The sequence below is a fragment of the Sporosarcina sp. Y1004 genome (assembly GCF_057669665.1).
In genome coordinates, this window is the sequence record NZ_JBYHFQ010000004.1 from 1 (window position 1) to 195,822 (window position 195,822).

At 39.5% G+C, this 195,822-nt stretch carries 186 protein-coding genes, 1 other RNA gene, 5 pseudogenes, 1 riboswitch and 1 other annotated feature; of the genes and pseudogenes, 137 read left to right on the top strand and 55 right to left on the bottom strand.

The annotated features are described in order from the left end of the window. Nucleotides 1–107: 107 nt before the first annotated feature. The 6 genes from AC25Y6_RS03965 (at nucleotide 108) to AC25Y6_RS03990 (ending at nucleotide 2,234) form a co-directional block, all read left to right on the top strand. On the top strand, nucleotides 108–440 hold the full coding sequence (locus AC25Y6_RS03965; RefSeq protein ID WP_488142118.1) for a hypothetical protein: 333 nt from the start codon (nucleotides 108–110) through the stop codon (nucleotides 438–440). Nucleotides 441–639: 199 nt separating this feature from the next. Further along, a complete protein-coding gene (locus AC25Y6_RS03970) occupies nucleotides 640–861 on the top strand; it encodes a transcriptional regulator (protein ID WP_488142119.1) in 222 nt (73 codons plus the stop codon). A gap of 3 nt (nucleotides 862–864) precedes the next feature. Next, a complete protein-coding gene (locus tag AC25Y6_RS03975; protein ID WP_488142120.1) occupies nucleotides 865–1,239 on the top strand; it encodes a YhjD family protein in 375 nt (124 codons plus the stop codon). A 5-nt stretch (nucleotides 1,240–1,244) separates the two neighbouring features. Further along, nucleotides 1,245–1,508 carry a YolD-like family protein gene (locus AC25Y6_RS03980; RefSeq protein WP_482103515.1) on the top strand — a complete coding sequence of 88 codons (264 nt, stop codon included), beginning with the start codon at nucleotides 1,245–1,247 and terminating at the stop codon, nucleotides 1,506–1,508. A gap of 45 nt (nucleotides 1,509–1,553) precedes the next feature. Next, entirely contained in the window at nucleotides 1,554–1,844 is a 291-nt protein-coding gene (locus AC25Y6_RS03985) for a YolD-like family protein (protein WP_488142218.1), read from the top strand. A gap of 210 nt (nucleotides 1,845–2,054) precedes the next feature. Continuing rightward, nucleotides 2,055–2,234, top strand: a complete 180-nt coding sequence (locus tag AC25Y6_RS03990; RefSeq protein WP_488142121.1) for a hypothetical protein — start codon at nucleotides 2,055–2,057, stop codon at nucleotides 2,232–2,234. 379 nt (nucleotides 2,235–2,613) lie between these two features. Here the strand turns inward: AC25Y6_RS03990 and AC25Y6_RS03995 are convergent, their stop codons facing one another. The 5 genes from AC25Y6_RS03995 to AC25Y6_RS04015 form a co-directional block, all read right to left on the bottom strand. Continuing rightward, nucleotides 2,614–3,183 carry a DUF5067 domain-containing protein gene (locus tag AC25Y6_RS03995; RefSeq protein WP_488142122.1) on the bottom strand — a complete coding sequence of 190 codons (570 nt, stop codon included), beginning with the start codon at nucleotides 3,181–3,183 and terminating at the stop codon, nucleotides 2,614–2,616. A 109-nt stretch (nucleotides 3,184–3,292) separates the two neighbouring features. Next, on the bottom strand, nucleotides 3,293–3,850 hold the full coding sequence (locus AC25Y6_RS04000; RefSeq protein WP_488142123.1) for a hypothetical protein: 558 nt from the start codon (nucleotides 3,848–3,850) through the stop codon (nucleotides 3,293–3,295). A 14-nt stretch (nucleotides 3,851–3,864) separates the two neighbouring features. Continuing rightward, entirely contained in the window at nucleotides 3,865–4,455 is a 591-nt protein-coding gene (locus tag AC25Y6_RS04005) for a replication-relaxation family protein (protein WP_488142124.1), read from the bottom strand. Then, nucleotides 4,409–5,701, bottom strand: coding sequence for an FtsK/SpoIIIE domain-containing protein (locus tag AC25Y6_RS04010; protein ID WP_488142125.1), 1,293 nt, complete (start codon nucleotides 5,699–5,701; stop codon nucleotides 4,409–4,411). Before AC25Y6_RS04010 ends, AC25Y6_RS04005 begins: the two co-directional genes overlap by 47 nt. Before the next feature lie 248 nt (nucleotides 5,702–5,949). Further along, nucleotides 5,950–6,114, bottom strand: coding sequence for a hypothetical protein (locus tag AC25Y6_RS04015; RefSeq protein ID WP_488142126.1), 165 nt, complete (start codon nucleotides 6,112–6,114; stop codon nucleotides 5,950–5,952). A gap of 947 nt (nucleotides 6,115–7,061) precedes the next feature. Here AC25Y6_RS04015 and AC25Y6_RS04020 point away from each other — a divergent pair. From AC25Y6_RS04020 to AC25Y6_RS04050, 7 genes are all read left to right on the top strand, one after another. Next, complete coding sequence (locus AC25Y6_RS04020; protein ID WP_488142127.1) at nucleotides 7,062–8,270, top strand: ATP-binding protein; 1,209 nt, start codon at nucleotides 7,062–7,064, stop codon at nucleotides 8,268–8,270. Nucleotides 8,271–8,446: 176 nt separating this feature from the next. After that, nucleotides 8,447–9,052: a Holliday junction branch migration protein RuvA gene (ruvA, locus tag AC25Y6_RS04025; protein WP_482105322.1), complete on the top strand. Its 606-nt coding sequence runs from the start codon at nucleotides 8,447–8,449 to the stop codon at nucleotides 9,050–9,052. Between the two features lie 32 nt (nucleotides 9,053–9,084). After that, on the top strand, nucleotides 9,085–10,095 hold the full coding sequence (gene ruvB, locus AC25Y6_RS04030) for a Holliday junction branch migration DNA helicase RuvB (protein WP_482100837.1): 1,011 nt from the start codon (nucleotides 9,085–9,087) through the stop codon (nucleotides 10,093–10,095). 28 nt (nucleotides 10,096–10,123) lie between these two features. Next, nucleotides 10,124–11,173 carry a tRNA preQ1(34) S-adenosylmethionine ribosyltransferase-isomerase QueA gene (gene queA, locus AC25Y6_RS04035; RefSeq protein WP_488142128.1) on the top strand — a complete coding sequence of 350 codons (1,050 nt, stop codon included), beginning with the start codon at nucleotides 10,124–10,126 and terminating at the stop codon, nucleotides 11,171–11,173. 1 nt (nucleotide 11,174) lies between these two features. Further along, nucleotides 11,175–12,314, top strand: a complete 1,140-nt coding sequence (tgt, locus tag AC25Y6_RS04040; protein WP_488142129.1) for a tRNA guanosine(34) transglycosylase Tgt — start codon at nucleotides 11,175–11,177, stop codon at nucleotides 12,312–12,314. A gap of 40 nt (nucleotides 12,315–12,354) precedes the next feature. After that, nucleotides 12,355–12,621: a preprotein translocase subunit YajC gene (gene yajC, locus AC25Y6_RS04045; RefSeq protein WP_482100834.1), complete on the top strand. Its 267-nt coding sequence runs from the start codon at nucleotides 12,355–12,357 to the stop codon at nucleotides 12,619–12,621. A 151-nt stretch (nucleotides 12,622–12,772) separates the two neighbouring features. Further along, nucleotides 12,773–13,414 carry a DUF421 domain-containing protein gene (locus AC25Y6_RS04050; RefSeq protein WP_488142130.1) on the top strand — a complete coding sequence of 214 codons (642 nt, stop codon included), beginning with the start codon at nucleotides 12,773–12,775 and terminating at the stop codon, nucleotides 13,412–13,414. Here the strand turns inward: AC25Y6_RS04050 and AC25Y6_RS04055 are convergent. Next, nucleotides 13,408–14,955 (bottom strand): putative polysaccharide biosynthesis protein, encoded by a 1,548-nt coding sequence (locus tag AC25Y6_RS04055; protein ID WP_482105320.1) that lies wholly within the window; start codon nucleotides 14,953–14,955, stop codon nucleotides 13,408–13,410. The two genes, AC25Y6_RS04050 and AC25Y6_RS04055, sit on opposite strands and share 7 nt — an antisense overlap. 285 nt (nucleotides 14,956–15,240) lie before the next feature. Between AC25Y6_RS04055 and AC25Y6_RS04060 the strand changes: the two genes are divergently transcribed. The 8 genes from AC25Y6_RS04060 (at nucleotide 15,241) to dtd (ending at nucleotide 24,587) form a co-directional block, all read left to right on the top strand. Then, nucleotides 15,241–15,378 (top strand): hypothetical protein, encoded by a 138-nt coding sequence (locus AC25Y6_RS04060; protein WP_482105319.1) that lies wholly within the window; start codon nucleotides 15,241–15,243, stop codon nucleotides 15,376–15,378. Nucleotides 15,379–15,620: 242 nt separating this feature from the next. Further along, nucleotides 15,621–15,941, top strand: a complete 321-nt coding sequence (locus tag AC25Y6_RS04065; protein ID WP_482100830.1) for a post-transcriptional regulator — start codon at nucleotides 15,621–15,623, stop codon at nucleotides 15,939–15,941. A gap of 178 nt (nucleotides 15,942–16,119) precedes the next feature. Continuing rightward, nucleotides 16,120–18,390 carry a protein translocase subunit SecDF gene (gene secDF, locus AC25Y6_RS04070; RefSeq protein WP_482100829.1) on the top strand — a complete coding sequence of 757 codons (2,271 nt, stop codon included), beginning with the start codon at nucleotides 16,120–16,122 and terminating at the stop codon, nucleotides 18,388–18,390. 96 nt (nucleotides 18,391–18,486) lie between these two features. After that, nucleotides 18,487–18,810 carry a LapA family protein gene (locus AC25Y6_RS04075; RefSeq protein ID WP_488142131.1) on the top strand — a complete coding sequence of 108 codons (324 nt, stop codon included), beginning with the start codon at nucleotides 18,487–18,489 and terminating at the stop codon, nucleotides 18,808–18,810. Nucleotides 18,811–18,948: 138 nt separating this feature from the next. After that, nucleotides 18,949–21,288, top strand: coding sequence for a single-stranded-DNA-specific exonuclease RecJ (gene recJ, locus AC25Y6_RS04080; protein ID WP_488142132.1), 2,340 nt, complete (start codon nucleotides 18,949–18,951; stop codon nucleotides 21,286–21,288). Next, nucleotides 21,288–21,800 carry an adenine phosphoribosyltransferase gene (locus AC25Y6_RS04085; protein WP_488140030.1) on the top strand — a complete coding sequence of 171 codons (513 nt, stop codon included), beginning with the start codon at nucleotides 21,288–21,290 and terminating at the stop codon, nucleotides 21,798–21,800. Before recJ ends, AC25Y6_RS04085 begins: the two co-directional genes overlap by 1 nt. 131 nt (nucleotides 21,801–21,931) lie before the next feature. After that, nucleotides 21,932–24,130 carry a RelA/SpoT family protein gene (locus tag AC25Y6_RS04090; protein WP_482100825.1) on the top strand — a complete coding sequence of 733 codons (2,199 nt, stop codon included), beginning with the start codon at nucleotides 21,932–21,934 and terminating at the stop codon, nucleotides 24,128–24,130. 16 nt (nucleotides 24,131–24,146) lie between these two features. Continuing rightward, on the top strand, nucleotides 24,147–24,587 hold the full coding sequence (gene dtd / locus AC25Y6_RS04095) for a D-aminoacyl-tRNA deacylase (RefSeq protein WP_482100824.1): 441 nt from the start codon (nucleotides 24,147–24,149) through the stop codon (nucleotides 24,585–24,587). A gap of 128 nt (nucleotides 24,588–24,715) precedes the next feature. Here dtd and AC25Y6_RS04100 read toward each other — a convergent pair whose 3' ends face one another. Then, nucleotides 24,716–26,242, bottom strand: a complete 1,527-nt coding sequence (locus AC25Y6_RS04100; protein WP_488142133.1) for an N-acetylmuramoyl-L-alanine amidase family protein — start codon at nucleotides 26,240–26,242, stop codon at nucleotides 24,716–24,718. A 141-nt stretch (nucleotides 26,243–26,383) separates the two neighbouring features. Continuing rightward, nucleotides 26,384–26,618, top strand: a binding site (T-box leader). Nucleotides 26,619–26,744: 126 nt separating this feature from the next. Here AC25Y6_RS04100 and hisS point away from each other — a divergent pair. The 4 genes from hisS to AC25Y6_RS04120 all read left to right on the top strand — a co-directional run bounded on the left by hisS (nucleotide 26,745) and on the right by AC25Y6_RS04120 (nucleotide 30,929). Next, complete coding sequence (gene hisS, locus AC25Y6_RS04105; RefSeq protein WP_488142134.1) at nucleotides 26,745–28,019, top strand: histidine--tRNA ligase; 1,275 nt, start codon at nucleotides 26,745–26,747, stop codon at nucleotides 28,017–28,019. 19 nt (nucleotides 28,020–28,038) lie between these two features. After that, the gene (gene aspS, locus AC25Y6_RS04110) at nucleotides 28,039–29,802 is read left to right on the top strand and encodes an aspartate--tRNA ligase (RefSeq protein WP_488142135.1); all 1,764 of its coding nucleotides are present in this window, start codon (nucleotides 28,039–28,041) and stop codon (nucleotides 29,800–29,802) included. 84 nt (nucleotides 29,803–29,886) lie between these two features. Continuing rightward, a non-coding RNA gene (ssrS, locus tag AC25Y6_RS04115) (6S RNA) lies at nucleotides 29,887–30,067 on the top strand. 94 nt (nucleotides 30,068–30,161) lie between these two features. Beyond that, nucleotides 30,162–30,929, top strand: coding sequence for a tRNA threonylcarbamoyladenosine dehydratase (locus tag AC25Y6_RS04120; protein WP_482100820.1), 768 nt, complete (start codon nucleotides 30,162–30,164; stop codon nucleotides 30,927–30,929). Nucleotides 30,930–31,239: 310 nt separating this feature from the next. Here AC25Y6_RS04120 and AC25Y6_RS04125 read toward each other — a convergent pair whose 3' ends face one another. Next, a complete protein-coding gene (locus AC25Y6_RS04125) occupies nucleotides 31,240–32,526 on the bottom strand; it encodes a replication-associated recombination protein A (RefSeq protein ID WP_488142136.1) in 1,287 nt (428 codons plus the stop codon). A 129-nt stretch (nucleotides 32,527–32,655) separates the two neighbouring features. Here AC25Y6_RS04125 and cymR point away from each other — a divergent pair, with 129 nt between their 5' ends. The 15 genes from cymR (at nucleotide 32,656) to mtnN (ending at nucleotide 47,483) form a co-directional block, all read left to right on the top strand. Then, complete coding sequence (gene cymR / locus AC25Y6_RS04130) at nucleotides 32,656–33,075, top strand: cysteine metabolism transcriptional regulator CymR (protein WP_488142137.1); 420 nt, start codon at nucleotides 32,656–32,658, stop codon at nucleotides 33,073–33,075. Between the two features lie 12 nt (nucleotides 33,076–33,087). After that, complete coding sequence (locus AC25Y6_RS04135) at nucleotides 33,088–34,230, top strand: cysteine desulfurase family protein (protein ID WP_482105309.1); 1,143 nt, start codon at nucleotides 33,088–33,090, stop codon at nucleotides 34,228–34,230. Nucleotides 34,231–34,251: 21 nt separating this feature from the next. Continuing rightward, nucleotides 34,252–35,373: a tRNA 2-thiouridine(34) synthase MnmA gene (gene mnmA, locus AC25Y6_RS04140; RefSeq protein ID WP_488142138.1), complete on the top strand. Its 1,122-nt coding sequence runs from the start codon at nucleotides 34,252–34,254 to the stop codon at nucleotides 35,371–35,373. A gap of 13 nt (nucleotides 35,374–35,386) precedes the next feature. After that, nucleotides 35,387–36,052 (top strand): tetratricopeptide repeat protein, encoded by a 666-nt coding sequence (locus AC25Y6_RS04145; protein ID WP_482100813.1) that lies wholly within the window; start codon nucleotides 35,387–35,389, stop codon nucleotides 36,050–36,052. 15 nt (nucleotides 36,053–36,067) lie between these two features. Continuing rightward, the gene (gene recD2, locus AC25Y6_RS04150) at nucleotides 36,068–38,509 is read left to right on the top strand and encodes an SF1B family DNA helicase RecD2 (protein WP_488142139.1); all 2,442 of its coding nucleotides are present in this window, start codon (nucleotides 36,068–36,070) and stop codon (nucleotides 38,507–38,509) included. 556 nt (nucleotides 38,510–39,065) lie between these two features. Further along, nucleotides 39,066–41,699 (top strand): alanine--tRNA ligase, encoded by a 2,634-nt coding sequence (alaS, locus tag AC25Y6_RS04155; protein WP_488142140.1) that lies wholly within the window; start codon nucleotides 39,066–39,068, stop codon nucleotides 41,697–41,699. An 82-nt stretch (nucleotides 41,700–41,781) separates the two neighbouring features. Then, a complete protein-coding gene (locus AC25Y6_RS04160; protein ID WP_482100810.1) occupies nucleotides 41,782–42,054 on the top strand; it encodes an IreB family regulatory phosphoprotein in 273 nt (90 codons plus the stop codon). Further along, nucleotides 42,051–42,470, top strand: a complete 420-nt coding sequence (ruvX, locus tag AC25Y6_RS04165) for a Holliday junction resolvase RuvX (RefSeq protein ID WP_482100809.1) — start codon at nucleotides 42,051–42,053, stop codon at nucleotides 42,468–42,470. Before AC25Y6_RS04160 ends, ruvX begins: the two co-directional genes overlap by 4 nt. Before the next feature lie 10 nt (nucleotides 42,471–42,480). Next, nucleotides 42,481–42,783: a DUF1292 domain-containing protein gene (locus AC25Y6_RS04170; protein ID WP_482100808.1), complete on the top strand. Its 303-nt coding sequence runs from the start codon at nucleotides 42,481–42,483 to the stop codon at nucleotides 42,781–42,783. 94 nt (nucleotides 42,784–42,877) lie between these two features. After that, nucleotides 42,878–44,002, top strand: coding sequence for an endolytic transglycosylase MltG (mltG, locus tag AC25Y6_RS04175; protein WP_488142141.1), 1,125 nt, complete (start codon nucleotides 42,878–42,880; stop codon nucleotides 44,000–44,002). Between the two features lie 25 nt (nucleotides 44,003–44,027). Next, on the top strand, nucleotides 44,028–44,663 hold the full coding sequence (locus AC25Y6_RS04180; protein WP_488140044.1) for an O-methyltransferase: 636 nt from the start codon (nucleotides 44,028–44,030) through the stop codon (nucleotides 44,661–44,663). A gap of 63 nt (nucleotides 44,664–44,726) precedes the next feature. Next, entirely contained in the window at nucleotides 44,727–45,365 is a 639-nt protein-coding gene (gene udk / locus AC25Y6_RS04185; protein WP_488142142.1) for a uridine kinase, read from the top strand. 103 nt (nucleotides 45,366–45,468) lie between these two features. Beyond that, a complete protein-coding gene (greA, locus tag AC25Y6_RS04190) occupies nucleotides 45,469–45,945 on the top strand; it encodes a transcription elongation factor GreA (protein ID WP_482100804.1) in 477 nt (158 codons plus the stop codon). Nucleotides 45,946–46,063: 118 nt separating this feature from the next. Next, entirely contained in the window at nucleotides 46,064–46,759 is a 696-nt protein-coding gene (locus AC25Y6_RS04195) for a YrrS family protein (RefSeq protein ID WP_488142143.1), read from the top strand. A gap of 31 nt (nucleotides 46,760–46,790) precedes the next feature. Then, a complete protein-coding gene (gene mtnN / locus AC25Y6_RS04200) occupies nucleotides 46,791–47,483 on the top strand; it encodes a 5'-methylthioadenosine/S-adenosylhomocysteine nucleosidase (RefSeq protein WP_488142144.1) in 693 nt (230 codons plus the stop codon). A 605-nt stretch (nucleotides 47,484–48,088) separates the two neighbouring features. Here the strand turns inward: mtnN and sigK are convergent. Beyond that, nucleotides 48,089–48,790 carry an RNA polymerase sporulation sigma factor SigK gene (sigK, locus tag AC25Y6_RS04205; protein ID WP_482100801.1) on the bottom strand — a complete coding sequence of 234 codons (702 nt, stop codon included), beginning with the start codon at nucleotides 48,788–48,790 and terminating at the stop codon, nucleotides 48,089–48,091. 238 nt (nucleotides 48,791–49,028) lie between these two features. Between sigK and AC25Y6_RS04210 the strand changes: the two genes are divergently transcribed. From AC25Y6_RS04210 to AC25Y6_RS04260, 11 genes are all read left to right on the top strand, one after another. After that, nucleotides 49,029–49,547 (top strand): YqeG family HAD IIIA-type phosphatase, encoded by a 519-nt coding sequence (locus AC25Y6_RS04210; protein WP_482101009.1) that lies wholly within the window; start codon nucleotides 49,029–49,031, stop codon nucleotides 49,545–49,547. 2 nt (nucleotides 49,548–49,549) lie between these two features. After that, nucleotides 49,550–50,650, top strand: a complete 1,101-nt coding sequence (yqeH, locus tag AC25Y6_RS04215; protein ID WP_482100800.1) for a ribosome biogenesis GTPase YqeH — start codon at nucleotides 49,550–49,552, stop codon at nucleotides 50,648–50,650. A 13-nt stretch (nucleotides 50,651–50,663) separates the two neighbouring features. Further along, nucleotides 50,664–51,491, top strand: coding sequence for a shikimate dehydrogenase (gene aroE / locus AC25Y6_RS04220; protein WP_488142145.1), 828 nt, complete (start codon nucleotides 50,664–50,666; stop codon nucleotides 51,489–51,491). Nucleotides 51,492–51,493: 2 nt separating this feature from the next. Continuing rightward, a complete protein-coding gene (yhbY, locus tag AC25Y6_RS04225; RefSeq protein WP_482100798.1) occupies nucleotides 51,494–51,784 on the top strand; it encodes a ribosome assembly RNA-binding protein YhbY in 291 nt (96 codons plus the stop codon). A 15-nt stretch (nucleotides 51,785–51,799) separates the two neighbouring features. After that, on the top strand, nucleotides 51,800–52,393 hold the full coding sequence (locus AC25Y6_RS04230; protein ID WP_488142146.1) for a nicotinate-nucleotide adenylyltransferase: 594 nt from the start codon (nucleotides 51,800–51,802) through the stop codon (nucleotides 52,391–52,393). After that, nucleotides 52,359–52,922, top strand: coding sequence for a bis(5'-nucleosyl)-tetraphosphatase (symmetrical) YqeK (yqeK, locus tag AC25Y6_RS04235; protein WP_482100796.1), 564 nt, complete (start codon nucleotides 52,359–52,361; stop codon nucleotides 52,920–52,922). Before AC25Y6_RS04230 ends, yqeK begins: the two co-directional genes overlap by 35 nt. A 4-nt stretch (nucleotides 52,923–52,926) precedes the next feature. Continuing rightward, a complete protein-coding gene (gene rsfS / locus AC25Y6_RS04240; protein WP_482100795.1) occupies nucleotides 52,927–53,271 on the top strand; it encodes a ribosome silencing factor in 345 nt (114 codons plus the stop codon). Further along, complete coding sequence (locus tag AC25Y6_RS04245; protein WP_488142147.1) at nucleotides 53,268–54,008, top strand: class I SAM-dependent DNA methyltransferase; 741 nt, start codon at nucleotides 53,268–53,270, stop codon at nucleotides 54,006–54,008. Before rsfS ends, AC25Y6_RS04245 begins: the two co-directional genes overlap by 4 nt. Nucleotides 54,009–54,054: 46 nt before the next feature. After that, a complete protein-coding gene (locus tag AC25Y6_RS04250) occupies nucleotides 54,055–54,732 on the top strand; it encodes a helix-hairpin-helix domain-containing protein (protein WP_482100793.1) in 678 nt (225 codons plus the stop codon). A gap of 57 nt (nucleotides 54,733–54,789) precedes the next feature. Continuing rightward, nucleotides 54,790–55,353: a ComE operon protein 2 gene (locus AC25Y6_RS04255; protein WP_488142219.1), complete on the top strand. Its 564-nt coding sequence runs from the start codon at nucleotides 54,790–54,792 to the stop codon at nucleotides 55,351–55,353. Nucleotides 55,354–55,463: 110 nt separating this feature from the next. Beyond that, nucleotides 55,464–57,641, top strand: coding sequence for a DNA internalization-related competence protein ComEC/Rec2 (locus AC25Y6_RS04260; protein ID WP_488142148.1), 2,178 nt, complete (start codon nucleotides 55,464–55,466; stop codon nucleotides 57,639–57,641). 53 nt (nucleotides 57,642–57,694) lie between these two features. Here the strand turns inward: AC25Y6_RS04260 and AC25Y6_RS04265 are convergent, their stop codons facing one another. Beyond that, the gene (locus AC25Y6_RS04265) at nucleotides 57,695–57,829 is read right to left on the bottom strand and encodes a YqzM family protein (protein WP_482100791.1); all 135 of its coding nucleotides are present in this window, start codon (nucleotides 57,827–57,829) and stop codon (nucleotides 57,695–57,697) included. A 161-nt stretch (nucleotides 57,830–57,990) separates the two neighbouring features. Here AC25Y6_RS04265 and holA point away from each other — a divergent pair, with 161 nt between their 5' ends. Then, on the top strand, nucleotides 57,991–59,007 hold the full coding sequence (holA, locus tag AC25Y6_RS04270; protein ID WP_482105292.1) for a DNA polymerase III subunit delta: 1,017 nt from the start codon (nucleotides 57,991–57,993) through the stop codon (nucleotides 59,005–59,007). Between the two features lie 198 nt (nucleotides 59,008–59,205). On the opposite strand, the gene rpsT is transcribed toward holA, so the two are convergent. Then, nucleotides 59,206–59,457, bottom strand: coding sequence for a 30S ribosomal protein S20 (gene rpsT / locus AC25Y6_RS04275; RefSeq protein ID WP_482100789.1), 252 nt, complete (start codon nucleotides 59,455–59,457; stop codon nucleotides 59,206–59,208). 341 nt (nucleotides 59,458–59,798) lie between these two features. On the opposite strand from rpsT, the gene gpr reads away from it, so the two are divergent. Next, nucleotides 59,799–60,842 carry a GPR endopeptidase gene (gene gpr / locus AC25Y6_RS04280; protein ID WP_488142149.1) on the top strand — a complete coding sequence of 348 codons (1,044 nt, stop codon included), beginning with the start codon at nucleotides 59,799–59,801 and terminating at the stop codon, nucleotides 60,840–60,842. 43 nt (nucleotides 60,843–60,885) lie between these two features. Beyond that, the gene (gene spoIIP / locus AC25Y6_RS04285; RefSeq protein ID WP_482105290.1) at nucleotides 60,886–61,677 is read left to right on the top strand and encodes a stage II sporulation protein P; all 792 of its coding nucleotides are present in this window, start codon (nucleotides 60,886–60,888) and stop codon (nucleotides 61,675–61,677) included. Nucleotides 61,678–61,817: 140 nt separating this feature from the next. Here spoIIP and AC25Y6_RS04290 read toward each other — a convergent pair. Next, a pseudogene (locus AC25Y6_RS04290) lies at nucleotides 61,818–62,028 on the bottom strand (tyrosine-type recombinase/integrase); the annotation flags it as partial. A gap of 458 nt (nucleotides 62,029–62,486) precedes the next feature. On the opposite strand from AC25Y6_RS04290, the gene AC25Y6_RS04295 reads away from it, so the two are divergent. After that, nucleotides 62,487–65,585: a purple acid phosphatase family protein gene (locus AC25Y6_RS04295; RefSeq protein ID WP_488142150.1), complete on the top strand. Its 3,099-nt coding sequence runs from the start codon at nucleotides 62,487–62,489 to the stop codon at nucleotides 65,583–65,585. Nucleotides 65,586–66,088: 503 nt separating this feature from the next. Here the strand turns inward: AC25Y6_RS04295 and AC25Y6_RS04300 are convergent. Both AC25Y6_RS04300 and AC25Y6_RS04305 read right to left on the bottom strand, forming a co-directional pair. After that, nucleotides 66,089–66,469 carry an SET domain-containing protein gene (locus AC25Y6_RS04300; protein ID WP_488142151.1) on the bottom strand — a complete coding sequence of 127 codons (381 nt, stop codon included), beginning with the start codon at nucleotides 66,467–66,469 and terminating at the stop codon, nucleotides 66,089–66,091. 71 nt (nucleotides 66,470–66,540) lie between these two features. Next, on the bottom strand, nucleotides 66,541–67,626 hold the full coding sequence (locus tag AC25Y6_RS04305; protein ID WP_488142152.1) for a CotH kinase family protein: 1,086 nt from the start codon (nucleotides 67,624–67,626) through the stop codon (nucleotides 66,541–66,543). 158 nt (nucleotides 67,627–67,784) lie between these two features. On the opposite strand from AC25Y6_RS04305, the gene AC25Y6_RS04310 reads away from it, so the two are divergent. From AC25Y6_RS04310 to AC25Y6_RS04330, 5 genes are all read left to right on the top strand, one after another. Further along, a complete protein-coding gene (locus AC25Y6_RS04310) occupies nucleotides 67,785–67,937 on the top strand; it encodes a hypothetical protein (RefSeq protein WP_488142153.1) in 153 nt (50 codons plus the stop codon). Between the two features lie 431 nt (nucleotides 67,938–68,368). Continuing rightward, the gene (locus tag AC25Y6_RS04315; RefSeq protein WP_482100783.1) at nucleotides 68,369–68,860 is read left to right on the top strand and encodes a hypothetical protein; all 492 of its coding nucleotides are present in this window, start codon (nucleotides 68,369–68,371) and stop codon (nucleotides 68,858–68,860) included. A 79-nt stretch (nucleotides 68,861–68,939) separates the two neighbouring features. Beyond that, nucleotides 68,940–70,865, top strand: coding sequence for a DUF2642 domain-containing protein (locus tag AC25Y6_RS04320; protein ID WP_488142154.1), 1,926 nt, complete (start codon nucleotides 68,940–68,942; stop codon nucleotides 70,863–70,865). Between the two features lie 119 nt (nucleotides 70,866–70,984). After that, a complete protein-coding gene (locus AC25Y6_RS04325) occupies nucleotides 70,985–71,656 on the top strand; it encodes a DUF2642 domain-containing protein (RefSeq protein WP_488142155.1) in 672 nt (223 codons plus the stop codon). Nucleotides 71,657–72,041: 385 nt separating this feature from the next. Then, on the top strand, nucleotides 72,042–73,400 hold the full coding sequence (locus AC25Y6_RS04330; RefSeq protein WP_488142156.1) for an arsenic transporter: 1,359 nt from the start codon (nucleotides 72,042–72,044) through the stop codon (nucleotides 73,398–73,400). 1,313 nt (nucleotides 73,401–74,713) lie between these two features. On the opposite strand, the gene AC25Y6_RS04335 is transcribed toward AC25Y6_RS04330, so the two are convergent. Further along, nucleotides 74,714–75,280: a recombinase family protein gene (locus tag AC25Y6_RS04335; RefSeq protein ID WP_488142157.1), complete on the bottom strand. Its 567-nt coding sequence runs from the start codon at nucleotides 75,278–75,280 to the stop codon at nucleotides 74,714–74,716. A 119-nt stretch (nucleotides 75,281–75,399) separates the two neighbouring features. On the opposite strand from AC25Y6_RS04335, the gene AC25Y6_RS04340 reads away from it, so the two are divergent. The 4 genes and pseudogenes from AC25Y6_RS04340 (at nucleotide 75,400) to AC25Y6_RS04355 (ending at nucleotide 77,974) form a co-directional block, all read left to right on the top strand. Continuing rightward, nucleotides 75,400–76,809 carry a SulP family inorganic anion transporter gene (locus AC25Y6_RS04340; protein ID WP_482105281.1) on the top strand — a complete coding sequence of 470 codons (1,410 nt, stop codon included), beginning with the start codon at nucleotides 75,400–75,402 and terminating at the stop codon, nucleotides 76,807–76,809. A gap of 13 nt (nucleotides 76,810–76,822) precedes the next feature. After that, nucleotides 76,823–77,236: a universal stress protein gene (locus AC25Y6_RS04345; RefSeq protein ID WP_488142158.1), complete on the top strand. Its 414-nt coding sequence runs from the start codon at nucleotides 76,823–76,825 to the stop codon at nucleotides 77,234–77,236. A gap of 323 nt (nucleotides 77,237–77,559) precedes the next feature. After that, a pseudogene (locus tag AC25Y6_RS04350) lies at nucleotides 77,560–77,762 on the top strand (recombinase family protein); the annotation flags it as partial. Beyond that, nucleotides 77,762–77,974 (top strand): hypothetical protein, encoded by a 213-nt coding sequence (locus tag AC25Y6_RS04355; protein WP_482105279.1) that lies wholly within the window; start codon nucleotides 77,762–77,764, stop codon nucleotides 77,972–77,974. The pseudogene AC25Y6_RS04350 and the gene AC25Y6_RS04355, both read left to right, overlap by 1 nt. A gap of 675 nt (nucleotides 77,975–78,649) precedes the next feature. On the opposite strand, the gene AC25Y6_RS04360 is transcribed toward AC25Y6_RS04355, so the two are convergent. From AC25Y6_RS04360 to AC25Y6_RS04375, 4 genes and pseudogenes are all read right to left on the bottom strand, one after another. Continuing rightward, complete coding sequence (locus tag AC25Y6_RS04360) at nucleotides 78,650–79,102, bottom strand: hypothetical protein (protein WP_482105278.1); 453 nt, start codon at nucleotides 79,100–79,102, stop codon at nucleotides 78,650–78,652. A gap of 244 nt (nucleotides 79,103–79,346) precedes the next feature. Further along, nucleotides 79,347–79,469 (bottom strand): hypothetical protein, encoded by a 123-nt coding sequence (locus tag AC25Y6_RS04365; RefSeq protein ID WP_482105277.1) that lies wholly within the window; start codon nucleotides 79,467–79,469, stop codon nucleotides 79,347–79,349. Between the two features lie 324 nt (nucleotides 79,470–79,793). Further along, on the bottom strand, nucleotides 79,794–80,723 hold the full coding sequence (locus tag AC25Y6_RS04370) for an urea transporter (protein ID WP_488142159.1): 930 nt from the start codon (nucleotides 80,721–80,723) through the stop codon (nucleotides 79,794–79,796). A 100-nt stretch (nucleotides 80,724–80,823) separates the two neighbouring features. Beyond that, nucleotides 80,824–81,128, bottom strand: a pseudogene (locus AC25Y6_RS04375) (IS30 family transposase); the annotation flags it as partial. Between the two features lie 344 nt (nucleotides 81,129–81,472). Between AC25Y6_RS04375 and AC25Y6_RS04380 the strand changes: the two are divergent. Next, nucleotides 81,473–81,820 (top strand): urease subunit gamma, encoded by a 348-nt coding sequence (locus tag AC25Y6_RS04380; RefSeq protein ID WP_482105275.1) that lies wholly within the window; start codon nucleotides 81,473–81,475, stop codon nucleotides 81,818–81,820. Here the strand turns inward: AC25Y6_RS04380 and AC25Y6_RS04385 are convergent. After that, nucleotides 81,748–82,050 (bottom strand): annotated as a pseudogene (locus AC25Y6_RS04385) (transposase); the annotation flags it as partial. The gene AC25Y6_RS04380 and the pseudogene AC25Y6_RS04385 sit on opposite strands and share 73 nt — an antisense overlap. A gap of 470 nt (nucleotides 82,051–82,520) precedes the next feature. Between AC25Y6_RS04385 and ureA the strand changes: the two are divergent. The 8 genes from ureA to AC25Y6_RS04425 all read left to right on the top strand — a co-directional run bounded on the left by ureA (nucleotide 82,521) and on the right by AC25Y6_RS04425 (nucleotide 89,213). Continuing rightward, complete coding sequence (gene ureA / locus AC25Y6_RS04390; RefSeq protein ID WP_482105274.1) at nucleotides 82,521–82,823, top strand: urease subunit gamma; 303 nt, start codon at nucleotides 82,521–82,523, stop codon at nucleotides 82,821–82,823. 15 nt (nucleotides 82,824–82,838) lie between these two features. Further along, nucleotides 82,839–83,207, top strand: coding sequence for an urease subunit beta (locus tag AC25Y6_RS04395; protein ID WP_482105273.1), 369 nt, complete (start codon nucleotides 82,839–82,841; stop codon nucleotides 83,205–83,207). Continuing rightward, nucleotides 83,204–84,919, top strand: coding sequence for an urease subunit alpha (gene ureC / locus AC25Y6_RS04400; protein WP_488142160.1), 1,716 nt, complete (start codon nucleotides 83,204–83,206; stop codon nucleotides 84,917–84,919). The genes AC25Y6_RS04395 and ureC overlap by 4 nt, the downstream gene beginning before the upstream one ends. Nucleotides 84,920–85,031: 112 nt before the next feature. After that, nucleotides 85,032–85,541 (top strand): urease accessory protein UreE, encoded by a 510-nt coding sequence (locus tag AC25Y6_RS04405; RefSeq protein WP_488142161.1) that lies wholly within the window; start codon nucleotides 85,032–85,034, stop codon nucleotides 85,539–85,541. Continuing rightward, on the top strand, nucleotides 85,483–86,223 hold the full coding sequence (locus AC25Y6_RS04410) for an urease accessory protein UreF (RefSeq protein ID WP_488142162.1): 741 nt from the start codon (nucleotides 85,483–85,485) through the stop codon (nucleotides 86,221–86,223). The genes AC25Y6_RS04405 and AC25Y6_RS04410 overlap by 59 nt, the downstream gene beginning before the upstream one ends. Before the next feature lie 23 nt (nucleotides 86,224–86,246). Then, nucleotides 86,247–86,876 (top strand): urease accessory protein UreG, encoded by a 630-nt coding sequence (gene ureG / locus AC25Y6_RS04415; protein WP_482105269.1) that lies wholly within the window; start codon nucleotides 86,247–86,249, stop codon nucleotides 86,874–86,876. Next, complete coding sequence (locus tag AC25Y6_RS04420) at nucleotides 86,869–87,678, top strand: urease accessory protein UreD (RefSeq protein WP_488142163.1); 810 nt, start codon at nucleotides 86,869–86,871, stop codon at nucleotides 87,676–87,678. Before ureG ends, AC25Y6_RS04420 begins: the two co-directional genes overlap by 8 nt. 263 nt (nucleotides 87,679–87,941) lie before the next feature. Further along, on the top strand, nucleotides 87,942–89,213 hold the full coding sequence (locus AC25Y6_RS04425; protein WP_488142164.1) for a RidA family protein: 1,272 nt from the start codon (nucleotides 87,942–87,944) through the stop codon (nucleotides 89,211–89,213). A 147-nt stretch (nucleotides 89,214–89,360) separates the two neighbouring features. Here the strand turns inward: AC25Y6_RS04425 and AC25Y6_RS04430 are convergent, their stop codons facing one another. Next, nucleotides 89,361–89,513, bottom strand: coding sequence for a hypothetical protein (locus AC25Y6_RS04430; RefSeq protein WP_488142165.1), 153 nt, complete (start codon nucleotides 89,511–89,513; stop codon nucleotides 89,361–89,363). Nucleotides 89,514–90,375: 862 nt separating this feature from the next. Here AC25Y6_RS04430 and lepA point away from each other — a divergent pair. The 30 genes from lepA to AC25Y6_RS04580 all read left to right on the top strand — a co-directional run bounded on the left by lepA (nucleotide 90,376) and on the right by AC25Y6_RS04580 (nucleotide 120,956). Next, entirely contained in the window at nucleotides 90,376–92,199 is a 1,824-nt protein-coding gene (lepA, locus tag AC25Y6_RS04435) for a translation elongation factor 4 (protein WP_482100764.1), read from the top strand. Nucleotides 92,200–92,380: 181 nt separating this feature from the next. Continuing rightward, entirely contained in the window at nucleotides 92,381–93,514 is a 1,134-nt protein-coding gene (gene hemW / locus AC25Y6_RS04440; protein ID WP_488142166.1) for a radical SAM family heme chaperone HemW, read from the top strand. 95 nt (nucleotides 93,515–93,609) lie between these two features. Beyond that, nucleotides 93,610–94,665, top strand: a complete 1,056-nt coding sequence (hrcA, locus tag AC25Y6_RS04445; protein WP_482100762.1) for a heat-inducible transcriptional repressor HrcA — start codon at nucleotides 93,610–93,612, stop codon at nucleotides 94,663–94,665. Continuing rightward, nucleotides 94,662–95,237 (top strand): nucleotide exchange factor GrpE, encoded by a 576-nt coding sequence (grpE, locus tag AC25Y6_RS04450; protein ID WP_482100761.1) that lies wholly within the window; start codon nucleotides 94,662–94,664, stop codon nucleotides 95,235–95,237. The genes hrcA and grpE overlap by 4 nt, the downstream gene beginning before the upstream one ends. A gap of 47 nt (nucleotides 95,238–95,284) precedes the next feature. Then, a complete protein-coding gene (dnaK, locus tag AC25Y6_RS04455; RefSeq protein WP_482100760.1) occupies nucleotides 95,285–97,114 on the top strand; it encodes a molecular chaperone DnaK in 1,830 nt (609 codons plus the stop codon). A 222-nt stretch (nucleotides 97,115–97,336) separates the two neighbouring features. Further along, nucleotides 97,337–98,452: a molecular chaperone DnaJ gene (gene dnaJ, locus AC25Y6_RS04460; RefSeq protein ID WP_482100759.1), complete on the top strand. Its 1,116-nt coding sequence runs from the start codon at nucleotides 97,337–97,339 to the stop codon at nucleotides 98,450–98,452. Between the two features lie 15 nt (nucleotides 98,453–98,467). Further along, nucleotides 98,468–99,412, top strand: coding sequence for a 50S ribosomal protein L11 methyltransferase (prmA, locus tag AC25Y6_RS04465; protein WP_488142167.1), 945 nt, complete (start codon nucleotides 98,468–98,470; stop codon nucleotides 99,410–99,412). A 4-nt stretch (nucleotides 99,413–99,416) separates the two neighbouring features. Next, nucleotides 99,417–100,157, top strand: a complete 741-nt coding sequence (locus AC25Y6_RS04470; protein ID WP_488142168.1) for a 16S rRNA (uracil(1498)-N(3))-methyltransferase — start codon at nucleotides 99,417–99,419, stop codon at nucleotides 100,155–100,157. 15 nt (nucleotides 100,158–100,172) lie between these two features. Further along, nucleotides 100,173–101,513: a tRNA (N(6)-L-threonylcarbamoyladenosine(37)-C(2))-methylthiotransferase MtaB gene (mtaB, locus tag AC25Y6_RS04475; protein ID WP_488142169.1), complete on the top strand. Its 1,341-nt coding sequence runs from the start codon at nucleotides 100,173–100,175 to the stop codon at nucleotides 101,511–101,513. Nucleotides 101,514–101,591: 78 nt separating this feature from the next. Beyond that, a complete protein-coding gene (deoC, locus tag AC25Y6_RS04480; RefSeq protein ID WP_488142170.1) occupies nucleotides 101,592–102,302 on the top strand; it encodes a deoxyribose-phosphate aldolase in 711 nt (236 codons plus the stop codon). 105 nt (nucleotides 102,303–102,407) lie between these two features. Beyond that, entirely contained in the window at nucleotides 102,408–102,581 is a 174-nt protein-coding gene (gene rpsU / locus AC25Y6_RS04485) for a 30S ribosomal protein S21 (RefSeq protein ID WP_067208368.1), read from the top strand. Nucleotides 102,582–102,851: 270 nt separating this feature from the next. Beyond that, nucleotides 102,852–104,183, top strand: coding sequence for an NfeD family protein (locus AC25Y6_RS04490; protein ID WP_488142171.1), 1,332 nt, complete (start codon nucleotides 102,852–102,854; stop codon nucleotides 104,181–104,183). After that, nucleotides 104,183–105,193, top strand: a complete 1,011-nt coding sequence (gene floA / locus AC25Y6_RS04495; protein ID WP_482105261.1) for a flotillin-like protein FloA — start codon at nucleotides 104,183–104,185, stop codon at nucleotides 105,191–105,193. The genes AC25Y6_RS04490 and floA overlap by 1 nt, the downstream gene beginning before the upstream one ends. 38 nt (nucleotides 105,194–105,231) lie before the next feature. Beyond that, complete coding sequence (locus tag AC25Y6_RS04500; RefSeq protein ID WP_482105260.1) at nucleotides 105,232–105,771, top strand: hypothetical protein; 540 nt, start codon at nucleotides 105,232–105,234, stop codon at nucleotides 105,769–105,771. Between the two features lie 50 nt (nucleotides 105,772–105,821). Next, a complete protein-coding gene (locus tag AC25Y6_RS04505) occupies nucleotides 105,822–106,079 on the top strand; it encodes a hypothetical protein (protein ID WP_482100751.1) in 258 nt (85 codons plus the stop codon). Next, nucleotides 106,072–107,169 (top strand): sporulation protein YqfD, encoded by a 1,098-nt coding sequence (locus AC25Y6_RS04510; protein WP_482105259.1) that lies wholly within the window; start codon nucleotides 106,072–106,074, stop codon nucleotides 107,167–107,169. The genes AC25Y6_RS04505 and AC25Y6_RS04510 overlap by 8 nt, the downstream gene beginning before the upstream one ends. 4 nt (nucleotides 107,170–107,173) lie before the next feature. Next, entirely contained in the window at nucleotides 107,174–108,118 is a 945-nt protein-coding gene (locus tag AC25Y6_RS04515; RefSeq protein ID WP_482101007.1) for a PhoH family protein, read from the top strand. Nucleotides 108,119–108,203: 85 nt separating this feature from the next. Next, nucleotides 108,204–110,318 carry an HD family phosphohydrolase gene (locus AC25Y6_RS04520; protein WP_482105258.1) on the top strand — a complete coding sequence of 705 codons (2,115 nt, stop codon included), beginning with the start codon at nucleotides 108,204–108,206 and terminating at the stop codon, nucleotides 110,316–110,318. A gap of 21 nt (nucleotides 110,319–110,339) precedes the next feature. Further along, nucleotides 110,340–110,810 (top strand): rRNA maturation RNase YbeY, encoded by a 471-nt coding sequence (gene ybeY, locus AC25Y6_RS04525; protein WP_482100748.1) that lies wholly within the window; start codon nucleotides 110,340–110,342, stop codon nucleotides 110,808–110,810. Between the two features lie 7 nt (nucleotides 110,811–110,817). After that, nucleotides 110,818–111,168, top strand: coding sequence for a diacylglycerol kinase family protein (locus AC25Y6_RS04530; protein ID WP_488142172.1), 351 nt, complete (start codon nucleotides 110,818–110,820; stop codon nucleotides 111,166–111,168). A 17-nt stretch (nucleotides 111,169–111,185) separates the two neighbouring features. Next, entirely contained in the window at nucleotides 111,186–111,596 is a 411-nt protein-coding gene (locus AC25Y6_RS04535) for a cytidine deaminase (RefSeq protein WP_482100746.1), read from the top strand. Continuing rightward, nucleotides 111,580–112,494 (top strand): GTPase Era, encoded by a 915-nt coding sequence (gene era, locus AC25Y6_RS04540; RefSeq protein WP_482105256.1) that lies wholly within the window; start codon nucleotides 111,580–111,582, stop codon nucleotides 112,492–112,494. Before AC25Y6_RS04535 ends, era begins: the two co-directional genes overlap by 17 nt. Before the next feature lie 28 nt (nucleotides 112,495–112,522). Then, the gene (gene recO, locus AC25Y6_RS04545; RefSeq protein WP_482100744.1) at nucleotides 112,523–113,317 is read left to right on the top strand and encodes a DNA repair protein RecO; all 795 of its coding nucleotides are present in this window, start codon (nucleotides 112,523–112,525) and stop codon (nucleotides 113,315–113,317) included. 456 nt (nucleotides 113,318–113,773) lie between these two features. Then, a complete protein-coding gene (locus AC25Y6_RS04550; RefSeq protein WP_482100743.1) occupies nucleotides 113,774–114,157 on the top strand; it encodes a CidA/LrgA family protein in 384 nt (127 codons plus the stop codon). Beyond that, entirely contained in the window at nucleotides 114,148–114,837 is a 690-nt protein-coding gene (locus AC25Y6_RS04555; protein ID WP_482105254.1) for an LrgB family protein, read from the top strand. Before AC25Y6_RS04550 ends, AC25Y6_RS04555 begins: the two co-directional genes overlap by 10 nt. A 152-nt stretch (nucleotides 114,838–114,989) precedes the next feature. Next, nucleotides 114,990–115,850, top strand: a complete 861-nt coding sequence (locus tag AC25Y6_RS04560) for a YitT family protein (protein ID WP_488142173.1) — start codon at nucleotides 114,990–114,992, stop codon at nucleotides 115,848–115,850. 312 nt (nucleotides 115,851–116,162) lie between these two features. Further along, on the top strand, nucleotides 116,163–116,972 hold the full coding sequence (locus tag AC25Y6_RS04565; RefSeq protein ID WP_482100740.1) for an NUDIX domain-containing protein: 810 nt from the start codon (nucleotides 116,163–116,165) through the stop codon (nucleotides 116,970–116,972). 165 nt (nucleotides 116,973–117,137) lie between these two features. Continuing rightward, nucleotides 117,138–118,046 carry a cysteine hydrolase family protein gene (locus AC25Y6_RS04570; protein ID WP_488142174.1) on the top strand — a complete coding sequence of 303 codons (909 nt, stop codon included), beginning with the start codon at nucleotides 117,138–117,140 and terminating at the stop codon, nucleotides 118,044–118,046. 104 nt (nucleotides 118,047–118,150) lie between these two features. Further along, nucleotides 118,151–119,617, top strand: a complete 1,467-nt coding sequence (locus AC25Y6_RS04575; RefSeq protein ID WP_488142175.1) for a nicotinate phosphoribosyltransferase — start codon at nucleotides 118,151–118,153, stop codon at nucleotides 119,615–119,617. Between the two features lie 433 nt (nucleotides 119,618–120,050). Beyond that, nucleotides 120,051–120,956: a hypothetical protein gene (locus AC25Y6_RS04580; RefSeq protein ID WP_488142176.1), complete on the top strand. Its 906-nt coding sequence runs from the start codon at nucleotides 120,051–120,053 to the stop codon at nucleotides 120,954–120,956. 217 nt (nucleotides 120,957–121,173) lie between these two features. Here AC25Y6_RS04580 and AC25Y6_RS04585 read toward each other — a convergent pair whose 3' ends face one another. Both AC25Y6_RS04585 and AC25Y6_RS04590 read right to left on the bottom strand, forming a co-directional pair. Beyond that, nucleotides 121,174–121,713, bottom strand: coding sequence for a 3H domain-containing protein (locus tag AC25Y6_RS04585; RefSeq protein WP_482100737.1), 540 nt, complete (start codon nucleotides 121,711–121,713; stop codon nucleotides 121,174–121,176). A gap of 46 nt (nucleotides 121,714–121,759) precedes the next feature. Then, nucleotides 121,760–122,899, bottom strand: a complete 1,140-nt coding sequence (locus AC25Y6_RS04590; RefSeq protein ID WP_488142177.1) for an IscS subfamily cysteine desulfurase — start codon at nucleotides 122,897–122,899, stop codon at nucleotides 121,760–121,762. Nucleotides 122,900–122,998: 99 nt separating this feature from the next. Between AC25Y6_RS04590 and nadB the strand changes: the two genes are divergently transcribed. From nadB to AC25Y6_RS04630, 8 genes are all read left to right on the top strand, one after another. Then, complete coding sequence (gene nadB / locus AC25Y6_RS04595) at nucleotides 122,999–124,591, top strand: L-aspartate oxidase (protein ID WP_488142178.1); 1,593 nt, start codon at nucleotides 122,999–123,001, stop codon at nucleotides 124,589–124,591. Further along, the gene (nadC, locus tag AC25Y6_RS04600) at nucleotides 124,560–125,402 is read left to right on the top strand and encodes a carboxylating nicotinate-nucleotide diphosphorylase (RefSeq protein WP_488142179.1); all 843 of its coding nucleotides are present in this window, start codon (nucleotides 124,560–124,562) and stop codon (nucleotides 125,400–125,402) included. The genes nadB and nadC overlap by 32 nt, the downstream gene beginning before the upstream one ends. 12 nt (nucleotides 125,403–125,414) lie before the next feature. Further along, nucleotides 125,415–126,524 (top strand): quinolinate synthase NadA, encoded by a 1,110-nt coding sequence (gene nadA / locus AC25Y6_RS04605; protein WP_488142180.1) that lies wholly within the window; start codon nucleotides 125,415–125,417, stop codon nucleotides 126,522–126,524. Nucleotides 126,525–126,894: 370 nt separating this feature from the next. Further along, nucleotides 126,895–128,037: a M20 peptidase aminoacylase family protein gene (locus AC25Y6_RS04610; protein ID WP_488142181.1), complete on the top strand. Its 1,143-nt coding sequence runs from the start codon at nucleotides 126,895–126,897 to the stop codon at nucleotides 128,035–128,037. After that, nucleotides 128,034–128,870, top strand: coding sequence for a GNAT family N-acetyltransferase (locus AC25Y6_RS04615; protein WP_488142182.1), 837 nt, complete (start codon nucleotides 128,034–128,036; stop codon nucleotides 128,868–128,870). Before AC25Y6_RS04610 ends, AC25Y6_RS04615 begins: the two co-directional genes overlap by 4 nt. Then, entirely contained in the window at nucleotides 128,867–129,979 is a 1,113-nt protein-coding gene (gene menC / locus AC25Y6_RS04620; protein ID WP_488142183.1) for an o-succinylbenzoate synthase, read from the top strand. The genes AC25Y6_RS04615 and menC overlap by 4 nt, the downstream gene beginning before the upstream one ends. 542 nt (nucleotides 129,980–130,521) lie before the next feature. Beyond that, nucleotides 130,522–131,622, top strand: coding sequence for a glutamate 5-kinase (proB, locus tag AC25Y6_RS04625; RefSeq protein ID WP_488142184.1), 1,101 nt, complete (start codon nucleotides 130,522–130,524; stop codon nucleotides 131,620–131,622). Between the two features lie 18 nt (nucleotides 131,623–131,640). Further along, nucleotides 131,641–132,888: a glutamate-5-semialdehyde dehydrogenase gene (locus AC25Y6_RS04630; RefSeq protein WP_488142185.1), complete on the top strand. Its 1,248-nt coding sequence runs from the start codon at nucleotides 131,641–131,643 to the stop codon at nucleotides 132,886–132,888. 52 nt (nucleotides 132,889–132,940) lie between these two features. Here the strand turns inward: AC25Y6_RS04630 and AC25Y6_RS04635 are convergent, their stop codons facing one another. Beyond that, nucleotides 132,941–133,873, bottom strand: coding sequence for an LCP family glycopolymer transferase (locus AC25Y6_RS04635; protein WP_488142186.1), 933 nt, complete (start codon nucleotides 133,871–133,873; stop codon nucleotides 132,941–132,943). Nucleotides 133,874–134,297: 424 nt separating this feature from the next. Here AC25Y6_RS04635 and AC25Y6_RS04640 point away from each other — a divergent pair, with 424 nt between their 5' ends. The 3 genes from AC25Y6_RS04640 to AC25Y6_RS04650 all read left to right on the top strand — a co-directional run bounded on the left by AC25Y6_RS04640 (nucleotide 134,298) and on the right by AC25Y6_RS04650 (nucleotide 139,213). Further along, nucleotides 134,298–136,025, top strand: coding sequence for an AAA family ATPase (locus AC25Y6_RS04640; RefSeq protein ID WP_488142187.1), 1,728 nt, complete (start codon nucleotides 134,298–134,300; stop codon nucleotides 136,023–136,025). A gap of 232 nt (nucleotides 136,026–136,257) precedes the next feature. Then, nucleotides 136,258–137,136 carry a patatin-like phospholipase family protein gene (locus tag AC25Y6_RS04645; RefSeq protein ID WP_482105238.1) on the top strand — a complete coding sequence of 293 codons (879 nt, stop codon included), beginning with the start codon at nucleotides 136,258–136,260 and terminating at the stop codon, nucleotides 137,134–137,136. A 286-nt stretch (nucleotides 137,137–137,422) separates the two neighbouring features. Further along, nucleotides 137,423–139,213 carry a sulfatase family protein gene (locus AC25Y6_RS04650; RefSeq protein ID WP_488142188.1) on the top strand — a complete coding sequence of 597 codons (1,791 nt, stop codon included), beginning with the start codon at nucleotides 137,423–137,425 and terminating at the stop codon, nucleotides 139,211–139,213. 101 nt (nucleotides 139,214–139,314) lie between these two features. Here AC25Y6_RS04650 and nspC read toward each other — a convergent pair whose 3' ends face one another. The 11 genes from nspC to AC25Y6_RS04705 form a co-directional block, all read right to left on the bottom strand. After that, on the bottom strand, nucleotides 139,315–140,451 hold the full coding sequence (nspC, locus tag AC25Y6_RS04655) for a carboxynorspermidine decarboxylase (protein WP_488142189.1): 1,137 nt from the start codon (nucleotides 140,449–140,451) through the stop codon (nucleotides 139,315–139,317). Nucleotides 140,452–140,463: 12 nt separating this feature from the next. After that, nucleotides 140,464–141,663, bottom strand: coding sequence for a saccharopine dehydrogenase family protein (locus AC25Y6_RS04660; RefSeq protein ID WP_482105235.1), 1,200 nt, complete (start codon nucleotides 141,661–141,663; stop codon nucleotides 140,464–140,466). Between the two features lie 243 nt (nucleotides 141,664–141,906). Beyond that, entirely contained in the window at nucleotides 141,907–142,761 is an 855-nt protein-coding gene (speB, locus tag AC25Y6_RS04665) for an agmatinase (RefSeq protein ID WP_482105234.1), read from the bottom strand. Beyond that, the gene (speE, locus tag AC25Y6_RS04670; protein ID WP_482100720.1) at nucleotides 142,751–143,602 is read right to left on the bottom strand and encodes a polyamine aminopropyltransferase; all 852 of its coding nucleotides are present in this window, start codon (nucleotides 143,600–143,602) and stop codon (nucleotides 142,751–142,753) included. The genes speB and speE overlap by 11 nt, the downstream gene beginning before the upstream one ends. Continuing rightward, complete coding sequence (locus AC25Y6_RS04675) at nucleotides 143,599–145,026, bottom strand: aminotransferase class I/II-fold pyridoxal phosphate-dependent enzyme (RefSeq protein WP_482101006.1); 1,428 nt, start codon at nucleotides 145,024–145,026, stop codon at nucleotides 143,599–143,601. Before AC25Y6_RS04675 ends, speE begins: the two co-directional genes overlap by 4 nt. 44 nt (nucleotides 145,027–145,070) lie before the next feature. Continuing rightward, nucleotides 145,071–145,901 (bottom strand): adenosylmethionine decarboxylase, encoded by an 831-nt coding sequence (gene speD / locus AC25Y6_RS04680; RefSeq protein ID WP_488142190.1) that lies wholly within the window; start codon nucleotides 145,899–145,901, stop codon nucleotides 145,071–145,073. A gap of 311 nt (nucleotides 145,902–146,212) precedes the next feature. After that, the gene (locus AC25Y6_RS04685; protein ID WP_482105231.1) at nucleotides 146,213–146,935 is read right to left on the bottom strand and encodes an amino acid ABC transporter ATP-binding protein; all 723 of its coding nucleotides are present in this window, start codon (nucleotides 146,933–146,935) and stop codon (nucleotides 146,213–146,215) included. Beyond that, a complete protein-coding gene (locus tag AC25Y6_RS04690; protein ID WP_482105230.1) occupies nucleotides 146,928–147,587 on the bottom strand; it encodes an amino acid ABC transporter permease in 660 nt (219 codons plus the stop codon). The genes AC25Y6_RS04685 and AC25Y6_RS04690 overlap by 8 nt, the downstream gene beginning before the upstream one ends. Nucleotides 147,588–147,622: 35 nt before the next feature. Further along, a complete protein-coding gene (locus tag AC25Y6_RS04695; protein WP_482105229.1) occupies nucleotides 147,623–148,417 on the bottom strand; it encodes a transporter substrate-binding domain-containing protein in 795 nt (264 codons plus the stop codon). A gap of 17 nt (nucleotides 148,418–148,434) precedes the next feature. Next, nucleotides 148,435–149,763, bottom strand: a complete 1,329-nt coding sequence (locus tag AC25Y6_RS04700; protein WP_482105228.1) for an aspartate aminotransferase family protein — start codon at nucleotides 149,761–149,763, stop codon at nucleotides 148,435–148,437. Nucleotides 149,764–149,774: 11 nt separating this feature from the next. Continuing rightward, nucleotides 149,775–151,172: a sigma 54-interacting transcriptional regulator gene (locus AC25Y6_RS04705; RefSeq protein WP_488142191.1), complete on the bottom strand. Its 1,398-nt coding sequence runs from the start codon at nucleotides 151,170–151,172 to the stop codon at nucleotides 149,775–149,777. Nucleotides 151,173–151,429: 257 nt separating this feature from the next. On the opposite strand from AC25Y6_RS04705, the gene AC25Y6_RS04710 reads away from it, so the two are divergent. The 3 genes and pseudogenes from AC25Y6_RS04710 to AC25Y6_RS04720 all read left to right on the top strand — a co-directional run bounded on the left by AC25Y6_RS04710 (nucleotide 151,430) and on the right by AC25Y6_RS04720 (nucleotide 154,390). After that, on the top strand, nucleotides 151,430–152,605 hold the full coding sequence (locus AC25Y6_RS04710) for a M20 metallopeptidase family protein (protein ID WP_488142192.1): 1,176 nt from the start codon (nucleotides 151,430–151,432) through the stop codon (nucleotides 152,603–152,605). A 107-nt stretch (nucleotides 152,606–152,712) separates the two neighbouring features. Further along, nucleotides 152,713–153,006: pseudogene (locus tag AC25Y6_RS04715) on the top strand (glycerate kinase); the annotation flags it as partial. A 508-nt stretch (nucleotides 153,007–153,514) separates the two neighbouring features. After that, nucleotides 153,515–154,390: a glycerate kinase family protein gene (locus AC25Y6_RS04720; protein ID WP_488142193.1), complete on the top strand. Its 876-nt coding sequence runs from the start codon at nucleotides 153,515–153,517 to the stop codon at nucleotides 154,388–154,390. Nucleotides 154,391–154,471: 81 nt separating this feature from the next. Here the strand turns inward: AC25Y6_RS04720 and AC25Y6_RS04725 are convergent, their stop codons facing one another. From AC25Y6_RS04725 to queC, 5 genes are all read right to left on the bottom strand, one after another. Further along, complete coding sequence (locus AC25Y6_RS04725) at nucleotides 154,472–155,023, bottom strand: GDYXXLXY domain-containing protein (RefSeq protein ID WP_482100712.1); 552 nt, start codon at nucleotides 155,021–155,023, stop codon at nucleotides 154,472–154,474. Beyond that, the gene (locus AC25Y6_RS04730) at nucleotides 155,020–156,096 is read right to left on the bottom strand and encodes a DUF2157 domain-containing protein (RefSeq protein WP_488142194.1); all 1,077 of its coding nucleotides are present in this window, start codon (nucleotides 156,094–156,096) and stop codon (nucleotides 155,020–155,022) included. The genes AC25Y6_RS04725 and AC25Y6_RS04730 overlap by 4 nt, the downstream gene beginning before the upstream one ends. A gap of 382 nt (nucleotides 156,097–156,478) precedes the next feature. Further along, a complete protein-coding gene (gene queE / locus AC25Y6_RS04735) occupies nucleotides 156,479–157,186 on the bottom strand; it encodes a 7-carboxy-7-deazaguanine synthase QueE (protein ID WP_482100710.1) in 708 nt (235 codons plus the stop codon). Further along, entirely contained in the window at nucleotides 157,183–157,608 is a 426-nt protein-coding gene (gene queD / locus AC25Y6_RS04740; protein ID WP_482100709.1) for a 6-carboxytetrahydropterin synthase QueD, read from the bottom strand. Before queD ends, queE begins: the two co-directional genes overlap by 4 nt. Continuing rightward, on the bottom strand, nucleotides 157,605–158,270 hold the full coding sequence (gene queC, locus AC25Y6_RS04745) for a 7-cyano-7-deazaguanine synthase QueC (protein WP_488142195.1): 666 nt from the start codon (nucleotides 158,268–158,270) through the stop codon (nucleotides 157,605–157,607). Before queC ends, queD begins: the two co-directional genes overlap by 4 nt. A gap of 7 nt (nucleotides 158,271–158,277) precedes the next feature. Then, nucleotides 158,278–158,322: riboswitch (PreQ1 riboswitch) on the bottom strand. Between the two features lie 413 nt (nucleotides 158,323–158,735). On the opposite strand from queC, the gene AC25Y6_RS04750 reads away from it, so the two are divergent. After that, entirely contained in the window at nucleotides 158,736–159,104 is a 369-nt protein-coding gene (locus AC25Y6_RS04750) for a DUF378 domain-containing protein (RefSeq protein WP_482105221.1), read from the top strand. A 122-nt stretch (nucleotides 159,105–159,226) separates the two neighbouring features. On the opposite strand, the gene AC25Y6_RS04755 is transcribed toward AC25Y6_RS04750, so the two are convergent. The 3 genes from AC25Y6_RS04755 to AC25Y6_RS04765 all read right to left on the bottom strand — a co-directional run bounded on the left by AC25Y6_RS04755 (nucleotide 159,227) and on the right by AC25Y6_RS04765 (nucleotide 160,663). Further along, nucleotides 159,227–160,048: a squalene/phytoene synthase family protein gene (locus AC25Y6_RS04755; protein WP_482100706.1), complete on the bottom strand. Its 822-nt coding sequence runs from the start codon at nucleotides 160,046–160,048 to the stop codon at nucleotides 159,227–159,229. Nucleotides 160,049–160,303: 255 nt separating this feature from the next. Next, nucleotides 160,304–160,438: a small, acid-soluble spore protein L gene (sspL, locus tag AC25Y6_RS04760; protein WP_482100705.1), complete on the bottom strand. Its 135-nt coding sequence runs from the start codon at nucleotides 160,436–160,438 to the stop codon at nucleotides 160,304–160,306. A 27-nt stretch (nucleotides 160,439–160,465) separates the two neighbouring features. Next, nucleotides 160,466–160,663, bottom strand: a complete 198-nt coding sequence (locus tag AC25Y6_RS04765; RefSeq protein WP_482105219.1) for a gamma-type small acid-soluble spore protein — start codon at nucleotides 160,661–160,663, stop codon at nucleotides 160,466–160,468. Nucleotides 160,664–160,985: 322 nt separating this feature from the next. On the opposite strand from AC25Y6_RS04765, the gene AC25Y6_RS04770 reads away from it, so the two are divergent. The 4 genes from AC25Y6_RS04770 (at nucleotide 160,986) to AC25Y6_RS04785 (ending at nucleotide 169,025) form a co-directional block, all read left to right on the top strand. After that, nucleotides 160,986–164,846 carry an AAA domain-containing protein gene (locus AC25Y6_RS04770; RefSeq protein ID WP_488142196.1) on the top strand — a complete coding sequence of 1,287 codons (3,861 nt, stop codon included), beginning with the start codon at nucleotides 160,986–160,988 and terminating at the stop codon, nucleotides 164,844–164,846. Beyond that, complete coding sequence (locus AC25Y6_RS04775; protein WP_482105217.1) at nucleotides 164,827–165,627, top strand: hypothetical protein; 801 nt, start codon at nucleotides 164,827–164,829, stop codon at nucleotides 165,625–165,627. The genes AC25Y6_RS04770 and AC25Y6_RS04775 overlap by 20 nt, the downstream gene beginning before the upstream one ends. Before the next feature lie 418 nt (nucleotides 165,628–166,045). Continuing rightward, nucleotides 166,046–167,128, top strand: a complete 1,083-nt coding sequence (locus tag AC25Y6_RS04780; RefSeq protein ID WP_488142197.1) for a hypothetical protein — start codon at nucleotides 166,046–166,048, stop codon at nucleotides 167,126–167,128. A 466-nt stretch (nucleotides 167,129–167,594) separates the two neighbouring features. Then, nucleotides 167,595–169,025, top strand: coding sequence for an NAD-dependent succinate-semialdehyde dehydrogenase (locus tag AC25Y6_RS04785; RefSeq protein WP_488142198.1), 1,431 nt, complete (start codon nucleotides 167,595–167,597; stop codon nucleotides 169,023–169,025). A gap of 279 nt (nucleotides 169,026–169,304) precedes the next feature. Here AC25Y6_RS04785 and AC25Y6_RS04790 read toward each other — a convergent pair whose 3' ends face one another. Together AC25Y6_RS04790 and AC25Y6_RS04795 are read right to left on the bottom strand one after the other, a co-directional pair. Next, entirely contained in the window at nucleotides 169,305–170,231 is a 927-nt protein-coding gene (locus AC25Y6_RS04790) for an MBL fold metallo-hydrolase (protein WP_488142199.1), read from the bottom strand. A gap of 200 nt (nucleotides 170,232–170,431) precedes the next feature. Then, complete coding sequence (locus tag AC25Y6_RS04795) at nucleotides 170,432–170,851, bottom strand: DUF4395 domain-containing protein (protein WP_488142200.1); 420 nt, start codon at nucleotides 170,849–170,851, stop codon at nucleotides 170,432–170,434. Nucleotides 170,852–171,029: 178 nt separating this feature from the next. Here AC25Y6_RS04795 and AC25Y6_RS04800 point away from each other — a divergent pair, with 178 nt between their 5' ends. The 3 genes from AC25Y6_RS04800 to AC25Y6_RS04810 all read left to right on the top strand — a co-directional run bounded on the left by AC25Y6_RS04800 (nucleotide 171,030) and on the right by AC25Y6_RS04810 (nucleotide 173,377). Beyond that, nucleotides 171,030–172,370, top strand: a complete 1,341-nt coding sequence (locus AC25Y6_RS04800) for an AAA family ATPase (protein WP_488142201.1) — start codon at nucleotides 171,030–171,032, stop codon at nucleotides 172,368–172,370. Continuing rightward, entirely contained in the window at nucleotides 172,360–173,085 is a 726-nt protein-coding gene (locus AC25Y6_RS04805) for a hypothetical protein (RefSeq protein ID WP_488142202.1), read from the top strand. Before AC25Y6_RS04800 ends, AC25Y6_RS04805 begins: the two co-directional genes overlap by 11 nt. 139 nt (nucleotides 173,086–173,224) lie before the next feature. Next, on the top strand, nucleotides 173,225–173,377 hold the full coding sequence (locus tag AC25Y6_RS04810) for a YfhE family protein (RefSeq protein ID WP_488142203.1): 153 nt from the start codon (nucleotides 173,225–173,227) through the stop codon (nucleotides 173,375–173,377). Nucleotides 173,378–173,464: 87 nt separating this feature from the next. On the opposite strand, the gene AC25Y6_RS04815 is transcribed toward AC25Y6_RS04810, so the two are convergent. From AC25Y6_RS04815 to AC25Y6_RS04825, 3 genes are all read right to left on the bottom strand, one after another. After that, a complete protein-coding gene (locus tag AC25Y6_RS04815; RefSeq protein ID WP_488142204.1) occupies nucleotides 173,465–174,283 on the bottom strand; it encodes a S1C family serine protease in 819 nt (272 codons plus the stop codon). Between the two features lie 128 nt (nucleotides 174,284–174,411). Beyond that, complete coding sequence (gene fdhD / locus AC25Y6_RS04820; protein ID WP_488142205.1) at nucleotides 174,412–175,200, bottom strand: formate dehydrogenase accessory sulfurtransferase FdhD; 789 nt, start codon at nucleotides 175,198–175,200, stop codon at nucleotides 174,412–174,414. After that, the gene (locus tag AC25Y6_RS04825) at nucleotides 175,187–175,561 is read right to left on the bottom strand and encodes a Na-translocating system protein MpsC family protein (protein ID WP_482105209.1); all 375 of its coding nucleotides are present in this window, start codon (nucleotides 175,559–175,561) and stop codon (nucleotides 175,187–175,189) included. The genes fdhD and AC25Y6_RS04825 overlap by 14 nt, the downstream gene beginning before the upstream one ends. A 261-nt stretch (nucleotides 175,562–175,822) precedes the next feature. On the opposite strand from AC25Y6_RS04825, the gene fdhF reads away from it, so the two are divergent. Together fdhF and AC25Y6_RS04835 are read left to right on the top strand one after the other, a co-directional pair. Then, a complete protein-coding gene (gene fdhF / locus AC25Y6_RS04830; RefSeq protein ID WP_488142206.1) occupies nucleotides 175,823–178,750 on the top strand; it encodes a formate dehydrogenase subunit alpha in 2,928 nt (975 codons plus the stop codon). Nucleotides 178,751–178,761: 11 nt separating this feature from the next. Continuing rightward, nucleotides 178,762–179,247, top strand: coding sequence for a helical membrane plugin domain-containing protein (locus AC25Y6_RS04835; protein WP_482105208.1), 486 nt, complete (start codon nucleotides 178,762–178,764; stop codon nucleotides 179,245–179,247). A 160-nt stretch (nucleotides 179,248–179,407) separates the two neighbouring features. Here AC25Y6_RS04835 and AC25Y6_RS04840 read toward each other — a convergent pair whose 3' ends face one another. Further along, nucleotides 179,408–179,560, bottom strand: a complete 153-nt coding sequence (locus AC25Y6_RS04840; protein WP_482100689.1) for a DUF1540 domain-containing protein — start codon at nucleotides 179,558–179,560, stop codon at nucleotides 179,408–179,410. Nucleotides 179,561–179,798: 238 nt separating this feature from the next. On the opposite strand from AC25Y6_RS04840, the gene purU reads away from it, so the two are divergent. Beyond that, nucleotides 179,799–180,707 (top strand): formyltetrahydrofolate deformylase, encoded by a 909-nt coding sequence (purU, locus tag AC25Y6_RS04845; RefSeq protein ID WP_488142207.1) that lies wholly within the window; start codon nucleotides 179,799–179,801, stop codon nucleotides 180,705–180,707. A gap of 119 nt (nucleotides 180,708–180,826) precedes the next feature. On the opposite strand, the gene AC25Y6_RS04850 is transcribed toward purU, so the two are convergent. Both AC25Y6_RS04850 and AC25Y6_RS04855 read right to left on the bottom strand, forming a co-directional pair. Then, nucleotides 180,827–181,186 carry a hypothetical protein gene (locus AC25Y6_RS04850; protein WP_488142208.1) on the bottom strand — a complete coding sequence of 120 codons (360 nt, stop codon included), beginning with the start codon at nucleotides 181,184–181,186 and terminating at the stop codon, nucleotides 180,827–180,829. A gap of 275 nt (nucleotides 181,187–181,461) precedes the next feature. Continuing rightward, nucleotides 181,462–183,075 carry an ABC1 kinase family protein gene (locus AC25Y6_RS04855; protein ID WP_488142209.1) on the bottom strand — a complete coding sequence of 538 codons (1,614 nt, stop codon included), beginning with the start codon at nucleotides 183,073–183,075 and terminating at the stop codon, nucleotides 181,462–181,464. Between the two features lie 143 nt (nucleotides 183,076–183,218). Here AC25Y6_RS04855 and AC25Y6_RS04860 point away from each other — a divergent pair, with 143 nt between their 5' ends. Both AC25Y6_RS04860 and AC25Y6_RS04865 read left to right on the top strand, forming a co-directional pair. Beyond that, nucleotides 183,219–184,208, top strand: coding sequence for a YecA family protein (locus AC25Y6_RS04860; RefSeq protein WP_482105204.1), 990 nt, complete (start codon nucleotides 183,219–183,221; stop codon nucleotides 184,206–184,208). Nucleotides 184,209–184,482: 274 nt separating this feature from the next. Continuing rightward, on the top strand, nucleotides 184,483–185,835 hold the full coding sequence (locus AC25Y6_RS04865; RefSeq protein ID WP_488142210.1) for an amino acid permease: 1,353 nt from the start codon (nucleotides 184,483–184,485) through the stop codon (nucleotides 185,833–185,835). On the opposite strand, the gene AC25Y6_RS04870 is transcribed toward AC25Y6_RS04865, so the two are convergent. Then, nucleotides 185,820–186,446 (bottom strand): LysE family transporter, encoded by a 627-nt coding sequence (locus AC25Y6_RS04870; RefSeq protein WP_488142211.1) that lies wholly within the window; start codon nucleotides 186,444–186,446, stop codon nucleotides 185,820–185,822. The genes AC25Y6_RS04865 and AC25Y6_RS04870 overlap by 16 nt on opposite strands. A gap of 223 nt (nucleotides 186,447–186,669) precedes the next feature. Here AC25Y6_RS04870 and AC25Y6_RS04875 point away from each other — a divergent pair, with 223 nt between their 5' ends. Beyond that, nucleotides 186,670–186,945 (top strand): YqhV family protein, encoded by a 276-nt coding sequence (locus tag AC25Y6_RS04875; RefSeq protein ID WP_488142212.1) that lies wholly within the window; start codon nucleotides 186,670–186,672, stop codon nucleotides 186,943–186,945. 79 nt (nucleotides 186,946–187,024) lie between these two features. Here the strand turns inward: AC25Y6_RS04875 and AC25Y6_RS04880 are convergent, their stop codons facing one another. Both AC25Y6_RS04880 and AC25Y6_RS04885 read right to left on the bottom strand, forming a co-directional pair. Beyond that, nucleotides 187,025–188,257 (bottom strand): MFS transporter, encoded by a 1,233-nt coding sequence (locus AC25Y6_RS04880; protein WP_482100681.1) that lies wholly within the window; start codon nucleotides 188,255–188,257, stop codon nucleotides 187,025–187,027. A 157-nt stretch (nucleotides 188,258–188,414) separates the two neighbouring features. Continuing rightward, nucleotides 188,415–189,044 (bottom strand): LysE family transporter, encoded by a 630-nt coding sequence (locus tag AC25Y6_RS04885; protein ID WP_482100680.1) that lies wholly within the window; start codon nucleotides 189,042–189,044, stop codon nucleotides 188,415–188,417. Between the two features lie 391 nt (nucleotides 189,045–189,435). On the opposite strand from AC25Y6_RS04885, the gene AC25Y6_RS04890 reads away from it, so the two are divergent. The 4 genes from AC25Y6_RS04890 to AC25Y6_RS04905 all read left to right on the top strand — a co-directional run bounded on the left by AC25Y6_RS04890 (nucleotide 189,436) and on the right by AC25Y6_RS04905 (nucleotide 191,677). After that, nucleotides 189,436–189,777, top strand: coding sequence for a zinc ribbon domain-containing protein YjdM (locus AC25Y6_RS04890; RefSeq protein WP_488142220.1), 342 nt, complete (start codon nucleotides 189,436–189,438; stop codon nucleotides 189,775–189,777). A gap of 352 nt (nucleotides 189,778–190,129) precedes the next feature. Further along, a complete protein-coding gene (locus AC25Y6_RS04895) occupies nucleotides 190,130–190,597 on the top strand; it encodes a GNAT family N-acetyltransferase (RefSeq protein WP_488142213.1) in 468 nt (155 codons plus the stop codon). Between the two features lie 99 nt (nucleotides 190,598–190,696). Beyond that, nucleotides 190,697–191,335: an O-methyltransferase gene (locus tag AC25Y6_RS04900; protein ID WP_488142214.1), complete on the top strand. Its 639-nt coding sequence runs from the start codon at nucleotides 190,697–190,699 to the stop codon at nucleotides 191,333–191,335. A 90-nt stretch (nucleotides 191,336–191,425) separates the two neighbouring features. After that, nucleotides 191,426–191,677: a hypothetical protein gene (locus AC25Y6_RS04905; protein WP_488142215.1), complete on the top strand. Its 252-nt coding sequence runs from the start codon at nucleotides 191,426–191,428 to the stop codon at nucleotides 191,675–191,677. Between the two features lie 534 nt (nucleotides 191,678–192,211). On the opposite strand, the gene glnA is transcribed toward AC25Y6_RS04905, so the two are convergent. Continuing rightward, the gene (gene glnA, locus AC25Y6_RS04910; RefSeq protein WP_488142216.1) at nucleotides 192,212–193,546 is read right to left on the bottom strand and encodes a type I glutamate--ammonia ligase; all 1,335 of its coding nucleotides are present in this window, start codon (nucleotides 193,544–193,546) and stop codon (nucleotides 192,212–192,214) included. Nucleotides 193,547–193,927: 381 nt separating this feature from the next. Here glnA and AC25Y6_RS04915 point away from each other — a divergent pair, with 381 nt between their 5' ends. Both AC25Y6_RS04915 and AC25Y6_RS04920 read left to right on the top strand, forming a co-directional pair. Then, nucleotides 193,928–194,131 (top strand): hypothetical protein, encoded by a 204-nt coding sequence (locus AC25Y6_RS04915; RefSeq protein ID WP_488142217.1) that lies wholly within the window; start codon nucleotides 193,928–193,930, stop codon nucleotides 194,129–194,131. Between the two features lie 228 nt (nucleotides 194,132–194,359). After that, entirely contained in the window at nucleotides 194,360–194,776 is a 417-nt protein-coding gene (locus tag AC25Y6_RS04920) for a HEAT repeat domain-containing protein (protein ID WP_482101002.1), read from the top strand. The last annotated feature ends 1,046 nt before the right edge of the window (nucleotides 194,777–195,822 follow it).

A 195,822-nucleotide genomic window follows, 5' to 3' on the forward strand; every position in this document is an offset into this window, starting at 1 on the left:
ATGAAGTAGTGTAAGCCGTTGATACATCAATGTTTATAGAGGGAGGTTAGTTGAATAAGAAGTATTTTGGATACTTATGGTAAAGTGTGATTTAAGGAGGGATAGAAATGGTGAATTTATTATTACTCTTTGGGTTAATTGTATTAGTATTAGTTAGCTTATTAAGCCCCAAAAATAAAATGAACTCCACTAAAAAGAAATTATATCTTTTAAGTCTTATTTCAACTGTTATTTTTGCACTCATACCTACAATTGGTTATCAAGTCGATGGTAACGGGAATCATTTCTTTGGTTTTCCTGCTGAGGGTTTTGTATATCGTGGTGGATGGGTTTTTACCTTTAGTTCTTTGGGATTATTGCTTAATTTTTTTCTGTTTTATTGGTTTTTTAAGCTATTACTATATCTATGGAGAGTGTTAACCGTACGAGTAAAGAAGTAATTTTAGACTAATATTTGTAAATCGCCTTATTAAGCTAACGGGTGCTTAGTTCAACAAGAGGGGATCGTCAATCGACGGTCTTTTTTATTTGCCCAAATAATACGTACCATAGGTTATTTGGTAATATTTAATACTTTCTACTATCCAGTTGCAATGAGAACAATCGTTCGATATACTAATGAAAAAGGAGGGAACAAACGTGCACAACCAATTAGTTAAGTCGATGGAATATAACGAGTCCCTAGATATGATGTACATCGCGAAAGATGGTTCGATCAGCAAACGAAGAATCAAAGCACTACAGGTCGGTGAGGTATCGTTCCGTGCATTCTGTTTTCTACGTAAATCCAAGCGTACTTTTACAATTGATAACGTGCTGGTACTTGTTCCCGTCACATCTAAGGAGAGTCTGGTGATTTAAGTCGTGGCGTTAATCCCTGGAGAAGCAATACCACATTTCGAGAATATGATTTATTTGCCGATGATAATAAGCATTTTAGAAAGAGACCGGCAAGTGATTGAAATTAGTTCATTCAAATTAAAAGAACCTTATATCAATATCGTTGAAAGTACGCTTAAGACTGTACGTGCAGAATTAAAAGAAACAAATATGTATGCGCGAAGAAGAAATATGAAGGTTATTAAGAAAGGAAAAGATGGTTCATTCACCGAGTATGCATTTATCCATGGCGGATACGAAGATCTTCGTCGTTATTTAAACGTCAGGCTGCGCAATCGAACTGAAGAATTAATAAGTGTGTACTTTGCCAAAGTAGATATCCCAATTCTGAAAGGATGATATAAATGACAGCAATTCCGAAACCGCCAAAATCAAAGGTTGTGGCAGGCCCAAAACTAACAGAAACCGACTTTCTTGAAATTGGCGAGAGAATCGGTGAATCAACAGAATTCGGCGTAGAGGTTGAAATTACAATTTATGCCCAAAAGAGGTATGAATCAGTTACAGGAATCGTGAAAGAAGTTGATGGCCAACAAGGTAAATTGACATTGCAAGTAGGTTATGAAAACATAAAAATCAACATGAATAATATCGTGAGTGTGAATTGAGTAGATAAAAATCGCGATAGAGGAACACAGAAATGAACTGCTATGATGCTACCAGAGCATATAGTTGCATTGAGAAATTGGATGGATGAGGATCATTACGAAGAGCGTCCAGAACTCGGTGAGTGGGAGTTACAAGCTATACAGGAAGAAATCGAAGTAGCGTATAAACGTAAATGCCAAACGTTAATTAAGACCTGGAAGGACGGCAAGATTATGACACGCGGAGCCATAGTGGAAGTAATTGATGTGCGGTCTAGGTGTATTGTGCTCCATAACCCCTGTGAACTCGAGAGGATTCCGTTTTCAGATATAGTCAGCGCACAATGTAAGGAATAAAAACAAAGACCAATTCTATTCAGGTTTGGTCTTTTTAATGTCGATATTTATAGGAATTATAGAAGGACTATCTCACTATTCGTCGAATTATGACAATAGGAGGAGGTGGATAATATGAAATGCTTAAAATGTGGGGTTGCTTTCAGCGAGAGTGATATTTTTTAAATCTTAGAAGATGAAGATGAACCAATTTGTGACCGCTGCGAATTTATGGGTGATTTTTATAATATTACGCATGCTGGTACTGATTTTGTCGTTCAGGCAAAAAATTCAGAAGACGCTATTCGCAGGTGGAAAGAGTTTGTTGTTAAAATGGAGATTTTTAGTGAAGAACTATCTTCTATTACAATTGTAACTAAAAAAATAGATCACGCAGTACTTATCAGATAACTGTGAAATAGAAAAGAGGGGGCATATGCCTCCTCAGCTACTACCTATGGTATCGATCGGATTGAAGAAGGTCAATATGTGTTCTTAGATCATCAGAACGAAGAAAACCAATTACTCATTCCTGCTACCGAAATTAATATCGAAATCGCTGAAGGCGGCATCGTTTAATTAGTAGTTCAGAAGCGAGATATGAATTTGAAGTCTTATATAGAAGAAACTCATGACATGAAAGAAAAAGTAAGCAGCTTGCTCGAAAAGTTGAAGAATAAAAAGTAAATGTGAAAAGCCATCAACTCAAATGAGAAGGTGATTTTTTGCATTATGATGGGAAATTAAAACGACCAATCCGATAAGGGAAAGGTCGTTGTTTGTTTGCAGTTTATTGTTTTATCTCATAGTCTTGTCGGCCTAATTCGTCGCCTGAGTAACCTTGGTTAGCAACTAATGTGACAGGCGTTTCTAAATCATCCAACTCGTAAGCAATAGCGTTTTCTACAGTACCATCCTTTTTGATTGTTTCTAACTGTGTATCTAAAAATCTGTCATCAGGTGCTGAACCTACAGATATTTCATTAACGGCATTTGGATTGTTGTCTTGAATAGCTGTAAAAACAGCTATCCAAGCCGTTATTGGATCGATGTCTTTATCGCTTAAGTTTGTTGCATCGTACCAGATTGCGAATACTGGTTTTTCGCCATATTCATTACCTTTTTCTCCTACTTGAATTACTTTTGTTTCGGTAATGTTTATTTTTAAATCGACTAATTTTGCTTCATTATCTTTAAAATAAACATCTTTACTTTTTTCCTCTTTTTTTGTATCTGTTTTGTCAGAGGGTACAGGTGTTTGAGTATCTTCTTTTGGCGTTTCATCCTTCGTGCTATCTTCTCCGCATGCAGCTAATACAAGTACTATTGATAATAGTGAAAATCCGATAAGTTTCTTCAAAATATATTCCTCCTAATAGATGTAATAGTTCTATGGTACGACATTTAACATGGATTGGCTATATGTGGATGTAAAGGGAGATAGCTACTCTCCATTATTCATCATCCATTCAAACAGCCTTGCCGATTTCTTGGAGTATCTTCAAGAATAAAGGTGACATCTGAACCAATACATAACCTAACCCGGCATTAAAGATAGTTTGCCAAGCCTTTTCGCTGTTGCCTAACATAAAGAAGAAACAGGCTCCTACCATGATTACACTTGCGATAGGAAAACTAATGGCGACGAGTATTTGTATTAAAGGATCTAGGACAGTAGTTAGCATTGCCATCGAACCTTCAGCAATAAATCCAGTTGGTATCACTTCAGGAGTCATAGATTCCATGGAATAGACGGGGATAGTGGGGGAGTTTGCTAGTACGTTTAGGGGTTCGATTGTTGGTGTGAGAGTGGGTGCGAGTTCGGGTGTAGGTAAGGTTGGTGCGGCAGCGTATGCAGGAACAGACTTGGTAGCGTGAATCCCATATGCGGTTATAGCGGCAGCAGTAGATACTCCAATTCCCACCATTGCCTTATTGCTCATTGCGTATTTACCTTCCATTCTATCGCTGAAATCTGTATAATTTCGCTCTGGAACAACCTCGAAATCGAGTTTTCTTCTAGTCATTTATCTTCCTCCTTTTATTTAATGTCTTCTATTGTGTAAACCATGACAACAGGTAAACCTTCACATCCCTCTTTGAGTTGTTTTCTACGATGTTCGGTCGTTGTTAACCACACGATGGTAGGATAATGCCCGAACTTTTCCTCAATCAATCCGTTTTGGTACAGTTCCTTATAACGCTTAATCTTTTTTCTGTTTTCGCTCATAGATTGTTTGTGGTCAACTTCGAGAAAATGCTTGCGATCCCATGCGTCTGTAAACATGGCGTCCACAATGACGGTAGCGGTTCCGTCCGAAACTCTCGTTTCATTTTTCCACTTAGGAGGACAATCGTTAAAAAGCCATACATCGTTTCGCATAATGGCATGCCGGATATGACCGTCAACCTTGCGGATTTTTTCGCAGTCTACATAGTTTTTGCCGGATTTGGATAAGTAATAAATCGTTGCATATCCGATGCGCGTACTTTTGAGGTAACCGTTCAAGCCGCTTAGAATCCGATTTGTATTTCGCACCGTCCCGAATTTAAAGTAGCGGTTTAATTGATCGCGCGTCATAAAATCAAATTTCTTCAATAACAACAGTATCCGTTCTTCGCGATCGCTCAATTGTCACAACCTCCTTCACTTTTTCTTCCGTATAAGGGGCGATAGTAGCGCGGATAACTTCGGATGTGATTAAAGGAGTCTGCAATATTTCACGCTTATCGGCAGTCTGATATATGGCTCTACCTTTAATTTGTGGAAGATTCTCAGCACCTACCTCATCCAATACTACCCTCGAAGCTACAGCAGATTGAACTCTAAATGAAAGTTTAGCGTCTGAGTTCTGTTTACATTGTCTTGGAATCACGTCACCAGTAGGGTATTGGGTAGCTAGTATCTGCCTAAATCCTAATCCTGCTCCTAAACGAGCAATCTGACTCATAAGGATTTGACATTTCAACTTCAAATCCTTATCTTCTTTACCGATTGCTTCTGACGGATTTAATTCACCAACCTCATCTATGATGACAAAATATCTTTCCTTTATTCCTGCTTCTTGCACGTTCTTTTTGCCTAAAGACCTCATTCTAGTTTGCACCTGTCTCATCTGGTCGTAGGCTAGTTGCAATGTCTCTAGAGCTTCGTGTGGCTCGTATGCAATGGATACAGTCTGTTTGATGTTCTCGTAGTCGCATAGTTCTACTCCACCTTTTAAGTCGATGAGGAAGAGTTTGACGTCCTCTGGTTTGCTTTGTACCAGACTAACAATCATTGAATTAATGAAATTACTTTTTCCGTACCTTGTGGATCCCCCGAGCGCGAGATGACTTATCTTTTCAAAGTCGTGAAACTTGAACTCATTCTTTTCCCTTGCCACTCCAACAGGGACAGACCATCCCTCACCAACTTGAAAGGGGACTTGTGTAGGCATTGGTTCATCATAGACTCTTAGAGTCAGTAGTCCATCAAATGACAATTCCAATTCCTTCTTTTCGATCAGTTTGTTAGTCCATAACGTTTTCAAATTATCAATGATATTTGCATCTAATTGTAAATCTTTCAAGTCAGCAAACGATAGACGTTGTCGCCTATTGTTTAACCCATCTTCCAAGATGCTTTGTTTATTCCGATAGTCTTCAAAGCTTCTACCGAGGGGCAAACGATATTTATATTCCCATCCCCAGTCATAATTTTTTTTGCGTATAAGCTGAGTTGTCAAAGTATCTTTTCCATCCTTTACATTTAAGCCACTCAACGAAATAATTCGCTGGATTTTTCCAGAATCATTGGTCGCTAATCCTTTCTTTTTCACATAAGCTTTCAACGCAATACCACCCATGACTCCAGTGGTCATGATTTCGAATATCATTTCTTCATTCCTCCTTTAAGATCAACACCACAGGGTTCTCTTACGTAGTAAGAGCTTAACTTATCGGGTAGACAGGAAAAGCGAAGTCAACCCATGCGGCGCTTGATCTTTTAAGTATCCAGTTCGTCTGCCGAATGGGAAATTGAAATGGAACAACACTGAAAGCAAATATTTAACGTTGTTTAGTTGTCAAAGTGCTTCATAAGGCAACGCGACGGGAAGTTAATCGAGCAATGGATCAGGTAGCATTATCCTCCATTCAATTTGAGGTGTTTGAAATAAAACCGCAAGGCTTCACGATAAGTACGACTTCGATCACGTTTGGGTATCTTTTCAATTTCTTCGATTAAATCGGCATCGATTTCGGGATTCAGCTTCGCTTGAATATTTATTGTTGTTTTCTTTGCTTCCATTTCGCAGCCCTCCTTTATCTCTTTTTATTACTTTTTACTACTCCTTATCACCATATGTTGGGAAGATAAAGATGATGCCTGTCCATTAATAAAAAGTAATAAAAAGTATTAACTGCTTTATTTCATTATGTAAAAAAAAAAGAGGGGACATTTAAGCCTCCTCCATGTAAAGTCGTGGCATACTTCCTGGCATACAAAACGTTAATATTAATCGAAAGTACCTGCGTTTAGTTTTCGATAAATCGTTACTATAAATGACTTTTAATAAACAGGTAATAACGTGGGTGGCGAATCCCGCCGTCTCCATATATAGAAATCAACGGATTTCATATGACTATAGCGAATTCAACCTTCGAAGAGTATTCTTTCCAATGCGAAAGTGAACTAGAATAAAATATGTATTTTATGATTTGCATTGATCATCACGATAGAAATATATCGAGGTGATTTTTTTATGGAGAAAAGGTGTTACGTATACGGTCATTATATAGAAGAATATAAGATGGGGGGAGAGACTACGTTCTTACCGGGGATGTCCGATTGATGAGCCAAGTACACTTGCTTATATTAATAGAAGGAACTCATCTTAACTTAAGATATATCTATCACTAGCGTTGATTTATATGACTTACTTTGCTATGATGTATCTAACAATATTTGTACGGGATAATTGAATGGAAACCTTGTCATATCAACGTTTAATGCTAGAAGTCCTTGAAGATAACGACGACGTTCAAGACGTTTACCATAATGCAGAATTGAAAGATTAATTTTGATTCATAGTAATATCCATCCACTAAGCAAGATTGGTGGATGGATATTTTTTTTAGAGTGATTGAATTATATACACTAGCGTCGTTCCATAGTGTACAATTTCAATGAAGAATGTAAATTGATGAAAGTCAGGAAGGAAGTTTGGCTTGATAGAAACAATATTGTTAAATTTCTTGTTTTTACTATTTCCGGTTTTAACGGCCTTAATTTTCTTTGAAGATAAGTTAACGAATTCCAATAAATACATACTCGTTTCGCTTTCGGCTGTTTCCCTCATATTATGCATGGCATTCCCTATTAAATTAGATCAAGGATACATCATAGATTTGAGATATATTCCGTTTATAATTGTAGCTCTTTACGGTGGGTATAAGATGGTTTTTCCACTATACCTCGTTTTAAATGCTTACCGGTTTATCATCGGCGGAGAGGGGATTTATCAATCACTCATTTTCTCCACTCTCATTTTTCTAGTGATTCCTTTATTGCATAGTTATTTCATACGTCAGTCCTCACATAAAAGAGTTTTTTGTGCAACAGTTACCGGTGTATCAGTATTTTCTTTTTATTTTTTTACATTAAGTTTTGTTTTCCCAAAGCTAACCATTGAGTATTGGACATTAGTGCTCTTTTATATAACCACTCACCTCGTTGTGGTATTTATTATCGTGTCTATCGTCGAAAAAATTATTACTAATATTAAAAAGCGGGAATTGTATTTGCGTTCAGAAAGACTGAATGACATAAGTGATTTATCGGCTAGCATAGCCCACGAAATTAGAAATCCTTTAACTGTTACGAATGGCTTCCTGCAGCTGTTAAACGAATCGAAAACAATTACATCCAATGAAAAAACATATATTGATTTTTCAATAAAGGAATTGAATCGGGCAGAACAGATAGTTAGTGATTTTCTGATGTTTTCGAAACCACAAGGAGAAAGTATGGTTTTTTCTGATTTTAGAAAAGAAGTTGAATACGTGGAAAACATTATGCATCCTTACGCCAAGATGAACCAAGTCGATATCCAAGTACGTTTTACCAACACATTAAAAAGGAATTATGATGCGAATCAAATTCAACAATGCCTCATTAATTTATTCAAAAATGGGATTGAGTCGATGCAACAAAATGGGGGAACTCTTCAAGTCGATATATCGGAATACAAAAAGAATATACTGATCACTGTTAAAGACAGCGGAATTGGTATGACGAAACAAGGAATTTCTCAATTGGGAATACCTTATTATTCTACAAAAGAAAAGGGGACAGGCCTTGGCATGCTAATGGTTTATAGTACAATTAGGCATTTGAATGGGGAAATCAAGGTGGAAAGCAGTGTCGGAAAAGGAACCACTTTTCTGATTTCCATACCCGTATAACTTCATTGATTAAAAACGAGGTACTTGCTATGATATATGTAATCTGCTAAAAACGACTGTACAACCGGTGGCCGCCGACAAAGCGGCCATCTTTTCTTTTGCAAAACGACTCCTGTTAAAGGTAGAAGGTGCGTTCGTATGGTATAATTGGTTAATATATATAGGGGGAGAGAAGTTTGTACGACTACATAAAAGGGCAGGTCACACGTGTGACTCCTGAACATATCACACTTGAACAAGGTGGAATTGGTTGGCTTATTGCAACGCCGAATCCATACGCTTTTCATAAAACTGAAGATATTCAGCAAGTGTTCACTTATTTGCATGTTCGTGAAGACATCCAACTGCTCCTTGGCTTCAAAACACTTGAACAGCGGGAGTTATTTAAAAAGCTAATTACCGTTTCAGGTATCGGACCTAAAGGGGCCCTTGCAATACTCGCAAGCGGTATTCCATCACAAGTTATTGGTGCCATCGAACGTGAAGACGAGACTTTCCTAATTCAATTTCCCGGAGTGGGGAAAAAGACTGCTCGACAGATGATTCTAGATCTGAAAGGGAAATTGTATGATTTATTTAATGCAATGGACATGCCCGAGGATGATGTCACACTACTGACGATGGCGGAGAATGGAGCACTTGATGAAGCCTTACTCGCATTGGAAGCACTCGGTTATTCACAGCGCGAACTGACAAAAATAAAATCAAAATTAGAACAAGAAGAGCATGATACTGAAGGTTATATGAAGTTGGCACTTCGGTTACTTCTGAAACAGACTTAAATTTTTATCAATGAGAGAAAGGAGGGTGGACAATGGAGGAACGTGTTATTTCGGGAGAAGTATCGGATTTCGATGAGCGCTTTGAACAATCACTCAGACCACAATTTCTAAGTCAGTATATCGGACAGGAAAAAGTGAAGGAAAATCTCAGTATTTTCATTGAAGCGGCAAGAGGCCGAAGCGAAAGTTTAGACCATGTCTTATTATATGGACCGCCTGGTTTAGGGAAAACGACGCTCGCAACCGTTATTGCCAATGAAATGGGCGTCAATATTCGAATGACTAGCGGACCTGCTATTGAACGCCCTGGTGATCTAGCGGCAGTCGTTTCATCCCTTGAGCCAGGGGATGTGCTATTCATCGATGAAATACATAGGTTGAATCGCGCGATTGAAGAGGTGCTATATCCCGCAATGGAAGACTTTTGTCTAGATATCGTTGTTGGGAAAGGGCCATCTGCACGGTCAATTAGGCTTGATTTGCCGCCATTCACTCTGATTGGTGCAACAACACGTGCCGGAGCATTGTCTGCGCCTTTGCGCGACAGATTTGGTGTTCCGCTCCGACTTGAGTATTATGATGTTGAACCACTTAAAGAAATCGTCATTCGTAGTGCAGGTCTATTTGAAGTTTCAATAGACGGTCTGGCAGCTGTTGAAATCGCCCGCAGGTCTCGCGGTACTCCGAGAATTGCGAACCGACTGTTGCGTCGTGTACGCGATTACGCACAAGTCAGGGGTAACGGTAGCATTACTTTAGATATGGCGAATGAAGCACTCGAAATGCTTCAGGTCGATTCCAGGGGGCTTGACCACATCGATCATAAGTTACTGGCAGGAATGATTGAGCGCTTCAGAGGGGGACCCGTAGGCATCGATACGATATCGGCTAGTATTGGTGAGGAATCTGTGACGATAGAGGATGTCTATGAACCGTATCTGCTGCAAATAGGTTTTATTCAGCGTACACCACGCGGACGGGTTGCAACTCGTCTTGCTTATGAACATTTCGGATATTCGATTCCGGAGCATCATGAATTTTAACTTACTTATAAAGGGAGAATATATGTAGATGGATGTAAATGAATTCGATTTCGAACTACCAGATAACTTGATAGCGCAAACACCGCTACTAGACCGTACAGCAAGCCGCCTGATGGTTCTCGACAGTGAAACTGGGGAAGTGGAGCATCGTCATTTCCGGGACCTTCTTGATGAACTCGAAGCTGGAGACATGCTCGTTCTGAATGACACGCGCGTACTGCCTGCAAGGTTAATGGGTGTTAAAGAAGAAACTGGAGCCATGATTGAAGTTTTACTCCTGAAACAAACAGGAGATGATGAGTGGGAAACACTTGTAAAACCCGCGAAACGTGTGAAGCTTGGAACAATTGTCACATTTGGTGACGGACGTTTAACTGCAACATGCACCGGTGTTATGGAAACGGGCGGACGGGCATTTAAATTCCGTTACGAAGGGATTTTTTATGAAATTCTAGATGCCCTTGGCGAAATGCCTTTACCACCTTATATTACTGAAAAGCTTGATGATCAGGCACGCTATCAAACTGTGTTTGCGAAAGAACGGGGATCCGCCGCGGCACCGACGGCAGGACTTCATTTCACGGATGAAATTCTGGATAGCATTAGGAATAAAGGAGTGAACATTGCATTCATCACACTGCATGTTGGTTTAGGCACATTCCGTCCTGTCAGTGCAGATACGATTGAGGAACATACAATGCATTCCGAATATTATCATGTGACCGAACAAGCAGCGGATGCCATTAACCAGGTAAAAGAGTCTGGAGGACGTGTCATAGCGGTCGGTACGACATCTGCTAGAACTTTGGAGACCATAGCATCAGCTAATCATGGTAAAATCGTATCTTCAAGCGGATGGACATCCATTTTTATTTTCCCGGGTTATCAATTTAGTATTTTAGATGGCCTTGTAACTAATTTCCATTTACCTAAGTCTACATTAATCATGCTAATTTCAGCTTTATCAACGAAGGACCATATACTTGCAGCATACAATCGAGCGGTTGCGGAGAAATATCGCTTCTTTAGCTTTGGAGATGCAATGTTCATCAAACCGTCACAAAGGAAGGAACTATAAAATGTCAGCAGTCACATATGAACATATAAAAACATGTAAACAGACCGGGGCTCGTCTTGGAATCGTCCACACACCGCACGGATCATTTGAAACACCAGCATTCATGCCTGTGGGTACGCAGGCAACCGTTAAGACAATGTCTCCTGAAGAACTGAAGGAAGTCGGAGCGGGTATTATTTTGAGTAACACATACCATCTATGGTTGCGTCCAGGGCAGGATATCGTGGAAGAAGCAGGGGGTCTACATAAGTTCATGAATTGGGATAGACCGATTCTAACTGATTCAGGCGGCTACCAAGTGTTTTCATTGAGCGAATTCCGCAAGATTAAAGAAGAAGGCGTCCATTTCAGACACCATTTAAATGGCAGTAAACTCTTTCTAAGTCCCGAAAAAGCAATGGAAATCCAAAATTCATTAGGCGCAGATATTATGATGGCATTCGATGAATGTCCGCCATTCCCTGCTACGCGTGAATATATGAAAGCAAGCGTTGAACGAACGTCTAGATGGGCTGAAAGGTGTCTAGGGGCACATGCACGTCCAAATGATCAGGCACTGTTCGGAATTGTGCAAGGAGGCGAATTTGAGGATCTGCGCGCGCAAAGTGCAAAGGACCTTGTGTCACTTGATTTCCCAGGTTATGCGATCGGCGGACTTTCCGTTGGCGAGCCGAAGGATATCATGAACCGTATTCTGGAACACACGACACCTCTTCTGCCATCGGACAAGCCACGTTACCTGATGGGTGTAGGTTCTCCTGATTCACTCATTGACGGCGCAATCCGCGGTATTGATATGTTCGACTGTGTCCTACCAACACGCATAGCGCGAAACGGTACGCTCATGACGAGTGAAGGGCGTTTGAACATCCGTAATGCGAAATTTGAAAGGGATTTCCGTCCACTTGATGAAAATTGCAGCTGTCATGTATGTAAAACCTACAGTCGGGCTTATATTAGGCATCTGATCAGAGCAGATGAAACATTCGGTATCAGGCTGACTTCTTATCATAACCTTCATTTTCTTCTTAATTTAATGGAGCAAGTAAGGGAAGCAATTCGCCAAGATCGTCTCGGAGATTTCCGTGAAGAGTTTTTTGAAAGCTACGGATTTAATAAACCGAATGCAAAAAACTTTTAAATCTTGTATAATTAATCTTGATTGAAAGGGGGCTATTTATATGAGTGGAGGATTAGTACAATTATTACCATTCGTTGCGATGTTCGCAGTGATGTGGTTTTTGTTAATCAGACCAGCACAGAAGAAACAAAAAGCGACGAAACAAATGCAATCAGATTTGAAACGTGGAGATAAAGTCATCACAATCGGTGGAATTCACGGTACAATTGACGCTGTAGATGATTCATCGGTTTTCCTTAAAGTATCTGAAGGTACTACGTTGCAGTTCGACAGACAAGCAGTAGGTCGAGTAACGACTTCGATTTAATCACACTGAAGCTTAAGTGGTTTTTTAAAAAAACAAGAAGCGATTATTTGACGGGCATTTTCCCGTTCAGATAATCGCTTCTTTTTACATAGTTTTCATGTATATTTGTACAAGCATAAAGGGCAAGCTGTCTTAAAAAGGGAGGATCTTTATGTCTGAATTTCTGACCATCGTTTTTCGAACGGTGTTCCTTTATATACTCATTTTGATCATCTTGCGTATCATGGGGAAAAGGGAAGTCGGCGAGTTAGGCGTTATCGACGTAGTTGTCTTCATAATTATGGCTGAAGTTGCAGCAGTTGCTCTAGAATCCCCCGATGCAAAACTGAGTCACTCCATTCTACCCATGATTGTTCTTTTAATTATCCAACTTGTTTCTTCTTATTTTTCATTGAAAAGTAAGAGATTCAGAGACATTGTTGATGGTGAACCGACACTTATTATTAGACATGGGCAAATATTGGAACGGGAAATGAGGAAACAACGTTACAATCTTGATGATTTGTTTCAGCAACTTCGCGAGCAGCAAATAGGTTCCGTTCATGAAGTTTCGTTTGCTTATTTAGAGCCGTCGGGGAATCTCTCCGTTTTTGTACATGACGATATCCAACCAGTGCTTTCCCTTATTTCTGATGGTGTAATTCAAACTAGACATTTAGAGCTCATTGGAAAAACAGATGCATGGCTTTTAGAGGGACTTAAGCAGCTCGGTGTGAATGAAATTGATAAAATCTTTTACTGTTCATATGAAAATGAGCAACTGAAGTTTCAACTAAAAGTTGAGTATCAATAACTTTTCAAAAGCCTCTTGAATAAGAATAAATCGCTCTTCTTAACTTGGCCAGTTAAAATTAGAATTACTAATAAAAAGAGGGTTGTTATTGCACATTCCGTTATTAAACCAAAATCTCCAATCGGAATAAAGATTGGCCGCATAATGCATGTCATGATGAATGAAGCATAAGGCAAGGCGAACATAGTGAAACCAGTTGCAGTTGATTTGTTTTTACGTAGCGTAGCGATATGTAGAAATGATGTGATTAGCACACCGAATCCTATGGCAAGGACAGCTCCTGTCACCTGTAGCCCTGGCTGGGATGCAAGTATGAACATGACTGCCAATTTTGCAATGCCGCCGTATACGGAGTTCATCATTCCTGCTTTGGCATCCCCTGTTGCTTGTAAAATGGAGTAAAGAGGGCCTTGAATATAATAAAAGAAAAAAACTGGAGCTAGAAGAGCCATATAGGATGCCCCTTGGGTAACATGGAACAGCTTTACGGCCATCTCCTCTCCATGTATGAAAAAAACTGCGGCTGCAACAGTACCTGTCAATGCGGATAAGCGGAGTGACAGATGAATCCGTTCTTTCAACTTGCTCGTATTGCCCGATGCAACTGCTCCGCTGACAGCGGGTACCAGGACGACTGATAATGCATATGGGATGAAGGCGGGGAAAAGGAGTAACGGAACAAGAACGCCCGATACTATTCCATATAGTGAAGTTGCGGCTATGACGGTAACTCCTGAAAAAGAAAGAGCACGAAGAAAAATAATAGGTTCAAGAAACCAAGTAAACGTCCCAAATAACCGGCTGCCAGAAGAAGGCAGGGCAATGGCTAGAAGGGGTTCCATTGGATAGCGTTTTACTTTCCCAGTCTGTTTTGGACCCCGTTTTTGTTGTTGTCTGTATTTAAACAGTAAATACAAGACAGAAAGGACTTCCGCCAATAACGTAATTCCCATTGCATAGGCAGCATTCATCGCCGTATTATCAGATGAAAGCAGCTGCGGCAATAGTCCTGTAATTAGGACGATACGGCATAATTGTTCGATAATTTGCGACCAGGCTGTTTCCTCAATCCGTGCGATTCCTTGGAAATAGCCGCGGATTAAGCCGCCAATTGCTGCAATGGGAACAATGGCAATTCCAACATATAATGTCATTGAAGAAGCAGAATTACCGAGAAGTGTCTCCGATAGATAAGGTACAAATAAGATGGAAGCTGGAATGAAAACAGTCCCCGTCAAAATTGTGATGAGGGAAGCGGTTTTCATTACGGAAGCGATTTTTATGGATTGCCCTTTCGCTTCAAGCTCGGCGATTACTTTTGCTATGGCAATCGGCACACCTAACTGGACGAGCGATAGAAAGAAGATGAAAGCGGGGTAAGCTGTCATGTAAACACCCACGGCCTCTTCACCGGCAATCCGCATAAATTGGATCCGGAAAACAAATCCTAAAAGCTTAGTTAGAAATACGGCAACCATCAGAACGACAGTTCCACGGATGAATGAAGACAATGTAAGCAACTCCTTCTTAATTCCAGTCATTTCGTATACCTCAAACATATGTAGAAATCCATCCATTAAATACTGTCATATCAATGTTTTTATGCTGTAAAATAATATACATATTAGATTAAAGATTCAGCAAGCTACCATCCCTGTCGCTAACCTACTTATATGCGTAAACTGAAGGACATATTTTCATTGACTCGTTGCAAAGTGAACCGATTGAAATATTGATCGAACGAAAAAAGATTATTGACGTTGTATGAATACTTTTCTAGAAGCAGGAAATAGTAACAAAAGTAGATACAGATTGGAGGGATTAAGATGAAGCAAAAACAAAGTTTTGCACTAATGTCAGTTATTTTATCAGCAGGGCTTTTGTTCGGCTGCAACGGTGTGGATGAAGATGAGCCGGACCCATCTGAAGAACCTACAGAGCAACAAGAAGACAATAGTCAATAATTATCGTTTTCTAAAAGAGAATTCATGTAAAAACATCGTTCAAAACAGGACGGTGTTTTTATTTTATTTTTTAAATCTAACTTACTAACGAAAACGCGTGTATATATAGGTGCAATGAGTTAGAATATAGAAGATAAAACCCCTAAAGAAGGCGTTCAAAAAATCGTTAAAACGGTATATCATACACTAAACGTATGCGGAAATATACATCCTTACGACTGCCCAGGAGAGGAATGGGGAATATGACCACGCAATTCAGACAACTATTTGATCACATGCTACCTGCAATAGATAGTAAAAAGACTGAGTTTCATCTCTATGGGTACACGACAGTAACCGCTGCGGATATTTGGACGTTTTGTGTCAAAAAAAAATGGCGTAAGAATGATATAGAGAAAATGGGACTGCATGAAATTGCGAATGGGATCCTAAAAATCTCACCTGCTGAGTTTATGACGTATACTCAGATTGAAGAACAACGCGGTTCAAACTGGTTTTCAGATTTGAACAGTGACGAACTACAAATACTTCTTACACCACACAAATCGAAAAAGAAGTTATAATACTACTATTCGACCATTTGACACATGATTGGCCGTGTTTCATAATAGATATATTATATATTTAATTGGTTAGTCTACGGCGCCTAGTTGTTGCATAGGCGCTGTAGCTATTCTCGGAGTATGTACATAGGTAGAATGAGTACAGCTGCACTCCATATTTAGAGGGGGAAATGGGATTATGAAAAGAAGAGGACGGATCGTAGCCTTTCTATTATTAGTCGTCTTTTTTGGCTTGACGATTGGAACGACTACTAGTCCGATAGTGAAAGATGTAAAATTGGGCCTTGATTTACAGGGTGGTTTTGAAGTTCTTTATCAAGTTGAACCATTGAAGGAAGATGGGAAGCCAATAACTGAAGAAATGGTTAAAGATACTGCGAATGCGCTTTCGAACAGGATAGACGTACTCGGAGTTAGTGAACCAAGTATTCAAATTGAATCGAATAATCGTATTCGTGTTCAGCTTGCAGGGGTTGAAGATCAGGAATCTGCACGGGAACTCCTGTCAACGCAGGCGAATCTAACTTTCAGGGATGCGGATGACAATCTTCTTCTTGACGGTAACGACTTGAAGGAAGGAAAAGCCAAAGCGAACTTTGGGGAAACCAACAATCCAGTTGTTACGCTTGAAATGAAATCCCCGACTAAATTCGGTGAAGTCACGACGAAGATTGCACAGAAAAAGCCGGAAAATGTAATGGTAATTTGGCTCGATTTCGTAGAAGGTGAAGATTCTTTTAAAGAGGAAGTCACAAAAGAGAAACCTAAATTCGTATCTGCACCTTATGTAGCGAATCCAATAAATTCTTCAGACGTTGAAATATCTGGATCATTCACCGTGGAAGAAACGAAAAACCTTGCGGGAATTTTAAACGCAGGAGCATTGCCCGTACATCTAGAAGAGGTATATTCTACTTCGGTCGGTGCACAGTTCGGTGAACAGGCACTTAACAAGACGATTTACGCTGGAATTATTGGTATCTCACTTATCTTTATTTTCATGCTCGTCTATTACCGTTTGCCTGGTTTAGTGGCAGTTATTACATTAACGATTTATATTTTCATCATATTGCTTGTATTCACACTTATTAATGGTGTACTGACTTTGCCAGGAATTGCGGCACTTATGCTCGGGGTCGGAATGGCCGTAGATGCAAATATCTTAATGTATGAAAGAATACGTGAGGAATTGCGTGTTGGCAAATCCATCAAGACCTCGTTCATGGCGGGTGCAAAATCATCATTCTCAGCCATTCTTGATGCAAATATTACGACCATTATTGCAGCATTAGTCCTATTCTATCTTGGGACAAGCTCTGTAAAAGGTTTCGCGCTAATCCTTATCATCAGTATACTAACCAGCTTCTTAACAGCAGTATGGGGATCACGCATATTCTTAGGGCTATTAGTCAATAGTGGCGTATTTGATGGCAAACCAGCATTGTTCGGTATTTCGAAAAATAAGGTTCATGCACCTGAAGAACAAATTGAAACATTGGATCTTACGACGAAATTTGACCGATTCGATTTTGTCCAAACACGTAAAAAGTTTTATGCTATTTCTGCCGTATTGTTAATTAGCGGTGCAGTTGTGCTAGGTATTTTCAAGTTGAATCTTGGAATTGATTTCTCAAGTGGTACGCGCGTTGAAGTACTTGCTGACCACCCCTTGAAGACCGAAGAAATATCTTCGTATTTGGATGAAATCGGACACCCAACAGATGATATCGTCATTTCCGGTGATACAGGAAATATGGGTGTTATGCGTTACAAAGATGAGTTTAATCAAGAAGAAGTCAACAAGCTAAAAGTGGATCTTGCCGCCGAATTTGGTTCTGAACCGAATATCTCGACGGTTTCAGACACAGTCGGTAAGGAACTCGTGAAAAATGCAATAACATCGTTGCTTATTGCTATGCTTGGTATCGTCATTTACGTTGCATTTCGTTTCGAATGGCGTATGGGGGTCGCGACCATTATCGGTCTTTTCCATGATGTTTTCTTCATGGTAGCTGTGATCAGTATTTTGCGCCTAGAAGTCGACATCACCTTCATCGCCGCAGTGTTGACCATTGTCGGTTACTCCATCAATGACACGATTGTGACATTTGACAGGATCCGAGAAAATATCAACCACCGCGGACGCATCGATGATGTAGCAGAACTTGCGGATATCGTAAACAGATCATTGCGCCAGACGCTTGGACGTTCTGTTAATACGGTACTCACAGTCGTCTTTGTTGTAGTAGCACTTATGCTATTCGGTGCAGAATCGATTCGGACTTTCTCAATCGCACTTCTGATTGGATTGTTTGCAGGAACTTATTCTTCGATTTTCATCTCCGCTCAAATCTGGTTTGACCTGAAAAAGCGTGAAATGAGAAAAAAAGGCGCCATTAAAGTTGAGGATACAAAGAAAAAATGGGGCTCAGACGAACCTGTCGTATAAATAATACAAGGTAAAGTTTCAGATAATCATGAAACAGGGTATACACTCAACTGTATACCCTGTTTTTATATTTTTTTATGAAAGGAGAACTGTCCTATGAAGTTTCAATGGAACTTGCTTCTAGGTCTTTTATTTGCCATTATTATTGCCGTTTTTGCTGTTTTCAACGTAGATGCAGTTCCGGTTAATTATGTTTTTGGGGTCGCACAATGGCCACTCGTCCTTGTCATTCTTTTTTCAGCTCTCCTAGGTGCTGCGGTCAGCGGACTATTCGCGATGTTTCTCTCGTTTCAATCAACTCGACGCATTAAAGTCCTTCAGAAAGAAATGACTTTGAAAGAATTAACGATTGCAACACAACAGAACGAAATAGCAGAACTGCAAAAGTATACTGCACTGCCATCCAGCAAGGAAATGTAGAATGGACATAAAAGTCTGAAATTGGAGCATCATCCTGGTATCCTTACCTCGATAGATGCTCTTCTTTCTGTTTAAAATAGTCTTTTCTTTTAGAGTAGAAGCGCATCCGCTATAATGAAACTGAGGATGTGAGAGATTTTGATTGAATCAATGAAAAGGTGGAAAGTGGAACGGCCGGACGAACAACAGGTAACTTCGTTGATGAATGATCTTGGTTTATCTTCTGTCCAGGCAAAAATATTAGCTTCACGAGGATTAGGAAATTCAGAAGAAGCGAAAGCCTTTTTACATATGGATGCATCCAGTATGCACGATCCTTTCTTATTTCACGATATGGACAAAGCAGTCTCGCTGATAAAAACAGCTATTGCTGCAAACAAAAAAATAGCAGTGTACGGGGATTATGACGCCGATGGTGTGACAAGTGTTACTGTTTTAACAACTGCATTGGAGCGGCTGAAGGCAGATGTGTTCTTTGCAATACCTGACCGTTTCGAACATGGTTACGGGCCAAATAAAGATTTATTCCTCGAGCTTTATGAAATAGGAGCTTCTCTAATTATTACGGTTGATAACGGGATTTCTGGAGTGGAAGAGATTGCCTATGCAAAATCGCTAGGGATAGACATTATTATTACGGATCACCACGAAATAGGTGAGGTGATGCCTGTAGCAGATGTAATCATTCATCCACGGCATCCCGATGGCGCATACCCGTTTGGCGAACTTGCAGGTGTTGGAGTAGCGTTTAAACTGGCATGCGCTTTACTCGGAGAAGTACCACAGGATTTAATTGAACTAGTCGCAATTGGTACAGTTGCAGACTTGGTACCGCTTCACGGAGAAAACAGGTATTTTGTTAAAGAGGGTATCAGACAAATGCGTGTGTCAAAGCGTCCCGCAATCCAGGCGCTCACACGAGTTGCAGGCACTGAACAAGCAACACTTTCAGAGGAGTCAATTGGATTCATGATTGGACCCCGCCTGAATGCAGCAGGGCGTCTAGGAGATGCTTCTCCAGCAGTGGAACTATTGAAAACAGAAGATCCTGCAGTCGCTTCAGCATTAGCAAATGAACTCGATTCGCTTAACAAAGAACGACAAGCCATTGTTTCGGAAATAGCTGTTGGAGCAGAGGAAATGATTGTGAAGATGTACGGCGAGACAATGCCGCACGTATTCGTCATTTGCGGAGAAGGATGGAATTCAGGTGTTGTCGGTATTGTAGCTTCACGCTTGACGGAAAAGTATTATCGCCCTTCTATCGTCTTGTCTCTTGACACGGATTCAGGAATTGCGAAAGGATCTGCGAGAAGTATCGCGGGGTTTGACATGTTTGTAGAGCTCTCGAAAAATGCCCACCTTCTTCCTCATTTTGGAGGTCATCAAATGGCGGCCGGCATGTCTTTAGCTAGCAAAGATGTTGGTACGCTACGTGAAAATCTCAACAAGCAAGCTGAGCTTGTGCTAACAGGAGAAATGCTTATTCCAGGAGTGCGAATCGATGTACCGCTTTCGCTAAGTGAAATCGATGTTAGTGTTCTAGAATCCTTGGAACTGCTTCGTCCATTTGGCATGGGATTTGAAAAACCTGTCTATATGCTTGAAGATTTAACTGCCAAAACGGTAAGGAAAATCGGAGCGGCAAAAAACCATATGAAACTTGAATTGGCCGAAAGTAATCTTTCACTGGATGCCATCGGATTTGGGCTCGGTCATATTGCCGATCAGCTGACGCCAGGCGTTAAACTATCGGTTACAGGTGATTTACAGGTGAATGAATGGAATGGAAATAAAAAGCCACAACTATTAATCGGGGATATCAAATCTGATGAATGGCAATTATTCGACTTGCGCGGCGTGCGCGAAGCGGCTAGGTGGCTTCCTACTATTCCTCTCAAGGATACATTTTTTGCTGCATTCCATAAACAAACAGTGATTCATTTTCAGTCGTCCATGAAAGGGATACCAATTACTCTCCTCGGGCATGAAACGATTGAAAAGGCAGAGAATCTGGTATTACTTGATATTCCAGACGAAGCAATTCAGCTAGAAAACCTTATTGTTTCGGTCGATCCGGATCGAATCTATGCACATTTTCACGCGCCTGAATCTAGGTATTTTGATGGTTTACCAAGCCGTGAGCAATTTGGGTGGTATTACAGTTTTTTGAAAAAACGCGAGAAATTCGATATCGTAAATAATGGTGAACAGCTTACAAAACACAAAGCGTGGAAAAAAGATTCGGTTTATTTTATGTCAAAGGTGTTTTCTGAGCTAGGATTTGTTAAGATTGAGGATGGTTTTGCTTCCGTCATGGAGACGGTTGGCAAACGGGATTTGACCGATGCGCCATCTTACAAAGAGCGTGAGCGTCAGATTGAGCTAGAAAAAAGACTGCTGTTCGCGCCTTATTCGGAATTGAAAAAATGGTTCGATACTGTGCGAAATGGAACTGTCGACAGGGAGGAACAATAATGGATTTGAAAGAATATGTAACGATTGTACCGGACTATCCTAAAAAGGGAATTAGCTTTAAGGATATTTCAACAATCATGGATAATGGTCAGGCTTATAAATTCGCAACGGATGAAATCGTCAAATTTGCGAAAGAAGTCGAAACAGACATTATTGTCGGTCCTGAAGCACGGGGATTCATCATCGGTTGTCCAGTGGCTTATGCATTAGAAGTAGGCTTTGCGCCAGTTCGTAAACCTGGAAAGTTGCCTAGGGAAACGATTGAAGTCGAATATGATCTCGAATATGGAAAAGATACCTTAACGATACATAAAGACGCCATCAAACCTGGCCAACGTGTATTGATAGTTGACGATCTTCTTGCAACAGGCGGCACAGTTGGTGCAACTGTTGAGCTTGTTGAAAAGCTTGGAGGCGTCGTTGCAGGTTGTGCCTTTATCATAGAGTTATCTTATCTAGACGGCCGTGAAAGGCTACAAGGATATAATATGCGTTCTTTGATCACCTATTAAAAACAATCCTCCGCACGACTGGCGGGGGATTTTTTTATATCTTTATATCACAACCCTTTACATATGCATAGGTTTATACATACAATAGGAATACTATCATTTTTGCGGATAAGGTCGGAAGGGGTAATAATATGGCGAAAAATCGTGACATGACGGCGGAAGAAATATTCTCCCTCGTCGCCTCCTATATGAATGAAGAACACGTTTCGTTCGTCAAAAAAGCATATGAGGCAGCAAAGACTTCGCACGAGGGCCAGCATAGGAGTTCAGGTGAAGCGTATATTATTCATCCTGTTCAAGTTGCAGGTATTCTTGCCGAATTGCAAATGGACCCTTCGACAGTTGCAGCCGGATTTCTTCATGATGTTGTAGAAGATACAAATGTAAGCAGGGAAGATATTATTCGTGATTTTGGCGAAGAAGTAGCAATGCTTGTCGACGGTGTAACGAAACTCGAAAAATTACAATATAAATCTAAAGAAGAAAAACAAGCGGAAAACCACCGGAAGATGTTTGTAGCGATGGCCCAAGATATTCGTGTCATTCTCATCAAGTTGGCGGACCGTCTTCATAATATGAGAACACTGAAACATGTACCTGAAGAAAAGCAACGCCGGGTTGCGGCGGAAACTTTGGAAATATTTGCACCACTTGCGCATCGCCTTGGAATCTCAGCCATTAAGTGGGAATTGGAAGATACAGCATTGCGCTACTTAAACCCACAACAATATTATCGAATCGTCAATATGATGAAACGCAAACGCGTAGAGCGAGAAAACTATTTAGCAAACGTAATGGAACAGGTTAAGTTGGAAATCGGAGAAATGGAAATTGATGCAGATTTATCGGGCCGTCCCAAGCATCTCTATTCCATCTACCGGAAGATGGTCGTTCAGAAAAAAGAATTTAACGAAATTTATGATCTGTTGGCAGTGAGAATTCTAGTTTCAAGCATTAAAGATTGTTACGCTGTGCTAGGTATTATCCATACGCTATGGAAACCCATGCCTGGGAGGTTCAAAGACTACATTGCGATGCCTAAGCAAAATTTATATCAGTCACTGCATACGACTGTTGTAGGTCCTGCAGGTGACCCGCTCGAAGTACAAATCCGGACCGAAGAGATGCATAAAATTGCCGAATTCGGTGTCGCTGCTCACTGGGCATATAAAGAAGGAAAATCGCTGACTGATCATCCAAGTGATATTGATTCGAAATTGACTTGGTTTAGAGAAATACTTGAATTTCAAAACGAATCTTCTAACGCCGAGGAATTCATGGAGTCGTTAAAATTCGATTTGTTCTCGGATATGGTTTATGTATTTACGCCTGATGGGGATGTAATAGAACTACCTGCAGGGTCAGTCCCGATTGATTTTGCTTATCGCGTCCATTCTGAAATTGGGAATCGGACAATTGGTGCGAAAGTTAACGGCAAAATGGTGCCTCTGGATGCTGAATTGTTTACGGGTGATATCATCGAGATTTTAACTTCGAAACAATCATTTGGACCAAGTCGTGATTGGTTAAAAATCGCAAATACCTCTCAAGCGAAAAATAAAATACGACAGTTTTTCAAAAAACAACTTCGGGAAGAAAATATCCTAAAAGGTCGGGAAATGATTGAAAAGGAAATTAAATCGCAAGAGTACGATTTAAAAGAAGTGCTTTCGATAGAAAATATAAAACGTACAATTGAGAAATTTAGTTTTACTTCTGAAGAGGACATGTATGGGGCCGTGGGATTCAACGGTATTACTGCTCAGCAAGTTGTCAATCGGCTAGCAGAAAAATTACGAAAAGTACGAGAACAACAAGACACAATAGATAAAATCGTTTCAGATATGAAAACACCACAACCTGAAAAAATGACTGAGTCAGGTGTTATTGTTAAAGGTATAGATAATTTACTAATCAGGCTTTCAAAGTGTTGTAACCCAGTACCGGGCGATGGAATTGTAGGCTTTATCACAAAAGGCCGAGGCGTTTCTGTTCACCGTGGTGACTGCCCAAATATCATTGTTGATGATAATGATAATGACCGAATTATCGATGTTGAATGGGCAGTTGGACCTTCTAACACAAGGAAAGAGTTTTTGGTTGATATCGAAGTGTCGGCATTTGATCGGCAAGGTCTGTTAAATGAGGTCATGATGGTTGTTGCTGATACGAAAACACCCATGGTAGCTGTGAGTGGCAAAGCAGACCGTGACAAGATCGCTCGAATTCATATGACGATTAAAATTACTGATATCACACATTTGCAAAGAATCGTAGATCGGATCAAACAAATTCGTGATATCTATTCCGTGCAACGTGTCATTAATTGATTGGAAGGTGTAATACATGAGAATCACGCTGCAGAGATCGGGTCCAGCCACTGTCCGTGTCAACGGTGAGACGACGGGTTCAATCGAAAAGGGTTATGTCCTCCTAGTAGGCGTAACCCATTCGGACACTGAACAGGACGCCGATTATCTGGCGAAGAAAATCGCAGAACTGCGTTTATGGGAAGACGGCGAAGGTAAGATGAATCATTCTATACTTGAAGTGGGCGGAGATATTCTATCGATATCCCAATTTACTTTGTTTGCGAATGTGAAAAAAGGACGCCGTCCAAGTTTTACTGATGCAGCAAGACCGGACCAGGCAAAACCGCTATGGGAATACTTTAATCGCAAAATAGCAGAAGAGGGTCTAGTCGTTCAGACAGGTGTATTTGGAGAAATGATGGATGTCGAACTTGTTAACAATGGCCCAGTAACGCTTATTATTGATTCGAAATAACATAGAAAAAGGACTTTCCTGGTTGAGGAAAGTCCTTTTTCTATGTTTAGTATTCTAATACATTTATAACATGTTGCATTTTACCATGCAGGTTTTTCATCAGTGTACCGGCTATTACCGTTTTTTACTTAATTTCCATTAAAGTAGTCCAGTAGTCCTTTGTAGATCCCGTGCGTTGCCTGTTCACGGAACATATCACTCGTAACTGTCCGTTCCTCTGCTGAATTTGATAGAAAACCAAGTTCTATCAAAATAGCATTTTGCCTATTTTCACGGAGAACTAGGAAATCTCCTGGTTGTGATCCCCGGTCTCGCAGGTTTACTGAAGAGGCAAGTCCTTCATTGACTGCGTGAGCAAGTGCTTGCTGATGTGAATGTGTGTAGTACGTTGTGAAACCTGCAATACTGGGGTCGGGATTCGCGTCATAATGCAGACTAATAAAAGCGTCTGCATTATACTGACTGCTCACGGCGACACGTTTTCGTAATGATACATACGTGTCCGTTTCACGTGTGGTTACAACTTTCGCGCCAGCCGCTTTTAACTTGGCTGCAAGGAGATCGGACGTGAGTATTGTAATATCCTTTTCGTCTGTCCCACGTGTACCTGTAGTCCCCCGGTCGTTACCGCCATGGCCTGGATCAATGACAATCGTTACACCCTTTAACGTACCTGGAACACGTGCCTTCGTTTCTTTCATTACGGGTTCTATTGAGGATGATTCAACGTCTGTTGAAACAACCCATTTTGCTACAAAAGCAGATTCTCCAGTCGGTAGAGAAATTTCATACCAGTCTCCGTCTTCTTTTCGAATTGAAAACTTTTCTCCTGCATCTGCTCGTGTGGCAATTTGTGATGATGTCGTCGCATCTTGACGGATATTGGTCCCATTAGAAAGAATGGTCACTTTTCCTAAGTCATTCTCATCGGATATTTGTTTGGCATTAGAAGATAATGTACCGTGGAATGAATACACCCAGCCTTGTTGATCATCTTTAAGTAAAATTCGTACCCAATTTCCATTGACCTCTTTAATTGCAAATGATTCACCTTCATGAATAAGGCCAACACGTTTAGAAGATAGATCCGCATTCTTTCTAACATTGAGGGCACCAACCGAAACGGTAAACAATTCAGGTGATGAAGTCTGTTCTACAGGTGCAGCTGTTGTCGTTTGGTCAATCACTTCTGTAATGTAGTCCGTATGTACCCAACCGCTAATTCCGTTAAATGTAATAGAAGCCCACTCGCCATCGCTACCAGTCATAATCGCTTCATCTCCTGCAGCAAGACGTTCTAGTACTGCAGACCCAATGGATGGACTAGACCTCATATTTAACTGGTCGACACGTGAAACGACTACAGTACTTGTCCCGCTAGATTGATTTGCTGAGACTGTCAGCCAAGAAGCTATCCACCCTGTACTTGTGCCATGTTGAATTTCATACCAATCTCCCGATGTGGATAATACATCGACTGGCTCACCCTTGTTCAATGAACCCGTCACAGAATATGTAAGTCCAGGCCCTGAGCGGATGTGAAGCGATTTTGCATCGACTACTACAGATTCAGTTTCGGCATAAGTCGTTGGAATGTCTTGAAATACGCTGAATAAAAGTATGAATGCTATCAACCATTTGCTTGCTTTAGACAAATTATCATCCTCCCTATAATCTATTGTAGAAGTTTACACTCAAAAAAACTACAATTAAACGAAAAAGGTTGACTATATGGTGCAGAAACTTTAAGATGATGTTTAATTCACAATTTAAATCACATGTTACTACTAAGAATAATTTTACCGAAGACATGGAAAGTATTTGTATAATTGACTGACTAGAGAGGGGCGGACGTGGCTGAAATCCACCCTACAGGAATTTACAATGAATAACACCATCGAGGCTCTGTACTGAACGAACTCGTTTTCAGTAGGTACAGACGGAACCGGCCGTTATCCGGATTTAAAGAGGGCGCAACTTTGCGTCAATTTGGGTGGAACCGCGGAAGCTATAAAGGCTCTCGTCCCTTGCGTAAGCAAGGGATGAGGGTCTTTTTTTGTTTCTCAAATCCATATCCAATCTTCGGTGCCAGAAGCTCGGGGTAATCCGACGCATCTGAAGGGCACCCTACGTTTTTCATTAGAAGGGGGAAATTGTATGAATTTCAAAGTGCCAAGAGGAACCCAAGATATTTTACCGTCTGAAACATGGAAATGGCAGCAAGCGGAAAAAATCATCAACGAAGTTTGTGATGTCTATCGTTACAAAGAAATCCGGACACCGATATTTGAACAAACGGAACTTTTTCAACGTCTTGTAGGTGAAACGACAGATGTAGTTCAAAAAGAGATGTACACATTTATGGATAAAGGCAATCGCTCAATGACGTTACGACCGGAAGGGACAGCAGCAGTCGTCCGCTCCTTTGTTGAGCATAAAATGTTCGGTTACCCTGACCAACCTGTGAAACTTTTCTATACGGGTCCGATGTTCCGTTACGAACGTCAGCAAGCGGGACGTTATCGTCAGTTCGTCCAGTTTGGTGCGGAAGCCATAGGCAGTGCAGATCCAGCAATTGATGCAGAGGTAATTGGTTTAGCTATGGACGTTTATAGACGTGTTGGGCTGACTAAATTGAAACTCGTCATTAACTCGCTCGGTGATACAGAATGCAGAACTTCACACCGTGAAGCCCTCATAGCGCATTTTAATCCGCATATCGGTGAGTTCTGCTCTGATTGCCAATCGCGATTAGAAAAGAATCCATTACGCATTTTAGATTGTAAAGTCGATAGCAATCATCCATTAATTGCTACGGCACCTTCTTTAGCCGACTATTTAAATGAAACATCAAAACATTACTTCGATGAAGTGAAAACGTATCTGGACAATGCAGGAATTGCTTATGAAGTCGATGCAAATCTTGTACGTGGTCTTGATTATTATAACCATACGGCTTTTGAAATAATGAGCACATCTGAAGGTTTTGGAGCAATTACGACGCTCTGCGGTGGCGGACGCTACAATGGACTTGCAGAAGAAATTGGTGGCCCATCTGCTCCCGGTATTGGGTTTGCAATGAGTATCGAACGATTGCTTCTTGCGATGGCTGCGGAAGGCAAAGTGTTTAATGAGGAACCGGCGCTTGACGTTTACATCGTTACACTCGGTGAAACAGCTCGTCATCCCGCCTTTAAATTGTTAGGTGAACTAAGAGCGGCAGGCATACGGTCTGATATGGACTATATGGATCGTAAAATGAAAGCGCAAATGAAATCAGCCGATCGGCTTAGTGCGAGAATGGTTGTACTCATAGGTGAAGATGAAGTGACAGAAGGTGTTGCTATATTGAAGAAGATGGAAGACGGTGCACAAGAAAAAGTGCCAGTTGCAGAATTGGTTCAAAAAATTAAAGAAACATTGAATGTATAAAGAGAGGCGGATGAATGCAATGCAACGGTCACATTATTGCAATGATTTAACAGTAGAGGTAATTGGAAAAGAGGTAACATTACAAGGATGGGTTCAAAAGAGAAGAGACCTTGGAGGGTTGATTTTTGTTGATGTACGAGATCGCTCAGGAATCGTTCAGGCGGTTTTTAACCCTGAATTTTCAAGTGAAGCAATCATAATGGCAGACAAACTGCGTAATGAATTTGTAATTGAACTTACTGGGTTAGTAATTGAGCGCCAAGAAGGTCAAAAAAACCCTAACATAACAACAGGGTCTATTGAAATTCAAGTTACTGAATTAAAGATTGTGAATGAAGCAAAAAACCCACCATTCATGATTGAAGATGATACGGATGTTAGCGAAGAACTTAGATTAAAGTACAGGTACCTTGATTTACGTCGTCCGAAACTTGCGAAGACATTCAAAATGCGCTCTGATATTACTAAAACGGTTCGAAACTTCCTAGACGATGAAGGGTTTTTGGAAGTGGAGACACCAATTTTGACGAAGTCCACTCCAGAAGGTGCACGGGATTATCTTGTGCCAAGCCGGGTGCATGAAGGGGAATTTTATGCACTTCCTCAATCACCACAGCTGTTCAAACAGATGCTGATGGTATCAGGATTCGACCGCTATTACCAGATTGCCCGTTGTTTCCGTGATGAAGACCTCCGTGCCGACCGCCAGCCGGAATTTACTCAAATAGATATGGAAATGAGTTTCATGTCAATAGAGGAAATTATTGAATTGAATGAGCGGTTAATGCAAAAAATTATGAAAAAAGTTAAAGGCATTGATGTCCAAATTCCATTCAAGCGTCTCCCTTATGACGAAGCAATGGCACGGTTTGGTTCAGATAAACCGGATACGAGATTTGCTTTGGAATTGACAGATGTGTCAGACGTAGTGAAAGATACATCTTTCAAGGTCTTTGCTAGCGCAATCGAGTCGGGCGGACAAGTCAAACTCATTAACGTAAAAGGGGCAGCTGAAGATTACTCACGAAAAGACATCGATGCACTTGGAGAATATGCAGCGGTTTACGGTGCAAAAGGTCTTGCTTGGTTAAAAGTTGATGAAGAAGGATTTAAAGGCCCTATTGCGAAGTTTTTTGAAGGAGATGCGATTGATTCACTTAAATTTGCAGCAGACGCTGAAGCAGGCGATTTATTGTTATTCGTTGCAGATAGAAAAAAAGTTGTTGCTGAGGCGCTTGGTGCTTTAAGATCCAAACTTGGCAAAGACCGCGGCTTAATCGACGAATCAAAGTTTAATTTCCTTTGGGTAACAGAATGGCCATTGTTTGAATATAATGAGGAAGATGGCCGCTATTATGCAGCTCACCATCCGTTCACGATGCCAGCAGATGTGGAAGAATTGGTATCCAATCCTGAAACGGTTAAAGCACAAGCCTATGATCTCGTTTTGAATGGCTACGAACTTGGCGGCGGATCGCTAAGAATTTACAAAAGAGATGTACAGGAAAAAATGTTTAAAGCACTTGGATTCACTGAAGAGCGGGCAAATGAACAGTTTGGATTCTTATTGGATGCATTTGATTATGGAACACCTCCACATGGCGGTATTGCATTCGGCCTCGACCGAATTGTTATGTTACTATCAGGTTCTACAAACTTACGGGATACAATTGCATTTCCGAAAACAGCGAGTGCAAGTTGTTTGTTAACCTCTGCACCTGATAGCGTTGACGATGCACAGCTCACAGAACTCGGTATTCAGATATTAACGAAAAAGAAGTAATAATCAGAAATGTTGAAAAATGATTAAATCTAGTATTAAAAAAGATTGAAATGATATAAAATCTATGATATTATACATGTAATACGAATCCTGAAGTGTTCGTTATTTGCCAATCAGTTTTGACCGAACATTTTTTCGTCGGGAGTCCGTATTTCGATTAGAATGACATGCCTTTCAACGGGACGTCAAAGGAATCGGATAGGACACCCACCTGCTGAGTGCGGGTTCAAAGCGATACTACAAAGACGGCACAATCGGGATTCGTTCCTTACATGATCATAAACCCCTCTGACGTATGTGCTGAGGGGTTTTTTATTGGGAAAATTGTAAATTTAGTAGATAGAAGGGCGGAATTTTTCTTGTTGCATCAATTTTCACGAAACGAATTGGCAATTGGTACTGAGGGTGTAGATCGAATGCGTAATATGACAGTCGCTGTGCTTGGGATTGGGGGAGTCGGTTCTTTTGCCGCGGAAGCATGTGCCAGGAGCGGAATTGGGCGAATTATTCTAGTCGACAAGGACGATATTGACGTAACGAATATTAATAGGCAACTGGTTGCTTATTTATCAACAGTCGGTCGTTCAAAATCAGAAGTGATGAAAGAACGTATTGCTGATATTAACAAAGATTGTGAAGTTATTTCATTACATATGTTTTATACGGAGGAAACAGCTGAAGAATTTTTCAGCTACAAACCCGATTATGTAATCGATGCATCTGACACAATCAGCTTTAAAATTCATTTAATAAAAGAATGTATTGCGCGTGATGTGAAAATTATTTCATGCATGGGGGTCGCGAATAAGACTGACCCGACCCGCTTGCAAATTACGGACATATCAAAAACAAATACGGATCCAGTTGCCAAGGTAATTCGTCTCAGACTGAGGAAAGAGGGCATCCATAAAGGAGTGCCGGTTGTGTTTTCTGATGAAAGTCCAATTGTCGTGAGAGAAGACGTGGTCGATACAGTTGGCAAGCCGGAAGCTTCGATTCGAAAAGCGAAAATGCCGCCCTCATCAAATGCATTTGTTCCTTCAGTTGCTGGGTTGATCAGCGCAAGTTGGGTCATTAACGATATTGTTTCAGACATTCCTATTCAAAGAGTAAAAGATAAAGTATAATAGGACAACCGCGTGAGAGTATTCATTTTCATGCGGTTCCTTTTTGGTTGTAACGAAAATAGTACAAGGGTTATAATGTGTTAGGGTAAATTACTTAAGTAAACAAAGAACTAGGATTTGCAGAAAAGATGTTACTGTGTGGATAAGGTATTAAGGTTACTAGTTTTTGGATTAGTTGCACTCATATTGACTGGATGCAGCGGTGTAGAAGCGAAAATTCGGACCGCAGTTCAGGATGCTGTAACACAATAATCTTCAACAATTCAAAACCCTCCTAAAGAGACAGCTAGGAGGGTTTTGAATTGTTGAATTACTTTTTCTTTTGAAACTCTTTTAACTTCTTGTAAATTGCAGCCAACTTCTTCTCTTCCCCTGCTAGAACGGGTTTGTAAAATTCAGTACTTTTTAATTTCTCTGGTAAGTATTGCTGATTTGTCCAGCCACCGAAAGAACCGAGAGGCGTGTCATGTGGATATTTATAACCTGTATGTCCGAGTTTTTCCGCGCCAGCATAATGGGTATCTCGTAAATGTAATGGAATATCCCCAGTTTTGCCTTCGTTGATGGCCTTGACAGCTGCATCAAATGCTTTATAAGCTGAATTCGATTTCGAAGACAAACACATTTCGATGACAGCATTCGCTAAAGGAATGCGAGCTTCTGGCATACCTAGCCTCATGGCTGCATCTGTTGCCGCAAGGACGTGCGGACCAACGGATGGTGAGGCGAGTCCGATATCTTCATAGGCCATAACGAGCAAACGTCTAGAGACGGCTGTCAAATCTCCGGTCTCTAGCAGATTAGCAAGATAATAGATGGCGGCATCGACATCGCTGCCTCGAACTGCCTTTTGAAGTGCCGATAATAGATTATAAAAATGAGAACCTTTTTTATCACCGAACAAACCGATTCGACCAAGTAAATTTTCAAGTAGCCAGTCTTCAATAATTGTTTTTCCGTCTACACTATCACTAGCCGAAACAGCCGATTCGAGAACGGTTAACGCTTTTCGCGCATCACCGTTAACACCTTCAGATATTAAAATCAGTTGGTCTTCCGATATCTCGATTGCCATTTTTCCAAGTCCGCGCTCTTCATCTGTTAGCGCTCTACGAAGAACTACTAATAAATCAGTCGGTTCCAACCGCGCCAATTGACGAATTTCACCACACCTGGATCGAATTGCTGGATTGACGTCGTGATATGGATTTTCAGTCGTTGCTCCTATCAAAACAATTGCCCCGTTTTCAACATGAGGTAGTAATGTATCTTGCTGTAATTTGTTAAAACGATGTATTTCATCAAGGAATAACAAAACTTTCCCGGTGATGCGCGATTCTGCAACGACTTCTTCTACATCTTTCTTGCCTGAAACGGTTGCATTCATGGCGATGAAAGGAAGGTTGCTTGTACCTGCAATTGCATGGGCGAGTGATGTCTTACCGATTCCGGGTTCACCGTACAATAGCATCGAAGGAACGTGACCGTTTTTAATCATGCGGTATAATGCTGTTTTTTCACCTATAATTTCTTTCTGTCCGGCAATCTCATCTATATTGTTCGGTCGCATGCGAAACGCCAATGGCTCGTTGTTCAAAATAACCACTCCTCAGTACATCTGTTCCTCTATTATACACGTTAGACAAACGTAAATCATTTTAAGGAAGCCGACAGGCCACATATGCTATAATATTTTGAAGCAATCGTAAAAAAGGACGGGATATATATGAAGATTTCTACAAAAGGGCGATATGGACTGACAATCGTTGTTGAATTGGGGTCTAAGTACGGGGAAGGTCCTGTACCGCTTCGGAAAATTGCCGAAGAACAGAAGTTGTCTGAAGCATATCTTGAACAGCTGATTCCACCGCTACGCAATAGTGGAATAGTTAAAAGTGTACGCGGTGCATATGGCGGCTATATGCTTGCTAGACCACCTGCCGAAATTACGGCTGGAGATGTTATCCGTATTTTGGAAGGGCCCATTCAGCTAGTAGAAGGTTTAGAGGGTTCGGACATTCCTCAGCAAGAACTGTGGAAAAGAATCGGTGAAGCAGTGCGCAGTGTACTTGACACAACGACTATTGAAGATTTAATGAAATCCGGTGAAGCAAATGAACAAGACAGTTATATGTTTTACATTTAAAGGGGTCTTATAATGACGACAATATATCTCGACCATGCAGCGACGACACCGGTTCATCCGGAAGTAAGCGCGACTCATATAAAAATGCTTGAATCTGTATTTGGAAACCCTTCGAGTATCCACAGTTACGGCAGAGAATCTCGAAAATGGCTTGATGATGCAAGAAAATTACTTGCACAGTCCATCAATGCAGAACCGTCGGAAATCATTTTTACATCAGGCGGAACTGAAGCGGATAACTTTGCGGTTTTCGGAACTGTAATGGCTATGAAGGAAAAAGGAAATCATATCATCACGACGAATATTGAACACCATGCCGTTTTAAATCCATGTAAACAACTTGAGTTGCTGGGTTTCGAGGTGACATATTTGGAAGTTGATGAAAATGGTAGAATTAGTACGGAACAAGTTATAAATGCAATTACTGATAGAACGATTCTAGTCACGGTTATGTATGGAAATAATGAGGTAGGTACAATTCAGCCGATTCGTGAAATTGGTGAGATTTTGAAAGGTCATCAAGCTGTATTCCATACGGATGCTGTACAGGCGTTCGGCCTCATTCCACTTAATGTTGACGAACTCGGCGTTGATTTATTATCAGTTACTGCTCATAAATTAAATGGACCAAAAGGGATAGGTTTTCTCTATCAACGTAAAGGACTTGAAACTTCTCCGCTCATATTTGGGGGAGAGCAAGAACGGAAACGCCGTGCTGGTACTGAAAATATTCCTGCAATTGTTGCCTTTTCGAAAGCGGTGTCGATCGCACAACGTGAGATGGTACAAAATAATTTAAATTACACTAACTATACAACTATAATGACGGACATATTTGACGAACAAGCTATCGTATATGAAGTATCTGGAAAAAATATAGACAAACTTCCACATATTTTGAATATAAGCTTCCCAGGAACGGATATTGAATCACTTCTCGTCAATTTAGACATGGCGGGGATTGCTGTGTCCAGCGGATCTGCATGTACTGCAGGCTCAATTGATCCATCGCACGTTCTTACTGCAATGCATGGTGAAAATTCCGCTAAACTACGAAATTCAGTCCGGTTCAGTTTCGGTCTTGGTCTTAACGAGGAATCCATTAAGGAAGCCGCACACAAAACCGCTGGTATTGTGAAAAAGTCTGTGAAATGAAAAGCAAAGGATGTTTATAGAATGATAACAACTAAATCAGCAGCAGAAACACGTGTCGTTGTCGGTATGTCTGGCGGTGTCGATTCATCTGTTGCGGCACTACTATTAAAAGAACAGGGTTATGAAGTAATCGGGATCTTTATGAAAAACTGGGATGACACGGACGAATTTGGTGTCTGTACCGCAACCGAGGACTACGAAGACGTCATCAGTGTTTGCAATCAAATTGGAATCCCTTATTACGCTGTAAATTTCGAAAAACAATATTGGGATAAAGTCTTTACGTATTTCCTTGAAGAATATAAAGCGGGACGAACACCAAATCCCGACGTAATGTGTAACAAAGAAATTAAATTCAAGGCTTTTCTCGAACATGCAATGAGTCTTGGAGCAGATTATTTAGCAACAGGGCACTATGCACAAGTCGTTGAAGTAGATGGCGGCGTTTCGATGCTACGAGGAAAAGATGAAAATAAAGACCAAACCTATTTCTTGAATCAACTTACTCAGGACCAACTGCAAAAAGTCATGTTTCCTATTGGCGCTATGGACAAAAGTTTGGTGCGTGAAAAAGCTGTAGAAGCAGGCCTATCAACGGCAACGAAAAAAGATTCAACTGGTATTTGTTTTATCGGTGAACGGAATTTCAAAGAATTCCTAGGACAATACCTACCTGCGCAACCAGGTGATATGAAAACTATGGATGGTGCATCTATGGGGCGTCATGATGGGCTAATGTATTATACAATCGGACAGCGACATGGTCTTGGTATTGGCGGGGCAGGGGAACCTTGGTTTGTTATCGGGAAAGACTTGAAAACGAACGTTCTTCTGGTCGGTCAAAACTTTCACAATGATGCTCTTTATTCCGATAGTTTGACAGCAATCGACATTAGTTTTTCCGCAGTGCGAAAAATGTCGAAAACGTTCAGCTGTACAGCAAAATTTCGTTATCGTCAGCCGGATACAAAAGTAACCGTTGAATTGACTGAAGACGGTAACGCAATCGTCCGATTTGCAGAACCGGTTCGTGCAATAACTCCAGGACAGGCTGTTGTTTTTTATGACGGCGAAGAGTGTCTTGGTGGGGGAACAATAGATACTGTTTTCAAAAATGGAAAACAACTTGAATACGTTGGATAAGGAGAATTTAATTATGGAATACAATGAGATTGGAATTGCTGCACTACAAAAAGGTGAATATGAAAAAGCGGTCGAATCATTTATGCAAGGGGTTGAAAAGGACCCTGAAAATGCGGTCGGTTATATTAATCTTGGGAATGTATTCGCCTCACTAGGGGATGCCGAAAGAGCAGAACCTTTTTTTCAGAAGGCGATTACACTAGATGCGGAGGCTGGCACAGCATATTACGGTCTGGCCAATCTTTATTATAATAAAGAGCGTTTTGAAGAAGCGGCAAAACTATATGAAAAAGCAATTCGTCAAGGTATCGAAGAGGCAGATGTTTATTTCATGCTCGGAAAAAGTCTCGAACGATCAAGTAAAGAAAAATTGGCGCTGCCATACCTTCAACGAGCGGCCGAACTGGCACCGAATGATCTTGAAATCAGACTATCCTACGGTATTGTCCTTGCAAATTTGGAGTTGTTTAAAGAATCGGAAAGCGAATTTCTATTTATTCTCGAACAGGATGAGGATAATGCCGATGCCCATTATAATCTAGGATTTTTGTATGCAGTTTCAACAGAAAACAAAGATGATGCCCTTAAGCATCTTGAGAAAGCTTTTACAATCGAACCAGAACATCTACAGGCACGTTATATATTTGACATGATTCAACTGGGTGGAAATAGCAAATAAGAAGGGGTGGCGGTTATGGAAGGGAACAACGCAATGGAATACATGGAAGAAATCTTTCTAATCGGGCGACCGGTCGTAACGATCTTCCATAACCCTGATAGCCTTTTTACGATTGCGAAGTTAAAAGTTCGTGAAACGAATAGTGGGTATGAAGATAAAGAAATTATCGTTAAAGGTAGTTTTCCGCAGTTGAATGCTGAAGATGATTACAAATTCACTGGGAAACTTGTTAATCACCCGACCTACGGTGCTCAGTTTGACGTGCATACGTTTGCGAAAGAGATGCCCGCAACAGAAACAGGACTTGTCCATTATTTATCGGGCGACTTATTTCCGGGCATTGGGATGAAAACGGCCCAAACAATTGTGAAACAGCTGGGAACAGATGCGATAAAAAAGATTCTTGATAATCCGTCTGTTCTCTCTACTGTTCCAAGGCTATCCGATGAAAAAAAAGAGACACTTGTTTCCGTACTTGAACAAAATATGGGACTCGAACGGACGATTATCCAGTTAAACGAATGGGGATTCGGTCCGCAAATAGCAATGCGGATTTATCAGAAGTATCGGGAAGAAGCGATTTCACAACTTACTGAAAACCCTTATCGACTTATTGAAGAGATTGAAGGCGTAGGTTTCCAACGCGCCGATGAACTTGGGAAAAATCTTGGAATTACGGGAAATCATCCATCGAGGATCAAAGCAGCTATTCTTCACACGATGAATCAGGCAGTGCAATCAGCAGGTCATGTGTTTGTAGAAGCAGAGACAATCTTGCCTGAAGCGAAACGACTATTAGAAATGAGTCAAAGAATAGATATTCAATATTCAGATATTTCCCAGGCAATTATTCAACTTGTTGAAGAAGGTAAGCTGTCTGCAGAGGGAAAAAGACTATACATACCATCCCTTTACTTCTCTGAAATTGGAATTGCAGCTAAACTAGAACGAATTATGGAAAATGATACCGCCGATCAATTCCCTGTGTCTGAAATTAGGAAAGCTGTAGGGGAAGTAGAGGAAAGACTCTCTGTCAATTATGCGGAAACACAAGTGTCTGCGATTGAAACTGCACTCCATTCACCATTAATGATATTGACGGGTGGTCCTGGAACAGGGAAGACGACAGTGATACGCGGTTTTGTGGAAGTGTATGCTGAATTACATGGGTTGTCACTAGATCCAACAGAATATGCGAAGAAGAAAGAAACATTTCCGATTGTTCTAGCAGCGCCAACCGGACGTGCTGCTAAACGTATGTCCGAATCGACAGGTTTACCCGCTATGACTATTCACCGACTACTTGGGTTTAATGGGTTGGAAAAGGAAGAAGAGACTGAGCGAGAAATTGAAGGACGTCTTATTATCATCGATGAAATGTCGATGGTAGACACATGGCTTGCACATCAGCTATTAAAGGCGCTTGCGAATGATGTTCAACTGTTGTTCGTCGGAGACCAAGATCAGCTACCACCCGTCGGACCCGGACAAGTGCTGCGTGATATGCTGGATTCAGGGAAAGTTCCCGTCGTTGAACTGACTGAAATATTTCGACAAAGTGAAGGTTCATCAATAATTGAAATGGCACATATGATTAAGCGGTCAGAATGGACAGATGATATTACTAAGAAGACGTCGGATCGTTCTTTTATTAAAGCAAGTAGTGATCGAATTCTTGAAGTTGTAGAACAGGTTGTGAAAAGTGCAATCGTCAAAGGTCATCCTATCAAGGATATTCAAGTACTTGCACCCATGTATCGCGGACCTGCGGGTATTGATGGGTTGAACAAGATGATCCAGGAAATGGTTAATCCGCCTGGACCAAAACGAAAAGAAGTTGTTTTTGGAGAAGCGGTTTACCGGATTGGAGATAAGGTACTACAGCTTGTTAACCAACCTGAGAGTAATGTTTTTAACGGTGATATGGGTGAGGTCATTTCGATTATAAAAGCGAAAGAAACAATTGATAAAAAAGAACTGCTCATCGTATCGTACGATGGAATTGAAGTTACCTATGAACGGAACGACCTTAACCAACTTACACTTGCTTACTGCTGTTCGATCCATAAATCTCAAGGTAGTGAATTTCCAATTGTTATCATGCCAATCGTTCGTGGACATCGTAAAATGTTGCGTCGCAATTTGTTATACACTGGCATCACCCGTGCAAAAAACTTCCTTATTCTCTGTGGAGAACCTGAAGAGTTCAGGACAGGTATAGCACGGACTGATGAAATGGAGCGTCAGACTACACTGAAAGAGCGTCTTAACGGAAGCATGATCGAGTCGGAAGTTGAAGAGGATAAGGCTACAGGAATTCCCGATGAGTCAATCGTCAGTCCGACCGATTCTCTGCCGATAACCTACGAACTAACGATGGAAACTTTCATGGCAATTGACCCGCTGATAGGTATGAGGGGTGTAACTCCTTATGAGTTTCTTGAAGCTTCCGATTGACAATTAGACAGAACTTTTCTATAATCCAATTAGAAATGCAGAAGCAGTCGATTCGATTTAATGGAAATAAGACGAAATAAGTGGTGTTTTCCAAGCACACTTGGACAGTCTTATGACTAAGCTTTAAATGGTAATAATATTTGATATGAAACACGTTGACGGAGAAAGTAAACATGTCTGCTTGATCAGAAAAGTGCCCCTTGGCTGAAAGGGTGCTCAAGTAAGAATGTCGAAAAGCTACTCTTGAGTGCAGCTCATCCCTGCCGTCCGCCGCGTTAAGGCAACCAGAGATGCCGGATATATTTGTTTCGGTAATTAGGGTGGTACCGCGAGACTAACATCTTCGTCCCTTTGTTTAGGGGCGGGGATTTTTTTGTGCTCAAAGAATGTCGATGAGCAGCGGAGAGAGATTGAACTTTGTCCCGCATCTTTGCAGCAGGATGTCGCGCAATATGGCTACTTTTCCTTTAGCATTTTGCAGTAAGGTTCTCAAAGTTACAGCAAGAGGCTTACACTACATAACTACACATATTTAATTAACTAGGAGGAAACAATTATGAAAAAGATGTCTTCATCCGAAATACGCAACTTGTTTTTAGAGTATTTTAAGGAGAATGGCCACAGTGTAGAACCGTCCGCTCCACTTGTCCCAATCGATGATGCTTCGTTGCTGTGGATAAACAGCGGTGTGGCAACATTAAAAAAATACTTTGATGGGCGGGTTGTTCCGACGAATCCGCGCATCGTCAATGCACAGAAATCAATTCGAACAAACGATATTGAAAACGTAGGGAAAACAGCTCGCCATCATACATTTTTCGAAATGCTTGGGAACTTCTCGATAGGCGATTACTTTAAAGAAGAGGCAATTGTACGCGCTTGGGAGTTTTTGACGGATGATAAATGGATTGGTTTTGATCCTGAGTTACTGTCTATTACAATTCACCCGGAAGATGAAGAAGCTTATGCGATTTGGCGTGATAAAATTGGTCTTCCTGAAGATCGTATTATTCGTCTTGAAGGGAACTTCTGGGATATCGGAGAAGGCCCAAGTGGACCGAACTCGGAAATATTCTACGATCGTGGGGCTTCTTACGGAGATGACTTCTCAGATCCTGAATTGTATCCAGGAGGGGAAAATGAACGCTACTTAGAAATCTGGAACCTGGTTTTCTCAGAATTTAATCATAATCCGGATAATTCGTATACGCCGCTTCCGAAAAAAAATATTGATACAGGAATGGGACTTGAGCGTCTGGTATCCGTTATCCAAGAAGTTCCGACAAACTTTGACACGGATCTCTTTATGCCGATAATGAATGCGATTGAAAAGGTTTCCGGAGAGACATACCGTGAAGATGAACAAAAAGATATCGCATTCAAAGTGATTGCGGACCATATTCGTACAGTCGCTTTCGCAATCGGCGATGGAGCACTCCCGTCCAATGAAGGACGTGGTTACGTACTTAGAAGGCTGCTGCGTAGGGCGGTTCGTTTTGGGAAACAGCTAGGTGTAAACAAGTCTTTCATGTTTGAATTAGTTCCAGTCGTAGGTGAAATCATGGAAGACTTCTATCCTGAAGTTACCTTTAAGAAAGATTTCATTATGAAAGTTATTAAAAACGAAGAAGAACGTTTCCATGAAACTTTATCGGATGGAATGGCTATTCTTTCTGGCGTAATTGAAAACGTGAAATTAGCAGGTTCGACGATCGTTGCAGGTACAGATGCATTCCGTCTTTATGACACATATGGCTTCCCGTTCGAATTGACAGAAGAACTTGCTGAAGAGGCGGGTGTCACGGTTGATCGAGCTGGATTCGATTTGGAGATGGATAGTCAGCGTAAGCGTGCCCGAGCAGCGCGTCAAGACGTTGACTCGATGAGTGTCCAGTCGGGTGTGCTTGGTGAAATTAATGTGCCTAGTGAATTTGTTGGATACGTTCAACTGCAAAGTGAATCGACAGTTGTCACTCTTTTACAAGAGGGTGTACAAGTAGACAGCGCATCCGAAGGTGACGAAGTTCAGTTCATCTTAGATTCCACGCCGTTCTATGCAGAAAGCGGAGGGCAAATTGCGGACAAAGGAATTCTTAGTAGCGAATCCTTCATTGCAGATATTAAAAATGTACAAAAAGCACCGAACGGTCAAAACTTGCATACTGCTATTATTCGTTCCGGTGAATTGAGTAATAATACAAAGGTCGTAGCTGAAGTAAATCAAGCAGCAAGAAAACTTACTGTCAAAAATCATACAGCAACACATCTTCTCCACAAAGCATTGAAAGAAGTACTAGGTATGCACGTTAATCAGGCAGGTTCATACGTAGGACCTGATCGTCTGCGTTTCGATTTTTCACATTTTGGCCAAGTGTCGAAAGAAGAACTTGAGAAGATTGAACTAATTGTCAATGAGAAAATATGGGAAGACATTGCTGTTGAAATTGCCGAAAGACCAATTGACGAGGCGAAAAAACTTGGTGCAATGGCACTTTTCGGAGAGAAATACGGAAATGTTGTTCGCGTCGTTTCTGTGGGTGACTACTCATTAGAACTCTGCGGTGGTTGTCATGTTGCCTCAACTTCTGTCATTGGGTTGTTTAAAATTGTTTCCGAGAGCGGTATCGGAGCGGGTACACGTCGAATTGAAGCAGTTACTGGTCAAGAGGCTTATCGGTCATTCAAAGAAGAAGAGGAATTGCTCGTCAATGCAGCAAGCCTTTTAAAATCAAATACGAGAGATATTGTGACAAAGGTAGGCTCGTTACAATCCGACATGAAAGAACTTCAGCGTGAAAATGACTCGTTATCTGCAAAACTTGGCAATAGTCAATTGGCGGACGTCATGACATCGGCACAGCAAATTGATGATGTTACGGTAATCTCTGCACGTGTGGATGTGAAAGACAACAACGGTCTTCGTCAGATGATGGATGAATTGAAACAGAAGCTATCAAAAGGGGTAATTGTTCTTGGTGCCGCAGTAGACGGAAAAGTGATGCTTGTGTCAGGTGTGACTGAAGATTTAAAATCCGGGAACTATCATGCGGGTAAAATCGTCAATCACGTAGCGAACCAATGCGGCGGAAAAGGTGGCGGTCGCCCGGATATGGCTATGGCGGGGGCAAAAGATGTGTCAAAACTTGATGATGCCCTTCAATCCGTGTATGATTATGTCAAATCTGTTTAACTGGAGCGGTAATTCGGTTATAATAAGAAACGGAATGATATCCGATTCGTAAAACGGATGATCTGAAAGCGGGGTGTCTATTATGGAATCATACGACAAGACGATGAAATTCAACTTCCCTGAAGAGTCGATGGAGCAGGAAGTGAAACAGGTCATGCTTCATGTGCACAAGGCACTTGACGAAAAAGGGTACAATCCCATAAACCAGATTGTCGGTTATCTTCTATCGGGCGATCCTGCCTATATACCTCGTCATGAAGATGCTCGTAATCTGATTCGAAAGTTGGAACGTGACGAAATACTGGAAGAACTTGTGAAGTTTTACGTTCGTGAAAACGGGGGCAAAGCGGAGTGAGAACAATGGGATTGGATGTTGGATCCAAAACGGTTGGCATTGCGATCAGTGATGCACTTGGGTGGACAGCCCAAGGCATTGAAACAGTAAAGGTCGATGAAGGTGCTGGCCAGTTTGGCATGGATAGAATCCAACAACTAGTAAATGAGTACGAAGTCAGCGGGTTTGTAGTAGGTTTTCCAAAAAACATGAACAATACAGTTGGACCGAGAGGGAAAGCATCTCAAGACTACGCGGAACTACTGAAAGAAACATTCGGCTTTCCTGTAACACTATGGGATGAAAGGCTTACAACGATGGCCGCGGAAAGAGTGCTGATTGATGCGGATGTCAGTCGTAAAAAAAGAAAGTCTGTTATTGATAAGATGGCAGCGATCATGATACTTCAAGGGTATCTTGATTTAAAAAATAGATGAGGTGATCGTAATGGAACACGGACAAGAAACAATGACGATTGTAGATGAAAATGGCGTAGAACACGTATGTGAGGTTATTTTCACATTTGATTCAGAGGAATTTGGTAAATCATATGTACTTTATCATGTACTTGGTGAAGAGCCAGAAGATGAAGACGAAGAAATCGAAATTCATGCATCCGCATTTGTACCTTCAGAGGATAACGAAGATGGCGAACTAATGCCAATTGAAGACGATGCTGAGTGGGAAATGATCGAAGAAATGTTGAACACATTCCTTGCAGAAGAGGAAGAAAACGAAGAAGAAGAGTAAATCAGATAGGCACGGACGGGACGGTGCGGTGCAGGCCGTGCCGTTTTTTCATTGAAAACATTAGAGGTTTTCGAACGAAAGAGGTGGATTCCGCATGGATAATGGATCTAAAAAAGATATCATGTTCGAGCGAATGCGTGAAAAGAAAAAAGAAGTGAAAATAGTTAGAAGGATTGTACTGATAATAGTACTGGTTTTATTGCTAATCGGCCTTATAGGTGGCCGCTTTGCATATAAATACATAACAGAAGGTCTTCAACCTGTCGACCCGGACTCTGAAGAAGTGATTGAAGTTGAAATTCCAATCGGATCTGGTGTCGATTTCATTGCAACTAAGCTCGAAACTTCAGGAATTGTTAAGGATGCGCGTCTGTTTAAATACTACGTTAAGTTTAATAACAACACTCAGTTTCAGGCGGGTACTTATGGCTTAACTAAAGCTATGACACTAGACGAAATAATTGAAAGTCTCAAAACAGGAAAAGTATATCGAGAACCTATTTTTACAATGACGGTTCCGGAAGGTTTGACTTTGAAACAAATTGCGAAAATTGTCGATAAGCAAACTGGTATTTCTGAAAAAGAATTTATGGATTATGTAAGCGATGAAGCAACGATTGATATGTTGATAGGGAAGTATTCGAACATTCTAACAGAAGAGATTCTAGCGGAAAATATTAAATATCCGCTAGAAGGTTATTTGTTCCCAGCGACTTATCCTTTTTATGAAGAAAACCCATCTGTTGCAAAAATTGTTGATACGATGGTACAGGCGACTGCTTTGAATGTAACACCCTATCTGGATTACCTTCAAACTGAAGATAAGTCTGTACACTGGCTTTTAACATTTGCTTCCTTACTGGAAAGAGAAGCAACTGTGAAATCAGACAGGGAGATTATTGCAAGTGTGTTTTACAATCGCTTGGATGATGATATGCTCTTGCAAACGGATCCTACTGTACTTTACGCGCTTGGAGAACACAAGGATCGAGTTCTATACGTCGACTTGGAAAAAGACGATCCTTATAATACCTATGTGTACAAAGGATTGCCGCCAGGTCCGATAGCAGGAGCGGGTACATCCTCTATCGTAGCGGTCATTGAACCAGCGGAAACAGACTACATCTATTTCTTGGCTGATAAAAAAGGTGTTAACCACTTTACGGATTCCTACGACCAGCACTTGAAAAACCGAGATGAATATTTATCAGATAAATGATGGTCTTGAACAGGAGATGAGTGGAATGGATATTTATAAATCTTATATCGCGAGTTTCGCGAAGGAAAAAGAGTCTTTCATCTCTGAAATTGAACAATTCGCTGACGAAAATTATGTGCCAATTATGGATAGTGACGGTATTGACATGTTCATCAGTCTGTTGAGAATTCAAAAACCGGATCGAATCCTTGAAATCGGAAGTGCTATCGGTTATTCTGCAATTCGTATTGCAGCTGCATTACCTAAAGTGTCCATTGTTACAATCGAACGAGACAACGTACGCTTTATGCAAGCAGTTGATTATATTTCCAGGAGCGGTTATTCGGAGCGGATTGCTATTATTGAAGCAGACGCTCTCCTGACAGAAAGTACGGATATCTTCCATCAAGAATACGATGCACTTTTCATCGATGCAGCTAAAGGTCAATATAAACGATTCTTTGAAAAATATGCACCCGTAGTAGCACCAGGTGGAGTTATTTATTGCGATAATATGTTCATGCATGGTATGGTGCTGCACGACGATAAAGATATACCTAAGCGAAATCGAACGATGATACGCAACTTAAAAGAATTTACAAAATGGATTATGGGCAATCCGGAATTCGAAACGTCTTTGCTTCCTGTTGGAGACGGACTTTTGATTGCGGTAAAAAAGTAATAGAAAATTAGTCTAGGTCTATCCATATTTTTAGGATATTCTAATGTGTAAAGGGAGTTTGAAATGAAATCAAGAAAACCTGTCGTCATTGGCATTGCAGGTGGCTCGGGATCGGGAAAAACGAGCGTCACCAATTCAATTTACGAAGTCTTTAAGGAGAACTCTGTCGTCGTCATAGAGCAGGACTATTATTATAAAGATCAGTCCCATCTGCAATTTGAAGAACGGCTAGAAACAAATTATGATCATCCGTTGGCATTTGACACGGATCTATTGATCGACCATGTGAAAACACTATTGGACCGAAAATTCATTGAGAAACCTGTGTATGATTATTCACTACATACTAGGTCAAAAGAAACCATCCTAATCGAACCAAAAGACGTTATCATTCTTGAAGGGATTTTGGTCCTTGAGGACGAGAGGCTTCGTGACTTGATGGATATAAAGCTATTTGTCGACACAGATGCAGATTTGCGTATTATAAGGCGAATTATGCGAGACATCAATGACCGAGGACGAACGATTGAATCCGTAATTGAACAGTATTTGTCCGTGGTGCGTCCAATGCATAACCAATTCATTGAACCAACGAAGAGATATGCGGATATAATTATCCCAGAAGGCGGTCATAATGAGGTCGCAATTGATTTAATGGTTACAAAAATAAAAACAATTCTTGAATCTGGCAAGGAATTGTAATATGATGATGACAGAATTCTATATAGATTAGGACTATGTCACATATAACTCGATGGAGTGGCATAGTATTTTTATGAACAGGAATATAGGGAGTGGTGTGTTTATGGTTACAGAAAAGAAATTTCCAATGACAGTATCAGGTAAACAAAAGCTTGAAGAAGAACTTGACTTTTTAAAATCGGTTAAACGAAAAGAAGTTGTCGAGCGTATAAAAATCGCGCGCAGTCACGGCGATCTCTCAGAGAACTCTGAGTATGATTCGGCAAAAGAGGATCAGGGCTTCCTAGAAGGGAAAATTTCATCTTTGGAGTCGATGATTCGCAATGCTGTAATCATCACAGCTGACGAATTGAATACTGATGAAGTACGCCTTGGCACAACAGTTTCTTTTAAAGAACTGCCAGACGGAGATGAAGAGACTTATACGATTGTCGGTTCTGCTGAAGCAAATCCGATTGAAGGTCTTATTTCAAACGATTCGCCGATTGCAAAAGGACTTATTGGACGTTCTAAAGGCGATGAAGTTAGAATTAATACACCAGGTGGAGAAATGACAGTTACAATATTAGACATAAAATGATTTGCCGATAGCCGCCTTCTACATGAGGGCGGTTTTCGTGCTTAAGGAACATGTTTTCCCGAAAATCGTCTAATACATAATTGGAATAACTAAAAATTTAATGGGAGTTGATTTGCGTATGACTGAACGGGAGCCTGAATTTTCCAGGATTGAACGTAAAAAAGGACGCAAACGTACAAATAGGACGTTAAATATTTTGATTGCGGTTGTTGTTTTGTTAATTGGTATTACTGCCTCCACCATTTTCCTTGGCAATAATAACGAGAAGCAAGCTGATGAAAAAGACGTCACTAATACAGAAACCACTGACAATCTCTCTGAAGGAGATAATAAAGCTGAAGACAAGGACAAAACGGATGAAACAAATAAAACTGATTCATCAACTGACACAGAGTCTGAGGACTCGGAAGAATCTACTGTGAGTGATGATGTAGAAAATAGTGAAGAAAGCAGCGAAGAGTCGGGGACGGTTACTTATGGTCCGTCTGACGATAAAATCATTGCTGAGACCGTTGTTAATACTGCTTGGGAACCAATCGGTACAACACAAACTGGTGTTCATAAATCAATGTATGATGGGAAATCAGTAGATTGGAATGAAAAAAAACAAGCCCTTGCATATGCAACTGGTTTATCTGAAAAAGAAATGATTTTCAAAAAGATTAAGAACGGTGGAGGTCCTCAGAAATCTATAGGGATCGTTTCTTCTAGAGATGGTTCAGAGAAATACCGTGTCTATCTCGAATGGGTAGATGAACAAGGATGGAAACCAGTGCAAATGGATAAATTAACGACATTGGAATTTGATTATTAATTTAAATTATCGTTTTTAGTGGAGGGATTATATGAAAATAGCAGTGATTGGTGCAATGGAAGAAGAAGTGCAACTATTACGTGGAGAAATTACCTCGGTGATCGAAACAACGATTGCAGGATGTGAATTCAGCGAGGGTGAAATCGGTAATCATCAGGTTGTTCTAGTGAAAAGTGGGATTGGAAAAGTAAATGCCGCAATTGCAACAACTATTTTACTGAATAAATTTAAACCGGATGTCGTACTTAACACGGGCTCAGCTGGCGGATTCCACGATTCACTTGAAGTAGGAACCGTAGTGATTTCAAATGAAGTCCGTCACCACGATGTCGATGTGACCGCATTCGGCTATGAACTTGGACAAGTTCCGGGTCAGCCTGCTGCATACAGTGCAGACTTGAAACTAGTTGAAGTTGCTAGGGCTGCCGTTGAGGAGTTAGGGCAGCATGCACACGCAACCGGACTTATCGCGTCTGGAGACACGTTCATGAGTGATGCAGAGCATGTTAGAAAAGTGAAGGAACAGTTTCCTCTAATGATTGCCGCTGAAATGGAGGCTTCTGCTGTGGCACAAGTTTGCCATCAGTTCGGTACTCCTTTTGTGGTCATTCGTGCGCTATCAGATATTGCAGGAAAAGAATCATCAGTCACTTTCGATGAGTTCCTCCCTGTTGCAGCACGTCATTCAACGGATATTGTTTTAAAAGTCCTATCGAAACTTTAGGCATTACGTGGTAAGATAGGTACATGAAAAGATTTTGTATATGTTTCTTTCAAGGAGGGATTCAACAATGTTGATTTTAATGGCAGGCGTTTTTATCGTATCAACAATCATTGCAGTCATCATCTCCCGTGAGGTTAGCGCGGATTGATCTGTAATCGAAGAGGCGTTTCCAATGCTGGGATCACTCCCGCATGGAAACGCCTCTTCTTTATTGATGAGGAAATTCTTGTGCTATTCGGGTCGGCCAGCTCCAGGCGCAAGCCCCTCGAGTCGCTTTAGTCTTGCTGAGAAGGCAAAGGGCGCCTTATCATCAAGCCCTCAGCGCTTTTCGGGGCTGTGCTGCGCCTTCCGCTTTTCATGTTGTCTAGCTCTAGGCGCCAGCTCCTCGGAGGCTCACAGGATGTGAGTCACGCAGCCTTTGCCGCTGGAAGCGGCGTACTTAGGCTGTGATCCTTGAAAGTCGGTTCGGCTATGCGGGCAAAGAACGCCGCTTCGCCGACCTGTCTTATGCCTGTCGGAGGCCTACAGGATGTAGGTCATGCAGTCATTGCCGCAGGACGCGGCGATCTTTGACTGCCTTCTTTTTTTCAGTCGCCTTCCGCTTTTCATTCGTTGTATTCGTGTTTGAATAACTGGTACAATTTTACGATTGCGCGTTTTTCTATTCGGGAGACGTAACTCCTTGAAATGTCGAGTTGTTCTGCGATCTCTTTTTGCGTCATTGGCTTATCATCGAGAAGACCGTACCGTCTTTGAATGATTTCAAGTTCACGGCCATCCAGTTTACCAAGGTGTCTATACAGCCTTTCTTTTCGTTCTTTCTGCTCGACTGCGTCAATCGGGGATTCATCATCCGTTTGCAGCAAATCAGCAATTTGTAATGATTGACCATCTTTATCCATGCCGATCGGATCGAAAAGTGAAACGTCTTTTTGCACTTTTTTCTGCGTTCGTAAATACATGAGTATTTCATTTTCAATACAGCGTGCGGCGTAGGTTGCCAGTTTCGTTTTTCGGTCCGGTGTGAAACTGTTCACCGCTTTCATAAGTCCAATTGTTCCGATTGAGATATAATCATCCAGCAATTCGTGTTTCGGATGAAACTTTTTTACTATGTGGGCAACGAGCCGCATGTTGCGTTCAATTAATTCGTCGCGTGCATCCTCGTCGCCTTCTGCAAGACGTTGCAGACAAGCTGCTTCTTCCTCTTTCGATAAGGGCCGCTGGAATGCCTGCCCTCGAATATAACCGATCACCGCAGGAACTTCGAGCCACAGCTGGACAATCGCCATGACAAACCCGCTCATCGGGCCACCTCCTGTGTCGTTGTATGACAGCATATGCGGTCGGGTCTTGCCGTATCACCGTTTTTTTAGTCGGACAGGCGATAATGTATGTCCTGATTTAACTTCCAATCTCGTGTCCAGATTCTATCGGAGATTCGCGCAGATTTTAAGTAGACCGTTTTCGTTTTTCTTATCAATGTATGCCTTACGCGTTGTTATGTTATAATCGTTTCAGATAAAGTACCAAATCGGAGTGGATATCGTGTACAAGTATTTTTTGCCAGATGAATTTGTTAAAGACATTTTTCAGATTCTGCCCGAAGCACTGAAGGCTAGAGGAATCAAAGGGATCATAACGGACCTGGATAATACGCTTGTTGCGTGGGACAGACCGGATGCGACACCCGAAATTATTTTGTGGATGAAAACGATGCAAGAAACCGGAATAAATGTGACAATTGTCTCGAATAATAATGAAATGCGTGTAAAAGCTTTTTGTGAACCCTTAGGCATTGCATTCATAAATGATGCACGAAAACCGATTCGAAAACCATTTCAGAAAGCTCTTTCCACTATGAAACTCAGGAAAGAAGAAGTGGTCGTCATTGGTGACCAGTTGTTGACAGATATACTTGGCGGCAATAGAAGTGGTTTGCATACGATACTTGTAGTCCCGGTTGCATCATCAGACGCAGCTATCACGAAGTTCAACAGGAAGATTGAAAGAAAGATCATGGCCGGGCTGAAACGCCGTGGCTTGATTAAGTGGGAGGAATAAGCTTGGAAGAAATTAAATGTATCGGTTGTGGAATTACAATCCAAACGGAAGACCCGAAATTGGAAGGCTTTACACCACCAGCTTCTTTAGAAAAAGAAGACGTTATCTGTAAGCGTTGTTTCAGGCTGCGCAATTATAATGAATTGCAACCTGTATCTTTATCAGGGGATGATTTCCTAGCCATTTTAAATGGCATTGGACAAAAAAATGGATTAGTCGTAAAAATCGTTGACATATTCGATTTCAATGGCAGTTGGATTAATGGATTGCACCGCTTCGTAGGTGACAAAGATATTTTATTAATCGGTAATAAAGCTGACATCTTACCGAAATCAATAAATCCGAACCGACTTATCAATTGGATGAAAGCTGAAGCGTCAAAACTTGGGCTAAAACCTGTTGACGTATTGCTTGTCTCGGCTCATAAAGGACAAGGGATGGAAGAAGCACTCGAGGCAATTGATAAATATCGTCGTGGTAAGGATGTCTACGTTGTCGGCTGTACAAACGTTGGAAAATCAACGTTTATCAATCGAATCATCAAAGGTGCTACTGGTATTGGGGAAGTTATTACGACATCCCATTTCCCAGGAACTACTTTAGACCTTGTAGAAATCCCGTTTGAAGATGGTAAAGCAATCTACGATACACCTGGTATCATAAATAACCATCAGATTGCGCATCACTTGGATGCAAATGATTTGAAAGCAATTACACCTAAAAAAGAACTAAAACCGAAAGTATTTCAGCTTAACGCCGAACAGACATTGTACATAGGTGGTCTGTCTCGATTCGACTTTATTTCCGGTGCTCGCTCTTCGTTCACAATTCATGTTTCAAATGAATTAACAATTCACCGGACGAAGCTATCAAATGCAGATGCTTTGTACAAAGAGCACCTCGGCGGGATGCTATCACCGCCATCCGGGGAATCACTTGAGACACTGCCGCCATTTGTCCGTCATGAATTTTCGATTAAAAAAGCGAAAACGGATATTGTCATTTCTGGACTTGGCTGGATTACAATTCAACATCCGGATGTCGTGGTCGCTGTACATGCACCGCGTGGGGTAGATGTCGTGCTACGCCCTTCATTAATCTAAGGGGGAGCTCGCTATGAAAAAGTGGTATGCGGTTATTGGAGATCCAATCGCACAATCGATGTCACCGAGTATGCATGAAACGTGGTTTAATGATAATGGTATAAATGCGACCTATATTCCTATCCACGTGACTACAGAAAGACTTCGTGAAGCGGTGGAGGGTTTGAAAAACTTAGGGTGCTCGGGTTGGAACGTTACAGTTCCCCATAAAAGCGCTATTATTCCATTCCTAAATCAGTTGGATTCATCCGCCGAGCAGATGAATGCAGTGAATACAGTTCACGTTCTTGAGGATGGCACTCTAGTAGGCTCCAATACGGACGGTAAGGGATTTGTCCGTTCGTTGGAAGAAGCTTATGGCATGCAGTGCAAGGACAAAAAAGTTCTCGTAATTGGAGCGGGTGGCGCTGCACGTGGTATCGCCTTTGCCCTAGACTCTGCGGGATACGGTCCTATCTTTTTTGTGAATCGAACGCTTGAAAAGGCCGAGAAATTAGCAACAGAACTTTCCGATTCGACTGTATTATCGTTTGAAGAGGCAGAATTGTCGCTTTCCGAATTCGGTTTGATTATACAAACAACTTCCGTGGGGATGAACTTTGCTCAAAAAGGTATGCCTTTAAGTATGGACAATGTTTCTGAAGGAACTGTTGTTGCAGATATTATATACAACCCGCTTGAAACGGATTTTCTTTTAGAAGCCCGTAAAAGAGGAGCATATACGCTAAATGGGGTTGGTATGTTTGTCCATCAAGGAGCGCTCGCATTTGAGACTTGGACAGAAATACGACCCGATACAGGATTAATGATTGAAAAAATAACGACAACTCTTGGAGGATAATCATGTTAACTAACAAACAAAAAAGCTTTCTTCGCAGCGAATCGAATCGTTTACAACCCCATGTCCATATTGGTAAAAGTGGTTTGACAGCATCGGTTATTACACAAATTGAAGAAGCGCTTGAAGCAAAAGAATTAATCAAAGTAACGATTTTACAAAACTGCGAACAAGACAAAAAAGAAATAGCTGCAAAACTTGAAGAACAAGCAGGAATTGAAGTTGTTCAAGAAATCGGAAAAATTATCGTTTTATATAAAGAATCTGTAGAGAAAAAACGGATCGAACTTCCATAAGGAGGTAAGAGACAAATGAAAAAGGTTGGCGTACTTGGCGGCACATTCAATCCGCCTCACATCGGCCATCTAATCGTTGCAAATGAAGTGAAACATGCACTGGGGCTAGATGAAGTTCGGCTAATGCCAACAGCAATTCCACCTCATAAAAAGGCTCCAGGTGATGCAACTGCTGACCAACGATTACAAATGGTGAACATTGCAGTAAAGGATTTACAAGGATTAACCGCATCTGCTTTTGAAGTGGACCGGGGCGGAATTTCCTATACGTTTGATACCATGGAACAATTGACAAAAAAAGAACCGAATGTTGAGTTTTATTTTATCATTGGCGGGGATAATATTGATATATTGTCGAAATGGTACCGGATTGAAGAACTCGTCACGATTGTCAATTTAGTGGGTATTGGTCGACCAGGTTCTATCGGGGAAACTGATTTTCCAATCATCATGGTGGATACTCCACAAATTGAATTATCTTCAACTTTGATAAGGCAGCGCTTCACCGTAAACGGGACCGTACAATTTCTAATTCCACCTATAGTTGAATTGTTTATTCGAGAGGAGGAATTGTATGGAAGTTGCCCAGCTGAAGAAAGAAATCTCTAACCGTATGCCGAAAGAACGTTTTGAACATGTACTACGCGTAACAGAGACAGCGAAAAGACTGGCTGAAAAATATCAAATTTCAGTGCAAAAAGCGGAGCAGGCAGCACTATTTCATGACATCGCCAAATTCATGGACAAATCGGCTCTTCTGGGCAAACTTGAAATGGACAACGGGGATCCTCGACTGTATTCATTTCATCATGAATTGTGGCATGCTCCAGTCGGTGCAATCATAGCCCGGGATGAATTTGGAATTACAGACCTGGACATTTTGAACGCAATTCGTTATCATACAACCGGTCGGGCAAATATGTCCCTGCTTGAGAAACTCATCTATATTTCAGATATGATTGAACCTGGACGCAGTTTTTCTGGGGTAGACGATTTAAGAGATATGGCTGAAAAGGATCTTGATCTAACAATGGAGGCTTGCATCTATCAGTCGGTGCAATTTCTAGTGAATAAAAGAGTTCCCGTTTATCCGGACTCGTTAGACTGTTACAATGAGTTAATAAGAAGGGAACAGTGAAGTTATGACTACATTATTAGAAACAGCTTATAGAGCGATTGACGATAAAAAAGGTGAAGACATCGTAGTATTGAATATGGAAGGGGTATCGCTAATCGCGGACCAATTCATCATCTGTCACGCGAATTCAGGGCGCCAAGTACAAGCAATTGCGAAAGAAGTTGCTGACAAAGCTGCTGAAGCAGGATTCGCATCTAGAAGAATTGAAGGTATGGATATGGCAAGATGGGTTCTCGTCGATCTTGGCGATGTAGTTGTCCATGTATTCCATAAAGATGAACGAGGCTATTACAACCTTGAAAAGCTGTGGGGAGACGCTCCTACGCTCGATATGGCTACAGAAAAATGAACCGTGCTTATTCCGAATTCGCTTCTGTCTATGATGAACTGATGACCGAAATTCCTTATGATGCCTACATCGAGTTAATCGATGTAGCGGCAGGGGGAATTGCCGGAAAACGTGTATTGGATATCGGATGTGGAACAGGTCTTTTATCTGTGAAGCTTGCAAAGCAAGGAGCACAAGTGACTGGAATCGATCTTTCCGCTGACATGTTAAATGTAGCGGAAGAACGAGCTCGGTCTCTTTCTTTATCTATGCAATTTTTCGAACAGCCAATGCAACAACTAAAAGGTTTTACAGATTTTGATATTGCCGTTATCGCAATTGATTCGTTAAATTATTTGCAAAACCGTGAAGATGTGGTATCTACATTCAAGCATATCCATTCGGCTCTTGCAGTTGGCGGAAAACTAATATTTGATGTGCATTCCACCTTTAAAACAGACGTAATTTTAATGGAAGGCCCATTTACATTTGATAATGGTCGAATTGCATACATATGGGAAGCAGAAGAAGGGGAAGACATCCACTCCGTTTATTCGGAACTGGCCTTCTTCGTCAAGGGTGATAATGAATTATTTAGACGTTTCGATGAGGTCCATATGCAACGTACATTTCCGGTTGCTGAATACGCAAATATGTTGATGGACACGGGCTTTCAAATAGAGCGGATTTTTGCTGATTGGGAAGATGAGGCTCCGCATGAAGAAAGTGAACGAATATTTTTCCAAGTGCGAAAATAACCCTTTTCAAATGGAGTTCTTTCAACTATAGTTGAAGGAACTCCATTTGGATGCCGCCGAGGAAAGGGTGAACGTTCTGTTTCTTTCGTTTGTATCCGGTAAATGGCGTAAGATTATTACCCCCATTGCAGCAATCGCTGTACTAGCCGCTTTTCTGTTCTATCCCAAAGGACAGGCTGACAACACTGAGTTTGTCATGAGCGATCAAAACCCATACCCTGAATTGACTAAAGAACATAATGAAAAAGTAGAAGTAGAGGAAACGACTATTCCAATCACTCCTGTTGTCGTCGTTGTCGACGTAAAAGGGGCAGTCCAGAACCCGGGTGTTTACGCAATGCAAGATGGTGATCGTCTGATTGACGCTATCAATGCGGCAGGTGGTTATTTGCCAAAAGCCGATTCACGCATGTTAAATCATGCCATGAAACTAGCGGACGAGTATGTTATCTATGTACCGATTGAAGGAGAAGACCTAATTGAGATGCCCGTTGTAGCAACTAACGAGATAAGTGCTCAACAAAGTGACGGGAAAATCAATATTAATACAGCAGACGAAAAAGAATTGATGACTATCCCTGGAATAGGTCCGTCGAAAGCTGCAGCAATCATCCAGTACCGAACGGATAATGGACTTTTTCAATCGCCTGAAGCATTAATGGACATATCTGGAATTGGTCAGAAAACATTTGAAAAACTAGAATCACAAATTACAGTGAATTGATCGGGAGGTCATTTCTTCTTGACTGTACCGAACGAAAAAAGTATTGGAGGCATTCGAATGGAGCGAATAACGTGGGACCAGTTCTTCATAGCCCAGTGCCATCTATTAGCGTTACGGAGTACTTGTACCAGACTTTCTGTCGGTGCATCAATTGTTAGGGATAACCGCATCATAGCAGGCGGCTATAACGGTTCCATTTCGGGTGGCGATCATTGTATCGACCACGGTTGCTATGTAGTTGGCAATCACTGTGTAAGAACAATCCATGCGGAAATGAACGCGTTATTGCAATGTTCGAAGTACGGTATACCTGTTGCCGGTTCAACGCTGTATGTTACTCACTTTCCGTGTCTGCAGTGTTCCAAAGCAATTATACAGGCAGGTATCAAACAAGTAGTTTATGCAACTGACTATAAAAATGACGAATATGCATTAAAGTTGTTTGAACAATCAGGAGTTACTGTTGAGCATGTTTCATTCGATGAAAAGAAAGTCGACTTTTCCAGCGATAATAAATTAGATCTTTTTAACGAAATACTTCAGAAGATGCAATTGCTTGGAATTGAAAATGAGGAACTTACCCCTTACAGGCAAAGGGTTGATGACTTATTCGGCAAATGATTTCCCGTGTTCGTTTTATGTATATAGCCATTCCGGTAGCCGTATCAGTTTTTGCTGCATACGGTCCGGCTTATCTGTTAATTTGTAATCTTTTTCTACTTCCTATCTTCTTGAGCAGAAAAGAAGATTTCCTCACTCCTATCCTCGCGGTTGCGGCCGCTATCTCTTCTTTTTTTTACATCTCAGCAACAATCCCCATCATTCAAGAAACCGGTGATGCAACCCTTTCCTTCAATTGGACCGAGAATGTAAAAGTCGACGGTGCTAAAATAAAAGGTTTTGCTAAGACTTCGTCAGGTGCAACGATATACGCCATCTATTCGATTGAAAGTGAACAGGAAAAAAACCAGTTCCTTAAAATGAATATTCCATCAGTGACATTTACGATGTCGGGTTCATATCGCGAACCTGATATTCCATCGCATGACTATTCTTTTAATATGTTGAAATATATGAAAATGTATGGTGCATCAGCAATATTTGAATCAGAGACAATGATTCAAGCAGTCAAGAAGTCGGATTTCAGGACCAGTCTATCCAATCATAGATGGAAAGTGAAAAATCATATCGAGGCTACATTTCCGAAAACACTCATAGTAGAGGCAGAGGCGTTGTTGATTGGAGATCGCAGTGGGATGGATGAAGACCTAGCTACAAATTATAGGATACTTGGTATTACTCATTTATTTGCAATTTCGGGGCTTCATGTAGGTTTATTGACCTTTATGCTACGGGAATTATTAATCAGGGCATCGATAAGAAGAGAAACGATAGACACACTGATAATGGTCTTGCTGCCTCTTTACGCAGTTATGGCGGGTGGGGCACCTTCTGTGTGGCGGGCAGTATCAGTGACCATTATCGTCCTACTGGCTTCTTCAGGGAGGGTAAGGATGAGGCTTGATGATGCTCTTGCGATAAGTGCAGTTTGTTTTCTTCTTTATCAACCATTCGTTCTGTTCCAGCCGGGTTTTCAACTGTCCTATTTAGCTGCTTGTTCACTTGTCTATTCTTCGGGTATCCTATCTAAAGCAAAGACTACTTTAGGTGTATCATTCCTTGTCACTTCAATTAGTCAACTGTCATTGTATCCCGTCCTGCTTATACACTTTTATGAGCTATCTATTTCATCATTCGTCGTCAATCTTGCATACGTTCCCTTGTATTCAATCATTATTTTACCGGCAAATATTATTCTTCTCTTCATGACATTTCTCTCGCCAAAAGTAGCTGATGTGTTATTCATGTTATATGTGCCTTTCAGAGAAACAGTAGGCTTGATAACAAGTTGGATTGCATCCTTACCGTATCAATTATGGACACCTGGAAAACCAAATGAATTATGTGCCTTTATAGCTTTTGTGGGCGTGTTATTGTTTTTTATCCGTTGTGAAGAGGGTTCAAAGGCTATTCGCTCTTTGCCTTTGGTAATCGTACCTGCACTGTTCATCCATGTTGTTCCATATATGGATGGTTCTTTGAAAGTAACCTTTTTGGATGTTGGTCAAGGGGATAGTATCGTTATCGAAATGCCTTATCGGAGGGCCGTGTATGTTATTGATGCAGGTGGAACTATCACATTTGGAGAACCGAATTGGAAAACACCTGTAAAAAAATTTGAAGTTGGTAGAAAAATCGTCGTCCCTTTTTTGAAAGGGAGCGGTATTACAACGATTAATAAAATGATAATTTCTCATGCCGATTCAGATCATGTGGAAGGGGCGGATGAAGTTTTAGAAGAGGTAAGCGTTAAGGAAATTCATATTTCACCAGGAAGTGAAATGGAAATAGCTATGAAAGATGTAAAGTGGATTGCAAAAGAGAAGAGGATTCCAATTCTATCAATGAAGGAAGGCGTTTCGTGGAATGAAGGACAATCATCATTTCATTATATAGCACCAAAAGAGGGAAAGTATGAGGGGAATTCAAGTTCACTTGTATTATTCCTAAAGACAGCTGGACTTTCTTTTTTATTTACAGGAGATCTGGAACTAGAGGGGGAAAAACAAATTCTTCGCAAGTACGGTAATTCCAATTTTGGAACTATCATTTTGAAAGCGGGTCACCACGGCAGCAAGACTTCAAGTTCGGAACCGTTTGTTCATGCGCTGCAACCTGAGTTAACGATTTTTTCTGCAGGTAGGAACAGTAGGTATGGACACCCCCATCCAGAAGTCGTTGAGACATTTAGAAAACATGGGTTGCGAACGATGTCAACAGCTGAATCTGGGTCTATTACTGTCATTCAAAAAAAAGACCGTTTTGAAATCACAGATATGACAGAATGAAACAGGACACTGCATCCTGGATAGGATGTGGTGTCCTGTTTCATACAAACATATTAACTAGCGATGAAGTCGATTATTGTAGCAACAACAAAAATTGCTGAAAATGCTACGAAAGCGACTATGAAGCCGATTCCTGAATCGATTAGATCATTACGTTTGGACTGTACATCATGCTCAAACTCATTCATTGCTACACCTCCTGATTCCATTATAGTATAGATGATTTCAAGGTTAAAATCCATAGCTATCAACTTTTTATATGTGAATGAGTGTATATGACACAATTTGTTCACCAATGATTTGCTATACTGTATAATTGTAAAGCATTTAAAGGGAAGAGGTGAATAATGTGGCGACTGCAATTTGGAAGAAAATAGCCGCAGGAGAAATCGAACCTGTCTATCTATTGACCGGGCTCGAACAGCATTTATTCGACTCAACAATTAGCCGACTAAAAAAAGCATTACCTGATATTGATGAAGGCTCCGTCATACGTTTTGATTTAGACGAGACGCCAGTTGAAGTGGTTATCGAGGAAGCTGATACACTGCCATTCCTGGAAGATCGCAAGTTAATCATTGCAGGTAATGCCTCTTTTCTAAAAGCGCAAGATAAAACACGGGAAAAAGTGACGCATAATTTAACGCTGCTGGAGACGTGGCTTGCAAACCCTTCTCCGACAGCGACAGTTGTATTTATAGCACCGTATGAAAAACTTGACGCTAGAAAAAGAATTACGAAAATAATGAAAGAACATGCCACTGTTATCGAATCAAAAAGACTGCAGGGAAAAGATCTTTTTACCTGGATTCAACAGGAGGTAAGTACAAATGGTTCCAGAATCAGCCCGGACGACGCAGAATTCCTTGTGAAAATGGCAGGGGATGACTTGTTGACCTTGTCATCCGAAATCATTAAAATGACTACATATTTGAACGGGGAAGGTGCTATCACAGCAGATGTGATTGAGTCACTTGTACCGCGTACGCCAGAAATAGATGTCTTCCGTTTAACAGATGCTTACGTCACTGGAAAAGTATCGAATACTGTTGCGATCTATCGTGATTTACTACGCAATGGTGAGGAACCAATTATGTTGACATCTCTTATTGCTAGTCAAGTGAGGCTCATGGTACATGTTGGCTTGCTACAAAAAAAGGGCTATCAGCAGCATCAAATTGCAAAAACGTTAAGTGTTCATCCATACAGGGTAAAACTAATGATGGAAAACAGGGGGCTGCCGAGTTCGGAACGATTGCTCGTCATTTTGAATAAACTTGCAGGTATCGACTACAAACTGAAAACCTCAAGTGGAAAAAGGGAACGGATATTGGAATTGTTCTTTATGGAACCTCTAAGGAAATGACGGAAGAATAGTGCAGATGTCTGTGGAGTGGTAGGAAGTCTAAGGGAGCCGCGTCGCATGCCCGAGCAGAATGCAGTTCAATCCTTCCTAACAGGACTGTTTTCTGAACTGTGCTTATGCAAAGTATCCAATTTGGAAGATATATAATGCAAAAAAAAAGGTCGTCCAAAAATCGGGCGGCCTTTTTTAGTATGAAAATTAAAGTGCTTTTTTAGTAAGACGTGCTTTTTGACGTGATGCAGTATTTTTATGGATAAGGCCTTTACGTGCAGCTGTATCCATTTTCTTGATTGCATCTCTTAGTAAGCCAGTAGCGTTTTCGTCTTTAGCGTCAAGAGCAGTTTCAGCTTTACGTACAGCAGTACGCATTGCGTGTTTTACATTCGAGTTTTGCTCGTTTGCAGCATTGCTTTGTTTTACGCGTTTGATTGCAGATTTAATGTTTGGCATTTCATTCACCTCCAGTTTCAGGTAAGGCAAGAGTGTTTCCACGAAGTTTCGGATATCTCTTTCACAACAAGCATTATTTTATCAAATTTAGCGCGAGATTGCAAGAACAAAAGTGCTGTGTACTTGTTCAGCCATGATAAGTACGGAAATGCTTTTAGCCTAGGTGTTCTTTGCTTTTGCCTTATGGACTGCAGCGACTCGAGGGATTAGGTAGAAGAGTCTAGCCTAGACAAGTTTACAAGTCGCTCGCAAAAAGTCGAGCCACCAGGTAAATGTAAATAATATGAGAATAAAGAATACTTTCATGGCACATCGCACAAACTTGAAAGTGAGGTGATTATATGGAGAAGTTCGATTTTTATAGAACGGATCTTGTGGATGAAAGTGAGGAAATGGTTCGCCACCGAACAGCAAGTGAAAAAAACCGGTTGAAGGAATCGGAGGGTGTACTATTCGGTGAATCAAGATTAGGACGGGTCATCTTGACATCTGTAACCGTTGATGCACAAGGAGAAAAAAAGATTGGAAAGAAAAAAGGAACATATATTACACTGACAGTTCCGGCACTTACAGCTGATGATCAGGAAGGACTTAGTGACATGTCCAGGGTGCTGATTCAAAAACTGGATGAAATGCTTGCGGATGTAGTGTCGCTTAAAACAGGAAAGATACTCTTAATAGGACTAGGTAATCGCGATATCACACCTGATGCGGTCGGGCCACTGACAATGGATCGGCTACGGGGAATTGTACCTGACTATTATTCTGATGAAGGCAGTGAGGTATTTGTATATGCGCCCGGAGTGACAATTCAAACGGGTCTGGAAACAGCAGATTTTGTAAAAGCCGTCACCAATGAAATAAAACCCGACTTACTAATTGTAATAGATGCTCTTGCAGCAAGGGATAGCTCGAGATTGTGCCGTACGATTCAATTGACGGATACGGGTATACATCCGGGTTCAGGGGTTGGTAATAGTCGAAAAGAAATATCACAGGATATGCTAGGTATTCCTGTCATAGCTATTGGCATCCCAACAGTAGTTGATGGTCCAGTTCTAATAGCGGATGCTATAAATACAATGTTTGGTTATATTGCTTCCAAAATCGAAGAAAAAAACAGTCCATCATCACGCCTTTCTGTATCACCGTGGTTGCATAGTGAAAATAAGGATGCTGACAGGGCAAATTTGCTTCCGATTTTCGGTGATTGGGCAACATGGCCACATGAAGATCGTATTCAGTTATTTGAAGAAGTGTTGACGAATCATGAACTTCGTACGTTCGTTTCACCTAAGGAAATTGACGCTTGGGTTTCTTTATATGCAGAAACTCTTGCAGATTCATTATCGACCTGGATTGCCAATATAAAAAACAGTCATTGACCTCTGTTCCAAAGCATATAGTTGGAACACGGAGGGATGCCATTTGAAAAAGACACTGCAAATATGGGGCACACTTATTTTATTTCTCTTTCTGTTCCCTGTGTTTATCACAACACTGCCTGAGGGACAGACAGTGAAATCTTCCAACCTCGTGAAAGAATCTCCATACATGGTATACGCCGCAAATATTATGGAAGAGGAAACGATTCAAGTGACGGAAGAAAAAGCAAAAGCGCTGCTGTATTTTACACATTCGCACGAGGCATATAAGCCTGTTACACATGCGAAAAATGGTAAAATTGCCGTCTCACATCAAACGGAGAATATTACAAAGTTTGGAGAGAAACTTCAAACGCAATTACTGTTTAATGGTATTGATACGGATATGTTAGCTGTTGAAGTGCCTCATAGCGGTGCCTATAAAAAAATTCGGCCACACGTGAAAAAACAATTACAAGAAAAAAAGTATGATTTGATAATTGACCTGCATAGGGATTCCGTTGGTCCAGAGAAAACCACAATTTCTCATAATGACCAAAAATACGCAAAAGTAGCGTTTGTTATAGGAATGGAACACCCGAACTATAAACAGAATCGTGCAAATGCAGTTCTACTAAAAAACGAAATGGAACTTCTTGTCCCTGGAATTACCCGTAACTTGGTAATGAAACACGGAGCAGGCGTAGATGGGAAATACAATCAGGATCTCGATTCATCTCTCCTCGTTGTTGAACTTGGAGGAATCGGGAACGCTGAAGATGAATTAAACAGGACAATTGCGGTACTAGGGAAGGCGGCAGCAACAGTCATTGCAAATTCAAAGCATGTTGAATAATGAAGTATGCGCTGTTCTACGCTTTAATTCATAGAAGTAAAATTGAATTGAAACCTTGTGGTATCAATGGTTTTGTGGGATGTTTTTTTATTCTGATACCGTGACAGAATTTGGATGTGAGTACAAGCATATGTGACCAATCAGTTACTCATGTCCTGATTGGTTTTTTGCTTCCTCATAAGATAACCAAATTTCGAGGATGCTTCACGTTTCCGTTCTTTAGTGACATGCAAATATATACCCGTCGTTGTCCTATCGCTTTAGTGACCGAGTCTAGCCATGATTTCAGGTAAACACACCGGCCACCTCAAGTAGGGAAGTATGGGTGTGTCTTAGGCTATGTGGAGATAATCGTTTTTTTATCCCGCTTTGATTTAGAGTAGTCTTCGTTCGGTAGGTTACCTGTCAAGGTCAACTGCCGAGATCAGATACTAAGGATAATGAAATTGTAGGATATTATATAGTGTGGAATCAGTAACAGATAGTGTAATGGAAAAACTAATCTTTATTCTGCGGAAATAACTTATCAGAAAAGGTCTTTCATCAGTTTATTGAACTGATGAAAGACCTTTTCTGATAAATTGTTACTTGGGTTCACTAGTATTTGTTAGTAAATCTATTATTAAATAATCAATTCACCTTTTACTTTAGTACTAGATTCAGTACTAAGGAATAAATTCCTGATTATTCGACTTTTACGAAAACTTAACATTTAACGAACAAATTTTTAACAATACTCCATTAATGTTACAGGCGTACGTTCCGACTAATCTCGGACCGGAAAAATAATAGAATGGAGTGTTGGAAGCATGGTATCTGTAATGAAGGAAAACAAATCATTGCCTCGTTTTTTTTCAGTTGTCCTCGTATTATTAATGGTACTTTCAAACTTAAGTCCATTTGTAGGAACAGCCGCAGCAGAAGAAGCTGAAGCACAGTCAAACCAGCTTTTACTAGAAAGAGCAAGCGCCTGGAAATATCTTGATGATGGAACGGATCAAGGTACGGCATGGAAGGAAAAGGATTTAAATGATGGCGAATGGAAAAGCGGAGTTGCACCATTAGGCTATCCCGCAAGTGAGGATCACGGTACATTTGGTAATATTGCTACAATTATTGAATATGGTAGCGATTCAGGTAACAAGCATGCAACATCCTATTTCAGAACGACATTTGAAGTGGAAGATTTATCTGAAATCAGTACTTCAGGTTTAATCACAGCAGGTATAGATGATGGTGCTATTATTTATCTAAATGGAAATGAGATTGCCAGATTTAATCTTCCTGAAGATCAAGAGATTAAATTTGACGATTACGTTCAGGATTTTGGATTTAACGATGCAGATGAAAACAACGATAAAACATTTAATATAACTGCAGATCAAATGTCCTACATCGTAGAGGGTACGAATGTACTTGCTGTTGAAGTACATCAGGACAGACCATCTAGCTCGGATGTATTTTTCGACATGGAATTTAAATCAATCTTTGTGGACCCAGCTGTCTATGATGCATCTTATATTTCTTTTGCTCCAGGGGCAGATGAAACAGCACGCAATTTCTCTTGGTATTCTCCAAAAACGGATGTACCGGGTGTGATTGAATATGCGAAGGTAGTAGATGGCAATCTCGAAAACACAAAATTAGTAGAAGCGACTCTAGCAGAAGCATCTTCAGGATACCAAGCGAATGAAGCAACGATTACAGATATTGAAGGTTCATCAGAATACGTCTATCGTTTAGGCGATGGCAATGGAAAATGGTCAGAAACGTATAGCTTTAACACTCAGGAAACAGATTCATATAATTTCCTATTCACTGGGGACCCACAAATAGGTTCATCAGGTAATATTCCTAGTGACACAGCTGGATGGGTAAACACGTTAAATAAAGCAATTGAAAAATTTCCGAATACGAGCTTTATACAATCAGCAGGGGATCAAGTAAATAAAGCAGACTCTGAAGAAGAGTACACAGGATATTTTGCACCAGAAGAACTGAAACAATATCCTACTGCAACAACAATTGGTAACCATGATACCTCTAAAACCTATGAATATCATTTTAATACGCCAAATCAAAATCCAGAACTAGGCAATTCAAATAGTGCTGGTGGAGATTATTATTTCACAAATGGCGATACGCTTATCATGAACTTGAATTCAAATAACAAAAACGCAACAGATCATGCTCAATTTATGCAAGAAACAGTTGCGGCAAATCCAGATGTAAAATGGAAGATTGTTGTATTTCATCATTCCATGTATAGTGCAGCAAACCATTCTCTATCATCAAGCATTATTAAATTTAGAGAAGACCTTGTACCAACGATTGATGAATTAGATATAGACGCCGTATTATCGGGACATGATCATTCTTACGTTAGAACCTATCAAATGAAGAATCTTCAACCACTTAAAAGTCAAATGATTGACGAAGATGGGAGTGTCATTAATCCAGACGGTACATTATTTTTAACTGCAAACTCTTCAAGTGGTAGTAAATATTATACTTTAAAAGAACCTGAATTTTATTCAGCTGAAAGAGCACAATTAAGAACGCCTACATTTACGAATATCGAAGTAACTCCAACTAGTTTAGAATTTACGACTTATCGCGTAGATACAATGGAAGTAACAGATGCGTATAAAATTGTAAAAGATCCTTCAATTGAAATTGTACTTCCGGCACTTGAGTCCGTTTCTCTTGAAGCATCGGGTAATGTAGTTCCAACAAAACCATCCACATTCTATCCAGAAGTTTCACTCAACGTAACAGGTGAAAATGTTAATGGTGGCGTGTACGATGTTACTCACGATGATATTACGTATAAAACAAATCCAGAAGGTCAACTTTCTATTTCTCAAGATGGAAAAGTAACCGTTGAAGCAGATGTTAAGCCTGGTGAGGTGCAGGTGTGGGCAGAAGTAGAAAATGAAGGGAAAACATTTACAACAAAGAAGCTAACTCTTGAAATCGTTGAGCATGCAGAACAAACTATTTTTGAAAAATGGAGTACCTGGAAATATCTTGATGATGGATCGAATCAAGGCACAGCATGGAGAGCGCCAGATTTCGATGATAGTAACTGGAAGGGTGGATTAGCACCACTTGGATACTCAGCATCAGAAAATCGTCCAATGTTCGGTAGTGTGAATACAGTGATTGGCTATGGTCCAGACTCAAGTAATAAAATTCCAACTTACTATTTCAGAACAACATTTGAAGTAGAGGATTTATCTAAGATTGGTGATATGGCTAACATTAATTTCGGAATTGACGATAGTGTTATTCTTTACTTGAATGGTCAAGAAATTGGCAGACATAACTTACCTGAAGGCGAAATTGGTTATGACAAATATTTATCAGATTTAAGAGGATCAAATGTTGCGGATGAAAGTAGATATGAAACATTTACATTAGATGCAGAAGATTTAGCTCACCTAGTTGAGGGTACAAACGTTTTAGCTGCAGAAGTTCATCAAGACCGTCCGACAAGTTCTGACATTTACTGGGATATGGAATTCGTTACTACAGTAAATAACGAAACGGAAGAAGAAACAAATGAAGAAACAGATGAAGAAACGATTACTCCTGAAAAAGTATATGATTATCAGGATTACTTTACTGGAAAACTAATGATCCATGATCCAAGTGTATCAGTTTCACTCGATGCAGCATCAAACATTAAAAATGGTGTTGTGTTCACAGGTGAATATGCAGAATTCCATGGGGAAGGGTTTGAAAATACAACAGTAGAAATTAAGCCAAAAAAAGACGCTGCTACAATCATCGACTTTAAAGGTACGAAAGTTAAAGAAGTGATTATTGAAGGAAGCAATGTTGAAATTCGGGGCGACGAGAATGTACAAGTAACTACTTATGGTAAAAAAAACAAGAATAAATAATCATGAAAAATGCAGTTCCAATACCAGGAACTGCATTTTTTTCGAGGTAAATTATACCTTTACAATCTAGACATACCTGTATGCTTGCCTCAAAATAAATATTTAACCTTTTTTTTAGTTCTCACTATTCTCTGTAAAGTGTTATCGATTTAAAATCATGCCTCCGTAGGATTAATCTCCCATGAATGCTTCCTGTAAGGGAGCGACGCACCGTGGTCGCTGGAGTCAGACTAACGGGTGTGTTTCTGAAAGAAGGAATAGAAATATTAGAAACGAAAATTAGATGGGAAATACAATCAGGATCTCGATTCTTCTCTCCTCGTTGTTGAACTTGGAGGAATCGGGAATTTTGAGGATGAACTAAACAGGACAATTGCGGTAATAAGGAAGGCTGCAGCAACAGTCAGTGCAAATTCAAAGCATGTCGAATATTGAAGTATGCACTGTTCATTTTGAAAACAAAAGAGTTACACAAGTTGTTATCATGTGTAACCCTAAAATTATTAATCTATAACATCGAACCATAATGGTGATTTATCTTCAGAATCTTCATTGTAATTGACAGTGATTTCCTGGCCACCATCAATATCAGAAATTGCATAGAAGTCGATTGACAGATTGTCTATATTATTAGTAAACATTGCGTTTGGAGTATAAGAGTGGTTATAAAGCGATCCATATCCAAGAGCAATTGCTGTATGTTCGTAATTGTCACCCCAAGAGAAGCAGTAATCATCCAGTACTGTCTTCTTTAGATACTTCCAGTCATCTTTACTTGATGTTAAAACAGGTGATACCTCAATGAGTTCACCAGTTTTAATATCGCGTGTAGCAAATACCCCTCTACCGTACTTTTCAGTATCTTTTATACATATTGGTAACACCAAACTATCTCCTTTCAGCGGTTTTCGATCAATATATTTATCGAATAAAGGACATTAAAGAGAGTGCTCGTTTATTTGAAATTCACTAGTTGTTTTTTCAAATAGCTGTTGCGATCACGAATGAATTGATAGATGAAATCGGGTTCGCTGTTGAATATATCTATAGCCTTCTTTTTGTAAGGGTCAAGAAGGATGTGTGGTCGTAAGGCCTCATGTAGTGCAACTGTTTTACTTTCCATATAGTCAACTGTAAATTTAGTATCCAAAACTTCTTCCAAGATATTTCTATAAAGTTTACGAAATGCTGGGACGCGCATAAGAAGGTAGAGGAGATGATTGTTCTTCTTACCTTCAATTGGAACGTAATTGGCCGACATGATTCCTCCGTTGATTCTTCTACCCCAAGTTGCATCATAGTCCCAAGGAATGATTTCAAACAAACCTGTCTCACTATTATGGTATAACGCAAAGTTGTGGGTGAATCCATCATTATTCATTGTGCATACAGCTCCTACGAGCCAGCGTGAAAAAGTATCAATATTAATATACTGGGAAATTTCATTAGAGAAATCAGAAAGTGGTATGGTGTTTATTTTAACAATAAGTTCTTGGAGGATGTCATTGTCCGATTGTTTTCCAAACGCTTGTTGATAACCTGAAAGAAGCGACGCTTTCATCTTTTCATCCCTCATCAAGGAAAAGTTGGCATTATTGTTCACTGCATAAAAAATAGGACCCATTGGAAGACCTCTCTTTTTCAAGAAAAATTCATCAACGGATTCCAATTGTAGGTAGACACCTTTATGAGAGCCGTTGCGGGATAAATTAATATGTTGACTTTGTGGTGCTAAAACACCGAGGTCATGGAAGAAGTCGAAAGAAAGCTTATTTCGGATGAAAGAGGGATCTTTGTACTCAGCGTTTAGATGAATTTCACGGGCCCCGGAAAATGTTTTTGGATCTATGAACTCAATCCGATAAGATCTTTTACGAAATTTTCGTGTATAAGAGCCCCGATAGGCAATGTCGATATCATAGGTGACACCCTCCACTACCAAATCGGCAGGAACAGGCTCATTGTTCCATAAATCTCCCCGTAATTCTTCTAAATTTTCTTCCTCGATTTTTAAAGAATAAGATGGAATTAGATAGGGCATAAACCTCTTTCCTTTCTATTATTCAATCCGCTTATCAAGTGATATGCCAACTATTGTTTGATGATGATAACTACTTCCGCTTGATCAATGAGTGAATGATCAAGTGAAAGTAGTTAGTTTATTTATTTTGGATAGTTAACGACGACTTTTACGACGTGATGACGACGAGCCTGACGATGAAGAACGTGACGACGACGATCTTGACGATGAAGAACGTGGTGACGACGATCTTGACGATGAAGAACGTGATGACGACGATCTTGACGATGAAGAATGTGATGACGACGAGCCTGACGATGAAGAACGACTAGCTCTACCTTTCTTTTTCTTTGCCATTTATATCCCACCTTTTTTTTAGTCTAGTATCAGTGTATTCAATAATACTTTTACTGTGTCGGCAATCTACCTAATACAAAATAGAGTCTACTATGTTGCCTATCCACCACCTAATTATGATTAGCCCAATATAAAAGAAACTAAGCGAACCCACTTGATAACCAAGAGTGTTCGCTTAGTTTGAATCTATCACCTCAATTTTCGAGAGCTAAGTATGATTTACCGAATGATTCTGCGGCAACTTAGGGGTCCTTTTGTGCTTTCTTCTATATAATGGCTTACCCAAATTTGAAATTAAAGACTTTTGTACTTGACCCATTATTCTAAACTGGGCTTTTGACCATCACTAGACTAACCCACGATACATATAGATAGCAGGAGACTATAAAAGGGGGGTTGGAGATTTATGAATACGGAAATGATACACTCGCTAGTTGATAGAGTGATTAAAGTCGATAGAGGAGGACCTGAATCACGTGTCGGTAAGTTGCTGGCAGTTGAAGAGGATTACATTACTTTGCTAAACGCCGACGAAGGAATTATTTATTACAATACACAGCACATCAAAAGCCTAACTTATAATGCAAAAGATCAAGTGCAACTCGACGTTGAAATTCCAGAAAACTTTACGTACATTCAAGCTAAAGACTTTAAGGGTGTATTGGGGAAATTAACACTTCGATGGGTAAAAATTAACCGCGGGGGACCAGAAACACTAGAGGGAATAATGGACATTGTTGCTGATGATTTTATAACAATTGTCGCTAATGAAGAAATAATTCGTGTTTCCCTGTTTCACATCCGTAACATAAGCTACGGAGTCAAGCTTGAAAAAGCGAAAGCAGAAGAGGGTAGTAATCAAGGAAAAGATAATAATAAATCAAAAGACTCGAAGTAAAAGAATAAATTAATTTTTAATACATTCGTCGCTTCTGTAAGTTAGAAGCGGCGCTATTCTATAAAGGAGGGCCATGAAATTGAATGAGCAAAAGTTTCAAAAAGCATTAGGCGGCCTTATCAATAAGGAAATTAGTATTTTACAAATTGACAATCAGTTTATAAAAGGGATTTTGCTAGATGTTAAACAAGACCACATTGTTGTTGAGGTGAACCAAAACGTTTTTTATTTCGCACTCCAACACATTCAGGCTCTTTCAAAAAATGCTAAGGATTTATATATTTCTTCTAAAATTATTCATTATGTCGACAAAAATTATTTAGCAGATGTATTGAAGGCATTAAGATATAACTGGGTATCCATTAATAATTTGAGCGACCGGGCACTTTTCGGGGTGTTAAGCAGAATATCCGATGATTATGTTACTTTAATAAATAACTCGGAAATCCTAAATATCCCTAAATCCTATATATCCAATATATCCGAAGAGCAGATTTTCTTAATTAAAAAACAGGAAGAATTGGAAATGAAAGATTGTCAAATTGAAGAACAGATTACCAGTGATCATACACAAAAAACAAAAGAAATTGAGCGCATAATAGCTGTAGAAGTTCCTATTTTGAAGATGTCTACTGAAGAGGTAACGGAAGAAAAAAATGTTATTAGTGAACAGCCAGAAGTTGATCCTAAAAATAGAGTGGAAATCTACGCTTCATTATTAAAAATGCTTAAACAAAAATTATTGAATAGGGAAACAGAAATTGAGCGACGTGAAGGCATCATTCAAGAAACAGCTATTCAGGGCTTCACTGTTCATATAGATGATGAATCATTGGAACAGAGTGACTCCTCAGTTGTAGAAATACAAGTATGTCAGGTTGAGGAGCAAGTGGTCATCGAACAAACTCAAACAATAAACGAAACTAAACCAACAAAAGGTCTGGATGACCCTCTTATTGAAGAACAGATTACCAGTGATCATACACAAAAAACAAAAGAAATTGAGCGCATAATAGCTGTAGAAGCTCCTATTTTGAAGATGTCTACTGAAGGGGTAACGGAAGAAAAAAATGTTATTAGTGAACAGCCAGAAGTTGATCCGAAAACTAGAGTGGAAATCTACGCTTTATTATTAAAAACGCTTAAACAAAAAATATTGAATAGTGATTCAGAAATTGAGCGACGTGAAGGCATCACTCAAGAAACAGCTATTCAGGGCTTCATTGTTCATACAGATGATGAACCAATGGAACAGAGTGACTCCTCAGTTGTAGAAATGCAAGTATGTCAGGTTGAGGAGCAAGTGGTCATCGAACAAACTCAAACAATAAACGAAACTAAACCAACAAAAGGTCTGGATGACCCTCTTATAGAAGATTCAGCTGATAAGGGAACTGAATTTGAAAATGTTACTAAAGAAAATCCCAAAGCTTCATCGCGGTTGGTTAAACATGATCTATTGAAAAAAAATAATGAATTTTTGCCTGAAGAGGATCATACATGTGTATTGGAATCAAGTAATCAAGTTAGTTGGGAAAAGCAATTAGTTTCCACACAATCAAGGGTAAAATGTATTAAAAAAAGATTACTGCTATCCGCATGGAGTATCGTAAGTAATGATCAACATACAATTGCAAATCATAAAACTTTCGATAAGGAATATGAATTACCAGTTTGTGGGGAAGTCACCGTAGAGAGGGAACATCTTTCTGAGCCTATTAATTCATCAATCCAACCGTTAAATGATCAGTATCCAAACTGGGATTGCGTGAATTTAGAAGAAGAGCCTGTCTCCGCTGGAACATCTGCCCACCGACTACCCACAACTCATATTAACCCCAAAAAAGAAAAAGAAATGTTAGAAAAACAATATTTTGCCCTAATGAAGCATGCTGAAACAAATTGCTTTCATATAGCTGAGAAACAAATAAATCTACCAGACGAAGAGCAGTACCTTGCTTTAATGAAGTACGCAGGAAAGATGTATCATGAATTTAAAGACTGACGGCTCTATAAGTGAATTGGATGCCTTTTGAAAATAATTGCTAGGCATAAAAATCACCATAGTTTGTTCAGTCTATTTTTAATGGGATTTCAATAGTAATTTAAGAAGGAGGAATAGACTTGAATAAGATTATTCAAAGCCTTATCAAGCAAGTTTTGCAAATCGAAGTTTCTGGGAAAAAAATAATTCATGGTACTGTTATTGATTTAGGAAGCGATATGATTGTGCTTTTTAACGGGACAGATTTTGTCTACATTCCATTAAATCATATCCAAAACTTCAAGGTTGATCATGATAATGAAAATGAAATAGAGGAACCTATAGGGTTTCCTAGTATCACTACCGGAGAAAATAAAGAAAATTTATCTTTCGGAGAGGTTCTTACACAAGCGAAAGGTAAGTATATTGAAATCTATGTCACGGGAGGTCAGCCCCTGCATGGTTATATTTCGGGTATCATGAATAATTATTTCGTATTCCAATCTCCCGTATATAAAACGATGTATATTTCATTAAATCATCTGAAGTGGCTAATTCCTTATGCTCAAAATGAAAGACCTTACGAAGCGGATAACCAAACCATTAACTTACAATCGAATAATGATTCTTTAGCAAGCAATTTTGAGGCCCAAGTTGAAAAGTTCAAAAATAAAATTGTTGTTATTAATACTGATGGGAATAAAAGTTTCTTAGGGAAAGTAAATAATGTCGAAGATCAAATCGTTGAGGTTCAAACAGCTAGGGAGAATGTCATTTATCTAAACATTGACCATGTTAAGACAATATATTAGGTGTAAATCCGTGGTACATTCTGTTAATGCCAACGGCGGTTCATTAGAATTTCGCCTTTATAATGAAATAGGAAGAACGGTAACCCTTTTTAGGCTGACGAGAAACTATCGACAGTCTATTTTTTTTGGGACAAGATCTCTAAGTAGTTAGCCTTCATCTATATATATGTTTTGTAAGCATGAAATCGACGCTCCGAACAGTTGTCCATTTTAATGGGGAAATTCTGCAGATTAAAAAATATATATTTCAATGGGTTTGGACATACATCCCGATTCTAATAAATTGAAGTGAATATACATACAAGGAAACGGACAAACAAAAAAAAGAAAGGATAGCTATATCAAGGAAACGGACAAACAAAAAAAAGAAAGGAAATGTATATGTATGAGTTTTCAAATTGGTATCACCAGTTTGGTTTTCTTAACGACTATGCTAGTCATATTTTGGAGGCCTAGAGGAATGAATGAGGCATGGCCGGCATCGATTGGTGCAGCCATAATTCTACTAACAGGAATAGTATCGCAAGCAGACGTTGTGGATATCATCGATAAAATTGGTGGGGCATCCATAACCATCATGGCTACGATTGTCATGGCTGTAATACTAGAGAGTTTCGGTTTTTTCCACTGGGCAGCTGCAAGACTTGCTAATTTATCGAAGGGTTCAGGTCACCGTCTATATTGGTATATCCAGTTGTTATGTTTTTTGATGACACTCTTGTTTAATAATGATGGGAGTATCTTAATTACAACGCCTATCTTAATTCTATTACTCAAAAATCTTCAACTTAAACCCCATCAACAAATACCCTATCTGTTAAGTGGAGCCCTCATTGCAACTGCGTCCAGTGCGCCAATCGGCGTAAGTAATATCGTCAACTTGATCGCTTTGGAAATTGTTCAAATGTCACTATGGATGCATACGGCTATGATGTTTGTCCCGGCAACAATAGGATTGTTGTTTATGTCGTGTTTGATGTATATGGTAGTAAGGAGTAAACTACCGAAAAAACTGCCTGATTCTGCCATGGAAATAGAAGAATCCTTTTTCACTAAAAATTTCCACCCTTTGAAAACAAAAATTTCTGTTGAAACAAAACAAAAACGTACAAAATTTATGATGAAGATATTGATGTTTGTCTTTGTAATGCGTTGCCTTCTTTTTGTCGCCTCTTTTGTCAATATACCCATTGAAATTGTCGCGGTGCTTGGATCGGCCAGCCTGCTTTTGTGGAGATGGTATCATTTACGGACTAACCCGGTGGATATCTTGAAAAAAACTCCTTGGCACATTTTAATTTTTGCTTTCTCAATGTATGTGATTATTTATGGTCTGCATAATGTGGGACTTACAGCATTGTTAGTGCAATGGTGTGAACCAATTGTAAATCAAGGATTACTTCAAGCGAGTTTTATCATGGGAGGTCTAGTTTCAATCCTTTCGAATATCTTTAATAATCACCCGGCATTAATGATTGGGACAATCACCTTAACTGAAATGGGGCTGGATCCAATCACATTAAAGACTATCTATCTTGCAAATATTATAGGTAGCGATATGGGATCATTACTGTTACCTATTGGTACACTTGCTTCCCTAATCTGGATGAGTATCTTAAGAAGAAATAAGATTAAAGTTACTTGGAAAGATTATTTAAGCGTATCGCTGATTGTCATTCCCATAACAACAATCGTAACGTTGACATTGTTATACTTTTGGGTACAATTGGTTTTTGCGAATTAAGATTACTATATAAAAGTCTATATGTAGTGGGGCAGGGAATATTCAGATGAAAATATTTCCTGCTACTATATATTGTAGGGGAAAATCAACGATAACTAATTACCTGCAAGTAAGAAGCCCCAATTGAAATTTAGGGAAAACTCCAAAAATGCATAAAGAACCCATCGTTAATAACGTCTTATTCCCTACCATACAGAATAGAAAAGTAGCTAGGGGGTTTCAGATGTGATTAATAAGGATCCTTTTGTTAGAATTTATTGCTGTGGGGTGGGTTGTTAAAAGTTTCAGAACTTCTGCATCTAGTAGAGTATCAGCAATAATCGAGGATCTATTGGAACGTCAACTGATTATTTTACCGACGCGGCTCACAGAATAAGAATGTACAGGTTCAGATTTGAACTAACTATACTTTCTTATGTGTAGTCGTTCTTTGTATGTATATGTAGTTATCGGAAGAAAAGGAACTAATAATCCACTGTAAATAAAATTTAACGATTATTGACGATAATTCTTGGTCAGCTCTAGAATACAATAATTCCATTTAACTTTGAATAAAGAGATTTAATGATGCAATGATGTCTTGAGTTATATAAAGCCATATAAAACAGTACAGAACTAATCAAGTCGAGTCATTCTTAAGCCTGTTCCATAGGGGTTTTAACACAAATATAAATAAAGGTGAACGGATATCTGCTACAATTCATATAGTAGTGAAATTGAAATTGAAGCCTTATGGTATCAATGGTTTTGAGGGATTTTTTTTATTCTGATGCCGTGACATAATTTGGGTGTGAATACAAGCATATGTAACCAATCAGTTATATATATCCTGATTGGTTTTTTGCGTCCTCATAAGAGAACCGAATTTCGGGGATGCTTCACGTCTTCGTTCTTTAGTAACGTGCAAATATATATCTGTCGTTGTCCTATCGCTCTTGTGAACGAGTCTAGCCATGAAACCCACACCGGTCCGCAAGTAGGGAAGTATGCGTGTGTCGTAGACTGTGACTATCTATTTCATCGGCAATCGAATTCAACAGTGGGAAATTTAGAGACTGGCTAGGTTAATGTGGTTCACAATGCCCCTATTCGCAGCCCTGTTACTATCAAGCATGGAATATGGAAAAGTTCCTTTCTCGGTTAACGATGATGAAGATGACTTTGGTGTTGCTCGTGATAGTGGCTATTTATTTGAACGTTGTCATCGTCTGAGCAGAAATATCCTATAAGAAAAAGCGTGGCAACCAACGAATCGAGAACACTTACGCAAAAATTAAGTTCCTTATGAGGGTACAAGAGATTTTGCTTTGATTCTAATACTTTTTCTCATCGGATAACAATGTAGAGCGGTCATCCAAATAACGATATAAAGTAGACTTACTAATTCCAGTCGCTTCTTTTATGTCATATAGCGTATAAGTCTTACTGTCATACATTGCAAAAGCCAGCTGTAAATTGTCATCTGATTTTCGTGGACGACCAATCGATTTGCCCTGATGTTTAGCAGCTTGTAGCGTAAAAGTAGAAGAATGGCTTAGAAATTTAGATTGTAAATTCGAAAAAAAAGTAGCACTTTGAAGTAGTGAAGCTTTTTGTATCGTTTGATTGGTTAATTGTTCATCGACGAAGTGAATGGTGATTTGATCTCGTTCTGCTAATCGTAAAATATCTAAAAGCTGCTGCAGGGAATCAGCTAATACTACAATATTTTGGATGAATAGTTCGTCATGTTTTTGGACAGTCATTAATAGGTGTTCAAGTTCTGTTCTTTTCCTTGCAAGTCCATGTGTCTCTTTAAATAATGTATCGATGAAAAGTTCATTTAATTGATGGGTGCAATGTTGATCCAAGACAATTGGACGGATATATCCGTATTTCATTTTTGCGCTCCTAACTTCCCAAAACTATTCACTTATGGGACTGGGAATGATATGATATTAATATTCTAACATTGGTATAAGCTTTTTTGTAATTTTAGACATCATGAGAGGGGAACAGTATGAATACTTTAAAACAACAGTGGTTTGGGAATGTGCGTGCCGATATTTTAGCAGGCATTGTTGTAGGACTGGCACTCATTCCTGAAGCATTGGCTTTTGCGTTCATTGTGGGTGTAGATCCACGTGTCGCGTTATATGCTTCGTTTACAATTGCGGTCATTATTTCGTTTGTAGGTGGCCGACCTGGTTTAATTTCAGCTGCGACAGGTGCGATGGCTTTAGTGCTTGTCAGCTTAATGGCGGATCATGGTCTACAATATGTCCTTGCAGCTACAATTTTAACAGGTATTATCCAATTAATACTCGGAGGATTCGGTGTTGCGAATTTAATGCGCTTCATCCCAAACTCCGTAATGCTTGGATTTGTGAATGCACTAGGGATTATGATTTTTATTACGCAAATGCCATATTTACTTGGGGCAAACAGTCTGACCTATATATTTGCGGTTGTTACATTAATTTTAGTGTACGCGATTCCACGATTTTTCACGGCTATTCCTGCACCTCTTATTGCGATTGTCGTTATGACTTGTATTGCGCTTATCAGTGGTGTGAAGTTACAGACAATAGGTGATCTGGGGACAATGCCAAATTCATTACCGGTTTTTTTCTTTCCAGATATTCCTCTTAACTTTGAAACGTTAAAAATTATTTTACCTTACTCTTTGGCTTTATCGATAGTCGGTTTATTGGAATCCTTACTGACATCCCAAGTATTAGATGATATGACTGATACGTCGAGTAATAAAAATAAAGAAGCACGTGGACAAGGGATCGCCAACTTTATCACTGGTTTTTTTGGTGGGATGGCAGGTTGTGCTTTGATTGGTCAATCAATCATCAATATTAAATCAGGTGGACGAGGCCGCTTATCGACATTTACAGCGGGTGTATTTCTAATGTTTTTAATTATCGTTTTAGGAGATGTAGTTATCAAAATTCCGATGCCCGTTCTTGTCGGGGTGATGATTATGATTAGTATTACAACATTTAATTGGGGTTCGTTTAAGTTTTTGAAACAAGCGCCTAAATCGGAATCACTTGTAATGCTCATTACAGTTGCGATTATTTTATATACACATAATTTAGCGATTGGTGTTGTTATTGGTGTTATATTAAGTGCGCTATTCTTTGTCGCAAAGGTTTCTCGTGTAACAGTAACGCATGATTTTGATGAATATAAGGTGAAAGGTCCTTTATTTTTTGCGTCAACTACAAAATTTATTCAGTCATTCGACAACGTTTCAGAAAATGAAATCGTCATTAATTTTGAAAATAGTCAGCTGTGGGATGAATCGGCAGTAGGTGCAATATATAAAGTGAAACAAAAGCTTGAGCAAAAAGGTGTGAAGGTACAGATTGAAGGATTAAATTCTTCAAGTGAACAATTGTATAAACGGCTAACATAGGGGAGGAAACTACATGAAGATTGCCGTAGCAATTGATGGGTCAGAAAATGCTTTACGTGCAGTAAAACATGCCATTACGCTCGTCCAATACTTACCTGACGCGCATTTAGAAGTTATTTATGTAGCGGATTTTAATAAGGCGAGAGATGAGAGGCTATTATCCCAAAGTCCAGAGAGCTTAACATTAAAACGAGAGCAAAAAGTGCTTCCTATTATAGAATTAGCAAAAGACGTCGGAGTAAGGACGAAGATTACCATGTTAAAAGGGAATCCAAGTCAAGAAATAATAAAGTATGTGAATTCAAAAGAAATTGACCAACTTGTCATCGGGAGTCGTGGCTTAAATACTATTCAAGAAATGGTACTCGGTAGCGTTAGTCACAAAGTAATGAAGCATGTGAAATGCCCGATTACAATTGTTAAATAAAGAGCTTTCATTCCCAATGCTATACGAAGTGATGACTGGTGGGAAAGTGAGTAAAGAGTGTCTGTGCAGATTTAACTGTAGTGCAGCCCAAAAGATATTATTAGACCGTTTTTAGCAATCAAAATAAGGGAATGCCATCTTTTTCTACATTCGGAAATATAGGAATTCAATGGGGGAGCTCAGTAATTAGTTACGCAACAGCAGTGATTTAGTAAATATAGAAATGAATCTTAAAAAACAGAAGGAGGGGCTTAAATTGGCACACGAAAAAAATACCTTATATTATTCTATATCTAGTAAGGGAAATTCACTAGAACTATAGCGAATCGTCCGCAGAGGGTAAAACCATTGCGAAGCAAAATCCTGATTTCCGTGAAGGTAGACCGAAGAAAATCACTAAAAAGCAAGTAGCACACGTTTACAGCTATTGAAAGTGAATTCCTATACGCAAGTAGGAGAAATTACAGGGATTTCTAGAAGCACACTAATTCGTGCCAAAAGAGAAGTAGCTAAAGGGGACAGATAATGATGGCCAAGAAATCACTTTTAGATTATCAAAGGGAGTATGATAGAATCATCCATGCAGATCAACCAAGAAAAGATATTCTACTGGCCGGTTTAATGACTGAAATGGAGAAACAATTCAAAATCCCAGTGTTGAGGAATGAGATGCGGAAACGAGAGAATATAAAGGTAATAGCGATGTATCGCAAGTTAAGTATTACAAGAACATTGTGAAGGTCGGCGAAATCTGATCTTCTTTTTTTTGCAGATTGTGAATTTAGGGGTTCCGTACTTCTAATAGTATGGTTGGTCTTTAATTTGAAGAAAAATACTTCTCAAAATCGGTGTTATGTTAACCTGCCGTGCATGCAGCCTACAAGACTTTTTAAATCCATCCGTGAAGATAGAATAAGTTAACATAGCCATATTGAACTAACGTGTGCTGTTTAGTTATAAAAAAAGCTGCCTTTACATTAAAAGAACTGAACCCCAAATGGTAGACACTTTTATAAAAGTGTCTACCATTTGGGGTTTTTTCTGTCTAAAAGCTTAGGTATACTGAAGTAAAATATCCTGACAGGAGTGTTTTCAATAAGTAAAATTCTTTTCAATGAACACCAAAGTAGATTATTAGAAACGAATCCTAATGTAAACTCAGTTTCAGATTGCGCTGTCCAATATAAACCTGAATTTAAAGTATCAGCTGTCTAAGAAAATCAGAGCGGTAAAGGTCCTTCTCAAGTATTTATTAAAAATGGATTTGACTTAGAAATGATTGGTACGAAGAAAGCTAAAGAATCACTCAGTTGTTGGAGAAAACCATGGATATGCCGGATGGCAGAAAAAATAAATAGCGTGAGAGCTTTTTGTGAAAAAGAACAGACGAACTTCTGAATATACGGGTCTCTGTTATTCTTTTTCTTGATCGGCTACCTTTTCATGAATATCTACCTCGATTGCTTGGACGTGTTCATTTTTAAGCTCTTGTTGAGGATGAGGATGGAACCACTGTATTTCCCCTTCATGGACAAAGCCTTTATATTCTTCCCCTTGAATTTGGATTGTAAATTGTAGACGTTCGTGCAATTTTCCCTCAAATGCTAGGGTAAGTTCGACGTCTTTTCCTTCGCTAGCCGTACGATGTTCGTTCATCAGCTTATAGATGCTTTTTTCTAAAGTATCGGTTTTATCGTCACCTAGCATTTGTCTCGGGTGTGGTTGAAGCCATTGAATTTCCTCATTGTGAAAATGCCCCTTAAATTCATCACCTCGAACTGTGACCGTAAATTCGTATCGTTCATAAAGCCGTTCCTCAAATACAGGTTCTAATTCGATTTTTTCTAGTTCGTTTTCGAAAGACATTATATTCCTCCTTTTAGAAATATTCCTCTTGAGTAATTCCCTGGATTAATAATTATTATTCAGCTTTTTCAATAACCGGACGTAATTAATTTGAATTGCATGCCATTCATTTTATCAATGGTAATAATACTATGTTTAAGGTTCAGTGTGAGAACCCCAAATAAGCCCATTTACGCTAGGATATTGCCTTTCATTTTCTCACGCACAGATTGATTTTTCGGACGTGTTTGCGTTTGTTCATTTGTTAAACGATAGATGATGACGGGTGCCCCGAGCTACTGATTTTCCCAATGTATGCCTCCGAAACCTCAATCATTTCACCGTACTCTAACTTACTCTTCAGCTGTGCCATGTCAGCTGATGACATTTCGTTGTACTCGCGACTTCCTACCGAACAGACTCAAAGGGCTATAAGCTATTCGCTGATACTAATTATCTCGCCTGACAAAACCAGTTTCTTTCGACATTTTTTCTAGGACGGTCGGTGATAAAAAATGTTGTAGTTCTTGTATAAAAAGTTTGATTTCTTCCGAAATGACATCTTTCGTCTAACAACATCACCCTACCTCGTAAAATTCATATGATAAGCATAGTGTTATACGTTTTGGGGATATGATTTTAACTTAGGTTGATGGGCATGCGAAGCTGCCCCAGGACCCTAGAATATAGGACTTTGGGGCAACTTCAATGTTTAAAGCTTAGGCATTAGTTTTCGGGCAAATAAAAACAGCCATGTGCTTAAGACGAACGGCATAGTGAGGGGCGGCAGACCATAGGGCAGTAAAAAGCTATCCAGACTTGCAGTGATTAGCACAGATATTACCGCTGCAAGCAAACCAGAAATAGGAACTAATTTCTTGTTGTTATGAAAAACGTCCGAAACGGCAAAAATAGTTAATATGGCATTATATCCGTATAATCCAGAATTCATTAAAGAGTGTTCGCTTCCTAAGTAATAAGCAGCCAGCAAGGAAATAATGGTTGCATATATAGCGAGCATACCGAGTCTTTTGCTAGCAAAAAAAATGCCGGCTAGAATGAGAAGACCGCTCCAAATATTATCAAGGAAATATATTTGTCCAAAACTTTTCGTAAAGCCGCTTATCAAATCAACGGGACCAGAGATATCCAAATGCCAATAAGCCAGACCTTGCGGAACGAGAGAATTAATCACTTCGAAAAACTGTAAACGATGTGAAGCAGTCAGTAAAAACCAGGTAAAAATGATGTAAGGAAAGGTAAGAGAAGGGACATCAAATGGTTTTGTTAAATGCATCATCCCTGCTGTGAATATGGCAGCTATCACGGCACTGAACAATGCGATGATCCAAAGATGATTTCCTTCTAAAAAAATCACCGTTGCTAAACCGGAGAGAGCTGAGTTGAAGCTGAATAAACCTTGAGAAATCAGTTTTTCGTCGGCCCCGCCTATTTTTGCGGTAACTGTACCGATAAACGAGGAGATGAAGGTCATGATGCTTAAGGGGACGGAATAGAGAGAAATGGCTACAAGCACAATAAGACCGGTGATGGCATTTTCAATTAATAGAACTTGCGAGATCCCTTTTAATGAAGCGGAAAACATGGTAAGCACATTGCTTGCAGTTAGATGTTTTTGCATAAAAAAGCTCCTTTAATAAATTTCCTAAAATGCAATATTAAATGCAACAATATGATGAAACCCTATTAAAACCGTAATATGACGATGGAAATACATTTTGCTTGAGAATAAATCGACGAATCAACCCATTATGATGCTCATTCGTGCCTGTTCACTAGAAGTATATGGATGAGTGAAGTAGTCTTCAATCTTCTCTCTTTTGAGTGAAAGGCTTAATTCCGCAAACTCAGACCCATTGTCGGAGGTGATGGTTTTGAAAACGGAAGAAAAAAGAGAACCATAGTGTTTTTGGATTTTTGTCATCGCTTTCGTCACTGCCTCACTCGCTTTCGCATCGATTTTCACGATGATTTCTTTACGTGTTTTTCGTTCTGTCAGTGTTAGTAACGCCTCATATTTTCTTTTACAACAGCCCATTTGATTTCACTTGAATATACATTTTTGCCCACGCAAAAACACCTCCGATTTAAATACTTTTTTGAAGTATACCCATATCGAAGGTGTTTTATATTGTTTCGTTATTTAGGTTAGTCCATTAGTCGACTTAATCATCTACGGTTTATCTGTGACCTTTCATCTTTTAAGTTGTTGCATTTGATTATACAACTAGCCCTTTAATAAATTAAATAAAGAATTAAAAGTTCATGTATAAAAATTGATGTATATGGAAATTGATGGATGAGCTAATCATATATTATTTAGCTGGAAAAAATCAAAGTAATTTATTGTGAAGAAATGGATAAATTTGTATGCATTTGTTGCCTAGAGAACAAGAAAAATTATTAATTGTTGTGGCAGCTGATTTGGCAAGGCGTCGAAAAGAACGAGGACTGAAGCTGAATCACCCGGAAGCAGTTTCCTTGATTACGCATGAAATTTTAGAAGGAGCCCGTGACGGTAAAACCGTTGCAGAGTTAATGGAATATGGTGCAACGATTTTAACGGTCGAAGATGTCATGGAAGGCGTGGCCGATATGATTCACGATGTGCAAGTAGAAGCGACGTTTCCAGATGGTGTAAAACTCGTGACTGTCCACTTGCCGGATTCAAAGATACTCGGATCTATTCCAGCGAACGCAACCAGTTTCTTTGGATGATTAAACCGATCAATCTCACCGATTTCGGAAATAATCGTTGCCGCGATCTTTTCTCCGTTGCCCGGAATTGATTGGATAATCTTATATTCTGCAATATCTTTTGCCGAAGCATCTATCTCTTTTTCCAAGCTGGATAGGTGCTTCTGGTATTCCAACAACACTTTTATATACATTTCCATGGTGAGAATATGACTCTGATAAAGGGTGTTCTGGAACGGATTACGTTTAGCTACATCAATTAATCCTTCATAATAGTATCTTAACATTAATATCCAAAGAAAAATTATATGAACACAATGTATACAAAAGGAAATAATACAAATGATGGTATATGTAGAATTAAATGACACCAATGTTGTTTTCAAAAAGGAGAAAAAAAGCTATGGATTTAAATTTAATTTGGCAAACAACCCCGTCGGACAACCTCTTGATGTCGTATAAAGCATTTATACATCCGTTGAGTTGACAGCGTGGAAACCATAATGCGGTCCTCAGTTGAAAAAAACCATAACCCGATATAATAGTTCAGTCAACGACATTCATCGACAAATTCCGCAAGCCCGATCTACTGGACGGTTGTCCAAAATGGCATATTCATGCAAATTAAATTAAAAGAAGTAATGAGAACGTTAGTTGCGTCAATTTTCTGAATCCTAAAAGGTTTGGTTTTTTTATTAATTAAAAAAAGAGGTGCTTTGAGTTGAAATTATCACCGGTTGAACAGGAAAAATTGCTGTTGCATGTTGCAGGAGAGCTTGCAATTAAGCGTAAGGAACGCGGAGTTAAGTTGAATTATCCGGAAGCTATCGCACTAATTTGCCACTACATTATGGAAGGCGCGCGTGATGGCAAGACTGTTGCGCAACTGATGAGCGAAGGGAAACAAGTGCTTACGGTTGAGGATGTAATGGAAGGCGTTGGCGATATGATCAGTGATGTGCAGATGGAGTGTACATTCCCAGACGGAACAAAACTTGTGACGGTCCACCGTCCAATTCAATAATAGGAGGCTTTAACAATGATTCCAGGAGAAATTAGAACAGCTGAAGGTATGATTGAAATAAATGCCGGACGCCCCGTGAAATTGGTACGCGTTGCGAACACCGGCGATCGTCCGATACAAGTCGGATCTCATTTCCATTTCATTGAAGTTAATAAATACCTTGAATTCGACCGTGAACACTCTGTTGGTATGCATTTGAATATCCCGTCTGGTACCGCTGTGCGTTTTGAACCGGGCGAAGAGAAGGAAGTTGAATTAGTTGAGTTCGGCGGAAAACGTCACGTGTTCGGACTGAATAATTTGACGGAAGGTTCGACGCATAATAAGGACGAAATTTTAGATAGAGCAGCAGAAGCAGGATTTAAAGGAGCCGAGGATAAATGAAAGTAACACACGAACAATATGCCAAAATGTTCGGTCCGACAGTAGGCGATAAAGTGCGTCTTGCTGATACGGATCTTTGGATTGAAATTGAAAAAGATTATACAACATACGGTGATGAAGGTGTTTTCGGTGGAGGAAAATCACTTCGCGTATCGATGGGTCAAAACGGTAAAAACGTTCGCGCTGAAGGTGTTCTCGATACAGTCATTACGAACATTATGATTATTGACCATTCAGGTATTGTAAAAGCAGATATTGGTATTAAAGATGGTCGTATCATCGGTGTCGGAAAAGCAGGAAATCCGCTTTCGATGGATGGTGTAGATCAGGATATGATCATCGGTGTAGGAACAGAAGTATATGCGGGTGAAGGATTGATCGCAACAGCGGGTGCTGTCGATACGCATATTCATTTCATTAGTCCTCAGCAAGTTGAAACCGCACTCAACGCGGGTACGACTACATTCATCGGTGGTGGAACAGGTCCAGCCGCAGGTTCGAAGGCAACGAGTTTGACGGCCGGCGAGTGGAATCTTCACCGGATGCTACAAGCGGTTGAAGACTTACCGATCAACGTTGGGTTACTTGGAAAAGGGAGCGCATCTACGACGGAACCAATTATTGAACAAGTCCGCGCAGGTGCAATTGGCATGAAAATTCATGAAGACTGGGGTGCGACTCCAGATGCTCTTGATCAGAGTCTTACAGTTGCAGATGAATACGATATTCAAGTCGCACTTCACTCTGACACGCTCAATGAAGCGGGCTTCGTTGAAAATACAATCGAGGCGATTAACGGTCGTGTTATTCATATTTTCCATACAGAGGGAGCAGGCGGAGGGCATGCGCCGGACCAACTGAAATTGGCTGCATACCCAAATATCTTGCCGGCATCGACGAATCCAACAAAACCATTTACGACAAATACAATCGATGAACATTTAGATATGCTTATGGTATGTCACCATTTGAAACACGATGTACCTGAAGATGTAGCGTTCGCAGATTCACGTATTCGTCCTGAAACAATCGCTGCAGAAGATATTATGCAAGATCTTGGTATTCTAAGTATTATGTCATCCGATTCACAGGCGATGGGGCGAGTGGGTGAAGTAACAATGCGTACGTTCCAAACAGCCAACAAAATGAAGATGCAACGCGGTCCACTTCCGCAAGACGAGGAAAAAGACAATGATAACTTCCGCGTAAAACGTTATATTTCAAAATTAAATATTAACCCGGCGATTGCACACGGAATCAGCCATGAAGTTGGTTCAATTGAAGAAGGGAAACTGGCGGATATTATTCTTTGGGACCCCGCATTTTTCGGTGTGAAGGCAGAAGTCGTTATTAAAGGCGGAATTGCTGTTTACGCAATTACTGGTGATCCAAACGCATCTATTCCAACACCACAACCGATGATGGGGCGCCGTATGTTCGGTTTCCACGGACAAGCTCCGCAACATGCAGCAATGACGTTCCTTCCGAAAATTGCAGTGGAAGAAGGCCTTCCTGAGAAACTAGGCCTTAAGAAAATGATTGGCACTGTTAAAAACTGCCGGAACATTGGTAAAGCAGACATGAAACATAATAGTGAAACGCCGGAAATTGACGTTAATCCTGAAACGTATGAAGTGAAAATTGATGGCGTACTTGCTACATGTGAACCGGTTAGCGTTCTCCCGATGGCACAACGTTACTTCTTGTTTTAATTGCTGAAAATTACCGAATGTGATCAATAGGAAAGGTCGAAATGGCTGGCCAAAAATTGCACAGCTATTTTGACCTCGTCCTGTTTGAACATGCTGAAAAGGAGAATTCTGAATGCTTATAACTAAAGTCATTGGTAACATCGGAACGGAAGAAGAGATTGCCGGTAAAAAGACAGAGTGGATTGAGCTTGACTGGGAAGAGTTGAGTAAACGCATTCTGCGCAAAGAAACAGATCAAGGTACAGATATAGCATTATCACTTGAACAACAGGAACACCATGATGACCACGAGCATCATGACCACGATGATCATCATCATCATCATCACGATCATCAGCCGTTACAATATGGTGATGTCTTATTCGAGGATAACGCACGTCGGATTGCCGTTCGCACAAAGATGGAGCCGGTTATCGTGATTAGCCCAAAAAACATGACGGAAATGGGTAAAACGGCTTTCGAACTAGGCAACCGACATACACCGGCATTAATTGAGGAAAATGAAGTCATTGTGCGTGCAGATCATACGTTGAATAAATTGCTAGATGAAGTGGGTGTCGCATATGAAACAACTGAAAGACGATTTAAACAACCATTCAAGTACCGCGGACACTCTCACTGATCTTGCCCTTTTACGGTTAATTCAAATTCATGATTCCGCGTTTCCGATTGGGTCCTTTACGCAGACGTATGGCATGGAGACGTATATTCAGGAAGATGTAATCCGGACGAAAGAGGATTTGGTCGCTTATTGTACATCGTTTCTTTTTCAAAACCTGGTGCGTGGGGATGCAATTTTGATCAAAGAAGCATATGCTGCGGCTCAGGAACAGGACATCGAGCGACTTCTCTATTTGGAGCAATTATGCGGAGCGATCAAGCTTGCGAAGGAGTCACGTGAAGCAAGTGTGAAACTTGGTAGACAGTTCATTAAAACGGTGTCCCCACTTGGGACGGATGATTTTCTTGTTGACTGGAAAGATCGCATTGATTCGAAAGAGATTAAAGGACATTACGCCATTCTCTATGGTATTTACAGTGCAACTACAGGTGTCAGTGCACATCATGCGGTCATGACGTATTTGTTTGCATCGCTTAACGGACTCGTCCAAAATGCGGTCCGTGCGGTGCCGTTCGGACAAACTACCGGTGTCCAGGCGACTTATGAATTGATTGAACGGGTGTCGGAAGCAGCGGAATTAGTTTCTACATTGACGGAAGCTGACATTAGTAATAATGCGTTAGGTATAGAACTTGCTTCTATGAAGCATGAGTATTTGTTCTCAAGATTGTTTATTTCGTGATGAATTGAAAGGAGTTTTTCTAAATGAAACCAGTACGTATCGGCATCGGTGGACCAGTTGGATCGGGCAAAACTTCGCTTGTCGATCAACTTACACGTGCGATGCATCAAGAATATAATGTAGCGGTCATTACGAATGATATTTACACACGTGAAGACGCTCAGTTTTTAATAAATAGCGGCGTGCTTGAAGAGGATCGCATTGTAGGCGTTGAAACAGGAGGTTGCCCGCATACGGCAATCCGCGAAGATGCTTCGATGAACTTTGCAGCAATCGATGAGCTGAAAAATCGCTTTGCAGACCTTGATATTATTTTCGTGGAAAGCGGTGGCGACAACTTGTCCGCTACATTTAGCCCAGAGCTTGTTGACGGCTATATTTACGTAATTGACGTTGCAGAGGGCCAAGATATTCCGAGAAAAGGCGGACCTGCTTTGACGCGTTCCGATTTATTATTGATCAATAAAACAGACCTTGCACCATACGTTGGCGTTGATCTCGATTTAATGGATAGCGACGCGAAAAAAATGCGTAACGGACGTCCGTACATTTTCACTGATGTAAGAACACAAAAAAACGTCGATCAAGTTGTCGCATGGATCAAGCACAATATGCTATTAGAAGGTGCGGGATCCGCTGGTTCAAATGCATAGCCCATCCCGTGCAATTCATCACGGAAAACTCGATTTAGAGTTCGAACCGAGAAGGGGTTACACGCGCATGCCCCACGTTTTCCAGCAGCCGCCATTGAAGGCGAGTCGAGAACTGTACGAAGGAAAAGACCCAAAAGCGACCGTCTACATAATGGAGTCATCTGGCGGGATGGTTGCCGGGGATCGGAATGACATTACAGTGAAACTTGCAACGGATAGCAGTGTAAGATTGATTCAGCAGTCCGCTTTAAAGATCTATCCTTCGTATACAGGAGATACTTGTGTGCAGAACATTAACGTCGAACTCGAAGAACGGGCGCATCTCGAATGGATGCCAGAAGTTATTATTCCATTTGTAGATGCGAAATTCCGAGGCGACACGACACTTCGAATCGCCCGCGATGCAACCATACTATGGGGTGAAGTCGTTGCCCCAGGGCGTGAAAAGCGCGGTGAGATATTTGATTATCAATCGTTCCATACAAATTTCAAAATTTTTGTCGAGGATGAATTAATTGCTTCTGACTCTCTGCATTTCTCACCAAAGGAAACAGCACTTGGTGATATCGGTGTACTGGAAACTGCCATGTATATCGGCTCGATTTGGCTCGTATCACCGAAAGCTGCAGATGTCGATGTGCGTGCAATACAAGAAACATTGCGGGTCGAAGAAGGCTTGAAAGCTGGAATGACAAGGCTTGAAGGAAATGCCATCCATTGCAGATGGCTCGCGGTCGATCAGTGGACGATGCAGGAAGAGATGAAGCGCATATATGAGCTGCTGTTGGCAGAAATAGTTTAAGAGGACACTCCGATAGAGGGGTATCCTTTTCGGGTTTTGGGGTATTGAGTGAGCGTTGTTTAGCATGTTGTAAACTTTGTTTGTAATGTTGCTTTGCGATTGCGTTGTCTAGTTTGGTTGAAACGTCGTTTACTCACGATTTTCGTCCAAGAAAGAAAAAAATACCGGTCATCGTCCTTGGAATGGGTATACTTACTATATAGTTTTACATGTAAAAGGGGATAATCGTAATTAAAAAATTTATCTAAAAGGGGAATACTTTCATGAGCGGTTATAACGCAGTATCAGCAAAAAATACGGAGAATGCTTCGAACGGTAACGGTCTATATTCACAAAGCGTAGCTTTCTCTCATTACAATAATCTTTCAGCTCAATTGCCTGTCGATCCAAAAACAGGTAAATTGGTAGCTGGTGGTATAAAAGAGCAAGCTGAACAGTGCTTTAACAATATCAAGGCAATTGTAGACAGCATCGATCATGTTATGAGCGATATTGTTCGAATCACGGTATTCGTTAAGGATATAAAAGATGTTGACGCTGTAGATGAAGTTTATAAATCATTCTTCCCAACTTATGTTCCTGCACGTACAACAGTTGAAGTTGCAGCTTTGCCGATGGATGCTATGGTGCAAATTGAAGCACTTCTTTCTCACGGTGAAGGTTCAATTCCAAACGCTCCACAAGCAGGCGACCTCATAAAGCTTACAAACAACACGACAAATGCACCTACAAGTCCTCTATCTACACAAACCGTGGCTTTCTCTCACTACAATTATCTCTCAGCTCAATTGCCTATCGATCCAAAAACAGGCAGATTGGTTACAGGTGGTGTAAAAGAGCAGGCTGGACAGTGCTTAAAAAATATCAAAGCAATTTTAGAAAGTATCGACGTTCCTTTTGACGATATTGTTAAAATTACTATCTTCCTTAAAAACCTCTCGGATATTGAAGTCGTAAACAAAGTTTATACAACATTTTTCCCAGACACGGCTATCGCCAGGGCCGCAGCCTATGTACCTGCACGGACAACAGTTGCAGCTTCAGCTTTACCAATGGATGCTTTGGTACAAATTGAAGCAGTGGTGTCACACGGAGATGGTACACCCCCACAAGCTATTGAAGACAGGCATGGAATCATCATAAAGGCAAACAACATTGAAAATGCACCAAAGAGTTCTCTATCTACACAAACTGTAGCGTTTTCTCATTACAATCACATTTCAGCTCAATTACCTTTGGACCCGAAAACTGGTGAAATGATAGCTGGCGGTGTAAAAGAGCAGGCTGGACAGTGCTTAAAAAATATCAAGGCAATTTTAGAAAGTATAGACCACGTTATGGACGATGTGGTTAAAGTAAATATCTTCCTTAAAAATATCACAGATATTGATGCTGTAGACGAAGTTTACACAACATTCTTCCCAGGCGGTGTTCCTGCACGAAGAACACTTGGCGTATCAGCTCTACCTAAAGATGCTTTAGTCCAAATCGAAGCAGTTGTATCAAACGCTGAAGGAACACCTCCAAAAGCATAACAGGCATTTGTTTGTAAATACAAGAACTATCAAAGTTACTGGTTAATGCCGATGGTGAATGGGAAATCGTATATCCTATTCATAAAAAGGGGCCGTCTCAAATGAAAATTGAGACAGCCCATTTTTTAGTTGATTGTGAAATTTCGCCTAATTGCTCTGAGTATCGTTGCCATCGAACTCCGCAATCCCTACTGCTTTTTCCCCGATGTCACTATTCAATCCTTCTAGTTCGGATTCTGTAATAACTACAAATCGGTCAGCAGCGTATTCATAGCCCTTTACAAGTGTCTTGGAATCCACATAGCAGTCGGTGGAAAAGTCAGATGTATGATTCGGCAAAATCGTGGAACTATTAACAAAATGTCCAACAGGTAGCGAAACCATTCATGCCGGTTAATCCAATTACGGAACATCGAAATGAGAGTGACGGTTTACCGGAAATGCTGAAATCTAAATAAGGTCGTGTTTTCATTGGTTTCACCCTTTCACGCTGAGTATTTCGTTAAATACAAATTGTTCTTCTGCTAACGTTTCTATGCTATCAATGTGACAACTTAACTGTTATCTATGTACGCAATGCCGTTCAGCCATCCATAACGTTGCAAGATCGTACGCATTTGGTTTGCTAATATGTACCAGAACCCGTCAATCGCTGGTGCCATTAGATTTCCGGAGAATTGACTGGGTGAAAGCAGAGTAGCAACTGTTTAGATGGATTTTCAGCTCGTTGAACAAGCGCTGGGTAGTTGCTAGGCAACGATTACGAGCTATACTTCGATTAATTCATAGATACTTCACTCGTTTCTAAACTGTGAGTAGAAGTATTGGGGGAATGTAGTATATAAGGGGGAAATCGAGCGGTTAAAAGAATGGATTATAGGTAAGATTTTGATTGTGTGATTAAGAATAGAGAAAGTCGATTTTATAGTTAATAAAAATGAAATAGTCCGACATAGAAAAGACTTCATAAAAATGGGCTATTTCATTTCTGGATGATAAGTAATTTTGATGCCATGATTTATATAAAACCATATAAAACAGTACAAAAATTATCAGGTTGAATCATTCTCAAGCCTGTTCCCTAAAGGTTTTAACACAAATATATGTAAAGGTGAACGGATATCTGCTATAATTCATATAGTTAAAATAGGAGTGAACTTACATGAATCATGAACAGAGAGCGGCACGTCAAAAAAACATCCGGAATTTTTCTATTATCGCCCATATCGATCACGGGAAATCAACATTGGCGGATCGTATTCTGGAACAGACTCAAACGTTAACATCTAGGGAAATGAAGACCCAAACGTTGGATTCGATGGATCTTGAAAGAGAACGCGGAATCACGATTAAATTAAATGCAGTGCAGTTGACGTACTTGGCGAAAGACGGGCAGGAATATACATTCCATCTGATTGATACGCCTGGACACGTCGACTTTACATATGAAGTGTCGCGAAGTCTTGCGGCATGTGAAGGTGCAATCCTCGTTGTCGATGCGGCACAAGGGATTGAAGCGCAAACACTTGCAAACGTTTATTTGGCACTTGATAATGAACTTGAAATATTACCCGTCATCAATAAAATTGACTTACCAGCAGCAGATCCGGAACGTGTTAGAAAAGAAATTGAAGATGTAATCGGACTGGATGCATCAGAAGCGGTTCTTGCTTCTGCAAAAGCAGGTATTGGAATCGTGGATATTCTGGAACAAATCGTTGAAAAAGTCCCTGCCCCACAAGGCGATCCGGACGCTCCATTACAAGCGTTAATCTTCGACTCTCATTATGATCCTTATAAAGGAGTTATTGTAAATATTCGTATCATGGCAGGATCCGTCAAGCCAGGAGATAAGATCCATATGATGGCGACTGGTAAGGATTTCGAAGTCCTAGAAACAGGAGTCTTTACTCCGAAAATATCACCTAGGGATGAATTGACTGTCGGCGACGTCGGTTATTTATCGGCGTCCATAAAAAATGTCGGGGATACACGCGTAGGAGATACGATTACAAGTGTGAAAAACCCGGCAAGCGAACCTTTGGCTGGTTATCGACGCATGAATCCAATGGTGTTCTGCGGACTGTATCCAATTGATACATCGAAATACAATGAACTACGTGACGCACTTGAGAAGTTAGAGTTGAATGACTCTGCACTTGAGTACGAGGCGGAGACGTCTCAAGCACTTGGATTTGGATACCGTTGTGGATTCCTAGGCCTTTTGCATATGGAAATTATTCAAGAGCGTATTGAACGAGAATTCAATATCGATTTGATCACAACTGCGCCAAGTGTTATATACAATGTTGTCTTGACAGACGGTTCTGAAATGAAAGTGGACAACCCTGCAATGATGCCAGACGCACAAAAAATCGATTATGTCGAAGAGCCATATGTAAAAGCATCAATCATGGTGCCAAATGAGTATGTAGGTTCCGTTATGGAACTGTGTCAACATAAACGTGGTAACTTCATGACGTTGGATTATTTGGATTCGACTCGTGTCAATATCATCTACGAATTGCCACTCGCGGAAATTGTTTACGATTTCTTCGATCAGTTGAAGTCTGGTACAAAAGGGTACGCATCACTCGACTATGAACTGATTGGTTATAAACAATCGAAACTTGTAAAAATGGACATCCTCTTAAACGGGGAACATGTCGATGCATTCAGTTTCATTGTGCATAGAGACTTCTCATATGACCGCGGAAAAGCGATTGTTGAAAAATTGCGGAAACTAATTCCTAGACAACAATTTGAAGTACCTGTGCAGGCAGCAATCGGTCAAAAAATTGTTGCAAGGTCTACAATCAAATCGATGGGTAAAAACGTTTTGGCTAAATGTTACGGAGGGGACATCTCTCGAAAACGTAAACTTCTTGATAAACAAAAAGAAGGTAAAAAACGTATGAAACAAGTAGGTTCAGTTGAAGTTCCTCAAGAAGCATTTATGGCAGTATTGAAAATGGATGAAGATTAATTAATAAATGGAATAGAGGGCGTATAGCCCTCTTTTTTCCGTGTCTAAACGATAAAGCTGAGATCTTTGAGTCGATACTACCTCGGTTTGTCGCTGAGAGACACAGCATATTGTATTATGTAAGACTGGATTCCTTGAGCAATATTTTGAGTTTTTCTTACTAAAGAAAGGAAGTGACGGTATGAGGGGCATGTATATCCACATTCCGTTTTGCCATCAAATTTGTCATTACTGTGATTTCAATAAAGTATTTTTCAAGAACCAGCCTGTAGATGAATATATCGAATCGATAGGACAGGAACTATCTATCATGCATAATGAGGGGATTTCATTTAAAGAAGTCGAAACTGTTTTCTTAGGAGGCGGAACACCGACTTCACTATCTGAAAAACAACTCGAACGATTGCTTGAAATCATTCATGAATATGTTGATGTTAGTTCTTTAAAAGAATTTTCTACTGAAGCAAATCCTGATGAACTGACATTCGGGAAGTTAGCTGTTCTGAAAAATGGCGGCGTAAATAGACTGAGTATCGGTGTACAATCATTTGACGCGGAATTGTTGACGAAGATCGGGAGGACGCATAGTCCAGGTGATGCTGAACGAGTTGTTGGAGAAGCTAGAAAAGCAGGATTCGACAATATTAGTATTGATTTAATATACGGGTTACCGGGACAAACTATCGCTCAATGGCAAGATACGCTTATACAGGCGACTGCGCTTGACCTCCCTCATTATTCAGGATACTCCCTTATTGTTGAGCCGAAAACAGTGTTTTATAACTTGATGAATAAAGGAAAATTGCCGCTGCCGGGGGAAGATATCGAAACAGAAATGTTCACGATGCTAATTGAACATATGGAAAGCCATGGACGAAATCGTTATGAAATTAGTAATTTTGCAATACCTGGTCAAGAATCAATTCATAATCTCATCTACTGGGAGAACGCAACGTATGCAGGAATCGGTGCCGGTGCACATGGTTATATAAATGGAACCAGGTATTCAAACATTGGACCGATTGCAAAATATATTGAAAAGGCAGCTGCGGGTAATAGGCCGTTACAACAAACACATCTAGTTACAGAAACAGAAGCGATGGAAGAAGAGATGTTTCTTGGATTACGCAAATCAAATGGCGTTTCTCGTTCATTATTTCAAAAGAAATTTGGGAAATCGCTTGAAAATGTATACGGTGAAACGCTGCAATCTCTGATTGAAGACGGACTTGTCATGCAATTGGATGATACCGTCAAGTTAACAGAGCACGGTGTTTACAGGGGAAATGATGTGTTTCAACAATTTCTTAAATAATCGTGAGTCAATTCGTTGACACGACGATCTGTATTTGTTAAATTATCAGTAGCATTAGCACTCGTGGTTATAGAGTGCTAACAGGAGTGATGGCTATGTTGACGAACAGACAATTGCTTATATTGCAACTGACGGTTGACGATTTCATCGAATCCGCACAACCTGTCGGATCAAGGCAGCTATCCAAAAAGCCGGAAGCTCCTTTCAGTCCTGCGACAATTAGGAATGAAATGGCTAATCTTGAAGAGATGGGTTATCTTGAAAAAACCCACACCTCATCCGGTAGAATACCATCTGAAAAAGGGTACCGATTTTATGTCGATCATTTGATGACTACAGAAAAGCTAAACATGGAAGACAGTATCCATTTGAGATCTGTTTTTCGAGAGAAAATTGTCGAAACTGAAGAGTTGATACGTAAATCTGCAACAATTCTTTCCGATTTGACCAATTACACTTCGATTCTTCTTGGGCCAGACACTTCACTACATGCAGTGAAACGTTTTTCAATCGTTCCATTAGATCGGAAGACGGCTGTCGCTATTATCGTTACAGACAATGGCCGTGTTGAGAATAAGCTTTTCAATGTACCGGAAGGATTCACCGCGTCTGATATTGAAAAAATGGTGAACATCCTAAACGAACGACTGATTGGCACACCGCTTGTTAATATTCAAAAAATGCTAGTCGAGGAAACGAAAACGGTATTGGAACGTCATATCCATCACGCTGGCGACTTATTCGCCTCATTCCAACGGGCGATATCAATCGCACCGGAAGAACGGCTGTTTTTTGGCGGTAAAATGAATATGATGAAACAACCTGAATTCAATGATATCCATAAGATGAAAACATTTTTCGAACTGATGGATAATGCTGCACCGGCAATGACGTTTTTCCAAGAAGGTATGACAGGTATCCATGTCCGCATCGGCTCTGAAAATAATCACAATGCCATGGAAGATTACAGTGTGATTACAGCTACGTATTCAGCGGGCGACAATATGACGGGTTCCATCGCGATTATCGGACCAAAACGTATGGATTATGCAAGAGTCATTACTATGCTCGATTTAATGAGCAGTGATTTGTCCAGTGAATTGGCAAGGTTGACAATAGGCGGCGGAACGGCAGGGAGGAACGACCAATGACAAATGTAAATGATGAAATTGAAGTTAAAGAAGAATCAGTAAATGAAACGCTTGAAGATGGAATTGAAACAATCAATTCAGATGAAAATGTGGATTCGATTGAAATCATAGAAAACGGGAATGACACTACTGTGCAAGAACTGACAGAAAAACTACATGAAGAAGAGAACAAACGGTTGAGATTACTGGCAGACTATGAAAACTTCAAACGAAGGGTCTCCCTTGATAAAGAAGCAGCTCAAAAATACCGTGCTCAGAATGTAGTAACTAATCTTATTCCTGTTCTAGATAATTTTTCACGGGCATTGACTGTTGAAGCAAAAACAGAAGAAGTCCAAACGATGATGACGGGATTAGATATGATATACCGTACATTTGTCCAAGCTCTTGAAGAAGAGGGTCTCGTCGAGATCAAAGCACTCGATCAGGAGTTCGATCCTAATTTCCATCAAGCAATTATGACTGGAAAAGATGAAGATAAACCTGCAGGTATCGTACTTGAAGAATTGCAAGCAGGATATATGTTGAAAGACAGAGTACTGCGACCAGCAATGGTTAAAGTTAACGATTAAGAAGAATTACAATAAAAGAAGCACTATTTAATAGGAGGAATTTGATTATGAGCAAAATTATTGGTATTGACTTAGGGACAACAAACTCAGTAGTTGCAATTTATGAAGGCGGAGAGCCGAAAGTAATTCCAAATCCAGAAGGTAACCGTACAACACCATCCGTCGTAGCGTTTAAAAACGGCGAACGTCAAGTTGGAGAAGTTGCTAAACGCCAATCAATCACTAACCCGAACACAATCATGTCTGTTAAAAGGCATATGGGTACTGATTTCAAAGTTAAAGCAGAAGACAAAGAATATACACCTCAAGAAGTATCAGCGATGATTCTTCAATATTTGAAGGGGTATGCAGAAGAATACTTAGGTGAAAAAGTAACAAAAGCAGTTATTACTGTTCCAGCTTACTTCAGCGATGCACAACGTCAAGCAACACAAGATGCAGGTAGAATTGCTGGACTTGAAGTCGAACGAATTATTAATGAGCCAACTGCAGCGGCGCTTGCTTATGGTCTCGATAAAACGGATGAAGACGAAACAATTCTTGTATATGACCTTGGTGGCGGTACGTTCGACGTGTCGATCCTAGAACTAGGCGATGGCGTATTCCAAGTTAAATCTACTGCTGGAGACAACAAACTTGGAGGAGATGATTTTGACGATGTAGTCATTGACTTCCTCGTTCAGGAATTCAAAAAAGACAACGGTATTGATTTGTCAAAAGACAAAATGGCAATGCAACGTTTGAAAGATGCTGCTGAGAAAGCGAAAAAAGACCTTTCAGGCGTAACATCATCACAAGTATCACTACCTTTCATTACAGCAGGAGATGCAGGTCCACTTCACCTAGAAGTCACACTTTCTCGTGCGAAATTCGATGAATTGACTGCTCACCTTGTTGAACGCTCTATGGTTCCAACACGCCAAGCGTTAAAAGACGCTGGACTTGCTGCATCTGAAATTGATAAAGTAATTCTCGTTGGTGGATCAACTCGTATTCCATCGGTTCAAGAAGCTATTAAAAAAGAAACAGGTAAAGAGCCATATAAAGGCGTCAACCCGGATGAAGTAGTTGCACTTGGTGCGGCTGTACAAGGATCTATCTTAAGTGGAGATGTTACAGATGTTGTTCTATTAGACGTAACACCATTATCACTAGGTATTGAAACAATGGGTAATGTCTTTACAAAACTAATCGAACGTAACACAACGATTCCAACTAGCAAATCACAAGTGTTTTCAACAGCAGCGGATAGCCAGCCGGCTGTAGATATTCATGTTTTGCAAGGCGAACGTCCAATGTCTGCGGACAACAAAACGCTAGGTCGTTTCCAATTGACGGATATTCCACCGGCTCCACGTGGAGTTCCTCAAATTGAAGTTACTTTTGATATCGATAAAAACGGGATTGTTACAGTTAAAGCGAAAGATCTTGGAACTCAAAAAGAGCAAAATATTACAATCCAAGCAAGTTCGGGTCTAACTGATGATGAAATCGAACGTATGGTGAAAGATGCTGAAGCGAATGCTGAGGTTGACCAAAAACGTAAAGAAGAAGCAGATTTGAAAAACGAAGCAGACCAACTCGTATTCATGGCTGAAAAGACATTAAAAGATCTTGAAGGAAAAGTTTCCGAAGAAGATGTGAAGAGTGTGGAAGAAGCTAAGGAAGAGTTGAAAGCTGCACTAGAAGCTGCTGATTATGATGAAATTCGTACGAAAAAAGAAAAATTGGATGAACTTGTCCAACAAATGTCAATGAAATTATATGAGCAAGCTGCAGCTGAATCCGCTGAAGGTGCTGAAGGCACTTCTGAGCCTAAGGACGACGACGTAGTTGACGCTGATTTTGAAGAAGTAGACGACAAAGAAACTAAATAAAAGTATTTGTTGACGGAAAAGTCAAAGTCCGATATTCCGGCTTTGGCTTTTTCGGTTTTTATTGCCGAGTCCAAGCAGCAGCGGCTAGCCCTTTAAGCTAATATAGCGGAAGGGGAATGAACTGCATCTATCCTGCATTTCGGAGCTCACTGAACGCTTACGCTTTTAAGTTCGTAGTGATACAATAGTAAACATGCCAAAGTATTTCGGGAGAGTGAAATAATGAGTAAAAGAGATTATTATGACGTATTGGGCTTGTCAAAGTCCGCTTCAAAAGACGAAATTAGGAAAGCCTATCGATCACTTTCAAAGAAATACCATCCTGACTTGAACAAAGCAGATGATGCAGTAGAGAAATTCAAAGAAGTGACTGAAGCATATGAAGTGCTGAGTGATGATTCGAAGAAAGCAAATTATGATCAATTCGGCCATACAAATCCAAATCAAGGATTTGGTGGCGGAGGTGGCGCTGACGGATTCGGTTTTGATGATATTTTCAGTAGTTTTTTCGGTGGGAATACCCGTCGGCGTGATCCGAACGCCCCTCGTAAAGGGGATGACCTTCAATACTCGATGAATATTGACTTTATGGAGGCAGTTTTCGGTAAGGAGACTGAAGTTGAAATACCGAAAGAAGAAACATGCGATACATGTGATGGTTCAGGTGCTAAAAAAGGAACGTCAGCTAAAACGTGTACACATTGTAGTGGTTCAGGGCAAATCAGCGTTACACAAAACACGCCGCTCGGTCAGATGGTAAACCGTAGAGCATGTCACCATTGTCAAGGAACTGGTAAAATTATTCCTGAAAAATGTTCGACTTGCCATGGTGCAGGTAGAGTAACGAAAAAGAAAAAAATTAAAGTGACAATCCCTGAAGGTGTTGATGATGGTCAGCAGTTACGCGTATCCGGACAGGGTGAACCAGGTCATAATGGAGGACCTTCAGGAGATTTGTATATCGTATTCCGTGTGAGGCCACATGAGAAATTCATCAGAGAAGACGATGATATTTATCTGGAACTCAATCTTTCGTTCCCGCAAGCATCTCTTGGTGATGAAATCGAAGTTCCAACTGTACAAGGAAAAGTGAATTTGAAAATACCTGCTGGTACTCAAACAGGAACACGTTTCCGTTTGAAAGGCAAAGGTGTTAAAAACGTCCATGGTCGTGGAATCGGAGATCAGCACGTTATTGTAAAAGTGACGACGCCTAAGAAAATGACGGAAAAACAGAAAGAACTTATGCGTGAGTTTGCGGCGATTAGTGGGGATTCTCTTGATGAGTATTCAAGTTCTCTTTTCGATAAAATCAAACGATCAATCAAAGGCGACTGAAAGGGATGAATTCATATGAAGTGGTCAGAGGTATCTATTCATACGACACATGAAGCAACTGAAGCAGTAGCAAATATTTTACATGAAGCTGGTGCAAGTGGGGTCGTTATAGAGGATTCAGCGGAACCAGATCGAATCCACGAAGACCAGTACGGTGAAATATGGGCACTGGACAAAAATGATTTTCCTTTGGAGGGAGTCATTTTAAAGGCATATTTACCTGTTAATAGTTTTCTGATAGAAACAGTCAAAGATATTGAACTGTCAATCGAAGGTTTGTCAAAATTCGGATTGGATGTCGGTAAAAATGCTATTCAGATGAATGAAGTCGATGAAGAAGATTGGGCAACTGCATGGAAGAAGTACTATCATCCTGTTAAAATTTCTGGCCGCTTTACAATTGTACCAACATGGGAAGAATACGTTCCGGTTGAGTCTGATGAATTGATTATTGAGCTTGATCCGGGAATGGCTTTTGGGACAGGTACACATCCAACAACAGTACTGTGTCTGCAAGCGCTTGAGAAATACGTTAAACCTGGCTACACAGTTGTGGATGTAGGAACTGGTTCAGGAGTACTCGCCATCGGTGCGGCACTCTTAGGTGCATCACGGGTTCATGCGCTAGACTTGGACCAAGTCGCAGTAGTAGCCGCAAAAGATAACATCAAGTTGAATCACGTTGAAGGAACGGTCGAAGTGGTACACGGTAATTTACTAGAGTCTGTAAGAGAACCGACTGATATTATCATTGCAAATATTTTGGCCGAAGTTATCATTTCCTTTTCACAAGATGCTTATACCATTTTACCGGAGGATGGCCTATTTATTGTTTCGGGAATTATCGGCCAGAAACGGGACTTGGTAAAGGATGACCTAGTGAGTAAAGGATTTGAGATTATAGAGTCTGTCCTTATGGAAGACTGGGTTGCTATTATTGCGAGAAAAAGGAGCGTGTAACAATTTGCAACGCTATTTTCTGCAATCCCCTTTTGATGATGAAGGGATCGCGACAATAAAGGGCGATGATGGAAAACATATCACTCGTGTCATGCGGATGAATGTCGACGATAATGTCATTGCTGTTACGAACGGGAAGGCTTTTATTTCTTTAATTACTGAATTGCTACCGGATGGTGTAGTGATTTTGCGTACCGGCAATGCACTAAAGTCTAACGAAATGCCTGTTAACGTAACAATTGCCTGTGGTCTGCCAAAAGGCGACAAACTCGATTTAATTGTTCAAAAAGGAACTGAGCTTGGTATGTCTGGGATTCTACCATTCCAAGCTGAGAGATCCATTGTTAAGTGGGATGAAAAAAAAGGTGATAAAAAAGTTGAACGGCTTCGCAAAATTTCCAAAGAGGCCGCAGAACAATGTCATCGAACCGTTATTCCTGAAGTGGGGAACCCATTATCATTTCAGCAATTGATTGTGGAATCAAGGAAATTTGACGTCTTACTTTTTGCAGATGAAGAGGATGCGAAAAGTGGAGAGCCTCATAAAATTGCTGACCGTCTAAAAAATGTATATCATGAACAAACGGTGCTAGTTGTATTCGGACCAGAAGGCGGGTTATCGAGAACAGAAGCTGAAAATCTCCGTTCTGAAGGGTTTCTGCCGATTGCATTAGGTCCGCGCATCTTGCGGACTGAAACGGCACCATTGTATTTATTGTCCGCAATGTCATACGAATTTGAATGAAAGAGGTGAGCAGCTATGTCTTCGGTGGCATTTCATACGTTGGGCTGCAAAGTGAATCATTACGAAACCGAGGCAATCTGGCAACTTTTCAAGGAAGCCGGTTATGACCGCGGTGATTTCGAAAAGAACTCTGATGTTTATGTCATTAATACATGTACAGTGACGAATACCGGTGATAAGAAAAGCCGACAAGTCATTCGTCGGGCAGTCCGTAAAAATCCGGATGCTGTCATTTGTGTTACGGGTTGTTACGCACAAACTTCTCCTGCTGAAATCATGGCGATTCCTGGGGTCGATATTGTTGTTGGAACACAGGATCGGACCAAACTTCTTGGGCTCATTGATGAGTACCGTTCAAAACGTAAGCCGATCAATGCCGTCCGCAACATTATGAAAAACAGAGTTTATGAAGAACTGGATGTACCTGCATTTACTGATCGCACACGTGCGTCCCTCAAAATCCAGGAGGGATGTAATAACTTCTGTACATTTTGCATCATTCCGTGGGCTCGTGGACTTATGCGTTCGCGTGATCCACAGGAAGTCATCCGTCAGGCGCAACAGCTTGTCGATGCGGGATATCTTGAAATTGTTTTAACAGGTATTCATACAGGTGGTTACGGAGAAGATTTGAAAGATTACAATCTGGCTCGGCTGCTACGTGATCTTGAAACCCAGGTGATAGGACTGAAACGTCTTCGTATCAGTTCGATTGAAGCGAGCCAACTTACAGATGAGGTCATCGATGTCCTTCGTAATTCATCTACAATCGTTCGTCATCTGCATATTCCGATTCAATCCGGTTCCAACTCCGTTTTGAAACGTATGCGCCGGAAATATACGATGGAATTTTTTGCAGAACGTCTGGACAGATTGCGTGATGCACTGCCACAATTGGCAATCACTTCAGATGTTATCGTCGGTTTTCCTGGTGAGACTGAAGAAGAGTTCATGGAAACATACAACTTTATCCGTGATTATAAATTCTCTGAACTTCATGTTTTCCCTTATTCAAAACGGACTGGGACTCCCGCCGCAAGAATGGAAGACCAGGTTCCCGAAGCTGTAAAAAACGAACGTGTTCATCGCCTGATCGAATTGAACGATCAGCTGGCGAAGCAATATGCATCAACATTCGAAAATGTGGTACTCGAGGTCATCCCGGAAGAAAAGTATAAGCTTGATCCGGACAGCGGGTTATATGAAGGCTACTCGGATAATTATTTGAAACTCGTTTTTCCCGCTGATGAGTCCATGGTCGGTAAAATCATTCGTGTAAAAGTCGTGAAAGCAGGCTATCCCTATAACGAAGGACAGTTTGTCCGTGTTATTGAGGAAGAGGCACAACTCGTCTAAATCAGCTATCTAAAAAAGCTGTTCTTATCCATTTTGGAAGGAACAGCTTTTTTCGTGCAGAAACGAATGGTTCTTGATATGATATCAGAAGTACGGACAACTCAAGGAGGTATTCATTTGAATACAAATTATGCTACTTATATCGATCATACATTATTAAAAGCAGATGCTTTAAAAACAGAAATAACGACATTATGTGAAGAAGCCCGTAAATATTCGTTTGCTTCTGTCTGTGTAAACCCGGCATGGGTAAAAACAGCTTCAGCTGCACTTGAAGGTTCACCAGTTAAGGTTTGTACAGTCATTGGTTTTCCTTTGGGAGCGTCAACGTCTGAGGTAAAGGCATTTGAAACTGCTGATGCGATTGCAAACGGAGCAACTGAAATCGATATGGTCATTAATATAGGAGCCCTTCGCAGTGGTGATGATGCGGCTGTGGAAAAAGACATTAAAGCAGTTGTTAATGCAGCAAAAGGAAAAGCGATTGTAAAGGTTATTATTGAAACAGCTTTACTAGCTGATAAAGATAAAAGAAAAGCATGTGAACTATCGGTTCTAGCAGGTGCTGATTTCGTGAAAACATCAACCGGTTTTTCAACTGGGGGAGCGACAGAGGAAGACGTCAAGTTGATGAGAGCCGTCGTTGGACCTGAAATGGGTGTCAAGGCTTCGGGTGGAGTTCGAAGCTTGGAAGACATGAAGAAAATGATAGATGCAGGGGCTACAAGAATAGGTGCAAGTTCAGGCGTTCAAATCATGCAAGGGTTGGAATCTAAATCTGATTATTAATTTGAAAGTTTTATATTGACCTATGCTTAATAACGAGGTATAATTTATGAGTACAAGGCACTTGGTCTTGTACAAGAAGTGTGTTTGGAGGGAGGGACAAGAGATATGTCGAAAACTGTTGTTCGTAAAAACGAATCGCTTGAAGATGCTCTTCGCCGCTTCAAACGTACTGTATCCAAAAGTGGAACAATACAAGAGGTAAGAAAGCGTGAGTTTTATGATAAGCCGAGTGAGAAACGTAAAAAGAAATCTGAAGCTGCAAGGAAACGTAAATTCTGATTTCCTGCGATGATGAGTTCGATCTTGTTTTCAATTTAAAATTTGGTAAACCGGAAAATCCTTTATGGGTTTTCCGGTTTATTTGTATATGCTTGAGATAATTTACTACCTGTGCCAATCATGCGTATTAATATGCAAATCGGCTATGTAACACTGTGCACTTTTCGAGATGAAGAAAAATAAACATATTTACAATGAAAATGAAACTTCCGCGCATTTAGAACGTATATAGAGATATAATAGATTCTATAAAGAGAGGTGAACAATACTATGCATAAAATGATAGGAAAAATTCTCCTGTTCATTTTATTCGTATCGGCATTCACGTTTACGTTCTTAGAAACCGGTGCGGCGACAACTAAAGTTTATAAAGTTCCCATTGAAGACGTTGTTGAAAAAGGATTATACGCATTTTTGCAAAGGTCATTCGCAGAAGCTGAAGATGCGGATGCAAAAGCAATCATCTTGGACATCAATACACCAGGTGGCTTTACTGATGCAGCGGGAAAAATTGCTAAGCTCATGGATGAAACAGATTTGAAGGTAATCGCTTACATCAATGATGATGCTTTATCTGCGGGCGCATACTTGGCACTTCATGCAGATCGAATCTACATGTCTCCAAATGGACGAATGGGTGCTGCACAGGTGATTGACTCTTCTGGCAATGCGGCGGATGTCAAAGCACATAGTGCCTGGGTCGCAAGTATGATAAATGCAGCGAAGTCTTCAAATCGTAACCCATTATATGCTGAAGCTATGGCAAATCCTAAAATCGATCTTCCCGACTACCGAGCAGGTGTTGGTGAATTACTGACACTTACTGCGGATGAGGCAATGAAAGTCGAATATAGTGAAGGAACGGTGACATCCCTCAAAGAGTTGCTAAAAGAAACAGGACTTGAAAACGCAGAGATTATTTCGACGAATGAAACATTTACGGAGAGTATTGCACGTTTCGTCACGCATCCTGTCGTTGTTCCGATTCTTTTGTCAATTGCTGGACTGGGATTTGTACTGGAGTTATACTCACCGGGGTTTGGCGTAGCAGGAACTATGGCTGCCAGTTCATTAGTATTATTCTTCTACGGGCACCTGATTGCTGGACTCGCAGGCTACGAAACGATTATCTTGTTCCTAATTGGAGTGGGTCTGGTAGTAGCGGAAATCTTCCTTCCGCATGGCGTTGCAGGTGTTGTTGGATCGCTCGCAATTATTGGAAGTATTATTATGGCGGGCGGCAATCCGATGTATATGGCGATATCTGTCTTAATCGCGGTTGCTATCGCTGTAACAGGGATGGTGATTATTATGAAATTTTTCGGTAAAAAATTGCACTTGCTTAACAAAATGGTATTGATGGATTCAACTGATACTGAAAGTGGCTATGTTTCTAATGTGAATAGAAAAGAACTACTGGGCCGCACGGCGCAGACATCTACAGCACTTAGACCATCCGGTGCAATAGAACTGGACGGCGAACGAATTGATGTTGTTTCCGATGGAAGCTACATTGATAAAGGAAAGAATGTTATTATTGTAAAGGTTGAAGGTTCTCGAATTGTAGTCAGGGAATCAGTAGAAAAGGGGGAAATTGAATAATGCAAGCACTTTTAGGTACAGGTAGTTTAGTTACAATCGTTATAATTGCTTTTATCGCAATTATTGTTTTGTCAGTGTTTTTCACACTCGTTCCTGTGACACTGTGGATATCCGCAATGGCAGCAGGTGTTAGAGTCAGTATTTTCACATTGATAGGTATGCGTCTTCGCCGGGTTATCCCAAGTCGAATCGTTAATCCGCTCATTAAGGCGCACAAAGCGGGGCTTGAGGTTTCAATTAATCAGCTTGAAAGTCACTATCTTGCAGGAGGGAACGTTGACCGTGTTGTCAATGCTCTGATTGCTGCACACCGTGCAAATATCGAACTTACATTTGAACGTGCGGCTGCGATCGATCTAGCGGGTCGTGACGTTTTAGAGGCAGTTCAAATGTCCGTTAACCCTAAAGTTATTGAAACACCATTCATTGCCGGTGTGGCAATGAACGGGATTGAAGTAAAAGCAAAAGCTCGTATAACAGTTCGTGCAAACATTGACCGACTTGTCGGTGGTGCTGGTGAAGAGACAATCGTAGCACGTGTTGGTGAAGGTATCATATCGACAATCGGTTCTTCAATTGACCACGCAAAAGTATTAGAAAATCCAGATATGATTTCACAAACTGTGCTAGCAAAAGGTCTTGACTCAGGTACAGCATTTGAAATCCTATCGATTGATATCGCAGACGTTGATATCGGTAAAAACATCGGTGCAGAACTTCAAACTGAACAAGCTATGGCTGATAAAAATATTGCACAGGCAAAAGCAGAAGAACGCCGTGCTATGGCAGTGGCAAATGAGCAAGAGATGAGAGCAAAAGTTGAAGAAATGAGAGCGAAAGTTGTTGAAGCCGAAGCAGAAGTTCCACTTGCAATGGCGGAATCACTACGTTCAGGTAACATGGGAGTCATGGATTACATGAACTTTAAAAATGTCCAGGCAGATACGGGAATGCGCGATTCCATCAGTAAATATGGAAAAACCGATAAAACCGGCCCAGCCAAAGACTAATCCGGAAGAAACAGATTCCCGGAAAGGGGATGCACTGAATGGATAGTGGACTTATCATATTGATCATCTCTCTAGCTGTCGGGGCTTTTCTAAACGGTAAAGGAAAGAAAACTCCACCCGAAAAAGGACCGCAACCAAAGCCATTCACGGCAACAGGTCAGGCTCCAAATAGTCCGACACGTAAATTAAAAGAGATGTCAAAAGACTTGTATCGCGAATTGCAAAAAGAGATGCAGACTCAGGATGCGGAACCGCCAAGTCGCCAACTTCAAACACAACAGGAACAAACGCAACAGCGACAAATGCATCAAGGAATGGTTCTGACTACGTCCGAAACAGCACAACCTGCAAGAGCTACTTCTAGCAGAAAAGAACGTGCTGATTCAACAGTTAGTCGTCATATCGAGCGTCCTGATTCTTCCGTAAATCGTCATAGTGGAAGATTGTCGGCACATGGTGGCGTACGCCAATCTGTAGAAATTGTGGAAAAGCTTGATCTAATACCAAAAAGTCAAGATGACCTGCTTAAAGGCATTGTCTTCTCTGAAATCTTCGGTCCACCGAAATCAAAAAGATAAGCATCGACCCCCTATCCAAATCATACAATGCGGATAGGGGGTTTTATATTTTGAGAAAACTATTTAATACCGGTTCATCAATTACAATTGAGGATTTTTCATCATTACGAATCACTGGTCCTTACTCTTTGCTGAAACTTGGCCCCGATTTTGCGATTATTAGCAGCGGAGAATACAAGATTGAAGTGTCAGGGACTGACTTAACAGTTGAAACACTAACGGAGGAAGTGGCCCTTTTTACATTTACCTCCATTAGTGCGATGAACATTAAAACTGGTGAAAAACAGGAAGCTGTGTATGATGCGTAAACGGTATGCTGTTAAAGTTTCAGGCGACGGTGACCTTCCTGGATTTCTCACAAAATTGGTGACAATAGGAACAAAAATAACATCGTTATCGGTTGTTGATGGTGTTGCTCGTTTTCGGACGGATCGTAGTGGGCTTCGTACTATCCGGCGCAATAGAAGGAATTATCGTTTAAAAGTGGCAATCTCAATTGCAGATCTTCAGTCGGGTTCAATAGTTTTTTTTTCTACAGGTCGTTTTCTTATAGCCTGTCTTATTCCGTTAGCGGCATCCTATTTCCTCTGGTCAGTAGAAATTGAATCTGATATCCCTGAAGTCGTGGATAGAATTGAGAAGAAACTTGAAAAAGGTTCAATTGTTCCGTTAAGACCTTTAGCTCTGATCCCAGATGAAGGTGAAATTCGCCGAAACCTTATGCTAGATGATCCGAATTTGTCTTGGGTTAGATTTAGACGGGTCGGTACATCGCTCACGGTTATACCCATGATTTCGCCTCCCTCAAATAACATAGTCGAAGCTGAAGAGGCCCCATCTAACCTCGTAGCGCGTACCGGGGGTGTAATTACACGTTTTGAATTGAAAAGAGGTGAACGGGTCAGTCGAGTTCATCAGACTGTAAAAGAAGGGGACGTGCTTGCTACGGGAATCCTTGAACAAGGCGATAAAACAACAATTGTAGCTGCGGACGGAGCCGTTTATGCAGATTACTGGGTTGAATATTCATTCAGCTTGCCAAAAGAAATGAAATTCCAGTTGCAAGGTGAAGAAATTGTTAAATATTCATTTAACCCTCCGTGGAAGCAGCAAGGAGAAAAGAAGTGGACTCCGCAATCTTTTATTAAAATGGAAAGACATGTGGAAGAGACTGCAGGACAGTTTGAATTGGTTAAAGGGATGGAGGAAACAGTACTAATTCCCTTACTAAAAAACAAGCTATTATCGGAATCTTTTTCAAAAGCAATAATTAAAGATGAAAATATTTTACACGTGACATTCGGTAATGATAAAGTTAGTGGGACTATATTGTTTCTGATCAATGACAATATAGCTGTTAAAAGACTGATTCCCAAGGAGACTGAGCCTATTGGATGAGCAAATGATTCAACTTCATGTTGAAGACCCTAATGAAACAGTGATGCTTCTTGGCATTTCTGACCAGAATATGAAGCTGATTGAGGAAGAACTGAACATTTCAGTATTGACCAGAGGTGACACGATTTCAATCAGTGGTGATGAAGAGAATAGGAATTCAGCAAAAGTGCTTTTGGAGCAGTTATTGAAAGTAATACGTAAAGGTACTAATATTAATCAACGAGATGTCTCGACAGCCCTCGAGATGGTGAAAAGTGGCACAATCGAATATTTTGCTGAACTGTACGATGAAGAAATTTCTAGGAATATGAAAGGAAAGGCGATTCGCGCGAAAACGATTGGTCAGCGTGAATACGTTAGTGCAGTTCGTTCGAGAGATCTTGTATTTTGTATTGGTCCAGCGGGAACAGGAAAGACATACTTAGCAGTCGTACTAGCTGTACTGGCGATGAAAACAGGATCTGCCAAAAAGATAATACTTACACGACCAGCAGTCGAGGCTGGAGAGAGTCTTGGGTTCCTCCCAGGCGACTTGAAAGAAAAAGTCGACCCATACCTGCGTCCGCTATACGACGCCCTCCATGACGTGCTAGGAGCAGAACAGACGGATAGACTTATGGAGCGGGGAGTTATTGAAATTGCGCCCCTTGCTTATATGAGGGGACGAACACTCGACGACGCCTTTATTATTTTGGATGAAGCGCAAAATACGACAAAAGCACAGATGAAAATGTTCTTGACACGACTCGGTTTTGGTTCGAAAATGGTAATCAATGGGGACAAAACCCAAATTGACTTGCCACGAGGCACTGAATCAGGCTTAATTGTCGCAGAAAAAATTCTAAGTAACGTAAGTGATATTCATTTCCAATATCTAGAACAAGGGGATGTCGTACGCCACCCACTCGTAGCCAAAATAATTGAAGCGTATGAACAGGAGCAGTCATAGAAAGTGACTGCTTTTTCTTTAGAATCATCGCTGCTCTAATTGTAGTCATAGAGAAGCAGGGGGAGAGATTCCAATTTTTAAGCCAATGGGGAAACTTTTTAAAACACTTAAGTTCAATTACTTGTCGCTATTTTTATTAGCGATATCAATGATACTCCTTTTTACTTTCATGTATGGCAGCGTTAAAAAAGAAACCTATGAGGTAAAACTTTTTCAAATTTCATTGGATACCATACGTTCATTAAAAACGGTAGAAGATACTGTGAAAACAGAGCAGGAAAGAGAACGCGCGGCTAATGAAGTTAATCCATACTATCAATTTTCCGAAGATGTTGTGAAAAATAGGCAAGCGATTGCAACGTCTATATTTGACTTGCTTATTGAAGTGAAAACTTCGAGTGAACCTGGAAAAACTGAAACAGAAGCGCCAACTAAGTCCGCCAAAGAACAACTCCCGACTATGCGGGCTAAACTTGCGAGCCTGGAAAAGGAAGAAACTGGACTGCGCTTGAGTGATGAAGCCCTTACCAGTCTCTTAGCACAAAACACAGAGACATTGCTTAATATGCAGAAAATACTTGTCAATGTTATTGGGGAGGAATTATCGAAACCTGTCAGGACTTCAGATTTGTCGACTGTACGCGACGAAGTCGAACGGGAAATTCGACTTACGGAAGCGGTTCCGTCTTCTGTCTTACAAACACTAATTGCGATTAGCAAATCCCTTATTGTTGAGACAGAATCGATTAACGAAGATATGACGAAGGCACGGGTCGTACAAGCTAAGGAATCTGTAGAGCCTACACGTATTTTACAAGGGCAAGTAATTGTACGTGAAGGCCAAGTTATCGATAAAGAAGTATACAGGCAATTGGAGCTTGCAGGTGTGTTGTCAAACCAGTCATCCATGAAGCCATTGGTTGGCCTGATTATCTTTGTTGTAATTATCGGTGCAATCATTTATATGCACTTTGGATCTTGGAACGAAAATAGAGTAACAAAAAGAAAAGCATTACTTATTGCGCTATCAGTCTTTTTTCTATTAGTAGTCATTATGAAGTTACTATCGCTTATTGGAAAGGATTTTGATGTCCTCCTCGCATTTCTATTCCCAACAGCCCTTGCACCAATGTTAATGAAGCTGTTAACCAATGAACGTCTTGCGATATTGTCAACAATCATCACGGCTGCAACTGCGGGAATAATTCTTCAGGAAGGTTATGCAGCAATCATTCAAATGGAAGTTGCATTATACATACTTTTCGGCGGTATTGTGAGCTTATATTTGCTTGGTAATGGTGGGAGACGTTCGAATATTTTACGGACAAGTCTTGGGGTATCCGTTTCAAATATGATGTTTATCGCATTTTACCTCTTGATGACACAGTCTTCTTATGATTTGACGGAGCTAGTGTATTATGTGATAGCGGCAATTGCTTCTGGTATTTTATCTGGAGCACTTACAATCGGTCTCATGCCATTCTTTGAGTCGGCCTTTCGATTATTGTCCGACATGCGTCTAATCGAATTATCCAATCCAAATCATCCATTGTTGAAAAAGGTTTTGACCGAAACACCAGGTACTTATCATCATAGTGTTATGGTTGCCAATCTGGCTGATGCGGCGTGCGAATCGATTGGAGCGAATGGACTTCTTGCAAGAGTCGGGAGCTATTATCACGACATTGGCAAGACCATCAGACCGGGCTTTTTTATAGAAAATCAGCTTGCTGGACAAAATCCTCATGATGCTTTACCACCGGAGAAAAGTAGGGACATTATTATCGCCCATGCGGAAGATGGTGCAAAGCTGCTTGAAAAGCACAAGATGCCAGCTGAAATCATCGATATCGCGCGTCAACATCATGGTACGAGTACATTAAAGTATTTTTACTTTAAAGCGAAGGAATCTGGTATGGATGTTAAGGAGGAGGAATTTCGGTATTCGGGTCCTAGACCGCAAACAAAAGAAATCGCAATAATATCAGTAGCTGACAGTGTTGAAGCAGCAGTACGTTCGATGAAAGAACCCACACCACAAAAAATAGCAGCACTTGTAAAATCGATTGTAAATGATAAATTAAATGATGGCCAATTCGATGAATGTGATCTTTCAATGAAAGAATTAAAGACAGCTGAAAGAGTTATTTGCGAAACATTGAATGGGATATTCCACAACCGTATTGAATATCCAAAGTGAGTTTGAAAGGAGTGTCAGAGAATGCTGGAAATTTATTTTGAAGATGAAACTAAAAAAGTAGATAAAGAAACAGAAGACTTGATAAGAGAATTGCTAAGCCATGCTTCAGTAGAAGAAGGTTTGACTGGAGAAATAGAATTGGCTGTAACATTCATGACAGATGAGGAAATCCAAGAAGTGAATTCTGAATATCGTGGTAAAAATGTTCCGACAGATGTTATTTCATTTGCTCTTGAAGAGATGACGGAAGGCGAAATTGCAATAATTCCGATAGAAGGCATGCCGACCGTATTAGGTGATATACTTATATCAGTGGAAACAGCTGGTAGGCAAGCAGAAGAGTATGGGCACGATTTTCATCGTGAAATCGGTTTTCTAGCACTGCATGGTTTTTTGCATCTGCTAGGGTACGATCATATGACAGAAGTTGACGAAGCTAAAATGGTCGGCAGGCAGAAAGAGATTCTCGCATCATTCGGACTTGAGAGGTGAATACTCGATGCGGAAGTTTTTGCTATCATTCGTCTACGCGTGGAATGGAATCCGTCACGGTATACTAGTAGAACGAAATGCTAAATTGCATTTATTTTCCGCTATTATTGTCGTGTTTGCAGGAGTACTGACTGGATTGTCACGATACGAATGGTTTATCATTCTCATTTTGATTGGCGGGATGCTCGCACTTGAAATGTTGAATTCGGCGGTGGAACGTGTTGTTGATCTTGTAACAGATACGCGCCATCCGCTTGCAAAACAGGCGAAAGATCTTGCTGCGGGTGCTGTGCTAATATACGCAATGATTAGTGCATTAATCGGGTTGATTATTTTTTTACCGAGATGGTTTAACTAAATTGAAGAGGTGTTTTTATGGATGTAGAACAATTATTAAATGAGTCGAAAAAAGCACGTGAAAAAGCGTATGTACCATACTCGAAGTTTCCGGTCGGGGCTGCACTTTTGGCTGACGATGGAACTATTTATCACGGTTGTAATATTGAAAACTCTGCATACAGTATGACGAATTGTGCGGAAAGAACGGCATTTTTTAAAGCGGTTTCCGATGGTGTACGGACGTTCAAAGCACTTGCAGTAGTTGGAGATACGCAAGGTCCAATCTCCCCGTGCGGAGCATGCAGACAAGTCATAGCTGAATTTTGTGATGGCGCAATGCCTGTATATCTGACAAACTTAAATGGGGACGTAGAAGAAACAACGGTAGCAAAATTGCTTCCGGGCGCATTTTCCAAGGAGGATCTTTCATATGCAGCAAAACAATAATAAGTTTAAATCAGGGTTCATATCGATTATTGGCCGCCCTAATGTTGGTAAATCAACATTTCTAAACCATGTAGTCGGTCAGAAAATTGCCATCATGAGCGACAAACCCCAGACAACACGCAATAAAGTGCAAGGGGTTGTTACAACAGATGAATCACAAATAATATTCATTGACACTCCAGGGATTCATAAGCCAAAGCATAAGCTTGGTGATTTCATGGTGAAAACTGCTCGTAACACGTTAAAAGAAGTAGATATAATCATGTTCATGGTTAATGCTGACGAAGCGATTGGCCGCGGTGATCGATTCATCATCGACTTACTTGAAAACTCGGAGACACCCGTGTTTTTAATCATCAATAAAATTGACCTAGTACACCCAGACGAATTGTTTAAAATTATCACATCTTATACTTCCGAATTCGATTTCGCTGAAATTGTTCCAATTTCAGCTTTAAACGGTAATAATGTGGAGCGTTTGCTAGAAACGATGACGAAGTACTTACCTGAAGGGCCCAAATATTACCCTGATGATCAAGTAACGGATCATCCTGAGCGATTCATTATTTCTGAATTAATTCGCGAAAAAGTATTACATCTAACGAGAGAAGAAATTCCACATTCCATAGCTGTTGTTATTGAAAAGATTGAACGCGAGGAATCACGTGAAATGGTTAACGTAATGGCAACGATTGTCGTTGACCGCGATTCTCAGAAAGGCATTGTTATCGGTAAAAAAGGTGCATTGCTTAAAGAAATCGGCACGAAAGCAAGATATGATATTGAAATGTTACTTGGTTCAAAAGTATTTCTTGAGTTGTGGGTTAAAGTGCAAAAAGATTGGCGTAATAAGCCAGGTCAACTGAAAGAATTCGGTTTCAGGGACGATGAGTATTAAGAAATGAGTTGCATAAGTTGACAAAGAGGTGATTGCTTCGCTGAACAAATGGGAAGGAATCATTTTAAGAGGCATTCCGTATGGCGAGTCCAACAAAATTGTTACGCTGTTCACACGTGAAGGCGGTAAAATGACGGCAATGGCGCGTGGTGCGAAGAAACCGGCTAGCAGGCTAGCAGCAGTCACACAACCCTTCACACACGGTTCATTTCTGATTCGAACTGGCAGAGGAATGGGGACGCTTGAACAGGGTGAACCACTCGACTCAATGCGGCATATTCGAGAAGACTTGGAAGCAACGGCCTATGCCAGTTATATTGTCGAATTGATTGATAAGCTTACTGAAGATAATGAACGTATCGTGGGAATATATGGATTGTTATATGATGCGCTTCACGCAATTAACGAACAATATGACCCCGAAGCGATTGCGTTATTCGTTGAGTGGAAAATGTTACCGATAGCTGGCATTCATCCAGTTCTTCATCAATGTGCAAACTGCGGAGCGACAGAGGGAGAGTTTGCATTTTCCTTTATGCAAACCGGTTTTATCTGCCATAGATGCTTCCAGGTAGACAAATTTGCAACCCGAATTACACCAAGTCAATTAAAACTGATTCGGACATTTTATACAGTCCCCATCAATCGAGTTGGTAATTTGACATTGAAAAAGACAACGAAAGAATTCATGAAAAAACTTGTTCGTACAATTTACGATGAGCAAGTGGGAATTCGTTTGAAGTCGAGATCATTCCTCGATCAACTAGATTCGACACCCGAACTATTGCCCAGAAAAGAAAAACCTAAAGAAGAAAGCGAATAACTTTCTGAAATAGAAACCCCGAATTCTGGACTCTTTTAACTAGAGCCTGAATTCGGGGTTTATTATCGGTAAAAAGATTTACTCACTAATCACTCGTACTGTTCCATAATAACGTTGGCATTGAGAAATTTAAATTTCAAAATTGCCCTCAGCAAGCATACTGAATTCGGGACCCTTTAGTGCGAATTCTATAGGGTCACCACTTTCAACGTGAAACGTGACATACTACTTTGTACTAGCAGATAAATAGGTGAATATAGCTGCAAAATGCCCCAATGTATTTAGGATAATAGACTTGCCATTATTGGTCTTGGCGTAAAAGTAGTTTCAGAAGTCTATCGTAAAACGTTGAAAATTCATTGCGACCTTTGATATTTACATAGTAAATCTCTATACTGATACGAATAGAGCATCAAGTTAATGTGAAGGAAAGTAATAAAAGGGGGCAGCGTATTTTTGAAATACATAAAAATAATTTCGCAAATCGTAATTTTATATGGTTTTGTCCTAATCGGTAACTGGTTAAGAGACTTCCTGCACTTACCACTTTCAGGAAGTATAATCGGTCTTTTATTGCTACTGGCAGCTCTTTCATTAAAAATATATAAGCTTGAATGGATAGAATCGGGAGCTTACTTTCTTTTAGCTTATTTGCCACTATATTTTATCCCTGCAACTGTCGGTGTGATGAATTATTGGCATGTTTTTGCAGGAATTGGTTTTTTGTTAATACCAATTACCATAGTTAGCACGCTATTGGCGATGTGGGTTTCCGGCACTACAAGTCAATCCCTGGCTCGTAAATCTGCAAAAAGTAAGGAGCAGGTTTCATGCGAATAATAATGCTTTCCATTCTGTTTTTAGTACTAACCCTCGCTATATATCTTGTGATGAATTTCGTATTTGTTAAATTTCGCAGAGTGTTCCTAATCCCAATCCTGACAACAACAATTGGAATCATATTGGTACTAGTGCTTTTCAAAGTTCCTTATGAAACATATATGCTTGGTGGAAAGTGGGTGGATTTGCTTTTGGGACCCGCGATTGTAGCATTGGCAATTCCTTTATATAAACAAAGGGAATTGATAAAAAAATACATGCTTGCGATCCTTGGTGGTATTTCGGTCGGTGCTGTTGTTGGCATGTTAAGTGGAGTAATATTTGTTAAACTTGCTGGTTTCTCAAAGGAAATCGTCATGTCATTATTACCAAAATCGATTACAACACCTATCGCTATTCAAATATCTTCAACACTTGGCGGTGTTCCTTCGTTAACCATCGCTTTTGTAATGATTGCAGGTTTCACTGGAATCATAATTGGACCGGCGTTGTTGAAATGGATGCACATTGATACAACAATTGGCCGAGGAATTGCATTAGGGACGGCTGCTCACGCACTGGGAACTTCGAAAGCAATCGACTACGGTGAGGAGGAAGCATCCTACAGCTCCCTTGCTATGACACTTTCGGCAATTATCGGTTCTGTCATAGGTCCGATTGTGGCTTGGATGTTTTATTGAAGGATAATAAGAATCAAAAGAGTGTATGTTAGGGAAAGGAATTCTTTTTTAAAGTCCATTTCCCATCAATCACAGTATTGTAGTATCTAGTAAATAGGAAATGTTGAATAAATGGTCTAGTTCACAGAAAAACTCACAAACCGGAGGTACCTATGTTTTTTATGGAAGCAAAACGTATTATTGTTGTTATTTTTGGTTCGTTATTAGTTGCAATATCACTTAACTTCTTTTTAATTAATGCAAATGTTTACGCGAGTGGATTTGCTGGGGCTGCGCAGCTAGCTTCTAGTTTGTTTGAAGATTATACCGATTTTAGCATTAGTACGGGAATCTTGCTGTTATTATTTAATATTCCTGTCTTTATTTTAGGATGGTACAAAGTAGGAAAAGGATTTACCATTTATAGCATTATTTCCGTTATATTTGCTACTATCTTTATGGAATTATTACCTGTAATCTCAGTGTCCGATGATATTATTTTAAATGCAGTAATTGGTGGGGTAATTGCTGGCGTAGGTGTCGGATTATCCTTAAAGTTAGGTGCATCTACTGGCGGTATGGATATTGTTGCAATGTTTTTATCACGATTACAAGACAAGCCAATCGGTACTTATTTTTTAATTCTTAACGGGGTTATTATTGTTATGGCTGGTATTTTATATGAGCCTGAAAATGCCTTATATACAATGTTAGCGTTGTATACTACGACAGCCGTAATTGATATGATCCATACACGTCATGAAAAAGTAACAGCAATGATTGTTACAGTTAAAGCAGATGAGCTACAGCATGCTATTCATCAAAAAATGGTGCGCGGAATTACGATTATTCCTGTAAAAGGGGCATATACAAAAGAAGATAAAAATATGATGTATTTGGTCATTACGCGTTATGAATTATATGATTTGGAAACAATTATTAAAGAGGTAGATCCAAAAGCATTTACAAACATTGTACAGACTGTTGGCGTTTTTGGGTTCTTTAGACGAGAAGGCGAAGTAATTAATAAGTAAAGCGGGTATTTCGTCAATCGAAGAGATAACTTTCATACAAAAGGGATGGCTAAGATTACCTTAGCTGTCCTTTTTAATATTTGAAACTGATAGTCATTAAGAGCAAAATATAATACAGGAAAGATTTCTTGCTTTTTTTATTTACCTGATATATACTTCAATTAACGATTTGATAATTGTTAATTGAGAGGAAAGTTTTTGATTTTAAGCATTGATAAATAGATAGTTATCTGTTAAACAGCTATGGGCGTCGCTTAGGAAAAAATGAAGTCTAATCGACAGTTGGTTTATTAGCAAAGGAGATGAAATTGGATGTCAAAATTTAAAACAGAAGAAGAAGCACTACAACATTATGATTCGAGTCAGTACAGAACGCCGGATGGGTATACAAGTGATATTGCGATATTTACATTACTCCGCAATGAGGAATCGACTGTTGGAAGTGATTCGACTTCTATTCACTCATTAGCTTTGATGTTGATTAAACGGGCAGAGTTCGATGCTGAAGGTGAACCTAACATCGAAGGCGGAAAATGGGCTTTACCAGGAGGGTTTATCCATCCAGAAGAAACAGCATACGAAGCGGCTAAGCGGGAACTGAAAGAAGAAACAGGTGTAGATGGTATTCACATCGAACACTATGGTGTGTATGACAAATTAGGTAGAGATAAACGCGGATGGATAATATCTAATGCACATTACGCAATTGTTCCTGAAGAAAATGTTGAAAATATGGAAGCTTCTGATGATGCTGAAGATGTTCAATTATTTACGATAGATGAAGTCTTTACGTTAGATTTGGCTTTTGATCATTACCAAGTGATTAAAGATGCTTTGGAAGCCGTACGAAAAGATGTGTTTCAAACAACGGTGGTTAAAAACTTTTTAACAGAGGAATTCAAGTTGGAAGATTTACGCCAAGTGTTGCTTGCGATTATTAATGACCCTGTTGTGAATAGTAAGCCTGGGTTCTTTAGAAAAGCACCAAGTCTGCCTTTTATCGTAGCTGCGTTAGATAAAAATCATGTACCTAAAACAGCAGAACCAACGAGCACTACCAAACGACCAACAAAATTATACCGATTTGTAGATGTAGACATTATCCCTTCGATTTGGCGCTAAATTTGTGAATGGGGTATGTACCTGAACTTGTGAATCAATAAAATATGGATGCCTACTGTTGCAGGCAGTAAGGTGTCCAAAATCTCTAGTTTTTTATTTTTCAGTATAACAATTAACAAATGTGTAATTGTTAATTTAGATTAAAACTAAAGGAGTGTGTTGAAAATGATGAAAACTAAATTTGAGGAAATCGTTGATGTTTCAAGGGTTGGAAGTGAGAATACGAAGGGATTAAATGAATTAATGGTCCTTGCGAATGCGGAGAAAATGGCACCTTCAAGAGAAGATGTTGAAAGAGTATTGTTCATAGGGATTGATATTCAAAATGACTTTATGGAAAACGGAGAACTAGGTGTCCCAAATTCCCATAAGGATGTTGAACGTGTAACTAAGTTCCTTTATCAAAACCTAGATAAGGTGACGACGATTGCCTTGTCGTTAGATACACATCAAATGCATCAAATATTCCATCCGAGTTGGTGGGTAGATGCAGAGGGAAATCATCCTGTTCCATTTACAGTCATCACAACAGAAGATGTTGAAAAAGGAAAGTGGATGGCTGTAGAAAAACAACAAGAAAGCTTGGCGTACATTATTCACTTAGAGCGTTTAGGGAAAAAACAATTGTTGATATGGTCTTATCATTGCATTGAAGGGACCCATGGCGCCGCCTTAGAAGGTCAGTTTTCGAATATGGTTCACTTTCATTCTGTGATACGGCAGTCCAGCATACAAAAAATTGTGAAAGGGCAAGACCCATTAAGCGAAATGTATGGAATCATTCAGCCGGAGTATGCCAAAACAGACGGAACAAATTATGCGTTTCTTCAATCCCTACTCGCTTACGATAAAATTGTTATCGCTGGGGAAGCAAAATCTCACTGTGTATTGGAATCCGTTCGGCAGATAGTTGAGTACTACGGAGACAAGCATGAATTGCCATCAAAGATTTATTTGTTAGATGACTGCATGAGTCCCATCCCTGGATTCGAAGTATCAACAGAGCATGCATTTAAAGAACTTCAAAAGAATTATGGCTTTCATATTGTAAAATCAACCGAATTTTTATTGTGAAAACGAACAAAACACGGCTGTTTGTACAATAAAAGAAGTGGCACTGTTAAAGAGACGGTGCGGTTTAGAAGTAATCAATGAACCTTATAGAGGAGGAGAATTCAATGACTAAAAAGTACTCAGATGATGGGTTAGCACTACACACGGATCTGTATCAAATTAACATGACGGAAACGTATTGGGAAGATGGCATGCACAACAAACGGGCGGTGTTTGAACTCTATTTTCGCAAGTTGCCTTTTGAAACGGGTTACGGTATTTTTGCAGGATTGGAACGAATCATTGAATTCATTAAAGGATACCGTTTCACGGATAGTGATATTGCTTATTTACGTGAAGAATTGGGTTATGCAGAAGACTTCCTGACCTATTTGCAATCGGTGCGCTTTAATGGAACGATTCGAGCAATGAAAGAGGGGGAATTGGTTTTCGCGAATGAGCCAATTCTACAAGTAGAAGCAAGTTTGGCAGAGGCTCAGTTGATAGAGACAGCTCTCTTAAATATTGTAAATTACCAAACACTCATTGCGACAAAAGCAGCACGTATCAAACAGGTGGTAGGAGAACAAACCGTAATGGAATTTGGAACAAGACGTGCACATGAATTAGATGCGGCGGTGTGGGGAACAAGAGCGGCTTATATTGCTGGGTTTTCTGCAACGAGTAATGTAAGAGCCGGTAAGATGTTTGGCATCCCTGTATCTGGAACACACGCACATTCAATGGTTCAGGCGTATAAAGACGAATACAAAGCATTTCATAAATACGCTCGTCGCCATAAAGAGTGTACGTTTTTAGTGGATACCTTTGATACGTTGCGGTCTGGCGTTCCGATAGCGATTCAAGTTGCGCAAGAACTGGGAGACAGCATTAATTTTAATGCGATTCGATTAGATAGCGGCGACTTGGCTTACTTATCAAAGGAAGCTAGAAAAATGTTAGACAAAGCAGGATTCAGTAAAACAAAAATCGTTGCTTCAAACGACTTAGATGAAAAAACCATTATGAACTTGAAGGCACAAGGAGCGAAAATTGATATGTGGGGTGTCGGAACAAAAGTGATTACCGCATTTGACCAACCTGCTCTCGGTGCTGTTTATAAATTGGTGGCGATTGAGGATAAAAATGGTAATATGGTTGACACAATAAAAATATCTGGAAATCCTGAGAAAGTAACGACTCCAGGATTGAAGAAAGTGTATCGTATTGTGAACTTGATGAATAATCGTGCCGAGGGTGATTACATTGCTATGATGGATGAGAATCCGCAAGTGGAAGAAAAATTAAAAATGTTTCACCCGACTCATACGTTTATCTCAAAGTTTGTGACAAACTTTGAAGCGATCGAATTACACCAAGACATTTTTGTAGAGGGAGAGCTTGTGTATGCATCTCCATCTATACAGGAAATTCAAGCGTACGCCAAAAACAATTTAAACCTCCTGTGGGATGAATATAAGCGCACCTTGAATCCAGAACAGTATCCCGTAGATTTAAGTCAGAAATGTTGGGATAATAAAATGAGAAATATTCGTGAGGAACTAGAAAAAGTACAGGAGCTGAATAGCTAATAGGTTTGAGACACAAGGGAACTAGTAATGGATAGGGCAAGGGCGATCCCTTGCCCCTTATGCATGTTGATAGGTTTCATAAGGATACCTATCCACATGCATGAGAATATTCGTTCTTACGTATACAATTTAACAGAAATTCTAATATAGTGATCAATAGCTTTCAATTAAAAAATATACATTTTGTGGATTCTCTTTAATAGTAAGTTATAATATAGGAAAGAGTTTCATGAAATCTAAGTCTTGAGTTCTTGCCTAAGTTAGTAGAGTCAAAGCTTTGAGCGTTCCCGGGATCGTAAATCAGGAGGATTAGGTCTGGGACTCGCAATTGTCAGATATATTTTGGAGCTTCATGATAGCGAATTTGGTGTGGTGAATACAAGTGAAGGCGTCGCATGTTCTTTTACCCTAATTGAAAGTGGAGGAGAACCCCATGAATAACAAAAAATATATTTATCTCATTTTAGCGCTGTGTGTGCTGCTTTTGACAAGCGGTTGCACTATAAAATCACAAACTGAAACATCGGATACCATTGACGCGCAACCATCAGAAACCAATCAAGACAATAATTCCGACACAAATGACGCTTTAGCGGATTCCGACAAAGAAGTTTTAATTATTATAGACCAGACCCCCAAACCGATAGAAGGAAATAGTTTCGATTTCGTAGTGAGTCAGGTCCCTGAAGGGTTCGCTCTAGCCGAAATGCAGTGGGTTTCCAAGAATAACGAGATTGTAAATTCAGTTCAAGATGCCATTCAACACGGAGGTAATGGGGAAGATGGATTTTACATTAGCAGGGACGGACAATTCTCTGGCTTCATTTATCCGGATACGATGAAGGGTGAGGAAGGTCGGGTTGTATTTCTATTCAAGGATGCTCAAGGCAACGAGTTAAGTTGGAAAAAGAAATTAACATTGAGTCCGTCAACAAACACCCAGGAGGGGGGGGATAATGAAACTGCCATTGAGATTCCGCAAGATACGTTGGAGCAATATATTCAGGCTATTGCTAATCAGGAAGCTGAAAAGCTGGTCGAGTTATACGGCGGTAGTTACCAAGGACTCATAAACTTATTTCCCGAAACAGACCCTAATGACAAGCTGAAATTATTTGACCAGTATCTGAAGATAATGCCAAGGATTTCGATGAATGAAATTCTTGAACAGACCGTAGTAAACAAGGACGAATATAAATTCGTGATTACGTTTAAGTTGGAAGACGAAACCTTGTTCCATACGAGAGAGTTTGACACGATCACCGATAAATTTATTTACACAGTTAAAAGAGTCGATGGCAAGCTGAAATTGATGGAACTCCCTCCATATCAATCTTAGTTTGATGGAAGTTATGAAGATAGAGGATTTCTGAAATAAGAAAATAGGGTTATTTTAAAACGTATTTACTGAGCGATTGCTGGGTATAAATGCGTTTTTTTATTTCTCTAGAATAGAAAAACGAAAATACACCATCTGGTGAAAGATGATGTGGGTTCGGAAAAATTGTTTTATAAAGTTTTTAGTCACATGAAATTTTCTTCGAGGTTACATTCCGTCAATCGACGAGGATATCCGCTTTTCGTAATGCTTCTTCGGCATTTTTGATTTGGTCTTCATTGTCCGCAACGATTGTGTGTAAGTGAATCCCATCTTCAGATAACTTGGATAAGTAATTGGCTTCAGACTCTCTTATACGATTGATGAACTCTATCACTTCATTCCGATTTGAAACCATGATAGAAGCACTCAAATCACCATAGACTGGATGCTCAATTTTGACGTCTTTCACAGTTATGCCATTATCGACAAGAATATTAAGTTCTTCCATCGTTTGATCAGAAGTATGCTTGCAGACAATCGTTTTTTCGATTCTCCCAAGGTTTTCCTGAGCCTGTATATAAATATATCCTCGACTTGTAGCAACAATAGGTTCATTTTTTGCTTTTAACAAAGTTATATCTCCGACGATTACTTGTCTACTGACATTAGTCATTTCTCCAAGTGTTCTCCCTGTAATGGGTTTAGCAGCTGACCTCAATGTATCAATGATTTGCTGCCGACGTTCTTCTCCTAATACTTTTTCATTATCTTTCATCATAAAACCTCCTCGCAATGCCATTTTAACATATTGTAAGTCTGAATCACTCTCGCTTGAATTGTTCCACAACTCTGAGAAGTGAGCTAGTTAAAGAGGATACTGTTTCGTCGGTTGTGCTGGCCCCAAATGAAATTCGGATAAATCCTTTTGCTGTTTGTGCATCAATTCTTAAGGCCATCATTGCTTTTGATGATTGCTGTTGACCTATTTGGCATGCGCTTCCAGTTGATATCGCAAAACCGAGCCGATTTAGCTCCAACATCATAAGTTGTCCTTCTAAATCTTTTACACCCAATCCAATAATTTGAGGGAGTTGAAAAGTCATATCTTTTGATTCGTAGATTGTAAATAGCTCTGGATATTTTTTTATTTCATCCAGCAAAAGAGCTCGGAAATGGGCGTGTTTTTCAACTTCATAGGCATTTTTTGAGCAAAGTTTGGCGGAAGTAACAAATGCAGCTATTCCAGGTACATTAACGGTTCCGCCCCTGAATCCCGATTCGTGAACAAACCCTGGGAAGACAGGAATAATTCGGTGCCGCGGATTGATGTAAACTGCACCGACACCTTTTGGACCATATACTTTATGACTAGAAACAGTTAAGCTGTCAACAATTTTCGTGATTGGTGTAATATCCATCTTACCAAATGACTGAACGCAGTCACTATGGAGCAGGGCAGTGCGTCCGGAAATTAATTGGGCAATCTGTTCAAGAGGTTGAATTGTGCCTAGTTCAGGGTTGATATGCTGGATGCTGACCAATATCGTATCATTTTGAAGCGCTTTTTCGAATAAATCAAGATCGACACGACCGTTTTCATCAAAAGGAACAACTGTTACCGTGAATCCGTCCGCTTTCAAATATTCCAGTGCGGAATCTACAGATGGATGCTCGCCTGCTGATGTAATGATATGACTACCTTGATGCCGATTTGCCTTAGCAAGAGAGATGATTGAAAGGACATTACTTTCCGTACCACCTGAAGTGAAGTAGATTCCGGCTGCATTCACCCCTAGCAATTCAGCGAATTCTTTGCGGCATAGTGCCAGCATGTTTTGCGCTTCACCACCAACCTCATGCAAGCTACTTGTATTTCCATAACACTCCTGGGAAAGTTTCAAGTAAACGTATGCTGCATCTGGGTGTAACGGTGTAGTAGCCGCGTAATCGAAATAATGCATAATAGATTCCTCCAAGTTAACTAATAAATTCATCTTGTCATAGTTTGCATAATGTGTAAAGATAGGTGTCAAGACACTAGTGGTTTAAGGAGGATAAAGGTGAACTCATACAGTTGCATTATTGTCGGAAGCGGAATATCCGCATTACAGTTGGCAAATGAATTGACTGGCGACGCGCGAGTACTAATCATCACTAAATCTATGAAACACTCGAGCAATTCTTATCGTGCTCAAGGCGGCATTGCCGCAGCACTAAGTAGTGAAGATACATCAGCTTCGCATTATCAAGATACAATCGCAGCCGGCTGTCAATTCCAAAACAGTGATGAAGTACAAGAACTTGTCAAAAATGGACCTTCACTTATTCAGGCTTTGATGAGAAAAGGACTTCAGTTCGATACAGATTCGTCTGGACAATTGGAACTTGGATTAGAAGGCGCACATAGCATAAATCGGATTGTTCATTGCGGAGGAGATGCGACTGGTAAACATGTAGCGGACTATTTAATCAGCTCACTCGGAAGCAATGTTGAAATAGTGGAAAACCGTTTCGTTTATGAATTAATTGTTCATCCTCTAACAAAGTCATGTATTGGTGTTAAAGCGAAAGACCAGTTTGGACATAATGAAACGTATTACGCTGATCACATCGTACTGGCAACAGGCGGAATAGGTGGATTATATTCATATACTTCGAATGATTCATCTGTCACTGGTGATGGACTTGCAGTTGCCTATCGTGCGGGGGCAGAAGTAAAGGATATGGAATTCATTCAATTTCATCCGACACTGCTGTATATCAACGGAAAAACAGAAGGATTGATATCGGAAGCGGTTCGTGGGGAAGGGGCGAAACTCATAAATGCAAACGGGACTTTGATAATGAAAGGAAAGCATCCTCAGGAAGATCTTGCACCGCGGCATTTAGTAGCGAAGGAAATATATCAGCGGCAAGTTGCAGGTCAAGATGTCTATCTGGACATTCGAATGATTTCCCGATTTAAAGAGAAATTCCCTACAATCACAGGAATGTGTCAGGAAAACGGGATTTCTTTGGCTAGAGGGAAACTGCCTGTCGCACCAGGTTGTCATTTCCTCATGGGGGGAATTGTCGTGGATTCGGTCGGAAAAACGTCAATTGAAGGATTGTATGCCATAGGAGAAACAGCTTGTACTGGTGTTCACGGTGCGAATCGTCTCGCTAGCAACTCTTTGTTAGAAGCGCTTCATTATGGAGTTAAATTGGCCAAGCATTTGAATGAAATGCCAGATAAGAACTGGCAACAACCGATCTACATGGAGGCGACTGCCATGCAATCTTCAATTTATATACCCTTGCCAGAAAAAGATGAACTGCGTGAGGAAATGATGGCTAAAGCAGGCATTGTTAGAACAAAAGTGGAACTTCAGCAGTTAACTAATTGGCTGGATAGCTTTGATCAGCCGAATTTAGCGAAACTACAAGTTGATGAATGGAGCACTGAACAAATCCAGCGTCTATTTATGCTGCAAGTTGCGAAGTTGATTACAACTGGCGCTTTGCAACGGGAAGAGAGCAGAGGCGCACATAACCGAGAAGATTATCCGCAAGAGGATGAACGATGGGCTAAGCTCCATATTGTCCAATCGAAAAATGGAATTGAAATGAGGGAGCGACAACATGAACATCATCAAGTTGAAATCCATGCTTGAACAGTTTTACATAGAAGACATCGGTGACGGCGATCTCTCCAGTGATTATCTATTCCCAAAATCATTGAGGGGTGAATTGTCATTTATCGCAAAAATGGATGGCATCTTTTGTGGCAATGATGTCATTGCATATGGATTACAGGTTGTAGATGAGACTCTTTCAGTCGTTTGTCATGTGGAAGATGGAGATCCGATTGAGCGGGGGACTGTTATTGCGACTGCTTCGGGAAGAATTGGTAGTTTGTTAAAAAGTGAGAGAGTTATTTTGAACTTGATTCAGCGGATGAGCGCTATTGCTACTGAGACAAACAGGGTAGTGCAAAAAATTAGCGGGACAGGTACAAAGGTAGTCGATACACGTAAAACTGTACCTGGTTTACGCATGCTTGATAAGTACGCAATCCGTGTCGGTGGTGGATTCAATCACCGTAATGGGCTTTATGATGCTGTTATGTTGAAAGATAATCATCTAGCATTCGCTGGGTCCATCTCAAAAGCAGTTAAAACAGTAAGGGCGGCAATCGGCCATACCGTGAAAATCGAAGTTGAAATTGAGTCATTCGAGCAATTGCAAGAAGCCGTGGAAGCAAAAGTTGATATTATTATGTTTGATAATTGTTCTCCTGAAATGATAAAAGAATGGAAGAAATCAGTTCCAGGATCAATCATTACAGAAGCATCTGGCATGATTACGAATGAAACAATCCGTACTTATGCAGAATCTGGAGTGGACTATATTTCATTAGGCTATTTAACACACTCAGTTAAAGCGTTAGATATTAGCGCAAATGTCCTAATAGAAACACATTAAGGGGGAATCGATTTGTCTATATTACAATACTTTGAAAAACAAAAGAGCGGTACATTACCAGAATCTTACCGAGAAATGACACGTGAACAAATGGAAACGCGTATTGTAGAAATCAAACAGCATCTAGGCGATAAACTACTTATCCCAGGCCATCATTACCAAAAAGATGAAGTCATTCAGTTTGCTGATATATCCGGTGATTCACTTCAACTTGCACAGCTTTGCGCTGACAATCAAAAAGCGGAGCATATCGTATTTTGTGGAGTCCATTTCATGGCAGAAACGGCCGATATTTTAACAAGCGAACATCAGAAAGTATACTTACCCGACATGCGAGCAGGTTGTTCAATGGCTGATATGGCCGATATATTTCAGACAGACCGTGCGTGGACAGTGCTAGAAAAGATGTTTGGGGAATCAATTGTACCATTGACATATGTCAACTCGACAGCAGCTATTAAAGCTTTCGTTGGTAAAAACGGTGGTGCAACGGTAACGTCATCCAACGCACATAAAATGGTGAAATGGGCGTTTACACAAAAGGAGCGTATTTTGTTTTTACCAGATCAGCATTTGGGTAGGAATACAGCCTTTGATATCGGGGTTTCACTTGAGCAGATGGCCGTATGGGATCCCATTCATGACAAACTCGAGTATGATGGAGATTTTAAAGACGTTAAAGTGATTTTATGGAAAGGGCATTGTTCCGTCCATGAAAACTTCACAGTCAAAAATATCGAGGATGTCCGTGCAAATGATCCTGCTATAAAAATTATTGTCCATCCGGAATGTTCACGTGAAATTGTCGCTCTTGCAGATGATAATGGTTCAACAAAGTATATTATCGACGCAATCGAAAACGCGTCCCCGGGAAGTAAATGGGCGATTGGGACAGAAATGAATCTAGTCAATCGACTAATCCGCAATCATCCAGATAAGCACATCATTTCGCTCAATCCACAAATGTGTCCATGTTTAACAATGAATCGTATCGATCTCCCCCATCTGCTGTGGAGTTTGGAGAGCATTATCAATGGAGAAGAGATCAATGTGATTGAAGTCGATGCAGAAACGTCCCTGTATGCTATTAATGCACTGGACCGGATGTTGGAAAGAGCATAATGAATAACGAAGAGACACCTTATGTATTTGGGTGTCTCTATTTTTTTTGATTGCTGGCAGAAATGAGACGATTCATGGGTGAGACCTCAGAATAGCGGGAAAAACCAAATCATACTATCGAAAGAGTCGGAAAACACATTGAACTCCGTAAGCATGTATGTGAAAATAGTAAATAACCAATCAGTCAATTGTTTTTCCCGATTTATTCACCAAACAAATCGACACTCGATGCAACAGCAGCTGTGTTTTCATTCATGAATGCAATTGTTGCGGGATTATCCGTAAAAGAGTAGGATAGTTTTGAAATAAGGCAGAAGAACTATCAGACGCTAACAAGTGATTTTTTATTTATAGAGGGAGCGGATTGAAAGTGAAAAACGCATTACTTGAAGTAGAACCAATCATTGTAGACGTGTTCCAACATTTACATACACATCCTGAAGTCAGTTGGAAGGAAGTAGAGACGACAAAGTATTTACAGCAACTGCTTGAAAAAGAGGGCTTTCAGGTGGAGACGTTCGAGGATTCAACGGGACTCGTCGTCACTGAAGGGTCAGGGGAGTATTGTGTAGGGCTTCGCACGGATATTGATGCTTTATGGCAAGAAGTGAATGGCATTTATCAGGCGAATCATTCATGCGGACACGACGCGCATATGTCGATAGCAGTTGGTGCGATGCTAGTTTTGAAAAAACTAGGATATCCGAAAACAGGTCGACTAAAAGGGATTTTTCAACCGGCTGAGGAAAAGGGGACAGGGGCTTTAGCATATGTGGAAAAAGGCGTTGTAGATGATGTCGATTATTTATACGGTGTCCATCTTCGCCCTATTCAAGAAATCGGTCATGGCTACTCGGCGCCGGCTATTATTCATGGTTCTGCAAAAATGATCAAAGGGTCTATCATCGGAACGGATGCACATGGAGCTAGACCGCATCTTGGGCAAAATGCCATTGAAGTGATGGCGTTACTCGTGCAAGCAATACATGCTATCCATATCGATCCCATGGTTCCACATTCGGCTAAAATGACAATGTTCCAGGCAGGCGGAGAGTCGGCGAATATCATTCCAGGAAATGCAGTGTTCAGTTTGGATTTACGAGCCCAGACGAACCCAGTCATGGACAAACTGATGCAACAAGTAAAGAAAGCGATTCACTCGGTTGCAGAGCTTTCCGGTGTTACTATCAATTTCGAAGTTATCGCTGAAATAGCGGCTGCAGAAGTGGATGAAAATGCGGTCGATATGATGGCTAAAGCAATTACGGAAACAGTCGGCGAAGACTATCTCGCGGCACCCATTGTTACACCGGGGGGAGAAGATTTCCACTACTACACGTTAAAACGTCCAAACGTTAAATCAACAATGCTAGGTCTTGGCTGTGACTTATCACCAGGTCTCCATCATCCAGAAATGACCTTTAATCATGATAGTATACTCACTGGAATAGAAATTCTCGTTCGAACAGTTATTCATTCGTTTGAAGAATTAGAAAGAAGGAACCAAAAATGACCGTTGTTATCCGGGAACTGACTACAATTGAAGATATAAAGCTTGTGCAACCTCTAGAACAATTAGTTTGGGGTGCATATGCAATTCCTGTTCACCAAACATTTACTGCCGCAAAAAACGGTGGGTTAGTCATTGGGGCTTTTTCGGGGAATGAAATCGTAGGATTTTCATACAGCTTCCCGGGATTTGCAAATGGAAAAACGTATCTCTGTTCACATATGCTCGGAATTCATCCAGACTATCAGCTGATGGGTATCGGAAAGCAGTTAAAAGATGAACAACTAAAATTAGCTGCTGAGATGGGATACGACTTAATCACGTGGACATTTGACCCGCTTGAGAGTCGTAACGCCTACCTGAATACAACAAAGCTATATGGTATTTGCAGTACTTATTTGGAAAATTGGTATGGAGAAATGGATGATGGACTCAATAAAGGTATACCAACCGACCGTTTTAAAATTGAGTGGTGGATTTCGAGCGAGCGTGTCGCAAGAAAGTGGAACCCACAAATTTCAAGATACGATCGACCGTTTACAGTCGGGCAGTCAGCAAAAGGAAACCCGATTCTGTTATTTGATGAAAAAGATATCCCAGCAAACAGTGAAGGTATCGAAATCCCTGTTCCAGAGCATTATCAGTTAATCAAAAAAAATGAACCTGAACTGGCACTTGATTGGCGAATGAAAATCAGAATGATTTTTCAACAGTTATTCGCTTCTGGATATGCATTAATCGGTGTCAACAAATCCACAGAAGGCGTTCACTATTACCAAGTCGTAAAAAGAGAAACAATCCCACTACCTACGACAACTGGAGGAGAATATAAATGATTATTAAAGAAATTAATATACGCAAAATGACAATGAGAATGAAACATCCGTTCACAACAAGTTTTGGAACGTTTCAAGATAAAAACTTTTTATTGCTTGAAGTGAAAGATGAACTTGGAAATACAGGGTGGGGAGAGTCGGTCGCATTCCACTCGCCTTGGTACAGCGAAGAAACACTTGAAACAAATCTGCATATGATTCGGGATTTCCTTATTCCAATTGTGCTTGGCAAGAAAATGGAACATCCGGACGAAGTGAGTGAATTGTTCGCAGCAATCCGTAAAAATAACATGGCAAAATCTACTTTGGAAGGTGCAGTTTGGGATCTTTATGCGAAACGAAACAAAATAACATTAGCACATGCACTAGGCGGAGAGCTCGACAAAATTGAAGTAGGTATCAGTATCGGTATTCACGACAACGTTGCTGACTTGGTTGAAACGGTCGGCGGTTTTATAGAAGAAGGGTACAAGCGGATTAAAGTCAAAATCAAACCTGGCTATGATATTAATGTGATTCGTGAGTTGCGCAAGAGTTTCCCTGACGTGCCATTAATGGCAGATGCAAACTCGGCTTACACATTGGACGATATTGAACTTCTAAAACAGCTGGACGAATTCAACTTGATGATGATTGAACAACCCCTTGCTTCCGATGATATTATTGACCATGCTAAATTACAAAAACAATTGAAAACGCCTGTCTGTTTGGATGAAAGTATTCATTCGCTTGAAGATACACGGAAAGCTATCGAACTAGGTAGTACGCAGATCATCAACATCAAAATAGGGCGCGTTGGCGGATTGACAGAAGCTAAGAAAATTCATGATTATTGCATGGAGAAAAATATTCCTGTTTGGTGCGGTGGAATGCTGGAATCAGGAATTGGACGTGCGCATAATATAGCGCTTACGACACTTCCAAACTTCATTCTACCGGGGGATACAGCTGGTTCATCCCGTTACTGGGAAGAGGACGTTATTACGCCTGAAGTGGTTGCAATAGATGGCTATATTACGGTCCCGAAAGCTTATGGCATCGGGTACGAACCAAATCTGGAAGCGATGGATAAGTTCACAGTTGAAGAAATGCATTATAAAGCTGAATAACTATATATGCTCAACACATTAATCCAGGCTCATGGCGAGAGGCATCCCCAAAGCGCCAAGCGATCTATAATCCATACTCCGAATTCCGAATTCCATGGAAGTCTTTATTTTAATATAAATAGATCCTTAACAGCTAAAAATCTGCGGGGAAGAGTTGCTATCTTTACATGGACAAGTAATAAAGTAACAGCCGGATAAATAGATTCTGAAATCTGATAAATGCTTGACAATTTAGTTTTATAGTGTATGATTGTTTAAAATCAACAATAACTGAACGGTGATGAAGGATTAGTATGCGGATACATGTTGTGATAGAGAGTGGGATTTATCAGCTGGAAGATCCCTCCACAACAAACCGCTGAACCTGCCTTCGTAGTCCTATGCCAAAACATAGGCGCAAACTTCGGCGTTATGAGGATAAGCGGGATGTGTTCACAAACATCCAATTATGGTGGTACCGCGGAAACTAAGCCCTTTCGTCCTTAATAACAGGACAAAAGGGCTTTTTTGTTATTCGAAAAGGGAGAAAGGTGAGAGATTTGATGAAAAAACAACGGATAGTCGTAAAAATAGGCAGCAGTTCGTTAACAAATCACAAAGGCGAAATTGATCAATTGAAATTTATCGATCATATCAAGGCACTAGCTCAACTTCATCAAGCAGGACATGAAGTACTTGTCGTTTCTTCGGGTGCGATAGCGGCTGGGTTCGCTGGGTTAGGTTATCCATCAAGACCTTTAACCACTAAAGGAAAACAGGCCGCCGCAGCAGTGGGGCAAGGCTTATTAATGCAATCTTATATAGAAAAATTCAGTGTACATAACATTATTCCAGCTCAAATTTTATTGACACGAACTGATTTTTCTAATCGTGAAAGCTACAAAAATGCGCTTGCGACCTTGACAGAGTTAATAGAGCGAGGAATTTTACCGATTATCAATGAAAACGATACTGTCTCTGTAGAAGAATTGACGTTTGGCGATAATGATATGCTATCTGCTTTGGTCAGTGGTCTTCTCCATGCGGATCAGTTGATTATATTAACGGACATAAATGGTCTTTATGACTCGAATCCTCGTACAAATTCGTCAGCTAAGCGCTTGGATTTTGTGAATGAAATTTCGGATGCTCACCTGGAAATTGCTGAAGACACAGGGTCGAAAGTCGGTACAGGGGGTATGAAGTCTAAACTAATGGCTGCTAAAACAGCTACTTCACTAGGTGTTTCTGTCTTTATTGGAACAGGTGAAGGTTCGGACAAATTACTGGAGATTTTGCAGGGTGATGGGGATGGAACTTATGTCTCCAATGCAGGTTACACAAAAATCAATACAAGGAAGCAATGGATAATCCTACATTCTGAATCGACAGGTAAGCTCTATATAGATCAAGGTGCTGAAGAAGCTCTATTGAATAATGGGAAAAGTTTATTGCCGGCAGGTATTTTTAAAGTGAATGGAACTTTTGGAAAAGGGGATGTAGTGGAAGTCTTTGGTTTGAATGGCATGTTGGGGAAAGGAGAAGTAAGTTATTCTTCCGATGAGTTGTTAAACAGAATTGAAAGTAGACAAAAGGATAGCGCGATTGAATCATTCCCTGTATCGGTGGAAGTGATTCATCGTAATCGTTGGGTTAAAGTTTAGAAATGAGGAGTGTGTAACATGGGAGAAGTAAGAAGAAAAGGTCAGATTGCGAAAGAAACAAGCTATTCACTAGTGAACATTACAACTGAAGAAAGAAACCACGCACTGGGATTGATTGCCGAACAACTACTGGTGGATCAAGAAATGATTTTGGTTGAGAATAAGAAGGATTTGAATGAAGGGAAAGAAAATGGGCTAAGTGAAGGGGTTTTGGATCGTATACTACTCACCAACGATAGGATTCAAGGCATGTCCAATGCTATTCGTTTGCTAATTGACTTAAAAGATCCAATCGGAGAAACGGTAGAGACCATAGAGAAGGATAACGGATTGCATATTAAAGTGAAAAGAGTGCCAATCGGTGTTATTGGTATGATTTATGAAGCTAGGCCAAATGTTACGATTGACGCTGCGACTCTGTCACTTAAAACTGGTAATGCTGTCATTCTTCGTGGAAGTTCTTCCGCTAAACATTCGAATAAAGTACTTATAAAATCAATACACACAGCACTTGAACACAGCAAAGTCCCGAAAGAATCTATTCAGCTGATTGAAGATACAAGCAGGGAAACTGCAAAAGAACTTTTCAAGCTAAACGAATACTTGGATGTGCTTATTCCAAGGGGTGGCAAGAAGTTAATAGAGACAGTTATTCGAGAGGCGACGGTCCCTGTCATTCAAACAGGAGCAGGAAATTGTCATATATATATTGATGAAACAGCGGACCAACTAATGGCCGAAGAAATTGTGATAAATGCAAAAGTTCAACGTCCATCTGTTTGTAATGCAATTGAAACGATTTTAGTGCATGAAAAATGGTTTGAAAGATATGGAAAAGAGTTAATTAATAAACTTCAGATTAGTAATGTGGAAATACATGGAGATGAAACAGTTGTCAGAGATTGTGAAAATGTTCAGCTGGCATCTGAACAAAATTGGTCAACAGAATACTTGGATTTAATGATCAATGTAAAGTTGGTAAGGGGGCTTGAAGAAGCCATATCTCATATCACTCAATATGGAACAAAGCATTCCGAAGCGATTATTACTAATGACGAACAAAACGCTACAAAATTCTTGAATTATGTGGATGCTGCTGCGGTTTATCATAATGCATCTACCCGATTTACGGATGGTTTTGAATTCGGGTATGGCGCAGAAATCGGTATTAGTACACAGAAATTGCACGCTAGAGGACCGATGGGATTAAAGGCGCTGACGACAACAAAATTCGTCATTTACGGAAACGGGCAAGTAAGGGCCTAATTGAACCCTTATTTTAGGGAATTAGGAAAAGCCACGGAGTGATCTCCGTGGCTTATTTCAATTCCAAATGTTGTTTTAGGATGCTTGACACTTCTTGCAATTCTATGTCATCCATCATGTAATACCAAATTCCACCATTCAATCGTTGACCTCCGCCTTTTTCAAAATGCAGCTGTTCTACTTTGACTGCGGCATCTCGATAATTCTTCTGGACGTCAACCATTTCATCGAATGTCATATTCGTCTTAATATTTTTACCCAATGAGTTGAATACAGTTCGGTAATTCAACAGACTTGTCATAGAGGTCCCTTCACGTAATATACCTTCAATGACTTGTTTCTGACGATCTTGACGCCCGAAATCACCATTAGGGTCATCTTTTCGCATCCGTACATATGATAAAGCCTCTTCACCGCTTAACGTGATTTCACCAGCTGCATAATGAAATGAGTCTTGTGTGAAGTCAAATGGGTTAGACACTTGAACTCCACCAACGGCATCCACAATGGTTTGGAAACCTTCCATATTAACTTCTGTTGCATAGTCAATCGGAATATCCAACAAATTTTCAACCGAGTCCATCGACATCTGAATACCGCCAAACGCATAGGCATGATTAAGCTTATCTGAAGTTCCATGACCGACAATTTCCGTATACGTATCACGTGGTATACTAATTATTTTAGTTGTCTTCAATTTGGGATTCACTGCGAGCACAATTATCGTATCTGAACGTCCTTTATCGCCTTCTCGTTCATCTACACCTAAAACGAGAACCGAAAATGGATCCTGTTCATCTAAAACAACAACTTCTTCACGTTTTTCAGATACCTCTCGGTCAATTGGTTTATGCATATCTTTAAGTGTTGATGTCAAGTCTAAAAAGACACTTAACGCAAATCCGCCAATAATAAGAACAACTATACCGGTTATCCATGGCCATTTTTTTCGTTTCTTTATCTTCTTGATATTTGAACGAGTCAACTATTTACCTCCAATAACAGACATGTTTCTCTAGTATCAAGTTACATAATCAATGGATAATAAAACTTCACAGTAGTATGTCTCTTTTCGATCAATCGATACATTTGGGGCATGTATTACATACTTGTGGATGTTAGAGAATATAATTCGCATCAAAAAAACTACTCAGTCTATAAAGGGTATGTGATAGCTTATAACTCGCAAAGAGGATAATAGGATAAGAAATCAGCTGAATTTCATCCTGGGCGGCTATGTCCACATCTACTCCGGTTAAGTTTAGGATTAGGCCTTTTTTGAATTGACTGAATTATCTATCCGACTTGGTCCTTGTTCACCCTTTGTACAAAAATATTCATTATTGAACCTTTTGTATGAGCAAGTTAGGGCTTATAATAGACTTATATTAGAGAAGGAGTTGTAGGGCTTGAAACTTATTTCGAAATTTGCAACAAAGATTGTCGTCCTTGTCCTCTTAGTCGTGGGAACAGCAGCAAGTGTGGGGTGGTATGTCTTTGATGCAGATAAAGGAATTGAAATCACATTTTCAGAACTTGAAAATATTATCCAAGCCGAAAAAGACAATTCAGTCTCCCTTAAAGAATCGTCTGATGGTACTTTGTATGTAAAGACGGATGACAAGCAATACATCGTCCAAGTTCGTCCTCAAAGTCAATTAGTCGAACAACTTGTAGAAAAATATCCTATTTCATATAAATATTCCACTCCAAATTCCTTTGGCAGTTTGATTTTGTGGGCTTTGTTCATATCATTTTTAATTACTATATTCATTCTTCATAAAAAAGGGAAGATTGGTGTCGGTGCGTCTTCCATGAAAAATAGCGCGGCTAAAGCTACTCCACTACCCGATATTACAATGCAAGATATTGGTGGACTTTCAGAAGAAATGAAGGAAGAGATTTTACAGACATTATCCATTGTGAAAGATCCAAAACGATCTTCACAAGTAGGTATTGAACCACCTAAAGGAATTCTGTTATATGGACCTCCTGGAACCGGAAAAACTTTGCTTGCACAAGCAATTGCAAAAGAAATTGGTGCGACATTTTATTCATCCAGTGGTTCGGCTTTTACGGAATTATTTGTTGGAGTTGGTGCATCACGCATACGCTCACTATTTGAGAATGCAAGAAAGCAAAAGCCAGCAGTCATTTTTATAGATGAAGTCGATGCGCTTGCCGGTAAACGGAAAACGCATGGCGGCGAAGAATCCGAAAAAACATTAACGGAATTACTTGTGCAGTTAGATGGTGGAAATAATAATGATGGTGTGCTGTTTATAGCGGCAACGAATAGAAAAGACATGTTGGATGAAGCATTTCTTCGTCCAGGTCGTATTGATTATTCTTTCCAAGTACCTTTGCCTGATATGACGGGTAGAAGAGAAATTATTGATATTCATACGAGAGGTAAGCTCTTAACAGATGAAGTCTTTGCTTCATTGGACATTCTAGCGGAAAGTACGTCAGGATTTTCTGGTGCAGAGCTAAGTTCGCTTTTCAAAACTGCCAGTAGAAGAGCAATCCGTGATGGGCGAGAACAAATTGATAAAACAGACCTTGATTTTGCGATTGATCGCACCATTTTAGGCAGTGCCTCCCGATCTATGAATGATCCGGTAACAAAAAGAAGAGTAGCCATTCATGAGTCTGGGCATGCGTTAATAGCAGAACTAACAAAACCTGGTTCTGTACGAAAGGCGACAATTATTCCGCGAGGACAAGCTCTTGGATATGTCGCGCCGATTCAGAAGGAGCTTCACTTGTCCACGTATAGTGAACTACTAGACCAAGTCAGCATGATCCTAGCGGGTGGAGTTGCCGAACGGGTTTATCTAGGTGAGCACAGTATCGGTGTGGGCGGAGATGTCCAACAAGCGAAAGAAATTATTGAGCAAATGGTAGATACAGGATTACTTCAAGACGGTTTTAGGTTAACCTTTAATAAAGTTGAAAAAGAAGCAAAAATGCAACTTCTATTTGAGGATGCGCTTCGCAAGACGGAAAGCCTCATTGCCGGACATGCACCAGAATTTAATGAATTAGTTGAAGCATTAATGCAGAAAGAAACACTTGACGGTTTAGAAATTCAACAAATTGTCAGTAGCAGTGTTGCTAAACTGGAAATGTGCTAATCAAAAAAGAAGAGACATTCGTCTCTTCTTTTTTAGGTTCTTGGAATCGATAGATTGCATGTTGCTTCAATTTAACTTCATCTGTAATAGGGACAGACTATGTTGTATGTTACCCGACCGATCATATCCAAAAATAATCTCCATAATCTGATGCATGCAGCGAGTAGTTCGTTCTAAATTATCTCCGTTCCCTCTACAGTGTAACAAGGCATGAAAATGGGGGAGATAATCTATGTTAATAGATGGGGTTTTTTCAGGGGGAGGTTTAAAAGGATTTGCATTAGTAGGGGCGTATCAAGTACTAGAAGAAAAGGGATACAAATTTCAGCGTGTAGCAGGAACGAGTGCGGGTGCAATACTTGCCTGTTTCATAGCTGCGGGGTATTCTGCGAAGGAAATTGAAATTATGTTGGATGAACAAGATTTCCAGGTACTTCTTGATCCGCGAAAAACAATTATTCCCTTACAGCTAATGAAATGGTTTCAGCTGTATTGGCGGCTTGGCTTATATCAGGGCAAAGCTTTGGAGAATTGGTTCTTAGAAAAGTTAGCGGAAAAAGGTGTGTATACATTTGCAGATTTGCCACCCGGATCATTGAAACTGGTTGCCTCAGATTTAACGAATGGTAAGATGATTGTTCTTCCTGACGATTTAAAATGGTATGGACTATCAGAAGCAACCTTTCCAATTGCACGTGCTTTACGAATGAGCTGTGGAATTCCTTTCTTCTTCGAGCCTGTAAGATTGAAAGTTGGGTCAGGTGATACAATCGTTGTTGACGGGGGAGTGTTAAGCAATTTTCCGATGTGGATATTTGAAGACATGGACGGAAAAAAAGAACGACCAGTCCTAGGTCTCAAGTTAAGCCGCAACCAGGAAGAAATGCCAGGGCATAAAATCGACAATGCATTGGATTTGTTCGAGGCACTCTTTTCAACGATGAAAAATGCACACGACGAAAAGTATATTTCGCGCAAACATGAAAAAAATATTATTTTCATTCCAGTTGATGACTATAGTGCAACACAGTTTGATTTGGATGAAGAAACAAGAGTAGCCCTTATAGAAGCGGGACGTATCCATACAGTTAAATTTTTAAAAACCTGGTAAAGAACAAGGAAATGCTAGCTCCCTGAATACGGGAAACTGGCATTTTTTATACTATAGTTCTAAGAATACCCAATTCTAAAAATATGACTTACTTACCAAATGTCTATGTCATCACATTCACACACCTCTAATTGGTATATATGATGTGACTGATTACTATTAACACTAGAATTCCCGCTACAGGAATATAGAATGACAAGTGAAAAGTGAGGCAAGCTAGGATTTAGCTAATAACTCATTTGATGTGTCATCCTTCAACATATAATATATAACTAGGAGGATGAATATGGATTACAGTAGAAAAAAATACCCCCATAAGAAGAAGCAGCAACCAAATATTCTCTTCTTAATGGTTGATCAGGAACGCTTCCCATCTGTCTATGAAACAAAAGAATTGAAGGAATGGCGAAAAGAAAATCTAGTTGCGCAAGAATTTTTGCGGAAGAATGGTATGGAGTTTTTCAATCATTATGCTGGTAGCACCGCTTGCTCTCCAAGTCGCGCAACATTATATACAGGGCAATATCCTTCTCTTCATGGAGTTACTCAAACTCCTGGAGCTGCTAAGGAGTCGTTTGACCCGGATGTATTTTGGCTTGATCCAAACACTGTTCCAACGACGGGGGATTACTTTCGAGCTGCAGGATATGATACCTTTTGTAAGGGGAAATGGCATGCGTCAGACGAAGATATCTTAATCCCCGGTACGCATAATGCTTTACCCAGCTATAATCCAATGAATGGAGTTCCTACTAAAGAAAAAGAAGAATTATATGAAAAAGCGAACCGTCTTGACTCTTTTGGATACTCTGATTGGGTTGGTCCGGAACCTCATGGGTCAAACCCGCGAAATTCCGGTTCCTCTGCGGGAATAGGCACAAGTGGTCGGGACGAAGTGTATGCAGCAGAAGCAGTAGAGCTGATCAAATCGCTAAATGAAATTTCAACATGCACGAAAGACGAGACACCTTGGTTTATAAAGTGCTCCTTCATAAATCCCCATGATATCGCGTTATATGGTGTGCTATCCGCTATTTCCCCGAACTTTAACTTTGAAGTCGACCCAACACTTCCGTACATCCCACCAGCTCCGACAGTAGGGGAGTCGTTGTTAACTAAACCATCAGTCCATGAAAGCTATCGTGTTACGTATCCTAAAGCATTGCAGCCGATAATTGACAACAATTTTTACCGCCAATTGTATTACAGCTTACAAAAAAAGGTCGATGATGAAATGCTAAAAATCTTATTGGCCCTTCAAAACTCGAGTTTCTATGACAACACAATTGTTGTATTTACATCTGATCATGGAGAACTACTGGGCGCACACGGCGGCCTCTATCAAAAATGGTATAACATGTACGAAGAATCGATTCATGTTCCATTGATCATTCATAGTCCAGCTCTATTCAAGAGAGCTAAATGTACAGATATGCTTACAAGTCACGTCGACGTACTTCCAACATTGCTGGGACTAACGGGAATAAACGTTGACTTAATTCGAGAAAAGCTTTCAAAAAATCACACGGAAGCACTTCCATTAGTTGGTCGGAATTTGACGCCTTTACTTTATGGGCATAAAAAGTTTTTTGGTGCAAATGAACCGCTCTACTTTATGACAGATGACAATGTCTTCAAAGGTTTACAACAAACGAATGCCATCACAGGCAAACCATATAAAACAGTAGTTGAGCCAAGTGACATCGAGGCGGTGATCACCAGGCTTGAAACAGGGAAAGATAATACTGAAGAAATATGGAAATTCGCACGTTATTTTGACAATCCCAAGTTTTGGACGGTTCCAGGCAATAGCGATACAGTCATAACCGAACAAGATGGCTACCGCGTCCCAGTGACAAAAACAGAGCCAGTCCCGGAGCAATATGAACTCTACAACCTCACAAAGGATCCGTTAGAAAAAACAAACCTAGCGGATCCGGTATTTGCAACAATAGAATCTGCCATTACTCAAAGCGTGTTAGCGAGGATCCTTGAGGAACAATGCCGTCAAAAGAGACTGACACCAACGAGTGGAGAAGTTCCGGGGATGCCGGGGTGTAGTCTTGATGTGGAATAACTAGTCATTAACTAAAACGCGCGTTAACTGTATCAAAAAAGCCAGCAACTCGACGGGTTAAACCCACTGAGTTGCTGGCTTATTATTGATATTCGTTCAGTTTAAGATAAACGACTCTTAAAGTCTTCATAGCCAAATTGTTTAATCACTTTAACACCATCGTTAACTGTATTCAAAACGATAGAAGGTAAATTAACACCATTAAAAGTATTGTTTTTCACCATTGAGTAATGACCCATATCACAAAAGACCAGTTTGTCGCCAGGCTTTAAAGGCTCATCAAAAGAGTAATCACCAATTACGTCACCTGCAAGGCAAGTAGGTCCACCAAATCGATAGGTGTAAGCTTTTTCGTTCGGAAGTCCTGCGCCAATGATTTCAGGGCGATAAGGCATTTCAAGTACATCAGGCATATGGCAAGCTGCTGAAGTATCTAAAATGGCAATCGGCATTCCGTTGTGAAGGGTGTCTAAAACAGTAGCAACCAAATAACCGGTATTTAGTGCTACAGCTTCACCAGGCTCCAAATACACTTGAACTCCATATTTCTCCTTCATAAACAGGATTGAACGAATGAGTGTTTCAATATCATAATCCGGTCTTGTAATATGATGACCGCCTCCGAAGTTGATCCACTTCATATTTTGAATATACTTTCCAAACTTTTCATCTACAACTTGTAAAGTTCTTTCAAGTGTATCAGAGTTTTGTTCACACATTGTATGGAAGTGTAGGCCATCGATACCTTCAAGCTGGTCTTCTTCAAAGTTTTCAAGCGTTATACCAAATCTTGAATGTGAAAAACAGGGATTGTACATATCGACTTCGATTTCAGAGTACTCGGGGTTAATGCGCAGCCCGATTTCGATTTGCTTCGAATGGTTCTGTACTTTGCCCTTGAACTGATTATATTGTTGGAATGAATTAAAGACGATATGATCTGAGTAAGTAAGAATCTCCTCAAACTCCGATTCAGAAAAAGCGGGTGCGTAGGTATGTACCTCTTTACCCATTTCTTCATAGCCTAGTCTTGCTTCATGGACGGAACTAGACGTTACGCCATTCAAGTATTCTCCTATCAACGGATACACGGAGAACATCGAAAACCCTTTTTGTGCGAGTAGAATCTTACATCCGGTCCGATCGATAACTGATTTCAATTTCTCCAAGTTTTTAATGAGTAAACCTTCGTCTACTACATAGCTGGGGGAGGGGAGTGTGTTCAAGTCAATGTTCAATGTTAGTCCTCCTCAGTCAATCAGTTCAGGATTGAAGCTTTCCTGCCATGGCAAACCGTATTTGTTGAGTGCTTCCATGAATGGATCAGGATTGAACTCTTCGATATTGTGTACGCCGGGATTCTTCCATTTACCAGTCATAACAAGCATAGCACCAATCATTGCAGGTACCCCGGTTGTATAAGAAATCGCTTGTGAACCGACTTCTGCATAACATTCTTGATGGTCACAGACATTATAGACATAATATGTTTTCTCTTCGCCATCTTTGATACCTGTGAAGATACAGCCGATATTCGTTTTGCCTACTGTTCTAGGACCTAGGGAAGAAGGATCCGGTAAGATTGCTTTTAAGAATTGTAATGGAACAATTTCCTTACCTTCGAAAATAATAGGTTCAATAGAAGTCATGCCAACGTTTTCAAGTACTTTTAAATGGTTCAAATAATTCTCTGAGAACGTCATCCAGAAACGAATCTTTTTGATACCAGTAATATTGAGTGCAAGAGATTCCAATTCCTCATGATGTAACAAGTAAACATCTTTTGGACCGATTTCAGGAAGATCATAAACACGTTTAATTGACAATGGCGGAGTTTCGATAAACTCACCATTCTCAAAATAGCTACCATTTGCTGTTATTTCACGGATGTTAATTTCTGGATTAAAGTTTGTAGCGAAAGGATAACCATGATCACCAGCGTTTGCATCTACAATGTCAATTGTATGAATTTCATCGAAATGATGCTTTAACGCATGTGCAGAGAAGACACCTGTAACACCAGGGTCAAAACCACTACCAAGTAGGGCAGTGATACCCGCCTTTTCAAAACGTTCTCTGTACGCCCATTGCCAGCTGTATTCAAACTTGGCTTCGTCAAGTGGTTCATAATTTGCCGTATCGACATAGTCAACGCCAGTAGCAAGGCATGCATCCATAATCGTTAAGTCCTGGTAAGGCAATGCAACGTTAATGACGATATCTGGTTGGAAACGATTGATAAGTTCAACTAATTCTTCTACATTGTCCGCATCTACTTGCGCTGTTTGAATTTTAGTACGACCGCCGTCTAGTTTATCTTTCAATGCGTCACATTTAGAAACTGTACGGCTTGCGATACAGATTTCTTCGAACACGTCTGGAACCTGACAACATTTATGAGCAACGACCCCTGCAACTCCACCAGCACCAATAATTAAAGCTTTTCCCATTAATATACACCGCCATTTTATTATTTTTAGTTATCTGAATCAATTTCATTATATAGAGGATATTGTATTAAATTCTGAACAAGGTTGATTTACACTCCAGGCAGACGCTTCTCGTTACAATCAACGGAGCTCATCCATGCAAGTGAGTAATCGATAACGAAATTTAGTTAATGTTAAGTTTTTTAATTATAATTAGAAATTATGAAATTAATTTACATATAAGAATTAAGATAAAAAATTCTTTTAGTCGGTATTAATTGCTAATAACAATTCTCTTAACACTTTGCATGCGACAGCTGTGGAAACGCCGCTTTGATCGTAAATAGGGGATAGCTCATTTACATCACATGCGACAATATTAAGACCGCTCGCTGTTAATATGGCATTCAGTAAATCCATAAAGCTGACACCACCAGCTTCAGGTGTACCTGTTCCAGGAAAAACAGAAGGATCCAAGACATCCAAATCAATGGTTAAATAAATGGGTTTTCCTTTAAGCTTATCAACAATTTCTTCTAAACCGTTAAAGTTGAACTTGTTAGTAAAGACGTGGTCTTGCCCCCATTGGAATTCGCTACGGTCGCCAGAGCGGATACCGAACTGGAAGATTTTATCATCTCCAAGCAAGTCCCATACCCTGTGTATGACAGTAGCATGAGAAAGAGTCTCATCGAGATAATCCTCACGTAAATCTGCATGTGCGTCAAACTGAATCACATGTAAGTCGGGATGTTTTTTAGCAACAGCTCTTACAGCACCGAGTGTCACTAGATGTTCTCCGCCAATCATACATGGGATCTTGCTGTCATTCAAAATTTGAGTTGTAAAATCCTCAATTTGTCCTAGCGCTCTAGAAGTATTTCCGAAACTTAATTCTAAATCGCCACCGTCAAATACAGTGATATCTTCCAAATCTCTATCCTGATAGGGGCTATACGTCTCAATACCAAACGATTCACCGCGCATGGCTTTACTAGCAAAGCGAGTACCTGGGCGGAAAGAAGTCGTTGAGTCGAAAGGGGCACCGAAAATGACGATTTTTGATTCATCATATTCATTGTCACAGCCAATAAACGTTTCAATATTTCTATTCAACATCTTTTAATTGCTCCTTTACATAGTTTGGAAGAGCGAATGAACCGACATGTATACCCGTATTGTAATACTTCGTTTTCAAGCCAAGTTCGTTCCATGCCGCTACATCCAAATCTTGAATAGGGTCAAACTTTTTGGACGCGAAACCAAATAACCAATGTCCGGATGGATAAGTGGGCATATGAAATTGATACACTTTACAAACAGGGAAGAACCCTACAATTTTTTGATGTGCTTTCCTCATCCCGAGTGCGTCTTCAGCGTAAAATGGACTTTCGTGCTGATTTACAAGAATTCCATCATCAGTTAGAGCTTTGTAACAGTTGCCGTAAAATTCTTTAGTGAATAATCCTTCGCCTGGACCAAATGGGTCTGTTGAATCCACGATAATTAAATCATATTCATTTTCAATCCTGCGAACAAATTTTAACCCGTCTTCAAAGTGTAATTTGACTCTAGGGTCATCCAGTTTTGAGGCCGTCTGTGGCAAGTATTCCTTGCATACATCTACAACCAATTTATCAATTTCCACCATATCGATTTCCTCAATCGTCGGATAGGCAGTTAACTCGCGGATTGTTCCACCATCACCTGCTCCGATAACTAGCACTTTTTTGATAGCCGGATTAGTCGCAAGTGCAACATGTGTAATCATTTCGTGATAAATGAATTCATCCTTTTCTGTCAACATGACCAGTCCATCAAGTGTTAGAACTCTTCCGAACTCTGCCGTTTGTAAAATATCGATTTTTTGAAAATCACTTTTACCGGTGTAGAGGTGCTCTTCCACTTTCAATGAAAAACGGACATTGGGCGAATGATTTTCTGTGTACCATAAATTCATTCCACCAACTCCTTCAATACATTAATATTTTCAATATTGCTGTCCTCAGTACCGGTTAGGAAACAACCTTTTACTTTTGAGTAATCAATGAAATCTAAAATCTCTTTTGTAATTCGTTCACCTGGAGCTAGAATAGGGATGCCAGGTGGGTAGCACATCACGAATTCGCTGGAAATATAACCCGCGCTTTCTGAGATAGGTAACTTTTGCTTGGGTGCATAAAAGGCCTCTTGCGGGGTTAAAACCACCAACGGACTGATATATTCATGAATGTAAATCCTGTTTTTATCTTTAGAGTAGCGACGTTTGATCTCTGCTAAGGCAGCTACTAAACGTTCCAAATCCAAATGCCTATCGCCAACAGAAATATAGGCCAAAATATTACCGATATCGCCAAACTCGATTTGAATATCATACTCATCTCGCAGAATATCATATACTTCAATTCCAGCCAATCCGATTTCACGCGTATCTACCGAGAGTTTCGTTACGTCAAAGTCGTAAATGGTATCTCCATTAATAAGCTCTCTTGAATAGGCGTAATAGCCATCAATTTTGTTGATTTCATCCCTGGTGTATTGCGCCATTTCTGCTACTTTTTTAAAAATCTCTATCCCATTAAGAGCTAAACTTCGTCTTGAGATATCTAAAGAGGATAGCAATAAGTAAGAACCGCTTGTTGTTTGCGTCAAATTAATAATTTGTCGTGTATAACCTTCACTTACGTCATTATTAATCAATAAAAATGAACTTTGTGTCAATGAACCTCCAGATTTGTGCATACTAACGGATGCCATATCAGCACCAACTGACATTGCAGAAGCAGGGAGGTTATTACCGAAGTAGAAATGCGTGCCATGTGCTTCATCTACAAGGACGAGCATGCCATGCTTATGGGCTAGATCGGTTAGTGCCTTCAAGTTAGAACAAATCCCATAATAAGTAGGGTTATTGATAAGAATGGCTTTAGCATCTGTATTCTCTAAAATAGCTTGTTCCACATCTTTTACGGACATCCCTAGGGGAATACCGAGTTCACTGTGGACGCCGGGATTTACATAAATGGGTACAGCACCGCTTAAAATGAGTGCATTAATGGCGCTACGATGAACGTTGCGAGGCATAATGATCTTATCTCCAGCTTTGCATGCCGTCATGATCATTGCCTGTACAGCAGATGTTGTCCCATTCACCATGAAAAAGGCATTCTTTGCATTAAAGGCTTGAGCAGCTAATTCTTCAGCCTCTTTGATTACTGAAACCGGATGACATAGATTATCAAGCGGCTTCATGGAATTGACATCCATGGTCAGGCATTGCTCACCTAAGAATGCAGCTAATTCAGGATTACCTCTTCCGCGTTTATGACCAGGGACATCGAAAGGGACGACACGCATAGATTTATATTGATTGAGGGCCTCCATGATGGGGGCTCTATGTTGCAAATGATTTGTCACGTTATCACCCCTTATTCATCTATATTAGAACCGTTAAAAATCTCTGTCATTTCTCTACGTAACATCGTTGTAATCTCGAGTCTTTCACTAATAGGAAGCTCAGAGACATTCGTATTAAACAAATAATTTTGTAAGTTTATGTCTTTTATCAATAGTTTCGTGTGGAAAATATTTGATTGATGGACATTAATATCTTTCCAATCGTATTTCAGCAAGGTTTCACTGTCAATATAATCCCGGATGGATTCCATAGCATGATCTATATATACTTTCTTCCCTTCAATGCTACGAGTAAACCCACGCACGCGGTAATCAGTAGTTATAATATCCGAATCAAAACTGCCAATCAGATAATCCAGTGCATTCAAAGGTGATATTTTACCACACGTCGAGACATCGATATCTACCCGGAAAGTAGCAATCGAGTTATCTGGGTGATATTCAGGATATGTATGCACAGTCACATGACTTTTGTCCAAATGACCTACAACTGTATTACGGGTTTTAAGAATTGACAGTTCCTCTTGACTGTAAGGGCCGTCAATCAGTGGTCCAGGAAAGGAACCTTCAGAGATAAGAATTGTTACGCTCGCACCCTGGGGATCATAATCCTGCTTACTAACATTCAAAACTTGAGCACCAATAATTTCGGTCACTTCATGGAGAATAGCCGTTAATCTCTCAGAATTATATTGTTCATCAATATACTCGATATATTCACTTTGCTCCCGCTCACTTTTCGCATAGCAAACATCATAGATGTTGAAGCTAAGTGTCTTGGTGAGGTTGTTAAAGCCATATAGCTTCAGCTTATTTTCCAACCCTAACATCACGCCTCTCATGTGAAAACAATACTAATTATAGCACGTCTAATTCCTAGTCAATATAGTTATTTTTAGAAAAAGTAAAATTAATTTATCATTATTAGGCGTACGATATCATAACTACGTAGAGGCCAATTTCATTGAAATATAATAGATACGACTCGCACTATCCGCGTCAGTTACATAATCCTATTTCCAAGTGAATTATTGTTTTCGTTATTATAGTCTGTGGATTAGACTTGAACTTTATGCGTTAAAACAAAAAGCCAGTTACTCGGCTTAAATAGTTTGCTGAGTAACTGGTAGTAGTAATTATATAATTATTTAATTTACAAAATCTTCTCTAAAAAGTCTTGTGCTCGTTTACTCTTTGGTGAAGAGAAGAACTCGGCAGGGGGGGCATCTTCTACTAATTGACCATCGTCTAAAAATAACACGCGATCTGCCACTTCTCTTGCAAATCCCATTTCATGTGTGACAATTGCCATTGTCATTCCCGTTACCGCTAAAGATTTAATAACTTCCAGTACTTCCTTAACCATTTCGGGGTCAAGGGCGGAAGTCGGCTCATCAAACAGCATCATTTCAGGTGACATTGCCAAAGCCCTTGCAATTGCTACACGCTGCTTTTGCCCACCTGATAACCTTACTGGATGTTCTTTCTCTTTTTCGGAAAGGCCCACTTTTTTTAATAATTCACGTCCAAGAATTTCTGCATCATTCTTCGAAGTACCTTTTACCATCATTGGTGCATATATAATATTTTCAAGAACAGTCTTATGAGGGAAGAGGTTAAACTGTTGAAATACCATTCCCACTTGTTCTCTAACCTTCATGATATTCACTTTGGGATTTGTCACTTCATTTTCATTCACCCATATTTGTCCGCTAGAGGGATTTTCAAGGAGATTGATGCAACGAAGAAATGTTGATTTCCCGGAACCTGAAGGGCCAATAATCGCGATGATTTCCCCTTGTTTAATGGTGGTTGAAATACCTTTCAAAACCTCAACTTTCCCGAAGTTTTTACGGAGATTCTGAATCTTAATCACTTCTTCTCATCCTCCTTTCAATCACTTTCCCAAGAAGTGTTAACACAATTACCATTAGATAGTAGATGACACCTGCGAAGATAAGGGATTCAAAATAGCGATAAGTGCTACCACCGACAATATAAGATCTTCTCATAATGTCCGTGACACCAATTACAGTGACAATCGCGGATTCCTTCGTTAACGTTATAAACTCATTTACTAATGCGGGTAAAATATTTTTCAAAGCTTGCGGTAGAACGATATCTTTCATCATTTTCTTATAAGGAATACCGAGCGCCATTGAAGCTTCTAGCTGTCCTTTATCTACAGCTAAAATACCAGCTCTAATAATTTCTGAGATATATGCACCCGAATTTAAACCGAATGCCAAGATAGCTGCGGTATACGCACTGACTTTTATATCAAAAAGTTGTGGGGTACCGTAATAGATTAAAAGAAGTTGGAGAATTAACGGTGTTCCACGGAAAATGGACGTATAGATATCCGCAAACCATTTGAGTCCTTTAAATGGTCCGATTTTGCATAATGCCAAAAGAATTCCGATTGCAAAACCAATAAGTGCCGCAACGCCAACAATTTTTAGAGTGACCGCGATTCCTTGCAGAATATAAGGAATCGAGGGAGCAATTTGTGTAAAGTCTAAATTCATGGGTTACACCCTCTCTTCCTATCTGACTTAGTTGCTTAGTTACTGAACCATTTCAAAACTAGTTTTTCCACTTCGCCTTTGTCTTGTAATTCTTTTAGGGCTTGGTCGAATTCAGCAGTCAATGGACTGTCCTTTTGGAATGCCATTGATAAACCTAATTTGTGCTCTTCAGGAAGCTCAAAACTGGATAGGTCCTTATCTGACTCGATGTAGCCATTTGCCACTACATCCGCAATTACGATTGCATCAAGATGGCCAGATTTGATTTCTTGGAATAAATCTGGAACACGGTCCCGGCTTTCGACTGTATACCCAAATTGTTCTTCAAGTGATTGCGCACCTTTTTCTTGAACAGAAGCTGTTTGTGCGCCTACTTTTTTACCTTTAAGATCTTCCGCACTATTGATGTTGCTGTCTTTTGCTGTAATTACCAGATTTGTTGCTGTGAAATATGCTGTTGAAAAATCCACTACTTTTTTACGTTCTTCATTGTTGCCGTCCATACCTGCAACGACCATGTCAATGCTCTTTGCTTGTAACGCTGGAATTAGGCCATTGAAATCCATATCTTCAATTTCAAGCTCATAGCCAAGTTCTTTAGCAACCATTTTTGCTAAATCTATATCGAAGCCAATAATTTCATCACCTACCGCAGTGTCAACATATTCGAAAGGAGGGTAATCAGCTGAAGTTCCCATCTTAAGAATCTTGGTTTCTTCCGTATCTGAAGTACCTGTTGTTCCGCTATCCGCCTCATCTTTCGTTCCACATGCCGCTAGTACGCTCATAACTAAAACGAGTAGAAGTGCAATTCCTGACCATTTTTTCATATTAAATCTCTCCATTCTCAATTGGTTTTATTTTCGAATTCCGTTAAAGCTTCATCCAATACGTTCAATCCATCGTCAATCTGCTCTTTCGTTATTGTAAGCGGGGGAATCATCCGGATTACTTCACCCGAGTTACCGCATAAGTAGAACAGAACGCCTTTTTGGAGACAACTATCTAGTACAGTCATTACGGCTTCGCCATCAGGTTCACCCGAATCAGGATTACCGAGTTCGATACCAATCATCAAGCCGACACCTCTAATATCGGTAATAACTGGGTGCTTCTCTTTCATTTCAAGCAGGCGTTTCTTTGCATAGGCACCCATTTCGGTCGCGTTTTCCAATAACTTTTCTTCTTTCATCACTTCAAGAGAAGCAAGGGCAGCAGAACAAGCTATAGGGTTACCGCCAAAAGTCGTTCCATGTGTGCCGAGCGGCCATTGATCCATCAGTTCCTTGGAGGCGACCGTCGCACTTAACGGAAGTCCTGCAGCAATCCCTTTAGCAATCGCCATGATGTCCGGTTTAACATCAAATGTCTGTGCAGCAAACCAATTACCAGTACGGCCAAACCCTGTTTGGACTTCATCGAAAATAAGAAGAATGCCATGACGGTCGCAAATTTCACGAACTTTTTTAAGCCATGCCTTTGGCGGAATGATGTAGCCACCTTCGCCGAGAACTGGTTCGATGATCATGCAGGCGACTTCTTCAGGGTCAACTTGGTGACTGAAAAGTTTTTTTACGTCTTGTTCTAGTTTTTCAGGGAAGAAGACTTCAGGATCTGCCCCTTCAGGAAGATATTCAGGTAAAGCATATGGCAATTGATATGAAAGCCATGTGGGTTGCAGATGTTTTCGGTATTTACTTTTAGATGTTGTAACGCTTAATGCGCCCATTGAACGTCCGTGGAAGCATCCTGTAAAAGAAACAATATAAGGTCGGCGAGAAGTGTACTTGGCAAGTTTTAATGCACCTTCAATCGCTTCAGTACCACTATTTGCGAAAAAGAAGTTATCGAGTTTTGGTGGCAAAATCGATTGTAATTCCGCAGCGAGTTTTAGAATTGATTCGTAAATGATGACGCCCGAGGGACCATGTATAAGGTTGTCCGCACTGTCTTTTATCGCCTGAACTACTTTGGGATGACGATGACCGACGTTTTCCACGGCAATACCAGATGTGAAGTCTAAATACCTTTTACCATCAGCGCCGTAGTAATAACATCCCTCAGCTTTAACAACCGGTAAATTCGGATGGTCTTTTGCCATGCTTGGTGCTAGAAAGTTTCCGATATTGTCGACCATATGAAGCCAATCTTGTTTTTCATTGTTTTGTAGAGACAATCTAGACACTCCTATTGAAATTCATTGTATTTTTTTAGTTTGCGTACGACGGAAGGTTGACTTATTCCTAAGAATTTCGCAATTTCAGTTGTTGTTCGATAGCGCTCTTGTGCGTCTCTTAAGACTTTCATTTCTACGTCTTCTAAAATGCTTGGGAGCGTACGACCTTCAAGATGAATAATAGACAAATCATTTGTGGTTTCCTTGCGGTATTCTGGTGGTAAGTCTATCGACGTGATAATAGAAGAAGTACTTTGAACAACAAGTCGTTCCATTACATTCTTCAGCTCGCTGTGATTACCCGTCCATTCAAGTCGAAGTAGATGGTTAAACAAATCATCTGCAATTCTCTTCTCGGTATGGTGATAACTGGCAAAGTGATGCAAATAAAATGTAATTAAAGCACTCAAATCTTCTTTTCTCTCATGTAATGGTTTTAAATAAATAGGCACAATATGAAGTAAATAATATAAGTCTCGGTGAAATTCTTTTCCAAGTAATGCATCTGTAAGAACACTTTCGGAAGAGCTGATGAGTCTCACATTAAGTGGAATGGCTATCGTTGAATGGATAGGTGTGTATTCACGTGCTTTTAAAACACTCATCAGTTTCCCTTGTAAATGAACAGACAACTTATTAATCCCTTTTAAATAGAGTGTACCTCCATGAGATAACGTCAACAATCCGGTTTCTGTGTTTTCAAACTCACCACCGAATAATTCTCGTTCAAACATCGCTTCAGGTATTGTTTCGCAGTCGATTTCAATGAATGGCCCATCTTTACGAGTGCTTTCATTGTGAATGACCTTTGCCATTGTCGTTTTCCCGGTTCCTGCTTCTCCATAAAGGAAAATGGAGACGTCTAGTGCGGCTGCATTACGTGCAGTTTCATAGGCGATTCGAGTTGATCTGCTTTCAATCGTCAGCCCATCAATTGTAAGATTTTCTTTACGTAAGTGAGATAGTTCTTGTTTTGCCAAAGACATTTCAAGTTCAAGATCTTTCATGTATTCCTGAATAACCAGAAGTTCTGCTACTTCATATGAATAGCTCATTACAAATTCAACTTCACCCGATTCATTAAAAAAAGGCATACCAGTAATAAGTACTTTCTGTCCACCTGGAGTCGATTGTATAATGACTACTTTCTTTTTCTGTTGAAGAACTAAAGGTGTTATGGCAGGCGAGAATATCCCCATTTTCTCCAGCGCATAAACGGACTTTCCGAGTAACTCTTCAGCTTGTATACCATAATTTCTTCCACTAATTTGCGAAGCTTTTACTATGATACCTGCGTGATTGGTTACGATGATGTCTTCGTCATATGAATCGATAATTTCTTCCCTTGAATTTGGATGTAAGAAAAATCCTAACATACGACCACCTTTCCTCAGAATGACATTATTCAATTTTGAATTATTATTTAGAAGTAAATAAATTGTACTGCTTTTTCAGAATAGCGGCAATAGATATTTAAAAATAGGGAAGATTTTTTATGTAAATAGTTGATAACGTTGAAAAGTATAACATGTATGTTCATTCTTGCACAAGTATAATTATGCAAAAATGAATAAAGGGAAATTAGGATTTCCTTTCTCTATTGCTTTATGATTAACTGACTAGAAGGGCTACAATTTAAATTCATTAAATGGAAGGAGAATTATGAATGCTAAAAGAAATGATATTCAAGAATATATCGAATGCCAGGATAGAAATGATAAAGATTCGTCGTCATTTACATATGCATCCTGAGCTATCACATCAGGAGATTGAAACGCCTAATTTCATCGCGAACTACTTGGAAGACTTGGGAATTGAAGTTAGACGTGGGGTTGGTGGAAGAGGAGTCACGGGGATAATTCGTGGTGGGAGGTCTGGGAAAACAATTGCATTTAGAGCGGATTTTGATGCGTTGCCAATTCAAGATGCTAAAAATGTCCCTTATCAATCAACTGTTCCCGGAGTCATGCATGCTTGTGGGCATGACGGTCATACTGCAGCATTACTAGGGTTTGCGAAATCTTTGAATTCAGTAAAGGACCAACTTCAGGGGACTATTGTGCTCATTCATCAGTTCGGGGAAGAACTGCCACCTGGTGGGTCAAGGGCAATGATTGAAGATGGTTGCCTTGAAAACGTCGATGCGATTTACGGTGCCCATCTACAGTCAAATATGGAAGCGGGTTATGTCTATGTGCGTGATGGTTATTTACAGGCTGGAGAAGATACGATAAAAATCACTGTAAATGGTTCTGGAGCACATGGGGCGGAACCGCAAAATGGGGCAGACCCGATTCTGGCAGCCAGTCATATTATGGTTGCCCTACAGTCGATTGTAAGCCGCAATGCAGACCCATTGAAAGAACTTGTCATTTCGATAGGGAAGTTTCATGCAGGGGATGCGGATAACGTCATTCCAGAGAAAGCAGTTATGGAAGGGACAATTCGAGTCTTTGATGAGGACTTACGAATGCTTGCCGGCAAACGTCTAATTGAACTCGCACAATTTGTCGGTCGTGGACTCGGTTGTGAAGTTGAAGTCCAAATAGAAAAAGGCTATGACGCACTTTGGAATCATCCAACGCAAGTGAATATTGTCCGCCAAGTGGTAACGGATGCATTTGGTAAGGACGTTTTGGTGGAAACTCAACCAATTATGCCGGTTGAAGACTTTTCTTATTTTCTGCAAAGAATTCCAGGCGCATTTTTCTTCGTTGGAGCAAAAATGGATGACACAGATAATGTCTTTCCACATCATCATGAACGTTTTGACTTTCACGAACCTGCAATGGAAATGATCGCGAAAACATTCGCGGGAATTGTACTTGCATATCAAACATAACCAATGCTCGGAGCGCAATAGCCCGTACAATATTAAAGGCAGGACTATAATTTTATAATAAATGAATGCTAGTTGTTGTAAACGGTTGAATAAAGGGGGAGTTAAAGATTAAAATAGTTATCGCTCCAGATTCATTTAAAGGCAGTGTCACAGCGATGGAAGCTGCACGATCGATTGAAAAAGGTGTTTTCCAAGCGTTTCCAAATGCAGAAACGGTTCTTGTCCCTGTAGCAGATGGGGGCGAGGGAACAATGGAAAACTTAGTCGCTGTTACCAAAGGATATACGAAGACAGTTCTAGTTATAGGACCACTTAGAAGTCCGATTGAAGCTAAATACGGTGTGCTTGGAGATACTAAAACTTGTATAATCGAGATGGCGACTGCATCAGGTTTGAATTTATGATTAAGCCAAGAACACCCGTGACTTCAATCGTGGGATGAATTGGCTTTCTTTTTTTGTTCTAAAGTGACATCACTATGCAAACGCATGTTCCATTTGGTATAATATTCTTAATGGAGGCAGGTGACAAACTATGGAGACGAATAAAGAATATCGAACTTTTCAATTCAACATTAAAAATGGCCATAAAATGTATACTTATATCGATGAACTTTGTCTAAATAGTAATAACCTATATAACACGACAAACTTCTTTATCAGGCAAGTTTTGTAGATGAAGACATTATTCCGACCTACAAATCGGGGAATAATACAAATCACATTTTCAGTGGAAAAGATTAAAACGCGGTATTTACCGTACTAAAAATAATTTTTTAATAAATACAGATGTTAATGGTGCAGTAAACATCCTAAGAAAAGTAGTGCCGAAAGCATTCGCTAACGGTATAGCGGCTGTGTGTTCCCAGCCTCAAGTGGTCAATGTGCGATAGCACCAACCCTGAAACCCGTGACTTCAGTCGTGGGAGGTTCATTGAGCAGTACTGAATTAGATCCACTTAACGCAACTACTTATGGAACAGGTCAATTGATTAGACATGCACTCGATGAAGGATTTAGAAGTTTCATATTGGCGCTTGGTGGTTCAGCAACAAACGATGGGGGCGCTGGAATGCTTCAAGCACTAGGTCTAGAACTGAGGGATAATACAGGTGCGGAGATTGATTTTGGCGGGGGATCATTAAATAAACTGGACACTATTTCTACGGGAAACATTGATCCCTGCATTAGTGAAAGTCGATTTTTGATTGCGTCTGATGTTGAGAATCCCTTTGTTGGACCTAATGGGGCTTCACACGTGTTTGGTCCGCAAAAGGGCGCGACTAAAGAAATAGCTGAACTCTTAGACAACAACCTTTTACATTTTGCTAATTTGATTGAAAGGGATATAGGCATTAGACTCCATGAACTTCAGGGAGCAGGTGCGGCAGGTGGTTTCGGAGGCGCAGTTCTTGCGTTTTTTCCTTCAACAATAAAGCGGGGTGTAGATGTCGTACTCGAGTATACAAGGCTTGACGAACATCTATTAAATGCAGACCTTGTCATTACGGGCGAAGGACAACTGGATTTTCAAACGGCTTTTGGAAAAACACCCATGGGAGTTACCCAAATGGCAAATAAACGCAATGTATCTACTATAATTCTGGCTGGGTCGCTAATGGGGGATATCGATTCACTTTATCAGTACGGCGTAATTGGAGCATACAGCATCATGAATAAACCGATGAGTTTAAATGAGGCCATGGAAAACGCAAGTGAGCTATTAGAAAAAGTCGCGGAACAAGTTTGTCGTACCTATTTTTCAACTAGAAAAGTGGTTGAATGATATGGAAATCAAAAAACGATTGAAAAGCTAAACAAAAAAGCCCTAAACAGTTCACCTGAACTTGTTTTGGGCTTTTTCATGTTATTGAATTGCTTGAATATCCTTCAAAATTGCATAACCGTTTTTCACCTTTAAGTGAGCAACCAATTGCCCTTTAGCAGATAAATCCTCAAGCTCTTTTCCAGTGTTTTCTGGTACATAGAATCTATCTAAACCAAAGTTAATGGAATGAACGTTTATACCTGTCGTATTTTGATAGTCATAGCCATTCAGTTTTCCAGTTAAGTAAATACTGCCTTTTGGTTTTTTATCAGTTAAGCTATCAAGTACATAAATGTCTCCCTGTTTAACTAGCTTTCCATAAACAGTTAACTGATTGGAATTCGTGTGTTTTTCAATTTTTTTCAAAATACTTGTGGGAATTTCGCTTTTTGCAACTTCCTCAATTTCATAGCGGAGCGTTACATAATCTCCATACAATAAATCTCTCGGATCCACAGGCACAGTTAACAAGCTGATATCTTCACCGTACGTTAGCGCCCATAGCGGTTTAAAAGTCAAGCTAATTAACAATATAAGAGGGATGGCTAATGCAACGATGAAACCAAAACGCTTATTTTTCATCCTGTTCATTGGCTATCACCTTTCCTCTGACGTGTCTTTTCAAACCAGAAACCAAAGCCAATTAGGATCAAACCACCAATGACAAAGAATAGTGATTTTGGCATGAAGTCATATGACAAATCTGCGTAAAAGCGGAAAATCAGTGCACAAACAATGAGAACAGCGGGTAAACTACCGATTTTCAAGAAGAACAGTAGTTTTATCGCGAAAACAATTGTGAAAATAATCGCCATGATTTCGGCAGTATCTCCAGAAACAACATCTATCCAAGTAGTTGGAAATGTTAGAAATAGACCCGCTATTCCATAGACAACTGAACCAAGCCATTCAGACGATAATTGGTACCTGCCAAACGGGTAAAAGGCGAGAAATAACCCAATGATGAAGAAAGTACTTGCAATAAGAAGCCCATGCACATCAAAATAGATGAATAAATTGAAAATAAACGTCATTGCTAAAACCGTATTAGCGATGAACAAACCTCTAGAATGATCGAACCTTTTTTCATTCATCCAAAAAAGAAATGGAATGACAAGTAGAAGGAAGTAAGGTACACCACTGATTCCACCCCATACATTGAATCCATAGATAATGAAAAATCCTGTTGCTACTGCAGCTATAAATTTATCTTTCAAGTAATATGCGAGCGGTAAAATCCCGAGTCCCCACATGAAGAAATCTGCATAGACGCCTGCGCTTAGGTTAAACATTTGGCCAATCAAGAAGATACCAGCACCGTACACAGCCACACCGATATAATAAAGGCTACGCGATGTTTTTGGATAACGTTCTTCCATTTTATAGCCGCCAATATAAAAGCCAGCTGTCGCAAAGAATAATAGAATAAACTTTGCAAGTTTCGGTATTTCCTGCCAATTTCCAGCGATGAAACTTAAAATACCGACACCTATTAAAATGGCTCCAAAGACCAGCAAGACCCGCACAAAACCCACTCGTTCAGTAGGCTCGTATTCCGATAGAAGTGCGCTTCTTTGATCCGTCCCAAGCTTTCCTGCTTGTTCCAAATAGCGAAACTCCTTTTCAAGAACACGGTATTCAGAATTACTGACTTTTCTCTTCATCTAATCGAGCCCCCTATTCCATAGTTTCTCGTATGCTTAATTATACCCGTTTTTATTCATTAACAACACTGGAAGTTAAGGCTATTTTCTAGAACAGTTTAAACTGTATAAGAGACAAGTGGTAGATAGACGAATGAATAGTTTTTGGGCACTCTAGTACTTAGCACATTGTATTCTTTGCTGTGTGCTATAAGAAGTGTTCTTCCTTAAAATGAAAGTAGGGATGCGACGAAATCGCATCCCTACGTATTAAGAAATTTCGATAATGTATTGAAGTCGTTCAATATAGTAATACAACTGTATCCGTATTGCTCATTGTGTGGATTAAATTATTCGCTGGCGATTCTGGACAATTACCATGCGTAATTTTATTAGTACATATCTAAACCCCACGTTTATTCCCCCATATAAGGGTATGGAGCTGAGGTAACACCCTAACGTCATTCATGATAGATGAATTGACGGTCAAATCAACCAACCATTCATACCGATTCAGTAGAGTAGACACTAGCAGTTCATTTTCAGTCGTCGTCGTATCGTCGTTTCCTGTCTGTAAAAAGAAAGGAAAAGCCGGGTAACGTTGGTGGACGGCTTCGGCAAATTTGAAATCCACTTCATCAAAAATGACGATTTTCAAACTAGCCGTCGTATTAAGCAGTTTCTCCATAAATGTATCCAGTTTGCTGAAATCTGTTGCCATTCCAGAACTAGGTGGTTTTGGAGAAAGGGTAATATCATCGATTTCCAACAACCAATCCTGCCAAAAAGAAGCCTGCGTTTCAACCGCAACTTTCCAGCCTTGTTCATGGCATAAATCAACAAGTTCCCCGATACCTTTATGAAGCGCAGGATTCCCACCTGATATTGTTACATGTGAAAATGACTGCCCTCCAATAGCTTTAAGTTCATCTATAATTTCAATTGGTTGTTTCGAAACGCTCTTTCCTGAACCATCCCACGTGAAACTGGAATCACACCACGAGCATGAATAATCACACCCTGATGTCCGAACGAACATCGTTTTCAATCCCATTACCATTCCTTCACCTTGAATAGTTGGTCCGAACACCTCCATCACAGGAATCTTCATACGTTCTCCTCCAGTTTAGGCCGGTAGATGACGTAGCTTGTTGGCGTTTCACGGACAATGACCTGAAGACAGACTGCTTTATTGCTCCTCGTCTGTAGAACTTCCTGAATTGAATTATAAATCTGTTCGGCTAATTTCTCAGTTGTAGGGAAGTTAGCCTTAAATTCAGGATGATCATTCAATACGGAATGATCATATTTATCATGAATAAGGGTTTTGAGTTCCTTGAAATCAATCAGAAAACCAATTGAATCCAATTCATTTCCTCCGATTGTTATGTTCAAATAGTACGTATGCCCATGCATCACTTGGCACTTTCCAGCATTTTCACTCGGAATGTAATGCGCCGCAGAAAAATGCATGTCTTTGTTAAGTTCAAAACGAAACGAGTGCTGAACTTGTGGGTAAAATTGCTGCATCATTCGGAAACACCTTCAGACTTTTTAGTAATGTAAGCAATTAGTCCATCATTTCGTAACACACAAGCTGGACATTCCCCGCAGCCTGAACTTGGAATTCCGTTGTAGCATGTAAGTGTTTTGTGCTGTACAAAATCAAGTGCACCTAATTCATCAGCCATTGCCCAGACCTCGGCCTTATCCAGCCACATTAAAGGCGTATGGATAACAAAGCGCCCATCCATTGCTAAATTCAACGTGACATTCAATGACTTAATAAAATTGTCACGGCAATCTGGATATCCGCTAAAATCAGTTTCACTCACACCCGTTATTAAGTGCCGGGCTCCAATCGCATCCGCATAGACAGCCGCAAACGACAGAAATAGGTGATTCCTTCCTGGAACAAAGGTAGAAGGTAATTCACCATCTACTTCTTTTACTTCGATTTCATCACGTGTCAAAGCATTAGCAGATAGTTGATTAATAAGGCTCATATCGAGCAGTTTAAACGACACACCGAGCTCATCCGCAATTTTTCTTGCACATTCAATTTCCGCTGAATGGCGCTGACCATAATCAAACGTGACCGTCGCAACTTCAGCGAAATTTTTCAATGCCCAAATTAGACATGTTGTACTGTCTTGGCCGCCACTGAATACAACGACTGCTTTTTCATTTTTCATAGTAAACATCTCCTTAGTTTTTTTTGAGAGGGAGTTTTCGAACCTCTTTTTCGAACAATGTTAATAATAGCATAGGAGTAGAAGCTACTAGTAGTAGTTTCCACTTTAAATAAAATGATATATTTATTCAGTATTTATATACCGATTTAATCCTAATCAATTTTAATATATAAAATGTGATTTGTTGGTACATTCATTTGTATAAAGGGAATTGACATCACCAAGGATCAAAAACGGGAAGCATAAAATATATAGGATTAGTGCCGATTAACTCCACAAATTTTTATGATTTATGTATTAAAACGCTTTTTTAGCAGAAGATAATAACGAATCTTAACAATTACCGGGAAGAGTGTTTTTATGGTGCCCATTCGTAATGATGTAATCCCTTTAAAAACTCGAAACGGTATTGCGGATTCAATAATTGTTCGAAACTGCTAATTAAATAAGGGAGGTGTTAAAATCATGAGAACGATACAACGAATTGCCTTGGCTTTGGTAATAATTGGAGCAATCAACTGGGGCTTAATTGGATTCTTTAAGTTTGATTTGGTAGCATCACTATTTGGTGGACAAGAGGCGTTTTTATCACGGGTGGTTTACGGTCTGGTTGGGTTAAGTGGATTGGCTTGCTTGGGTATCTTATTTAATCCAATCGAAGAAACAGTCGCAGATAAAGAAATCAATCGTCGAGGCGTTAATAATCTCAGTTACGATACTGAGTTTGGTGAGGAAACAGATATTGCGAAGTTGCGTGAGTCTTCTAAGAAACCCATTGATGAAAAGAATTCAGCTGACACAAGAAAGAAGGATTCAACAGACAATAAAAAATAAAGGAAGCTGAGCAAAGTTGTGGCATTTGAAAAAACATCCCAGCCTATGTCATATTGACAAGGGCTGGGATGTTTTTTAATGCATTACCAATACTTTTTCGAAGGTATTAATATAAATTGGTGTCAATTTTCATTAATAATTTCATCTACTGTAGATTCAACTTCAGCTCGTGACATTTTTTCTTTACCACTCTTAAGCGTTTTTAATGTTGTTTTTGCCAAGGCAAGTGGGATTTTACAGAATAAAAGAATGTTTTTAGTGTCTAATGACTCTACATAGGCATCCGCTTTATCCAAGTTCTTTGTTGCATAGGAAAACATGTCGTTACGGTCCCAACCATCGGGAATAAAATGAACGCCGCGATCAGCATCTTCCTCTTGATTGCGAAGCATATTGACTGCCTGCAAACCACGTCCGTATCCTATAGCTAATTCACGATCTGTTTTAGTGCCATCATACATCTCCCATATGTCCGAAAGCATAACACCTACTAATCCTGCTACATAGTATGTATATTCATCTAAATCTTCTTTGGTTTTAACTAACCAATCCTTCTCGACCCATTTCGCCATTCCGTCTGCCATAATACTTGTTGACTCTTTTACCTTGTCCATAATATTTTCCGGACAAAAAGATAGCCAATCAGCCAGCCTTAATGTTACTTCAGGTAAAAGGTCCTCATAAGGCTTTAATAGTTGTTGATAGGCTGCACCATCAAAGTCTGCTTTTAAAAGTTCGCTTGTTGAGCGCAAAAGATATTGCTTCGTCTCCGATTGTAATCCTTCGTGATCTTCAATTTCATCAATTGCTCGCATACATAAATATGCTGATCCTACAGACTTTCTTAATGTTGGATTTAGTAATTTGATGGGGATATAAAAGGTTCTACTTGTCAACTTAAGGATGTGCATGGCTTCTTTATTTAACTTTGCTTCATTAATCAATGAAATGATCCCCCTTTCACAATGAGGTTGTTAATGTTTTGACGCGTCAGATAGAAAACAATCAATTACTCGGATAATATCTCAGGTTATTCAGATTGTATTCGCTCACAATATACTTGGATCGTATAATCTTTATTGTATCATGGACGGCAGTAATACGTACAAATAAACTCAGCCTACAACTTAAAGGCTGAGTTTGGATTATATTGCAGTCAACTTCAAATTGATGTCGTAATGTGCAAAAAAGACAAATTATTATTTCGTGTTCTTCTTTTTAGCGGCTTCTTCCAGTTTGCTTTTTGGATCTTTTGATAGGTCAGTATCTGCATAACCTTGGGGTGTTACACTAGTCGCTTTCTTACCCTTATCGTTATTTTTGTCTTTCTCCATTTTTTCACCCCCTATTAAAATGAATTGCTATATGTGATTGTTCCTTGTCACTTCATCTGGATTTGTATCACTGTAGATACCAGTTCCAAGTCCGCCACTCTTGGCAATTAATTCTTTTACTTCATTATAAGTTAGGCCCGAGTTTGCATTTTTTCTTTTTACGTCTTCAATATCTGTTCCAGATACTGTATAAGTTCTTTTGTTCGAATTGCTATTTATGTTCAAAAAGTCACCTCCATTTTGTGTATACTTATGTTCTCTCAATTCAGGATAATTATTCAGGGATTTATTGTCATTGGTGCAAGTGACTATATGGGACACTGCTTCGGAAATACACTATAATTGTCTAGAGTGAAAATCCAAAACACGAAAAAAGGTAATTGCTGATTTATTGGGCCATCAAGGTAGTTCGTCTGTTAGCCGCATTTTACAAATGAGAAATCAATATAAAATAATCGTATAAGTCATAATGAAAAGTCAGTAATCTGAATAGGGATGCTGACTTTTCCATGTTTATAGTTATCAGATTGTGAAAGAGGGCATGCTAATGAAACAAGATTCATCCACACTTAAGGTAATGCGGTGCGGACTAGGCATGACGGATAATGCCCGCAAAGGAATAGCGAAATTGACAATTGGCGAATATGCATTTTTTTCGATGCAAGAATCCTTTTATGTATATATTGAAAAACGACCGAATAATAGACAGGGAAATATGTCGTTTTCAATTTACTTTGATAACGTAGCGAATGAAGTTTTATCAAAACGTCTAAATGATAGAGTGGCCGTAATGGAATGCGTTTATCAAAATGAAAGTTTTTTGGCAACCGGTTTTCAAGTTAGGGGAAGGAAAGAACCCGTCCAGACAAACAGACGTCTTCCAGCACGCTTGAAATTTCTGGTAGGGCGTAGTACAGGTATTGCAATGCCGATTGATCTTTACACAAGCATTCGAGAGTTGCCGATTGCACAAGAACGTTCGGAGTATGTGAAGAAAAGAATTGCCGGCTGGGAAGGCTATCTGCGAGTAGAGGAAAGAATTGCCGATGTCGATGATTTGACGACGCCTTTTTCACACGCATCTTTGAATGCAGACTTCAGTAAATTGACCATTCGATGTAAAGAACTAAAAGGAAATGAATGGAATACTATTAATGGTTTCAGTGTTAAGTTGAAAGGACTTCAAAATGAAATTGGAAATGTTATTAATACGAGTAAGGGCAAAGGGATTGTAGAAATCGAACTGAGTCGCAACTGTAAAGAGATGGCTCGCCGGAATGAATGGAATCCGAATACATATAAGGAAGTAGTATTTAGTAACTTTGCTGCGCTTAGCCAGGTAAGGAGACTTCGAAAGGGGTTCAAAGATCTACAGGATGGACTTGCTGCCAATGCAAATTTGGAGAGGGTACTTTTTGAAGAGCGGCCAGTTGTACGTATTTCCAAGAAACAACAGAATCTTGTTTTTCATAATGAACTTAACCAGTTCCAGAAAGAAGCAGTCACTGGAGCAATGACTTCAAATGATTTGTACGTTATTCAAGGACCACCGGGTACAGGGAAAACGACGGTTATTTCAGAGATATGCCACCAGAATGTCAAAGCAGGTCTGCGTACTCTCGTTGCTTCCCAAGCAAACCTTGCTGTGGATAATGCACTCGGAAGACTTCTATCTCATCAGGACGTCCGAATTTTACGTTATGGTCGAACTGAAAGTATTGAAGAAGAAGGCAAAAAGTTCATTGAAGAAAACGTAGCTATAAACTGGAAAGACGTGACGTTGAATACCATCAATGCAAAACGCCAGTCGAATACAAATAGAGAAAGACAAATAAATGATTTGTTAGTTAGTCATGGCGTAAAGTTAACAGAAATGAAGAATGAATTGATGTCTTTAGACAAAAAAGTTGAATTGAAGGAAGCCGCTCAAGAAGAATACATAACTAATTCTTTGACAATGAAAAAGCAACTTACTAATCTGAAGAACTTGAAAGAAGAAAGTGATAAGTTGGTCAAAATTCAGGCCGCATTCATCCAATCTGAAACGACGTTAACCAGTGATGTTAATCGACTTGAAGAGCTCGTCTTATCGAAAAGCACAAGTATAGCTACAGCGGGGCAAATGGAAAAATTAGAACTACGAATAGAAAAGCTTCAATACTTCATTAGCTATAGTCAAACAGTAAATAAGATTGACGAGATGAATAGGTCCATTGGGGCCCTTCATAAAGAAGTACAAATAATAAATACCAAAAAGAAGCGACTTCATGTATTTTTGGAGGATATTCAAAAAATCACTAAAATAGATCGTTTACAAAAACACATGGATTCGTTTGAAATTATTCCACACTTCAACACACAGTGGAAAATTACCGAGTTAAATCAATTGATCGCCACTATTAAATCTGAAACAGCGGATGTTGGATACAGTGAGTGGCAAGAACTTTCACAGCGACTATACAATGCCATTGAAATGATTGAGCGTTTATTGAAAGATAATGGTTTTATTAAGAAAGAACTGAAAAGAACAGTAAATGATAAATATAGTTCTATTAAAGAAATTCATGGCCTTATTGACCGTGTAGGTAAATTTCTAATTCACCCATCTACCAAGAGCAGCCTAGAAACGCGTAGCTACTCGGCACAAAAATATGACAATCTCGAAAAGATAGCAATTGCACTTGAAATGTTATATGAAAGAAAGAGATTTTCAGAATTGCAAGAAGCAGGTTTTGAAAAACAAAATCAAATTAAGATAAACTCGAAAAAAATGTATTCAGTCATAAAAACCGAAATTAGCGAACAGACGAATCAATCCATAGTGGAAATAGGACAAGAAAAAAAAGCAATCGACTTAATTGTTAGTAATCACCAAGCTGAGATCATCAGTCTTCAGCAAACGGCCATGAAACTTTTAGAAAAAGTGGAACCCGTTGACGAAACTATGACAATCAGTGCTGCAATAGAGGAATTGAAGAAAAATGAGATCGTTTTTTCGGATTATAATGAGAATAAGAAGGATATCAAACAATATAAAGATGAATTAGAAAAGAAAAAGCATGAAAATAGAATTAATGCAGAACATCATTTAGATACTTCAAAGGCACTTGAAGATATTAGAGATAAAACTGAGGCATTGAGCAGCAATCTCATGAAGTTGGAAAAAGTAATGATGACCTTGGATAAGCTATTGGATGAAAATCCTGAAGAAATCCGTAAACAAGTTTTAACTACCATTCAAACCATTTCCACTGAAGTAGAAAAACTTAAAGTAGAAAAAGAACGACTACCAATAACAGATAAACTCCAAAAAGAATGGGTTTCACTTCTGACTAATGCCACTGAATATGATTTAGATGAAATACGAAAACTATATGTTAAACACGCAAACGTAATTGGTACAACCTGCGTTGCGTCTGCACGGCGTGATTTCATGGAGGAGTATCCTACTTTCGATGTAGTTATTATCGATGAAGTTTCCAAGGCGACGCCGCCAGAACTACTTCTCCCAATGTTAAAAGGGAAAAAAATCATATTAGTTGGAGATCATCATCAGTTGCCTCCGCTCATGGGACAAGCAACTCTTGAAGAATTACTTGAAGAAAGCAACAGTCATGAAGAAAAGAATGAACTGGAAAAGCTTTTGAAAGAATCATTATTTGAACGTCTTTTCAGAACGTTGCCAAAACAAAACAAAACGATGCTGGGTATTCAGTACCGCATGCATGAAAGTATTATGGAAACAATTACGCCGTTCTATGAAGAAGGGAATTACAGTCTACGCTGCGGGTTAACTGATTCGGATTCCTTGCGTGATCATTTGCTTGATTCCCACTTCGTGAATAGAAAAGATCATCTGTTATGGTTTGATATGCCGAACGAACAAAAGTATTTCGAAGAGAAGGTCAAGGGCGGCACAAGTCGTTTCAATCAAGCTGAACTAAACATGACTTGTAAAATATTGAAGGATCTAGATATGGCTACTGAGAAGGCCAAAACCTCTGGGCTAATGAATCAAGATACTAAAAAAAGTGTCGGCGTAATTAGTTTCTACGGTGAACAAGTCAAAAGGATGGATCGGCTAATTCATCAAGAGCTGATACCTCAACATTTAAATTGCAGAACCGGTTCGGTTGATAAGTTTCAAGGAATGGAAATGGATGTCATTATATTGAGTTTTGTTAGAAACCATCGGGAAAAAGGTGGAGATATCGGTTTTGCGAGAGATTATAGACGTTTAAATGTAGCGTTATCTCGAGCACGTGAACTACTCATTATAGTAGGGAGTTCAGAAATGTTTACAGTACAGACGAAACATCCTAGTTCGAGGAAAATGTACGGACGTTTACTTGAGAATATCAAAATGAAAAATGGCTTAAGAGGTCTAGATGGAATTGTTAAATCGTAATTTGATGGATGGAGGTCCCAGGTTAATGATTGAGTTGAAAGCGCGGTTAACAAAGGAACTTCAGCAGGACATCAATCTAAAAGTAATGGGTTCTCTAATATGGAATCTACCTATACATTTAATTGAAATTGAATATAAAACGGTAATGCGAACTAAAATGGATATACTCATGAAAATGATGTTGATTGCATTTGGAAAAGCTGAATTTTCGACAGTAGAAGAATTAAGTGAAGTTCTTCTCGTAGAACAGCTCTTTATTACTGATTTAATCGATAAAATGTCCAGAACTGGTGTAATTGAAAAGAGAGAAGGCTTTTTTTCATTGACTGAAGCCGGGATTGAACAGCTGAAGAAAGGGGTTTTTGAACATGAACCAGAAAAAAAATCGACACAGACGCTCTATAGTCCTAGTCATTCAGCGTTTTTGATAGGCGAAATAAAAAAAGGTGCATATGAAAATGCCGAAGTCTACCGTTATTTTGTTGGTTTTGATGAGAGGGATTTGGCAGTTATAGAAGATGACTTATTAATAGAAGTGCTTAAAAAGAGTGGTGTTGAGTCAGGTGAAGGAAACGTTCAAGTCATTGTTTCAGAAATTATATCTGCATCTGAGTTAGCAACTGAATCATCACAATGTATAGAATTTCATTTGTATAACAAATCTGAAGATATATTATACGCGCGTGTTTGGAATACACTAACAAGTCACTGGGATGAGGTTATCGAAGCACAATTAAATGAAAAGGAACGTAAAAAGTGGCGGGAAACATATTTGGCATAAGTTAACTAGCCGGTCTTTGTCCTTAGAACATCGTTTGTACCAAGTATCACAGAAACTAATCACATAAATTCATGTATAAAGTAGCCTTGCTCACTGTAAAAGTGATCAAGGTTTTTTGTTTTTGATTTAAATGATATTTACTGCGGCAACTTTATCAAAAATAGTTTGCATCTTTTCGTATATCAGCGCATATACTAAATAGTTCAATGACTTTATAAGGAAGCTTATATATTTCCTTCTACCGTTTTGTCTTTACAAATTAGGCGATTATAATTCGGTTATTCAATTGTTCAATATACATAGTTGATAAATGCTGAAATTTAAAAGTGATAATAAAAAATCTTCAGTATATTGTAACTATTTGAGGCTATCAAACGTCTAATATGGACACAATCATTTTAGAAAAGAGGGGTAAACTATGAGAGAAAAGAAAAGATTGTTAATTGCTTCAGTTGCGATAGTAATTGGGATTGGATTGTTTACACCATCTTTTACATCAATGGCAGCCGAACAAATTGAATCGCAAATTAAAGTTGGACAAATTATTAAAGGCACTGTATTAGAAAATTGGGGTAATGAAATTATAGTTAAAGGAGATGACGGTAAACGTTACCATGTAGGACTCTATAATTTTGAAGAAGAACAAATTCAAAAGATGAATGTTTCTATCGGTTCCACTGTGCAAATCGAAGGAGAAATACTTTCTAGCTTTTCGGAATTATATGACTTCAACTATTTTGTGAAAACATTACCCGAAGGAGTAACTGAAGATGAAATCAAGAAGTTAGAAAAACTTTATAATAGAGTCATGGTTTTGGAAAAAGATGAGTTATGGGAAGAGTCTGGGAAGGTCTGGGGTAAAATCAATGAAATAACAAACCCATACTATCTGAAGAACTGGGAGCCGGAACCTTTTGATATTTATATCAGTATGTTTGAATATTCTTTTTCAAGTGACGACTTGATACAAATGGAAGAGCTTTATAATCAATGGATTACGCTTGCAAAAAGTGGTCAAGAAGAAGAATCAAGTAGTAAGTTGAATAAACTATTTGAAATTGTCGGCAACTATTATGTGGAGCCAACATTTGATGAATATATTGCAAGCATGGATATGATTATTCCGATTGAAGATTATCAAGTGATAAAGAACTTATATGAAGATGCTCGTCAGGCAAATATAGATGAAGATGAACAATTATCGATGGCTAAATGGGAAGCCTTTGACTTAGCGATGCGTCCATATTACCGTGCCGCATACCCAATGCCGACATTTGAAGAACAAATGTCTTACAATGATTTCGAAGTATCGGATGTAGACTTTTCTAAGCTAAAGCAGATTTATGCAACTATCCTAGACCTGGAGCAGAGTGGTAAATATGATGATGTAGATAGCCAGTGGCAGCTGTATTACTCTATTTTAGAGCCTTATTATACAATTAATGAAAGTATCCCATTTCGTGCTTTACAAGTTATTGCAGATGATAAAGTGAAGCGCTGAAAAAAGGTGTGTAGATTGAAAGTATCAAATCGGTATATAAATATCGATATGCTTTTGTGATAAACAGGTAAAATGAATTTCCTTGAATAGTAGTTAATAGCCAGTGAAATTATTCAATTTGTCATTGAATAATTTTACTGGCATTTTTATTTTACAAAAAATGTACATAGATGGAAATCCACAAATCATTTGAAAGAACTTCTAAGTGGAAGTTCTTTCAAATGAAATTCTTTCCTGTATTATTACAGTATGGTAGACAGTTTTCTGATACTTCATTAGGAATCCTTGTAGAAAAAACGAAACGTAGTTGGCTATGACAACAAAGTCGGAAGTATCTATGTCAAAATGTAGACCTGTGAATTCTGTGCCCGTAAGAATAAGGAGCATGGCTGAATTTGATAGTGTCGGAAGAATTATTTTTGGAAGCGTCTTACAATCAATAATTAAACTTAGGAGTGTGTGAAAAATGAAAAACTATCTAATGTATATTAACGGAGAATGGGTTGGGGAAGATCTTGAGAAGCTAGAAGTTAAGAATCCAGCGAATGGCCAAGTTGTCGGTTCAGTCCCAGTTGGGGGAGAAATTGAAACGAATCAGGCAATAGATAGCGCACATGAAGCCTTTCAAACTTGGTCCCAAACGACTGCGTACGAAAGAGCCAAGTATTTAAAGAAATTGAATGACCTTATATTAATAAATCAAGAAGAATTGGCACAAGTGATGACGATGGAAATGGGCAAGCCGATTAATGAATCCAGAGGAGAGGCTGCTTCAGCCGCTACATATATTGAATGGTATGCGGAAGAAGGTAAACGGATATACGGAGAGACAGTCCCTTCCCATATTGCTAATAAACGTATGCAGGTATGGAAAAAACCTGTCGGAGTTGTTGCGGCAATCACGCCGTGGAATTTCCCAGCAGCCATGTTAACCCGTAAAATGGGACCTGCTTTAGCGGCTGGCTGTACAATTGTAATAAAACCTTCTGGTGAAAGCCCCTTGACAGCGGTTAAACTTATTGAGTTATGTGAAGAAGCTGGGTTTCCGAAGGGTGTAGTTAACCTAGTAACAGGGTCTTCATCTAAAATAGGAAAAGCGATAATGGAAAATGACAAAGTACGGAAGGTAACGTTCACTGGATCTACGGAAGTAGGTAAATTGCTAATTCAACAAAGTGCGGATCAAGTCAAACGCCTATCGATGGAACTCGGAGGACACGCACCAATCATTATTTTGGATGATGCGAATTTAGAAAAAGCCGTAAAAGGTGTAATTGCATCTAAATTTAGAAATGCAGGTCAGACTTGTGTTTGTGGAAATCGAATATATGTGCAATCGGGTATTTATGATACATTTTTGGAGAAATTTACGGATGCAGTAAATAAATTAACTATAGGCGATGGCATCAATGAGGAAACAGATATAGGACCATTGATAAATCAGAGTAGTGTGGACAAAGTATCAAATCAAGTAGCCGATGCTCTCTCAAAAGGTGCTTCTCTATTAACTGGCGGAAGTGCGTTAACAGATGAAGGTGGAACTTTTTATACACCTACTGTGCTAAGTGGGGTTAATCCATCCATGGTTATTATGCAAGAGGAAACGTTTGGGCCTGTAGCACCTGTTCAGAAATTCGAGACTATAAAAGAGGCTATCCAATTAGCGAATGATACAAATTATGGTTTAGCAGCCTATGTCTTCACTGAAAGTGTATCTAAAGGCACGCTTTTAATTGAACAACTGAATTTTGGAATTGTAGGCTGGAATGATGGTACTCCTTCTGCTGCTCAAGTTCCATTTGGGGGAATGAAAGAGAGTGGAATTGGTCGCGAAGGCGGTCATGAAGGTCTGGAAGCGTTTTTGGAGACGCAGTACGTATCGATTGGGATGGATTAATTCTAGGTAAGTATTATTTATATAAAGATTTTTAAATACACGTCACATATACATCTATTAAACATGAAAATCAGCCAATTATTAAAATGGCTGATTTTTTTCTTATTAAAATAATTTGGACTCAGATAGGTTCACCAAAGAATATTTACTAAATGACCATAACCTTCTTGTAACATTAAATAGGATGAACCATAGAGCTGCACTGTTAATGCTCTTGTCTCTTGATTAACTCTAATTTTGAATATCACTAGTTGCCCACAATAAGCCTATTTATTATAACTACTCACTTTCTATGAGTTTTAATGTTTCCCCGATTTTCAAAACATATAACCGTTGTTCATCCAAAGCATTTTTCTTCCATTCATTTAGTAAGCGATCAAGGGCTTCTTTTGGTGTGTCATCAGCTAAACGAAAAGCACCGTAATGCATAGGAATCATGACATTTGACTGGGTATCTAAGAATGCCTTTACAGCTTCTTCTGGGTTGACATGCTGCATACCCATGAACCATTCAGGTTCGTATGCACCAATTGGCATGAGACAATAATCAATTTCGTACTTATCCCCAATATCTTGAAAACCTTTGAAATAACCGCTATCCCCTACAAAGTAAAGTGTATAGCTAGTTTCTTGTATGATCCAACCACCCCAATGTGAGGTATTTGTATCTGTAAGTGTCCTTTTTGTCCAGTGCTGTGCAGGTACAAAAACGAATGTTAGGTCATCTAGCTGTTTTTCATCCCACCAATTAAATTCAATGATTTGTTTAAAACCTTTACGTATGAAACCTTTTTTCAATCCTTCTGGTACTAGAAATTTCGGATTGCCCGGTAATTTTTTAATCGAAGTGTAATGGAGATGATCGTAATGGCTATGTGAGATCAGTACATAGTCGATTGGTGGTAAATCTTTGATTGCTATTCCTGGAGGCATGAGACGCTTCTCGGATCCAAGCCTGTTCGCCCATAACGGATCTGTGAGGATATTGAGACCATTCAACTGAATCAGAAATGTAGAATGTCCAATCCAGGTAATCGTGGGAATTGACCGATTTGTTTGGAGAAAAGTTTCATCAATATCCTTTGCCACTGGAATTCTATATGATAAATCCTTCTTTTTTGATAATCTTTCTTTTCTCCACCGAATTAATTCTTTGAACGATGCTGTTGCAGTGATATTTATGTTTTCATAGCGTCTCTTTTTCAATGTAAACCACCTCTTCGGTTTGGAAATGGGTAATTTTGTTATACATAACTATAACTAATATTTACCGTACTACCAAGTTAAAGTCACATGGGAAATTTTATACATTTTCTGTAAGAGGAAAATAGTGAAATCATAAATGGACAATATAAAAAAGCGATCAGTCAGATATCAAAATGACTAATCGCTTTTTGTAGTATTTATTAATGCTTAAAGTTTGTTCTGCGATAACTCCATTGTTGGTATTGAAAACGTATAAAACAACCGATACAGAACCCTAGTAATGCAATAAGTGCGGCCAGACCAACCATGACTGTAGCAATATTAAATAACAAGGACCACTTTAATAGTGAACAAACACTTGCTATTAGTAGGAATCCGACAGCCAGCCATTGGTTAAACCTTAATTGAGCATAGTCTTCTTGAACGTAGTGATTTGCGGGTTTGGTGAGAAATCGTTTAACAATTACCAAAATAGGATGGAAGCCTGTCAATAAACTTGATAGGTTCGCGATTAAAGGGATAAGTAGTATCCAAGCTGACTGTGTCAAAAGTGCAATAATTACCGCCAATACAATTGTCCATTGATTTACCATAACTAAAGGCTTCGGAATTGTTTTCATTTTAAACCTACTATTCTTATTGGATTTATATAAATATATATCTAGTCAATCAAATTGTAAAACGTTCAAGCAACTAATCAGCATGTGAAATTGTGAGTTACTATGCATAATTCAGAGTCGGAAAGGACATATTGATAATTAAAAAAGAACTTGAAGTATTAAGCATAGGGGGATTTCCATGACAACTATAGTCAGGATAACCAATGTAGAAATATACAATCTAAAAAATGTGAAGAAAGGTGAATTTCATACAAATTCAACTTTCGATACTTTGGAAAAAGCTGATGTCATAGGATTTTATGGTCAAAATGGTTCTGGAAAAACAGCTGCGGTAGAAGCTTTCAACCTATTAAAAACGTTGTTATCAGCCCGGCACGATGCATCACTTCCTAAATTAACATTTAACTTGCTCTATTTTGGAGAAAAGACAATTCGTTTGGTTTTTCGATTTATTGTGGAAAACAGTTTTGGTGAATTTTACGTTAATTATTCCGTTTCCTTATCTGCAGGAAAAACAAAATATCAGGTGCTTGAAGAAGAATTGGTATACCGAAAAAACAAAGAAGAAGATCCATTCGAACTTTTGATTTCAAAGAAAGAAAACAATATCGTCATTGGAAATAGAAAAATTCATGAAATGAATGAATCGGAAAGAGTCTCCGTTATTGTTGCCAATCGGATGGCTGCTAGTAACGCAACTTCCCTAGTTTTTAGGGACGAATTGAAAGAGGTGTTTAGCAACGCCCTTGGTGACCATGAAATTGAAATTATAAAAAGTCTATCCTTCAACTTTAATCAAGATCTACATGTAATTGATACGATTCAATATGGTTTGTTAATCGCTAATCTTGTCATGCCATTTAGTGTTCACCTTGAAAAAAAGCGTGGTCATATACCATATGAGATGACAGACACAATGGTGTTGCCAATCGATTTATTTGAAACAATAGATCAAGTGGTTACCCAAACGAATATTGTTTTACAGACAATAATTCCAGGTCTTCGAATAATAGTTAGACAAATCAATAAACAGAAGTTAAGTGATGGCAATGAAGGGATTCGCTTTGAGTTTCTTGCGAGAAAAGGGGAGATTGAACTACCGCTACGAAGCGAGTCTGAAGGTACTTTGAAAATCATCTCTATTTTAAGTACATTAATAGCCGTTTACAATAGACCAAACGCTTGCGTAGTGATTGATGAGTTGGATGCGGGGATTTTTGAGTATCTACTTGGTGAAATATTGGAGGTATTGAATGAAAATGCACAAGGACAACTTATTTTCACTTCACATAATTTGCGTATATTAGAAGTTCTCCCCATTCGAAACTTATGGTTTACGACACTAAACGAAGAAGACAGGTACCATCAACTAAAAGGCGTTAAAGAGTTGAGCAATGCGAGGGATGTCTATTTACGTGCTGTACAACTAGGAGGACAGGAAGAAGCAATATATGAAGAAACAAGTTTGTTCGATATTAAAACAGCATTCCGAAAAGCAGGAAAAGTACATGACGAATAGTAAAAAGAAAGTTGTAATATTAATTGTCGAAGGAAGTTGTGAAGAGGTTTTACTATATAATCGGTTGCGCAGTCTCTTTGAGCAGCATAATATACGATTCCATATACAGCGTGGTGATATTTTATATGATTTAGACAAGCCGAAAGAACCAATCACGTATGTAATTGATAATGCTGTGAAAGAGTTTATGATAAAAAGTAAATTTCGAATCGATGATATATTTTGTGTTGTGCATATTACTGATATGGATGGTTGTTTTATTCCAGAAGAGGCTATTATTATAGATGAAACACAAAAAGAACTAACAGTTTATCATACAGATCGAATTACTGTGCCCCATGATAAGCAGAAACAGCAAATAGCAGTTAGGAATGTGGAAAGAAGCAGAAATATCAATGAGATGAAATCAACAGTTAAAATACTTTCTGGAGAAATCAATTATCGGATGTACTATTTTTCAAGAAATTTAGAGCATGTTTTATTTGAAAATCTGAATCCGGAAAAAGGCGGGAAATTTCCTGAAGTTGAACGTTTTATTGAACAGCTTGAGATTCCGATTGAAGAATTTCTGCAGGATTCAATGCCAGAATTGAAAGGAATCGATCCTTATTCGGAAAGCTGGAAAAGAGTAACTGTGGATACAGCATCACTGCAAAAATACAGTAATGTGCCTTTGTTATTTGAATTCATAAAATTACAATCTGAACAACTTTGAGGTTATTGAAAGTCGTGCGAGTAATCTGCTGGAAATGCTCATAATTAGTGTCCATAATCATGAACATTAGCGTATAAAAGATGTGTAGTATGGCAATACTGATGTATCACTATGCGATTTTAGAAAGGAGAGTCTAATTTTGAGCGAGAAAAAACCTCAGCATGAACAGATGACGACTAAAAACAATGGTTTGAGTTCGATGCAAGAAGTGGTGTATCATGAAGAATTTAAAAAAGCAGATAAAGCTATTAAAAATGGAGAAAACAAGGATAAAGAGAATAAAAAAGGCTAATTATTGTCAGGGAGAAAATTGATATAGTTTATAGAGGATCAAAAAACGATTGCAATATAACTGCAATCGTTTTTTGAATTGATAAAGCTATTTCTGTTGACGATAATACTCATCGATTGGTACAAGTAGACCTACATTTCCATATGTATCATCATTCGATGTAGCGAATACGATGCCAATCACTTTACCATTACGATTAATAACCGGACTGCCGCTGTTCCCACGATAGACAGGGGCCTTCATCATAACGACAGGTACATCCCAATCTGGTAGTTTTAGATAATCAATAATCTTTCCTTGGTTTGCAATGCCAGTAAAGCTTAAAGGATTTCCAATGAAGTAAACGGATTCGTCATCTCCAAACTCCGTTTTTTCGGCGAGTTGTAGAAATGGGAAATTACTACCTTTCACTTTTACTACAGCGAGATCGACGGATGGATATGTATGTATGACTTCAGCATTGAAACGGCCCTCATTTGGAAATAGAACCGTTACAGAATCATTTCCTTCGACAACATGGTAATTTGTAAGGATTATTCCATCATTTGATATTGAAAAGCCGGTGCCTTTGCTGTCTTCTGTCTTAATAACAACAACAGACTTTTTATATTCCGTGATATTATCTTGTTGGGATAATTTTGAGGATGTTATTAAAAAGTCAATAGCAGGAATCGAATAGATTTGAAAAATCATTCCAAAGGTATTGAAGAACAACACGATTGAGATGAGCCAGAAAAGCCATTTTGGAAAGGGGCGTTTAATTTTGTGGTTCTCTTTCTCTTTTGTCGCTCTTATAAGGGCTTCACGTTGTGCTTCTAAAACGAGTACTTGTAATTCTTCATCATCTATTTCTTCCAAAATGTCTTTATCTTTCAAATCACTCTTATGGCTATCATTTAAGTCCACAAGTTCACACCCTAACCATTATCATTATAGTCATTATACACATATGCATGAACTGGGATTATCATATGGAAAAACTCTATTTCAATATCATTTTTCTTCGTTTTCAAAAAAGCGTTATTGAAACGTCGTCAATTAATGATTCTCTCTGGATGAGTATACAGGTTGAAGGAGTTTTGTCGAACAAAGCCGATAATGGTAATGCCAAGTTCTTCCGCCAGTTCAAGCGCAAGTTCGGTAGGTGCTGATTTTGAAAGTACAATTTCACAGCCGATTTTTGCTACTTTCAATAAAATCTCAGATGAAATTCGACCGCTAAACACAATAACTTTGTCGCGTACTGGAATATTATTTTTCAAACAATGCCCATATATTTTATCCAATGCATTATGTCTACCAATATCCATCCTTGATAAAACAATACCGCTTGGTTCACACAAAGCAGCATTATGGACGCCGCCCGTTTGGTGGAAGAGGTCTGCAGTTCTATCCATCTCCTCCATCAAGAAGAAACAATCTGCGGGTGTTAGGTTAACATGGATTTCTGTCATCTTTTTTGCTGTCAATGCATCGTTGGCGAACACAAATCCTTGTCTACTCATACCGCAACAAGAGTTGATGTAGCGCTTGTTCAGTAGTTTTTCGTAAAAGGGATACATTTTGACAGTTTTGATATGAACGACGCCCAACTCTTCCTGCACCCAAATTTCTTTGATATCATCATACTTAGGAATGACGCCTTCAGAGACCAAAAACCCAACAGCCATATCTTCGATGTACTCAGGTGAGCAAACGATTGTGGCAAATTCTCGATCGTTGATTTTGATGGTGACTGGATGTTCGACTACAACTAAGTCTTCTTGTTTAGAAAATTGTTCGTTTGAATAACGAGAAACAGTCCGTTTCTTATCTAGTTTCAACTATCTTCCCTCCCTCATGGCCAATATTTCGGTCGAAAAGGAATACGGATACAGCAATGTCATCTTCAAATTTGATGTCCGAGAATAGGTGGACAAACTTAGCACCGACGAGCTCTTCCATGCCTTCAGGTGGTGATTTTTGATAAACTTCCTGGATCATTCGGGTCCTTGCGGTATGGACCATTTCTTTTCCTTCCTGTGTACCAGCAATAAAATTTTCGGTCGGTGTCAAATTCCCATAAAGTGTGGAAATTATCATATTATCGACAAAAACCGTATGGATTCTTTCAGGACCTTTACCAAACAAATCCTTTCTGAGTTTTCTGATGATATCGTTAAATTGATGTATCTTTTTCGACATTTATTTATTCCTCCTTTGTAAGTAAAAGTAAAATATATTAATAGAAAAAGTATTGATTGATTATTCTTACATGTTCAAATATACTAGTATTAAAGAGGGCGGTACAGTATTAACTGCTGTGACGTTATTGAACGTTATGAAAAAAATGGATTGGTAATTTAACATGTCCTGTTAGAAGACTATTCCACTATGAAAGTGCACTTGTCAAGTTAGTGTATTTTTTCATGGTGGTTTTTTATTGATAAAATAGGAGGCGCCAATATGCCAATTAAGATTAACGGTTCCGAATATGACTTCGTGGAAGGCAAGACAATTCTTGAGGTAATCAATCATTATCAAATTTCTCATCCGCAAATATGTTACTTACCAGAAGTAGACCCAATTGAGACGTGCGATACGTGTATCTTGGAAGTGGATGGTCTTCTTGTGCGTGCTTGTTCAACAAAAGCAGTTTCTGGAATGAACATTGCGCTTTCTTCGACTCGAGCTAAAGAAGCCCAGACCGAGGCGATGGATCGGATTCTCGAAAACCATCTGCTGTATTGTACAGTATGTGATAACAACAATGGCAACTGTAAAATACATAATACAGTGGATATGATGGAGGTCGAACACCAAAAGTATCCTTATGAACCAAAGTGCACACAAGATAGTGTTGATTTTACGCATCCGTTTTACCGATACGATCCGAATCAATGCATTGCTTGTGGTCAGTGTGTGGAGGTATGCCAAAACTTGCAGGTAAATGAAACCTTGTCGATTGATTGGGAGAGGGACCGTCCAATAGTCCTGTGGGATGGGGGAGCAAAAATCAACGACTCATCCTGCGTTGGTTGTGGCCACTGTGTTACCGTATGCCCTTGTAATGCGCTAATGGAAACCTCAATGCTTGGCGAAGCTGGTTTCATGACTGGGCTGAAAGAGGAGCTTCTAACGCCGATGATTGAACTAGTTAAAGATGTTGAGCCAGGGTATAGCGGAATTATGGCAATCTCGGATGCAGAAGCAGCGATGCGCGATACAAGAACGAAAAAAACGAAAACAGTTTGTACATTTTGCGGTGTTGGGTGCTCATTTGAAGTGTGGACAAAAGACCGGGAAATTTTAAAAATCCAGCCGGTTTCAGATGCACCGGCCAATGCGATTTCTACATGTGTTAAAGGGAAATTTGGATGGGATTTCGTTAATAGCGACAAACGCATTACGAAGCCACTTATCCGTAAAGATGATTCTTTTGTTGAAGCTACTTGGGAAGAGGCACTGAACCTGGTTGCACGGAGACTAGGAACAATCAAAAATGAGTATGGAAAAGACGCTGTTGGAATTATTTCTTCGTCGAAGATTACGAATGAGGAGAACTATGTGATTCAAAAGCTTGCTCGTCAAGTTTTTGAAACGAATAACGTCGACAACTGTTCACGTTATTGCCAATCCCCAGCAACGGACGGCTTGTTCCGTACAGTTGGCATGGGAGGGGACGCTGGAACAATTAAAGATATTGCTAATGCAGGTCTAGTGATTATTGTTGGGGCTAACCCAGCTGAAGGACATCCTGTACTTGCCACACGTGTAAAGCGAGCTCATAAATTACATGGGCAAAAACTAATTGTTGCTGATTTACGAAAACACGAAATGGCGGAACGCTCGGATATTTTCATTAGCCCGAAGCAGGGGACAGACCAGGTGTGGCTAATGGCAGTTACAAAATACATGATCGATAATGGATGGCATGACCAGTCGTTTATTGATGAAAATGTCCATTACATGGAAGAATTCAAAGAAGTATTAGAAAAATATACACTTGACTATGCCGAAAAAATTACTGGCGTGTCGAAAGACATGCTCATTCAAACAGCTGAAATGATTCGTGATGCTGACGGTACTTGTATTCTTTGGGGAATGGGAGTGACACAAAATACTGGTGGATCAGACACTTCAGCTGCCATATCCAATTTGTTGCTTGCGACTGGTAACTACCGTCGATCCGGAGCAGGAGCATATCCTCTTCGGGGGCATAATAATGTACAGGGTGCATGTGATATGGGATCACTACCAGGATGGCTTCCAGGGTATCAACACGTTACTGATGATACAGCGCGTCAGAAATTTGAGAAGGCTTACGGCGTTAAAATAGATAGTAAGCCCGGGCTCGATAATATTCAGATGCTACATTCCGTTGATGACGGAATTATGAAAGCGATGTATATTGTAGGTGAAGATATGGCGCTTGTCGATTCTAATGCGAACTACGTACATGACGTCTTGTCTAAACTCGACTTTCTTGTGGTTCAGGATATCTTTTTCTCGAGAACAGCACAATATGCAGATGTCATTTTACCGGCGGTACCATCACTTGAAAAAGACGGTACATTTACAAATACAGAGAGACGCGTACAACGTTTATACAAAGCACTACCAGAACTTGGCGAAGCGCGAGCGGACTGGTGGATTGTTCAAGAAATCGCTAATCGACTAGGTGCAAAATGGAACTACAGTCATCCTAGCGAGATTTTTGCGGAAATGGCAAGTCTCTCACCATTATTCTCTCAAGCAGATTTTAGTGTGATGGAAGGCTGGGATAGCTTTTTATGGGGCAGTTTTGACGGTGCTAGCACACCACTCCTATACGTGGATGGTTTTAACTTCCCGGATAAAAAAGCACGTTTTGCTTTGTCAGACTGGGTTGAACCTGTAGAGTTTCCAGAGGAATATGATCTTCACATTAACAACGGACGTTTACTTGAACATTTTCACGAAGGTAATATGACAAATAAATCAGATGGAATACAAGAGAAATTGCCCGAGGTTTTCGTTGAAATTTCACCAGAACTTGCGAAAGAACGCGGCGTGTTAAGTGGTTCTCTCGTCCGTCTAGTTTCTCCATATGGAGCATTGAAGTTGCCGGCTCTCGTGACGGACCGCGTCAAGAACAATGAATTATTCTTACCGATGAACTCGGTTGAAAAAGATTCAGCCATTAACTTCCTAACTGGTCCCGCTGTCGATCAGCGTACAAATACACCTGCTTATAAACAAACGAAGGTACGAATGGAATTACTTCAAAGAGGCGGTGAAAACCCATTGCCTAAGTCGAATCACCGTAATAAAAGTCGTCATCCACAAAATGGTGTAGAAGTGGAGCGTAAATGGGCGCGTCCAGGATATGTTCAATTAACTGATAAAGAGTGAGGTGATGTTTAATGGCAGTACCCATTACTTCTATTCGTATAGAAGAACTACCACTAGAAGAAAACAAAAAGAAGAAATTAGATGAACTGCAATCATTGATCATCCAACAGGATCAAGCTCTCAATAAAATACTTGAAATTACCGGTGAATTGGACAATGCAGGAGTTTTTGATGCCGTGAAGGCAATGGTGAAAGCGAAAGATGATATTGCTAAAATTGCGGTAGACCAAGTGTCGAAGGAACCAGTGACTAATCTCATTAATCATATGCTTAATGCAATATCGGTGATTTCATCAATTGACCCTGAACTTACCGCAAAGCTGGGAGTTAGTATTAAAAGTGGTCTGCATGAAGCGGAACTTTATAAAGACAACGAACAGAAGGTGACTATTTTCCAGATAATGACGGCTTTAAACGATGCTGACATTAACCGAGCTGTTAAATTTGGTTTAGATTTTATGAAAGGAATGGGGAAGGAATTAGCCGGTGACGATTAAGCTACATGTTTATAATACGATTAATTATTAGTGTCATTTGCATAAAAATAGCTCCTTCCAAACGACGACACGTCGAGGAAGGAGTTTTTGGAGATATAATCTTGTTATTAAATGAAGATAAGTGTTGATACTAGTTAGTAATCAAAAAGATCCGCTTAATTTACTTTGGTACGAAAGTTTTACAATCCGTTTCTTCACTGCTTGAAGCTTGTTTACCCTTTTGACTGACAACATAAATTGAATTAGCTCTACATTTGTTTCCTGAACCCCAATATTTACAGTTATTCACTTCGCACAAAATTTCTTGTGACATCGTAACACACCTCCTTTTTGTTATGATGAACAGAATTGATAGGAACGATACCTTTTAAAAACTGTACTCTTTTTTAATAATTTATTTTCTGAAAATGTCGCAATTACAGATTTCTGAATGAGCACAGATATGGATTTAAAGCAGAACTTATCGTAAGTTAAATAAAAATCATTGCTTAGAAGTTATGTATGAAGCATAATATACACAAAGCGAAATTAACCATAGGAGTTGTTCATAAATGTCTATTGATAAAAAATCAAAATTACAACTTAAAAGTCAGGGAAAACAATCAGAGAATAGAGGCATCCTGTTGGTGAAATGTCCGGAGAAACCGGGAATTGTCTCAATGTTGTCGACGTTTATACATAATCACGATTCCAATATTATCGAATTGAATCAATATTCAAATGACCCAGAAAATGGTACTTTTTTCATCCGGATTGAGTTTTATTGTGAAAGTCTGGTTAATAAGTCATTAGAAATGGAAAAGAATTTTGAATCGGTGGCAGCTAATTATTCTATGAACTACCATTTTGTATATGGGAATGAACGCAAACGGACAGCTATCTTTGTTTCAAAAGAGACTCACTGTTTAATGGAGCTTTTATGGGAATGGCAAAATGGCGACCTAAATACAGACATAGTTGTTGTTATTAGTAACCATGAGCATGCGCGTGGAATCGTTGAGTCATTAGGTATACCATTTAAATATATTCCCGCAAACAAAGACATTCGAAAAGAAGTTGAACAAGAACAGATTCGCCTAATGGAAGAGTATGATGTTGATTTATTGATACTTGCTCGTTATATGCAAATTCTTACGACTGATTTCGTCAGCCGTTTTGAGAATCAGATTATTAATATTCATCATTCTTTCCTTCCTGCATTTATTGGTGCACGTCCATATGAGCGTGCATACGATCGTGGTGTGAAACTAATTGGGGCGACATCCCACTATGTAACGAATGATCTTGACGAAGGTCCCATAATTGAACAAGACATTGAACGGGTAGACCACCGTGATAGCATCATTGATTTGAAGAAAATAGGTAGTCGGATTGAGCGTCGTGTTCTTGCGAAAGCTGTAAAGTGGCATCTTGAAAATCGAATTATTGTAGAAGGTAACAAAACAATAGTATTTCATTAAAAAGTGATTGCAGCTCCTTATCCCCAAAATTAAATAGACCAGTTTCAAATTTAAACACGATAATAGTTAACTTCGTGTCCAATTAGAAACTGGTCGTTTTGTTGTTTAACTAATGTAACTTATGTGCATTGGAAAGTAACGATTTGGTCTAAATCTGTACCCCAAGGAATCCAGGAAAATCCATTCCACTTATATCCAGTTGTTGCTAAATAATCGATGTATGTTGGATGATACCAAAATGAACTGCGGTTTTTGAGTTTTATAAAGGTATCGCGATATAAGCAGCCGCGCAGTGCGCCTGGGTCCACTGTAAGTACTCCACCTTTATGCTGAGGCATCGTTGATGGTGGGGGATTAGTAGGTGCTGAACCTTTTTTTGTATCTTGAATGTGTTCATCGCTTTTCGGGTAATGTGGCTGTCCAAAAGGGAGTTCTGTATTATTCGGATTTAATGGCTCGGGAATTTGATTCTCATTCAATATTGAGTTCCTCCTTTAAGTTAGCTTCGTCTTAGTATATGTGAGTAAAGAAAATTAGGAACGTCAATCATTTTATGTATGTTTACCTGCGTTTCAATTCTCCAATAATTCTGGTTTTTTAAGGCCAGCCAGGTATGTTATAAGCGATAGGAAATTGACATTTCCCGATATTGGCCCGTAATGAATGGGAACGAAAACTGTATGCAGTGAAATCTTAATAATTTAATACATAAAAACCGTCATTAAATTAAATCAGACGGTTTTTTGTCTATTTATTAAGAACGTCTAAACACCCAGCCGGCACAGACGAAGAAAAATCCTGATGTTGCAAGTAGAGGCATTTGTTCGTCCCAGACGCTGAAAAAGACAGTTGTAAGGGACAATACTGCAATGATTCCCGCAAACATACGTGTTTGTAAACGGGTGCGCTCAATCTCTCTCCTGGAATCCCGCGTTTGCATGTATTCGCGCATGCGTGTCGGTTCATCGAGGAACGTATTTAATTTATTTGGGAGTGTTCTCAAAGGTCCAATGAGTTTGAGTGCAATACGTTTTGCATCATCTTTTGAATATGAACCGTCTCCGATTGTTTGTTTCTTCGCCCACTCCACTATTCGCGGTCTTCCAATTGCAAGTAAATCAACCTGTGGATCCAAGACATGAAGAACACCTATGAAAATTGAGACAGCTCGCCCTAAAAAAGCGAACTCTGACGGAAGCTGTACCGGTTGTGTACGGATTATTTCTTTTAAATCATCGAGTAAACGGTCAATCAAAAAACTATTCATTTCATTTAAGTCATTCGATTCATAGGCGTTTACAACACTTTCAATTGCCTCTGCCAATATGCTTCGATCCGCATTTGGTAACAAGAATTTCAAAGCTTCCAATCCATCCAATACTTGATCATACTGTTTGAAAATAATCCCTTCAACTATTTCTAATATCGAACGGGCCTCGACAGGAGTAATGTTTACTATCATCCCAAAATCGATTAAAAAGAGCGTGCCATCCTGCTGAACTAAAATATTACCGCCATGTGGGTCAGCATGGAATTGACCACCTTCAAGTATTTGCTCTAGAAACAATCGGACAAGTCGTTCCGAAAGTTCACGGAGATTGATGTCATTCTGCTCAAGAAAAGCAATATCTGTAATGCGAGCCCCTTCAATCCATTCCATAACAAGAACGCGACGCGTGGAGAATTCATCATAGTAGACGGGAAAACGAACACCCGGCATACTCGTAAAGCGTTCTGAAAAGCTTCGTCCGTTTTTCATCTCCTGCAAAAAATTCAACTCTGCGCCAATTGTATCAACCATTTCTCCATACAATAAGTTGAAATCTATTTGTTTACTGAATGAAGTGAACCTTTTTATTAACCAAATAACAATTCTCATAGCACGAAAATCGACTCGTAGAATTCGTTCGATATTTGGTCTTTGAATTTTTACGGCAACGGCAGTTCCATCTTTTAATGTGGCCTTGTATACTTCGCCTATAGAGGCCGAAGCAATAGGTCCATCAGAAAGGGTTTCGAGATACCCATCGAAGCTCGTACCCCATTCATCCTCTAGGAGTCTAATCGCTTTTTCTTTAGGAACTGGTGTCACATGATCTGTTAAACCTTCCAATTCTGCAATAAACGATTGAGGCATAATGTCAGCCCGTGTTGACAAGAATTGACCCATTTTAATCATTAAACCGCCTAGCTCTAACGCGATTTCCTTATATTCTTTCGCTTGTTTCGTTACAAGAATTTCCCACTTTTTATTAACTGAAGGCGTAAAGCGGCCCCTATATCTACTTTGAAAAGCCATGATTTGGGTGAAGAATTTCACGGACATCCAAACAATTCGGAAAATCCGGTAAAATGCTAAATGATTCATATAATTTGCCTCCCGATGTATTCCATTATAGACAGTTAAGCTTTTATCGTTCAAAATGGTAGACTTAAAAGAGGTACTTATTATTCTGGAATAGACATGTTAGACTTAAATGTATTCTTATTTAATAAAAGGACGTGTTTTTTTTGATTGGACGTAATGACCCATGCCCGTGTGGCAGTGGAAAGAAGTATAAAAAGTGTTGTGAATCGAATAAAGATTTTTCAGTAAAAGAAGCGCAATCGAGCGAATTAGAAATGATTTTGCAAGCTTTTTATGAAGAATACCCTGAAAAGAAAGACTTGAATCAATTTTTGAGTCTCGTGAAAAAGTGGAGTGAACCACTTCAGCAATATATAGCGGTAGAAATGATTGAAGCGATTGTAATGGATGAATTCTTTTTTCATGAAAAACCTGATATTTGGGAAAGCTATCTAGGCAAACTACAGAAGAAAGTTATCCGACCCTCAGTACTTAAAGTTATAGAAACATGGTCCAATCCCAGAGCATTTATTGGTCAGGTAGTGAATGTGGATGAAAACTATTTATCCGTAAAAAATATATTCGGACAAGAAACAATACGTTTAAGACGTGAAAGTGAAAAACCTGTTCCCATGGATGTACATGTATACTGTTTCATTCTGCCGGACGAATCATCTATTGATAATCACTATTTGGCGATTTCAAGTTTGATATTTTTCCCGACTGACCATGATAAAGTGTTTGACGAGTTCGTACAGCAATTTGAGATGCAACATGAACATTCAATTTCCTCTTTTCTTAAGGAAAATGGAATTTCGTTTTGGAAATTGCTTGGTGAAGATGGATATGATGGAAGTGAATTTACCGATTTTGAAGTAGGTGTCATCCAGGTAGTACTTGATTTTTTAGACAATAATGAACGAGAATCCGAAAGATTATTGGATCTACTAGAGGATTACTTAGTAGAGCAGCAGCCGAATGCACGTAAAGAAGTAGCTATAGCAGCTGGAGCAATTAGATTTGGTCAGGAGAATTCATTTTTTGAACCTCTAGACATGAATATAAAACAGATTGCAGAATGGTTTAAGGTATCCACTTCTTCATTGAACAGGTATTACAATGAATTAAACGAGTATTACCAAAGCAATAAATAAACAACAGGATAGGCTGGAGGAGAGATTCTCTAGCGTCATAAATAATAAATTTATCGAAATGAGATTCTAAAATCCTGAAATAGAAATCGGCCCCATGATGCGAGTAACAATCGTATCACGGGGCTTTTTTAGTAGTGATGTTTCTTCGGGGGAACTGTGTGAGCTGAAATTTTTATAAGCTGAATCCAATGTCTCATAAGAAGTTTTTTCATCATTTCACCAGCACATAAATCGACTTTCTTGTGGGAAGCTATCTTTATATGGAGGTGTGGAAATGGGTAAAAAAACGTCAGGTGATAAGGATGAAGCGGCAAACCTTACATGGTGGCAATTATCCCTAATTGGAGTAGGTTGCATTATTGGTACAGGGTTTTTCCTAGCTTCAAGTTTTGCGATTAAAATGACGGGACCTTCTGTTATCCTAGCCTTTATAATGGCTGCAACTGCAACGTATATTGTATTTGAAGCGCTTGCGAAAATGTCTGCAAAAGATCCACAGAAGGGGTCTTTTCGGACCTATGCAAAAAAAGCATATGGACGTTGGGCAGGTTTTTGTAGTGGCTGGGTTTACTGGTGTTCCGAAATACTCATTATTGGCAGTCAGCTTACTGCGATTTCAATCTTGTCTGGGTTTTGGTTCCCTAACGTAAAATTATGGATATTCGCATCGATTTATGCAGTTTGCGGTTTAATTGTTCTCTTTATTGGTGCAAAAGCGTTTGGGAAATTAGAGAGCGTATATGCTGTAATGAAAATCGCCGCTATTTTTATGTTTATCGTGATCGCTATTTTAGCGCTGACTGGGACAATTGAAGGCGACCAAAATGCAGGAATTCCAGAAACAGTAAATGAATTCTTTCCGAACGGTTTAACAGGGTTTTGGAGCGCACTGTTATTTGCCTTTTATGCTCACGGTGGTATTGAAGTAATGGGCGTGATGGCAATTCATCTGAAAAATAAGGAAGAAGCTCCTAAATCAGGGAAAGTGATGTTGGGGTTGCTTGGAGTAATATACGTTACCGCATTATCCTTAGCACTATTACTATTGCCATACGATAAGTTCAGGGAGAACAAAAGCCCATTTGTTGAAGCATTATCAGGAGTTAGCAATATCGAATTTTTCCCGCATGTGTTTACCGCAGCAATTATTATTGCCGGTTTTTCAACGATGTCTGCGTCTCTTTTTTCGGTAACCACGATACTTGTGACAATATCAGAAGACGGGGATGCCCCTAAAATATTCAGTAAACAAACAAAAAAGAAGTTCAAAATGCCGTTATTTGCAATTGCTTTAACATCAACCGGTCTTGTTCTTTCTATAGTCACATCTTTATTATTGCCTGATAAAGTATATGAATATATAACCACTGCCGCAGCATTAATGCTCCTTTATAATTGGTTTTTCATTTTAACGATGTACCACAGATTAATCGAGACCACTACTGCAGATAAGGTGAAAAGAGTGATTGGAATGATTCTTGTTTTTGGAGCTGTAAGCGGAACATTATTTCATCAAACAAGTCGGCCTGGCTTTTTTATAAGCTTAGGATTTCTCGCGGTAATTGGAATAGTTGTCTTATTGTTGCGAAAGAGATGGAAGAGAGAAGAAGCTCAAAATAGCGCATGATAAGCTTGAATACCAAAGTAAATTCCAAATCCAATCATAGCTAGTGACGAAAAGATGGAAATGACTTTCAAAAGATTGGTGGATAAAAATCTGCGGGCGCCACTTGAGATAGTTGCCATTATAGTATCCCATAAAATGATACCGACTATGATGGCTATGCTATTGATAAGTATTTGATTGCCTGTGAAATTTTTGGCCGTTTCGGCAAGGACTGAACCATAAATCCCTAGCCAAAATAAAATTGTAAGGGGATTCAAAAGTGACATGAAGAAACCTGAAAATAAGGAACGTCTGAGGCGTGTTTTTTTACCAAATCTTAAAGCTAACTCAATTTTATGCAGTGAAAGTAAACTCTCAATTCCGGTATATGTAAGAACAAAACAACCAAATGACCAAAGAATGATCTTTACGAGAGGGAATTCAATAATTTGACCAACGCCGAAGTAAACCATGATCATATACAAGACATCGGCAACTAATGCTCCAATACCAAAAATCCAAGCATGAAAAAATCCGTTCTTTATCCCCGTATCCAGCTGCGCCGCATTAACAGGTCCTACAGGCGCAGCTAAAGATACGCCTAAGAAGATATAGGCAGCTATTGAATTCAAGCAATAATCCTCCCTTAAATTGATGTCTATGCATCCTATTCGAAAGGAGTGACCTGTACAACTATTATAAAGGAGAAATTATAGTGAAGGGAAAATGGTTATTTCATACCCTCGACTTGATTTATATAAGATATTACCTTAGAAATATGATTTGTATTTGTTTGAAGAATGAAATAGTTATTGGATTTGTTGCATATAGTAGATATGAATAATAGCAGGGGGTGTGGTTCCGTTTATTGAAAAGGCACTTTTTATTATCATTACTTTAAGAGTTATTTCAGGAAGTATTGAGATAACAGCTGCAGCGTTAATGTTTAAATTCAATGATTTAGAAAAAGCCTTTTATATCAATACGCTACTTGCCTTAGTGGGTCCCGTAATTTTAATTGTTACGACAGGAATTGCATTACTTGGTCTCGCTGAAAAAGTGTCATTGATGAGAATAGTATGCCTTTTTTGTGGAATATTTCTTATAATTTTTAGTTTAAAATCTGAATGAGAATGCAGCAATACATGTTATTTACATACTTTAATATAAAAGGACCCAATCAGCCATAATAGCTATTAGGTCCTTATTTTTATGTTGTTTTATTTGATTTTTCAATTTCCTCGACTTTGATGAACTTAAAGACAATGAACACAAGGATAATCCCTAATACACCTGCCGTAATGTAACTGACATTGAGAAAGTTTTTCATAGCGAGTGACATAATAGGTGGACCTGCTGCTACGCCGATAAACCTTGCCGAACTATAAAAAGAAGAAACGGTTCCTCTTAACTCTTTTTTTATATTTTCTGTAATAATCGCATCAAGTGCAGGTAATAATGCACCAATCGCAATTCCAACTATACTTGTTACGATTAACAGAAGGATAAGTTTTTCGCTTGTAAACCCGACGAATATGACGCTGGCGGACATCGCAATCAAGCAAATAATCATTACTTTTTTTATCGTCTTGAGATTACCTTTAATTTTACGACCGGAAATAAAGGAGGCAATACAAAGTAGCAGAAGTGGAATGGCCAAAACGAATCCTTTTTTAATACCCTTTATATCATGAACTTTTTCAAGGTTTTCTGATAAGAAAAATAACATGCTGAACAATATAAGCATTACAAGGACTCCATTAAGGAATACAGTATACAACCATTTACCTTCCACTTTGAATACTTTTTTTGTGTTACTTAAAAATTGCTTGAACTTTACTGGCTCATCTTTTTCTTTAGGGACTTTAACGAAGAAAAAGATGAGGGCAAAGGAAATTAAACTAAGTGCTGAGATGGAGAAGAAAGGAAGAAACCATAAAATAGCAGCAAATACTGAACCTAAGATTGGACTTAATACTTTTCCAAACGTGTTCGACGTTTCAATAATACCTAAACAAGAACTCGTTTTTTCATCATCATCCTGGTAAAGGTCACCCACGAGTGGCAAAACGATTGGCATGGCTCCAGCTGCTCCTACTCCCTGCAGAATCCGTCCCACAATAATCATTGTGTATGGGTCATTCATTTTCCATGAAGCGAATCCGGCAATCAGACCACCGATTAAAGCGAAGATTAAACTCGGCAAAATCACCATTTTCCTACCAAAGCGGTCTGATAAATAACCGGCTACTGGTATTAGAAAAATTGCCGCAACTGAGTAGCTTGTAATGATCATACTTGATTGAAATGATGTGATACCAACTTTTTCTTCCAGTATCGGGAGCACTGGAATAAGCATGGAATTCCCAAGCGTCATGATGAGAGGAATTGAAGCCATGCTTACAATGCACCATACACTTACTTTATCTGCACTTTTGTCCATTACCACACCTCGATAATTCCTGATTTTGATTAGTAAAGGTATGGTTTCCTTGCCTGTGCAATTTATGCGTTTAATATTTATCTTTTGAACTATTCAAATAACTAGGGAAGATACTATGTAAAAATTTGAAATGATTCTTATGAAATTTTAAGATGGTTTATAAAAATAACGTTTGAAAAGCCTGAATACCAAAGTATATTCCGAATCCGATCATGGATACGGATGAAATAATGGAAACAATCTTCAAAAACTTGGTGGATAATAATTTACGAGCGCCACCAGATAAAAAGGACATTATTAAATCCACAAACATAATACCAACCAAAATTGCAATGCTATTTAAAATAATTTGATATTCTGTAGAAGCACTAACTGTTTTCGCGAGGATAGAACCATAGATTCCTAGCCAAAAGAGGATGGTAAGTGGATTCAACAACGACATGAAGAAACCTGATAGTATTGATTTTCTAAGTCTGACTCTTTTTCCAAATCTTAATTTCATCTCAATTTTATTTAGTGATAGTAAATTTTCTATACCCGTATACATAAGTACAAAACAGCCGAACGACCAAAGAATTATTTTCATTAAAGGTGAATCAATAAATTGACCCACTCCAAAATATACTATGAACATATACATGATGTCGGTTGTCAAAGCACCCAGACTAAAAAACCAAGCATGAAAAAATCCACTTTTAATACCCGTATTTAATAAGACGGATTTAACAGGTCCAATTGGTGCAGCCATAGATATGCCTAAAAAGATATAGGTGAATATAGAATTCATGAATAGCCCTCCAATAAAATGATGTCCTTGCATTTTATTCAAAGACAATTACTTATAGGACTATTTAAAGGGGAAATTCTAAAGTAATGTTTGTGGTTGAATTTTATCCCTTTGGATTATTAACATGAGCTTAAGTTGCGATAGCTTCGTATATCCGATTAAAGATTTTTTAAATAGCTGATTCGCTAAGTGATTTTTTGTAAAAAAAAGGGTCATCGTCGTAGAGTGAAGCTATGAGAAGAAATGTGTAAGCAAGCTTGTCAATATGACAAGACTGTGGCAGTATATAAGCATATAAGGCACCCCTATATATTTTTAAAATTGTTGAGAGTAAATTGCTAGCAATATATGTCTGGTTGAAATGCCTATAATGAATGGAGGAAATGAAATAATGGTAAACCTACCAAATTGCCCAAAATGTAATTCAGAATACACTTATGAAGATGGGACACTTCTTATTTGTCCAGAATGTGCTCATGAATGGTCTTTTGAATCAGAATCCGAAAGTAGTGAGCCTGAAAAGATTTATAAAGACAGCAATGGAAATGTTTTATCCGATGGTGATTCTGTGACAGTGATTAAAGATCTTAAAGTAAAAGGAAGTTCATTAGTCGTTAAAAAAGGAACCAAGGTAAAAGATATACGTTTGGTAGATGAGGATCATGATATTGATTGTAAAATTGATGGAATCGGAGCTATGAAACTTAAAACTGAATTTGTTAAAAAATTATAGAAAGCTATTCATGCAAGGGCTTCAATTTCTTTCATAAGTAAGTTCAGAAAACAACACCCATTAATTCACGTATTCGTTATGTCACGAAGTACTGCAAAGGAGAGACTCCATATACTTGAGAGTCTCTTTTTTTGGTACTTAATAGGGTATTATACGAGGAATGTTACACTTTCATATGCTGGTATATGATAACTTTGTGAATCTAAGGAGAATTATGAAATAACTTGAGTTTGACCGTGAAAATGCTGATATAATGAAGTTTAACTCTTTTAAGTAATTGGTTATTTTGTTTATAGCACATATGATCTAACTGAAAAGATTGTATGTTCGTTTATAGAAAGGTGTAGAATACATGAAACTTCAATTTTATAATCATGCGTTTACTGAACTCATAGAAAACTATACATTAACCGACGAACAGCTACGATTTACTGGGACACCCAATGATGCCATTGATCTATCGAATACAGAGCAGAATCGCTATTCGATTTTAGCAGTAAAAAACGAGCAACTGGTAACGTTCTTTAGCCTACATAAAGGTGAAGGGGTCAAGCCTTTTTCACCGAATGACAATGCAATATTAATTAGAAGTTTTTCAACGGATTTTCATCAACAAGGTAAAGGTTATGGTAAGAATGCTTTAATGCTTTTACCAGAGTTTGTTAAAAGTAATTTTAAAGATATTGATGAGATTGTACTAGCTGTAAATGTTAAAAATGAGAAAGCCCAGGCTTTGTATAAAAAATGTGGCTATATTGATGAAGGCGTACGAGAGATGGGGAGGAGCGGAGAACTTATTGTGATGAGTTACCACTTGTAAGAAAAGAATTAATTTTTCGATTAGCAAAGCAACTAATTGAGACGAAGGAAAAATTAATGAAATAGTCGGTAGATCATAATGAGAAAGGAATTGAAGAGGATGAAACAAGTTAACAGTTATATCGATACGGTTTTTACGAAGCAAGATGCTCTTTTGCAGGATGTGATTTCTTCTATTGAAGAAAACGGTATGCCTGCCATATCGGTATCCCCTTCTTCTGGCAAGCTGCTAACGATGCTAATCTCTATTTCAGGTGCTAAGAATATACTTGAAATTGGTGCACTTGGCGGCTATAGCGGAATTTGCCTTGCTAGAGGATTTGGAAGTGAAGGGAAACTAACCTCCCTTGAATTGGAAAAGGATTATGCAAATTTGGCCTCCAGTAATCTAGCTAAAGCTGGCTTTGGCGACCAAGTCTCCTATATGACAGGCGCTGCTTTGCAAAACCTGGAGAAACTAGTCGACAATCATCAGCGATTTGATTTTTTCTTTATTGATGCAGATAAAGAAAACTATGAAAATTACTTGGAATATTGCATTCAGCTTGCAGATTCAGGTGCTTTAATCGTGATGGATAATGTGCTTGCTGGTGGTAGTGTAGTGGACCAAAGTGCAAAACCTAAACGCTATACCGAAATAATGAAGAAGTTTAATGAAACCGTAGCCAACCATCCTCAATTAGAATCGCTTCTTGTTCCAATCGGTGATGGGCTGACGCTTTCAAAAGTAAAGAAGTAATTGGAGAATGCCTTATTCTAATCTGTTCGAAAGCATCTGATTGAGGATGGAATCTTTATTTTTGAGAAGAGAAATCCGATATTCCACGAGTTGGGAGCTGTTGATGGGTACGAGCAAAAGTATATTGATAAATATGGAAATCGGTTCATTGAATCCCAGCGTGATGAATATGATTCTATGGCACAAATATTGCATTGTTATACTAATCGGCAAATTCATCAGAGAGACACTTTAATCGCTAAAGAGCAAGATGGTATTTCCTTGCGCTATACATTTCCACTTGAAATGGAAAGAGTACTTAAGAATAATGGATTTGAGATCATTCAAGTATTCGGTGATTGAGATAAAAATGAGCTCAATGCAAAAAGTGTTTCGATGGTGTATGTATGTAAAGTTATAAACTAAAAGTAGCCAAGTTCTGAAATCACTCAGAACTTGGCTTTTCTTTAGACGGCGGCTAATAGAAAGCTTAATCATACAGCTATTTTGTATGTGTTTTCTCAGGAACCTTTCTTCGAATGAACAGAAAACACCAAATTGCACCAATCAGCCAAAAAACACCCGCAAAATAGCCTGCAATTACATCACTAGGGTAATGAACACCTAAATGAACCTCCCACGACTGAAGTCACGGGTGTTCTTGGCTTAATCATAAAAGTTTTGTTTAGTAACCAAGAAACATTGTCCGTTATGAATGGAGTAACCCGAGTCAAAGCTACTGGGGAATTTCCTCCAGCCCAAAACTAGACAAAGCCCTTGTTAACTACTACCTGAGTTATCAAGGGCTCAAAAGTCTGTTATCTTGTTAAGGGAATTTTATTCATCAATCTAAATTGAGCTATTGTATAGCAAAGGTTACATACCAACTTGAATTTATCAGTATATCTTCATATAACGTTCAACTTCCCAAGGATGCACAGTAATTCGGTAACTTTCCCATTCCAATTTCTTCTCTGCCATAAAGTTTGTGAAAATATGCTTGCCAAGAGCTTCTTGGATAATTTCATCTTTACCAAGTGCGATGAGTGCGTGATCAAGGTCAGTTGGTAAGGTACCGATTCCTAATTCTTGAAGCTCGGAATATTGCATTTCATAAATATTACGATCAACGGGCTTCGGTGTCTCAAGTTTACGTTTGATGCCGTCTAAGCCAGATTTTAAAATAGTCGCCATTGCAAGATATGGATTTGCTGCCGAGTCAACGGAACGGACTTCGATTCGAGTGCTTATGCCCCGGGAAGCAGGGATTCGGATAAGCGGACTGCGGTTTTGAGCGGACCAGGCGATGTAGCATGGTGCTTCGTAGCCAGGTACAAGTCGTTTGTAGGAGTTAACTGTCGGATTTGTCACTGCTGTAAAACCAGGAGCATGCTCAAGAACCCCAGCCATGAACTGATATGCTATTGTGCTCAATTGTAATTCACCATTTTCGTCAATAAAAGCATTTTTACCATCTTTAAATAGGGAAACATTGCAATGCATACCCGATCCGCTGACGCCGAATAGAGGTTTTGGCATGAAGGTTGCGTGTAAACCATGCTTTCGTGCAATCGTTTTGACTACGAGTTTGAATGTTTGGATATTGTCGCAAGCGGTTAGTACATCCGCATATTTGAAGTCGATTTCGTGTTGTCCTGGTGCACACTCATGGTGGGATGCTTCAATTTCGAAACCCATTTCCTCTAGCTCCAAAACGATGTCGCGTCGACAGTTTTCTCCAAGGTCCATTGGGGCAAGGTCGAAATAACCGCCGTTATCGTTTAGTTCCATTGTTGGTTGCATGTTCTCATCAAGCTTGAATAAGAAAAATTCTGGTTCAGGTCCGAGGTTGAAATCTGTGAATCCGAGCTCTTTCATCTCTTTTAATACACGTTTTAAATTGCCACGAGGATCACCTGTAAACGGAGAACCGCTAGCAAGAGAGATATCACAGATCAACCGTGCAACTCTGCCTTTACCTGAAGGCCAAGGGAATACCATCCACGTGTTAAGATCCGGTATGAGGTACATATCCGATTCCTCGATTCGTACAAATCCTTCGATTGAAGAGCCGTCGAACATCATCTTATTATCTAGTGCTTTTTCGAGCTGGCTGATGGGAATTTCCACATTTTTGATCATTCCTAAAATGTCGGTGAACTGAAGTCGAACGAAATTCACATTTTCTTCTCCTACAAATTTGCGAATATCTTCTTTTGTATAATTCCTCATCATGCCACTCTCCTTAAGTATCGTTAATTACGGATTACTCCATAACATTTTTCTATAATATAGCAAAAAGTTTCCATTAACAAGAAATTTTTTCAGTGACATCATTCCATGAAAAAGGCCAACGTTAAATGAGCTATTATTCAAAATCATATTTACCCAAGCGTTTTTTTGTTTGCTCTCTATTATTAAAATAAAGGATCGACTTGCGCGAGGCAGTGCTAATGCGCCTACGCTCAATTTAATATATATATTCAATACTTCGTCTTATACAAGCTTTGCGAGTTATCAATTATATTAATTAAAACTTCCAGTAGTAGTGGAGTTTCGGGTATAATAGAAAGAAGTAAAAATACCATCATTCGATATAAAGGGGGATTTCTTATGACTGAAAATCATGAAACAAACGAGCAAGATGCACCAAAGAAAAAAATTAGCTTAAAAGAAGCGATGCAAAAACAATTAGAAGCAAAGAAGAATCAAAACGCCGATAACAATAAAAAAGGTAATTCAATACAAACTGCAAAAAAAATGCAAAGCCAACAAACGAAAAAAGTTAGTAGCGCACGCAGAAAAATGGGTTCTTAAAAATAAAACGCAAACCATCGGCTACCTTGGTTTGCGTTTTTTCAATACAATACTACAATTACGTACCATGGGCTAAAACTCTAAACATGAATGTATAAAAAGGGTATGTGTTTCAACAGATAATGGTACAATACATATTGAAGGGTTATCATACGATATCCCCTTGCATAAACAGGATATTGAAACAGAAGGAGATTGGATTACTTGAATAATGGTATAAAAAACGAAATGCCTCCAAACTATGATGAATTAAGGAAGGCAGTAAACAGGACGTCGAATTGGAGAGTCCGTTTAGATGCTATCGAAGAATTGGGACAGTGGAAACATAAAAGGACTATCGATGTACTGCTGCATAGAATGAACAACGATGCCGTCTATAAAGTGGTAGAAGCGGCTTACCGTAATCTTGTGAAGTTTGGCGAAGATGTGCAGCTACCGCCAAGAAATAAATTTGAGTTAATTAAAGATGCTAATAAAGTCTTCTTCAGAATTAAGAAAAGTTTGCCGGCAGGCCATACGTACGAAGAGTACAAAGAAAAGTTGAAGAACATGAGACTTGATTTGTATGACACGTATGAAGGGGATAAGGGTGCAGAGTTTGATGAATGGCTCCAAAACACCTGGGAGACGACAAAGGGGAAATAGATTGAAGGGATTTTTGGGGGACATCCCCCAAAAATCCTTCAATCAACCGTATTTTAATAATTTATCGCATCATCGAATGTTACTACAGAATTTTTTATCTTCTTCAAATACATGACCATACAGTGTATTTCCTAAGTGCATTGCAATTAACGTAGCAGGATTTCGAATTAAGATAGTATCAAATGCATTATTAAAACTTCAGCAAGGGTAGCTGTTGAGGCTATCAATAAATAATCATTTTTAGACACACTTTCTCCTCTGAATAACTTAATTTTCAACTAACATTTTCGATATAGTTTCAATGTTAACTAGAAATCGCTGATAACAATAGTTCTGCGATTTTTTTATTTTTGACGCCCTCGTACCAAATCTATCTCTCGTTCTATCCACGGTCAGTTTTTTGTTTTCGAAGTCTATATCTTTCCACTTCAACCCCTATACTTCCTAAGTTAAACCCACAATTATTGCTAAATAGTTTTTTAAATGTACCCACCAACAAGAAAAAAATGAACTCAATGAGTTATCGTGAAATGTTGAACCGGGATATAGCAGATAAATCATCACTTAAATATAGAGAAAAACCTATTCTTCTTAGGTTTGGCTAAAAGTGATCCGGTTACTTTCTTCGCGATAAACTTTGCAGGATTCTTCATCGCAGTTGCTTCACCCTTACCTCAACCAGGAATAACGGCTTTCTTTACTGATCTTTTTACATGCGATTGTATCATTTTTAACGGTGAGCATGGTTTTTTAATCTAAACTTTAACCCCTTCATTCAAACTAGAATACACAAACTATTAAAATGAGGTCGAAATATAAAAGGAAATCCAGTGTAGGATTCCCATAAGAATAATTTTTTACAGAAATCAGGATAATCGCCAAGCCGGAATTAATGAGTGAAATTGAAAAAAGTAGCTCACCACAACATGAATTATCGAATATAAAACTGGTTAATGGGGATTACCCTGTTGATGGTAAACTGGGCAGAAGGGGGCTTAGTTAATCGAGTAGGAGGGAGTGATTAACTCCCGACCTCTCACACCACC

Coding starts and splice junctions, on each gene's coding strand:
- AC25Y6_RS03965 (WP_488142118.1), top strand. CDS start 108: ATGGTGAATTTATTATTACTCTTTGGGTTAATTGTATTAGTATTAGTT.
- AC25Y6_RS03980 (WP_482103515.1), top strand. CDS start 1,245: ATGACAGCAATTCCGAAACCGCCAAAATCAAAGGTTGTGGCAGGCCCA.
- AC25Y6_RS03985 (WP_488142218.1), top strand. CDS start 1,554: ATGCTACCAGAGCATATAGTTGCATTGAGAAATTGGATGGATGAGGAT.
- AC25Y6_RS03990 (WP_488142121.1), top strand. CDS start 2,055: ATGGGTGATTTTTATAATATTACGCATGCTGGTACTGATTTTGTCGTT.
- AC25Y6_RS04000 (WP_488142123.1), bottom strand. CDS start 3,850: ATGACTAGAAGAAAACTCGATTTCGAGGTTGTTCCAGAGCGAAATTAT.
- AC25Y6_RS04010 (WP_488142125.1), bottom strand. CDS start 5,701: ATGATATTCGAAATCATGACCACTGGAGTCATGGGTGGTATTGCGTTG.
- AC25Y6_RS04015 (WP_488142126.1), bottom strand. CDS start 6,114: ATGGAAGCAAAGAAAACAACAATAAATATTCAAGCGAAGCTGAATCCC.
- ruvB (WP_482100837.1), top strand. CDS start 9,085: ATGGAGGAACGTGTTATTTCGGGAGAAGTATCGGATTTCGATGAGCGC.
- queA (WP_488142128.1), top strand. CDS start 10,124: ATGGATGTAAATGAATTCGATTTCGAACTACCAGATAACTTGATAGCG.
- tgt (WP_488142129.1), top strand. CDS start 11,175: ATGTCAGCAGTCACATATGAACATATAAAAACATGTAAACAGACCGGG.
- yajC (WP_482100834.1), top strand. CDS start 12,355: ATGAGTGGAGGATTAGTACAATTATTACCATTCGTTGCGATGTTCGCA.
- AC25Y6_RS04050 (WP_488142130.1), top strand. CDS start 12,773: ATGTCTGAATTTCTGACCATCGTTTTTCGAACGGTGTTCCTTTATATA.
- AC25Y6_RS04055 (WP_482105320.1), bottom strand. CDS start 14,955: ATGACTGGAATTAAGAAGGAGTTGCTTACATTGTCTTCATTCATCCGT.
- AC25Y6_RS04060 (WP_482105319.1), top strand. CDS start 15,241: ATGAAGCAAAAACAAAGTTTTGCACTAATGTCAGTTATTTTATCAGCA.
- AC25Y6_RS04065 (WP_482100830.1), top strand. CDS start 15,621: ATGACCACGCAATTCAGACAACTATTTGATCACATGCTACCTGCAATA.
- secDF (WP_482100829.1), top strand. CDS start 16,120: ATGAAAAGAAGAGGACGGATCGTAGCCTTTCTATTATTAGTCGTCTTT.
- AC25Y6_RS04075 (WP_488142131.1), top strand. CDS start 18,487: ATGAAGTTTCAATGGAACTTGCTTCTAGGTCTTTTATTTGCCATTATT.
- AC25Y6_RS04085 (WP_488140030.1), top strand. CDS start 21,288: ATGGATTTGAAAGAATATGTAACGATTGTACCGGACTATCCTAAAAAG.
- AC25Y6_RS04090 (WP_482100825.1), top strand. CDS start 21,932: ATGGCGAAAAATCGTGACATGACGGCGGAAGAAATATTCTCCCTCGTC.
- dtd (WP_482100824.1), top strand. CDS start 24,147: ATGAGAATCACGCTGCAGAGATCGGGTCCAGCCACTGTCCGTGTCAAC.
- hisS (WP_488142134.1), top strand. CDS start 26,745: ATGAATTTCAAAGTGCCAAGAGGAACCCAAGATATTTTACCGTCTGAA.
- aspS (WP_488142135.1), top strand. CDS start 28,039: ATGCAACGGTCACATTATTGCAATGATTTAACAGTAGAGGTAATTGGA.
- cymR (WP_488142137.1), top strand. CDS start 32,656: ATGAAGATTTCTACAAAAGGGCGATATGGACTGACAATCGTTGTTGAA.
- AC25Y6_RS04135 (WP_482105309.1), top strand. CDS start 33,088: ATGACGACAATATATCTCGACCATGCAGCGACGACACCGGTTCATCCG.
- mnmA (WP_488142138.1), top strand. CDS start 34,252: ATGATAACAACTAAATCAGCAGCAGAAACACGTGTCGTTGTCGGTATG.
- AC25Y6_RS04145 (WP_482100813.1), top strand. CDS start 35,387: ATGGAATACAATGAGATTGGAATTGCTGCACTACAAAAAGGTGAATAT.
- recD2 (WP_488142139.1), top strand. CDS start 36,068: ATGGAAGGGAACAACGCAATGGAATACATGGAAGAAATCTTTCTAATC.
- alaS (WP_488142140.1), top strand. CDS start 39,066: ATGAAAAAGATGTCTTCATCCGAAATACGCAACTTGTTTTTAGAGTAT.
- AC25Y6_RS04160 (WP_482100810.1), top strand. CDS start 41,782: ATGGAATCATACGACAAGACGATGAAATTCAACTTCCCTGAAGAGTCG.
- AC25Y6_RS04170 (WP_482100808.1), top strand. CDS start 42,481: ATGGAACACGGACAAGAAACAATGACGATTGTAGATGAAAATGGCGTA.
- mltG (WP_488142141.1), top strand. CDS start 42,878: ATGGATAATGGATCTAAAAAAGATATCATGTTCGAGCGAATGCGTGAA.
- AC25Y6_RS04180 (WP_488140044.1), top strand. CDS start 44,028: ATGGATATTTATAAATCTTATATCGCGAGTTTCGCGAAGGAAAAAGAG.
- udk (WP_488142142.1), top strand. CDS start 44,727: ATGAAATCAAGAAAACCTGTCGTCATTGGCATTGCAGGTGGCTCGGGA.
- greA (WP_482100804.1), top strand. CDS start 45,469: ATGGTTACAGAAAAGAAATTTCCAATGACAGTATCAGGTAAACAAAAG.
- AC25Y6_RS04195 (WP_488142143.1), top strand. CDS start 46,064: ATGACTGAACGGGAGCCTGAATTTTCCAGGATTGAACGTAAAAAAGGA.
- mtnN (WP_488142144.1), top strand. CDS start 46,791: ATGAAAATAGCAGTGATTGGTGCAATGGAAGAAGAAGTGCAACTATTA.
- sigK (WP_482100801.1), bottom strand. CDS start 48,790: ATGAGCGGGTTTGTCATGGCGATTGTCCAGCTGTGGCTCGAAGTTCCT.
- aroE (WP_488142145.1), top strand. CDS start 50,664: ATGAAAAAGTGGTATGCGGTTATTGGAGATCCAATCGCACAATCGATG.
- yhbY (WP_482100798.1), top strand. CDS start 51,494: ATGTTAACTAACAAACAAAAAAGCTTTCTTCGCAGCGAATCGAATCGT.
- AC25Y6_RS04230 (WP_488142146.1), top strand. CDS start 51,800: ATGAAAAAGGTTGGCGTACTTGGCGGCACATTCAATCCGCCTCACATC.
- yqeK (WP_482100796.1), top strand. CDS start 52,359: ATGGAAGTTGCCCAGCTGAAGAAAGAAATCTCTAACCGTATGCCGAAA.
- rsfS (WP_482100795.1), top strand. CDS start 52,927: ATGACTACATTATTAGAAACAGCTTATAGAGCGATTGACGATAAAAAA.
- AC25Y6_RS04245 (WP_488142147.1), top strand. CDS start 53,268: ATGAACCGTGCTTATTCCGAATTCGCTTCTGTCTATGATGAACTGATG.
- AC25Y6_RS04255 (WP_488142219.1), top strand. CDS start 54,790: ATGGAGCGAATAACGTGGGACCAGTTCTTCATAGCCCAGTGCCATCTA.
- AC25Y6_RS04265 (WP_482100791.1), bottom strand. CDS start 57,829: ATGAATGAGTTTGAGCATGATGTACAGTCCAAACGTAATGATCTAATC.
- rpsT (WP_482100789.1), bottom strand. CDS start 59,457: ATGCCAAACATTAAATCTGCAATCAAACGCGTAAAACAAAGCAATGCT.
- gpr (WP_488142149.1), top strand. CDS start 59,799: ATGGAGAAGTTCGATTTTTATAGAACGGATCTTGTGGATGAAAGTGAG.
- AC25Y6_RS04295 (WP_488142150.1), top strand. CDS start 62,487: ATGGTATCTGTAATGAAGGAAAACAAATCATTGCCTCGTTTTTTTTCA.
- AC25Y6_RS04305 (WP_488142152.1), bottom strand. CDS start 67,626: ATGCCCTATCTAATTCCATCTTATTCTTTAAAAATCGAGGAAGAAAAT.
- AC25Y6_RS04310 (WP_488142153.1), top strand. CDS start 67,785: ATGACGACGAGCCTGACGATGAAGAACGTGACGACGACGATCTTGACG.
- AC25Y6_RS04315 (WP_482100783.1), top strand. CDS start 68,369: ATGAATACGGAAATGATACACTCGCTAGTTGATAGAGTGATTAAAGTC.
- AC25Y6_RS04330 (WP_488142156.1), top strand. CDS start 72,042: ATGAGTTTTCAAATTGGTATCACCAGTTTGGTTTTCTTAACGACTATG.
- AC25Y6_RS04335 (WP_488142157.1), bottom strand. CDS start 75,280: ATGAAATACGGATATATCCGTCCAATTGTCTTGGATCAACATTGCACC.
- AC25Y6_RS04340 (WP_482105281.1), top strand. CDS start 75,400: ATGAATACTTTAAAACAACAGTGGTTTGGGAATGTGCGTGCCGATATT.
- AC25Y6_RS04345 (WP_488142158.1), top strand. CDS start 76,823: ATGAAGATTGCCGTAGCAATTGATGGGTCAGAAAATGCTTTACGTGCA.
- AC25Y6_RS04355 (WP_482105279.1), top strand. CDS start 77,762: ATGATGGCCAAGAAATCACTTTTAGATTATCAAAGGGAGTATGATAGA.
- AC25Y6_RS04360 (WP_482105278.1), bottom strand. CDS start 79,102: ATGTCTTTCGAAAACGAACTAGAAAAAATCGAATTAGAACCTGTATTT.
- AC25Y6_RS04365 (WP_482105277.1), bottom strand. CDS start 79,469: ATGTCATCAGCTGACATGGCACAGCTGAAGAGTAAGTTAGAGTACGGT.
- AC25Y6_RS04370 (WP_488142159.1), bottom strand. CDS start 80,723: ATGCAAAAACATCTAACTGCAAGCAATGTGCTTACCATGTTTTCCGCT.
- AC25Y6_RS04380 (WP_482105275.1), top strand. CDS start 81,473: ATGCATTTGTTGCCTAGAGAACAAGAAAAATTATTAATTGTTGTGGCA.
- AC25Y6_RS04395 (WP_482105273.1), top strand. CDS start 82,839: ATGATTCCAGGAGAAATTAGAACAGCTGAAGGTATGATTGAAATAAAT.
- ureC (WP_488142160.1), top strand. CDS start 83,204: ATGAAAGTAACACACGAACAATATGCCAAAATGTTCGGTCCGACAGTA.
- AC25Y6_RS04405 (WP_488142161.1), top strand. CDS start 85,032: ATGCTTATAACTAAAGTCATTGGTAACATCGGAACGGAAGAAGAGATT.
- AC25Y6_RS04410 (WP_488142162.1), top strand. CDS start 85,483: ATGAAACAACTGAAAGACGATTTAAACAACCATTCAAGTACCGCGGAC.
- ureG (WP_482105269.1), top strand. CDS start 86,247: ATGAAACCAGTACGTATCGGCATCGGTGGACCAGTTGGATCGGGCAAA.
- AC25Y6_RS04420 (WP_488142163.1), top strand. CDS start 86,869: ATGCATAGCCCATCCCGTGCAATTCATCACGGAAAACTCGATTTAGAG.
- AC25Y6_RS04425 (WP_488142164.1), top strand. CDS start 87,942: ATGAGCGGTTATAACGCAGTATCAGCAAAAAATACGGAGAATGCTTCG.
- lepA (WP_482100764.1), top strand. CDS start 90,376: ATGAATCATGAACAGAGAGCGGCACGTCAAAAAAACATCCGGAATTTT.
- hemW (WP_488142166.1), top strand. CDS start 92,381: ATGAGGGGCATGTATATCCACATTCCGTTTTGCCATCAAATTTGTCAT.
- hrcA (WP_482100762.1), top strand. CDS start 93,610: ATGTTGACGAACAGACAATTGCTTATATTGCAACTGACGGTTGACGAT.
- grpE (WP_482100761.1), top strand. CDS start 94,662: ATGACAAATGTAAATGATGAAATTGAAGTTAAAGAAGAATCAGTAAAT.
- dnaK (WP_482100760.1), top strand. CDS start 95,285: ATGAGCAAAATTATTGGTATTGACTTAGGGACAACAAACTCAGTAGTT.
- dnaJ (WP_482100759.1), top strand. CDS start 97,337: ATGAGTAAAAGAGATTATTATGACGTATTGGGCTTGTCAAAGTCCGCT.
- prmA (WP_488142167.1), top strand. CDS start 98,468: ATGAAGTGGTCAGAGGTATCTATTCATACGACACATGAAGCAACTGAA.
- mtaB (WP_488142169.1), top strand. CDS start 100,173: ATGTCTTCGGTGGCATTTCATACGTTGGGCTGCAAAGTGAATCATTAC.
- deoC (WP_488142170.1), top strand. CDS start 101,592: ATGATATCAGAAGTACGGACAACTCAAGGAGGTATTCATTTGAATACA.
- rpsU (WP_067208368.1), top strand. CDS start 102,408: ATGTCGAAAACTGTTGTTCGTAAAAACGAATCGCTTGAAGATGCTCTT.
- AC25Y6_RS04490 (WP_488142171.1), top strand. CDS start 102,852: ATGCATAAAATGATAGGAAAAATTCTCCTGTTCATTTTATTCGTATCG.
- floA (WP_482105261.1), top strand. CDS start 104,183: ATGCAAGCACTTTTAGGTACAGGTAGTTTAGTTACAATCGTTATAATT.
- AC25Y6_RS04500 (WP_482105260.1), top strand. CDS start 105,232: ATGGATAGTGGACTTATCATATTGATCATCTCTCTAGCTGTCGGGGCT.
- AC25Y6_RS04510 (WP_482105259.1), top strand. CDS start 106,072: ATGCGTAAACGGTATGCTGTTAAAGTTTCAGGCGACGGTGACCTTCCT.
- AC25Y6_RS04515 (WP_482101007.1), top strand. CDS start 107,174: ATGATTCAACTTCATGTTGAAGACCCTAATGAAACAGTGATGCTTCTT.
- AC25Y6_RS04520 (WP_482105258.1), top strand. CDS start 108,204: ATGGGGAAACTTTTTAAAACACTTAAGTTCAATTACTTGTCGCTATTT.
- ybeY (WP_482100748.1), top strand. CDS start 110,340: ATGCTGGAAATTTATTTTGAAGATGAAACTAAAAAAGTAGATAAAGAA.
- AC25Y6_RS04530 (WP_488142172.1), top strand. CDS start 110,818: ATGCGGAAGTTTTTGCTATCATTCGTCTACGCGTGGAATGGAATCCGT.
- AC25Y6_RS04535 (WP_482100746.1), top strand. CDS start 111,186: ATGGATGTAGAACAATTATTAAATGAGTCGAAAAAAGCACGTGAAAAA.
- era (WP_482105256.1), top strand. CDS start 111,580: ATGCAGCAAAACAATAATAAGTTTAAATCAGGGTTCATATCGATTATT.
- AC25Y6_RS04555 (WP_482105254.1), top strand. CDS start 114,148: ATGCGAATAATAATGCTTTCCATTCTGTTTTTAGTACTAACCCTCGCT.
- AC25Y6_RS04560 (WP_488142173.1), top strand. CDS start 114,990: ATGTTTTTTATGGAAGCAAAACGTATTATTGTTGTTATTTTTGGTTCG.
- AC25Y6_RS04565 (WP_482100740.1), top strand. CDS start 116,163: ATGTCAAAATTTAAAACAGAAGAAGAAGCACTACAACATTATGATTCG.
- AC25Y6_RS04570 (WP_488142174.1), top strand. CDS start 117,138: ATGATGAAAACTAAATTTGAGGAAATCGTTGATGTTTCAAGGGTTGGA.
- AC25Y6_RS04575 (WP_488142175.1), top strand. CDS start 118,151: ATGACTAAAAAGTACTCAGATGATGGGTTAGCACTACACACGGATCTG.
- AC25Y6_RS04580 (WP_488142176.1), top strand. CDS start 120,051: ATGAATAACAAAAAATATATTTATCTCATTTTAGCGCTGTGTGTGCTG.
- AC25Y6_RS04585 (WP_482100737.1), bottom strand. CDS start 121,713: ATGAAAGATAATGAAAAAGTATTAGGAGAAGAACGTCGGCAGCAAATC.
- AC25Y6_RS04590 (WP_488142177.1), bottom strand. CDS start 122,899: ATGCATTATTTCGATTACGCGGCTACTACACCGTTACACCCAGATGCA.
- nadC (WP_488142179.1), top strand. CDS start 124,560: ATGAACATCATCAAGTTGAAATCCATGCTTGAACAGTTTTACATAGAA.
- AC25Y6_RS04615 (WP_488142182.1), top strand. CDS start 128,034: ATGACCGTTGTTATCCGGGAACTGACTACAATTGAAGATATAAAGCTT.
- menC (WP_488142183.1), top strand. CDS start 128,867: ATGATTATTAAAGAAATTAATATACGCAAAATGACAATGAGAATGAAA.
- proB (WP_488142184.1), top strand. CDS start 130,522: ATGAAAAAACAACGGATAGTCGTAAAAATAGGCAGCAGTTCGTTAACA.
- AC25Y6_RS04630 (WP_488142185.1), top strand. CDS start 131,641: ATGGGAGAAGTAAGAAGAAAAGGTCAGATTGCGAAAGAAACAAGCTAT.
- AC25Y6_RS04645 (WP_482105238.1), top strand. CDS start 136,258: ATGTTAATAGATGGGGTTTTTTCAGGGGGAGGTTTAAAAGGATTTGCA.
- AC25Y6_RS04650 (WP_488142188.1), top strand. CDS start 137,423: ATGGATTACAGTAGAAAAAAATACCCCCATAAGAAGAAGCAGCAACCA.
- AC25Y6_RS04660 (WP_482105235.1), bottom strand. CDS start 141,663: ATGGGAAAAGCTTTAATTATTGGTGCTGGTGGAGTTGCAGGGGTCGTT.
- speB (WP_482105234.1), bottom strand. CDS start 142,761: ATGTTGAATAGAAATATTGAAACGTTTATTGGCTGTGACAATGAATAT.
- speE (WP_482100720.1), bottom strand. CDS start 143,602: ATGAATTTATGGTACACAGAAAATCATTCGCCCAATGTCCGTTTTTCA.
- AC25Y6_RS04675 (WP_482101006.1), bottom strand. CDS start 145,026: ATGGAGGCCCTCAATCAATATAAATCTATGCGTGTCGTCCCTTTCGAT.
- speD (WP_488142190.1), bottom strand. CDS start 145,901: ATGAGAGGCGTGATGTTAGGGTTGGAAAATAAGCTGAAGCTATATGGC.
- AC25Y6_RS04690 (WP_482105230.1), bottom strand. CDS start 147,587: ATGAATTTAGACTTTACACAAATTGCTCCCTCGATTCCTTATATTCTG.
- AC25Y6_RS04695 (WP_482105229.1), bottom strand. CDS start 148,417: ATGAAAAAATGGTCAGGAATTGCACTTCTACTCGTTTTAGTTATGAGC.
- AC25Y6_RS04710 (WP_488142192.1), top strand. CDS start 151,430: ATGCTAAAAGAAATGATATTCAAGAATATATCGAATGCCAGGATAGAA.
- AC25Y6_RS04725 (WP_482100712.1), bottom strand. CDS start 155,023: ATGAACAGGATGAAAAATAAGCGTTTTGGTTTCATCGTTGCATTAGCC.
- AC25Y6_RS04730 (WP_488142194.1), bottom strand. CDS start 156,096: ATGAAGAGAAAAGTCAGTAATTCTGAATACCGTGTTCTTGAAAAGGAG.
- queE (WP_482100710.1), bottom strand. CDS start 157,186: ATGAAGATTCCTGTGATGGAGGTGTTCGGACCAACTATTCAAGGTGAA.
- queD (WP_482100709.1), bottom strand. CDS start 157,608: ATGATGCAGCAATTTTACCCACAAGTTCAGCACTCGTTTCGTTTTGAA.
- queC (WP_488142195.1), bottom strand. CDS start 158,270: ATGAAAAATGAAAAAGCAGTCGTTGTATTCAGTGGCGGCCAAGACAGT.
- AC25Y6_RS04750 (WP_482105221.1), top strand. CDS start 158,736: ATGAGAACGATACAACGAATTGCCTTGGCTTTGGTAATAATTGGAGCA.
- sspL (WP_482100705.1), bottom strand. CDS start 160,438: ATGGAGAAAGACAAAAATAACGATAAGGGTAAGAAAGCGACTAGTGTA.
- AC25Y6_RS04770 (WP_488142196.1), top strand. CDS start 160,986: ATGAAACAAGATTCATCCACACTTAAGGTAATGCGGTGCGGACTAGGC.
- AC25Y6_RS04775 (WP_482105217.1), top strand. CDS start 164,827: ATGGAATTGTTAAATCGTAATTTGATGGATGGAGGTCCCAGGTTAATG.
- AC25Y6_RS04780 (WP_488142197.1), top strand. CDS start 166,046: ATGAGAGAAAAGAAAAGATTGTTAATTGCTTCAGTTGCGATAGTAATT.
- AC25Y6_RS04785 (WP_488142198.1), top strand. CDS start 167,595: ATGAAAAACTATCTAATGTATATTAACGGAGAATGGGTTGGGGAAGAT.
- AC25Y6_RS04795 (WP_488142200.1), bottom strand. CDS start 170,851: ATGAAAACAATTCCGAAGCCTTTAGTTATGGTAAATCAATGGACAATT.
- AC25Y6_RS04800 (WP_488142201.1), top strand. CDS start 171,030: ATGACAACTATAGTCAGGATAACCAATGTAGAAATATACAATCTAAAA.
- AC25Y6_RS04805 (WP_488142202.1), top strand. CDS start 172,360: ATGACGAATAGTAAAAAGAAAGTTGTAATATTAATTGTCGAAGGAAGT.
- AC25Y6_RS04825 (WP_482105209.1), bottom strand. CDS start 175,561: ATGTCGAAAAAGATACATCAATTTAACGATATCATCAGAAAACTCAGA.
- fdhF (WP_488142206.1), top strand. CDS start 175,823: ATGCCAATTAAGATTAACGGTTCCGAATATGACTTCGTGGAAGGCAAG.
- AC25Y6_RS04835 (WP_482105208.1), top strand. CDS start 178,762: ATGGCAGTACCCATTACTTCTATTCGTATAGAAGAACTACCACTAGAA.
- AC25Y6_RS04840 (WP_482100689.1), bottom strand. CDS start 179,560: ATGTCACAAGAAATTTTGTGCGAAGTGAATAACTGTAAATATTGGGGT.
- purU (WP_488142207.1), top strand. CDS start 179,799: ATGTCTATTGATAAAAAATCAAAATTACAACTTAAAAGTCAGGGAAAA.
- AC25Y6_RS04855 (WP_488142209.1), bottom strand. CDS start 183,075: ATGAATCATTTAGCATTTTACCGGATTTTCCGAATTGTTTGGATGTCC.
- AC25Y6_RS04865 (WP_488142210.1), top strand. CDS start 184,483: ATGGGTAAAAAAACGTCAGGTGATAAGGATGAAGCGGCAAACCTTACA.
- AC25Y6_RS04880 (WP_482100681.1), bottom strand. CDS start 188,257: ATGGACAAAAGTGCAGATAAAGTAAGTGTATGGTGCATTGTAAGCATG.
- AC25Y6_RS04885 (WP_482100680.1), bottom strand. CDS start 189,044: ATGAATTCTATATTCACCTATATCTTTTTAGGCATATCTATGGCTGCA.
- AC25Y6_RS04890 (WP_488142220.1), top strand. CDS start 189,436: ATGGTAAACCTACCAAATTGCCCAAAATGTAATTCAGAATACACTTAT.
- AC25Y6_RS04895 (WP_488142213.1), top strand. CDS start 190,130: ATGAAACTTCAATTTTATAATCATGCGTTTACTGAACTCATAGAAAAC.
- AC25Y6_RS04900 (WP_488142214.1), top strand. CDS start 190,697: ATGAAACAAGTTAACAGTTATATCGATACGGTTTTTACGAAGCAAGAT.
- glnA (WP_488142216.1), bottom strand. CDS start 193,546: ATGAGGAATTATACAAAAGAAGATATTCGCAAATTTGTAGGAGAAGAA.
- AC25Y6_RS04915 (WP_488142217.1), top strand. CDS start 193,928: ATGACTGAAAATCATGAAACAAACGAGCAAGATGCACCAAAGAAAAAA.
- AC25Y6_RS04920 (WP_482101002.1), top strand. CDS start 194,360: ATGCCTCCAAACTATGATGAATTAAGGAAGGCAGTAAACAGGACGTCG.